Annotated in this window: 224 protein-coding genes, 7 tRNA genes and 2 riboswitches (2 of these 233 only partly in view); of the genes, 91 read left to right on the top strand and 140 right to left on the bottom strand. The window is 48.6% G+C overall.

Features of this window, described 5'->3' with window-relative positions:
- Positions 1–1,926: the 3' portion of a phosphoenolpyruvate synthase gene (gene ppsA, locus AC0KH7_RS06045; protein WP_472371630.1), read on the top strand. The gene continues 489 nt to the left of window position 1, outside the view; the window shows 1,926 of its 2,415 coding nt (coding positions 490–2,415); the start codon falls outside the window, past its left edge; it ends in the stop codon at positions 1,924–1,926.
- Positions 1,927–2,011: 85 nt separating this feature from the next.
- Here the strand turns inward: ppsA and AC0KH7_RS06040 are convergent, their stop codons facing one another.
- Genes AC0KH7_RS06040 through AC0KH7_RS06025 form a run of 4 tightly spaced genes read right to left on the bottom strand, consistent with a single transcriptional unit; the run spans position 2,012 to position 8,226 of the window.
- On the bottom strand, positions 2,012–3,685 hold the full coding sequence (locus AC0KH7_RS06040; protein ID WP_472371629.1) for an ABC transporter ATP-binding protein: 1,674 nt from the start codon (positions 3,683–3,685) through the stop codon (positions 2,012–2,014).
- 15 nt (positions 3,686–3,700) lie between these two features.
- Positions 3,701–5,062 carry an ABC transporter permease gene (locus tag AC0KH7_RS06035; RefSeq protein ID WP_472371627.1) on the bottom strand — a complete coding sequence of 454 codons (1,362 nt, stop codon included), beginning with the start codon at positions 5,060–5,062 and terminating at the stop codon, positions 3,701–3,703.
- The gene (locus AC0KH7_RS06030; RefSeq protein WP_472371625.1) at positions 5,059–6,039 is read right to left on the bottom strand and encodes an ABC transporter permease; all 981 of its coding nucleotides are present in this window, start codon (positions 6,037–6,039) and stop codon (positions 5,059–5,061) included. The genes AC0KH7_RS06035 and AC0KH7_RS06030 overlap by 4 nt, the downstream gene beginning before the upstream one ends.
- Positions 6,040–8,226, bottom strand: a complete 2,187-nt coding sequence (locus AC0KH7_RS06025; protein WP_472371623.1) for an ABC transporter substrate-binding protein — start codon at positions 8,224–8,226, stop codon at positions 6,040–6,042.
- Between the two features lie 177 nt (positions 8,227–8,403).
- Between AC0KH7_RS06025 and AC0KH7_RS06020 the strand changes: the two genes are divergently transcribed.
- Positions 8,404–9,180 (top strand): enoyl-ACP reductase FabI, encoded by a 777-nt coding sequence (locus tag AC0KH7_RS06020; RefSeq protein ID WP_472371621.1) that lies wholly within the window; start codon positions 8,404–8,406, stop codon positions 9,178–9,180.
- Positions 9,181–9,349: 169 nt separating this feature from the next.
- On the opposite strand, the gene AC0KH7_RS06015 is transcribed toward AC0KH7_RS06020, so the two are convergent.
- From AC0KH7_RS06015 to tig, 9 genes are all read right to left on the bottom strand, one after another.
- A tRNA-Asp gene (locus tag AC0KH7_RS06015) sits at positions 9,350–9,426 on the bottom strand.
- 36 nt (positions 9,427–9,462) lie between these two features.
- Positions 9,463–9,538 (bottom strand) — tRNA-Val (locus AC0KH7_RS06010).
- A 36-nt stretch (positions 9,539–9,574) separates the two neighbouring features.
- A tRNA-Asp gene (locus tag AC0KH7_RS06005) sits at positions 9,575–9,651 on the bottom strand.
- 15 nt (positions 9,652–9,666) lie between these two features.
- Positions 9,667–9,742: transfer RNA gene (locus tag AC0KH7_RS06000), tRNA-Val, on the bottom strand.
- Between the two features lie 212 nt (positions 9,743–9,954).
- Positions 9,955–10,227: an HU family DNA-binding protein gene (locus AC0KH7_RS05995; RefSeq protein ID WP_029938087.1), complete on the bottom strand. Its 273-nt coding sequence runs from the start codon at positions 10,225–10,227 to the stop codon at positions 9,955–9,957.
- 116 nt (positions 10,228–10,343) lie between these two features.
- The gene (gene lon, locus AC0KH7_RS05990) at positions 10,344–12,797 is read right to left on the bottom strand and encodes an endopeptidase La (protein ID WP_472371619.1); all 2,454 of its coding nucleotides are present in this window, start codon (positions 12,795–12,797) and stop codon (positions 10,344–10,346) included.
- Between the two features lie 58 nt (positions 12,798–12,855).
- Positions 12,856–14,106 (bottom strand): ATP-dependent Clp protease ATP-binding subunit ClpX, encoded by a 1,251-nt coding sequence (clpX, locus tag AC0KH7_RS05985; RefSeq protein ID WP_472371617.1) that lies wholly within the window; start codon positions 14,104–14,106, stop codon positions 12,856–12,858.
- Between the two features lie 20 nt (positions 14,107–14,126).
- Entirely contained in the window at positions 14,127–14,729 is a 603-nt protein-coding gene (clpP, locus tag AC0KH7_RS05980; protein WP_472371615.1) for an ATP-dependent Clp endopeptidase proteolytic subunit ClpP, read from the bottom strand.
- 198 nt (positions 14,730–14,927) lie between these two features.
- Positions 14,928–16,238 (bottom strand): trigger factor, encoded by a 1,311-nt coding sequence (tig, locus tag AC0KH7_RS05975; RefSeq protein ID WP_472371613.1) that lies wholly within the window; start codon positions 16,236–16,238, stop codon positions 14,928–14,930.
- A 253-nt stretch (positions 16,239–16,491) separates the two neighbouring features.
- Here tig and AC0KH7_RS05970 point away from each other — a divergent pair, with 253 nt between their 5' ends.
- Positions 16,492–16,701: a YgaP family membrane protein gene (locus AC0KH7_RS05970; protein WP_472371611.1), complete on the top strand. Its 210-nt coding sequence runs from the start codon at positions 16,492–16,494 to the stop codon at positions 16,699–16,701.
- Positions 16,702–16,788: 87 nt separating this feature from the next.
- On the opposite strand, the gene AC0KH7_RS05965 is transcribed toward AC0KH7_RS05970, so the two are convergent.
- The 6 genes from AC0KH7_RS05965 to AC0KH7_RS05940 all read right to left on the bottom strand — a co-directional run bounded on the left by AC0KH7_RS05965 (position 16,789) and on the right by AC0KH7_RS05940 (position 24,305).
- Positions 16,789–18,750, bottom strand: coding sequence for an ABC-F family ATP-binding cassette domain-containing protein (locus tag AC0KH7_RS05965; RefSeq protein WP_472371609.1), 1,962 nt, complete (start codon positions 18,748–18,750; stop codon positions 16,789–16,791).
- 1 nt (position 18,751) lies between these two features.
- A complete protein-coding gene (gene lolD / locus AC0KH7_RS05960; protein WP_472371607.1) occupies positions 18,752–19,453 on the bottom strand; it encodes a lipoprotein-releasing ABC transporter ATP-binding protein LolD in 702 nt (233 codons plus the stop codon).
- On the bottom strand, positions 19,446–20,696 hold the full coding sequence (locus AC0KH7_RS05955) for a lipoprotein-releasing ABC transporter permease subunit (protein ID WP_472371605.1): 1,251 nt from the start codon (positions 20,694–20,696) through the stop codon (positions 19,446–19,448). Before AC0KH7_RS05955 ends, lolD begins: the two co-directional genes overlap by 8 nt.
- Before the next feature lie 14 nt (positions 20,697–20,710).
- On the bottom strand, positions 20,711–21,337 hold the full coding sequence (locus tag AC0KH7_RS05950; RefSeq protein ID WP_472371603.1) for a trimeric intracellular cation channel family protein: 627 nt from the start codon (positions 21,335–21,337) through the stop codon (positions 20,711–20,713).
- Between the two features lie 133 nt (positions 21,338–21,470).
- On the bottom strand, positions 21,471–22,778 hold the full coding sequence (locus AC0KH7_RS05945; RefSeq protein WP_472357386.1) for an NAD(P)/FAD-dependent oxidoreductase: 1,308 nt from the start codon (positions 22,776–22,778) through the stop codon (positions 21,471–21,473).
- A gap of 303 nt (positions 22,779–23,081) precedes the next feature.
- Positions 23,082–24,305 (bottom strand): hypothetical protein, encoded by a 1,224-nt coding sequence (locus AC0KH7_RS05940; protein WP_472371601.1) that lies wholly within the window; start codon positions 24,303–24,305, stop codon positions 23,082–23,084.
- 168 nt (positions 24,306–24,473) lie between these two features.
- Between AC0KH7_RS05940 and mfd the strand changes: the two genes are divergently transcribed.
- From mfd to AC0KH7_RS05925, 3 genes are all read left to right on the top strand, one after another.
- Positions 24,474–27,947, top strand: a complete 3,474-nt coding sequence (gene mfd / locus AC0KH7_RS05935) for a transcription-repair coupling factor (protein ID WP_472371599.1) — start codon at positions 24,474–24,476, stop codon at positions 27,945–27,947.
- Positions 27,948–28,562, top strand: a complete 615-nt coding sequence (locus AC0KH7_RS05930; protein WP_472371598.1) for a peptidoglycan binding protein CsiV — start codon at positions 27,948–27,950, stop codon at positions 28,560–28,562.
- A 253-nt stretch (positions 28,563–28,815) separates the two neighbouring features.
- Positions 28,816–29,112: a DUF3817 domain-containing protein gene (locus AC0KH7_RS05925; RefSeq protein WP_472371596.1), complete on the top strand. Its 297-nt coding sequence runs from the start codon at positions 28,816–28,818 to the stop codon at positions 29,110–29,112.
- A 170-nt stretch (positions 29,113–29,282) separates the two neighbouring features.
- Here the strand turns inward: AC0KH7_RS05925 and minE are convergent, their stop codons facing one another.
- From minE to uvrC, 8 genes are all read right to left on the bottom strand, one after another.
- A complete protein-coding gene (gene minE, locus AC0KH7_RS05920; RefSeq protein WP_029938072.1) occupies positions 29,283–29,537 on the bottom strand; it encodes a cell division topological specificity factor MinE in 255 nt (84 codons plus the stop codon).
- Positions 29,538–29,540: 3 nt separating this feature from the next.
- On the bottom strand, positions 29,541–30,353 hold the full coding sequence (gene minD, locus AC0KH7_RS05915) for a septum site-determining protein MinD (protein ID WP_472371594.1): 813 nt from the start codon (positions 30,351–30,353) through the stop codon (positions 29,541–29,543).
- A 129-nt stretch (positions 30,354–30,482) separates the two neighbouring features.
- Positions 30,483–31,175 carry a septum site-determining protein MinC gene (gene minC, locus AC0KH7_RS05910; RefSeq protein WP_472371592.1) on the bottom strand — a complete coding sequence of 231 codons (693 nt, stop codon included), beginning with the start codon at positions 31,173–31,175 and terminating at the stop codon, positions 30,483–30,485.
- A gap of 134 nt (positions 31,176–31,309) precedes the next feature.
- Positions 31,310–31,396, bottom strand: a tRNA-Leu gene (locus AC0KH7_RS05905).
- Between the two features lie 38 nt (positions 31,397–31,434).
- Positions 31,435–31,508, bottom strand: a tRNA-Cys gene (locus AC0KH7_RS05900).
- A 3-nt stretch (positions 31,509–31,511) separates the two neighbouring features.
- Positions 31,512–31,586 (bottom strand) — tRNA-Gly (locus AC0KH7_RS05895).
- A 131-nt stretch (positions 31,587–31,717) separates the two neighbouring features.
- Positions 31,718–32,305 (bottom strand): CDP-diacylglycerol--glycerol-3-phosphate 3-phosphatidyltransferase, encoded by a 588-nt coding sequence (pgsA, locus tag AC0KH7_RS05890; RefSeq protein WP_472371590.1) that lies wholly within the window; start codon positions 32,303–32,305, stop codon positions 31,718–31,720.
- A gap of 354 nt (positions 32,306–32,659) precedes the next feature.
- Positions 32,660–34,600 carry an excinuclease ABC subunit UvrC gene (gene uvrC, locus AC0KH7_RS05885; protein WP_472371588.1) on the bottom strand — a complete coding sequence of 647 codons (1,941 nt, stop codon included), beginning with the start codon at positions 34,598–34,600 and terminating at the stop codon, positions 32,660–32,662.
- Between the two features lie 167 nt (positions 34,601–34,767).
- On the opposite strand from uvrC, the gene sppA reads away from it, so the two are divergent.
- Entirely contained in the window at positions 34,768–35,706 is a 939-nt protein-coding gene (sppA, locus tag AC0KH7_RS05880; RefSeq protein WP_472371586.1) for a signal peptide peptidase SppA, read from the top strand.
- Between the two features lie 155 nt (positions 35,707–35,861).
- Positions 35,862–37,442 carry a sensor domain-containing diguanylate cyclase gene (locus tag AC0KH7_RS05875; RefSeq protein ID WP_472371584.1) on the top strand — a complete coding sequence of 527 codons (1,581 nt, stop codon included), beginning with the start codon at positions 35,862–35,864 and terminating at the stop codon, positions 37,440–37,442.
- A 138-nt stretch (positions 37,443–37,580) separates the two neighbouring features.
- On the opposite strand, the gene acnB is transcribed toward AC0KH7_RS05875, so the two are convergent.
- Complete coding sequence (gene acnB / locus AC0KH7_RS05870) at positions 37,581–40,154, bottom strand: bifunctional aconitate hydratase 2/2-methylisocitrate dehydratase (protein WP_472371582.1); 2,574 nt, start codon at positions 40,152–40,154, stop codon at positions 37,581–37,583.
- A 140-nt stretch (positions 40,155–40,294) separates the two neighbouring features.
- Entirely contained in the window at positions 40,295–41,572 is a 1,278-nt protein-coding gene (locus tag AC0KH7_RS05865) for an Nramp family divalent metal transporter (RefSeq protein ID WP_472371580.1), read from the bottom strand.
- 284 nt (positions 41,573–41,856) lie between these two features.
- Here AC0KH7_RS05865 and AC0KH7_RS05860 point away from each other — a divergent pair, with 284 nt between their 5' ends.
- The 8 genes from AC0KH7_RS05860 (at position 41,857) to mscL (ending at position 48,174) form a co-directional block, all read left to right on the top strand.
- Positions 41,857–43,092 carry a GNAT family N-acetyltransferase gene (locus AC0KH7_RS05860; RefSeq protein ID WP_472371578.1) on the top strand — a complete coding sequence of 412 codons (1,236 nt, stop codon included), beginning with the start codon at positions 41,857–41,859 and terminating at the stop codon, positions 43,090–43,092.
- A 295-nt stretch (positions 43,093–43,387) separates the two neighbouring features.
- Positions 43,388–44,308: a hypothetical protein gene (locus tag AC0KH7_RS05855; RefSeq protein WP_472371576.1), complete on the top strand. Its 921-nt coding sequence runs from the start codon at positions 43,388–43,390 to the stop codon at positions 44,306–44,308.
- A 118-nt stretch (positions 44,309–44,426) separates the two neighbouring features.
- On the top strand, positions 44,427–44,726 hold the full coding sequence (locus AC0KH7_RS05850; RefSeq protein WP_472371574.1) for a hypothetical protein: 300 nt from the start codon (positions 44,427–44,429) through the stop codon (positions 44,724–44,726).
- A 69-nt stretch (positions 44,727–44,795) separates the two neighbouring features.
- Positions 44,796–45,392, top strand: coding sequence for a hypothetical protein (locus AC0KH7_RS05845; protein WP_472371572.1), 597 nt, complete (start codon positions 44,796–44,798; stop codon positions 45,390–45,392).
- Between the two features lie 103 nt (positions 45,393–45,495).
- Positions 45,496–45,828, top strand: a complete 333-nt coding sequence (locus tag AC0KH7_RS05840; protein ID WP_472371570.1) for a hypothetical protein — start codon at positions 45,496–45,498, stop codon at positions 45,826–45,828.
- A 242-nt stretch (positions 45,829–46,070) separates the two neighbouring features.
- Entirely contained in the window at positions 46,071–46,832 is a 762-nt protein-coding gene (locus AC0KH7_RS05835; protein ID WP_472371568.1) for a hypothetical protein, read from the top strand.
- 228 nt (positions 46,833–47,060) lie between these two features.
- Entirely contained in the window at positions 47,061–47,555 is a 495-nt protein-coding gene (locus AC0KH7_RS05830) for a P-loop nucleotide/nucleoside kinase family protein (RefSeq protein WP_472371566.1), read from the top strand.
- Positions 47,556–47,754: 199 nt separating this feature from the next.
- Complete coding sequence (gene mscL, locus AC0KH7_RS05825; protein ID WP_472371564.1) at positions 47,755–48,174, top strand: large-conductance mechanosensitive channel protein MscL; 420 nt, start codon at positions 47,755–47,757, stop codon at positions 48,172–48,174.
- 49 nt (positions 48,175–48,223) lie between these two features.
- On the opposite strand, the gene AC0KH7_RS05820 is transcribed toward mscL, so the two are convergent.
- The 4 genes from AC0KH7_RS05820 to AC0KH7_RS05805 all read right to left on the bottom strand — a co-directional run bounded on the left by AC0KH7_RS05820 (position 48,224) and on the right by AC0KH7_RS05805 (position 50,383).
- Positions 48,224–48,430 carry a hypothetical protein gene (locus tag AC0KH7_RS05820; protein ID WP_472371562.1) on the bottom strand — a complete coding sequence of 69 codons (207 nt, stop codon included), beginning with the start codon at positions 48,428–48,430 and terminating at the stop codon, positions 48,224–48,226.
- Entirely contained in the window at positions 48,427–49,149 is a 723-nt protein-coding gene (gene parA / locus AC0KH7_RS05815) for a ParA family partition ATPase (RefSeq protein ID WP_472371560.1), read from the bottom strand. The genes AC0KH7_RS05820 and parA overlap by 4 nt, the downstream gene beginning before the upstream one ends.
- A gap of 343 nt (positions 49,150–49,492) precedes the next feature.
- Positions 49,493–49,798, bottom strand: a complete 306-nt coding sequence (locus AC0KH7_RS05810; RefSeq protein WP_472359529.1) for a hypothetical protein — start codon at positions 49,796–49,798, stop codon at positions 49,493–49,495.
- Positions 49,799–49,888: 90 nt separating this feature from the next.
- Positions 49,889–50,383: a DUF6622 family protein gene (locus AC0KH7_RS05805; RefSeq protein ID WP_472371558.1), complete on the bottom strand. Its 495-nt coding sequence runs from the start codon at positions 50,381–50,383 to the stop codon at positions 49,889–49,891.
- Between the two features lie 300 nt (positions 50,384–50,683).
- Between AC0KH7_RS05805 and AC0KH7_RS05800 the strand changes: the two genes are divergently transcribed.
- From AC0KH7_RS05800 to AC0KH7_RS05790, 3 genes are all read left to right on the top strand, one after another.
- Entirely contained in the window at positions 50,684–51,250 is a 567-nt protein-coding gene (locus tag AC0KH7_RS05800) for a peroxiredoxin (RefSeq protein WP_472371556.1), read from the top strand.
- Between the two features lie 212 nt (positions 51,251–51,462).
- Positions 51,463–51,912, top strand: a complete 450-nt coding sequence (locus tag AC0KH7_RS05795; RefSeq protein ID WP_472359523.1) for a GyrI-like domain-containing protein — start codon at positions 51,463–51,465, stop codon at positions 51,910–51,912.
- Positions 51,913–51,934: 22 nt separating this feature from the next.
- Complete coding sequence (locus AC0KH7_RS05790) at positions 51,935–52,216, top strand: putative quinol monooxygenase (protein WP_472371554.1); 282 nt, start codon at positions 51,935–51,937, stop codon at positions 52,214–52,216.
- 54 nt (positions 52,217–52,270) lie between these two features.
- Here AC0KH7_RS05790 and AC0KH7_RS05785 read toward each other — a convergent pair whose 3' ends face one another.
- On the bottom strand, positions 52,271–52,993 hold the full coding sequence (locus AC0KH7_RS05785) for an NAD(P)-dependent oxidoreductase (protein WP_472371552.1): 723 nt from the start codon (positions 52,991–52,993) through the stop codon (positions 52,271–52,273).
- A gap of 120 nt (positions 52,994–53,113) precedes the next feature.
- Between AC0KH7_RS05785 and AC0KH7_RS05780 the strand changes: the two genes are divergently transcribed.
- The 6 genes from AC0KH7_RS05780 to AC0KH7_RS05755 all read left to right on the top strand — a co-directional run bounded on the left by AC0KH7_RS05780 (position 53,114) and on the right by AC0KH7_RS05755 (position 59,399).
- Positions 53,114–53,314 carry a hypothetical protein gene (locus AC0KH7_RS05780; RefSeq protein WP_201022630.1) on the top strand — a complete coding sequence of 67 codons (201 nt, stop codon included), beginning with the start codon at positions 53,114–53,116 and terminating at the stop codon, positions 53,312–53,314.
- A gap of 75 nt (positions 53,315–53,389) precedes the next feature.
- Positions 53,390–54,181 carry a class D beta-lactamase gene (gene blaOXA / locus AC0KH7_RS05775; RefSeq protein WP_472371550.1) on the top strand — a complete coding sequence of 264 codons (792 nt, stop codon included), beginning with the start codon at positions 53,390–53,392 and terminating at the stop codon, positions 54,179–54,181.
- 219 nt (positions 54,182–54,400) lie between these two features.
- Positions 54,401–55,753 carry an HD-GYP domain-containing protein gene (locus AC0KH7_RS05770; protein ID WP_472371548.1) on the top strand — a complete coding sequence of 451 codons (1,353 nt, stop codon included), beginning with the start codon at positions 54,401–54,403 and terminating at the stop codon, positions 55,751–55,753.
- A 97-nt stretch (positions 55,754–55,850) separates the two neighbouring features.
- Complete coding sequence (locus tag AC0KH7_RS05765; protein ID WP_472371546.1) at positions 55,851–56,519, top strand: DJ-1/PfpI family protein; 669 nt, start codon at positions 55,851–55,853, stop codon at positions 56,517–56,519.
- Positions 56,520–56,534: 15 nt separating this feature from the next.
- Positions 56,535–58,691, top strand: a complete 2,157-nt coding sequence (locus AC0KH7_RS05760; RefSeq protein WP_472371544.1) for a VTT domain-containing protein — start codon at positions 56,535–56,537, stop codon at positions 58,689–58,691.
- Between the two features lie 9 nt (positions 58,692–58,700).
- Entirely contained in the window at positions 58,701–59,399 is a 699-nt protein-coding gene (locus AC0KH7_RS05755; protein WP_472371542.1) for an endonuclease/exonuclease/phosphatase family protein, read from the top strand.
- On the opposite strand, the gene AC0KH7_RS05750 is transcribed toward AC0KH7_RS05755, so the two are convergent.
- From AC0KH7_RS05750 to AC0KH7_RS05720, 7 genes are all read right to left on the bottom strand, one after another.
- Positions 59,354–59,701 carry a TfoX/Sxy family protein gene (locus AC0KH7_RS05750; RefSeq protein ID WP_472371540.1) on the bottom strand — a complete coding sequence of 116 codons (348 nt, stop codon included), beginning with the start codon at positions 59,699–59,701 and terminating at the stop codon, positions 59,354–59,356. The two genes, AC0KH7_RS05755 and AC0KH7_RS05750, sit on opposite strands and share 46 nt — an antisense overlap.
- Positions 59,702–59,728: 27 nt before the next feature.
- Positions 59,729–60,301: a disulfide bond formation protein B gene (locus tag AC0KH7_RS05745; RefSeq protein WP_472373789.1), complete on the bottom strand. Its 573-nt coding sequence runs from the start codon at positions 60,299–60,301 to the stop codon at positions 59,729–59,731.
- A 14-nt stretch (positions 60,302–60,315) separates the two neighbouring features.
- The gene (locus tag AC0KH7_RS05740; protein ID WP_472371538.1) at positions 60,316–60,474 is read right to left on the bottom strand and encodes a DUF5993 family protein; all 159 of its coding nucleotides are present in this window, start codon (positions 60,472–60,474) and stop codon (positions 60,316–60,318) included.
- A 91-nt stretch (positions 60,475–60,565) separates the two neighbouring features.
- Positions 60,566–61,057: a lysozyme inhibitor LprI family protein gene (locus tag AC0KH7_RS05735; RefSeq protein ID WP_472371536.1), complete on the bottom strand. Its 492-nt coding sequence runs from the start codon at positions 61,055–61,057 to the stop codon at positions 60,566–60,568.
- Positions 61,058–61,184: 127 nt separating this feature from the next.
- Entirely contained in the window at positions 61,185–61,949 is a 765-nt protein-coding gene (locus AC0KH7_RS05730) for a DUF4395 domain-containing protein (RefSeq protein ID WP_472371534.1), read from the bottom strand.
- 231 nt (positions 61,950–62,180) lie between these two features.
- Complete coding sequence (locus tag AC0KH7_RS05725; protein WP_472371532.1) at positions 62,181–62,633, bottom strand: hypothetical protein; 453 nt, start codon at positions 62,631–62,633, stop codon at positions 62,181–62,183.
- Positions 62,634–62,636: 3 nt separating this feature from the next.
- Positions 62,637–63,068: a hypothetical protein gene (locus AC0KH7_RS05720; RefSeq protein ID WP_472371530.1), complete on the bottom strand. Its 432-nt coding sequence runs from the start codon at positions 63,066–63,068 to the stop codon at positions 62,637–62,639.
- 177 nt (positions 63,069–63,245) lie between these two features.
- Between AC0KH7_RS05720 and purB the strand changes: the two genes are divergently transcribed.
- Entirely contained in the window at positions 63,246–64,643 is a 1,398-nt protein-coding gene (gene purB / locus AC0KH7_RS05715) for an adenylosuccinate lyase (RefSeq protein WP_472371528.1), read from the top strand.
- Between the two features lie 80 nt (positions 64,644–64,723).
- Here the strand turns inward: purB and AC0KH7_RS05710 are convergent, their stop codons facing one another.
- Genes AC0KH7_RS05710 through AC0KH7_RS05695 form a run of 4 tightly spaced genes read right to left on the bottom strand, consistent with a single transcriptional unit; the run spans position 64,724 to position 70,090 of the window.
- Positions 64,724–65,869 (bottom strand): ABC transporter permease, encoded by a 1,146-nt coding sequence (locus tag AC0KH7_RS05710; RefSeq protein ID WP_472371526.1) that lies wholly within the window; start codon positions 65,867–65,869, stop codon positions 64,724–64,726.
- Positions 65,866–67,020 (bottom strand): ABC transporter permease, encoded by a 1,155-nt coding sequence (locus AC0KH7_RS05705; protein ID WP_472371524.1) that lies wholly within the window; start codon positions 67,018–67,020, stop codon positions 65,866–65,868. Before AC0KH7_RS05705 ends, AC0KH7_RS05710 begins: the two co-directional genes overlap by 4 nt.
- Complete coding sequence (locus tag AC0KH7_RS05700; RefSeq protein ID WP_472371522.1) at positions 67,017–69,002, bottom strand: ATP-binding cassette domain-containing protein; 1,986 nt, start codon at positions 69,000–69,002, stop codon at positions 67,017–67,019. Before AC0KH7_RS05700 ends, AC0KH7_RS05705 begins: the two co-directional genes overlap by 4 nt.
- A gap of 2 nt (positions 69,003–69,004) precedes the next feature.
- The gene (locus AC0KH7_RS05695) at positions 69,005–70,090 is read right to left on the bottom strand and encodes an HlyD family secretion protein (RefSeq protein WP_472371520.1); all 1,086 of its coding nucleotides are present in this window, start codon (positions 70,088–70,090) and stop codon (positions 69,005–69,007) included.
- A gap of 161 nt (positions 70,091–70,251) precedes the next feature.
- On the opposite strand from AC0KH7_RS05695, the gene AC0KH7_RS05690 reads away from it, so the two are divergent.
- Together AC0KH7_RS05690 and AC0KH7_RS05685 are read left to right on the top strand one after the other, a co-directional pair.
- On the top strand, positions 70,252–71,409 hold the full coding sequence (locus AC0KH7_RS05690; RefSeq protein WP_472371518.1) for a JmjC domain-containing protein: 1,158 nt from the start codon (positions 70,252–70,254) through the stop codon (positions 71,407–71,409).
- A 157-nt stretch (positions 71,410–71,566) separates the two neighbouring features.
- Positions 71,567–72,499 (top strand): DMT family transporter, encoded by a 933-nt coding sequence (locus AC0KH7_RS05685; RefSeq protein WP_472371516.1) that lies wholly within the window; start codon positions 71,567–71,569, stop codon positions 72,497–72,499.
- Positions 72,500–72,550: 51 nt separating this feature from the next.
- On the opposite strand, the gene AC0KH7_RS05680 is transcribed toward AC0KH7_RS05685, so the two are convergent.
- The 19 genes from AC0KH7_RS05680 to dnaE form a co-directional block, all read right to left on the bottom strand.
- Positions 72,551–72,865, bottom strand: a complete 315-nt coding sequence (locus tag AC0KH7_RS05680) for a DUF4282 domain-containing protein (RefSeq protein WP_472371514.1) — start codon at positions 72,863–72,865, stop codon at positions 72,551–72,553.
- Positions 72,865–74,397: a phosphomannomutase/phosphoglucomutase gene (locus tag AC0KH7_RS05675; RefSeq protein WP_472371512.1), complete on the bottom strand. Its 1,533-nt coding sequence runs from the start codon at positions 74,395–74,397 to the stop codon at positions 72,865–72,867. Before AC0KH7_RS05675 ends, AC0KH7_RS05680 begins: the two co-directional genes overlap by 1 nt.
- A gap of 39 nt (positions 74,398–74,436) precedes the next feature.
- Positions 74,437–75,156, bottom strand: a complete 720-nt coding sequence (locus AC0KH7_RS05670) for an SIMPL domain-containing protein (RefSeq protein ID WP_472371510.1) — start codon at positions 75,154–75,156, stop codon at positions 74,437–74,439.
- Positions 75,157–75,205: 49 nt separating this feature from the next.
- Positions 75,206–78,118: an insulinase family protein gene (locus tag AC0KH7_RS05665; protein ID WP_472371508.1), complete on the bottom strand. Its 2,913-nt coding sequence runs from the start codon at positions 78,116–78,118 to the stop codon at positions 75,206–75,208.
- Positions 78,119–78,227: 109 nt separating this feature from the next.
- On the bottom strand, positions 78,228–80,312 hold the full coding sequence (pnp, locus tag AC0KH7_RS05660) for a polyribonucleotide nucleotidyltransferase (protein ID WP_472371506.1): 2,085 nt from the start codon (positions 80,310–80,312) through the stop codon (positions 78,228–78,230).
- A gap of 481 nt (positions 80,313–80,793) precedes the next feature.
- On the bottom strand, positions 80,794–81,060 hold the full coding sequence (gene rpsO, locus AC0KH7_RS05655) for a 30S ribosomal protein S15 (RefSeq protein ID WP_472371504.1): 267 nt from the start codon (positions 81,058–81,060) through the stop codon (positions 80,794–80,796).
- A 126-nt stretch (positions 81,061–81,186) separates the two neighbouring features.
- Positions 81,187–81,678, bottom strand: coding sequence for a Crp/Fnr family transcriptional regulator (locus AC0KH7_RS05650; protein WP_472371502.1), 492 nt, complete (start codon positions 81,676–81,678; stop codon positions 81,187–81,189).
- 10 nt (positions 81,679–81,688) lie between these two features.
- Positions 81,689–82,519 carry a methyltransferase domain-containing protein gene (locus AC0KH7_RS05645; RefSeq protein ID WP_472371500.1) on the bottom strand — a complete coding sequence of 277 codons (831 nt, stop codon included), beginning with the start codon at positions 82,517–82,519 and terminating at the stop codon, positions 81,689–81,691.
- A gap of 5 nt (positions 82,520–82,524) precedes the next feature.
- Positions 82,525–83,418, bottom strand: coding sequence for a tRNA pseudouridine(55) synthase TruB (truB, locus tag AC0KH7_RS05640; RefSeq protein ID WP_472371498.1), 894 nt, complete (start codon positions 83,416–83,418; stop codon positions 82,525–82,527).
- A 15-nt stretch (positions 83,419–83,433) separates the two neighbouring features.
- On the bottom strand, positions 83,434–83,802 hold the full coding sequence (rbfA, locus tag AC0KH7_RS05635) for a 30S ribosome-binding factor RbfA (protein ID WP_472371496.1): 369 nt from the start codon (positions 83,800–83,802) through the stop codon (positions 83,434–83,436).
- Positions 83,803–83,919: 117 nt separating this feature from the next.
- Positions 83,920–86,394, bottom strand: a complete 2,475-nt coding sequence (infB, locus tag AC0KH7_RS05630; protein WP_472371494.1) for a translation initiation factor IF-2 — start codon at positions 86,392–86,394, stop codon at positions 83,920–83,922.
- An 18-nt stretch (positions 86,395–86,412) separates the two neighbouring features.
- Positions 86,413–87,900 carry a transcription termination factor NusA gene (gene nusA / locus AC0KH7_RS05625; protein WP_472371492.1) on the bottom strand — a complete coding sequence of 496 codons (1,488 nt, stop codon included), beginning with the start codon at positions 87,898–87,900 and terminating at the stop codon, positions 86,413–86,415.
- 102 nt (positions 87,901–88,002) lie between these two features.
- Positions 88,003–88,458, bottom strand: a complete 456-nt coding sequence (rimP, locus tag AC0KH7_RS05620) for a ribosome maturation factor RimP (protein ID WP_472371490.1) — start codon at positions 88,456–88,458, stop codon at positions 88,003–88,005.
- A 180-nt stretch (positions 88,459–88,638) separates the two neighbouring features.
- Positions 88,639–89,253: a 3'-5' exonuclease gene (locus AC0KH7_RS05615; protein WP_472371488.1), complete on the bottom strand. Its 615-nt coding sequence runs from the start codon at positions 89,251–89,253 to the stop codon at positions 88,639–88,641.
- Between the two features lies 1 nt (position 89,254).
- Positions 89,255–91,102: a putative nucleotidyltransferase substrate binding domain-containing protein gene (locus tag AC0KH7_RS05610; RefSeq protein WP_472371486.1), complete on the bottom strand. Its 1,848-nt coding sequence runs from the start codon at positions 91,100–91,102 to the stop codon at positions 89,255–89,257.
- A gap of 108 nt (positions 91,103–91,210) precedes the next feature.
- The gene (locus tag AC0KH7_RS05605; protein WP_472371484.1) at positions 91,211–92,869 is read right to left on the bottom strand and encodes a cation acetate symporter; all 1,659 of its coding nucleotides are present in this window, start codon (positions 92,867–92,869) and stop codon (positions 91,211–91,213) included.
- Positions 92,869–93,174 (bottom strand): DUF485 domain-containing protein, encoded by a 306-nt coding sequence (locus AC0KH7_RS05600; protein ID WP_472371482.1) that lies wholly within the window; start codon positions 93,172–93,174, stop codon positions 92,869–92,871. Before AC0KH7_RS05600 ends, AC0KH7_RS05605 begins: the two co-directional genes overlap by 1 nt.
- Before the next feature lie 436 nt (positions 93,175–93,610).
- Entirely contained in the window at positions 93,611–95,572 is a 1,962-nt protein-coding gene (gene acs, locus AC0KH7_RS05595) for an acetate--CoA ligase (protein ID WP_472371480.1), read from the bottom strand.
- A gap of 194 nt (positions 95,573–95,766) precedes the next feature.
- Positions 95,767–99,246 (bottom strand): DNA polymerase III subunit alpha, encoded by a 3,480-nt coding sequence (gene dnaE / locus AC0KH7_RS05590; protein ID WP_472371478.1) that lies wholly within the window; start codon positions 99,244–99,246, stop codon positions 95,767–95,769.
- 202 nt (positions 99,247–99,448) lie between these two features.
- Here dnaE and aat point away from each other — a divergent pair, with 202 nt between their 5' ends.
- Both aat and infA read left to right on the top strand, forming a co-directional pair.
- Positions 99,449–100,204, top strand: a complete 756-nt coding sequence (aat, locus tag AC0KH7_RS05585; protein WP_472371476.1) for a leucyl/phenylalanyl-tRNA--protein transferase — start codon at positions 99,449–99,451, stop codon at positions 100,202–100,204.
- 103 nt (positions 100,205–100,307) lie between these two features.
- Positions 100,308–100,526, top strand: coding sequence for a translation initiation factor IF-1 (gene infA, locus AC0KH7_RS05580; protein WP_011370535.1), 219 nt, complete (start codon positions 100,308–100,310; stop codon positions 100,524–100,526).
- A gap of 96 nt (positions 100,527–100,622) precedes the next feature.
- Here infA and clpA read toward each other — a convergent pair whose 3' ends face one another.
- Genes clpA through AC0KH7_RS05565 form a run of 3 tightly spaced genes read right to left on the bottom strand, consistent with a single transcriptional unit; the run spans position 100,623 to position 103,908 of the window.
- Positions 100,623–102,872: an ATP-dependent Clp protease ATP-binding subunit ClpA gene (gene clpA / locus AC0KH7_RS05575; RefSeq protein WP_472371474.1), complete on the bottom strand. Its 2,250-nt coding sequence runs from the start codon at positions 102,870–102,872 to the stop codon at positions 100,623–100,625.
- Complete coding sequence (clpS, locus tag AC0KH7_RS05570) at positions 102,872–103,186, bottom strand: ATP-dependent Clp protease adapter ClpS (RefSeq protein ID WP_472367059.1); 315 nt, start codon at positions 103,184–103,186, stop codon at positions 102,872–102,874. Before clpS ends, clpA begins: the two co-directional genes overlap by 1 nt.
- Positions 103,187–103,221: 35 nt before the next feature.
- Positions 103,222–103,908: a DnaJ C-terminal domain-containing protein gene (locus AC0KH7_RS05565; protein WP_472371472.1), complete on the bottom strand. Its 687-nt coding sequence runs from the start codon at positions 103,906–103,908 to the stop codon at positions 103,222–103,224.
- Between the two features lie 415 nt (positions 103,909–104,323).
- Between AC0KH7_RS05565 and AC0KH7_RS05560 the strand changes: the two genes are divergently transcribed.
- Positions 104,324–104,893, top strand: a complete 570-nt coding sequence (locus tag AC0KH7_RS05560; RefSeq protein ID WP_472371470.1) for a PhnA domain-containing protein — start codon at positions 104,324–104,326, stop codon at positions 104,891–104,893.
- 117 nt (positions 104,894–105,010) lie between these two features.
- On the opposite strand, the gene AC0KH7_RS05555 is transcribed toward AC0KH7_RS05560, so the two are convergent.
- Positions 105,011–106,378 (bottom strand): diguanylate cyclase, encoded by a 1,368-nt coding sequence (locus tag AC0KH7_RS05555; RefSeq protein WP_472371468.1) that lies wholly within the window; start codon positions 106,376–106,378, stop codon positions 105,011–105,013.
- A 348-nt stretch (positions 106,379–106,726) separates the two neighbouring features.
- On the opposite strand from AC0KH7_RS05555, the gene AC0KH7_RS05550 reads away from it, so the two are divergent.
- Entirely contained in the window at positions 106,727–107,446 is a 720-nt protein-coding gene (locus AC0KH7_RS05550) for a YebC/PmpR family DNA-binding transcriptional regulator (protein WP_472371466.1), read from the top strand.
- A 76-nt stretch (positions 107,447–107,522) separates the two neighbouring features.
- Here the strand turns inward: AC0KH7_RS05550 and AC0KH7_RS05545 are convergent, their stop codons facing one another.
- On the bottom strand, positions 107,523–107,816 hold the full coding sequence (locus AC0KH7_RS05545; RefSeq protein WP_472371464.1) for a hypothetical protein: 294 nt from the start codon (positions 107,814–107,816) through the stop codon (positions 107,523–107,525).
- Positions 107,817–107,926: 110 nt separating this feature from the next.
- On the opposite strand from AC0KH7_RS05545, the gene AC0KH7_RS05540 reads away from it, so the two are divergent.
- Positions 107,927–108,052 carry a hypothetical protein gene (locus tag AC0KH7_RS05540; RefSeq protein ID WP_472371462.1) on the top strand — a complete coding sequence of 42 codons (126 nt, stop codon included), beginning with the start codon at positions 107,927–107,929 and terminating at the stop codon, positions 108,050–108,052.
- A gap of 37 nt (positions 108,053–108,089) precedes the next feature.
- Here the strand turns inward: AC0KH7_RS05540 and AC0KH7_RS05535 are convergent, their stop codons facing one another.
- A complete protein-coding gene (locus tag AC0KH7_RS05535) occupies positions 108,090–110,327 on the bottom strand; it encodes an NADP-dependent isocitrate dehydrogenase (RefSeq protein WP_472371460.1) in 2,238 nt (745 codons plus the stop codon).
- Between the two features lie 213 nt (positions 110,328–110,540).
- Here AC0KH7_RS05535 and AC0KH7_RS05530 point away from each other — a divergent pair, with 213 nt between their 5' ends.
- The 4 genes from AC0KH7_RS05530 (at position 110,541) to AC0KH7_RS05515 (ending at position 113,356) form a co-directional block, all read left to right on the top strand.
- Positions 110,541–111,098 (top strand): rRNA large subunit pseudouridine synthase E, encoded by a 558-nt coding sequence (locus tag AC0KH7_RS05530; protein WP_472371458.1) that lies wholly within the window; start codon positions 110,541–110,543, stop codon positions 111,096–111,098.
- Between the two features lie 12 nt (positions 111,099–111,110).
- On the top strand, positions 111,111–112,271 hold the full coding sequence (gene mnmA, locus AC0KH7_RS05525) for a tRNA 2-thiouridine(34) synthase MnmA (RefSeq protein WP_472371456.1): 1,161 nt from the start codon (positions 111,111–111,113) through the stop codon (positions 112,269–112,271).
- 10 nt (positions 112,272–112,281) lie between these two features.
- Positions 112,282–112,944, top strand: a complete 663-nt coding sequence (gene hflD / locus AC0KH7_RS05520) for a high frequency lysogenization protein HflD (RefSeq protein WP_472371454.1) — start codon at positions 112,282–112,284, stop codon at positions 112,942–112,944.
- A gap of 136 nt (positions 112,945–113,080) precedes the next feature.
- Positions 113,081–113,356 (top strand): cupin domain-containing protein, encoded by a 276-nt coding sequence (locus AC0KH7_RS05515; RefSeq protein ID WP_472371452.1) that lies wholly within the window; start codon positions 113,081–113,083, stop codon positions 113,354–113,356.
- A 117-nt stretch (positions 113,357–113,473) separates the two neighbouring features.
- Here the strand turns inward: AC0KH7_RS05515 and AC0KH7_RS05510 are convergent, their stop codons facing one another.
- Positions 113,474–115,393, bottom strand: a complete 1,920-nt coding sequence (locus AC0KH7_RS05510; protein ID WP_472371450.1) for a SurA N-terminal domain-containing protein — start codon at positions 115,391–115,393, stop codon at positions 113,474–113,476.
- Positions 115,394–115,523: 130 nt separating this feature from the next.
- On the opposite strand from AC0KH7_RS05510, the gene AC0KH7_RS05505 reads away from it, so the two are divergent.
- Entirely contained in the window at positions 115,524–115,880 is a 357-nt protein-coding gene (locus tag AC0KH7_RS05505; RefSeq protein ID WP_472371448.1) for a response regulator, read from the top strand.
- Positions 115,881–116,018: 138 nt separating this feature from the next.
- Here AC0KH7_RS05505 and AC0KH7_RS05500 read toward each other — a convergent pair whose 3' ends face one another.
- From AC0KH7_RS05500 to tsaE, 11 genes are all read right to left on the bottom strand, one after another.
- Positions 116,019–117,344 (bottom strand): adenylosuccinate synthase, encoded by a 1,326-nt coding sequence (locus AC0KH7_RS05500; protein WP_472371446.1) that lies wholly within the window; start codon positions 117,342–117,344, stop codon positions 116,019–116,021.
- Positions 117,345–117,393: 49 nt separating this feature from the next.
- On the bottom strand, positions 117,394–118,563 hold the full coding sequence (locus AC0KH7_RS05495) for an ATP phosphoribosyltransferase regulatory subunit (RefSeq protein ID WP_472371444.1): 1,170 nt from the start codon (positions 118,561–118,563) through the stop codon (positions 117,394–117,396).
- 10 nt (positions 118,564–118,573) lie between these two features.
- Positions 118,574–118,759, bottom strand: coding sequence for a DUF2065 domain-containing protein (locus tag AC0KH7_RS05490; RefSeq protein ID WP_068648565.1), 186 nt, complete (start codon positions 118,757–118,759; stop codon positions 118,574–118,576).
- Positions 118,760–118,862: 103 nt separating this feature from the next.
- The gene (gene hflC, locus AC0KH7_RS05485) at positions 118,863–119,717 is read right to left on the bottom strand and encodes a protease modulator HflC (RefSeq protein WP_472371442.1); all 855 of its coding nucleotides are present in this window, start codon (positions 119,715–119,717) and stop codon (positions 118,863–118,865) included.
- Position 119,718: 1 nt separating this feature from the next.
- The gene (gene hflK / locus AC0KH7_RS05480) at positions 119,719–120,948 is read right to left on the bottom strand and encodes an FtsH protease activity modulator HflK (RefSeq protein ID WP_472371440.1); all 1,230 of its coding nucleotides are present in this window, start codon (positions 120,946–120,948) and stop codon (positions 119,719–119,721) included.
- Between the two features lie 409 nt (positions 120,949–121,357).
- Entirely contained in the window at positions 121,358–122,665 is a 1,308-nt protein-coding gene (gene hflX, locus AC0KH7_RS05475) for a ribosome rescue GTPase HflX (protein ID WP_472371438.1), read from the bottom strand.
- 160 nt (positions 122,666–122,825) lie between these two features.
- On the bottom strand, positions 122,826–123,098 hold the full coding sequence (gene hfq, locus AC0KH7_RS05470; RefSeq protein WP_472371436.1) for an RNA chaperone Hfq: 273 nt from the start codon (positions 123,096–123,098) through the stop codon (positions 122,826–122,828).
- Positions 123,099–123,249: 151 nt separating this feature from the next.
- Entirely contained in the window at positions 123,250–124,233 is a 984-nt protein-coding gene (miaA, locus tag AC0KH7_RS05465) for a tRNA (adenosine(37)-N6)-dimethylallyltransferase MiaA (RefSeq protein ID WP_472371434.1), read from the bottom strand.
- 13 nt (positions 124,234–124,246) lie between these two features.
- Complete coding sequence (mutL, locus tag AC0KH7_RS05460; protein WP_472371432.1) at positions 124,247–126,142, bottom strand: DNA mismatch repair endonuclease MutL; 1,896 nt, start codon at positions 126,140–126,142, stop codon at positions 124,247–124,249.
- A 282-nt stretch (positions 126,143–126,424) separates the two neighbouring features.
- Complete coding sequence (locus AC0KH7_RS05455) at positions 126,425–128,017, bottom strand: N-acetylmuramoyl-L-alanine amidase (RefSeq protein WP_472371430.1); 1,593 nt, start codon at positions 128,015–128,017, stop codon at positions 126,425–126,427.
- A 54-nt stretch (positions 128,018–128,071) separates the two neighbouring features.
- Positions 128,072–128,605 (bottom strand): tRNA (adenosine(37)-N6)-threonylcarbamoyltransferase complex ATPase subunit type 1 TsaE, encoded by a 534-nt coding sequence (gene tsaE / locus AC0KH7_RS05450; protein WP_472371428.1) that lies wholly within the window; start codon positions 128,603–128,605, stop codon positions 128,072–128,074.
- 82 nt (positions 128,606–128,687) lie between these two features.
- On the opposite strand from tsaE, the gene queG reads away from it, so the two are divergent.
- Positions 128,688–129,875, top strand: coding sequence for a tRNA epoxyqueuosine(34) reductase QueG (queG, locus tag AC0KH7_RS05445; protein WP_472371426.1), 1,188 nt, complete (start codon positions 128,688–128,690; stop codon positions 129,873–129,875).
- Positions 129,876–129,957: 82 nt separating this feature from the next.
- Complete coding sequence (locus AC0KH7_RS05440; protein WP_472371424.1) at positions 129,958–132,234, top strand: bifunctional diguanylate cyclase/phosphodiesterase; 2,277 nt, start codon at positions 129,958–129,960, stop codon at positions 132,232–132,234.
- Between the two features lie 26 nt (positions 132,235–132,260).
- Here the strand turns inward: AC0KH7_RS05440 and AC0KH7_RS05435 are convergent, their stop codons facing one another.
- A complete protein-coding gene (locus tag AC0KH7_RS05435; RefSeq protein ID WP_472371422.1) occupies positions 132,261–133,619 on the bottom strand; it encodes an anti-phage deoxyguanosine triphosphatase in 1,359 nt (452 codons plus the stop codon).
- Between the two features lie 296 nt (positions 133,620–133,915).
- On the opposite strand from AC0KH7_RS05435, the gene AC0KH7_RS05430 reads away from it, so the two are divergent.
- The 7 genes from AC0KH7_RS05430 to AC0KH7_RS05400 all read left to right on the top strand — a co-directional run bounded on the left by AC0KH7_RS05430 (position 133,916) and on the right by AC0KH7_RS05400 (position 139,581).
- Entirely contained in the window at positions 133,916–134,113 is a 198-nt protein-coding gene (locus AC0KH7_RS05430; protein WP_472371420.1) for a hypothetical protein, read from the top strand.
- Between the two features lie 29 nt (positions 134,114–134,142).
- The gene (locus tag AC0KH7_RS05425; protein ID WP_472371418.1) at positions 134,143–134,691 is read left to right on the top strand and encodes a hypothetical protein; all 549 of its coding nucleotides are present in this window, start codon (positions 134,143–134,145) and stop codon (positions 134,689–134,691) included.
- A gap of 93 nt (positions 134,692–134,784) precedes the next feature.
- Positions 134,785–135,465, top strand: coding sequence for a YoaK family protein (locus AC0KH7_RS05420; RefSeq protein ID WP_472371416.1), 681 nt, complete (start codon positions 134,785–134,787; stop codon positions 135,463–135,465).
- 142 nt (positions 135,466–135,607) lie between these two features.
- Positions 135,608–136,234, top strand: a complete 627-nt coding sequence (trhA, locus tag AC0KH7_RS05415) for a PAQR family membrane homeostasis protein TrhA (protein WP_472371414.1) — start codon at positions 135,608–135,610, stop codon at positions 136,232–136,234.
- 118 nt (positions 136,235–136,352) lie between these two features.
- Positions 136,353–138,068 carry a proline--tRNA ligase gene (locus AC0KH7_RS05410; protein ID WP_472371412.1) on the top strand — a complete coding sequence of 572 codons (1,716 nt, stop codon included), beginning with the start codon at positions 136,353–136,355 and terminating at the stop codon, positions 138,066–138,068.
- 133 nt (positions 138,069–138,201) lie between these two features.
- Positions 138,202–138,831, top strand: coding sequence for a LysE family translocator (locus AC0KH7_RS05405; RefSeq protein ID WP_472371410.1), 630 nt, complete (start codon positions 138,202–138,204; stop codon positions 138,829–138,831).
- A gap of 378 nt (positions 138,832–139,209) precedes the next feature.
- Complete coding sequence (locus AC0KH7_RS05400) at positions 139,210–139,581, top strand: diacylglycerol kinase (protein WP_472371408.1); 372 nt, start codon at positions 139,210–139,212, stop codon at positions 139,579–139,581.
- A gap of 12 nt (positions 139,582–139,593) precedes the next feature.
- On the opposite strand, the gene AC0KH7_RS05395 is transcribed toward AC0KH7_RS05400, so the two are convergent.
- Positions 139,594–139,980 (bottom strand): winged helix-turn-helix transcriptional regulator, encoded by a 387-nt coding sequence (locus tag AC0KH7_RS05395; RefSeq protein WP_472367012.1) that lies wholly within the window; start codon positions 139,978–139,980, stop codon positions 139,594–139,596.
- 138 nt (positions 139,981–140,118) lie between these two features.
- On the opposite strand from AC0KH7_RS05395, the gene AC0KH7_RS05390 reads away from it, so the two are divergent.
- Together AC0KH7_RS05390 and AC0KH7_RS05385 are read left to right on the top strand one after the other, a co-directional pair.
- Positions 140,119–140,736, top strand: coding sequence for an NAD(P)H-dependent oxidoreductase (locus AC0KH7_RS05390; protein ID WP_472371406.1), 618 nt, complete (start codon positions 140,119–140,121; stop codon positions 140,734–140,736).
- A 289-nt stretch (positions 140,737–141,025) separates the two neighbouring features.
- Positions 141,026–141,235, top strand: coding sequence for a cold-shock protein (locus AC0KH7_RS05385; protein ID WP_472371404.1), 210 nt, complete (start codon positions 141,026–141,028; stop codon positions 141,233–141,235).
- Between the two features lie 79 nt (positions 141,236–141,314).
- On the opposite strand, the gene AC0KH7_RS05380 is transcribed toward AC0KH7_RS05385, so the two are convergent.
- Positions 141,315–141,653 carry a hypothetical protein gene (locus AC0KH7_RS05380; protein ID WP_472367009.1) on the bottom strand — a complete coding sequence of 113 codons (339 nt, stop codon included), beginning with the start codon at positions 141,651–141,653 and terminating at the stop codon, positions 141,315–141,317.
- Positions 141,654–141,889: 236 nt separating this feature from the next.
- Here AC0KH7_RS05380 and AC0KH7_RS05375 point away from each other — a divergent pair, with 236 nt between their 5' ends.
- Positions 141,890–142,132, top strand: coding sequence for a hypothetical protein (locus AC0KH7_RS05375; protein WP_068648515.1), 243 nt, complete (start codon positions 141,890–141,892; stop codon positions 142,130–142,132).
- A gap of 49 nt (positions 142,133–142,181) precedes the next feature.
- Here the strand turns inward: AC0KH7_RS05375 and AC0KH7_RS05370 are convergent, their stop codons facing one another.
- Positions 142,182–142,565: a PaaI family thioesterase gene (locus tag AC0KH7_RS05370; protein WP_472371402.1), complete on the bottom strand. Its 384-nt coding sequence runs from the start codon at positions 142,563–142,565 to the stop codon at positions 142,182–142,184.
- 152 nt (positions 142,566–142,717) lie between these two features.
- On the opposite strand from AC0KH7_RS05370, the gene ylqF reads away from it, so the two are divergent.
- Together ylqF and AC0KH7_RS05360 are read left to right on the top strand one after the other, a co-directional pair.
- Complete coding sequence (ylqF, locus tag AC0KH7_RS05365; RefSeq protein WP_472371400.1) at positions 142,718–143,665, top strand: ribosome biogenesis GTPase YlqF; 948 nt, start codon at positions 142,718–142,720, stop codon at positions 143,663–143,665.
- 40 nt (positions 143,666–143,705) lie between these two features.
- A complete protein-coding gene (locus tag AC0KH7_RS05360; protein WP_472371398.1) occupies positions 143,706–144,554 on the top strand; it encodes a 23S rRNA (adenine(2030)-N(6))-methyltransferase RlmJ in 849 nt (282 codons plus the stop codon).
- A 4-nt stretch (positions 144,555–144,558) separates the two neighbouring features.
- Here the strand turns inward: AC0KH7_RS05360 and AC0KH7_RS05355 are convergent, their stop codons facing one another.
- The 6 genes from AC0KH7_RS05355 to AC0KH7_RS05330 all read right to left on the bottom strand — a co-directional run bounded on the left by AC0KH7_RS05355 (position 144,559) and on the right by AC0KH7_RS05330 (position 149,012).
- Positions 144,559–145,428, bottom strand: a complete 870-nt coding sequence (locus tag AC0KH7_RS05355) for a hypothetical protein (protein WP_472371396.1) — start codon at positions 145,426–145,428, stop codon at positions 144,559–144,561.
- Positions 145,425–146,258 carry a PilZ domain-containing protein gene (locus AC0KH7_RS05350; protein WP_472371394.1) on the bottom strand — a complete coding sequence of 278 codons (834 nt, stop codon included), beginning with the start codon at positions 146,256–146,258 and terminating at the stop codon, positions 145,425–145,427. Before AC0KH7_RS05350 ends, AC0KH7_RS05355 begins: the two co-directional genes overlap by 4 nt.
- A 26-nt stretch (positions 146,259–146,284) precedes the next feature.
- The gene (locus AC0KH7_RS05345; protein WP_472367003.1) at positions 146,285–146,566 is read right to left on the bottom strand and encodes a hypothetical protein; all 282 of its coding nucleotides are present in this window, start codon (positions 146,564–146,566) and stop codon (positions 146,285–146,287) included.
- A 73-nt stretch (positions 146,567–146,639) separates the two neighbouring features.
- A complete protein-coding gene (locus tag AC0KH7_RS05340; RefSeq protein WP_472367002.1) occupies positions 146,640–147,152 on the bottom strand; it encodes a TlpA disulfide reductase family protein in 513 nt (170 codons plus the stop codon).
- Between the two features lie 59 nt (positions 147,153–147,211).
- The gene (hda, locus tag AC0KH7_RS05335) at positions 147,212–147,925 is read right to left on the bottom strand and encodes a DnaA regulatory inactivator Hda (RefSeq protein ID WP_472371392.1); all 714 of its coding nucleotides are present in this window, start codon (positions 147,923–147,925) and stop codon (positions 147,212–147,214) included.
- Positions 147,926–147,956: 31 nt separating this feature from the next.
- Positions 147,957–149,012, bottom strand: coding sequence for a DUF2066 domain-containing protein (locus tag AC0KH7_RS05330; RefSeq protein ID WP_472371390.1), 1,056 nt, complete (start codon positions 149,010–149,012; stop codon positions 147,957–147,959).
- Between the two features lie 181 nt (positions 149,013–149,193).
- Between AC0KH7_RS05330 and purM the strand changes: the two genes are divergently transcribed.
- The 5 genes from purM (at position 149,194) to apbC (ending at position 153,546) form a co-directional block, all read left to right on the top strand.
- On the top strand, positions 149,194–150,237 hold the full coding sequence (purM, locus tag AC0KH7_RS05325; RefSeq protein WP_472371388.1) for a phosphoribosylformylglycinamidine cyclo-ligase: 1,044 nt from the start codon (positions 149,194–149,196) through the stop codon (positions 150,235–150,237).
- Positions 150,238–150,324: 87 nt separating this feature from the next.
- Complete coding sequence (gene purN / locus AC0KH7_RS05320; RefSeq protein ID WP_472371386.1) at positions 150,325–150,963, top strand: phosphoribosylglycinamide formyltransferase; 639 nt, start codon at positions 150,325–150,327, stop codon at positions 150,961–150,963.
- Entirely contained in the window at positions 150,960–151,691 is a 732-nt protein-coding gene (locus AC0KH7_RS05315; RefSeq protein WP_472371384.1) for a hypothetical protein, read from the top strand. Before purN ends, AC0KH7_RS05315 begins: the two co-directional genes overlap by 4 nt.
- A complete protein-coding gene (dcd, locus tag AC0KH7_RS05310) occupies positions 151,688–152,311 on the top strand; it encodes a dCTP deaminase (protein WP_472371382.1) in 624 nt (207 codons plus the stop codon). The genes AC0KH7_RS05315 and dcd overlap by 4 nt, the downstream gene beginning before the upstream one ends.
- Before the next feature lie 110 nt (positions 152,312–152,421).
- The gene (apbC, locus tag AC0KH7_RS05305; protein ID WP_472371380.1) at positions 152,422–153,546 is read left to right on the top strand and encodes an iron-sulfur cluster carrier protein ApbC; all 1,125 of its coding nucleotides are present in this window, start codon (positions 152,422–152,424) and stop codon (positions 153,544–153,546) included.
- A 1-nt stretch (position 153,547) separates the two neighbouring features.
- Here the strand turns inward: apbC and AC0KH7_RS05300 are convergent, their stop codons facing one another.
- The 5 genes from AC0KH7_RS05300 to AC0KH7_RS05280 are packed head-to-tail and all read right to left on the bottom strand — an operon-like array spanning position 153,548 to position 158,518.
- Positions 153,548–155,137, bottom strand: a complete 1,590-nt coding sequence (locus tag AC0KH7_RS05300) for an ATP-binding protein (RefSeq protein WP_472371378.1) — start codon at positions 155,135–155,137, stop codon at positions 153,548–153,550.
- Complete coding sequence (locus AC0KH7_RS05295) at positions 155,134–156,381, bottom strand: ATP-binding protein (RefSeq protein ID WP_472371376.1); 1,248 nt, start codon at positions 156,379–156,381, stop codon at positions 155,134–155,136. The genes AC0KH7_RS05300 and AC0KH7_RS05295 overlap by 4 nt, the downstream gene beginning before the upstream one ends.
- Entirely contained in the window at positions 156,350–158,047 is a 1,698-nt protein-coding gene (locus AC0KH7_RS05290) for a SpoIIE family protein phosphatase (RefSeq protein ID WP_472371374.1), read from the bottom strand. The genes AC0KH7_RS05295 and AC0KH7_RS05290 overlap by 32 nt, the downstream gene beginning before the upstream one ends.
- A 21-nt stretch (positions 158,048–158,068) precedes the next feature.
- Complete coding sequence (locus tag AC0KH7_RS05285; protein ID WP_472371372.1) at positions 158,069–158,371, bottom strand: STAS domain-containing protein; 303 nt, start codon at positions 158,369–158,371, stop codon at positions 158,069–158,071.
- A 12-nt stretch (positions 158,372–158,383) separates the two neighbouring features.
- A complete protein-coding gene (locus AC0KH7_RS05280) occupies positions 158,384–158,518 on the bottom strand; it encodes a hypothetical protein (protein ID WP_472371370.1) in 135 nt (44 codons plus the stop codon).
- Between the two features lie 231 nt (positions 158,519–158,749).
- On the opposite strand from AC0KH7_RS05280, the gene metG reads away from it, so the two are divergent.
- The 10 genes from metG (at position 158,750) to AC0KH7_RS05230 (ending at position 168,982) form a co-directional block, all read left to right on the top strand.
- Entirely contained in the window at positions 158,750–160,822 is a 2,073-nt protein-coding gene (gene metG, locus AC0KH7_RS05275) for a methionine--tRNA ligase (protein WP_472371368.1), read from the top strand.
- A gap of 41 nt (positions 160,823–160,863) precedes the next feature.
- Positions 160,864–161,442 (top strand): electron transport complex subunit RsxA, encoded by a 579-nt coding sequence (gene rsxA, locus AC0KH7_RS05270; RefSeq protein ID WP_029937895.1) that lies wholly within the window; start codon positions 160,864–160,866, stop codon positions 161,440–161,442.
- Entirely contained in the window at positions 161,439–162,011 is a 573-nt protein-coding gene (gene rsxB, locus AC0KH7_RS05265) for an electron transport complex subunit RsxB (protein WP_472371366.1), read from the top strand. Before rsxA ends, rsxB begins: the two co-directional genes overlap by 4 nt.
- A gap of 5 nt (positions 162,012–162,016) precedes the next feature.
- Positions 162,017–164,320: an electron transport complex subunit RsxC gene (gene rsxC / locus AC0KH7_RS05260; protein ID WP_472371364.1), complete on the top strand. Its 2,304-nt coding sequence runs from the start codon at positions 162,017–162,019 to the stop codon at positions 164,318–164,320.
- 2 nt (positions 164,321–164,322) lie between these two features.
- Complete coding sequence (locus AC0KH7_RS05255; protein WP_472371362.1) at positions 164,323–165,351, top strand: RnfABCDGE type electron transport complex subunit D; 1,029 nt, start codon at positions 164,323–164,325, stop codon at positions 165,349–165,351.
- A 29-nt stretch (positions 165,352–165,380) separates the two neighbouring features.
- Complete coding sequence (gene rsxG, locus AC0KH7_RS05250; protein ID WP_472371360.1) at positions 165,381–166,055, top strand: electron transport complex subunit RsxG; 675 nt, start codon at positions 165,381–165,383, stop codon at positions 166,053–166,055.
- Entirely contained in the window at positions 166,048–166,785 is a 738-nt protein-coding gene (locus AC0KH7_RS05245; RefSeq protein ID WP_472371359.1) for an electron transport complex subunit E, read from the top strand. The genes rsxG and AC0KH7_RS05245 overlap by 8 nt, the downstream gene beginning before the upstream one ends.
- A gap of 66 nt (positions 166,786–166,851) precedes the next feature.
- Complete coding sequence (gene nth, locus AC0KH7_RS05240; RefSeq protein WP_472371357.1) at positions 166,852–167,484, top strand: endonuclease III; 633 nt, start codon at positions 166,852–166,854, stop codon at positions 167,482–167,484.
- Between the two features lie 265 nt (positions 167,485–167,749).
- Positions 167,750–168,619: a delta-class carbonic anhydrase gene (locus AC0KH7_RS05235; RefSeq protein ID WP_472371355.1), complete on the top strand. Its 870-nt coding sequence runs from the start codon at positions 167,750–167,752 to the stop codon at positions 168,617–168,619.
- A gap of 126 nt (positions 168,620–168,745) precedes the next feature.
- Complete coding sequence (locus AC0KH7_RS05230; RefSeq protein ID WP_472371353.1) at positions 168,746–168,982, top strand: DUF2789 domain-containing protein; 237 nt, start codon at positions 168,746–168,748, stop codon at positions 168,980–168,982.
- Between the two features lie 64 nt (positions 168,983–169,046).
- On the opposite strand, the gene AC0KH7_RS05225 is transcribed toward AC0KH7_RS05230, so the two are convergent.
- The 4 genes from AC0KH7_RS05225 to AC0KH7_RS05210 all read right to left on the bottom strand — a co-directional run bounded on the left by AC0KH7_RS05225 (position 169,047) and on the right by AC0KH7_RS05210 (position 171,290).
- Positions 169,047–169,496: a hypothetical protein gene (locus AC0KH7_RS05225; RefSeq protein WP_472371351.1), complete on the bottom strand. Its 450-nt coding sequence runs from the start codon at positions 169,494–169,496 to the stop codon at positions 169,047–169,049.
- 117 nt (positions 169,497–169,613) lie between these two features.
- Entirely contained in the window at positions 169,614–170,156 is a 543-nt protein-coding gene (locus AC0KH7_RS05220) for a DUF924 family protein (protein WP_472371349.1), read from the bottom strand.
- A 21-nt stretch (positions 170,157–170,177) separates the two neighbouring features.
- A complete protein-coding gene (locus tag AC0KH7_RS05215; RefSeq protein WP_472371347.1) occupies positions 170,178–170,429 on the bottom strand; it encodes a GlsB/YeaQ/YmgE family stress response membrane protein in 252 nt (83 codons plus the stop codon).
- A 246-nt stretch (positions 170,430–170,675) separates the two neighbouring features.
- Complete coding sequence (locus tag AC0KH7_RS05210) at positions 170,676–171,290, bottom strand: FKBP-type peptidyl-prolyl cis-trans isomerase (protein ID WP_472371345.1); 615 nt, start codon at positions 171,288–171,290, stop codon at positions 170,676–170,678.
- A gap of 290 nt (positions 171,291–171,580) precedes the next feature.
- Between AC0KH7_RS05210 and AC0KH7_RS05205 the strand changes: the two genes are divergently transcribed.
- The gene (locus AC0KH7_RS05205; protein WP_472371343.1) at positions 171,581–172,039 is read left to right on the top strand and encodes a nucleoside deaminase; all 459 of its coding nucleotides are present in this window, start codon (positions 171,581–171,583) and stop codon (positions 172,037–172,039) included.
- A gap of 151 nt (positions 172,040–172,190) precedes the next feature.
- On the opposite strand, the gene AC0KH7_RS05200 is transcribed toward AC0KH7_RS05205, so the two are convergent.
- The 5 genes from AC0KH7_RS05200 to AC0KH7_RS05180 all read right to left on the bottom strand — a co-directional run bounded on the left by AC0KH7_RS05200 (position 172,191) and on the right by AC0KH7_RS05180 (position 175,081).
- Positions 172,191–172,640: a Dps family protein gene (locus AC0KH7_RS05200; protein WP_472371341.1), complete on the bottom strand. Its 450-nt coding sequence runs from the start codon at positions 172,638–172,640 to the stop codon at positions 172,191–172,193.
- 165 nt (positions 172,641–172,805) lie between these two features.
- Positions 172,806–173,126: a NifB/NifX family molybdenum-iron cluster-binding protein gene (locus AC0KH7_RS05195; RefSeq protein WP_472371339.1), complete on the bottom strand. Its 321-nt coding sequence runs from the start codon at positions 173,124–173,126 to the stop codon at positions 172,806–172,808.
- A 135-nt stretch (positions 173,127–173,261) separates the two neighbouring features.
- Complete coding sequence (locus tag AC0KH7_RS05190) at positions 173,262–173,855, bottom strand: class I SAM-dependent methyltransferase (protein ID WP_472371337.1); 594 nt, start codon at positions 173,853–173,855, stop codon at positions 173,262–173,264.
- A 110-nt stretch (positions 173,856–173,965) separates the two neighbouring features.
- A complete protein-coding gene (locus AC0KH7_RS05185; protein ID WP_472371335.1) occupies positions 173,966–174,517 on the bottom strand; it encodes a lipocalin family protein in 552 nt (183 codons plus the stop codon).
- A 42-nt stretch (positions 174,518–174,559) separates the two neighbouring features.
- Positions 174,560–175,081, bottom strand: a complete 522-nt coding sequence (locus AC0KH7_RS05180; RefSeq protein WP_472371333.1) for a DUF6790 family protein — start codon at positions 175,079–175,081, stop codon at positions 174,560–174,562.
- A gap of 413 nt (positions 175,082–175,494) precedes the next feature.
- Between AC0KH7_RS05180 and AC0KH7_RS05175 the strand changes: the two genes are divergently transcribed.
- Genes AC0KH7_RS05175 through AC0KH7_RS05165 form a run of 3 tightly spaced genes read left to right on the top strand, consistent with a single transcriptional unit; the run spans position 175,495 to position 177,234 of the window.
- Positions 175,495–175,854 (top strand): hypothetical protein, encoded by a 360-nt coding sequence (locus AC0KH7_RS05175; RefSeq protein ID WP_472371331.1) that lies wholly within the window; start codon positions 175,495–175,497, stop codon positions 175,852–175,854.
- 28 nt (positions 175,855–175,882) lie between these two features.
- Positions 175,883–176,764 (top strand): hypothetical protein, encoded by an 882-nt coding sequence (locus AC0KH7_RS05170; protein WP_472371329.1) that lies wholly within the window; start codon positions 175,883–175,885, stop codon positions 176,762–176,764.
- The gene (locus AC0KH7_RS05165) at positions 176,743–177,234 is read left to right on the top strand and encodes a hypothetical protein (RefSeq protein WP_472371327.1); all 492 of its coding nucleotides are present in this window, start codon (positions 176,743–176,745) and stop codon (positions 177,232–177,234) included. The genes AC0KH7_RS05170 and AC0KH7_RS05165 overlap by 22 nt, the downstream gene beginning before the upstream one ends.
- Before the next feature lie 207 nt (positions 177,235–177,441).
- Here AC0KH7_RS05165 and nfsB read toward each other — a convergent pair whose 3' ends face one another.
- The gene (nfsB, locus tag AC0KH7_RS05160) at positions 177,442–178,095 is read right to left on the bottom strand and encodes an oxygen-insensitive NAD(P)H nitroreductase (protein ID WP_472371325.1); all 654 of its coding nucleotides are present in this window, start codon (positions 178,093–178,095) and stop codon (positions 177,442–177,444) included.
- Between the two features lie 149 nt (positions 178,096–178,244).
- On the opposite strand from nfsB, the gene AC0KH7_RS05155 reads away from it, so the two are divergent.
- The 3 genes from AC0KH7_RS05155 (at position 178,245) to AC0KH7_RS05145 (ending at position 179,629) form a co-directional block, all read left to right on the top strand.
- The gene (locus tag AC0KH7_RS05155) at positions 178,245–178,481 is read left to right on the top strand and encodes a DUF2470 domain-containing protein (protein WP_472371323.1); all 237 of its coding nucleotides are present in this window, start codon (positions 178,245–178,247) and stop codon (positions 178,479–178,481) included.
- 111 nt (positions 178,482–178,592) lie between these two features.
- Positions 178,593–178,934 (top strand): hypothetical protein, encoded by a 342-nt coding sequence (locus AC0KH7_RS05150; RefSeq protein ID WP_472371321.1) that lies wholly within the window; start codon positions 178,593–178,595, stop codon positions 178,932–178,934.
- A gap of 257 nt (positions 178,935–179,191) precedes the next feature.
- Positions 179,192–179,629 (top strand): host attachment protein, encoded by a 438-nt coding sequence (locus AC0KH7_RS05145; RefSeq protein ID WP_472371319.1) that lies wholly within the window; start codon positions 179,192–179,194, stop codon positions 179,627–179,629.
- Between the two features lie 85 nt (positions 179,630–179,714).
- On the opposite strand, the gene AC0KH7_RS05140 is transcribed toward AC0KH7_RS05145, so the two are convergent.
- Positions 179,715–180,533 carry a hypothetical protein gene (locus AC0KH7_RS05140; protein WP_472371317.1) on the bottom strand — a complete coding sequence of 273 codons (819 nt, stop codon included), beginning with the start codon at positions 180,531–180,533 and terminating at the stop codon, positions 179,715–179,717.
- A gap of 242 nt (positions 180,534–180,775) precedes the next feature.
- Here AC0KH7_RS05140 and AC0KH7_RS05135 point away from each other — a divergent pair, with 242 nt between their 5' ends.
- The gene (locus AC0KH7_RS05135) at positions 180,776–181,852 is read left to right on the top strand and encodes an alkene reductase (protein WP_472371315.1); all 1,077 of its coding nucleotides are present in this window, start codon (positions 180,776–180,778) and stop codon (positions 181,850–181,852) included.
- 521 nt (positions 181,853–182,373) lie between these two features.
- Entirely contained in the window at positions 182,374–183,630 is a 1,257-nt protein-coding gene (locus tag AC0KH7_RS05130) for an ABC transporter substrate-binding protein (protein ID WP_472371313.1), read from the top strand.
- 152 nt (positions 183,631–183,782) lie between these two features.
- Here AC0KH7_RS05130 and AC0KH7_RS05125 read toward each other — a convergent pair whose 3' ends face one another.
- The 8 genes from AC0KH7_RS05125 to AC0KH7_RS05090 form a co-directional block, all read right to left on the bottom strand.
- Positions 183,783–184,262, bottom strand: a complete 480-nt coding sequence (locus AC0KH7_RS05125) for a hypothetical protein (protein ID WP_472371311.1) — start codon at positions 184,260–184,262, stop codon at positions 183,783–183,785.
- Between the two features lie 389 nt (positions 184,263–184,651).
- Entirely contained in the window at positions 184,652–185,005 is a 354-nt protein-coding gene (locus AC0KH7_RS05120) for a hypothetical protein (RefSeq protein WP_472371309.1), read from the bottom strand.
- 56 nt (positions 185,006–185,061) lie between these two features.
- On the bottom strand, positions 185,062–185,274 hold the full coding sequence (locus AC0KH7_RS05115; RefSeq protein WP_472371307.1) for a DUF3820 family protein: 213 nt from the start codon (positions 185,272–185,274) through the stop codon (positions 185,062–185,064).
- A gap of 57 nt (positions 185,275–185,331) precedes the next feature.
- A complete protein-coding gene (locus tag AC0KH7_RS05110; protein ID WP_472371305.1) occupies positions 185,332–186,402 on the bottom strand; it encodes a hypothetical protein in 1,071 nt (356 codons plus the stop codon).
- Between the two features lie 180 nt (positions 186,403–186,582).
- The gene (gene lpdA, locus AC0KH7_RS05105) at positions 186,583–188,364 is read right to left on the bottom strand and encodes a dihydrolipoyl dehydrogenase (protein ID WP_472371303.1); all 1,782 of its coding nucleotides are present in this window, start codon (positions 188,362–188,364) and stop codon (positions 186,583–186,585) included.
- A 13-nt stretch (positions 188,365–188,377) separates the two neighbouring features.
- Positions 188,378–189,745: a dihydrolipoyllysine-residue acetyltransferase gene (gene aceF / locus AC0KH7_RS05100; RefSeq protein WP_472373788.1), complete on the bottom strand. Its 1,368-nt coding sequence runs from the start codon at positions 189,743–189,745 to the stop codon at positions 188,378–188,380.
- Positions 189,746–189,795: 50 nt separating this feature from the next.
- The gene (aceE, locus tag AC0KH7_RS05095; RefSeq protein ID WP_472371301.1) at positions 189,796–192,456 is read right to left on the bottom strand and encodes a pyruvate dehydrogenase (acetyl-transferring), homodimeric type; all 2,661 of its coding nucleotides are present in this window, start codon (positions 192,454–192,456) and stop codon (positions 189,796–189,798) included.
- A gap of 405 nt (positions 192,457–192,861) precedes the next feature.
- The gene (locus tag AC0KH7_RS05090; RefSeq protein WP_472371299.1) at positions 192,862–193,356 is read right to left on the bottom strand and encodes an RNA pyrophosphohydrolase; all 495 of its coding nucleotides are present in this window, start codon (positions 193,354–193,356) and stop codon (positions 192,862–192,864) included.
- A 262-nt stretch (positions 193,357–193,618) separates the two neighbouring features.
- Between AC0KH7_RS05090 and AC0KH7_RS05085 the strand changes: the two genes are divergently transcribed.
- A complete protein-coding gene (locus AC0KH7_RS05085) occupies positions 193,619–194,311 on the top strand; it encodes a histidinol-phosphatase (RefSeq protein WP_472371297.1) in 693 nt (230 codons plus the stop codon).
- A 244-nt stretch (positions 194,312–194,555) separates the two neighbouring features.
- Positions 194,556–196,163 carry a GGDEF domain-containing protein gene (locus AC0KH7_RS05080; protein WP_472371296.1) on the top strand — a complete coding sequence of 536 codons (1,608 nt, stop codon included), beginning with the start codon at positions 194,556–194,558 and terminating at the stop codon, positions 196,161–196,163.
- Between the two features lie 82 nt (positions 196,164–196,245).
- Here AC0KH7_RS05080 and ffh read toward each other — a convergent pair whose 3' ends face one another.
- Positions 196,246–197,625 carry a signal recognition particle protein gene (ffh, locus tag AC0KH7_RS05075; protein ID WP_472371294.1) on the bottom strand — a complete coding sequence of 460 codons (1,380 nt, stop codon included), beginning with the start codon at positions 197,623–197,625 and terminating at the stop codon, positions 196,246–196,248.
- Between the two features lie 226 nt (positions 197,626–197,851).
- Between ffh and AC0KH7_RS05070 the strand changes: the two genes are divergently transcribed.
- The 3 genes from AC0KH7_RS05070 (at position 197,852) to AC0KH7_RS05060 (ending at position 200,924) form a co-directional block, all read left to right on the top strand.
- Positions 197,852–198,661: a cytochrome C assembly family protein gene (locus tag AC0KH7_RS05070; RefSeq protein WP_472357579.1), complete on the top strand. Its 810-nt coding sequence runs from the start codon at positions 197,852–197,854 to the stop codon at positions 198,659–198,661.
- Between the two features lie 145 nt (positions 198,662–198,806).
- Positions 198,807–200,093 (top strand): HlyC/CorC family transporter, encoded by a 1,287-nt coding sequence (locus AC0KH7_RS05065; protein ID WP_472371292.1) that lies wholly within the window; start codon positions 198,807–198,809, stop codon positions 200,091–200,093.
- 12 nt (positions 200,094–200,105) lie between these two features.
- Positions 200,106–200,924 carry an inositol monophosphatase family protein gene (locus AC0KH7_RS05060; protein ID WP_472371290.1) on the top strand — a complete coding sequence of 273 codons (819 nt, stop codon included), beginning with the start codon at positions 200,106–200,108 and terminating at the stop codon, positions 200,922–200,924.
- Between the two features lie 42 nt (positions 200,925–200,966).
- On the opposite strand, the gene AC0KH7_RS05055 is transcribed toward AC0KH7_RS05060, so the two are convergent.
- The 18 genes from AC0KH7_RS05055 to AC0KH7_RS04970 all read right to left on the bottom strand — a co-directional run bounded on the left by AC0KH7_RS05055 (position 200,967) and on the right by AC0KH7_RS04970 (position 217,920).
- Positions 200,967–203,240, bottom strand: coding sequence for an ATP-binding protein (locus tag AC0KH7_RS05055; RefSeq protein WP_472371288.1), 2,274 nt, complete (start codon positions 203,238–203,240; stop codon positions 200,967–200,969).
- 94 nt (positions 203,241–203,334) lie between these two features.
- Positions 203,335–204,708, bottom strand: a complete 1,374-nt coding sequence (radA, locus tag AC0KH7_RS05050; protein WP_472371286.1) for a DNA repair protein RadA — start codon at positions 204,706–204,708, stop codon at positions 203,335–203,337.
- A gap of 55 nt (positions 204,709–204,763) precedes the next feature.
- Positions 204,764–205,423 carry a cytochrome c1 gene (locus AC0KH7_RS05045; RefSeq protein WP_472371284.1) on the bottom strand — a complete coding sequence of 220 codons (660 nt, stop codon included), beginning with the start codon at positions 205,421–205,423 and terminating at the stop codon, positions 204,764–204,766.
- Position 205,424: 1 nt separating this feature from the next.
- Positions 205,425–206,657, bottom strand: a complete 1,233-nt coding sequence (locus tag AC0KH7_RS05040) for a cytochrome b (RefSeq protein WP_029937849.1) — start codon at positions 206,655–206,657, stop codon at positions 205,425–205,427.
- Positions 206,657–207,268, bottom strand: coding sequence for a ubiquinol-cytochrome c reductase iron-sulfur subunit (gene petA / locus AC0KH7_RS05035; protein ID WP_472371282.1), 612 nt, complete (start codon positions 207,266–207,268; stop codon positions 206,657–206,659). The genes AC0KH7_RS05040 and petA overlap by 1 nt, the downstream gene beginning before the upstream one ends.
- Positions 207,269–207,518: 250 nt before the next feature.
- Positions 207,519–208,262, bottom strand: coding sequence for a Nif3-like dinuclear metal center hexameric protein (locus tag AC0KH7_RS05030; RefSeq protein ID WP_472371280.1), 744 nt, complete (start codon positions 208,260–208,262; stop codon positions 207,519–207,521).
- Between the two features lie 89 nt (positions 208,263–208,351).
- Complete coding sequence (hisD, locus tag AC0KH7_RS05025; protein WP_472371278.1) at positions 208,352–209,653, bottom strand: histidinol dehydrogenase; 1,302 nt, start codon at positions 209,651–209,653, stop codon at positions 208,352–208,354.
- Between the two features lie 61 nt (positions 209,654–209,714).
- Entirely contained in the window at positions 209,715–210,341 is a 627-nt protein-coding gene (gene hisG, locus AC0KH7_RS05020; protein WP_472371276.1) for an ATP phosphoribosyltransferase, read from the bottom strand.
- Positions 210,342–210,383: 42 nt separating this feature from the next.
- Positions 210,384–211,640, bottom strand: coding sequence for a UDP-N-acetylglucosamine 1-carboxyvinyltransferase (gene murA, locus AC0KH7_RS05015; protein WP_472371274.1), 1,257 nt, complete (start codon positions 211,638–211,640; stop codon positions 210,384–210,386).
- Between the two features lie 7 nt (positions 211,641–211,647).
- Positions 211,648–211,869 (bottom strand): BolA family protein, encoded by a 222-nt coding sequence (locus AC0KH7_RS05010; protein ID WP_472371272.1) that lies wholly within the window; start codon positions 211,867–211,869, stop codon positions 211,648–211,650.
- 80 nt (positions 211,870–211,949) lie between these two features.
- Positions 211,950–212,711, bottom strand: a complete 762-nt coding sequence (locus AC0KH7_RS05005) for an ABC transporter permease (RefSeq protein ID WP_472373787.1) — start codon at positions 212,709–212,711, stop codon at positions 211,950–211,952.
- A 6-nt stretch (positions 212,712–212,717) separates the two neighbouring features.
- Entirely contained in the window at positions 212,718–213,647 is a 930-nt protein-coding gene (locus AC0KH7_RS05000; RefSeq protein ID WP_472371270.1) for an ABC transporter ATP-binding protein, read from the bottom strand.
- A 245-nt stretch (positions 213,648–213,892) separates the two neighbouring features.
- Entirely contained in the window at positions 213,893–214,192 is a 300-nt protein-coding gene (locus AC0KH7_RS04995) for an STAS domain-containing protein (RefSeq protein WP_472373786.1), read from the bottom strand.
- Positions 214,193–214,198: 6 nt separating this feature from the next.
- The gene (locus tag AC0KH7_RS04990) at positions 214,199–214,846 is read right to left on the bottom strand and encodes an MlaC/ttg2D family ABC transporter substrate-binding protein (protein WP_472371268.1); all 648 of its coding nucleotides are present in this window, start codon (positions 214,844–214,846) and stop codon (positions 214,199–214,201) included.
- Positions 214,843–215,319, bottom strand: a complete 477-nt coding sequence (gene mlaD / locus AC0KH7_RS04985) for an outer membrane lipid asymmetry maintenance protein MlaD (protein ID WP_472371266.1) — start codon at positions 215,317–215,319, stop codon at positions 214,843–214,845. Before mlaD ends, AC0KH7_RS04990 begins: the two co-directional genes overlap by 4 nt.
- Positions 215,320–215,356: 37 nt before the next feature.
- Positions 215,357–216,142, bottom strand: a complete 786-nt coding sequence (mlaE, locus tag AC0KH7_RS04980) for a lipid asymmetry maintenance ABC transporter permease subunit MlaE (protein ID WP_472371264.1) — start codon at positions 216,140–216,142, stop codon at positions 215,357–215,359.
- Positions 216,139–216,933, bottom strand: a complete 795-nt coding sequence (locus AC0KH7_RS04975) for an ATP-binding cassette domain-containing protein (RefSeq protein ID WP_472371262.1) — start codon at positions 216,931–216,933, stop codon at positions 216,139–216,141. Before AC0KH7_RS04975 ends, mlaE begins: the two co-directional genes overlap by 4 nt.
- Positions 216,934–217,302: 369 nt before the next feature.
- Positions 217,303–217,920: a hypothetical protein gene (locus AC0KH7_RS04970; protein WP_472371260.1), complete on the bottom strand. Its 618-nt coding sequence runs from the start codon at positions 217,918–217,920 to the stop codon at positions 217,303–217,305.
- 96 nt (positions 217,921–218,016) lie between these two features.
- Between AC0KH7_RS04970 and AC0KH7_RS04965 the strand changes: the two genes are divergently transcribed.
- From AC0KH7_RS04965 to mgtE, 7 genes are all read left to right on the top strand, one after another.
- Positions 218,017–219,006 carry a calcium/sodium antiporter gene (locus AC0KH7_RS04965; protein ID WP_472371258.1) on the top strand — a complete coding sequence of 330 codons (990 nt, stop codon included), beginning with the start codon at positions 218,017–218,019 and terminating at the stop codon, positions 219,004–219,006.
- Between the two features lie 28 nt (positions 219,007–219,034).
- On the top strand, positions 219,035–219,577 hold the full coding sequence (locus AC0KH7_RS04960) for a KdsC family phosphatase (RefSeq protein WP_472371256.1): 543 nt from the start codon (positions 219,035–219,037) through the stop codon (positions 219,575–219,577).
- Between the two features lie 73 nt (positions 219,578–219,650).
- The gene (gene lptC / locus AC0KH7_RS04955; protein ID WP_472371254.1) at positions 219,651–220,256 is read left to right on the top strand and encodes an LPS export ABC transporter periplasmic protein LptC; all 606 of its coding nucleotides are present in this window, start codon (positions 219,651–219,653) and stop codon (positions 220,254–220,256) included.
- 17 nt (positions 220,257–220,273) lie between these two features.
- Positions 220,274–220,816 (top strand): lipopolysaccharide transport periplasmic protein LptA, encoded by a 543-nt coding sequence (lptA, locus tag AC0KH7_RS04950; RefSeq protein WP_472371252.1) that lies wholly within the window; start codon positions 220,274–220,276, stop codon positions 220,814–220,816.
- Complete coding sequence (lptB, locus tag AC0KH7_RS04945; RefSeq protein WP_472371250.1) at positions 220,816–221,538, top strand: LPS export ABC transporter ATP-binding protein; 723 nt, start codon at positions 220,816–220,818, stop codon at positions 221,536–221,538. The genes lptA and lptB overlap by 1 nt, the downstream gene beginning before the upstream one ends.
- A gap of 149 nt (positions 221,539–221,687) precedes the next feature.
- The gene (gene hpf / locus AC0KH7_RS04940; RefSeq protein ID WP_472357605.1) at positions 221,688–222,023 is read left to right on the top strand and encodes a ribosome hibernation-promoting factor, HPF/YfiA family; all 336 of its coding nucleotides are present in this window, start codon (positions 221,688–221,690) and stop codon (positions 222,021–222,023) included.
- A 188-nt stretch (positions 222,024–222,211) separates the two neighbouring features.
- Positions 222,212–223,573, top strand: coding sequence for a magnesium transporter (gene mgtE, locus AC0KH7_RS04935; protein ID WP_472371248.1), 1,362 nt, complete (start codon positions 222,212–222,214; stop codon positions 223,571–223,573).
- Between the two features lie 262 nt (positions 223,574–223,835).
- Here mgtE and AC0KH7_RS04930 read toward each other — a convergent pair whose 3' ends face one another.
- From AC0KH7_RS04930 to AC0KH7_RS04910, 5 genes are all read right to left on the bottom strand, one after another.
- Positions 223,836–223,982: a hypothetical protein gene (locus tag AC0KH7_RS04930; RefSeq protein ID WP_472371246.1), complete on the bottom strand. Its 147-nt coding sequence runs from the start codon at positions 223,980–223,982 to the stop codon at positions 223,836–223,838.
- Between the two features lie 94 nt (positions 223,983–224,076).
- A riboswitch (cyclic di-GMP riboswitch) is annotated at positions 224,077–224,160 on the bottom strand.
- Positions 224,161–224,406: 246 nt separating this feature from the next.
- Positions 224,407–225,981 carry a peptide chain release factor 3 gene (locus tag AC0KH7_RS04925; protein ID WP_472371244.1) on the bottom strand — a complete coding sequence of 525 codons (1,575 nt, stop codon included), beginning with the start codon at positions 225,979–225,981 and terminating at the stop codon, positions 224,407–224,409.
- Positions 225,982–226,511: 530 nt separating this feature from the next.
- Positions 226,512–226,586, bottom strand: a riboswitch (cyclic di-GMP riboswitch).
- A 108-nt stretch (positions 226,587–226,694) separates the two neighbouring features.
- Positions 226,695–227,375, bottom strand: coding sequence for a response regulator (locus AC0KH7_RS04920; RefSeq protein WP_472371242.1), 681 nt, complete (start codon positions 227,373–227,375; stop codon positions 226,695–226,697).
- Positions 227,376–227,388: 13 nt separating this feature from the next.
- Entirely contained in the window at positions 227,389–228,828 is a 1,440-nt protein-coding gene (locus AC0KH7_RS04915; RefSeq protein WP_472371240.1) for an ATP-binding protein, read from the bottom strand.
- Between the two features lie 12 nt (positions 228,829–228,840).
- Positions 228,841–229,398, bottom strand: a complete 558-nt coding sequence (locus tag AC0KH7_RS04910) for a cytochrome b (protein WP_472371238.1) — start codon at positions 229,396–229,398, stop codon at positions 228,841–228,843.
- A gap of 402 nt (positions 229,399–229,800) precedes the next feature.
- Between AC0KH7_RS04910 and AC0KH7_RS04905 the strand changes: the two genes are divergently transcribed.
- The 3 genes from AC0KH7_RS04905 to AC0KH7_RS04895 form a co-directional block, all read left to right on the top strand.
- Complete coding sequence (locus AC0KH7_RS04905; protein WP_472371236.1) at positions 229,801–230,232, top strand: DUF1841 family protein; 432 nt, start codon at positions 229,801–229,803, stop codon at positions 230,230–230,232.
- Positions 230,233–230,244: 12 nt separating this feature from the next.
- A complete protein-coding gene (locus AC0KH7_RS04900) occupies positions 230,245–230,514 on the top strand; it encodes a hypothetical protein (protein WP_472371234.1) in 270 nt (89 codons plus the stop codon).
- A 77-nt stretch (positions 230,515–230,591) separates the two neighbouring features.
- Positions 230,592–230,686 carry the 5' end (the start) of a DsrE/DsrF/DrsH-like family protein gene (locus AC0KH7_RS04895; protein ID WP_472371232.1) on the top strand. It continues 433 nt past the right edge of the window, so the window shows 95 of its 528 coding nt (coding positions 1–95); the start codon lies at positions 230,592–230,594; its stop codon lies off the right edge, out of view.

Below are 230,686 nucleotides of genomic sequence, written 5' to 3'. Positions count from 1 at the left end.
AGCCTATTTACCGATCGCGCCATCCATTACCGTATCGACCAAGGATTCGATCACTTTGATGTCGGGCTCTCGATTGGCGTCCAAAAAATGGTACGCTCCGATCTATCCGCATCCGGCGTTATGTTTTCCATCGATACCGAAACCGGATTTAAGGATGCGGTTTTCATCACCGGCGCTTACGGATTAGGCGAGAACGTCGTCCAAGGCGCTGTGGATCCGGATGAATTCTATGTCCATAAACCCACCTTTGAACAAGGCTATCGAACGGTGTTACGTCGCCACCTAGGGGCCAAAAAAATTAAAATGATTTACGCGGTGGATGCCCATAAATCCCCTGTGCGTAACATCAACACATCACAAGCCGAGCGCCAAGCCTTCTGCATTACCGATGAAGAGGTTCTCAAACTGGCGGATTACGCCATTCGTATCGAGAAACATTACAGCGACAAAATCGGTTACCAGCGCCCCATGGACATTGAATGGGCCAAAGACGGCGACGATGGGCAGCTGTATATCGTCCAGGCCCGCCCGGAAACCGTGGCTTCTCAAAAGATTGGCACCCAATTGAAAACCTACCAAATTTCACCGGAACCGGATGCTCAAATTCTGGCGACAGGCCGCGCCGTCGGCAGCAAGGTCGCTCATGGCCAGGCCCATGTCATCCAAGACGTCGCTTACATCGACCAATTCAAAGCCGGCGAAATTCTCGTCACCGACATCACCACGCCGGACTGGGAACCAGTGATGAAAATCGCTTCAGCCATCATCACCAATCGCGGCGGACGAACCTGCCACGCCGCCATTATTGCGCGTGAACTGGGCATTCCGGCGATTGTCGGTTGCCCCCAAGCCACGAAGGAGTTGGAATCCAATCCCGAAATCACCGTTTCCTGTGCCGAAGGCGACACAGGAAAAGTCTATCTCGGCAAACAACCGTTTGAAATCCATGAAACCGATCTGTCCGATTTAGCGATGCCGAAAACCGATATCATGCTGAACCTGGGCAATCCGGCACTGGCCTTTCAGACCAGTTTTATCCCAAATCAAGGCGTCGGGCTGGCCAGAATGGAATTCATCATCAATGAATCGGTCAAAGCCCACCCTTTAGCGTTACTGCAACCGGAAAAAGTGACGGCCAAAACCATTCAGGAACAGCTGACCGACCTAACCCGCGGTTACGATAGCGGCAAGGCCTTTTTCATCGATAAACTCGCCAGCGGCATCGGCACCATTGCTGCGGCTTTCTACCCGAAACCAGTCGTGGTCCGCCTTTCGGACTTTAAATCGAATGAATATGCCAGCCTATTGGGCGGTAAATACTTCGAACCACATGAAGAAAATCCCATGCTGGGCTACCGTGGGGCGTCCCGTTACATTTCCGAAGCATTTGAGCCGGCCTTTGCATTAGAGTGCCAGGCCATCAAACACGTTCGCGAAGAAATGGGCTTCAGCAATGTCATCGTGATGATTCCGTTTGTGCGGCGCGTGGTCGAAGCGCAAAAAGTGATTGAAACGATGGAAAAGCATGATTTGAAGCGTAATAAAAATGCGTTGAAAATCTACATGATGTGCGAGATTCCCAACAATGTACTTGAAATGGATGCCTTCGCGCCCTACTTTGACGGTATCTCCATCGGCTCGAACGATTTGACGCAGCTGGTGCTCGGTGTGGATCGGGATTCCGCTTTGGTCGCGGACAGTTACGACGAACGTGCCGAAGGCGTGAAAACCATGATTAAATGGGCGGTTGAAGGAGCTAAGCGCAATGGATTGCACTCCGGACTATGCGGTCAAGCGCCGTCGGATTACCCTGAAATGGCGGAATTCTTGATTGAGCTCGGTATCGACTCCATCAGTTTAAATCCGGATTCCGTACTGAAAACCATGCAATGTATTGCCGAACTCGAAAACCAGGCCAAAACTTAACGTTTGTCTCAGACGCCAGATTCAAAAACAATTGGGTGAAAAGTCGTCAGGCCTGGCGACTTTTCACATTTCCACTGCGATGCCATCAAGGTGTTATCGGGTCTTTAATTGCAGCCATTTCCAGCTTCGGATCACGATGGAAAGCTTGTTTAATCAATTCCGGTGCCGAGTCCAGTAGCTGGCGTGTATACTCATGCTGTGGATTTAGCATAATGTCTTCCACCGGCCCTTGTTCAACAATTTGCCCTTCTTTCATCACGGCCACCTGATGCGCAATGGCCGGAATAATCGATAAGTCATGGGTGATGAATAAATACGACATATGATACTGCTGTTGCAACCGGTTCAATAAATCCAGCACCTGTGCCCGGACGGACACGTCCAACGCACTGGTCGGCTCGTCACAAATAATCAATTCCGGTTCCACCGCCAAGGCACGGGCAATGCCGATGCGTTGCCGCTGCCCGCCGGAAAACTCATGCGGATAACGGAACTTATGCTCCGGCAGCAGCCCGACTTGCTCCAACAATTCATCAATACGCTCATCCTGATCCGCCGCGCTTTTTGGCCCGACCTTCAAGGTATTCATACCCTCACGAATAATGTCGCGAATCTGCATTCGCGGGTTCAACGCCGAAAACGGGTCCTGAAAAATTACCTGTACCCGTTTCCGGAACGGCTTCATATGGCGTTCGTTCAAGGGTAATAAATCGACGATTTCCGATTCGGTATGAAATTCCACTTCACCGTAAGTGGCGTCCACCAACCGAAGAATCGCTTGCCCGATGGTGCTTTTTCCGCTGCCGGATTCGCCAACCAGCGCCAGCGTTTCCCCGCGGTTAATCGCTAAATTGACGCCGTCCACCGCTTTCACATAGCCGACGGTACGTTGGAAAATGCCTTTTTTAATGGGAAAATGCACCTTTAAATCGCTGATGCGTAACAGACTGCGCGCTTCGGAAACCGGCTTATAAGTCAGCTTCGGCACGGCATCGGCCAGTAGTTTTTGAGTGTAAGGGTGAGTCGGGTTTGAAAAGAAATGCGCTTTATCCGCTTGCTCGACTAACTCGCCCTGCTTCATCACCGCCACACGGTCCGCCATTTCATTCACCACACCCATATCATGAGTAATGAACAAAATCGCCAGGCCTCGCTCATCGCGCAATCGCTTCAGCAGTTTCAATACTTGAGCCTGAATGGTCACGTCCAAGGCGGTCGTTGGTTCATCCGCAATTAATAAATCCGGTTCACAGGCCAACGCCATTGCAATCATCACCCGTTGTTTTTGCCCGCCGGATAATTGGTGCGGATACCAGTCATAACGCGCTTCCGGATCAGGAATCCCGACTTCCTCAAACAGGCTAATCACTTTTTTACGGGCGGCCTGACGATTCATTTTTAAATGAATTTTCAAAGCCTCGGCCACCTGATCGCCCACTTTCATCACTGGGTTCAAGGATGTCATCGGCTCCTGAAAAATCATCGCCACCTGCTGTCCTCGCACACGCTGCATTTTCACTTCCGGCAACAAAAACAGGCTTTCGTCGTTAAGAACGACCTGGCCGCCGGTGATGTCCAACGCTTCCGGCAACAAACGCATAATCGCCAACGACGTCAAAGATTTACCACTGCCCGATTCGCCGACCAAAGCGAAAATTTCCCCCGGCTGAATCTGAAAGCTGACGTTTTTGACCAGCGCTGTCTCACCGGCTTTGATTTCCAGGTGTTCAACGTTTAATACGGGTTCTTGTGATGCCATAGATTCATCCTAACATTATTTCTGATTACGCGGATCCAGCACGGTTTGCACTCGATCCGAGAATAAATTGGCGGCCAGCACCAAGATAAACATAAAGAAGAAAGCGGAAAACAGCGACCACCAGACCATGGGTTCCCGCGCCATTTCCAAACGTGCCTGATTGATCATATTGCCCCAGCTGTGCATGGTCGGGTCCACCCCGACGCCGACATACGATAAAACGGCCTCGGCCAACACCAACCCGCTGAAATCCAATACCACCGCAATCAATACAATATGCATGACGTTCGGCATGATGTGACGGCCAATGATGCGGAAACGGCTGACGCCAAACGCTTTCGAGGCTGTAACATAATCGACTTGGCTGATTTTCAGGGTTTCGGCCCGAAGCAACCGGCACAGTCCGGTCCAACTGGTCATGCCGAGAATAAAAATCAGGAACAGCAAGCGAATATCGGCTCGCTCTTCGGTACTGCTGAACCATTCCGGATTATTACTCATAATCGCCTGCATCACCAGTACGGCGGCGGCAATCAATAAAACACCGGGAATTGAGTTCAAGGTGGTGTAAAGGTATTGAATGACGTCATCCACCCAGCCACGGAACAAACCGGCGCTGATGCCCAGAACCAACGATAGCGGCAACATCACCAAGGTGGTCAACACCCCGATCAACACGCCGGTGCGGATGCTCTTCAAGGATTCGTACAACACATCGTTCCCCACCTTGTCGGTGCCGAAGACATGATAGAAGAAACTGAGGTGATACAACCAAGTCAGAAAGACAACCACCAAAATCAGCGTCAAATAGCCGGCCCGCCAAGGCAGGCGGGTTTGGTTGCGAAGCACTTGACGGAGATAAGCCAGTAACGCCAGTCGGTGAACTCGAGATCGCCACAAGGCGTGCAATAAAATCAGCAACAAACTGATCAGCAATCCAGTCAAAGCGGCTTCCAGACTGGCTTGAATAATCGAAACCGGTTCCACATGCTTCAAAGGGCGATAACGCTGTTCAACACGGCCATCGCTGCCGATCTCTAAGCTCTTATTGTATTCGGTTGTCGCAAACGGGGCGGAGTAAGTGCGTTCCTGATCACTTGCCAAATGCGGCAAGGCGGTATCCAGCACGCTTTGGTTCTCCGACAAATGCGTGGGCGACGCTTCGACACGAAAATGCACCGAATCCATCAGTGCAATCAGCAAATACACCATTAACAGAATCGCGGAAACCATCGCTAAGCGCGATTCGAAAATCTGTAACCACTGGTGGCGTACTTGAGGCGAACGGCTGATTAAACGTGCCCAAACCACCAAGGCCAGCATCAGCCCCCAGATCATGTAATCCGTCCAAAGCATTTCCAAGCTGATCCCCATCATCCGTTCAACCTCACTCTCGGGTCAAACACCGTATAGGAAATATCGGTGAGAATCAGGCCGATGATGTACAACACCGAACCGAGGAACACCATCGACTTCACGATGGCGAAGTCCTGCGCATTGATGGCGTCAATCGTATAACTGCCCAGGCCTGGAATACCGAAGAAGGACTCCATAATCAAACTGCCCATGAACAAGGTCGGAATCACCACCACCACGCCGGTCAGAATCGGCAGCAGCCCGTTTTGCAATAAATGACCGAACAGCAATTTGATTTCAGACAAGCCTTTGGCCCGAGCCGTGCGAATGTAATCCTTATTGATTTCTTCTAGGAAAATGCTGCGATACCAACGCACGCCGGCACCCAACCCGGCGAAAACGCCAATGGCCACCGGCAAAATCAAGAACTTAAAGGCATCCCAGCCTTCGCTGTAACCGGAAATCGGCACCCAGTGCCAAATTTTGCTGAACAGCACCTGGCCAGCGATGATGTAGAACAGCCCGGAAATCGACATAATCGCCACCGCCACCATCATGGTCACGCTGTCGAGCACCGATCCTCGGAACAGGACAATCAGCAATGCCAATGAAATATTGGTCACCAAACCGATGAGGAAGGTCGGTAAGGCAATGGCCAGACTCGGCCACATGCGCTCCTGAATGTCGGCGGAAATCTGTCGGCCGTCATCCGACTGGCCGAAGTCAAAAGTAAAAAGCTTAACGGATTCATTCACAAACAAGGTATCGGTCAAAACGCCCAGGCCTGGTGCTTTTTCATTATAGAACAGCGGCTTGTCATAACCGTGGTCCTGCTTCCAGGCTTCGATCATTTCCGGCGTGGTCTGCTTGGCCCCCAAATGGGTTCGCGCCATATCGTCCGGTGTGTTCACCATGAAAAACAACGCAAAGGTAATCAGGTTCACCCCAATCAGAATCGGAATGGCGAACAACAAGCGTCTTACGATATAAGCCAGCATTTACACGCCTCCCGAGTCATGTGAACCATGGGTTAAATCATGCGTGTCAATCGAAGTTTTTTGCCGTTTTTGATAGGCGCGAACTAACGGATATATGGACACCAGCAACAGTACCAGCACCAAAATCAATGGCCATAACACCGGCGGATTCCATTCAATCTGTTTTTTCGCTCGAAGTTTTGGGTCCAAACGTTTGTATTTTAAGGTGTTATTGGCCAACGGGTTCGCCCAGGCATTGTGATACCAGCTGTGATACAAGGCCAGGCTTTTCGGATTAAAGCCCCAGGACCAAGGCGCATCCTGCTGCGCGACGCGCACCATTTTTCGAATCAACGCTAAACGTTCCGGCCCGTTTGACATGGTTTTGATTTGCTTGAACAGACGGTTAAATTCCGGATTATCGTAATTGGCGTAATTGATGCCCGCGCCTTTGTTTTTAACGGTCGACTGCTCGCCATCCAACAAAAACAAGAAATTTTCCGGATCCGGGTAATCTGCATTCCAACCCCAGGAAAACATCTGTCCTTGCCCGGTGCGCATCTTATCCTGGAAGCGGTTGTAATCGGTAGCCCGAATCACCAGTTCAATACCCAGCTTAGCGAACTGTTTACGATACCAGTTCAACTGCGATTTACTGTTTGGCCCGGTGGCCGCCGTATCGTAGTGCAACACCAACGGCTCCCCATTCGGTTTGCGACCATTCGGATAACCGGCTTCGGCCAGCAAATGCTTGGCGGTCTCAATCGATTTACGCTGTGGATGACCCTTCTGCCAGTTATACACAAATGGATTAATGCCCGATTCGCCATTTTCATAACCGAAAATACCGGGCGGAATCGGGCCTTGCGCCACCACCCCGCGCCCATTCAGGAAAATGGAAATGAATTCTTCTTCGTTCAGAGCAATGCTAATGGCTTGACGCAGCTTTTGTTGTTTCTCGCTGTAGCCCCCGACCACCGGATCGAGCATATTGAAGCCGAAAAAAAACACCGTGGGTTCCACCACATTCAAGAAGCGAATGCCCTTGTTCTGCATTTCCGGCGTTAAGCTCAAATCGCCGCCGGAAGAGACCGAAATCGCCTGGTCGAAACTATCGGAGCTGACGCCGGACGCATCGTAATACCCTTGCAGAAATTTATTCCACAAAGGCACGCTTTCCTTTTCCAGAGAATAGATGACTTCCTTAATGAACGGCAACGGCTTACCGGCATCGTTCAGCAAATTCGGATTTGCCCCTTCAGGCAAGCCATCGGTCGGATAAAAACCGTGGTGATAATTCGGGTTGGCCAACAAGCGCATACGGCGGTTCGGATCGTTCTCCACCAACTGATACGGGCCGGTGCCGACAGGATAGGTGTCCAACGAAATATTCTTTTCCGCCAGGCCTGGCTGATCGTAAAACACCTCCGCTTCCCAAGGAATCGGCGCGAAGAAATTCATGCTCAACCAGTACAAAAATTGTGGGTACACGCCGTTAATGCGAATGCGCCACTCTCGGTCCGACACCACTTGAACGCCTGGCAAATTCTTTTTTCTCAGCTCCGACACAGTTATAGGTTCGGCCGACACCGCTTTCGAAAAGGCGTCCATGCCAACAATCAATGACTTCATCGTGCCCAGTATCGGGGAATGGTTGCTGGTCACCGCCATGCGCTTAATGGCATAAGCATAATCGTTCGCGTTCAAAGGGCGGGTATCGGTTTGGGTGAAGTCTTCCAAGGTTCGAATGCCTTCAAGCTGCTCGCGGGAAAGTGGTACCAAGGCCGGTTGCCCTTGAGCATCTTTTACGAAAGCCGGGTGCGGTTGAAAATAGATGTTCGGTTTCAACTCAAATCGATATTCCGAAAACGCGACCTCGCCGGAGTCCTCAGATACCGGCTCTCCAGCTTGGTTCAAAAAAGTCACCGTCGGCATCCCTGTGAGAGTCAAGGGTTCGAGGGTATAAGGACGTTTTAGATAATGGTATTGCAGCGGCGGCTCGTATACTTGGCTGATAATCGACCATTCATTGGCATTATAGGAAATCACCGGATCAAGATGTTTCGGGCGGGATGAAAAAGCCGAAAACAGCACCGGCTCTTCCACCTGCGACAGTTCATAAGGACTATTCCATCGGCTGCCGTCACAGCCGGAAAAAAACATGATTACCGACAAAATCACACTGATTTTTAAGAAGTTACCAATCACGCTTCATCCGCTTTATAAGAGAGATTTGAATTGACTCGACATTTGAACTAGGTTATCAAAATTACGAATGTTTTTTCAAATAAAAAGAAGATCATTATAGCCCGTTTTTAACGTTATAATGATCTGAATTATTTTTGTACATTTTCGGAAACAACCTAGTAGAACAAAGGAGTCAAAATGGGATTTCTTGCGGGAAAAAAAGCCCTGATTGTCGGGGTCGCCAATAACAAATCCATTGCATACGGCATCGCCAAACAAATGCACGAACAAGGTGCGGAAATCGCCCTGACCTACCAAACCGAAAAACTGAAAAGTCGCGTTGAAAAAATCGCTGAAGAACTGGGCAGCCATATCGTTCTCCCCTTGGACGTCACATCGGACGAACAAATCGACAATGTTTTTGCCGAACTGGGCAAACAATGGGACGGTTTGGACATTCTGGTTCACTCGGTCGCTTTCGCACCGCGCGAAGAATTGGAAGGCCGCATGATTGACGCCTCAACCCGCTCCGGCTTCTCCGTGGCGCACGACATTTCCGCTTACAGCCTGACGGCTTTGACCAAAGCCGGTTACGACATGCTGAACAAAAACAACGGTTCAGTCATCACCGTCTCTTACCTGGGCGCGGAAAGAGCGGTTCCCAACTACAACGTTATGGGCATTGCCAAAGCGTCTTTGGAAGCAACTGTACGGTATCTGGCGGCCGACTTGGGACAAGACGGCATCCGCGTTAACGCGGTATCGGCCGGACCGATTCGCACCCTGGCGGCTTCCGGTATCAAAGACTTCCGCAGCATGCTGGATAAAGCGGCGGCGGCCACGCCTTTACGCCGTAACGTCAGCATTGAAGAAGTCGGCAACACCGCCGCCTTCTTATGCTCTGACTTAGCATCTGGTATCACGGGTGAAATCACCTATGTCGATGGCGGTTACAACACTACGGCCAGCAACTGATAGCGCCACGAAAATGGCCAGGCCTGGCCATTTCATACAAAGCTCCGTCAGGGGCTTTTTTTATATCTGAAATTCAAAGAAATACCAATCCACAAAAACGGGATTCAACAGAAAGCCAAAACAATCATCAAAGAGATAAAAGTGAAAAATTAAGCTAGAGAAGGATAAATGGCGGAGTGGACGGGATTCGAACCCGCGACCCCCTGCGTGACAGGCAGGTATTCTAACCGGCTGAACTACCACTCCGAACAGGGTGATGATTGACTAATCATCGAAACAATATGGTGGGTGATACTGGGCTCGAACCAGTGACCCTCGCCTTGTAAGGGCGATGCTCTCCCAACTGAGCTAATCACCCGAATCGTAGAAACAATTCGAATCAGTGCAAAATAAATGGCGGAGTGGACGGGACTCGAACCCGCGACCCCCTGCGTGACAGGCAGGTATTCTAACCAACTGAACTACCACTCCGAATCAAATCAAAACTGGTGGGTGATACTGGGCTCGAACCAGTGACCCTCGCCTTGTAAGGGCGATGCTCTCCCAACTGAGCTAATCACCCAACTCTGATTTATTCTTTTGCGCTTAAGGCCGTTTCAGACGCTGTCTGAGCTTGCCTCAACTGATGGGCGTATTATAAGTACTTAAGCGACGTTGTCAAACAATTTGGACGCTTTTTTTACAAATTTCTGACATAAAAAAACCCCTCATAATTTAACCTATTGATTTGATTAAATTTGAGGGGTTTTGACAGCTATTAAGACGATTTCGGTCTTAGTTAACAGCGTCCTTAAGTGCTTTACCAGCTGAGAACTTAGGAACTTTTGCCGCAGGGATTTGCATTTCTGCACCTGTTTGAGGGTTACGACCAGTACGCGCTGAACGCTCACCAACTTTAAAAGTACCAAACCCGATGATGGCGACTGAATCACCTGAGCTCAAAGCTTTTGTGACAGTAGAGACAGTTGCTTCTAGCGCTTTAGCGGCATCTGCTTTCGTTAAACCTGCTTCTTCAGCGATCGCACTAACTAATTCGGTCTTATTCATGATGTGAGTTTCTCCATAAGTATTAAGTATTCTTTCCACCCAAATTAAGGCTTGTGGTAGTTATATCAGCGTTCAACATTTACTGTCAAGCCTGTTAAAAGGAAAAGTTTACAAAATTAATGTCTTTTTTGATCTTTTTTCAAAATTTGCTTGGAAGTTTCCTTATCCGCAATGATTTTTCCCATTTCGGCACCTTTCATGCTGATCTCAGCCAAAGCCTCATCGTCATCGCTAGCCGTCGGCAACGACTCCAATGCAATTTTAAACACCTCATCAATCCATTGCACAGGATGAATATCCAAGCCGGCTTTCACTTCCTCGGAGATTTCCGACAAATCCCGGACATTCTCATACGGAATCAAAACGGTTTTAATGCCGCCTCTCGCCGCGGCCAGCAGCTTTTCTTTCAACCCACCAATCGGCAAGACCTCACCACGCAACGTGATCTCGCCGGTCATGGCCACGTCGGAACGCACCGGAATTTGCGTCAATACAGAAGCAATGGCGGTACAAATCGCAATCCCGGCACTCGGACCATCTTTCTTGATCGCCCCTTCCGGAAAATGCAAATGAATGTCCTGCTTTTCATAAAAATCGTCTTCCAGCCCCAACTCCTTGCTGCGACTGCGAATCACGCTCATCGCTGTCTGGGTCGACTCTTGCATCACGCTACCCAGTTGCCCGGTAGACGTGTTTTTACCCTTACCAGGCATGGCTGTCGCTTCAATACGCAACAAGTCGCCACCAACACGCGTCCAAGCCAAGCCCGCCACTTGGCCGACCTGATTTTTCTCTTCCGCCAACCCGAATCGGTATTTAGCCACACCCAAGTATTTTTCCAAATCTTTCGGCATGACTTGAATTGGCGCTTCTGCTTCGCCAGTCACGATTTCCTTAACGGACTTACGGCAAATTTTGGCCAGCTTCTGATCCAGTAAACGCACACCGGCTTCCCGCGTATACGTTTGGATAATTTTCAGTATCGATTCCTGCGGCACTTTAATTTCGTCTGCTTTCAGGCCGTGGTCTTTCATTTCTCGCGGCAGCAAATGCTGAGACGCAATGTTCAACTTTTCGTTTTCGGTATAACCGGCCAGATCAATGATTTCCATTCGATCCAACAAGGGTTCCGGAATATCCATGGAATTGGAGGTGGCGACGAACATCACGTCAGACAAGTCATAATCAACTTCCAAATAGTGGTCGTTAAACGCTTTGTTCTGCTCGGGGTCCAGTACCTCCAATAACGCACTGGCTGGATCGCCACGCTGATCGCGTGCCATTTTGTCGATTTCATCCAATAAAAACAATGGATTACGCGTTCCGGCGGTTTTCATTTTTTGAATCACGCGTCCCGGCATCGCACCCAAATAGGTTTTACGGTGTCCACGAATTTCGGCCTCATCTCGCACACCACCAAGCGACATACGCACATAATGGCGATTGGTGGCTTCGGCAATGGAGCGTGCCAGCGAGGTTTTACCCACACCAGGCGGTCCAACCAGGCACAAAATCGGCCCTTTGATTTTTTTGACCCGCTTTTGCACCGCTAAATATTCAATGATACGCTCTTTCACCTTTTCCAAACCATAATGCTGTTTGTCTAAAATGGTTTGTGCTTTATTCAGGTCTTTGGAAACGCGTGTGCGTTTTTTCCATGGAATGGCCACGAGCCATTCAATATAAGTGCGTACAACATTCGCTTCCGGCGATTGAGGCGACATCATTTTTAATTTTTTCAGTTCTTCTTCAGCCACTTTCAAGGCAGCCGGCGTCATTCCGACGGCATCAATTTGCTCTTTCAGCTTGGTCATTTCACTGACACCGTCTTCCGAGGCTTCACCTAACTCTTCGTGAATCGCCTGCAGCTTGGTATTCAAATAGAAATTGCGCTGCGTTTGATCCATCTTTTTCTTCACGCGAGAATTAATGCGTTGTTCAGATTCCAGCAAGTCGATTTCGGTCTCAATGGTGCTGAGAATATGCTCCAAACGATCGTTAATGGATAAAATTTCCAATAGCTGTTGTTTTTCTTCGATGCCCAATTTCAAATTTGCGGAAATGGTGTCCACCAACCGATTCGGTTCGGTCGTTTTTTGAATACTTTTCTGAACTTCGGATGGAATTTTTTTCTTCAGATCGGCGTAATCCTGAAAACGCTCTTGAATGGTACGCACTAACACAACGCCGTCATTATCCAGCGTTTCGTCGGACGGGACCTGTTGAATATCGCCGGTCAAAAACGACTCTTCGTTATTCAACTCCAATAACTCAAACCGTTTAACCCCTTCCACCAGCACTTTCAGCGTGCCATCCGGCAATTTCAACAACTGCAGGATATTGGCCATCACGCCGATACGGTATAAATTATCGATGGTCGGCGTTTCTTCAGTGGCATTTTGCTGGGTAATCAGGAAAATCTGCTTGTCTTCCTTCATAGCCGCATTCAAAGCATTCATTGACTTCGGGCGCCCAACAAACAACGGCACCACCATACCTGGAAAAACCACCACATCCCGTAAAGCTAAAACAAACACGTTGGTTTTGAATTCTATTTGGTCTATGTCCATAATGCGTTCCAATCTTTTATTATCGTTATTATCCTACGCCATTAAGCGTGACGCTGGTTTAGCCGGAGGCTTTTTCGTCCGATTCCTGATACATTAGCATCGGTTTTTTAGTGCCTTTGATCACGGCTTTGTTAATCACGACTTTTTCGACATTCTGCATGCTCGGCAAATCGTACATCGTATCAAGCAAAGTTTTTTCCAAGATGGATCTTAAGCCACGAGCACCGGTTTTACGTTCAATCGCCATTTTGGCAATTTCCATCAACGCATCCTTACGGAACTGCAGTTCCACGCCTTCCAGCTCGAACATTTTTTGATACTGTTTGATTAGAGCATTTTTCGGTTCGGTCAAAATCTGAATCAAGGCTTTCTCATCCAACTCTTCCAGCGCCGCAACCACCGGCAAACGCCCGACAAATTCCGGAATCAAACCAAACTTCACCAAATCTTCCGGCTCAATACCCTGGAAGCGCTCCGACAAAGACGCTTTAGAATCTTGCGATTTCACTTCGGCCGAGAAGCCGATGCCCGTGTTTTTATCCGTACGCTGTTCGATCAGCTTATCCAACCCTTCAAAGGCCCCGCCAACAATAAACAGAATCTTCGAGGTGTCGACCTGAATCATATCTTGGTTTGGGTGCTTACGCCCGCCTTGCGGTGGGATATTCGCGACCGTTCCCTCAATCAACTTCAACAACGCCTGCTGCACCCCTTCACCGGAAACGTCTCGGGTAATCGACGGGTTTTCCGATTTACGGGTAATTTTGTCGATTTCATCAATATAGATGATGCCTCTTTCCGCCTTTTCCGCATCGTTGTCGCAACGTTGCAACAACTTCAGTACGATGCTTTCAACATCTTCACCCACGTAACCGGCCTCGGTCAACGTCGTGGCATCCGCGATGGCAAACGGAACATCCAACAAGCGTGCCAGCGTCTGTGCCAGCAAGGTCTTACCGGAACCGGTCGGCCCGATCAACAGAATATTACTTTTGTTTAGCTCGACATCGTCTTTTTGATAGCCGTTTTGCAAACGCTTATAGTGGTTATACACCGCCACGGACAGCACTTTTTTAGCATGCTCTTGCCCGATCACATAATCGTTCAAAATTAGACTGATTTCATGTGGTGTTGGCAGGTTGTCAAGTTCAAAAGCACTCAACTCCTCTTCGCCAAACTCTTCTTTTAAAATGTCATTACACAGCTCAACACATTCGTCACAAATATAAACAGAAGGGCCTGCAATCAATTTTTTCACTTCATCCTGCGCTTTACCGCAAAATGAACAATACAACGTTTTTTCACTCATCCGACTGCCTTTTCTTTCTATTAACGACGTGTTAGTACTTGGTCAACCAAACCGTAATCACATGCTTCTTGCGCACTCATGAAGTTATCACGATCTGTGTCACGTTCGATCACATCCAGTGGTTGACCGGTATGCTCGGCCAATGCCTGATTCAGACGACCTTTAATTTGCATGATTTCTTTCGCGTGGATTTCAATATCCGAAGCCTGCCCTTGAAAGCCACCCAATGGTTGGTGAATCATAACCCGCGAATTCGGCAAGGCAAAACGCTTGCCTTCCGCCCCGGCGGACAACAAAAATGATCCCATACTCGCCGCTTGACCAATACACATGGTGCTGACATCCGGTTTAATGAATCGCATCGTATCGTAAATGGCCATGCCGGCCGTCACACTGCCACCCGGCGAGTTAATGTATAAATGAATGTCTTTATCCGGGTTTTCAGATTCCAAAAACAATAATTGCGCGACAATTAAATTCGCCATCTGGTCCTCTACCTGCCCGACTAAAAAGATAACGCGCTCTTTCAACAGGCGGGAATAAATATCAAACGAACGCTCTCCTCGGCTCGTTTGTTCGATGACCATTGGAATTAAAGCGTCTTGGATCGGTGTTGAATGCATTCAAATAAACCTTTATTTTTATTTAATTTTTCTTCGACAGCCTGAAAACAGGCTCGAAGTTTCGATTGTTCCATCGAAAATTTACCATATAGATGGTTCTATCTTAGCCTTTTATCAGGCAAAAAAAAACTTAACCTTGTTACAAAATGACATTATTTTGCAACAGCGGTTAAGTTTTTTAAGGACGTTAAAAACCGTTTAAGCGGCTGGGCTAACGATCTCTTCAAACGATTTCGAAACTTCTTTGACTTTGGCTTCTTTCAAGACAGTGTTAGCAATCTCTCTTTCAACCAAAATCGCATCGATTTCTTTTTGAGCCTGTGGGTTTTTCGCATACCAGTCGATGACTTCCTGAGGGTCCTCATAAGCCGATGCCTGATCTTCGATAAACGCTTTTCTGGCGTCTTCCGTCGCTTCGATTTTATTCTCTTTAATGACTTCACCTAGAACCAAACCGATTTTGACGCGTTTTTCCGCATCCGGCTTAAAGGCATCCAGTGTCAAACCGATGTCTTCCGCTTTCAAGCCTTGCTGCTGGAATTGTTCAACTTGACGCTGCATCAATGCAGACGCTTCTTGATCAATTAGGGCTTGTGGCAAAGTAACGTCTACTTTGTCAGACAAGGCATCCAAAACAGCGGTACGGTTTTGGTTTTCAACGGCACGTTGCAATTCTTTTTCCATATTGGAACGAATTTCGTTGACCAACGCTTCTTCGGTGCCTTCTTCAATGCCAAACGACTTAACGAATTCTTCGTCGATCTCTGGCAAGACTTTCTTTTGTACTGAGTGTACGGTAATGTCGAATGTAACGGTCTGCCCTTTCAATTCCTCTGACTGATAGTCTTCTGGGAAAGTCACCTCAATGGTTTTTTCCTCTCCCTTTTTCATGCCGATAATGCCGTCTTCAAAACCAGGAATCATACGACCGGAACCAATTTCTAAAGGTACGTTTTCGGCTTTACCGCCTTCGAACTCAACCCCGTCTTTCTTGCCGACGAAATCGATAATCACCTGTTCGCCTTTACGGGCTTTTTTAGCGGCGCTGGCGGTTTTCCAAGCCATTTTTTGTTCACGCAACTTGGTCATCATATTCTCAACGTCTTTGTCCGTGACTTCGGATTTAACCGTTTCCACGGTCAAACTTGAGAATTTTGGCAGTTTGATTTCAGGAAAAACTTCAAAAGTCGCCGAGTAGATGATGTTGCCGTCTTTTTCATCCAATTCCTGAAATTGCGGATAACCGGCGACATTCAATGATTCGTTTGCAATCGCTTCATAGAAAGACTGCTGAACCGTTTCGCCCATCATTTCCTGACGAACCTGACCGCCATAACGCTTTTTCACAATGCTCATAGGGACTTTTCCAGGACGGAAACCATCCATTTTCACGGTACGACGCATCTGGGCCAAACGCTTTTCAACTTTACTGTCTAAATCACCCGCTGGCAGCGTGACGTTAATTTTGTGTTCAAGGCCTGTATCCGGCTTTTCTACTGTTACTTGCATGTGTTTAATCTCAAAAATTAAAATCCAGTTCGTGAACAGAATTACAACATCCCGTTCGGCGGTTTATTCTCTAACTAAAATAAACGCGGAATTATACCGATTTTATTAAATTAATGAAAGACATAGCCGGAAATTTAATCCCCTCTTTCGCCAAAGAGCACGACTGTGATAAAATTAACATATTGGGTTATATACAAAATGTATCTATTAACGCTTATTTTATATAACGATATTTACAAAGAGGCTAACAAAGATGGTTATTGAAAAATTCATGATGCTAATGGTTGGAATAATGGTGTTACTGTCGGCCATCCTGGCATATGCTTACACACCGGCCTGGTTGCTGTTAACCGGCTTCATCGGTTTGAACCTGTTGATTTCCGGTTTGACCGGATTTTGCCCAATGGTGTACATCCTGCGTAAATTCGGCCTGAAACACGGCTGCGCTTTCCGCAACTGTTAAAAACAGGCGGCATCCGGTAAAAAGGCTGCGATATGTAACTTAATATGCAGCCTTTTTATTTAAAAATACACAACTCGGTTGACACAACTATTCAAACGTCTCGGTGATCTCTTCGATTTCCGATTCCAACAACAGCCATTCTTCTTCCAGCGCTTCAATGTCAGCGGTCAAACGCGCCTCTTCTTTCAGCAAGGCGGTCAACTCTTCGGAACGACTGGCCTCGTATAAACTGGAATCCTCCATCGTCGCATGAATTTTCGTTAACTCACCCTGCGTGTTCGATAACGCTTTTTCCACTTGAGCTAAACGCTTGGTTTGTGTACGCGTCGCTTCTTTAAGACGCTTGCGGAATTGAGCGTTTTCCTGACGTTGTGCTTTTTTGTTAACGGCCCCACTGTCATCCAAAGAATCACCAGGCCTGGCCGAATTAGCCGCTTTTTCAGCTTTGATACTCGCTTGCTGTTCTTTCAGGCGTTTTAACCGTTGTTGCAAGTAACTTTCCAAGTCACCGGCATAACGTTCCACCCGAGTATCGTGTACCCACCAAAACTGATCGACAATACTCGACAACAAATGCTGATCGTGCGTCACCAGAATCAAGGCGCCGGAAAACTCTTGCAAGGCCATTTCCAGCGCGTCACGGGTTTCCATATCCAAATGGTTGGTCGGTTCATCCAAAATCACTAAGTTAGGTTTTTGATACACCATCAACGCCAAGGATAAACGCGCCTTTTCGCCACCGGAAAACGGTTTGACCGGTGACAAGGCTTTATCATGCCCAAAACCGAACCGCCCAAGAAAGTCCCGTGCTTCTTGGTCGGTAATGTTCGTCATCATCTCTTTTCCGAGTGCCAACATATGTGCCAAAGGGGTTTGATTCGGGTTCAAAGCTTCCAATTGATGTTGCGCGAAATAACCGATCTTCAAGCCTTTGCTGTGTTTGACCACCCCGGTTTTCGGTTGCAGATCCCGAATCAACAACTTTAACAACGTCGATTTCCCGGAACCGTTCACCCCGACCAAACCAATGCGATCACCGGCGCGCAACACCAAAGAGGCTTCTTGCAAAATCGGTTCATCGCCATAGCCAAAACTCAATTGTTCGACATTCAGCATCGGGTCGGGAAGATGGTCGGGTTCGGCCAGTTGAAATTGAAACGGGTTGGTTGCTTGAACGGCGGCGACTTGCTCAATACGCTCCATGGCTTTGACACGGCTTTGCGCCTGTTTAGCTTTGGACGCCTTGGCTTTGAAACGTTCAATAAACGACTTCAAATGCTGCATCTGTTGCTTTTGCTTATCGTGCAACGCCTGTTGTTGCATCAACTGTTCATTACGCTGACGCTCAAACGCGGCAAAGTTGCCGGTAAAATAGTGAATACGCCCCTGATCAAGTTGGGCAATACCCTGCACCACCTCGTCCAAGAAGTGTCGATCATGGGAAATAACCATGACCGCGCCTTGAAAGGATTTTAACCACTGTACCAACCAGGAAACCGCTTCAATATCCAAGTGGTTAGTCGGTTCGTCCAGCAGGAGTAAATCGGCGCGTTGCATCAGAGCTCGCCCCAGTTTTAGCCGCACCTGCCAACCACCGGAAAACGCTTCAAGGGGTTTATCAAAGTCCGCTTCTTTAAACCCTAAGCCATACATCAACTGCTGGGCTTTCATCGGCACGTCATAGCCATCAATATGGTCCAACTCATCGTAAGCCGCCACCAACCGTTCGTGATGGTTATCCCGCTCGGCCTGCTGAATTTTGTCGCGAGCTTGAGCATAGAGACTGTCACCGAACATCACGTAATCCAGTGCCTTCATATACAGGTGCGTTTGTTCCTGCTCCACATACCCCACTTGCCAAGCATCGGGCATCGCGATGGTGCCGGTATCCAGCGGCACTTCGTTTAAAATGGCTTTGAGCAGCGTGGATTTTCCGGCGCCATTGGCACCAATCAAACCAATTTTTTGCCCTGGGTGGACGACCAAAGATGTATTTTCCAACAGGACCTTTGTCCCGGCCGTCAATGTAACAGATTGAATACTGAGCATATCAGACGGGCGTCACCACGCGATCCGGTGTTACAAAATGACCTTCCGATAACTGATATTGCCGGTCCATTTTCGCTGCCAATTTCAAATCGTGCGTGACAACCAACAAAGCGGTTTCAAGCTCCTGATTCAACTCCAGCATCAAATCAAACACCTGTTGCGCAGAGGTTTCATCCAGGTTCCCGGTCGGTTCATCGGCCAGCACACAGGCGGGGCGTGTAATCAACGCGCGGGCAATGGCCACCCGCTGACGCTCACCACCCGACAATTCGGCCGGTTTATGTGCCATGCGATGCCCCAAACCAACCCGTTCAAGCAAAGCTTCCGCTTCCTTTTGCGCTTGCTGTGCGGGTTGACGCGCCACTCGCAACGGCAACATGGTATTCTCCAGTGCGCTCAATTCCGGCAGTAAAAAATGAAACTGATACACAAACCCCATATACTCATTACGCAATCGCCCACGTTTTACCTCACTGAGCCGGGAAAAATCCTGCCCGACAAGGCCGACCTCACCGGCGGTCGGTGTATCCAAGCCAGCCAACAAATGCAATAACGTACTTTTACCGGAACCCGAGCTGCCGACAATGGCCACCTTTTCATTGGTTTTCAGTTCAAAGTCCAAACCTTTGATGACCGGCGTCACCAACTTGCCGTCACGGTATTCTTTTTCCAAGTTCGTGGCATGAAGAATAACATTACTCATAACGCAAAGCCTCCGCGGGTTGAGTCTTGGCCGCGCGTCGGGCCGGGTAAATCGTGGCTAATAAAGTTAAAACAAACGCCAGGCCTGACACCACCCAAACATCGTCCCAATGTAGATCGGACGGAATTTTGCTGATGTAATAAATGTCCGCCGGGAAGAACTTAAAGCCGAACAGGTTTTCAATAAACGGTACGATCACATCAATATTCAGGGAAATCGCCACCCCACCGACAATCCCCATCAAAGCGCCGACAACCCCGATAATTAAGCCCTGCACCATAAAAATGGCTTGAATACTGGCCGGACTGGCACCAATAGTACGCAGCACCGCAATGTCTTTTTGTTTGTCCGTAACCACCATGACCATGGTCGACACGATATTGAATGCCGCCACCATGATAATCAACGCCAGCACGATGAACATCATGCGCTTTTCCATTTCAATGGCTTTAAAGAAGTTAGCGTGTTGCTGCGTCCAGTCACGGATGTACAACACCTGATCAATATCATCGGCAATTTCATTACGCACCGTGCGAACCGCGAACAAATCATCCAACCGCAATTGCAAAGCCGACACCGCATCACCCAGCTTGAACACTCGCTGGGCATCATTCATATGCACCAGCGCCAATGCGCTGTCGTATTCGTGCATCCCCACTTCAAACAGGCCGGACACGGTAAATCGCTTTAAACGTGGCATAATTCCCATCGGCGAAATCGAGGCCTGCGGGGCCACCAACGTGACTTTGTCTCCCACCGATACACCCAAGCCATTCGCCAGCTCCGTACCAATAATAATGTTGTAATCGCGGGATTTTAGGTCATCGATTTGCCCATAAACCATTTTGGACTGAACATCCGCCACCTGGCCTTCATACTGCGGCAAAATACCTCTCACCAAAACACCTTTAACACGATCCCCCGCCGTCAACATACCCTGCCCCATGGCATTCGGTGCCGCGCCCTTTACATGGGGCAAGGTTTTCACGATGCCGTACAAGTCCTGCCAATGGTGTAACCGTTCGCCGCGCTCGGACAAGGTCATATGCGCCGTCATGTCTAAAATACGGTCGCGCAATTCTTGCTGGAACCCATTCATAATCGACATCACCGTCACCAAGGCCGTGACGCCCAACGCAATCCCGATAATCGAGGACAGCGAAATAAACGAAATAAATCCATTCCGTTTTTTAGCCCGGGTATAGCGCATCCCCAATAACAACTCAAATGGCAGTTTGAACATAGAAAACTCTTAATTTAATCCTGCGTATTTACGGGCTGGAACACCGGCAATCCAATATTGAATTGCACCGCCCACGCCCGCAAGATAAAAATCACTAAAATCGACACGATGACCGACACATCCGCCGACACACCCCAACCTTCCATCAGCAACAATAAACTGATGCCGGCAAAAGAAGCCGTCGCATAGATTTCCTTACGGAAAATCAATGGCACTTCGCCCATCAAAACATCACGAATCACGCCACCAACCACACCGGTCATAACCCCGGTCATAATCACAATGGGGTCGGACAAGCCCAATGCCATGGCTTTTTGAGCGCCAATCACACTGAACACCGCCAGCCCCAACGCATCCAAAAACAGTAACAACCGCGTCGGTATGGTACGAAAACGCGCGTAGAAAAACAGGAACAGGGTTGACACCACCACTACATAAATATAGATGTTTTGCGACAACCAAAAAACCGGTTGATCTAAGATCAAATCACGTAAGGTGCCGCCACCGACGGCCGTCACCATGGCAATGACAATGGCACCGAATAAATCAAGCTGTTTCCGGCTGGCCGCCAATAACCCGGTCATGGCAAACACCATAGTGCCAAGCAAATCCAGATAATGAAGGGTGAAGGCTAAATTCATGGCGCTTATTATAAAGCAAAGCCTTGCGGCAATGATGACTTTAAACGCCAGGAATTCATCCTTGTGTCCATAAGCGGCACAAACAAAAACGCCCTCACAAGGAGGGCGTTTTTATTCAAAGACAAAGAGCGTCTTATTTGTCGGATTTCAAACGGTTGATCCCCAACATTTTCATAATATACTTCTGATAAATCGGCTCGGAGTTACCAGCTTTCATATTACGAATGAAGTATTTTTCAAATGCGATTTTCGCCAAGTGAACCCACTTACCACGCTTCGCCCAAGTCAGGTTACGTGGTGGAATTTGCGGTAAGGCCACAAAGGCCGCACCCGTGTCCCCCATGTCGGCCAGACAAACGGTGTTCCAAGTTGGCTCGGCATCCGGTTCCTTGCCTTCCAAATTCGCTTCAATGTTGTGGCAGATCGCGGTCACCATTGACTCGATCATCAACCCGGTTTTTGGTGTACCAACCGGAACCGGCGTTTTTTCAACCGGTGGAATCGCAATCCCAACACCCAGAGCATAAATATTATGAAACGCTGGATTACGGCTAAAGTTATCCACCTTAACGAAACCGCGCGGGTTGACCAAAGGACCACCCATATTTTCAGGCTCCGCCAATTCTTGCAGGAATTTAGACCCCTTAAACGCCGGCAACATCATGGAATATTTAAATGGCAATTCATGCTGATCAATGACTTCACCTTTATTATTGTGCTCATCAACATACATCTTGCCGTCTTCAATCTTGGTGACTTTAGCGTTGCAGATCCAATTAATATGACGATCACGCATTTCGTTTTCCATCAACCCTTTGGAGTCACCGACACCACCTAGTCCCAAATGACCGATGTAAGGCTCAGAGGTTACAAACGTCATTGGCACCTGGCTACGAATCTTACGCTTACGCAAATCCGTTTCCATAATCATCGCAAACTCGTAAGCTGGTCCATAACAAGAAGCGCCCTGTACCGCGCCTACAACGATTGGACCAGGATTCTCGCAGAACTCTTCCCACTGCTCGAACGCTTCGGTCGCGTGCGGCGTCGTACAAACGGAAACCGTGTTCCCGCCGTGGCTCTTCGGCCCAAAGCCTTCAATTTCTTCAAATGCCAATGCCGGGCCGGTGGCCAGAATCAGGTAATCGTAGTCCATTTCGTTACCGTCATCCAAAGTGATTTTGTTGTTCGGAGCATCCAGCTTCGTCACAGTCTGGTGGTAGAACTCGATGCCTTTACGCGTCAAATGCGGTTCCAGCTTGAAAGAAATGTCTTCCGGCTTACGCCAGCCAACGGCCACCCACGGGTTGGATGGGACGAAATTAAACTCGTCGATAGCGTTTACGACTTTGATGGTGTGTTCTTTGCCTAGGTGCTTACGAACATCGTAAGCCATCGGTAGACCACCGGTGCTTGATCCTACTACAACAATTGTTGCCATTTTTCGTTCCTTTTCATTCGTATCTCTAGAAATTGCACTTAAACCGTCAAACAAGAAAAGGTTTTAGGGTTCAGATCCCGAAAACGCTGAATCCCGCTATAACATCAAGCGCTTATCTGATTTTTATTTGAGAAATCCGAGCCGGAAAGTGGCGGCCGTCTTGACCGAGACGCCCTATCCGTGCTGTTTTTGAGTTACCACAGACTTCTTGACCGGAAATAATGAAGCATTAATATTCAAATTAAAAATAAATTTTTCGTATATTGAATAATAAGTTTTACTGATTTTATGGAATAAATTTTATTAGCGGTTGTTTTTAGCCTTTTTTAACCCCAGTGCCGGCAGCCAAACCAACACGATATATGAGGCTAATAAAACCGCCAAAAGCGTCACCAGACTCGACTGTTTCACCAAGGTATTTTCACTGAAACTCAACACCAATAATCCGGCAATCAAAATCTGCGTGGTGGCCCAGATCGGCCGCCCTACGCTGGCTAGCGCAAATCGATGACATGACTCCGCATCGTTTAAATACCCCCGCTTTGACTTCAAGTAACGCGCAAAGTAATGAATGGCGTCATCCAACACAATTCCGAGCGGCACAATCAAAATAACGGCCGATATGGCTTGCAAATTTTGCACGGAAAAATACGCAGTCAAAACCAAAATGACCGACAAAATACTGCTTAATAGGGTCATTAAACTTATTTTAAGGTCATGCCAAAATACTAATAACACCACAAAACTCGTGGCCAACATCACGCCCACCGCGCTGAGATTATCCAGCTTCCGGCCTAAATAGACCAAGCTCATTACAACCAATAGTGCAGACAACCACAGCATCAATGTCACCCACTTTGGATGCGCCTGAAATTTTTCCGCCAAACCAATAAAACCATGACGGTCTTCATAGTGCCCCACACGGAACTCCAAAAACCAGCGCAATAAAATCAGCGGCAACGCCGTCATCAGCATGGCGTAAGTCACGGCCGCGCCCAACAACACAATCCAAGCCGCATCCATTAAACGCGGGTCGTAAAAAGCCGCCACACCGAATCCCAGCCCGGTTGTCAGGTTAGACAGCAAAATGGGCGACGCATTCATACTCAAAGCTTCGGCCAAGGCATCATGCTGAAACCCGCCCCGCGCCATTTCCCGCAATAAAGCCGCCACCACATGCACCAGATTACTCATCATCAATGCCAACACCACCACCATGCCCAGCACAGACGTCTCGTTCAGCGACACACCAAACCAGCCTAACAGCCCCAACACAGCGCCCAATGTGGCCAAGCTCAACCCAAACAGCAATACACCGGCTTTAATCGAATCCATTACCTTAACCGCCACGGCCCCCATCAAAGCCAATGCCAGCCCAACCCACATAAAATGCATCTGCTCAAACAAAGCCAAGGATTGAAACAACCCGCCCAGCGCCAACAACCACAAGGCACCGAACACCACAGTACTTTTCCCGTAATGATGCGCTAAAATTTGTACCCAGTTGTAAGCCCAACGCCCCTTCATAATTGATTCAACCTTTTTCCCGATGCGATTGGATATGATTCTAGACCGTGCGTTTACACGAAACAGATGACGGCTATTATGCGGCCTGAAAACGCCAGTTGAAAGCAATATTTTGATAAAATACCGTCATTTCAACCCAATCCAATATAAGAAACCGCAGAAATTCGCATGTCCAAAACCTATTCCTTACTGGAAGCCGAACAGGTTCCACTTAAAGGCCAAGTATCGCATTGGTCACTCAACACCTCGGCCGAAGATGCCCTCGCCATTATGGAAAAAGCTCGAAACCACCCAGGCCTGGTGGTTTTGCTGACTCAGGACATGAGTGAAGCCAACAAATACGAAGATGCGCTGAACTTCTTTTCCGAAGGCGACCTTTCGATTCTGAATTTTCCGGAATGGGAAACCCTGCCCTATGATCAGTTTTCACCGCATCAGGACATCATCTCGCAACGGTTACGCACGCTCTACCAACTGCCGCAAACCCAAAAAGGCATATTGATTCTGCCGGTCAGCACCCTGTTGCAGAAAGTGGTTCCACACACCTTCATCGAACAATACACCTTTATATTAAAGTGCGGCGACACCCTCGACACCGAACCCTTTACCCAGCGTTTGGAATCCGGCGGTTATCAACGCGTCAGTCAAGTCATGGAGCACGGCGAATTTGCCGTGCGCGGTTCAATCATCGACCTGTTCCCCATGGGCAGCCGAACGCCTTTCCGATTGGATTTATTCGACGACGAAGTCGAAACCATCCGCTGTTTCGACCCGGAAACCCAACTCAGCACCGAACAGATTGACCAAATCGAACTCCTGCCCGCTAAGGAATACGACCTCAACCCGGACGGCATTACTCTTTTCAAACAATCTTTCCGGCAAACCTTCGGTGACGAATCGCGCAACAGCCTGTTATATCAAGCCGTTCATAACGGTCAGACCGTTGACGGCCTGGAATATTACCTATCCTTGTTTCACGCTGAAACCGCCACGCTGTTCGACTACATTCCCGAAAACAGTCTTTTCTTTAGCCAGCCGGCCATTCAGGACGCCATCGAACAAAACTGGCGTGATTACCGAGAGCGCTACCAAATCGCCCGGCACAATCCGGATTATCCCGTGTTGCCGCCGGAAGAGTTGATTCAAACCGAAAACGACATTTTCAGCGCCCTGAAAAACTATCACCGCATTCAGCTGGAACGCATCGCGTCCGGCAAAAGCCAGGTGAACTTCAAAACCCTACCGGTACCGGATTTAAATGTTCAGGCCAACAGTGAATACCCTATGGCCAAACTCAATGCCTTTCTGGATCAGTACCAGAGCGAATACGGCGGTCGCATTCTGTATTGCGCCGAATCCACCGGGCGTCGAGAAACACTGTTAACATTACTCGGAAAACACACTGAATTTAAAGGAAAAGTGCCTAAAATCGTTGACGATTGGAACGCCTTTAAACACAACGATTTACCACACCAAATTGTGGTCGGCCCACTGGAAGAATCCATCTTCACACCGGATTTCTGCCTGATCTCCGAGGCGCAGATTTTCGGCCAGACCGTTATCCAAAAGCGCCGCCGTAAGCGCAAACATTCCGAATTCGACACCGCCATTTCCAACCTCATCGAACTGGACGTCGGCAGCCCGATTGTCCATTTTGATCACGGGGTCGGTCGTTACCTCGGCTTGGAAACCATGACCATCCAAGGCGAAGAACACGAATTCCTGATGATTGAATACGCCGGTGAAGCCAAGTTGTACGTGCCCGTCACCTCGTTGCACCTTATCAGTCGCTACACCGGCGCCAGCGCCGAAACCGCCCCGCTGCACAAACTCGGCTCCGACAAATGGGACAAGGCCAAACGCAAAGCCGCCGAAAAAGTTCGTGACGTCGCCGCCGAACTGCTCGATATCTACGCCCAACGCGAAGCCAGGCCTGGTCATTCTTTCGGAACCGACGAAGAAGCCTACGCCCGCTTTAGCGCTAACTTCCCATTTGAAGAAACGCCCGACCAGGAAGCCGCCATCGATGCCGTGGTGCACGACATGCAAGCCAGCAAACCGATGGACCGCCTCATTTGCGGCGACGTCGGCTTCGGCAAAACCGAAGTGGCCATGCGCGCCGCTTTCATAGCCGCTTACGCCGGCAAACAGGTCGTGGTTTTGGTGCCCACCACCCTGTTGGCCCAGCAGCACATGGAAAACTTCAAAAACCGTTTTGCCGACTGGCCGGTGCGCATCGAAGGATTATCACGTTTCCAATCCGCCAAAGAAACCAAACAGATTCTCGAAGCGGTTCAAAACAAACAGGTCGACATCATTATCGGCACCCATAAGCTGATTCAGGGTGACATGAAATTCGACAACCTCGGCCTGATCATCATCGACGAGGAACACCGTTTCGGCGTGCGCCAGAAAGAGCAGCTCAAAAAATTGCGTACCGAAGTCGATGTACTCACCATGACCGCGACACCGATTCCGAGAACGCTGAATATGGCGATGAACGACTTGCGCGACTTGTCGATTATCGCCACGCCGCCGGCCAAACGCCTGGCCGTGCAAACCTTCGTACAGGAATGGAACCCGGATGTAGTCAAGGAAGCCTGCCTGCGCGAAATTCGCCGCGGCGGCCAAATCTATTTACTGTACAACAACGTTGACCGCATCGAACAAATGGCCGAAGACATTCGTGAACTTCTGCCGGAAGCCAAGGTGGACGTTGCCCACGGCCAAATGCACGAACGGGAACTTGAGCAGGTGATGCAGAATTTCTATCACCGCCGTTTCAATATTCTGGTCTGCACCACCATCATCGAAACCGGTATCGACATCCCGACCGCCAACACCATTTTGATTCACCGTGCCGACAAATTTGGCCTGGCGCAATTGCACCAGTTACGCGGTCGTGTCGGGCGTTCGCACCACAAAGCCTATGCCTATATGTTTACCGCCGGAAAAAGTTTGATGACGGCCGATGCCGAAAAACGCCTCACCGCCATCGCCAAACACGACACTCTGGGTGCTGGGTTCATGCTTGCCAGCCACGATTTGGAAATTCGCGGTGCCGGTGAATTGTTGGGCGACGGCCAATCCGGCCAGATTCAGGAGATCGGTTTCGGCCTCTATTCGGAACTGCTGGAACGCGCCGTCAAATCGTTGAAGTCCGGCAAACAACCCGCGCTGGAAGCCAAACTCCACACTGGCGCAGAGATTGAACTCGGCTTACCGGCCCTGATTCCGGAAGATTATCTGCCGGACATCCACACCCGATTGGTGTTCTACAAACGCATCGCCAGCGCCAACAACAGCGCCAGCTTGCAAGAACTGGAAGTGGAAATGATCGACCGCTTCGGGCTTTTACCGTCGCAAGTCAAAAACTTGTTTGAGGCGACACGCGTTAAACTGTTGATTGAACCGCTGAACCTGAAAAAACTCGAAGCGTCCGAATCGATGATTCGCCTTCAGTTTGGCGACAGCCCCAACATCAACCCGGTGGAATTGATTAAATTGATTCAAAACCACCCAAAGAACTATCAACTAAAAGGGCAAACGGAATTAAAATATTTCGATACAATGCCTGACATGAAACAACGAATCGACGCCATTGAACTCATTGTGGCGACCATCGCAAATAAGGAAACCTAAATGCACACACGATTGTTTTTCAGCCTCATCACGGTTTGCCTTCTCAGCCTGGGCTTCTCGACCAAAGCCCAAGCCAACAATCTTCCGAAATATCAGGTGGAATTGATTGTTTTTGAAACCCTCGCATTACGCGGTTGGACCGAAGAATACTGGCACGAACCGGATTTAATCAATACCGACGGCACCGTTAACCTCACCACCCTGCCGCCCAGCCGTTTCATGCTGAAAAGCGAAGCGAACAAAATGACGCCGAAAAAAGGCTATCACATTCTTTACCATACTAGCTGGGTACTGGAAGGTAAACCGGAAAACCAAACCAAACCGATTCTGATCGAAGCCTTACCGGAAAAAAGCTATCAATCCAAACTGCTTGGCACTTTGGTATTTTATAAATCCCGCTATGCCCATGTACGTTTAGACCTGGAATTGGAACGCAAAATTCCCCAGCGCATCCGCAACGAATTCGCCGCCAACGAGAATGTGGAAGAAGCAGACTTACCTGACTTCTGGCGTTTCCAGTTAAAGGAATCCCGCAAAATCAAATCCGGCGAACTGCATTATTTTGACCATCCGATTTTCGGCGCACTCGTCAAAATTCAATACCTAGGACGATAAGCCGTCTTCAGAGCCGGCCGCAACCGCCGGTTCTTTTCTCCTGCTAACGGCCTTCAAGCTTTTCTCAAGCCTTAATCGAACTTAAATATGACATCATAACGATAGTCATTTACATTTATACCCTTATAAATAAAGTCTATTATTTAGAGCAGGTTAAGGTTAAGCGCGTTGAGAAACCCAAAACGCCCTATCAAAACACATTAAGCAACATCGGCACGGCGAGTTCGTACCGAATTTTAAGAGGAAAAACACCATGAACACCCACATTAAATTACTCTACTGGCTGGCTCTACTGGATGGTATCGCGTTATTGCTACTGGTCTTTGTCGGTGTTCCGATTAAATACCAATTCGACTGGCCTTATATGGTCAAAGTGCTGGGGCCGACACACGGCGTCTTATTTATTTCACTAACTCTGACCATGTTATCCGCTGTGGCGAAAAAGCTGATTCACCCAGGCCTGGGCGCTTTGATCTTTGTTGCGGCCTTGATTCCATTAGGCGCTTTCTATGCCGACTACCGTTTGAAAAAATCGGTCAGCCAAGCTTAAAAGCGTTCAGCCACACCTTAAGCTAAAACGGCCAGGCCTGGCCATTTTCCGGTTTCAATACCAAAGACACATAACCAATAAAAAAGCCAATAAAAAAGCCGCTGGGATCATATCCTCAGCGGCTTTTTTAACATTTAACGAAAACGCAGCGCTTTCGAAAACGAAACGCTTTATTTATCCGGCAACACCAGATTCAGTTCCAGCACTTCAAAGCCATTCGCTTCATCCACCGAAATCTGCAATTGGTCCTGGTCAATGCTGACGTATTTGGCAATCACTTCCAGAATTTCTTCACGCATTTTCGGCAAATAATCCGGTGCTTTTCGCTCAGAGCGTTCATGCGCCAGCAAAATCTGCAAACGGTCTTTCGCCACATTCGCCGACTTTTTCTTTTTTTGTCCAAGTAAATAGTCTAGTAACGCCATAGCTTACTTCCCGAAAATTTTCTTGAAAAGGCCTTTCTTTTCAGCCGTTAAGAAACGGTGCTCTTTCTCTTCGCCCAAGAAGCGATCCACCACATCCTCATACGCCAAAGCCGCATCGGAATCTTGGCTTAGAATCACCGGCTCACCGGAGTTGGAGGCATTCAACACCTGCTGCGATTCTGGAATCACACCCAACAAACGAATATTCAACAAATCCGTCACGTCCTCCACCGACAACATTTCACCGGTTTCAACACGGTCCGGGTTATAGCGCGTCAACACCAAGTGTTCGACAATCGCTTCATCGCCGTTTTCCGCGCGACGAGACTTAGCCTGTAAAATACCCAAAATACGGTCGGAGTCACGCACGGAAGACACTTCCGGGTTGGTCACGACTATGGCTTCATCCGCGAAGTACAACGCCAATTGCGCGCCTTTTTCGATACCGGCCGGAGAATCACAAATAATGAAATCGAAGCCGTCTTCTTTCAGGTCTTCGATGACCTTTTCCACGCCTTCCTGCGTCAACGCATCCTTATCGCGGGTTTGAGACGCCGCCAGAATATACAGGTTATTGATGCGTTTATCGCGAATCAACGCCTGCTTCAAAGACGCTTCGCCCTGTACCACGTTTACGAAATCGTACACCACACGGCGTTCGCAGCCCATAATCAAATCCAGATTACGCAGCCCCACATCAAAGTCAATGACCGCGACTTTATAGCCCTTTAACGCCAGACCGGCTGAAATACTCGCACTGGTCGTGGTTTTGCCCACGCCACCTTTACCAGAGGTTACAACGATTACACGTGACACCTAAGCTTCTCCTTGAAATGACAATCGCCCGTCGAAACGACCGGCGAATAAAAACAAATTCTCAAAATTATAACGGACTTAACGGATTGCGTAAATTTACTCGTGACAAAAGTTTTCAAACCGTCACGGTTACGCCAAAATATCGGTATTAAACACCAATTTCCCGTCCTGAAGGCGAATCTCGACAAAACCCGATTGATACGCCGCGTCAATGTCTTCCGACAATTGATACATCCCCGCGATGCACACCAGTTCCGGGTTCAACTGTTTGGCAAAAATGCGCGCCGACGTATCGCCCGACGAACCGGCAAACACCTTCCCCATCACCTTTCCGAACACATGCACATGACCGTCCGCCACCACTTCAGCACCCGGATTAATCGGCCCCATCACAATCAAATCACGATCCTTGGCGTAAATCTGCTGGCCGGAACGCACCGCGCCATTCACCATCATGGCGGTTTTCAAACCGGCTTCTTCGGCCGCCGCTTTGGGTTTGCTTGGGCGCGCGGCTTTCGGCTTCTCTTTCGGGAAAATCGCCAGGCCTGCATACTCCGCCTGTTCTTTAATACTCTCGTCTTCGGTACGAATACCGATCGGAATCATCTGCTGCTGGATCAAATACTCCACCAACAACGCCAAAAAGGTCGGGTCTTTCAATTCAATTTGCGGTTCCAGAACAATCGGAATCCCCACAAAAAAATCCGGCGCCTGGCCGATTTTCGCCGCAATCGCCTGCTTGGTGTCGTCAATTTGATCGGAAAAAAGATTTAGAACGGTTAAGGAAAGGATTGAGCCTTTTAAATCGATTATTTTGCTCATAGCGTAAGGTCGAACCTGAAACAATTAAAGAAGGGAATCTTACTTGACCCGCGGGGTTCCGTCAAAGGCAAATGCCGAAGAATGTATGGATAAATACTGAAAAAATAAAACGGAGGAAAGTAAAGCTTTGTAAATGGTGCCCAGGGCCGGAATCGAACCGGCACGGTATTTCTACCGAGGGATTTTAAGTCCCTTGCGTCTACCAATTTCGCCACCTGGGCGGGCAAGAAAATAATGAGGATTACGAAGAACCGAAAAATGGAGGCGGAACCCGGAGTCGAACCGAGGTCCACGGATTTGCAATCCGCTGCATAGCCACTCTGCCATTCCGCCATTTGGAGCGGGAAACGAGGATCGAACTCGCGACCCCAACCTTGGCAAGGTTGTGCTCTACCGCTGAGCTATTCCCGCATTCGTAATGAAGGCGTATTATAGGGCGAGACGGAAAAATTACAAGCTTTTTTAACGAAAAAACCCGAATCTGTGACGGAAAATTAACCGCCCCAAACTCGGGTTTTCAAAATCATATCGCAAGTTATTGATTACGATGGGTCTTTTGCGTTTTCTGCCGAGGTATCCAAAATCACCGGCAAGGCGGCGTGCCCGTATTGATACCAGGTAATAATCGTCAAAATCGCCGCGAAGTACAGCATCGGGAAGCCCAGTGCGCCCCAATCCACGCCCCAAAGTTCACCGCCGTACAACAACCAGGTTAACGCCGCCAATTGCGAGGCGGTTTTGATTTTACCCAGATTGGACACCGCCACCACTTCACGGGCGTTATTTTCCGCCATCCATTCCCGCAAGGCGGAAATGCTGACTTCGCGCATCATAATGACGATGGCCGATAAGGTGACCCAAAGGTTTTGATATTCCACAGCCACCACAATCAGGGCGGCGGCGACAATCAATTTATCGGCCACCGGATCAAGAAACGCGCCGAGCTTGCTGCTGACATTGAGTTTACGTGCCAGAAATCCGTCGAACCAATCGGTAATCGCCGCAATCATAAAGGCCAGCCCGGCCCAGAAACGCGCATCCTCAATGGGAGCGTAGTAACACATCAAGAAAACGGGAATCAGTAGTACGCGAGACCACGTCATCATCATAGGTAAGGATTGCAGGGACATAAAACTCTAAATCTTTTTTATTTTAGCTTGTAAAAACGCCGCCCGGCGGACGGTCTATCGGTCAAAATCCAAAAAATATTACCATAGACCCGCATGAGTATGGCAATAAATGGCGGGGTTTCGTAAAAAGTTCATACCCCTAGCCCGAATATTTCACAAATTTGCACCGACCTTGCTTGCTCCTTGATTCCACAAGAAATATTTTCTCAGTCGGTCGTAATCGTGGATACGACACTTCTTCGAAAATTTCCTTGTGAAACCAATGCTCTACGCAATCTCAGCAAAAATTCATGAAACATTCGGGCTAGTTGACTGATGTCATAAATACGGTGAATAAGCCAGACGCTTTCATACTCAGATTTCCCCATGAAAGAAATCGTAAATGGTCTGCGCAATTTTCTGACTGATGCCGGGCACTTTCTGCAACTCGGCGACCGCGGCGTTTTTGACTTCGCTCAAGCCGCCAAAATGGGTCAGTAATTTGTGGCGCGTTTTCGCCCCGACACCGGGAATGTCTTCCAGGCGGGAATGCGTTTGCGCTTTCTGGCGACGACTGCGGTGGCTGGTAATGGCGAAACGGTGCGCTTCGTCGCGAATGTAATTGATTAAATGCAAGGCGATATCGTCGGCTTCCAGGTCGATGCCTTCTTCGTTAAACGGCGTGTACAAAATCTCCAGGCCTGCTTTTCGCCCTTCTCCTTTGGCGACCGATACGAGCGGCACATTATCCAGTTCCAACGCTTTAAAAACTTCGATGGCTTTATTGAGCTGCCCTTTCCCGCCGTCGATGACAATCAAGTCCGCCATCGGCAAGCCTTCTTTTTTCACTCGGCTGTAACGGCGCGTCAACGCCTGATGCATGGCCGCGTAATCATCGCCCGGTTGAATGCCTTCGATATTGAACTTGCGGTAAGCACTACTGTTGGGCACGCCTTCACTGAACACCACGCAACTGGCAACGGTTTGATTGCCTTGAGTATGACTGATGTCGAAACACTCCATATGGTTCGGCGGCACCGGCAAGGCCAGCACTTCCTGCAAGGCTTTTACCCGCTCGGCTTGTGAGGCTTTTTGCGTGAGTTGCTGTTTCAAGCCGGAGGTGGCGTTGGTGATGGCCAGTTTCATCAAGCCCTTTTCGGTTTGCGAGTTCGCTTGACGAATTTTGACTTTATCGCTGGCTTTAACGGCGGTTTTTGAAGCCGTTTTTGAAGCTATTTTAGGGCCGGATTTCGAGTCGGTTTTCTCGGCTTGTCGTTCGGTTTCACGTTCGGTTTGGCGTTTTTCCGACAACCAGCTTTCCAACGCGGCCTTATCTTCCAACGCTTCGGACACCATTAATAATTGCGGCACCGGAAAGTCGGCGTAATGCTGGCTGATAAAGGCGGTAATCACTTCGTCGGCATTGACTTCCTGACCGCCGGTTTTCGGGAAAGTGTTCTGACTGCCCCAAAGGTTGCCACCGCGATACATCATAATCGACACACAGACCTGATTGGCCTCTTCGGCCATCGCAACCACGTCTGTGTCTTTAGCGCCGGGTTGGTTAATCAAGTGCTGGCTTTGAATGGCGCGTAACGCGGAGATTTTATCGCGATACACCGCCGCCGCTTCAAACTCAAACGCATCGGAGGCCGCTTGCATTTTATGGCCGAGGTTTTCAATCACCTCAAAGCTTTTGCCTTCCAAAAACGCAATGGTGTTGGCCACGTCTTCGTCGTATTCCTCTTGGGTAACCAAGCCTTCTACGCACGGGCCGGAGCAGCGCTTGATCTGATATTGCAAACACGGCCGCGAACGATGATTGAACACGCTTTCCGCACACTGGCGCACCGGAAAGATTTTCTGGATGGCATGCAGGGTTTGATGCACCGCCGAGGCATTGGGAAACGGCCCGAAATAACGCCCCACCCGACGCTTGGCCCCGCGATGATAACTCAATGACGGAAACTTTTTGCCGGTGGAAACGAAAATATACGGATAGGATTTATCGTCACGGAACAGGATGTTGTAACGCGGTTTATGGCGTTTGATTAAGGTGTTTTCCAGAATCAGCGCTTCAGATTCGGTATCCGTGACCGTGACCTCAATCGAGGCGATTTGCGCCACCATTGCTTCGGTTTTAATGGCATCATGACGTTTTTTGAAATAACTCGACACCCGCCGCCTCAGATTCTTGGCCTTGCCGACGTAAATAATCTGTCCCTCGGCATCTTTCATCATGTAAACGCCCGGCCGTTCGGTCAGGTTTTTCAAAAAAGCGTCGATGTCGAATTGAGTATCTACTTGTTTTGTCATTTCGGTTAGAATGGGGCTTCTTGTTCGATCAGCTCGGCCTGGCGCCGGCTGTCATATTCAAATAATTTATGAAATCGCTGCACGAAACGGCAAAACAATAGCCGTTTGGGAAACATTTTATTCCCGATTTTCGTGCCAGGATTTCGACACATTATAAGGTATTGTCAATGGAGAATCCGAATCAAAACGATGGTTTGAACCGATTGGCCGGAGCGGCGGAAAAATTCATCAAACAGGAACGTTGGAGCCGCCGCTGGACCAACCTGCTGAAACTCGCGGTCATTACTTACATTATCGTTACATTGGTCATGCTTTCCAAACAACTTCCCTCCGAAAAAGAAATATTGGGGAACGATAAGCATGTTGCGATAGTCAAACTGGAAGGCGCGATTATGCCCGGCACTTACACCAGTGCGGAAAAACTCAATCCATTATTGGATAAAGCCTTTAAAAACCCGAATTCCGAAGCCGTCATTATCCAAGCCAATTCGCCTGGCGGTAGTCCGGTGCAATCGGCATTGATTAATGATGAAATCACCCGTTTGAAAAACCTCTATCAAAAACCGGTTTACGTGGTGGTGGAAGACGCCTGTGCTTCCGGTTGTTATTACATTGCCGTGGCCGCGGATAAAATTTACGCCAACAAAGGCTCGCTGGTCGGCTCCATCGGCGTGCGAATGGATAGCTTTGGCTTTACGGGTCTGATGGATAAAATCGGCGTGGAAAACCGTTCGATGCACGCCGGAGAACACAAAACCTTTTTGAACCCGTTCGGCCCAGTGGATAAAGAAGGCCGAGAGTTCTTCCAGAAGCGCATTCTGGATCGTACCCACGAACAATTTATCGACGCGGTACGAAAAGGCCGTGGTGACCGTTTGAAAGAAAACAAAAACACCTTCACCGGTTTGGTTTGGTTGGGTGACGAAGCGGTTGAAAACGGTTTGATTGATGGTTTGGGTGATATGGGTTACGTGGAGCGTGAAGTCATCAAACAAACCAACACCCGTTACTACGAAACCGAAAAAGGTTTTATGGAGCAATTCCTGGGCGACATCAGCGCCAAAACCGCCAGCAAATTGTCGATGTACTTCACGTCCATGCACTGAGAGTACTCAGGCTACAACCTTTCTTTTCGCCAGGCCTGGGCATTTTCAATGTCCGACCTGGCATAAACATCACGGTATAACCCACTGAGTTTTAATGTTATTTAACAGAAATGGTATAATTAACGTTTAACTTAACTGTGTTTGATTTTTATACCATGTCCACACCTGCCAAAAGAACTTTCCGACGCTGGAAAAACCTACCTCCCCGGCGGTTGGCCTTAATCGTTTCTATTACGGTTTTCATATTATTAAGCCTTGGCAGCACTTGGATTACCTACACCAATTACAACACGCAAAAACAACATCTGATTCACTACGCCACTCAGCAAGAAATCAACAGTTTCAATGCCAGTACAAAAGCACTACAAATCAATGCCGATGTGATTTTTACGGCCGCCATCAATCAAAACGATATTCTTCGCCTGATGGCTAAGGCGTATCATGGTGATAAAGCGGTTCGTAACAAAACACGACAAGCCCTTTACAGCCGACTGGAGCCTTTGTACCGCTTACTCAAAACTGAGTACATTCGACAATTGCATTTCCATCTTCCGGATAACACCAGCTTTCTGCGCTTCCACCGCCCTTCGCTATTCGGCGATGACTTATCGAATGCCCGTTACAGCATTGCTCAGGTTCACAAAACCAAAAAACCGGTTTTCGGGTTTGAAGAAGGTCGTATTTTTAATGGTTTTCGTCACGTATATCCGTTGCACTACCAGGGAGAACTGGTCGGCAGCGTGGAAGTTTCCTTCTCCATCGACGCCATCTACAACCTCATTACGCACGATCACAACGAAGCGCACGAGTTATTGCTGAAAAAAGATTTAATCAAACAAAAAGTGTTTGAAAGCGAACAGAACAATTACGCACTCTCAAAAGTGTCCGATCAATACCTGGTGGATAAAAGAGTGCAATACCACGAGAATCGTCCAAACACCATTCCCCCGAAACGGATTGACGCCATTAATGACAACCTCCGTGACGAACTGCAATCTAAACTGGGGCACTGTTCGGTCTGCCATTTCGTTACGCCCATCAGCCAAACCTATTACCTAGTCAGTCTTTTCCCACTGAAAAACATTGAAGACCAAGCCGTTGGCTACATCATCAATTACATTGAAGAACCGGGGCTTCGCATCGTCACCGAAAACTTTATGAAAATCAATCTGGTCAATGAAAGCTTTCTGTTCATTATCAGCTTGTTGACCTTCTTCTATCTGCGCAACCAGATTCATCAAAAACGCCAGTTACACAAAATGGCACGTACCGACAGCTTGACCAATCTGCCAAATCGCAATGTATTTAAACGCGCGTTAAATGAACACATGAAACGCAGTCAATCCAAACAAACACCCCTGAGTCTGGTGTTCTTTGACATTGACCACTTCAAACAAATTAACGACAACCACGGCCACCTAATGGGCGACAAAGTGCTGACCACCATTGCTCGCACCGTGGAAGACGGCCTCACCAGTAAAGACGTTTTTGCACGTTGGGGCGGCGAAGAGTTCGTGATACTGTTACCGGAAACCTATTTGGAAGATGCCGAAAAAGTGGCCGAACGCCTGCGTAAGACGCTGGAAAACTTGGATATTCACGGCTTGAAAATCACATCCAGCTTTGGGGTGACGGAATTAAACCCCAAAGATACGGCAGAAAGCTTGATGCACCGTGGCGATGGTTTATTGTACCGCTCCAAAGAAAAAGGTCGTAACCGCGTCTCCGTCGGTTAATCAAACTGAAAACCGACCAGGCCTGCTCCGCCAATCCAAATGACAGACATAACAGACATAACAGACATATAACAGACATATAGCAGACATAAAAAAACCGCCATTAAGGCGGTTTTTTTATGGGGGAATGACAGACGCTTACGCGACGGCCACGCCGATGTCCGACAATTTCTTCGGTTCTTCCACTTTGTAGTCGGCCATTTCGTCGAATTGCAGATAGCGGTAAACATCATCCGACATGGTATCCAGCATCGACACAGCTTCCATATACTCGGCCACAGTCGGAATACGACCTAAAACCGAACATACCGCCGCCAGCTCCGCCGACCCCAGATAAACATTTGCGCCGTTACCTAAGCGGTTCGGGAAGTTACGGGTCGAGGTCGAAAAGACCGTCGCGCCGTCGGCGACACGCGCCTGGTTCCCCATACACAAGGAACAACCCGGCATTTCAGTCCGTGCACCCACACGTCCGTAAATGCTGTAATAGCCTTCTTCAATCAACTGACGTTCGTCCATCTTCGTCGGCGGCGCAATCCACAAACGGGTCGGCACATTGCCCATTTGCTCCAGCACCTTACCGGCGGCACGGTAATGACCAATATTGGTCATACAGGAACCAATGAACACTTCGTCGATTTTAGCGTTTTCCACGTCAGACATCAGTTTCACGTCGTCCGGATCGTTCGGGCACGCCACAATTGGCTCTTTAATGGTTTCCAAGTCGATTTCGATCACCGCCGCGTAATCCGCATCGGCATCCGCTTCCATCAACTCAGGGTTATCAATCCACGCCTGCATTTCGTCACGACGACGTAACAGGGTCTTGGCATCCTGATAACCGTTTTCAACCATCCAGTCAATCAACGCCATATTGGACTTCAGGTATTCGATAATCGGTTCTTCGCTCAGCTTCACCACACAGCCGTTGGCGGAACGCTCGGCGGACGCGTCGGACAACTCAAACGCCTGCTCCACTTTCAAATGCTCCAAGCCTTCGATTTCCAGAACACGGCCGTTAAAGATGTTTTTCTTGCCTTTCTTCTCAACCGTCAGCAAACCGTCCTGAATCGCTTGATATGGAATGGCATTCACCAAATCACGTAAGGTAATGCCCGGCTGCATTTGTCCTTTGAAACGCACCAAAACCGATTCCGGCATGTTCAACGGCATCACGCCCAAGGTAGCGGCAAAAGCCACCAGGCCTGAGCCCGCCGGGAAAGAAATCCCGATTGGGAAACGGGTGTGCGAATCGCCACCGGTACCGACGGTATCCGGCAACAACAAACGGTTCAACCAGGAGTGAATCACCCCGTCACCCGGACGTAAGACCACGCCGCCACGGCTGGTCATGAAGTCCGGCAAGGAATGCTGCAATTTCACATCCACCGGTTTCGGGTAAGCGGCGGTGTGACAGAACGACTGCATCACCAAATCTGCCGAGAAGCCCAAACAGGCCAATTCTTTCATTTCGTCACGCGTCATGGCACCGGTGGTGTCTTGCGACCCAACCGTGGTCATGCGCGGTTCGCAATACATACCAGGACGTACACCTTCGACACCACAGGCTTTACCGACCATTTTCTGAGCCAGCGTATAACCGAAATCCGCTTGGGATTTATCGGTCGGGCGAATAAAGACATCAGACGGTTCCATGCCCAGTGCTTCACGCGACTTATCGGTCAAACCACGGCCGATAATCAACGGCACACGCCCACCGGCACGCACTTCGTCCGGCATGGTGTCCGGTGCCAATTCAAAGGTGGAAACCACCTCGCCCGCTTCGTTGGTGATTTTCCCGTCGTATGGATGAATCGTGATGACGTCACCCATGTTCAAATTATCCACTTCACATTCAATCGGCAAAGAACCGGAATCTTCCGCCGTATTGAAGAAAATCGGTGCGATTTTGCCGCCCAACACCACGCCGCCTTGGCGTTTGTTCGGCACGTAAGGGATGTCGTTACCGAAGAACCACATCACCGAGTTCATCGCCGATTTACGCGATGAACCGGTTCCCACCACGTCGCCCACATAAGCGACCGGGTGACCTTTGGCTTCCAGTTCGGCAATGGTGCCGTCCACATCGTCCATGCGCGCTTTCAGCATTTCCTTGGCGTGCAACGGAATGTCCGGGCGTGACCAAGCCGCTGTGGCTGGCGACAAATCATCGGTATTGGTTTCGCCTTCCACTTTAAAGACGGTGACGGTAATTTTTTCCGGCATCTTAGGCTTATCCAGGAACCATTCGGCGTTAGCCCAGGACTTCAATACCTGCATGGCGTAATCGTTGGTTTTCGATTTTTCCACCACGTCGTGATAGGCTTCATACACCAGCAAAGTTTTGGAAAGGGCTTTCACCGCTTCTTCGGCCACTTCGGCGTTCTCGCTGTCCAGCAAACCGATCAACGGCTGAACGTTATAACCGCCTAGCATGGTGCCCAACAAGAAGGTGGCTTTCACCGGGGAAATCAAATCAACAGACACTTTGCCCGCCGCCACGTCCGCCAAAAAGCTGGCTTTCACGTAAGACGCCTCGTCAACGCCCGGCGGCACACGGTTCACAAACAAATCCAATACAAAATCCGTTTCACCCGCCGGTGGGTTTTTAATCAATTCAACCAGTTGTGCTGTTTGCTCCGCATCCATCGGTAACGGTGGAATTCCTTCCGCTTCACGTTCAGCCACATGTTGACGATAGGCTTCTAACATACTCTCTCTCCAGTACTTATGATTTTTTTGGTTGGAGACATTTTATCATAGACACACCCAAACACTTAAGCCACAGGTGCCAACAATCTAAAAAAGAATTCACGCACCGGAAAACCGGGCGACCATCAGGCTGATCTGGTTCAGTGAAGCACCATGCTTTCAAAACCGTCCCAAAACAGCATCCCCAGCAGCCATATATTCAAAACCACAATCACAATCGACGCCATCCAAGCCATCATTTTAGTGCCATAGCAGTTCACCAAATCCCCCATTAAAGCCGGGTCGGAAGTCATCATCACCAACGGAATCACGGCAAACGGCAACTGCATCGACAAAACCACCTGAGACAACACCAGTAAACTCAATGGCTTGGCGCTCAATAAAATGGCCACCGCCGCCGGAATCATGGTCGCCAAACGGATATACACGCGGATTTTTAAAATATTAACCGGGCGTTTTTTAAAGAAGGATTCAAACACAATCTGGCCTGCCAGCGTGCCTGTTGCGGAACTGGCAATGCCCGACGCCAGCAACGCGATGCCAAAGGTCAGCGCCGCCGCACCGCCGAGCAATGGTCCTAAGGTGTGATAAGCTTCGTCGATATCGGTAATTAACAACCCTTTTTCATGGAATGCCGCCGAGGCCATAATCAAAATAGCGGAGTTCACGACCCAAGCGGCGGTTAACGCCAATATCGTGTCCCACTTCATCATTTTATAAAAGCGTTGTAACGCCTCCCCTGCCAAGCTGGAACGGGTTGTCACCTGATGAGAGTGCAAATACAGGTTATGCGGCATCACAGTCGCCCCCAAAATGCCCATCGCAATAAACAAAGCCGTGGTGTTCATAATGGTATCGTTCGGCACCGCCAAAGCCTTGGCTACCTCAGCCCACTCCGGTTGCACCAACCACAGTTCCACCACATACCCCAGGCCAATGGTGGCGACAAAGGCAAAAATGGTCATTTCCACCCAGCGGAACCCAAAACGCTCCAGCCAGAGAATCAACAGCACATCAAAAATCGTCAGAAAGATGGCGGCTACCAGTGGAATCTCAAACAACAGGTTCAACGCCACCGCCACGCCTAAAAATTCGGCCAAATCCGTCGCCACCATCGCCAAGCCCGCCGAAGACAATAAAAACGTCCCCCATCGTCCGGGGTGTTCGCTGCGAATCATCTGAGCTAGATTTCGCCCCGTCGCAATTCCCAGTTTCGCACTGAGCAACTGCATCAAAATCGCCACCAGCGACGCCAACGTAATCACCCAAAGTAAGTCATAACCATAACGGGAACCCGCTTCGATGGACGTCGCCCAATTGCCCGGGTCCATATAACCCACCGACACTAAAAAAGCCGGGCCTAAAAAATACCAAATAGAAGGTTGATCCGGCTGCTTCCCTGCGGCTTGAATATCCATAAAAACCTGTTTTGTTAAATAATTATCGAAATAAATTAAAGGAATAATGAGAGGCGTCATACCAAAACGAATGCTACACAACCCCCGCCCAAAGCCATTAACCAATAATTAATTAGATATTAATTAGTCATTAATTAGCCAAGACTAAAATATACATTAACAATGAAAAATATAAATTGAGAGACTATGAATATCCGGCTGAACTGACTCCAAATACATACAAAGCCATTCGTTGTAAACGGACTTCAATGCTAAAATGAGTTCAAACAGTCAAGGCAAACAAGATGAATTCAAAGCCAAAATCGACCACAGCGCAAACACCCAAACTTCGTCTCGACGTCCACAACGGCCTCACCGAATTTTCCGCCGAACAGGCCGCGCAGTGGGATGCCTTGGTACAGGACAACAATCCCTTTCTCAAACACGGTTTTTTATCGGCGCTGGAAGCCCACGATTGCGTGGGCGAACATTTCGGCTGGTTGCCGCACCATCTCACCCTCACTTATGAAAGCCCGCACGGCGATCGCATTCTGGCCGCCCTGCCGTTGTATGAAAAGCACAATAATTACGGCGAATTCGTTTTTGACCAGGCCTGGGAACAAGCGTGGAATCACGTCGGCTTGCCCTATTACCCCAAACTCGTCTCCGCCGTGCCTTACACCCCTGCACAAGGACAGCGTTTTCTCATTCACCCGACGCTGGAAACCATCAGCAATGGATTATTCGACGCCGAACAACTGCAAATGCAGTTATTTGACGGCGCATTGGCCTTAGCCGAAGAACTCAATATGAGTGGCGTTCACTGGTTGTTCGCCAACCCGGAACAGCAGGCCTGGCTGGAATCGCACAAACGCGATAACGAATACTTCCGTCACGACTGCCAGTTCCATTGGTTCCATCAGGATTACCAAACCTTCGACGACTTTCTTGCCCAACTCAAAAAGAAAAAACGCAAGAACATCCGCCAAGAACGCAAAGCCGTCGTCGAAAGCGGCCTCCAATTCCGTCAACTCAACGGCCACACCGCCACCGAAGCCGATTGGGACAACTTCAGTTATTTCTATCAGAAAACCTTTATCGACAAATGGAGCACCCCCACGCTCAACCTCAACTTCTTTAAAGCCATCGCCCAAGCCATACCCGAGCAAATTCTGCTGGTGCTAGCCGATTTGGACGGCCGTTGCATCGCCGGGGCCTTAATGTTCCGCTCCGACACCACGCTTTACGGCCGCCACTGGGGCTGTATTGAAGAAATCAAACACCTGCATTTTGAAACCTGTTTTTACCAAGGCATCGACTACGCGATTGAAAACAACATTCAAACATTCGAACCCGGTGCCGGCGGCGAACACAAAATCGCCCGTGGTTTCACCCCCGTCAAAATGCGCTCCACCCACTGGCTCACCCAAAACCCATTCCCGGCAGGCCTGGCCAGATTTATCGAAGAAGAAAAACACATGATTGACGACTATGCAGCCGACTGCTGGACGCATTCGCCTTACACAACCAAGCAGACTTAAACCATAGTGTTTTTTGCTAACATTTGAAAATGAAATCGGGTAGGATAATTACCGAAAAGCGGAACGGTCGCCTTTGATAGAGTGGTTAGAGGTCAAGCTTCAATGACAGTCAGATTCGATGGATTTCAAAGAAGTTTGACTCCATTGATTTGATCGGGAATTAAACCCAATATCGTATAACCTGTCAAAATCACCGGTTTGACTCAATATAAGAACATAAATACCTGAAAAACACGCCAGTATAAAATAACAAGGCAAAAGTGCCTTATACAATAAATGTTAGGCAGGGGGGCACGTGACCAAACCACACAATGAAAAGGAAGTGACTGACGACTGTGTCGTGCATGATCACCCTGTTCCTCCCGAAGAGCTCGCTAGGTATAGCGTCGAGCGAGATCCGTATTCTGAGGCTGACATTGCCAGCTACGTTGAGGGTCAGGCTCGTGACGAAGAAGTTCAACACGTTGAGCGCATAAAAACAGAGATTGTTCTGGGCGATACCTACGAAATGTGGGATGTAACCACAGATAGTAACCGTTGGTGGGTCATAACGAATCTCACCAACCTTTACTCCCAAAAGCATTTTCCAAGCCTTGATTACACTCTGTCTTTCCATATTGGGCTTATGATGCGTTTGAGAAGCCGATCGGATAATGTCGACGCAGGAGAGCCCAGTCCATTCGATGAAGTCATTCGCCGCGAAGAGCAGGCGTCTCACAGGCATGACAGTGCTGTTGAGGCTGAGGATTACCAAACCGTCGGGATGTTGCTAAGGGAAGCTCTAATTTCGTTGATTGGTGCGCTAAGGCGTAAAACTGAGATACCCGAAGAAATAGAACGGCCGCAAGATGCGAATTTTATTGGCTGGTCAGACGTTCTCATGAACCAATTGTGCCCAGGAAGTAGCAATAAGAATCTTAGACAACATTTGAAGAGCGTCGCGAAAGAATCGTGGCAGTTGGTGAACTGGCTCACACACTCCAGAAATGCCAATAAGACAGCCTCTTCTATAGCAATTCATTCTTGCCAAACAGTGATCGGCCATTTCATCCAGATCTTAGAAAGAAGCCGGCTTGATCAGAACGAGGAGTGCCCGGTTTGTAAGTCACGGAACATAAGAACCCATTTCGATATTTCCATCGGTGACGATGGTGAATACTTCTCAAGTTGTGGGGTATGTGACTGGACTGACCACCCGGATGCAGTGGGAGAATGAGCTACAGAGAGGGATTTATGCCTAACCAGTGCAGGCACGGCGACGCCCTTTACATTTCGCCTTCGGCTCCATTTCGTGGGCGCGCATGCTGCAAGCGTTATGTTTTAAAGAGAAACTCATGGATACAGATAACAGAAAATATACTTCCATAATAAGTATCGTGACAGCGGTTGGTGCATTTAGCGTTTCAGGCATCTCCGTTTATTGTGGTTATGATTTATTTCGTTTAGGTGTAGAAACAAAAGTAGCGATTTCTGCAAATACAGGTTCTGACAATATTGAAATGTATGCAGTAACCCCTGGTATTGCGTTTCTTTTATTTGGTATTTATTTGTCCACCAAGGCACTTAAAACCTTGATTCACAGTAAAGGTTTTATTGAGTATTTGTTTGAGTGGTTACATAAGAGAAAAACATAACAAAGCACTCAAGCGGACTGCGCTAAAGCGCAGCTCGCTTAGTTTTATCGTTAGCACTCAGGAGAGAATGTGCAAAAGTCGGACTATTTAAAAGACTTTGAAGAGCATCTAAAAGTGCTGTCAGAGGAAGGATACGATATTGATGATGAGAGATTCAAACACGTAAAAGGGCTCTCAATGCTGCTAATGCATGCGCACGATGCAATCAAATCAATGTTTCTTATAGAGAACTGCGCCAAATACGAGATTGAGGGTAGCTCTGAGGAACATTTATTGCAGCAGGCATTGTTTAGAAATGCAGTTTTAAATTACGCAAAGTGCTTTTCTCAATCTGGTAAGGGTCGGATTACACTTGATAAGAATGACATATATAAAGACATGAGCGCCCTGAAAGATGTCCATGATCAAGTAATGAATTTAAGAAATAAGTTCTTCGCTCATAGTGATGATTCTGGCTTGGACTATGTATCTTTGGCAACAAAAGAAGAAATAAACCATATTGTGGTAAAGCAACTTTATACTATTGTTGTTCCCCTAAACGAGTTTCCTAAGTATGTCACTCTATTCAAGTTTTGCGGGGATGCTATAGCAGAAAAGATTCAAAAGAGTTTCTCAAGTATCGAAAGAAGACTAGGTAAAAAGGTTCATGGTTTTGGTGGGTGCTAACAAGGCCATCAAATTCGTTCCGGCCGCAAAATGCGCGCCCTCCACCGGACTTCCTACGCGTTGCTTCGGCAGCCGTTTATGGCGGCATTAGGTTCAATCTGAAATGAGAAAAAAGAGCTATAAACTTGAATGGTTTATTATTTTTACAGCTTTAATGAGTGTTTTCATTTCAGCTATCTTGGATTTGTATTATGAGAACCTTTCCTTATTTGCACGTTCAGGTGCTATCGCTGTGCTCTTAGCAGCGATAGTTGAATACAGAATCTCTTCTCACATATATGATGATGTTTATAGAGCAAGTGCTCGACAACAACATTCTGGTTTTGCGACAAGGCCCAAGAAACCAAAGAATAAAGGCTTTCTTTCACTAGTAACGCATTCAGTGCTAATTCTTGGAACAATTATTTGGGGTTATGGTGACTTAGCGTGGCCTTAAACCTAACAATTCACTCAACCCGACCGCGCTAACGCGTGGCCGGTTAGCTTAGACGTTAGGAGCGCCCGAAGGCGCTCCTAACGGGGTGGCGATTAAAATTGCTTTGCCATGACGCGCCTTCGCGCCTCATAACAAACCAATAACCTGACGTGTTTCACCCCAAAAATTAAAATTTTTCAGGCGAAGCCACGCAGGTTATCACCACCCCGTTATACAACTTGAGTCAATATTAAGGTAAATAAATGCCCCAAAATATAAATTCTGCTTATAGAGTTCGTGAAATACTCCTTGAAGCTAAAAAAAAGCAAGATAAAACACCTGTCCATGAAGTCTGGGCAGAGATATTTGATATTGAAGAAACTGAGCAGAATCCAAAAAACTTTGCAATTTCTCGTCGCTTAGCGGATTTGCATGATGAAGTTGAGCTTATTCGCACTGAAATGATGAAGCTAGACTTTTCTGAAAGCCTGTATTCACCATCCTTAAATAAATGTAATGCTGTATTCGGTGTTCAAACTATTATGGCCACATGGCAATCACCAAAACAACAAATATCACCAGAAGTAGAAACTGCTTTAGGCTTTTGTTCAGAAATTCTTCCGAATGAAGAGCTATTAATTGATGAAAAAAATATCGATGAACTGAAACAAATGGCATCGGAATTAAGAGCCAATCTAGAGAATTCTAAATTACCAATTTATACAAAAAATATAATTGAAAAGCATCTTTCAAAGATTGAAGAAGCTTTAACAAAGTACAGAGCAGTCGGGGCAAAAGCTTTAGATGAGGTAATGCAATCAGCATATGGTGAAGTAATTGCAAATGAAACTGTTTTTGAGGAAGCTAGTGGAAGTCAAGAATTAGGAAAGTTATCAGCTATCTGGCAAAAAACCAAAATCATTTTGGATGGAGTAGTTAGTACAGATAAAAGAATTGGAGCTGCCCAAGGTATGGCTGAAAAAGGGCAAAAAGTGATAGAGTTTATTCAAAACATAAATCTATAACAATTCACTCAAGCTGACCGCAAGCGGCCAGCTTAAAGAGGTGGCGATAATAGATTGACTGGTGAGGCCGCCTGCGGCAACCTAATCAACGGGGTCAAACTCGATTAATTTTCAAGGGAGTCTGCCCCCATTGATTACTCGAGATTGCTTTAATACCTTTCGGTAAAAACGACCAGGCCTGGTAAAATTGGCTATTTGATTGAACTCCCTATTTGCAAAGGATATGCAATGAACGAAACAGGCACCTTGATTTTTTTTAGTGGCAAAATGGGCGCGGGAAAATCGACTTACGCCAAACAACTGGCGAACGAACTCAAAGCAATTTTGCTGTCTGAAGACGAGTGGCTGGCGGCCATTTACCCTGACGAAATTCAAAACTTTGACGATTACATCCTGTATTCGACACGCTTGAAACCCTTGCTAAAAAGCCATGTCCAAAACCTGTTGCATTCCGGGGTTTCGGTGGTGATGGATTTTCCAGGCAACACCCGAAAACAACGGGCTTGGTTTAAGGCAATATTCGACGACAGCCAGATTCCCCATAAATTAATTTATCTGCAAACCGACGACTCTCTGTGCTTACAACGACTGGAAAAACGTCGGCAGGAAGCACCTGAGCGCGCGCAATTTGATACCGAAGCGGTGTTTCACCAAGTTACCCGTTACTTTGAAGCACCAACGGACGATGAAGGGTTTAATATTGACGTTGTCCTCAATCAATAACCACTAAACAAAGAACCCATCGAGTCGGCTCATTGATGCAAGCCTTTGTTTGCAATCTAATTTAGATAAAAGTACCCTAAGACCAAATTTAACAAGGCGCTGGCATTAAGACGTCACTCGCTGGGCGGGTTTGTTCGTGGCTGGACAAAAATAACGTCGCACTCACTTTATTGAAAATACAGAAAAAAGAGAACCGAAAATGATCAAAGAATTCCGTGCATTCATTAACCGAGGAAATGTAATTGATTTGGCTGTGGCCGTCATTATTGGGGCCGCCTTCACCGCGATTGTGAAGTCACTGGTGGATGACATTGTTATGCCCTTGATTGGTATTGCGTTGGGCGGAGTGGATTTCACGGCGTTGGCCTTCCAGGTCGGCGCGGCGACCATCACCTACGGCAACTTTATCCAAGCTATCATTAACTTTGTGTTAATTGCATTGGTGGTGTTTTTATTGGTGCGAAGCATCAACCGTATGCAGGAACGAATGGCTAAGGAGAAAGAAGAAGCCGAAAAAGTCGAGGAAACTCCAGCCGCGCCACCAGAGCCATCCGCAGAGGAAAAACTGCTGACGGAGATTCGAGATTTATTGCGGGAAAACGGCAACACCAACGCTTAAAATATTGCGCTTGATGAATGAACCGAATTTGACCCGATTGAATATTGAGTCAATCCGGCCAAACGCGTTTTGAAATCATGGGTTTAACCCGTTCTGTTGATTCCTCTTTTGAAGCTGGTTTTTTGACGACCGGCTTAGCGGGCGTCTTTTGACGCGATGGCGTTGCGGTTGTTTTGCTGGTGGGTTTTTCCTGCGTGGTTTTGGCACGGCGCAGACTGTCGGTTAATTTAGATGCTGTGGTGTTTTGGGTAGTCATAAAACCTCCTGGATAATGTCGTCGATTTCATTGGCGGCCATTTCGCCACGTTTGCCCATGCAATAGACACTGAGCCCATCCACCGCCACATTGCGATAAACGGCGCGACGACGCAGGCCGCTTTTCAAGGCGGGAATGTCGAACTCTTGCAGAGCTTCTTGCATGGCGTTGGACAAGGCACTGCGGGGTTCCAACTGATTGATGACGATATAGGGCTGTAATGGCCGGTTATGCCTTTTGGCTTGTTCAATGGCGTCGGCAATGCGAAGGCTGGCCCATAAATCCACCGGCGACGGTAACACGGGAATCAACAGCGTTTGAGACACCTTAAGGGCGGCTTGCATAACGCCGGTTTCCAGTGTTGGCGGGCAATCAATGACAATGTAGTCGTAATCGTTTGCAAAGCGTTCCACTTCGTTAACCAAATGGCCGGCCACGGCGATGACGGAAACCGGAAACGGTTTGTCTTCGGCCGACAGCCGGCACCACTGAGTGGCGGACCCTTGCGGGTCGGCATCAATCAACAACACACGGCCGTGATTGATCAGAGCGGCGGCCAGGTTCATGCTTAAAGTGGTCTTGCCGGTGCCGCCCTTCTGGTTGACCACCGCTAAAATCCGTGCCGATGTCATGCTTTGCTTCGCCCTTTCAAATTCATCCTTAAAGCCCCACATCAAACAGGCATTTTGTGCCGTTAAAACCGGGGTGGCATCCGCCATAGCTTGAGCATTGCCATAAGTTTAAAAATGCCCAGGCCTGGTGATTATGGTTAAGGAGAGCTTTGCAAGGGTGGGACGCGTGAAAAAAATGAGATAAAATTTTTTTGAATTAGGCGGAAAACGACGCTAATAGCTGGCTATTAACGAGTTTTTCAACGACATTCAGGAAGGTTTTAGCCATTTTTAGCCGTGTATCCATCCCGTGCAAAGCTCTCTTAAGATAAAGTGTTACAGATAGAGCGTGCAAAAGGCGTATTTTTGCATTCGAATATGCAATTGGTGGCGGGAAAACCGGGCCAAATCCCTATACAATACAGGGCGTTTTGACCCGACTTTGTTGGATTCACTCTCCGATTAAATGTTCCTTGATGAGAATTTGCATAAAATTTTGGTCAAAGCCCTCATGTTCAATATCGTCAATCCAGCAGGGATTAGGATCGTAGCCTTTGTATAAGGCAAAACCGACTTTATATTCATCGCCGAAACGGGCGAACAAAAACACGAACTTATGGTCGTTTTCAGTGTTTTTCATACTGCAGGAATTGTTTTCAGCCACATCAAAGGTGATGGAAGCCTCCGGGTGTTCGGCTAAATAACGTTCAATTTCCGTCGACACCAACTGGTGTAAGTCTTCATGGGTTTTGATCATCCATATTCTCCATTCAATAATAGCTAGCCGCCTGTCGGTCAAGCAACCGGCGGCCTGGTCATTTGTCGCTTGGCTGAGTCAACCAATATTTTATTTGCGGTAGTGGTAAGCATAGCCCAGCAGTTTACCGATAAACAACCCCGCAAACAGCATACTGGCGATAATCACAAAGGTTTCAAAGCCGTCTTGCTGCATCAGGGAGGGGTCAACGGCTTTTTCATACCCGATGTAATATTTGGTAAAAAACACCCCGAAAATCAACAGTAACGTGGTGATTCCGCCGGGCATTTTGTAAACCAGGTGTTCTCTATCCACTTCGATATTCGCGCGGACGGTCATTAAATATCCACCTATTAAGCCAAGGACAGTGCTGGCCGACAGTATTAAAACATTAAACCCGTTCAGGTTAATTTGCGTAAAGAGGGTATCCAATGAAATCGCCGAAACAACCAGTGGAACGATAATGAGCTTTCTCAGTGGCACCGCACGGGGCTTGATCGAGCGCACGCCTTTGTAAAATATCAAAGCAAACAGAAGATACACCCACCAAGGGGTATGCGTCAGGGCTTCGGTGATTGCTTCCATGTGTCACCTATTTTGTTCAATTCCAAAAAATATGTCATTGCTTACTTTTGAATCGGATGAATTCAAAATTTAGGTAAAATCATAAACGGATTCACGGACACCTTCCACCCCAACCGAGACCCGTTTTTTTAAAATCGATTTAGTATGACGCATGCCCTCTAGCCCAAGAGATTGATTCAATTGATTTTGCCCACTTTGGGTGTTACTTTATTGAAAAACATCACCTTACCCTCACGCCACCGTTTTGTTTAAAACGGTTAACCCCTGGTAAGTCATTGGGCTATTGAATGGAAACACCAAATGGACAAAAAGAATCTTTTAACGTTACCCGATAACTTACCCATCCCTGAAGACGATGGTGCCTGTGCGCATTTAGATGGCTTGACAATGCCTTCCATATCACTGGAAAGCACTTCAGGAACTCACGTCAACCTTGGGCTTGAAAAGGATACCGTCGTGGTTTACATCTACCCTTTAATCGGACGTCCGGGTGGCCCTCCAATGGTTGGTTGGAACGACATTCCCGGCGCAAGAGGTTGCACGCCGCAATCATGCGCTTTTCGCGACCTTCACTCCGAACTGACGGATTTGGGGGCGAAAGTGTATGGCCTGAGCGCCCAGCCCCTGGCCGACCAAAAAGAAGCGGTAGAGCGTCTTCATTTACCTTTTGCGTTATTGAATGACAGTCGTTTTGAATTAACGCAGGCATTGACGTTACCGACTTTTCAGTACGAGTCACTGCGCTTAATAAAACGACTCACACTTGTGATTAAAAACGGCGTTATACAGAAAGTTTTCTATCCGGTATTTCCGCCAACCGAAAACGCCGCCAATGTAATTGCCTGGCTAAAAGAAAATAATTTTTAACACTCAAAATGAGCGTTATGTATATGAATTCAAGGAGAGCTTTGCATGAGTGGGGCGCGATAGAAAAATGAGATAAAATTTTGCTGAATTAGGCGGAAAACGCAGCGAATAGCGAGCTATTCGCCAGTTTTTCAACGACATTCAGGAGAATTTTAGCCATTTTTATCCGTGCATCCATCTCGTGCAAAGCTCTCTCAAGTAAGGAAAATACCATGTCCCCTATTCAAATCGACGAAATGGCAATTAAAGGCCTGAGCATCCGTACGAAGAATGTTGATGAAATGCAACCGGAAACTTCAAAAATCGGTAACTTATGGCAACAATTTTATGAAGAAATTGCTCCCAAGCTGCAAGTTGGTGCAACTGTCTACGGGCTCTACTATCACTATGAATCCGATGTTTCAGGTGCGTTTTCAGTCATGGCCGGTTCCGACAAGGTTATGGAATCAGCCAGCCAACACTTGGAAGACGCGGTCATTGAAAGTGGTCAATATCTTCGGTTTTCAGGAACGGGTGAAATGCCACAAGTCGTGATCAACACCTGGTCAGAAATATGGGATTATTTTTCTTCCGATCAGACGGAATACCAAAGAGCCTATACAACGGACTTCGAACATTATAAAAACCCGAACGAAATCGAGATTTATATTGCCGTCAAATAACCCAAATGCGACAAAAAACTTTATGCCTAAAGTAATTCTGAAAGGATTTATTCTGGTTCCGGATGACGATTTAACGATTATTCAAAAAGAGCTTGAAAATCACAAACGCTTAACCCGCAATGAACCGGGATGCTTGGTGTTTGAAGTCGATCAAAATGCAAAAAATCCAAATCGCTTTGATGTGTACGAAGAGTTTATCGACAAAACCGCCTTCGAGTCCCACCAAGCAAGAGTCAAAAACGCTTATTGGGGCCGAATAACCCAACATATCAAACGGCATTATGATATTCATAATGAGACGTAAGTCATCTTTTTAGGACCATTTAGAACAGCATTTTACCTGCGTTTAAAATGCCAATTATTCCCGATTGTAAATAACCGGCATCTGCCCTTTCCACGCCTCCCACAAGTCTTTTTCGGTTATCAGCCTGGCCATCCAATCAGCGACATTGATTCGACTGGTTTGACCGGCATTGAAAATCGCGCTTCGAGTTGGGGATGGGTGGACTTCATAGTCGGTCACGACCGAACTATCCACCAAAGAATCGGGCCGTACTGCGGCCCATTCAATGGCCGGATGATTCTGGCCGACCTGAGTTCGCAGGTAATCGGCGGCGTGTTCGTTATCCGAATGCGGCGGCAATAGAAAGCGAATCAACCCGACAATTAGCGCTTCCGAAAACGAAATGGGTTCATCCAAATCACGGTTCCGGTTTCCGGAGGTGTTCATCAAAACAAACCGGGTGGGTTGGTTTTTTTGGTTGGCTTGAATGGCTTCACACAAACGTTGCACAACATCGGTCACCAAACGGCGCGGTTCGCCGAAAAGGCCTTTCCAGTTGAGGTTGTGCCCTAAGCAAGAAGCCACGGCGTTGCAATCCTTTACGAGCCCGGTGAGTTCGGTTTCCGGCAGCGCCAAGATGTCGGCTTCGATGAGCGTCAAATGCGCATGCGCTCGAACCGTTTCCGGCAGGCGTTCCGCAGAACGCACCACCGCTTTGACATGACACCTGCGGTTGAGCAATTGGCTCACCAATAACCGCCCCGTCGCTCCCGTTGCCCCAACCACCAAAACATTCATTTCCCAAGCACTCCATCAAAATCCATTACAATGTTATGACTGGATGATTTACCGCGAAATCTTAACCAAAATTTCGTATCATTTAAATCCATTCAATCGCAAACCATTCTAAGGGAATGCATGGTGAGAAACTTACTGATTTTAACAAACCTCTTTATATTAGCCGGATGCAGCCATCAGGCCGTTTACGACAATATTCAGCACAATAACCGTAACAGTTGCTATAAAAAGCCGCCGTCACAATACGATGCTTGCATGAAAGCCGCAAATAAACCTTACGACCAATATGAGCGGGAACGCGAAGAAGTCAGCGCGCAATAAATGGTTACAGGCTTTGTGGCTTGAAGGCCAATTTATTACCTCCCTACCGACCCTATTAAAAAGAGATAACGCACCATGTATAAAACCACACGCCATCACATTTTTGCCCTGCTTACCGCGCTGATTCCCATTGTTGCAAATGCCGAGGATTCGGTAATCGCCAAACTTTTCGCCCAAGAAAATGTTGAGGGCACGATGGTCATTGAATCCCTGAAAACCGGGCAAACCTTTGTCCATAATGACGCAAGAGCGAAGCAACTGTTTTCACCTGCCTCAACCTTTAAGGTACTGAATACGCTGATTGCCGTTCAGGACGGTGTGGTTCAAAATGATCACACGGTATTCAAATGGGATGGTCACCGTTACAACGTGGCCCAGTGGAACCACGACCAAACCTTGGACAGCGCATTTAAGGTTTCCTGCGTGTGGTGTTATCAGCAAATCGCCCGTAAGGTTGGAATCGACGCTTACAAACGTTATATCAAACAAACCGATTACGGTCATTTGCAGAATGAATTTGATCTGACGACCTTTTGGCTGGAGGGTTCGTTGAAAATCAGCGCATTTGAGCAAGTGGATTTTTTAAGAAAACTCGTTCGTCATCAGCTTCCTTTTAATGAGAAGGCTTATGACACTTTGCAAACAATCATGCTCATGAAGAAAACGCCCACTTATTCCCTATGGGCAAAAACCGGTTGGGCGGCGCGCGTTCAACCGAATGTCGGTTGGTATATCGGCTATGTTAAAACCGCGCAGGACACCTGGCTGTTTGCGATGAATATGAGACTCGACGATAAAGCGCAATTGCCATTACGCCAGAAATTGACTTTGGAGGTTCTGAGCGCTAAAGGTCTTATCGGGTCTTAAAGAACCCTTTTGACCAGGCCTGGCCAAATTGATTAGTTAAAGCTTGGGCATGGTAGCCAAACCGAAACCACTCCTTTTCGATATTGCCATTCACTTTCGCCCGTAATCTTTTCGGATGAATGACATTTTTTAATGTTCTTACGTCAAAAATTCCGTTAAGGTGTTGATTCAGGAAGCATGGCTCCGCCGTCATCATTTTAAAACGGAACCTTTCACGCTATGGTCGATAACGTACAAAATTTAAGCCTTTCGCAAGTCATCAGTGCCTTGAGTTATGCCTTGGACTTAACCGAAGGCCAACCGGCTGGGCACAGTGTTCGCTGCTGCTGGATTGGAATGCACCTTGGAAAACTCATCGGCCTGGAATCCAAACACATTTGGAATTTGTACTACACCCTTCTATTGAAAGATGCCGGGTGCAGCAGTAATGCCGCTCGGCTGTACGAGCTTTACGGCAGCGACGAACGACAAGCCAAAAAAGATTTTAAGTTGGTCGATAATGACAGCTACAAGCAGATGCTTGAATTTGTTCTGAAGCATACCGCGGTCGGCGGCAACTTGGTCGCCAAAACGAAACATTTGATTCACATTGCGCGTCACGGCGAAGCGCAAAGCACGGAACTCTTTGCAACACGCTGTGAGCGAGGTGCGGATATCGCAAAACGCCTCGGGTTTAATGACGAAATTGCCGATGGCATTCGTTATTTGGATGAACACTGGAACGGCAACGGAAAGCCTTATGGCTTGGCCCGTGACCAAATCCCAATCAACGCACAAATCGCGCTCATCGCGCAAGTGACCGATGTATTTTTTCAAACCGGTGGTCAGCTTGCGGCCTTGAATGAAGTGCGCTCACGAAAAGGGTCATGGTTTAACCCGGAGTTGGTCGAGGCCTTATTAAGCCTGGAAACACATGAAGCCTTTTGGAAAACCTTAACGAAAACAGACCTCGAAAACGATATTCGTGGGCTGGAACCGGAAGCCGAAAAGATTCCACTGACACAACAAAAAATTGATGATATCACCTATGCGTTTGCCATGATTGTCGATGCTAAAAGCCCTTTCACGCACGATCACAGTTCTCGTGTGGCCGATTACACCGTCAAGCTGAGCCAGTGCTTTGAATTTTCGTTTGAACAGCAGAGAGAACTCAACCGCTGTGCCTTACTTCATGATATTGGTAAACTGGGGGTGAGCAACCATATCCTGGATAAACCTGGCAAACTGACAAATGAAGAATTTAAACAAATTCAACGGCATCCACTGTATTCCGAGCAAATTTTGCAACGCATCAAGCCGTTTAACCGAATTGCCAAAATTTGCGGCGCACACCATGAAAAACTCAATGGAAAAGGCTATCCTTATGGCCTAAAGCGTGAAGAAATTTTATTTGAAACCAAACTGATTACCGTAGCGGATATTTTTGATGCCCTCACCGCCGCCCGCCCCTACCGGGATGCGATCTCAGTGGACAAAGCGCTGTCGATACTCAAAAGCGAGTGTGGTTCTTCCATTGAGCCTGACATTTATGGGGCCTTGATACAGATTTTGCCGCAACTGGACATACGCTAAAAAATCAAACCATGACACAATAAGCACTGAAGCACTGAAAGCATGATGAATTCGTCCATTTTTCATCCGTATTGCATCCATATAAGGAAAAACGTCTATGAAACGTAAATGCGTTGGCATCGTCATTTTTGATGACGTCGAAGTGCTCGATTTTTGCGGGCCGTTTGAAGTATTTTCCGTCACGCGTGTGGATGAAGACCGGCGCTTTGAGGACGTTTCCCCATTTGAGGTTCATCTGATTGCACAATCGCCCGACCCGGTAACCACCACCGGCGGGATGAAAGTCATCCCCGACGATACGTTTGACCAGGCCCCGCCGTTGGATATTTTGGTGGTGCCGGGCGGCATGGGCACGCGTCAGCAAATGCATAACGAAACCTTATTGTCGTTTGTGCGGGGTTATGCGACATCGGTTGAAACCCTGGCCTCGGTCTGTACGGGAGCGTTGGTGCTTGGAAACGCTGGCTTGTTGGACAGTTTGAGCGCCACCACCCATTGGCGCTCGCTGGATTGGATGCAATCGCTTTTTCCGAAGGTCACGGTTGATCAGCAATCACACGTGGTCAACCACGGTCACATCATCACCTCGGCCGGCATTTCCGCCGGCATCGATATGGCCTTGCAGATTGTTGCCATGCAGTTCGGTGAAGACGTTGCCCGCGCGTCGGCACGCCATATGGAATATCCCTACCCGGAAAGCAACCAACGCCGAATTGACTTGTCTCACGAACCTGCCAGCGAACCTTCCAGCGAACAAGGCGATTAAATTCGGATGCCTGAGATGATGACCCGACACAACTCCGATTCCATTCTCGCCCCGGGCAAAAATTGTTGGCAAAAGGTGAATGCCAACCGAGCCACCGTGGCCATTGACGGCGAAGCCTATTTTCGTGCGGTGCGTGAAGCCATTCTTTCGGCGCGTGATTCGGTGTTCATTCTGGGCTGGGATTTGCACAGCCGATTAAAGCTAGTGCGAGACGACTCTGATCATGAGCACCCGACTGAACTGGGCGAATTACTCGATTTTGTCGCACGGGAACATCAGGTTGAGGTTTTCGTACTCAACTGGGATTTTGCCTCCATCTATACTTTGGAGCGGGAAAGCCGACCTTCCCATGCCTTTCAGCAAAAAACTCACCCGCGAGTGCATTTTCATTTGGACAATCAACACCCGGTTGGCGCTTCTCAACATCAAAAAGTGGTGGTCGTGGACGATTGTGTGGCCTTTTCCGGCGGTTTTGACCTCAGTAAATGGCGCTGGGATACGCCGGAACACGCCATTCGGGACGCAAAACGAATCGACCCTGACGGTAAGCCCTACCCGCCCTTTCATGATGTCCAAATGGTGGTGGATGGTGCCGCCGCAAAAGTCTTGGGGGAACTGGCACGTGAACGCTGGCAGCAGGCGACAGGCCATAAAACGACGCCCCTTCAGCCTGATTCCGATCCGGCTTCTGACCATGATCCTTGGCCCGGTTCATTAGCACCCTTGATGCGAAATGTAACCGTTGGCATTGCACGCACACAAGCGGAATATCGTGGACGGCCTGCGGTGCAGGAAGTGAAGCAACTGTATCTGGACAGCATTGCCGCCGCTCAGCACTTTATTTATATCGAAAACCAGTATCTGACGTCGCACGCCATTCAGCAGGCGCTCGTCGCCAGTTTGCAGCGTGAAAACGGACCCGAAATCATCATCGTCATGCCGGAAAAAACCGGTGGTTGGTTGGAACAGCATACAATGGATGTGTTACGCGCACGCCTGGTCAAAAAACTGCATGAAGCCGACCAAGCCAATCGTTTACGACTTTACTACCCCCAACTCGCCTCCGACACGGATGTGTCTTTAATGGTTCATGCAAAATTGATGATCATCGATGACCGCTTGCTTCGGGTCGCCTCCTCCAACCTCAGCAACCGCTCGATGGGGTTGGACAGCGAATGTGACCTTTTCATTGAAGCGGAGACGGAATCGGAAGCCTGTGAGGCCATTCAACAAATACGGCGTACTTTACTGTGTGAGCACTTGGGCATTGATATCGAACAGTTACGTAACAGCGAAGCCAAGCATCCATCTCTGATCCGTGCCATTGAATCCCACCAAGGTGGCGAACGCACACTGCAAACGTTACACACAGAGGTCACGCCGGAAGTCGATCAATTGGTGCCTGAATCCGCTTTAATCGACCCGGAACAGCCCTATCATCCGAATCACCTGGTCAATCATTTTGTACCCAATAAAGACAAACCCCATACGGCTCGACATTTTACAAAGGTCATCCTGTTGCTGGCATTGTTATTGGTGTTGGTCGCCGCCTGGCGTTGGACCCCTTTAGGCGATTGGCTGAATATTGACACGATGATTGGCTCCATTCAATTCCTTCAATCACAGTCGGTCGCGCCATGGCTGGTGGTGCCGATATTTGCCATCGCCGCCACCCTGGCCGTGCCGTTGACGTTATTAGTGGTCGCCGTAGTGCTGGCGTTCGGGGGCGCATTAGGCTTTGCCTATGCCCTGTCTGGCGCTCTACTCAGTGCCATTTTGTCGTATCTATTGGGGCAATGGGCCGGACATAACTTGCTAAAGCGTTATTCAGGCCATCGACTGCATCGCATCAGTCAAAAGTTATCCAAACGGGGGGTGTTAACCATCATCACCATGCGCATCATCCCAATTGCGCCCTTTGCTGTGATTAACGTGGTGGCGGGCGCTTCCCACATCCGTTTACGAGATTTTGTGCTGGGGTCATTGATTGGTTTTTTACCGGGGATGGCCGCCATTGCGCTGTTTACCGACAGCGTGTTACGCTCCCTCCAAGCGCCCAACGAAACTAACCTGGCTTGGCTTGCCTTTTGGCTGCTGATAATCGTCGGGATGATGTTTGGGTTGCGTAAATGGCTGTTAAATAAATCCGGGCAAACCAATAAGAATGAATAACGGTGCGGCATGAACATTAAGTTAGTGAGCTGGAACCTGCATCGCTGCATTGGGGGCGACGGCGTGCAGTCCGTCGAACGTTGCGCGGCGGTGCTTCAGGAAATCGATGCCGATTTGGTCGTGTTGCAGGAAGTGGAGTCCCGCCCCGGACATGAACTTGACGCGCTGTATCATTTAGCGCAAGCCACCCAATGCACCGCTCTGGCGGGCCACACCATGAAGTTAGGCGACAGTGATTACGGCAATGCCATCCTGACACGGCTTCCCTATCAAGAGGTTCGGTCTCATGATCTCAGTGTGACCGGCCGCGAACCCAGAAAGGCCATGGATGTTTCTTTCTCGCTGGACGGTGTTCGTTTGCAACTGGTGGCGACCCACCTTGGCTTACGCCCGTCAGAACGACGCGAACAGGTGGAACGTTTATTGACGATCTTTAACGATGATGCGCACGACATTGTCCTGCTGGCGGGCGACCTGAATGAATGGTGGTTATGGGGACGGCCATTAAAAGCGTTACATCGCCGCTTCCCAAACACACCTTTTCGACGAACCTGGCCAACGAAATTACCGATGTTGTCATTGGATCGAATATGGGCCGCCCCACGCCCCATATTGAAAAGCTTAAACACCCACCGAAGCCCGCTGGCCAAGCAAGCCTCCGATCACTTACCCCTTGTGGCCGAGCTTGATCTTAATGCCGTTTCATAAGCTTGATCCGCCCATTGTTTGGCCTCTTCCGGGTCATCGAAAATAACCTCCGGCGCCGCATAATAAGATAATTGCACTCGGCGTCCATCCCGCGAATATTCAAACGGCGGCAACCCTTGCTCAATGAACGTTTGCGCCGATTCATCATCCGTTTTCAAAAACAATTCGTTACCGGAAACCAACCCGAACATCACGCCATGATGATATAAGCCATAACCGCCGAACATTCGTTTGGCTTCAATGGCTCCGAACAAGGCAAATACATCATTCAATGTCGACAGGAAATCATTGGAGGTTGTCATGACGGTCGGGTCGTTTCTGGCTGGTGTTTATGACGAAAGCCATCGGTACTGGGTCGGGTTATCCGGGCATTCATGGAATCCGCACTCCAATAAAACCGTCGCCACATCCGCAAACACCATAAAACTCAGCACCACAAACGCCAACCAACTGAATCGTTGAAATGCTTTGGAAGTGTCCGCACTTGTATCCAGCGCATACTGCCCATATTGCCCGGCATAGCTCATCACGATGGCGATATACACCACCGCTATCACCGCAATAACAAACACCCAACTATACATGTGTAATCCCAACACGGCGGAACCATAGCCTTCCGAATCAGTAATGTGCAAACTGACTTGGCGCAATGCGATCAGGCCCGTTAAAACCGCGGCCAACAGCGACAATCCATAATGCGCAGGATGGGCACCGTAACGCAGGTTGAGCATAAAACCGAATGCCATGGCCAACAGCCCCATGCGTTGCAGCAAACAAAGTGGACAGGGTAATTCGTCCAAAAACAATTGATAATAGAACGCGGCTGCAATAATCAGGCAAATGCCGAATATTTCAACAATGCTTTTCCATTTAAATACGTTGGGAAGAGAAAAAAATGACATCATCCTGCTAGCCTTTAGAAATGCAAACCGAGGTGATCCGTCGCATGATGGCGAAAAACCAGCAACGCCACCACCAGAAAAACGATAAACAGAACCATGCCCGCTTTGCGATGATACCAAGCGGTGATCGTGGCGATAAACAATAAACTGAAGGCAATCAATATACCGGGCATGAAAGGTTCCTTTTAAACGAAAACGGGGGAACGTAAGGGCAAGTCATGACAACATAAAAACCTACTAGTGACCGCGACACGCTTGGCCTTTTTAATCATTGCCGTTCATGGCTTTATACCACTTCTTAAGCAATAGCGTTCGGCTTTTGATTATGTCACTTAAAGTATCATCCGCATCGCTGGCACTCATCAATTGATACATAGTGCCTTGTTGCGGGTATATTTTCCGTAAAATGGCGTTACTGAATTTTTCACTTGCATCACGTTCTTTCAACCAAGCGCGCTCGGACGTCAACAGCAAGGCTTTTTCATCATGGTTCAACACCTTTGCCAGCTTTTGATAATAACGATTCAACTCCCGATCCCATAATTTGGAACCGATCAGGCACGGAATTCCCTCAAGGCCGCCATTAGTATTGTCTAAACAATGCTGAACGTAATCACGATAATTTTTTTCAAACGCCGCCGCATTTGGGTAAGCACTCAGCGGTTTAAAGTCGCTAAGGTGTTTATAGTCATACCCCTGAGCTTTTGCAAAAGAAGCCACCAGCATCAGGCCTAAAAAAATCATCGATTTCAACATAAAAAGCTCTCCAGACATCGTTAGACAATTGATTCTGGATTATAACGCGATACCATCCAGTAGAGCCAGTCATTACGTAAAAAGCCCAAGGCCTGGAGCTTTTAAACCAAGTTCAAGATGGCTCAATTTACTTGGATTCGCCGTCTTTCAAGGCTTTTTCAGCGGCTTTTCGCTCCTCAATCCAGGCACGTTGGTCGAAATCAACGTTCATGCAGTCGTAACAATGCTCTTTGAAAATTCCCAGTTTTGCCAGTAGCCAATGCATTTTACAGCCCAGGCAAAAACCGAACACCGCTTCCATCCACATCAACAAGAAACAAATCCCCACCAGGAGCGGAATGAAGTCCGGCATCCAGTTATGATCCGTCGGCAAAATATGCGAACCGAACAGGTCGTTAACAAAGCGTGCGGCACTATCCGGGTTGAAAAACAGCAAACAAAGAGAGATCAGTGTGGCCCCTATCAACCAGGCGAAACGTTTGGGTTTCAGAGGTTCCCATTTCGGGCGAATATTACGGGTTAAAAAGGTGGCGATGTGAATGGTCGGCGATAAATAGGCCGTGCGAGTAAACATACCGACAATCATTTCAAACATGCCGTAAAACAGCACGATGGTGGGAATGGTGTAATCGAACGGTGTGCGGAAAGCCTGCACATTAAAGATGGTACGCCAGTCCTGCGTCACGTCGAACGTCTCTTCCACCAACGTATTCGGCAGAACCGTCCAGGTCGGTGCCAAAACGGTGGTAAACAAGACAATGACCATGTAAATCGGCAAAATCAACATCAAACCGGCGCGCATCTGCACGGCGTATTTGTTAATGAACACGATGTCTTCCGATTTATCACGGAACCACAGATTTTTAAAGTGGTATCTCAAGTAGTCCAACATTTTATATCCTTTTTATTAAGAAGCCTCACACAGGCTTCATTGAAGTCTCTTGTTGAGATCAGAACGTAAGCATAAAAACCTAGAACGAAATTAGCAATCAGGATAAACCCTAAATTTTCTTACGCACGCATAACAAAACATTATTAATTGCTTATATTGTCATCTCTCATACTCGGTTCTATGGGCGTCTAACCTTAAAACAGCCAGGCCTGGCGAGTTTGGTATCGCCGATTAAATCACTTCCAAAGCGACGTTCAGAAACCATTTGGGTTTCATGCGACCAAAGTCGGTCCGCACATTTTGCTTCAACGCCGCTTTGGAGTCCAAAACATACGCCTGACCGTCCGCTTGGCGGATGAACACCACCCAGTGCCAAAATGGCCGGCCACTTTCCAAATGCCATTTAATCGCCAATAAAGCGCAATCCGGCAAATCGTGCCAAGCGGTGAAGGCCTTCGGCTCAGGATCAACACCGATGCCGAGCTCGCTCAATAACTGAACTACCCAATCGGTCGTTGACCATAAACGTTTATCCGCGGCGGAAATACCCATTTTCGCGGCCAAGCGTCTGGCTTCGGCATAAGTAATTCTTGCCAGTGCCGCCGAAGCGGCAATGCCGCAACCCGTGGCCTCTTCCTGCACGATGGGAACCCACTTCATCGGCAAGCCCGGTTTCATATTCATGGCTCAATCATCCACCTGACACAGCTTTTCCAACCGTTGCTCGCCATGTTTTCCGTAAGGCAAATAACTCAGAAAGCCCCGGTCGCCGATGCGGTGCCAGCGAAAACTGTTATGGTCATCCAACGCCATGTACTTGACACTGTTGCCCGAGGCACGATAAGGTTTCATCAAACGCATCACGCCGTCGTAGTCAATAAACGCCAAATGGCCTTGCGGTTCCATGTTCATGTAAATCACCGTCACCTTCTTGCCCGAACTGCATTTGTAATGCACTCGGTCGCTTTCCCAGCGAAACTCTCGGTTGCGCCCTTCAAAGTGGGTATCGCCTTTTTTCTCTTGATACCCAGCCGCGTGGGCCGTCTGCATCACCACCAGGCCTGGCAAAAACAACCATATAGCCGCCAGAAAACCCCATTTTACATTTTTAAACATCATCACTTTCTCCCTTGAGTTGCGCTCAGACAGTGTCTCGATGCGTCAAGCATGAATCAAACCATTATGGCCGATGGCTTTCGGCACCATCAAGTGCATCCGGAAGAATTTTTTGTGTCACATCGGTTATAATGGGCGCAAATTTTTCAAGCATTATGAAATTAAAAAGGAAGCCAACGGATGCAACTTTCAGAACTTACCGCTATTTCACCTGTCGATGGTCGCTATGGTGCGCGTTTGTCCAACCTTAAAGAGATTTTCAGTGAGTACGGTCTCATCAAAAATCGTGTGAAAGTGGAAGTGTCCTGGTTGCGTATGTTGGCCAACCACCCGGGGATTCCGGAAGTTCCGGCTTTGAGCCAGGAAGCGGAAAGCCATCTGATGAAATTGGTGGACGAATTCACCTTGGACATGGCGCAACGCGTTAAAGACATCGAAAAAACCACCAACCACGATGTAAAAGCGGTGGAATACCTGATTAAGGAACACTTCGGCGACAACACCGAACTGAACGCCATTGGCGAGTTCGTGCATTTTGCCTGCACGTCCGAAGACATCAACAACCTGGCGTATGCTTTGATGCTAAAAGACGCACGTTCCAACGCCATAGTGCCGGAAATGCAAACCCTGGTCGATAAAATTGCCGAAATGGCGACCGAGATGGCCGATATCCCAATGATGTCCCGCACCCACGGCCAGCCGGCTTCTCCAACAACCGCCGGTAAGGAGTTCGCCAATGTCGCTTACCGTTTACAACGTCAGATCAAGCAACTGATGAATGTGCAAATCATGGGGAAAATCAACGGCGCCACCGGCAATTACAACGCCCACTTGGCGGCCTACCCATCCATCAACTGGTATGAACTGACCGAACAATTCGTGCAAAGCTTGGGCTTGGCCTGGAACCCTTATACCATCCAAATCGAACCGCACGACTACATTGCAGAATATTTCCACGCCATGCAGCGTTTCAATACGGTTTTGATCGACTTTGACCGCGATGTTTGGAGCTACATCTCCATCAATTTCTTCAAACAGAAAACCGTTGCCGGCGAAATCGGTTCTTCGACCATGCCGCATAAGGTCAACCCAATCGACTTCGAGAATTCCGAAGGGAACCTGGGCATCGCCAACGCCATCTTCGATCACCTGGGTCAAAAATTACCGATTTCGCGCTGGCAGCGTGATTTGACCGACTCCACGGTGTTACGTAATCTGGGCGTGGGCGTGGCGCACACCATGATTTCCCTGCAAGCCACCCTGAAAGGTTTGAACAAACTGGAAGTCAACGCCCAAGCCATGGCGGACGACTTGGACAACAACTGGGAAGTGCTGGCGGAAGCGATTCAAACCGTGATGCGTCGTTACGGCATCGAAAAGCCGTATGAGAAGTTAAAAGAACTGACGCGCGGTCGTCGCGTCAACAAGCAAATCATGCAGGATTTCGTCGATACACTGGAATTGCCGGAAGAAGCCAAACAAATGCTGAAAGAAATGACGCCGGCCTCTTACATCGGGAATGCGGCACAGCAAGCGCAAAACATCGAATTGGCGTTGACCATGTTGAAAGGTCGCTAAGTCAAAGCGCTCAAATCGAACGTTTTCGTTTTAAAAACCGGCTTTCAAGCCGGTTTTTTTATGCCTGTCTGCCCGTTAATTCAGTGTTCGAACTGTTTATGGAACTGACGGATTCCGAACAAAAACACAATGGTTCCCAAACCGAACAACGCCAATATATCCGGCCAAATCAATGAGATATCCGTGCCTTTTAAAATAATGCCGAAGCCCATATTGATGTAATAGTACAACGGCGCCAAGTGAATCAACGGTCGCTCCCATTCCGGCATGGCTTCCGGCGGCGTAAAGGCGCCGGACAACAACACCAACGGCATAATCAACAGAATGGATACCAACATCACCTGCGCCAGGTTTTTGCTGATGGTCGCGATGAAAATGCCCAGGCCTGACATGGCGTAAATGTAAAGTGCGGACACCAAAAAGAACAACCAGAAATCGCCTTGAAACGGAACTTCGAAAATCGGAATCACAATCAAAAACAACGATAAAGCAACGCCGCACAACAGGATAATCTCCACCGCCAGAATCTTCGGCAAGAGTATTTGAAACGGCGTCAAGGGTGCAATCGACAACTGCTCGATGGTGCCGCGTTCCTTTTCTTTCACTACGATGGCGGCCGTCAGAAACAACGACAACATCGTCAACACCGTCATCATTTCCGAAACCGACATGAACCAAGCGTTTTTACCGTCCGGGTTGAACAAAATCATGCGCTTGGCTTCCACCATGGGGGCTTCCATATCCTCCGGCATGGTCAGTTTCATCTGCTGCATCATCCAGGCCTGGCTGAAATGGGCATTCGCCAGCCCGACATAACTGTCCGCCAAATTCCCGAGAATGACGTTGCTGGCATCGAGTTGAAAACTGATTTCGGTTTGACGACCGTTCATCAAATCGCGCTGAAAATTCGGCGGAATGTCCACTACACCCAATAGACGACTTTCATCCAATAAGCGTCGCGCCGTTGCTTCATCCGGCACCTGTCCCTTCAAATCGAAGTACGGCGGCCGGAGTTTGTTCAACCACTCCCGGCTCGCCAGAGATTGGTCGTGATCCATATAGCCGATAGGCGCATTGACCAATTCCAAATTGGTGCCTTTCCCGGCAATGAACACCTCGCCGGTAAAAAAATACAACGTCGCCACCACCAGAATCAAATCCCGGCTGAATTGCAGCAACTCCTTTTTCGTCAAAGCGAATACCCGCCGCCACCATAACCAGTTCATCCCGACACCCTCTTACGAAAACGCCATACGGCGAGCAACCAATACACCAGACAAAAGCCAATGAGGATAAAGATATTCGGCCACAGTTCCGCCCAACCTTGTCCTTTGAGGAAAACGCCCCAAACGATTTCCAATTGATACATTGCCGGGAAAGAATGCGCTTCCACCATCGCTTCCGCCGACATGGACGCCACCGGCATCATCAAGCCTGAATACATCATCGCCGGAATCATGGTGCCCAACATTGCAATCAACGCCGCGGCGGCTTGCGATTTAACGAAGGTCGAAACCAAAAGGCCAATGCCCGCCGCACTGGTGACATAAAACAGGTTTGCGACCACCAACAGGGAAACATCGCCTTTGAATGGCGCCCCGAAAATGAATACCGCCGCCAGACACAGCAGGGTGATATTGATGTAGGAAATCAAAATATAGGGTAAGAGCTTGCCGGTGATGAACTCACTGCGGGTGACCGTGGAGACGTAAATATTGAAAATGGAACCCGTTTCTTTCTCCCGCACCACACCCAGGGCTGCCAGCATGGCCGGAGCCACCAACATCACCATAATGATCATTCCCGACCCGGTGGACCAGATGCTTTTCAATTCGTTATTGTACAAATAACGGGTTTCGAGTTTGACCGGCGACAGTAAGCCATCCAGTTGTTGCTCGGTCATGCCCTGTGTTTTCATGGCCCAATCCTGCATCAACTCGGTGTTGAAGTGCCCGGTGATTGCAGACACATAGCCGGTGACCATCGAGGCACGATAGGTAAACATGCCATCAATCAAGGCTTGAACTTCCGCCACGCGTCCCTGCCGCAATCGTTTGGAAAATTCCGGTGGAATCAACAGCACAAACCGTACATCGGCGCGATCCAACAACGGATCGGCCTCCTGTTCTTTTTTAAGGTGGCCCTTGTAATCGAAATAGCGCGAACTGATGAATTTATACGCATACTCGCGACTTTCGTCGGAATGGTCGTAATCCACGATGGCGAACGGCATTTTTTCGACATCGAAACTCAACCCGAACCCAAGCACCATCATCATCACCATCGGAAAGACGAACGCCATGACGAAATACACTCGGTCACGCCAAATTTCAATCCATTCTTTTCGAGACAAAGTCCAGATGGTTTTCCAATTCATAAACCGCCCCGTTTGGCTTGGCGGGCCGATTCAATCTTATCAATGAAAACATCTTCCAAAGAAGGCTCCAAGACCATTTCATCTTCAATGCGGATATTGCTCTCTATCTCGCCACCTGCTTCGGTTTGCTTCAACAAGTCTTTCACTCGGTGCCGGGTTTCTGCGACGTTCTGGGTAAACAGCTGCACACGACTACCGAATAGCGCCACCTTTCCAAAACCTTCCGCTTCCAAGCGTGCTTGTAACTCATATGGATGCGATACTTTCAAGCTCAGCACCTGCCCTTTCCGGGCTTTCAAATCCTGCTTTAATGCCTGTGGCGAATCGTAAGCCACCACCTTCCCGGCCTGCATCAACGCCAAGCGGTGACAATGTTCGGCTTCCAGCATGTAATGTGTGGTCACCAAAATCGCCACATTCAACTCCTCCGCCAAGGCCACCAAAATGCGCCAGAACTCGCGGCGACCGATTGGGTCCACACCGGATGTCGGTTCATCCAAAAACAACACTTTTGGCTCATGAATCAATGCACACCCCAGTGCCAGCCGCTGTCGTTTTCCCATCGGCAGACTACCGGCGGCTTCGTCTTTTTCCGCTTCCAAATGTCCGATTTTCAAGACCCAGTCGCGCCGTTCACGTAATTTTTTGCCGGACAAGCCGTAAATACGACCAAACAAATCAATGTTTTCACCCACGGTTAAATCCAGATACAGCGAAAAGGCTTGCGACATATAGCCAATGCTTTCTTTAATCGCCATGGCAGAGCTTGCCATATTATGCCCCGCCACAAAGCCAGCACCTTCCGATGGCGGTAAGATACCGGTCAACATTTTAATGACGGTGCTTTTCCCGGCGCCATTGGCGCCCAACAGGCCGAAAATTTCCCCGGATTTGACATCGAACGACACCTGATCCGCCGCGGTAAAATCTCCGAACCGTCGCACCAGGCCATCGGCTTGAATCAGCGGTGTTTCAATGTTGTTTGTCTTCAGCGTGTCTGTGCCGGAACGCTTGATCACCGCCACCTGCTCCGCCTCGATATGATCCAAGCGATTGATAAACACTTCTTCCAAGCCCACAGGGGCAAAATGCCAATTGAGGTGTTCGTTCGGAAAAGCCGAAAGTGCTTTTTCCAAACGGCCTTTTACCTCGCCCGGCGTGTCTTCAAACCCACTGATGCGAATCATTTGTCCTAACTCTTCGGCCTGTGGGAAAGTCGTTTGTAAGGTCGGCAACACATCGCGTAAATGCGTCGCGTCCGTATTGCTTTCAATTTCCACCAGCCAGCCGGGCGTGCGCCCCACAATCTCATCGGCGGTTCCCTGGTCGAGTACCTGCCCTTGGTGCATCACCGACAAACGATTGAATCGACTGGCTTCATCCATATACGCCGTGGAAATCAAAGCGGTCATCTTTTCATCTCGCACCAATTGGTTCAACATTTCCCAAAAGTCGCGCCGAGACACTGGGTCCACTCCGGTGGTGGGTTCGTCCAAAATCACCAGGCCTGGTTGATGGATAAGTGTACAAACCAGGCCCAGCTTCTGTTTCATGCCACCGGATAGGTTCTTCATGGAACGGTCTTTAAACGCCGCCAGATTGGAAACGTCCAGCAACATTGCTTTACGTTGTTTGAGCGTCTCGGCGGATACGCCGCGCAGGTTGGCAAAAAAGTCGATATTTTCTTCAATGCTCAAATCCGGGTAAAGATTCAAGCCCAGCCCTTGCGGCATGAACCCCAAATGCTGTTTGACTTGATCAGCGGACTTGTCCGAATCGATGGGTTGACCGAATACACAGATACGACCGGTGTCGTAACGCAACACACCGGACACGGCTTGCATCAAGGTGCTTTTACCCGCGCCGTCCGGCCCGATTAAACCGTAAATTTCACCGGTTTCAATGTGCAGTGAAACGTCTTTGACCGCATCGTTTTTCTTATAGCGCTTTCCGAAACCGCTCACTTCCACCGCTAACGTCATGTTTATTTCACCTGAATATAAGCGTCCGCAGGCAAGCCGGGCGTAATACGTTTTTCAGGGTTGCTGTCCAAATAAAGCTTGATGGCGTAAACCAACTTGACGCGTTCATCCTGTGTTTGCACCTCTTTCGGGGTGAACTCGGTTTGCGAAGCGATATAACGAACGGTGGCCGGAAAAGCGACATTCGGCATGGAATCAATACGGATGTCGGCTTTTTGGCCAAGATGAACCAATCCGACCTTGCCTTCGGCCACATAACCTTTCAAATACACTTCATTTAGATTGACGATGTCAAACAGACCGGCGCCGGAGGCCACCACTTCACCCTCATTCACCAATTTGGTCGTAATGACGCCGTCGGTCGGCGCAATGATTTTCATATCGTCGAAGACACTCATCGCTTCCATCAAAGTCGCCTGAGCTTGCAATGATTGAGCTTTAACCGCATTAACGTCTTCCTGCTTGGCCTCGATTTGCTGCCAGCCCAGCTTGGCTTCGTTCAAGGCTTTTTCAGACTGGTTCAAAGCGGTATAAGCGATTTTCACATCATCGTCAGCCAGTTTTTTCGCCAACAAAGCGTTTTCGTGCTGATGCTTTTCGATGGTGCCTCTTTTGTAGAGGTTTTCATAACGTTTTTCATCGGTCGTCATCTGCAGCGCGGTTTCTTTGGCGCTGTTCAGTACGGCTTTGGCATAACGCACCGCTGATTCGGCCGTTTCTATTTGCAAGGGCACTTGTTGTTTCAGCACATCCAATCCTTTTTGTGCCGCTTTCAATTGTGCCTGTACCGCGCCGTAAGCCGCTGCCGCTTGAGTGACACGAGCCCGCACCTGCACATCGTCCAGAACCGCCAGCACTTGACCGGCCTTCACTTCATCCCCTTCCCGCGCCTGCAATTTCAAAATCTTTCCAGCCACTTTCGTCGAAGCCAAATAATGTTCAGCTTCGGTGCGGCCATTCAACTTGATGGTGCCATCCGGCAACCCGTTTTGCTGTTCCTGATAGTAAAAGTACGCCGTGCCGGCAAACACAAACGTCATAATCACTAACACTAAGCGGGTTTTCAATTTTGTGGTCATGGCAAACATTTGAAAAAACTCCGTAAAATACGTATATCCAGATTATTTAAATTTATTATAGAACAAGTCATCACCCCGGTTGCAGAAGTGACTCAAAGAATCGTTCCCAGTCAAATCTTGAGCCGTTATAATTGCCCTAATTTTCAAAACGAATACTGAGCCCGATTACGATGATTGATTTCAATGCGCTAAGCAAAACCGAATTTTTAAACGACTACTGGCAAAAAAAACCGCTGCTGATTCGCAATGCGTTGCCGGGGTTCTCGCCACCGATTACCGCCGAAGAACTCGCCGGATTGTCGCTGGAAGAAGAAGTGGAAAGCCGCATCGTCATCCAGCACAGCGACACCGATTACGAACTGAAAAAAGGCCCTTTCCCGGAAACGATCTATCAGGAACTCCCTGAAGAAAACTGGACATTATTGGTACAAGGAATGGACCGTTTAATACCGGAAATCAATCAGTTACTCAGTGAATTTAATTTCATTCCTAACTGGCGAATTGATGACATTATGGTCAGTTATGCATCGGTTGGGGGCAATGTCGGCCCCCACTACGATCACTATGATGTCTTCCTGTTACAGGCACAGGGCGAGCGCCGCTGGCAATTGTCCTCACAAAACTGCTCGCCGGACAACTACATCGAAGGCGTGGATTTACGTTTGATGAAAACATTCAAGGTGGAAGACGACATTGTTTGCCAACCGGGCGACATTCTCTATTTGCCGCCCAAATGGGGCCACCACGGTGTTGGTCTGACCGATGACTGCATGACCTTTTCCATTGGTTACCGCAGTTATCAGGGCCAAGAACTCTGGGACAGTTTTGGTGACCATTTATCGGAAATGTCCGCGTTTCAGACAATTTACCAAGACCCGACCTGGTCGGACACCCTTAATCCGGGCGAAGTGACCGATAATGCCGTAACGCAAGCACAAGCGTTGCTGATGTCGGCTTTGCAAGATAAAAACCTGCTCAAAACCTGGTTCGGCCGCTTTGCCACCCAGTTAGACCAGGAAGCCTCGCGCCAACTGCCGGAACCATTGAGCGAAGAAGAAACGCCGGAATTCGATGACTTCTGCACTGCTTTAACCGAATGCGATGGCATGGAGAAAGACCCGGTCTGTCGCTTTGCTTACGCCCAAAATGAAAACGAGACTTTGCTTTACATCAATGGCACCATTTGGGATAAACAAGGGGCCGATGACGACTTCATCGCCGCCCTGTGTAACCAAAGCGAACTCTCGCCAAACGACCTGATGGCCGCCGCCAATCAAGCGCTATTGTTTGACCTATGGCAATTGCAATATCTGGTGTTTATCGAATAACATCCAACCACCCGGAAACGACCAGGCCTGGTCGTTTTTATCTTCCGGGTGTCTTGATTCAATATTTTAAAAACCCCACAAAAACGCGCTGTTCTTTTGATTCGCCGCCGCGTAGAATATTTTTTCTTATTTTCATCCCCTTATTTGGAAACCGATTATGACCCGCAACCTGATGGTGCAAACCGCTTTTTTGACCATTTTATCCGTCACCGCGTTTGCCGCCAACGCGGTCATTTGTCGTTGGGCCTTAGATCACAACTTAATTGACCCGGTCAGTTTCAGCAGTCTGCGCTTGGGTTCAGCGGCCCTGTCTTTGTTTGTGGTGATGACATTAATGCATTGGTCAAACCGCCGCCACCAAACCTCGGCGGACCAACCGGCGGGCAAAACCAATCACGGCTCCTGGTATGCCGCCGTGGTATTGTTTTTGTATGCATTGACCTTTTCTTACGGTTATGTGGCCATCAGCACCGCTACCGGCGCACTGGTCTTGGCGGCCGTGGTGCAATTTACCATGATTGGTTACGCCTTACGTAAAGGCGAAAAACTGCACTTGGCCGAGTGGATTGGAGCCGCCGCCGCGTTGATCGGTTTACTGTATCTGGTGTATCCGAAGCTCACCACGCCATCCTGGTGGGGCTTGGTCATGGTGATGATTTCCGCTTTCACCTGGGCACTTTATACGCTGAACGGCCAAAAATCCTTGAAGCCCATGTCGGACACGGCGTTTAACTTTTACCGTACCCTGCCGATGATTGCCGTCGCCAGTGGTCTGAGCCTGCTGTTTGTTGGTGATACGGTTTTTATGACTTCGAAAGGATTTTGGTTGGCGATGATTTCCGGAGGCGTCACCACGGGATTGGGTTATATTCTTTGGTACACGGCCCTGCCGAGACTTTCAGCCAGTCTGGCATCCGCTACGCAATTATTGGTGCCGCTGATTGCCGCTTTCGGAGCTGCCTGGTTGATTGACGAGCCGGTTACGTTGCGCTTTATGATTGCCGCGGCCTTAATGCTGGGCGGCCTGGGCTTGGTGATGCATGGGCGAAACCAGCACCGAAAAACCGCGTTGAAAAACGCTTCCGTTTAAGCGCGGACGAAACCGAATACTAAACGGCCACTGAGTGGTGAACTATTAGTCTCACAGAGTATTCGAGATGCCAATTTGCAGTAAGGCATTGCGCATTTGAATGAAGGCAATTAGAAACTCAAACAGCATTCGCCAAAATAATTCCATCAATAAAAAGACAATGATAAACGCGATCACCAGCTTCATTTTCTGACTCACTGTCAAAAACTGCCAGGCCTGGCGGGTTGCACGGTTGGCCATGGCATATTTTCGCCGAAGCCAGACCACAAAATACCCGCTCGCCACCGGAACAAGGAACGCACCCAAATAATAAAACACCATCAGCGCTTCGATGCTGATAAAGCGTTTAAACGTCAGAAAATCCATCACGCTTTTTTCAGGCCTTCAAACTGGTTTAAAAATGCGTCGAGACGCGATGCAATGCTCGCCACCCCATCGGGTTGCTCGCTTTCGATATTCAACGCCAACACCGGGTCGTGCAATGACAGGCGCAATAAAAACCACCCCTGTTCCGTCGGATGGCTGCACTGAACCCGTACTCCTTCATAGTTAGGCGTCACTTTGTGCCAATCGCTTTGAGTGGCGACAAAGGTTTCCAGCTGCAGCAGCACCGTCTGGCCATAATCCTTGAAATCGGTACGGGTGATTTTAAAGCGCTGTTCGCGGCTCTCCTGCGGCTCGCGCAGCGATTCGATCAGGTGGCTGAGATCACGCCCCTGTGCCTTGGCTTTGGCTAAGGCGATCAACAAGCGGCTGACCAGATACGCACCATCATCCAGAAAGTAGTTTTCTTTCAGGGCGGCATGGCCGGAGGTTTCGATCGCCAGCCAGCATTCCTCTCCGTCAGCATTGAGGCGCAAACCTTCATTGATGACGTTTCGATAACCTCGTTTAAAACGGTGATGGCGGCCCTGAAGCGAGGTTTCAATAAAATCGTGCAAGCCTTCCGACGTCACCGAATCGGTCACAATGGTGGTGCCGGGGTGCGCCTGCAGAATAATGGCCGAAATCAACGCAATCAGACGGTTCCGATTCAGTTCTTCCCCACGATGATCGACGGCGGCACTGCGATCGACATCGGTATCGAAAATAATGCCGAAATCGGCGTTTTGCCGACACACGGCATCACGCAGAGCCTGCATGGCTTCGGCATTTTCCGGGTTAGGTATGTGGTTCGGAAAACGACCGTCCGGCTCTAGAAACTGACTGCCGGTGGTGTCTGCACCCAAAGGTTGCAACACCTGGTCAACGAAAAAACCACCCGCGCCGTTACCGGCATCCACCACGATTTTCAATCCCTTTAACGGGCTGTCATACGATTGGGCAGACGCCACGCCTTCACGAATCATTTTCACCAGGCCTGCCGCATAGACCGCCATAAAATCCACGGTTTCGACCGCGACGGCGGGGATGATGGACTTCGCCTCCGATTCGGCTGAGCCGGCAAGGGCCTGCGCCTTTTCCAGCAGGACACGGATGTCTCGGCTTTCCAGACCGCCAGCGGCCGTGAAAAACTTAAACCCGTTACGATTAAACGGCAGGTGACTGGCGGTCAGCATAATGGCACCGTCACATTCCCAGCCCGGGGTGACGGTGGTCATAAACATGGCCGGGGTGGAGGCCAGCCCGGTGTCGTAAACCGTTACGCCCATGGTACCGAGCGCCTGCGACATGGCCGCCGACAATGACGGACCCGATAAACGACTGTCTCGTCCGATGGCCAGCCGTAATTGCGAAACCGGTTTCGCCATGCGTTCCGCCAGCCACTCGGCAAACGCTCCGGCCAAATGATGCGCCACCTGCGGGGTGATATTGACCGTTTCGCCTGCCACACCGGGCAAGGCGACCCCACGAATATCGGAACCATTCTGTAACGCCATCCAACCCTGTGTTTGCATCTTTCACCTCATCGCCGTGTCCGACATCTGTTAAGCCATTCAGTCGGATAAATGATATTCTACTGTGGAAACGACGCGTACCTTTTTGATTTGCGGGTTATTTCGGTCTCGTGGTCGAATACTGAACTGGCCTTGAGAGGCGCGTTTGATTTTGCCCAGCTTGCTATCGGAATCCGCGGCGAATTTTTCCGCCACCTGACGGGCTTTCTTGGTCGCTTCTTCGATCATTTCCGGCTTCACATCATTCAAGCGGGTAAAAATATACTCCGTTTGCCCATCATAACCGCCGCCGGTGAGAACAATGCCCTTCTTCCCAAGCGCCGATAATTCGCCCATCACTTTACGCACACCATCCACGTTTTTGGAGTACACCGTCACCGTTTGATTGGCAATAAAGCGAAATTCCGGCTTGGGACCGCTGCCATAACTCTGAGCGGACTTATCGGTGATATTGGGCGTAGAAAAACTGATTTCACTGTCTTGAATGCCATTTTTCACCAGAAAACGCTTGATGGTTTGCGAGTTTTCGTCAATCGCCTTATAAAGCCCCTGAACATCGTTTTCCGCCACACTGAACGAAATCGGCCAAATCACAATATCCGCCTTGTATTCCCGTTCGGCTAACCCTTTAACGGTCACAATGCGATCATACTGCTTCACGTCGATCGCCGCATTGGCCAGAATCAATCCGAGAGAGGACAACCCGAGAAAGATGAAAAAACCCAGTATCAAAGCACCGGTGCGTTGGTTCACTTGCATATTGACTCCCTTGGGCATTCGCCTCACTGGTTGTTAAAGCCTAACGATATTAAAGCGTAATGATTTCAAACCCGTTGTCTTTTACCGTATCCGTCATGCCACTGTGCGTCAGCACCGCCGACGATGCCGCGCCCGGTTTCAAGTAACGTTCCGTCACCATCCGAACATCCTCAAGGGTGGTGGATAAAACCCCTTCGCGATAGTGTTTACGCATCGCATGGGTACGACCGTACAACTGCTGGTAAAACGCCTTACGGGCTTCACCGGCCGGTGAACCGGGTTTATCCATGGCACTGATGACATTCAGAATCGCTTCGTCCACTTTTGATTGCGTCGCCTCTTCGCTTAAGACCCAGTCCAACGCACGGTCGAAGTCGGCATAGGTTTCCAGCAAGCGTGGGTCACGGTAAGAAAAGAAGACAAAAGTGCCGGCTTCCGCATTATAAGTCGCGCCGCCACCATAAGCACCGCCTTTTTCACGGATTTCGGAGTGCAGGAAACCGTTACGCAGGCAAGCCCCCAAAATCGACAATTTCGGCGCATCTTCATGCCCCGCCATAACCGCCGGGTAAGACTGGGCGCAGAAGTTGACCTGCGTACTGGTAACCCAGGCCTGGTGAATTTTGTCATGCGACGCGGCCAGTTGCAATCCGTGACCGGACACGTTGTTCGACAAGACACCCTGCCATTCCGACAAACTCGCAATGGCTGAATCCAAGCCGGCTTCATCGGAAATCACCAGTGCTTGCTTCGAAGCCTGTAACAGCTTTTGTTGAATTCCACCGAACAATTGGCTGATACGTTCCAATTCCCCATCGGATTCCAATGAATTGTAAATGGATTTAATCGCCCGAATACCGGCAAAACCGGATCGGTTAAAACTCCAGTTCGCCACCGGCGAAGCATTCTGGTTGGCGGCCGACATGGCCAAGCCATGCCCGTTGCCGGTAATGCCGTGGTCCATTGAGGAACGAATTTGGCCGATCAGGTCGCGAATACGATCGAACTCGTCGAAACGTACCTGCTCCAACGTTTCCAACATTAAATCGGCCAGGCCTGGTTGGTTTTTGTTCAAGGCCTTACCGGACAAAATGAAGTGACTGTGGAAGGCGTCGCGATCATGTAAGTTCGCTCGCACCGCCGATTTGGCGCTCAAGCCTCCGGTAACCGCCGCTTGCAAGGATTGCGTTTCCAGGTAATCGCGTCCGGCAGAACCCAGCTCCGTCATACAGGCATTGAACAAGGGTAAAACCGCTTGTTCTTCCGCCGTGAAATCCGGTAAGTCCAAAATCATCTGCAGATAACTCAGTCCATTCGTACCGGCCTGATAAGCCGTTAAATGACGTTTAGAGTCGTCGGTAACCGGTTGAATATCTTTAATTTCTGCCGGAACGTCTTCTTTGGTCACTTCCGGCAAAATGGACGCATCATCCAATTGTTCCTGACGTGCCTTCAGGGCCAAGGAGCGCTCAACGATCGCCTGTTTTTCCGCGTCGCTTAAACCGTCCTGAATGCGTTTCAACTTGGCTTTTTCAGCCGCGTCCTGCTCGTCGGAAAGTTGATCGTCCGGCGACAACGTTAACCGTACACGATGTGGATTATCGAGGATCCACTCTTGAATCAAATTCGGAATGAAATTCGGATCGGTCACCTCTTCACGCAGCGTTTGCAACGCCGCGTCTGTATCCAGTAACGCAATCGGGTCCCCTTCATGCATTGCACCCGCCAGCGATTGCAGAATCAACTGCAACCCATACGGATAAGAGTCGCCACCGATTTCGCGTTGCGATAACTCCAATTGATGCAGCATGGCTTCCACCTGATCGGTATCGATGCCATCTCGCACGATGCGTTCCAACGTTTCCAGAATCAGCGTTTCAATGTCATCGGCGTGTTCCGCTTCGGAACCTTGTACCCCAGCCACGAAAACCATTTCCTTATTGGAGTCTTCCAGGCCACATAATGGCGACGGCGCGGTGGCTAGATGCGAGGCTTCTAATGCCTGACGCAACGGCGACGCGCTGTTGTCGAGCAATACGGCCGATAATAAATGGCCTTTTAGCACATCCATCGGGTTACGGTTTTCACCCAATAACCAGCCCAGCACAATGTGAGTCTTTTTGGATAGGTCTTCTTCATTCAACGCATAACGGTTTTCAAACTGCATCGGCTGAGTGTAGCGTTTTTCTTTGCCGACCATAATCCGTTCCACCTGGTCGTTAAAGCGGTGTAAGGCGAGCGTCTCAAACTGGGTTTGATGCTCGGCGGCGGAAATATCGCCATAAGTCATAAACACCGAATTCGATGGATGATAATGGTAACGATGGAATTCCACCAATTGCTCGTAGCTCAACTCTGGAATGTCTTTTGGATCGCCACCACTGTTGTAGTGGTACGTCGAGGTTGGATAAATTTCGGCCGAAAACGTTTGCCACAGTGTTGATACCGGCGAACTCATCGCCCCTTTCATTTCATTGAACACCACCCCTTTATACGTCAGCTCGGAGGTTGGATCGTCCATCTCCGAAAACTCCAGACGGTGTCCTTCCTGAGCGAAATCCAACGGGTCGATATTCGGAAAGAACACGGCATCCATATACACTTCCAACAGGTTTTGGAAATCTTTACGGTTTTCGGTCGCAAATGGGTAAGCCGTCCAATCACTGGACGTAAAGGCATTCATAAAAGTGTTCAAGGAGCGACGAATCATCATAAAGAAAGGGTCACGCACCGGATATTTTTCACTGCCGCACAAAACGGTGTGTTCCAAAATATGCGCCACTCCGGTGGAATCCATCGGCACGGTCCGCAAAGCGACCATAAAGACGTTTTGCGGATCGTCCGCGGCCAGGTGATAATGTTCGGCCCCGGTCACTTTGTGCTTGAAATGCTGAACGGTGATGTTCAGCGATTCGATGAAATGTTCGGTAATGAATTCAAATGCAGGATGATTCTTTGACATAGTCTCTTCTTAATCGCCTTGTGGATATTTCATAAATGCTTTCAACAAAAAAGGCCGACAAATGCGGCCTTTTTCAATACAACATAACGGCCATGACCGTTACGGACGGTTACACTTCCTTAATGGACAGTTTAACGCGTCCTTGCTTGTCGATGTCAATCAAACGTACCTGAATTTCCTGACCTTCTTTCAGATACTCATTGACGTCTTCAACACGTTCGTCGGCAATTTGCGACACGTGCACCAAGCCTTCACGCCCCGGCATATAGGATACGAACGCGCCGAAATCAACGATTTTAACGACTTTCGCATCGTAGACTTTACCGATTTCCGGTTCAGCGGTGATTTCGGCAATACGTGCTTTAGCGGCTTCCGCAGACGCATCGTCCACGGCGGCGATTTTCACGTTACCGTCGTCGTCAATTTCAATCGTCACGCCGGTTTCTTCGGTGATGGAGCGGATGGTCGCGCCGCCTTTACCGATGATCTCGCGTACTTTTTCAGGCTTCACTTTAACATTGAAGAAGCGCGGAGCTGTGCTGGCCACACTGACATTCGAGGCGGTGATGGCTTTATCCATCTCTTTTAGAATGTGTAAACGCCCGTCTTTCGCCTGACCTAAAGCGATTTCCATAATTTCACGAGTAATACCGGTGATTTTGATGTCCATCTGCAAAGCGGTGACGCCTTGCTCGGTACCCGCGACTTTAAAGTCCATATCGCCCAAGTGGTCTTCATCACCCAAAATATCGGACAAAACGGCAAAACCGGATTCTTCTTTCACCAAGCCCATGGCAATACCGGCAATCGGCGCGGCAATCGGCACACCGGCATGCATCAAGGACATGGAGGTACCACACACTGTGGCCATGGAAGAGGAGCCGTTGGATTCGGTGATTTCCGAGACCACACGAATGGTGTATGGGAATTCTTCAGACGTTGGCAACAAAGCCGAAACACCGCGACGCGCTAACATTCCGTGGCCAATTTCACGACGCCCCGGCGAACCGACACGACCACACTCACCGACGGAATACGGAGGGAAGTTATAATGCAACATGAAACGGTCGGAATAAGAACCGGTCAGTTCATCGACAATCTTAGCGTCTTTTTCCGTGCCCAGCGTGGTGACGACCAACGCTTGAGTTTCGCCACGCGTAAACAAGGCCGAACCATGCACTTTCGGTAAAACACCGACCTGACAATCGATTTGACGAATGGTTTTCGTATCACGTCCGTCGATACGCGGTTCACCCGCAATAATGCGTCCACGGACGATTTCTTTCTGCAACTTACCGACCATTTTTTCAATGTCGCCGCCGTCATAACCGTCTGCGTTCTCTTCAGTCGCTTGCAAGACGTCCAACGCTTTGGCTTTGGCGGCATCAATGGCGGCATAACGATCCATTTTATCGGCAATGCTGTAAGCCGCTTCGATGTCACTGCGAATCAAATCGAAAACTTTGTCTTTCAATTCCGTGTTTTCCACGGCCGGTTCCCAGTCCCATTGCGGCTTACCGACATCGGCTTTCATTTCTTTAATCGCATCAATGGCCACTTGCATTTGATCATGACCGAACATTACCGCACCCAACATAACGTCTTCGGACAATTCAGCGGCTTCAGATTCCACCATCAACACGGCTTCGGACGTTCCGGCCACACTCAGTTCCAAATCGGATTCCAGCAATTCGTCACCGGATGGATTCAACAAGTATTCGCCGTCCTGATAACCGACAACGGCCGCACCGATTGGGCCGTCAAAAGGAATACCGGAAATGGCCAAGGCTGCAGATGTGCCCAGCATGGCAGGCACTTCAGTTCCGACTTCCGGGTCTAAAGAGACGACTGTCGCGATGATTTGCACTTCGTTCATAAACCCTTTTGGGAACAATGGACGAATTGGACGGTCAATTAAACGCGAGGTCAGAGTTTCTTTTTCGGAAGGTCGCCCCTCACGCTTTAAAAAGCCTCCCGGAATTTTACCGGCGGCATAGGTTTTTTCCTGGTATTGAACGGTCAGCGGGAAGAAATCCTGCCCCGGTTTAGCGTTTTTTGCGCCAACGGCTGTGACCAAGACTTGAGTCTCACCCATCGCGACCATTACCGCACCGTCCGCCTGACGGGCAATTTCACCGGTTTCCAATCGAACTTCATGCTTTCCATACTGGAAAGACTTAACGTACTTTGCCATACATTTTTCCTTATCGGGCGACGACCAAATCGAGTCTTTTATACAGCCAGTGAAACCTGAATCACCAGGAACTTTAAAGCGTAAAGCTACTGAGGATTCAGGCTTGTAAAGGTTTCCGGCCTGAGAAATTTCGAGGTCGTCAGAGGTCAATTACAAATAAAAGTTAGCCTAAAACAGTCCGGACATTTTACAATAAATCCTCGGACAAACAACCGACCGTATGCATTTAAACCGAAAGAGAGCCTTGCACGAGATGGATGCACGGATAAAAATCGCTAAAATGTCCCTGAATGTCGTTGAAAAACTGGCGAATAGCTCGCTATTCGCTGCGTTTTCCGCCTAATTCATAAAAATTTTATCTCATTTTTCTATCGCGCCCCACTCATGCAAAGCTCTCCAAAAGTTTTTATAAACGGGTTTCGGCGGGTATCAGGCAAAAAAAAACCCCGCGATGCGGGGTTTTTTTGACAAGCGAAGTTGATTACTTACGCAGTCCAAGCTTTTTGATCAAATCAAAATATCTTGGTGCATTTTTCTTATGCAAGTAATCCAGCAACTTACGACGACGGCTAACCAAACGCAACAAACCAGTACGAGAATGGTTGTCGTGGATGTGGGATTTAAAGTGATCCGTCAAATAGGTGATGCGGTGCGTCAACAAGGCAACCTGTACTTCTGGAGAACCAGTGTCACCTTCTTTGGTTGCGTATTCGGCAACGATTTTTGCTTTATCTTCAGCTGTTAGCATGTTTTATCCTTTGATAAATCGGTTTATAAAATTCTCCATTCCGCAACCGATGGCAGAATGAAAACGTGAATTATACATAAACAAGCCGACTTGTCCATGCTTATATTCACGAAACGTCTTAAAAATTCAATGTCTTCCGAAGCCGACCATATAATGCTCGAAGTGCGACAGATCATTACTCAACGCACGGATTAGATGATCCAGACTCACCACGGCATTTTCAACCAAGTTCACGGCGATGTACGGATGTTCAACTTTCAGACGATCGTACATCGGGCGCTTGATTTCCAACAGACAGACATGTTTAGACATGGCGAACATTTTCAACATGCGCGGCTTGCGATCAAAAAACGACATTTCACCAATCAAATTCCCCGGTCCTTGAAAACCAACTTCGGCTTCATCCTGCCCGTCATTGACCGAAAAGCCGACTTTGCCTTTTACAATGAAAAACATCGAATCGCCGACATCCCCCATGTCAAAAATCACGTCGCCTTTTTTCAGATTTTTTTCCTGCAAAAATTGCGACATGACTTCAACATCGGAGCGTGTCAGGGATTCGCAAATAGCGTTACTCTGAAAATAATCAAACAAATCGGATGGGGTCATTTCTAGCATAGTGAGTCTCTTAAATTTTCTTTTGTGCGATAAAAGACGAAACCGGGCGTCCGTCTTTCAATGTTTCTATTTTATCAATAATTATCGTAAAGTCGGAAAAGCTTTTCGCCAACTCGCCGCGTTTTAAAATATAGTTCGGATTTTTCGGCGAGCCGAAGGCTTCCACCCCTTCGACAAAGGTTTGCATCACCACAAAACCACCCGGCCGGATCGCTTGATGTAAGCGTGAAAACAATCGCCGGTTCAAGTAACGCATCATCACGACGACATCCACCATTTCATTAGGGAGGCAGTCCGCTTCATCGACCGAACAGTTTTTCCAATGCACGGTCGCCCTCTGTCGATCGGCAAACCGTCTTGCGCGTGACAAGACGGCTTCCTGCTGATCGACGGCGGTGACATCAAAACCCTTCAGAGCCAGATAAACGGCGTCTCGCCCACCGCCGCAACCGATATCCCATACGCTTTTCCCCGACATTGAGGATATCCGCTGCGACGATTCGAGCCACTCAACCAATAAAGGGTTGGCTTGCCAAAGCCGCTTGGAGGTCATACCGGAAACGCCCAGGCCTGGTGATTTTTGCAATTCACTGAGATAAGCGGTTTCATCCCAGGTTTGAACAACCCTGTAACCTTTTTCGTTGAGAAAAGCGCAAGCCTCACCCAAACAAGCCGCGTCGCCTACCAGTTGCAGCTCCGACGGGCGTGGCGGTAACTCCGACAAGCGTTCTTTCAAGTCCAGCCAGGGTAAATGCGTCGCGCCACGAAAGTGAACGGCAGCATAGCGGTCCGCCGGACGCAAATCGACCAGCGGAAACGTTTCGTCAATCGACGCGGACATGCGAATCAATCCGCCAAATTAAACAGACGTTTCGGTTTGAGCAAGTTTTTTTCCGTTTGCCATTCGCCAACGCCGATAAAACGTTTCTGCGGATCATAAAAGCGAACCAAATCGGTTGTCGGTTTTGATACGGCGAGCTTCCCACCATGCTGAATCCGCTGGGTGTCGCTTTCGTTCAGGTGCATGGCTTCCAGGTGTTGCAAGGGTAAATCCAACGGTTGTAGATGCCCGGCCAAATCCTGTTCAATTTCCGCCACTGTCGCCATATCGTCACCATGCAAACTGCCGGTCTGCGTCCGATGCAAGGCCGTTAAATGGCCCAGCGTATCGAGGGCTTTCGCAATCTCTTCACCCAGAGTACGGACATAAGTGCCTTTCGAACAAAAGACCTCGAAAGTGATTTCGGTTGGGTGAAAATCAATCAGCGTCAATTCGTGTATCGTAACCGGCCGGGGCACTCGTTCCACCTCGACGCCTTTGCGGGCGTATTCATACAACGGAATCCCCTGATGTTTCAAAGCGGAATACATCGGCGGCACCTGCATGATGTCACCTTCAAACCCTTTTAAAACGGTTTGAATGCTTTCGGCATTGAGCGTCGGAACCACCACCGTTTGGAGTGGATTACCATCCTTATCGCCGGAATCGGTCTCCACACCCAGGCTGAGTGTGGCGATATAGCGTTTGTCGGAGTCCAACAACAAACCGGAGATTTTAGTCGCCTCCCCAAAACACAGCGGCAGTAAGCCAGTGGCAAAAGGATCCAAGGCACCGGTATGCCCCGCTTTTTTCGCATTGTACAAGCGACGCACTTGTTGCAAAATGCCGTTGGAAGTAACGCCTTCCGGCTTATTCAGCAAAACGATGCCGTCAACGGCTTGCCATTGTTTCTTTGCCATACAACCCGTCAATGCCTACTTTTTGTTTTGGTGCAATGCTTTGAAAATCAATTCTTCAATGTGACTGGCATTTTCCGCTACCGTGTCATAAAAGAACCGGATTTCCGGCGTGATACGCAATTTCATCCGCTTGCCAATTTCGGAACGAAAGAATCCTTTGGCTTTTTCCAGTGCTTTGATGGCATCTTGAGCGGCCGGTTCGTCTTCATTCGCACCGATAATCGTAAAATACACCGTCGCAATGCTTAAATCCTTGGAGATTTTGCACTCGGTGATATTCACTTTTTCCAAGCGAGGGTCTTTGGTATCGCGGTGCAGAATTTCGCTGAGCGTTTTGCGAATTTCCAACGCCACGCGTGTGGGTCTGCTGACTTCGTCATTCATAACTTTTTCTCTTCATAATTGGCACGATGCCAAACAACAATGCCCCTCTCGGGGCATTGAAAAAATCGTCAAATTGTCTTGACCCGGTCCATTAAAAACAGCCAGGCCTGGCGACTATTAACTTAAGGTACGCTTGACAGCAACGCGCTCGTAGACCTCAATCTGGTCGCCGACTTTCACGTCATTATAGTCTTTCACGCCGATACCGCATTCCATGCCTTGACGCACTTCCTGAACATCGTCTTTAAAACGACGTAGGGATTCCAGAGCGCCCTGATAAATCACCACGTTATCGCGCAAGACACGAATCGGGTTGTTGCGTTTGACGATGCCTTCCGTCACCATACAACCGGCAATCAAGCCAATTTTCGGCGCCTTAAAGACATCACGCACATCGGCCACACCAATGATTTCTTCCTTGAATTCCGGTTCCAGTTTCCCTTCGATGGCGTGTTTCACTTCGTCAACGATTTCATAGATGACACTGTAATACTTCAGGAAAATACCTTCATTGTCAATCAATCGCTTGGCTTTTGCATCCGCACGGACGTTGAAACCGAAGATCAGCGCATCGGAAGCCAATGCCAAGTTGGCGTCGGTTTCGGTAATGCCACCCACACCGGATGAAATCACGGAGACTTTCACTTCGTCATTGGACAACTTAACCAAGGCGTCGACAATCGCTTCGATGGAACCTTGCACGTCTGCCTTCAAGATAATGTTGACGTTTTGAATTTCGCCCTCTTCCATCTTGTTAAACATATTGTCCAACTTGGCTTTCTGCTGACGGGCGATTTTCATTTCTTTATGCTTACTCTGGCGGAACATCGCCACTTCACGGGCCTTACGCTCACTTTCAACCGTGATCATATCGTCACCCGCGACCGGCACACCGGACATCCCTAGAATTTCGACAGGAATCGACGGCCCGGCACTTTTCACTTGCTCGCCGTTTTCGTTCATCAAAGCACGCACACGGCCATATTCCATGCCGCACAAAGCGATATCGCCTTTTGACAGGGTACCGGCCTGAACCAATACCGTTGCCACCGGCCCACGCCCTTTATCCAAACGAGATTCGACCACAACCCCTTTCGCAGGGCCTTCGAGCGGTGCTTCCAGTTCCAGAATTTCGGATTGCAATAAGATGGCATCCAGCAAGTCGTCGACGCCTTCACCACTTTTCGCAGAGACACGGATGAACTGAACGTCACCGCCCCATTCTTCCGGCACAACTTCTTCGTTGACCAGTTCCTGCATCACGCGATCCGGATTAGCGCCTTCCTTATCCATTTTGTTGATGGCAATCACCATCCCCAAATTGGCGGCCTTGGCGTGTTGGATGGCCTCTTTTGTCTGCGGCATGACGCCGTCATCCGCCGCCACAACGATGACCACCACATCCGTTACTTTCGCACCACGAGCACGCATCGCCGTAAAGGCTTCGTGCCCAGGGGTGTCGATAAAGGTGACACCGCCGTGGCCGGTTTCAACATGGTAGGCACCGATGTGCTGGGTAATCCCTCCGGACTCACCATTGGCGACTTTCGCTTTACGGATGTAATCCAGCAACGATGTCTTACCGTGGTCAACGTGGCCCATAATGGTCACAACCGGTGAACGTGTAACGGTTTCACCTGCGTATTCCTGGTTAACCACATCGTCTTCGATTTGGTTTTCATTCACCAGCACCGGCTTATGGCCCATTTCTTCCACAACCAATTGAGCCGTTTCCTGATCCAATACTTGGTTGATGGTCACCATGCTGCCGAAGCCCATCATGGTTTTGATGACTTCAGTCGCTTTAACCGCCATTTTATCGGCCAGATCAGCCACTTTAATGGTTTCACCCAATGGCACTTCGCGAACCTGTTTTTCAACCGGTTTCTGGAAGCCATGTTCGTTATTCGCCGATTGGTTGGACTTCTTATGCCCGCCTTTATGGCGACGGCGTCCGAAAGACTGTTCACCCGACATCGCCAAGGTTTTCTTGGACAATTTTTCTTTTGGTTTCGGCTTACCTTTATGCTTCGGCTCGTCTTTTTCAACCACCTTCGCTTTAGGGGTCTTACCTTTTTTGTCGTGTTTACCTTTTTTGTCTTTGGTGTCCGCCACCGGTTCCGGCGCAACGGCTTCAATAATTTCTTCCGTTGACAAGGCTTCTTCCTGAGCAGGCGCTTCCGTCTTGGTTTCTTCTACCTGCGTTTCCGGCGTTTCCGCCGTCATCACTTCTTCCGGCACCGGCGTTTCCACCGTTTCCTCGATGACTTCCGGTTCCTGTTCTTCCACCGTTTCCGGCTTCTTCACATAAGTACGTTTTTTGCGCACTTCCACGTTCACGGTACGTTTACCGGAGCCGGAAGATAAATTCAATTTTTGAACCTGCTTACGCTTTAGCGTGACCTTTTTCGGCGTATCGACTTTATCACCGTGCAGGCCTTTCAAATAATTCAGAAGGGTCATTTTTTCGTCGTCAGACAAAAAATCCGCTTCCTTCTTACCGGACACCCCAGCGTTTTCGAGCTGAGACAATAGCTTATCAACCGATAATTTCAGCGTTTCAGCAAACTGTTTTATGGATACTTGAGACATACAATCGTGTCCTCCTAATTATTCGAACCATGGCGCGCGTGCTTTCATAATCAGCTCGCTCGCGGCCTGCTCGTCCATTTCGACCATTTCTAACAACTCGTCCGTTCCGAGTTCCGCTAGATCTTCTTGAGTGACAATACCTTGTCCGGCAAGTGATTTTGCCAGCTCTTCCGTCATCCCTTCCAGATCCAGCAGGTCTTGTGCAGGTTCAGCCATAGCTGTTTTTTCTTCATTCGCAATTGCTTGAGTCAAAAGCGCATCCTTGGCTCTATCTTTCAATACGGAAACGATATCTTCGTCAAAGCCGTCGATTTCCAGCATTTCCGCAGCGGGCACATAAGCCACTTCTTCAAGCGTCGTAAAGCCTTCGGCAACCAGCACTTCGGCCAAGTCCTCGTCCACGTCCAGGCTGTTCACAAACAAGGCCACCTGACCTTGCGATTCTGTTTCATGTTTGGATGCCATGTCGCTTTCGGACATCACATTCAATTCCCATCCGGTTAACTCTGTCGCCAAACGAATGTTTTGACCGTTTTTACCGATGGCTTGTGACAACTGCTCGTCATCCACCGCCAAGTCCATGGTGTGTTTGTCTTCGTCCACCATAATCGAGGTGACTTCAGCCGGTGCCATGGCATTGATCACATACTGAGCGTCGTTGGAATCCCAAAGTACAATGTCAATCCGTTCACCACTCAGCTCATTGGTCACCGCTTGTACACGGCCTCCTCGCATGCCCACACAAGCCCCGATAGGGTCAAGGCGTGGGTCATTCGCGCGCACCGCGACCTTGGCACGCAAACCAACGTCACGTGCCGCACTCATGATATCAATCAAGTCATCACCGATTTCCGGCACTTCGATCTTGAACAATTCAATCAGCATTTCTTTGCAGGCGCGGGACATGAAAATCTGTGGGCCACGTGGACGGAAAGAAACGTCTTGCACATAGGCACGAACCCGATCGCCCATTTTGAACACTTCGCGGTTAATCAATTCGGAACGCGGGATAATGGCATCGACATTGTCGCCCAAATCCAAAATCACATCGCCACGGTCAATACGCTTGACCTGACCGGTCATGATTTCACCCACGCGTTTGGCGTACTCTTCCACCACTTTCTTGCGCTCGGCTTCGCGTACTTTTTGGATAATGACCTGTTTGGCAGTTTGCGCACCGATACGGCCGAATTCGATGGATTCGATTGGCTCTTCGATATATTGCCCCGGTTCAATATGCGGGTCAATATCCACGGCATCCATGTGACGCAGATACCAATCTACATGGTCTTCAATTTCGACGTCGTCTTCAATCACTTCCCAGCGACGGAACGTTTCGTAATCCCCTGTGATACGGTCAATAGAAACACGGGCATCGATTTCGTCATTGTGGCTTTTGCGAGTCGCGGTCGCCAACGCAGCCTCAATGGCTTCGAAAATAATATCCTTATCCACGCCTTTTTCGTTGGACATGATTTCAACAACGGCTAAAACTTCCTTACTCATTTCTATTTCCTCAAAAGTAGGGGCTAAATTTTTAAAAGATTTAACGAGAACTTTGCACGAGCTGGATGCACGGTTAACGCTCTCTACGTGTATTTCAAAAAATTAAAACTGCGGCACCACATGGGCCTTGTCGATTTGAGCGAACGGGATGTCATACACCTCACCGTCCACTTCCACGACAACACCTTCTTCCGTCACTTGTGTCATCGTGCCTTTAAAACGCTTCCGACCCATAACGGCGGTGGCGGTCCGTAATTGAACCTCTTGCCCTTCATAGGCACGATATTGCTCCGGACGAAATAACGGGCGATCCATCCCCGGCGAAGACACTTCCAGCATATACGCATTGGAAATCGGGTCTTCCACATCCATAATGGCACTTACCTGACGACTGACGTCACCACAATCATCGACCGTGACCCCTTCCGGGTCTTTATCGATATAGATGCGTAAGGTGGAATGCTTTCCCGCCGGTAGGTATTCACAACCCCACAACTGAAACCCCATACTCTCGATGGTCGGTTTCAGCAAATTTTCAATCTTCTCTTCCAGAATCACGCAGGCTTTTTCCTTAATTCAAAAAATAAAAAACCCCGTAAAGACGGGGTTTTTAAAATTTAAGCAGAAAGACGCTCATTAACCCGCCTCTCCCTTAATATATGATTTAAAAAACTGAGCGGAATTATATGAAAGATATGGGAGTTTGTCAAATAAACCCTGCAATTAGGCGACATTTATTCAAGCCCCGTCTAAATTCTTCAGTTTTATGTAAATCAAGGCCGTCATCACAGCGTCACTGAAGGCATCGTGTTGTCCGAAATTCGGCAACGACAGCTCCTGCAATATGGCGTCAAACGATAAATCGATGATTTTTTTCGGAATCGGGTCTTCTTTATAATCGTAATACAAGGCCGATACCTCAATCTGCGGGTTCGGCAAAGCGATGCCCAGCCAGGGTTTCAGCACTTGGTTGACCATTGCCACATCAAATTCCAAATAATAGCCCACCAATGGCCGAGAACCGATAAAGTGCAAAAAACGTTCAATGGCTTCTCGTTCAGTCAAACCGTGCAACGTGTCTTCATTACGAATCCAGTGCACCTTAATGCTCTGTTCAGAAATGGCCACATTCTGGGCCAACGTCATGTTCAATGCGGTGCTGGTCAAAATTTCCCGCCCACGAATTTTCACGGCGCTCAAAGAGACGATTTTGTCTTTTTTGGGGTTTAATCCGGTGGTTTCACAATCAAAACACACCACTTCTTCATCCGAGGGCAACGCATCGAACAAAAATGCAAAACGTTCGTCTTTCAGCTGGCGGCGATGCCATTTACGGCGCAACGATGACCACATATCACATGACCGCATGCAGCTTATAATGTTGCTCAATCTGTTTTTTGAACTGGTTCACAACATTGAAGGCGTCTTTGAGCAAATCCTGCTGTAGCTGCGTTAAACCGGATACTCGAATCAGATTATCCGGTGTTTGTTCCAATTGCATTTGCGTCACCATGGATTCCAAGCGTAGCGTGTTCAAAAAATTCAATGTTTCACCCAATTCAATGCCGAAATGCTCAGTCAACACACCTTGATCCATCAAGTCTTTAATACGCCAATGGGTATTGGTTTTCAAAATACCATATTCCAATGCCAGACAACGCACACCGTGAACAATCGGGAAAATACCGCCTTTCTTCAAGTCGATTTTCGGCTCCCTGGAATGTTTGTCCGTGACCAGCTTACCGAAAAAGCCAATCGGTGTATCAAACTGCAACACCGATTTGGCAAAATGCGGCAGGAAATGTCGATTGGAATCCACCCAACTCATCATGGTTTGCTTGGCCTCCAACAACAAACTTTCATTCCCTAACACGGCTTCGGCATCAAAGAAAATCGACAAATTCATAAACGCATCACCGGACGGTTCCATCATCCAGTCGCGCAACTGTTGCTTAAACTCGGACAACGGCCGTGTCCAGACCGGGTTGGACACCATGATATGCCCAGGACACGGCGGAAACCCAAGCTCAACCAAACGAGCGCTGAACAATTGCATAAATTCCACCAGGCCTGATGGCGGCTCAACATTATCCGGCAAAATAAACGCATTATCCTGATCGGTGCGAATCACTTGCTCGGCACGCCCTTCACTGCCCATCACCAACAAGCATCCCTGTTGCAAGGCCTCCGGCGGCGATAAAAACTCAAAAACCCGTTCCAGCATCTTACGGTGCAACTCATTGACCAACTTGGCGATGTAATGCGTCTTAACCCCGCGGTTATTTAAATTCACCACCAATTGATCAATCCGATCCGCGACGTTTTTCAGCTCCTCAAACGACTCGGCCTGCTGAATACTTAAAACCACCAGGCCTGATTGATTGGCAAACATGCCCATCAAGTCTTTCTGATGCAAAATGCCAAGCATGGCATTATCCGAGCGCACCACCAAACGATTGATGCGGAACTTGGTCATCTTCAACAAGGCATTAAACAGGTAATCGAATTGATGCACGGTCATGACCGGGCGCGTTGCCAAAGAACCGACGGCATCCGTCACGGCATAACCGCTTAAAGCCAAGCCATTGAGTAGGTCGATCGAAGTGACAATGCCCTTGTCCTCTTCACCTTGAAACACCACCACACAGGCGTCGGTTTTCAGTTGCTGCATCCGTTGCACGCAGGATTGAATGCTTTCCGTTTCATGAACCTCAATCAAGGCTTGGCGAGGCGCGTCCTCGACAACGCCCATCAACGCCTCACTGGAAGACTCCGCTTGTATCTGGGCATGCATCCGGTTGAGTTTGGCGGTAATATCGTCAATGAAAACCCCTTCGAGCTCTGGTTGTTGCAGCCCTTCCAGAAAGACATTCTGCGGAAGGCGGTAGACAATCGCTTCTTCAATCACGTCATAACGACGATAAGAGACACGCTTTAATAGAAAGCTTTCGCCAAAATAAGTGTGACTGCCGTAAACGGCCACTTGGCGCTGATTTTCATCGAACTCGGCCACATGGCCCTTAATCACAAAATACAGAAATGCATTTTCGTTTGCAGCTTCGCCGGAAAACAGTTCCAAACGTTCGCCCAAAGGAAAATACACTACATCCAACGCTTCCGCCAAAGACAATAAGGTCGACTCATTCAGCGCCGAAAACGGTTCGACTTGTTTCAGGAAATTCAATTGTTGTTGAACGGACATACATGTTTCCTCTTGCTCTTTATACATTGTGCCATACCGAAGCAATGGCATACAAAAAAGGGGCTGAAACAGCCCCTTTTTATTCTATTGAATCACGAACAGTTTACCTTAGTGATTCGAGGCACCTTCGGCACCGATCCCGGTTTGAGATCGAACGTATTGTGCTTCAAAGCCATCCAAGTCTTCTTTCGCACGAGCCGACTTATCGGTAATGGAGAAGAACCAGATGGAAACAAAGGCAATGATAACCGTGAACAGAGCCGGGAACTTATATGGCACGATGGCATCGCCCATACCCAGAATCTGTGTCCACACAACCGGACCAAGGACAACCATGACCACGGCAGAGATCAGACCCAACCAGCCACCGATAACGGCACCACGAGTTGTCATCTTGCTCCAGAACATAGACATAATTAACACTGGGAAGTTCGCGGAAGCGGCAATCGTAAAGGCCAACGCCACCACGAAGGCGATGTTCTGGTCTTTAAAGCCGATACCGAAAATAATCGCCAAAGCACCGATGACAAACGTAGAAATACGCGCCACTTTGGTTTCTTGCTCTTCGGTCGCATCCTTATTGATGACGTTCGCGTAGATGTCATGCGAAATCGCAGACGCACCCGCCAAGGTCAAGCCGGAAACTACGGCCAAAATGGTCGCGAAAGCTACCGCTGAGATGAAGCCTAGGAAGAAGTCACCGCCAATCACGTGGGACAAGTGAATCGCCGCCATGTTGTTACCGCCGATCAACTTGGAACCATCCATGTATTCAGACGCCACCACCATCGCAATCGCACCGAAACCAATGATGAACGCAAGAATGTAGAAGTAGCCGATGAAGCCCGTCGCATAGAAAACAGACTTACGTGCTTCTTTTGCATCCGGCACCGTGAAGAAACGCATCAGGATGTGTGGCAAACCAGCCGTACCGAACATCAAGGCAATCCCCAATGAAATCGCATTGACAGGGTCGGAAACAAAACCACCGGAGAATAGGATGTCCATATTACCATCACGTTGTTCAACCGCCGTTTTAAACAAGGTTTCAAAGCTGAAGCCCATGTTGTACATCACCGCCACGGCGATAAAGGTCGCACCGGACAACAATAGAACCGCCTTGATGATTTGTACCCAGGTCGTTGCCAGCATCCCACCAAAGGAGACGTAAGCAATGATTAAGACACCGACCATCACAACCGCGTAGTTGAAGTCCAAACCGAACAACAACTCGATCAGCTTACCGGCACCGACCATTTGCGCGATCAAATACAGGATAACAACCGCAATCCCGCCAAAAGCCGCCAATACACGAATCGGTGTTTGCTGGAAACGGTAAGCCGCTACGTCGGCAAACGTGAATTTACCCAAGTTTCTCAAGCGCTCGGACATCAAGAACAGGATAATCGGCCAGCCCACCAAGAAACCGATGGCAAAGATCAGACCGTCATACCCTTTCAAGTACACCATCCCGGTAATCCCCAAGAACGAAGCCGCGGACATATAGTCACCCGCAATGGCCAAACCGTTCTGAAGCCCGGTAATACCGCCACCGGCTGCATAGAAGTCTTTGGCAGATTTCGTACGCTGAGCCGCCCAGTAAGTAATGTAAATGGTGGCACCAACAAAGACGATAAACATTGAAATAGCCGACCAATTGGTCTCTTTTTCAACCGGAGCCGTCACATCAATCCCAGCCGCATAAGCCGATACCGGCATGACAACCAAAACCAATAAGGCCAATAACTTATGAATTCCTACCTTCATTATTCAACCTCTTTTTTGATTTTTGCTGTTAATTCATCAAAATCTGAATTCGCTTTTTTGACGTAGTAGCCCGTCAACAAAAAGGCAAAGATAATGATGGCGACCCCAACCGGGAAACCGATTGAAATGTATTGACCGCTGATAATGGCCGTGAAAAAGGCCGGATCAAATGCCAACAACAAGATATATCCGTAATACACAACCAGCATGGCAATGGAAAGCTTCCACGCCAGCCCCGTACGCTCTTTGACGAGCTGTTGATACTCCGGAAGATTTTTAATCTTCTCAATTTTAGACTGTTCCAAAGTCTTCCTCCTTGATTATGAAACTCGGGCTGTTTGCGTTGTATCTATTTAAGGAACCTCTGATTAAATCGGTTTAGCTTCTGGCAACGCCAAGTTTTTCAGATCAAGGCGTGAAGTTGCCGTCATGTCTAGACCTTGCAAAACTTCATAACGCAGAACTGGGAAACTTGGCTAAGCCCCTTCGGGCAGGACCTAAAGCCTACTTCTTCGTTGTTGCGACTCTTGACCTTAGAATGACTAAGGCCGGCGAGCCACGCCTAGAATAAGCAGGCTTTAAGTTCCGCAGAATCTCAAACGGATTCAATCATAGGTTCCTAAACAAACCCTTGTTCGACAATGAGACCTTTTAGCCTCGTTCATATGAAAATAGCCAGGCCTGGTCATTTTGTAACCAGTCTGGCTATTTCAACATTTGGTTCAGCTCATGGCCCCTGTTTTATTTATGAGGCTGCATGAACTGATCCAAAATACTTGGATCCTCAAGCGTCGATGTATCGGAGGTGATTTCCTCACCCTTGGCGATACTACGCAATAAACGACGCATAATTTTACCGGAACGCGTTTTCGGTAAGTTAGAACCGAAACGAATGTCGTCCGGCTTGGCAATCGGGCCGATTTCTTTCGCCACGTGATTACGCAATTCCTGAACCAGCGCCAATCGTTCATCCCCCGGCGGCACTTCCATATTCATCACCACAAAGGCAAAGATGGACTCGCCCTTCACATCGTGCGGTTTTCCAACCACAGCGGCTTCCGCCACGTGCTCATGCGAAACCAAAGCCGACTCGACTTCCATCGTTCCAAGACGGTGACCGGATACGTTTAGAACGTCATCGATACGCCCCATGATCCAGAAGTTACCATCATGATCCAAGTGAGCACTGTCGCCCACCACATAATATTTGTTTTTAAACATCGCATAGTAGGTGTCCACGAAACGCTCATCGTCGTTCCAAATGGTCCGCACCATTGACGGCCAAGGCTTACGAACCACCAAATAGCCCCCTTCACCGTGGGTCAATTCAACGCCTTCTTCGTCAACGATGTGCGCATCGATGCCCGGTAGAGGCTTGGTGCAAGAGCCCGGCTTCAAGTCGGTTACACCCGGCAGCGGCGCAATCATGTGCGCGCCGGTTTCGGTTTGCCACCAAGTATCCACAATCGGGCATTCCCCACGACCAATAATATCGTGATACCAAATCCAGGCTTCCGGGTTGATTGGCTCACCCACCGTTCCCAACAAACGTAATTTGGACAAGTCATATTGTTTCGGCAAGTCATCGCCGAATTTCATCAAGGCACGAATTGCGGTTGGGGCCGTATAGAAAACCGTCACACCGTGATCCTGACACACTTGCCAGAAACGACCGGCATCCGGATAGGTAGGGACACCTTCAAACATGACGATGGTCATGCCCATCGCCAAAGGCCCGTAAGCCACGTAAGTGTGACCGGTGATCCAGCCCACATCGGCCGTACACCAGAACACATCGCTGTCTTTCAGGTCGAAAACCCACTCATTGGTCAGGTAGGCATTCAGAAGATAACCGCCCGTGCTATGCTGAATCCCTTTCGGTTTGCCGGTTGAGCCGGACGTATACAGTAGGAACAATGGGTGTTCGGCATCCACCATCACCGCATCGTGATAGTTGCTCATGCCCGCAATGGCGTCGTGCCAAGAGATGTCGCGCCCGTCTTTCATCGGCACATCATCATCTGTGCGGTGATAGACCACCACTTTACGAACCGAATCACCACCTTTCTCCAAAGCTGCATCCACAGCACCTTTCAGTGGAACGGATTTCCCGCCACGACACCCGGCATTCGCCGTAATGACCATTCGTGCGCCAGCATCTTCAATGCGATCACGCAAGGCTTCCGCTGAGAAACCGCCAAATACGATAGAGTGGATGGCGCCAATACGCGCACAAGCCTGCATGGCGAAAACCGCTTGCGGAATCATTGGCATATAAATAATAACGCGGTCGCCTTTTTCGATACCTTGAGCGGTTAAGGCATTGGCCAAACGGCAGACTTCGTCGTGCAATTCTTTGTAAGTGTACTGCTCAACCGAACCATCATCCGCTTCAAAAATAATGGCCAACTTGTCTTCTTTTTCTTCCAAGTGACGATCGATACAGTTATAGGAGGCGTTCAGTTCACCGTCGGAGAACCATTTATAGAAAGGAGCATTAGAGTCGTCTAACCCAACCGTGAAGTCCTTGGACCAGTCCAATTTTTCCCTCGCCAGATCACACCAGTAACCTTCATAGTCCTCGTCGGCCTTGGCTTTCAACGCTTGGTACTTTTCTTCTGTGATGTTTGCCTGACGTTTGAAGTCAGCGGTTGGTTTAAATACCCGATCTTCGTGTAAGATCGACTCGATATTGTTAGACATTAATGTCTCCTATTTAACAATTTCTCTACGTAACTTTTTAAGCTCATCTGAAACGGTTCGTCGAATTCCGTACATTCTAAAGGTTATGGGCAACCAATAGGAATAAAAATACTTTATAACCAAATTTTATGACCTTAAATTCGGCCTTAAATCCGACATCCAGAGCCGTTTTCAGGCAAGCTCCCCAAATTGATTCAGACAACCACTTCCGGCTGCCAACCGTGACTTCTGAGCACTTCCAGTAACTCGTCGTCCGGAAAAAATTCAATCCCTTCCTGGGTAATCATCTGCGCCCGGGCCTGGTCGTTTCGGTAATCCACCACCAGTGGCAACCCGGCTTCCACTCGATAAGGTGTCAAAATCGATGATAAATCCTGTAATCGTTGCGGTTGCAGCGTGGCATCGGCAAAGACTTTAATGGCCCGCGCTTTTTCAACACGCGACTCCGCCAAGGTCACCACCTGCTCGGCATCCAGCTTAATGCCACCGTTAAAGGTGTCTTCGGCCACTTCGCCGTAAATCAACACCACCGTATCCGGTTGCAGGATATCTCGGCAGGATTCAAACACCGCCGGACGCAACACCACTTCCATACGAGCCGTTTGATCGTCGATGGCGATAAAACCCATTCGACTTCCGCTTTTGGTCACTTTACTGCGCGCTTCCACAATCAGCCCGGCGGCCCATTTTTTGGCCCATTTTTCCGGGCGCAAAGCGGACAATTTCTGTTCGACCAGCTTGTCCAACTCTTCTCGATAAATTTCAATCGGATGGCCGGTCATATACAAGCCCAAGACATCTTTTTCGCCTTTCAGGCGTAGCTTCTCGGGCATTTCCGGCACATCGACCAACTCCGACGCGTTTTCTGCTTCAAACGATGTGGCATCACCAAATAAATCGCCTTGGCCAGCTTCTTCGTTTTTATGCGTTTGTTCCGCTTTTTGCAGTGCCAGACCGACACTGTCCAGCATCGCTTGACGGTTATCATGCAGACAGTCCATCGCGCCCGCTGAAATCAGCGCTTCAATCACGCGCTTATTGACTTTCTTTGTCACACGCAAACAAAAATCGAACAAATCCAGGTAAGGGCCATTTTGTTTTCGTTCGGCGACAATGCCTTCCAAGGCCGACTCGCCAACCCCTTTAATCGCGCCCAGGCCATAACGCACCACCTTTTCCTCGGTCTTGACCGACTTAAAGTGAATCTCGCATTCATTGATATTTGGCTGGCGAACATCAATCCCCATGGCATAACATTCGTTCACCATGTGTACCACTTTTTCCGTGTTGTCCATGTCCGACGAAATCTGCGCCGCCATGAACTCGGCTGGATAATGCGTCTTCAGCCAGGCAGATTGATAGGACACCAAGGCATAGGCGGCCGAATGGGATTTATTGAACCCGTACCCGGCGAATTTTTCCACCAGGTCGAAAATTTTCATGGCCAGGTCGCCATCGATACCGCTTTTTTCCGCCCCTTCTTTAAAGATCGAGCGCTGCTTGGCCATTTCTTCGGGTTTCTTTTTCCCCATCGCACGACGCAACATGTCGGCACCGCCCAATGTATAACCGGCCAATACCTGAGCGATCTGCATCACCTGTTCCTGATACAGAATAACCCCGTAGGTGGGTTCCAGAATCGGTTGCAGGGATTCGTGCTGGTATTGCGGATCCGGATAAGAAACTTTTTCCTTACCGTGTTTACGGGCAATAAAGTTATCCACCATCCCAGATTCCAGCGGGCCAGGTCGAAACAAGGCCACCAGGGCGATAATGTCTTCAAAACAGTCCGGTCGCAGGCGAACAATCAGGTTCTGCATGCCCGCCGATTCCAACTGAAAGACCCCCGTGGTCTTACCGGTTTTGATCAGGTCGAACGTTTGGGTATCGTCGAGCGGAATACGCGCGATGTCCACAAAGCCCTCATCGCCCGGTTGTTTACCGTCATTAATGAAATGCAACGCCCAGTCAATGATGGTGAGCGTCCGCAGGCCCAAAAAGTCGAATTTGACCAGGCCTGCGGTTTCCACATCATTTTTATCCAACTGAGTGACCACACTGGTCCCATCCGGTTCACACAACACCGGACAGAAATGATCCAAGGGTTTCGGGCCAATGACGACCCCACCGGCATGTTTACCGGTGTTTCGGACCGTGCCTTCCAGCTTCAAGGCCAAATCGATGAGCAGACGAACGTCTTCTTCATTATCGTACCGCTCCTGAAGCATTTCTTCCTGTTCCAGGGCGTCTTTAAGCTTAATACCTAAATCGTTAGGCACCAACTTAGCAATGCCATCGACCATGCCATAACCGTGGCCTAATACCCGGCCCACATCTCGAACGACGGCTTTGGCCGCCATGGTACCGAAAGTGACGATTTGCGACACGTGATCCTGGCCATATTGACGCGACACATAATCGATGACCTCGTCACGCCGCTCCATACAGAAGTCGACGTCGAAATCGGGCATGGACACCCTTTCCGGATTCAGGAACCGTTCGAACAGCAGGTCGTATTCCAGTGGGTCCAAATCGGTGATTTTCAGGGCATAGGCCACCAGGGAACCGGCACCGGAACCCCGCCCCGGTCCGACTGGAACGTCATGATTTTTACCCCATTGAATAAAGTCGGCAACGATGAAGAAGTAACCGGGGAACCCCATCTGGGTAATGATGTCGAGTTCGAATTTGAGACGATCGTCGTATTCTTTACGCTTTTCGGCAAATTCTTCTGCGGACAAATGACCGAACAGGAACCTCAAACGCGCCTCCAACCCGTTTTGCGATTCCTGAATAAAGTATTCGTCCATCGTCATGCCTTCCGGCACCGGAAAATCCGGCAGGAAGTAAGTGCCGAGGGTCAGAGTGACATTACAACGCTTAGCAATTTCCACCGTATTTTCGATGGCTTCCGGCAAATCGGCAAACAGCTCGACCATTTCATCGGACGTTCGGAAATACTGTTCTTCGGAATAGCGTTTCGGCCGATTCGGATCGTCGAGAATGTAACCATCGTGAATACAGACGCGCACTTCATGGGCATCAAAGTCCTCGTCGGATTCAAATCGCACATCGTTCGTCGCCACGACCGGTAAATCGTAACGCTGTGCAACCTCAACAGCCCCGACCAAATAGGTTTCTTCGTTATCACGCCCGGTACGGGTCAATTCCAAATAAAAGCGGTCTGGAAAGGTTTCTTGCCACCAACCGGTGCGCTTGGCCGCCAAATTAGGCTTTTGCGCCAAGATAGCCTGGCCGACATCACCGTCCTTGCCACCGGATAAGATAATCAATCCCTCATTATAGGATTTCAACCACTCCTGTTTGATCAGTGGCTGCATCTCCGTGGCGACGATTTTCTGATTTTTCAGATACGCCATCGAGATCAAATGGGAGAGGTTAAGATACCCTTGGTCATTTTGACACAAGGCCACCACTTTGAAGACATTGCCATCGTCGGCTTCAATGAGCAAGTCAGAACCGATAATGGGTTTGATGCCGGCATTGATGGCCGACGAATAGAACTTCACCAGTGCGAACATGTTCATTTGATCGGTCAAGGCGATGGCCGGCTGCTGATGCTTTTCCGCATTCGAAATGGCCGACTTCACCCGTAAGGTGGCATCGACAACCGAGTATTCCGAATGCACATGTAAATGAACGAACTGGGTCATATATAAATAAGAGAACCGTTATTTTTTATAAATAATGCCATGCGTTTTTTCGCCAGGCCTGGGCGGTTTCGAGGTATTCAAAGGGAATTTCACGCCCTCGAATACACATTACGAATGCATCACCGATTTCTTGATCTATTTCATTGGTTATAATAGCCGCATATTCTATGATAAATCGCATGTTGAATTCAGATATTTTGTAATGACCAAGTCAATCCACCAACCTTTTTGGCTCGACACAGAGCCGGTGGTCTTTCCACCCACGCATTATGCGTTGGCCCAGCCAGATGGGTTATTGGCCATCGGAGGTGACTTGACGCCGGAATGGTTGTTAACCGCTTACAGCAAAGGCATCTTCCCCTGGTTTAATGAAGACGACCCGATTTTATGGTGGACACCCAACCCGCGTTCCGTGCTGTTTATCGATTCGCTCAAGGTTCGACGCAGCCTGATTAAAACCATCCGTAAACAACACTTCACCGTAACACTGGACCAAGCCTTCGACAAGGTGATGCGCCACTGCGCGGAAACGCCCAGGCCTGGCCAGGACGGCACCTGGATTTCCGATGAAATGCTCCAGGCCTACACGCGATTGCATGACGCCGGCCACGCCCACTCGGTCGAAGTCTGGCATCAAGATCAACTGGTGGGCGGACTTTACGGTGTGGCCATCGGCAAAGTGTTTTTCGGTGAATCGATGTTCGCCCACATGAACGACGCCTCCAAGGTGGCGCTGGTGGCTCTGTGCCGACAACTTAAAGCCTGGGGATTCCGTATCATCGACACCCAAATGGAAACCGAGCACCTCAAATCGCTTGGTGCCCGCCTGATTTCACGCGAGCATTTCGAAACCCTGCTTCAGGAAGATACCGCCAAACCCTTTTCACCGCAAAAATGGCAATTTGACCAGGCCTGGGACAACGCTTTCCTGCCCGAGAACAGCGCCAATACGCCTTAACACTTTCCGGCGATTCAAAAAATGACAAAATCTTGAATAAAAACAATCCCTCTGCTATAATCGCCGCTTATTTTTTACAGGGGCAATAAAAGCTAATATCTCTATGTCAAAACAAGATGTCATCGAATTCGATGGTGAAGTGATCGAAACTTTGCCGAATACCATGTTTAAAGTTCGTTTGGAAAACGGCCACGAAATCCTGGCACATATTTCCGGACGCATGCGTAAGAACTACATCCGCATTCTGGCGGGTGATAAAGTTAAGGTTGAATTGACGCCTTACGACCTGACCAAAGGTCGCATCACTTACCGCGGCAAATAATCACCGCAACTTTGACAGCCCATTGTAAAAACTAAAAAAACCGCTATTCAGCGGTTTTTTTATGTCCAGCGTTCAATACCGAAAGCCCCCATCCGTTTATTCAACCAACTCGTCCGCTTTTAATTTAATGGTATCCTTTTCAACATCGATGGTGACACGACCACCGCTTTGTAACGCGCCGAAGAGCAACATTTCCGCCAACGGCTGTTTGATTTTTTCCTGCATCAAACGTCCCATCGGTCTGGCCCCCATAAAGGGATCGTACCCTTCTTTGGCCAGCCAAGCGCGCGCGGCGGGCGTGAGTTCGATAGAGACTTTTTTGTCCTGCAAACTGTTTTCCAGCGCATAAATGAACTTGTTGACCACCGAGCCCATCACGTCGGATGACAAACGGTTAAATTGCACCACCGCATCGAGACGGTTTCGGAACTCCGGCGTAAACACTTTCTTCAACTCACTCTGGAAGTCCAGCGTATGATCCTGCTCGGTAAAACCGATGCTGGCACGTGACGCCGCTTCAGCCCCGACATTCGAGGTCATAATCAGAATCACGTTACGAAAATCCGCTTTACGGCCATTATTGTCCGTCAAAGTGCCGTTATCCATCACTTGAAGCAACAGATTGAACACATCCGGATGCGCCTTTTCGATTTCATCCAACAGCACCACAGAATGCGGATGCTTGTTAACCGCTTCGGTCAATAAACCGCCTTGATCGAACCCGACATACCCCGGTGGCGCCCCAATCAAGCGTGACACCGAATGGGCTTCCATGTATTCGGACATATCGTAACGCAACAACTCAATCCCCAAATGCTGGGCCAACTGCTGCGTCAATTCGGTTTTCCCCACCCCAGTCGGGCCGGCAAACAGGAAAGACGCCGTTGGGCGATTCGGTTCGTTCAAACCGGAACGCGCCAATTTGATGGATGCCACCACTTTATGAATGGCGTCGTCCTGACCGAAAACCACCCGTTGCAGGCTGCTTTCCAGTGATGACAACTTATCTTTTTCTTTTTGGGTGATTTGCGAGACCGGAATGCGCGCGATATTGGCGACGATTTGCTGAATTTCAGCCACGGAAATCTGTTTACGGCGCTTGCTTTTCGGCATTAACGCCTGCTTAGCACCGGCTTCGTCAATCACATCAATCGCCTTGTCCGGCAAATGGCGGTCGGTAATGTAACGCGCCGACAAATCCACCGCCGTTCGCAGCGCCGGTAAGGTGTATTTCACATTATGATGCGACTCAAACTGCGACTTTAAACCTTTGAGAATATCAAACGTCTCTTGATTGGTCGGTTCGCGGACATCAATTTTCTGAAAACGGCGCGCCAAAGCCCGATCTTTTTCAAAAATACCGCGATACTCTTCATAGGTGGTCGCGCCGATGCAGCGCAACTTGCCGGACGACAAAGCCGGTTTCATCAAGTTGGACGCATCCATCGCGCCGCCTTGAACCGCTCCAGCACCGATAATGGTATGAATTTCATCAATAAACAGCATGGCATGCGGCTTTTCTTCCAGCGCTTTCAACAGACCTTTAAAGCGTTTTTCAAAGTCGCCCCGATAACGAGTTCCGGCCAGCAGCGCGCCCATATCCAGGCTGAACACCTCGGCATCCAGTAACTGTTCCGGCACCTCACCCTGAACGATTTTATACGCCAAGCCTTCGGCCACGGCCGTTTTACCGACACCCGGCTCCCCAACCAACAAGGGGTTGTTTTTACGACGGCGGCTCAGGACTTCCAATGTTCGCGTCAACTCCCACTGGCGACCGATGATCGGATCAATACGCCCCTGCTCGACTTCCACATTCAAATTCAAACTGAAATTGGCAACCGGATCGTTTTCCGGTTCCGCCGCTTGCGCTTCGTCCACACTCTCTTCGCTCGGCGAGCTGGACAAAAAGTCTTCTTGCTGTTGTGCGGTCACACCATGCGAAATGTAGCTGAGAATATCCACACGATGCACACCACAGCTTTCCAGAATGTACACGGCTTGAGAGTCTTGTTCGGAATAGAGCGAGGCTAAAACATGCAAACCGGTCACTTCGGCATAACCGTTGGATTGCACCAGATAAATTGCCCGTTCGATGACACGTTGAAACGCCATGGTCGGCAGCAGTTCTTCCACCTTGTGCCCGGTGCCTTCGGCATCCAGGTATTTTTCCAACTCGGTTTCAATCATGTTCGGCTTCACACCGCAGGCTTCAACGGCTTCACGGACAGAAGGCAGACCGAGCAGCTCCAACAAGAGATGCTCAAGCGTTACATATTCGTGTTCGTATTCATTCGCCAAGCTGAACGCATTGCTAAGCGTTAACTGTAATTCCTTGCTTAACATTAAGCCACCTCCATTTCGCACTGCAGAGGATGTTGATGCTCTCGCGCATATTGATTCACTTGCATCACCTTCATTTCAGCCACTTCTCGACTGTAGACACCACAGACGCCCTTTCCTTGTGTATGCACCGCCAACATGACCGCATTGGCCTTGGCTTCGTCCAGACCAAAAAAGCGCATCAACACATCCACGACAAAGTCCATCGGTGTATAGTCGTCATTCAACAAAACCACCTGATAGCGTTTCGGCGGTTTGACGGCCAAGCGCTCTTTTTCCAGCACCACACCGTCATCTTGAAAAGGTTGACTAGCCATTCGAGTTCCTTAGATTTAATTTAACAGAGCCGGCGTTATGCGGCAATCAATTTTGCATAGAGATGACCGGGGACATTGGCCTCGTCGCCCGGTAACCCCATGTTTTCAATCAGAATGTATTCGTGCGGAGAATAATTGACCGGAACGGTTACTTTCATGCTGCCCGCTGGCGATTCGAGATCCAACTTGGTTCCGGGCACTAACAAAGTGCTCGGCACTTGAATCGTACCGTAAATATCGCACCCCTTAAGCTCCCACTTCAACGAATCCAATTTAAGTTGGAATTTGACCAGATAATCCCCCGCTTCGCCGCCGAAAAGGCCTTGATAACCTTTCCCCTTCAAGCGGAAGGTTTTATTCATAAAAGCATCCCGGGTAAACTTCATCTTCACCTTCAAACCGGGAATGTAAAAATACCCGATTTTCAGTAAACGTATCGCATAACGTAATGTCAGCGGATAAGTAATCACCCGATCCTTACCACGAATCGGCCGTTGTTTTCGCCATTGATAAGGTCCACTGGATTCGGAGCCTTGACGCTGTCGCGAATGCGTCTGAGAACGCGTTTGTTGCGACGCATACCCTTTTCGGGTCTGACGACAGAAATCACGCCAGTAAGCGTCTTTGAATTTAGTCAGTACTTCGTAGGCTTCCGAAATTTCCTGAAACTTTTCTGTGGCGTTATGAATTTTAGAGACGTCGGGATGATAGCGTCGAGCCATCTTTCGATAGGCTTGCTTAATCGTTTTATCGCAGGCTTGATGATGAACACCGAGCAATGCAAGTAGTCTTTGGAACTGTCGTAACGATTATTCAACATCTAATATTCGTCACACTCTGAAGCGTTAGAATTAACAACGAAAATCACCCAAAATAGAGGTTTTTATTAGACTTTATTCTAACGGTTTTCCAGTACAAAAAAAAGCCTTAACCCTGTCGGCCAAAACCCTCTTCTAACCGTTTGAAAAATAAGCATTAGCACGAAAAAACCGTTGATATTGCATTCAAATTATCAATAATTTTTTAGAGCGCCTTAATGCCATTATTTTTTGTGAACATCTCACCCCTTTCACCGCATTCCCTTTCCAAAACAACACTTTTATGCATAATAAGCCCCGAATTACAAAAGGAAATAAAATGAGCATTGAACAAACCCTGCAAGAAAGAAGCGGTTCCAAGTGCGAATTGTGCGGAGCCACCGACCACCTGAGCGTTTACGAAGTGCCGCCATCCGACGGTTCAGCCGATCAAGCCATTTTGGTTTGCGACACCTGCAAAAGCCAAATCGAAGCGCCGGAGACCATGGATCCGAACCACTGGCGCTGCTTGAATGACAGCATGTGGTCACCGGTGCCGGCGGTTCAAGTCATGGCTTATCGCCTGCTGAATGCGCTTCGCGCCGAAGGCTGGCCGCAGGACTTGCTGGACATGATGTATCTGGAGGAAGAAACCAAAGCCTGGGCCGATGCCGGCTTGCCGGACGATGATGAAGACACCATCGTTCACAAAGACAGCAACGGCAACACCTTACAGGAAGGCGACGACGTCACATTGATTAAGGATTTGGACGTCAAAGGGGCCGGATTCACCGCCAAACGCGGCACTTTGGTGAAGAACATCCACCTGACCGACAACCCGCTACACGTTGAAGGGAAAGTCAACGGCACCCAAATCGTTTTGGTCGCCGCATATCTGAAGAAAGCATAATTTCGCTCGACGCGAATACCGTTTCAGATCAATACAAAAAACGCCCAGGCCTGGGCGTTTTTCATTTATACCAATTTATACCGATTATGTTGTCTAATTAACGGTTCAGGTAACGATTCAGGACGAAAACGATTCCGTCCGATCCAGCAAATTATTCATACACACTTTATTGCGCCCGGCTTGTTTGGCGGCATATAAAGAATGATCGGCTGCGCGGAAAAGCGTTTCGTAATCCAAAACCACTTCATCATGCGGCGTCTGGTTTAAGTTTTTCAACAACGCCACCAATTCCATCGCCACCCGTTTATCATGGCTTGCCACGCCAATACTGGTCGAAACATCAATACCGCCCGGACTCAATTCGGCAATCTGCTGGCGCAGTGATTCGGCCCGCTCAAACGCCTCATCGTGATTACAGCCCGGCATTAATACCACCAGTTCGTCGCCACCGTAACGGACAACAATATCGCTGGAACGGCACATGCTTTTCACCAACGTCGAAATTTGTTTCAACACCAGGTCTCCGGCGGCATGCCCTTTGGAATCGTTAATGGCTTTGAAATAATCGATATCCAAAATCATCAACGAAACGCCTTCATTATTTTCAATCGACGCCTGCACCATCTTGTCACCGAATTCTTCGATGAAGTGACGGTTATTGAGACCGGTGGCAACATCCAGATTAGCTTTCAGATACAAGGCTTTTTGAGCCGCTTTCGATTCATCCAAACGCTTTTTATTCAGAATCAAATTAATCGCCCGGGCCAGAAAATCGGTTTCGTGAAATGGTTTGGCGATGAAATCCCCCGCGCCGTGCTTGAGAACGTACACTTGACGCAACAGATCGTTCCAGCCGGACACGGCCAAAATCGGAATATTGCGAATATCTTCATGACCTTGGCGGATTAGGTTAATCAAACCGATACCGCTAATGGCCCCTTCCAACACCAAATCCGTCACGACCAAGTCGAAATAGCGTTTTTTCTTATCCAGAATTTCGGCGGCGGCTTCCCCGCTTTTAACGTGGGTCACATCCCAGCCGGCACCGGCCATAATGTGACTGGTATAATCCGCCGTGCTTTGCGTATCTTCAATATACAACACCCGCGCGGAAATATTCGTCGTGGCATACAGCATTAAACTACGCAATGCGCGTTTTAAGGTTTGTATATCCGATTTCAAAAAGATTTCGGTGAACCCGGCGTCATAAGCCAGCCGTTTGAAGTCCTGCGATGCATTCGAGGTCAACAGAAATTTCGGAATGTTACTCAACGCTTCTTTCAGCTTTAATTTACGTAAAAACTTAAAACTGTCCATATCACCCAATTCATGGGCAATGCTGATGGCGTTTGGAATGTCTTTTTTCAGGTAAGCAAGTGCCTCTTCGCCACTTTTCGCTTCAACAACCGTCACATCCTCCGTGGAGAGAATTTCCTTGACCAATTCTCGATAGCTCAACGAAGGATCAATAATGAGAATTTTCATGTGTTATAGCCAACCCCGTTGTGCCTAGCGGTTAAATCAATCATTCAAACCCTTTTCTTGACGGAGCGCAACCACTCCCGCCGGTTGAAGAACAATCGGAAATACTAACGAAATTCCATTGAAAATGAAATAGTTAAAATTTTTAACGACCTCTCTCACTTTTTAGATGTTTATCATCCGCATCCGAGTTCATTCTAAGTATTTATTATACCGTCTTCCTCAACGATTTCCCACGCAGAAGCCGCAGAAACCGCCCCTTTTAAAACCAAAGGAACCACAAATTCCCTGCATCATCAAAACGTTATTGTGTAAAATTCCATTTTTAAAAAACGATAACGGAAAGACAAGATGGGTAGAGCTTACCAAAACCGCAAAGAATCCATGGCGAAAACGTCTGACGCCAAAGCCAAAGTGTACAGTAAATTCAGTCGTGAAATTTACGTCTGCGCGAAAAGCGGCGGCGCGGACACCGACAGCAACTTAGCCTTACAAGGCCTGATTGAACGCGCCAAAAAAGCTCAAGTCCCCGCGCACGTTATCGACAAAGCTATTGATAAAGCACAAGGCGGCGGTGGCGAAGACTTTGCCGTCGCACGTTACGAAGGCTACGGCCCAGGCAGCAGCATGGTCATTGTCGAATGCCTGACAGACAACCCCAACCGTACCTTCGGCGATGTGCGTAGCTGCTTCACCAAAACCAAAAGCAAAATCGGCACTCAAGGCAGCGTCAGCCATATGTTTGATCACGCCGCCATTTTGGTCTTCGCCGGACAAGATGAAGAAGCGGTTTTAGAAGCGCTTTTAATGGCGGATGTGGATGTTTCCGACATTGAAAACGAAGACGGTAAAATCAGTGTGTTCGTCCCTCACACCGAATATGCCAAAACCAAAACGGCACTGATTGAAGCCTTTGGTCAAATCGACTTCGAAGTGGATGAAATCCAATTCCTGCCGCAAATGACTAAACCCCTGGAGAACGACGAAGACCGCGAAATGTTCGAAAAATTGCTGGAAATGCTGGAAGACCTCGACGACGTCCAAAACGTCTACTTCGACATCGAACTTTAAACGATCCACCCAAACTGTTTTCGAATATAAAAAACCGCCAGGCCTGGCGGTTTCAATAATAGTTAAAACGGTTAGGTCAACAACGCTTCTCACGCATACGACATCGTTTCGTGGTACCACATTTCTCCCACTTTTGGTGCTGACAAATATAACTCCAGCCATTAATACACGGATAGGTGTAAGAAACATCCAACAGTTTTCCGCAGTCTTTTTTGCGTGTTTCTTCCTGTGCCTCTTTCAACAAGTCCGCCATGTATAACAAATCATCCGGCTCTTCAAGGCTTTCCAGGTTCAATCGCGCCGCGACATCCATCCCCGGTTCAGCATCATCGTTTTCAAAGTACAGATTTTTTTCAGGTGTATCAGCCATTTCAAATACTCCTTCAGTCCATATTCATTGGAAATCACATCGGCATCAGATGGTGCTCGACACCAACACAACAAAATAAGTATAAACACTTATCTTGAAACTCAATTTATATGACAAAAGAAGATGAAAAGCCAATAAAAATCGTTAATAACCATACCGATTATGCTGAATTTTTAGCCGGAATAAAAAAACAAAAAACCGCCAGGCCTGGCGGTTTTTATACATTGAATACCTGAATGGCAACCGTCTTTAAAAACGGCTTATCAGTTTCACTTATACGGCATCAATCAACGTATTTAAGGTCGCGCTCGGGCGCATGGCTTGGCTGGCCAGTTCGGCATTTGGCTTGTAATAACCGCCGATGTCCACGGCCTGGCCTTGCGTGCCGTTCAGTTCGTCCATGATTTGCGCTTCGTTTTTCGCCATAGCGTCGGCCAAATCGGTAAAGCGCGTTCTTAATTCGGCATCCGCGTCCTGAGCCGCCAATTCCTGCGCCCAGTACATCGCCAAATAGAAATGACTGCCACGGTTGTCGATTTCACCCACTTTACGTGATGGCGACTTGTTGTTTTCCAGGAAACGCCCGGTGGCTTTGTCCAAGGCATCCGCCAAGACCTGTGCTTTCGGGTTGTTGAAATGGCTGGACAGATGCTCCAGCGACACCGCCAATGCCAGGAACTCACCCAGTGAATCCCAGCGCAAATGGTTTTCGCTCATAAACTGCTGAACGTGTTTCGGCGCAGACCCACCCGCACCGGTTTCAAACAAACCGCCGCCATTCATCAACGGCACAATGGACAACATTTTAGCGGACGTACCTAACTCCAAAATCGGGAACAGGTCGGTCAAATAATCACGCAACACATTCCCGGTTACGGAAATGACGTTTTGTCCTTCTTTGACATGACGCAACGTAAAGCGCGTGGCTTCTTCCGGCGACATAATATGAATTTCCAAACCGGCGGTATCATGCTCCAATAAATAGTGATTGACCTTTTCAATCAACTGGTGATCGTGCGCGCGATTGGTGTCCAGCCAGAACACCGTCGGCCAGCCTGTGGCACGCGCACGACTGACGGCCAACTTGACCCAGTCGCGAATCGGCGCATCCTTGACCTGACACATACGGAAAATATCCCCGGCTTCCACATTTTGTTCCAGCAAAACCTGCCCGTCTTTATCCAGCACCTTAACGGTCCCGGCATCAGTCATTTGGAAGGTTTTATCGTGCGAGCCATACTCTTCCGCTTTTTGCGCCATCAAACCAACGTTCGGCACCGTTCCCATGGTAGTTGGGTCAAACGCGCCATGATGCTTACAGAAATTAATGGTTTCTTGATAGACACCGGCATAACAACGATCCGGAATCACCGCCAGCGTATCTTGTTGTTGACCGTCTTTGTTCCACATTTGTCCGGACGTGCGGATCATCGCCGGCATGGAAGCATCGACAATCACGTCGGACGGTACATGCAGGTTGGTGATGCCTTTATCGGAATCGACCATGGCGATATCGGCTTTAGCGGACACGGTATCGGCAATCGCTTGCTCGATTTCGGCACGTTTGTCATCGTCCAAAGTTTGGATTTTGCTGTAAACGTCCCCTAAACCGTTGTTTGCGTTCACGCCCACTTGCTCGAATTCCGCGGCGTATTTTTCAAACACCTCGGCAAAGAAGACCGATACCGCCTGGCCGAAGATAATCGGGTCGGACACTTTCATCATGGTCGCTTTCAGGTGCAACGAGAATAAAATACCTTGCTCTTTGGCTTCCTGAACCGCCTTTGCCAGGAAATCACGCAAGGCTTTCTGACGCATGACCGCCGCATCAATAATTTCCCCCGCCTGTAAAGGCGCATAGGCTTTTAATTCTTTCGTTTCGCCTGATTCAGACACAAATTCGATTTTAAACTCGGTGGCATCCGACAAGGTCGTGGATTTTTCGGAACCGTAGAAGTCCCCCTCAGACATGTGCGCCACTTTCGACTTGGAATCCGCCGACCAGGCACCCATCGAATGCGGATGTTTCTTAGCAAAATTTTTCACCGACGTCGGCGCGCGACGGTCGGAATTCCCTTCACGCAAAACGGGGTTAACGGCACTGCCCAGCACTTTGGCGTAAGTGGCTTTGATGTTCTCTTCTTCGGCATTTTTTGGGTTGGCCGGATAATCCGGGACATCATAGCCCTGGGATTGCAATTCCTTAATAGCCGCATTCAACTGGGGAATGGACGCACTGATATTCGGCAACTTGACGATGTTGGCATCCGGCGTTTTCGCCAGTTCACCCAACTCGTTCAAAGCATCGCCAACGCGCTGGGTGTCGGTCAGTTTTTCCGGAAAGTTGGCCAGAATACGCCCGGCTAGCGAGATATCGCGCGTTTCAACCGCCACACCGGCGGCTTTGGTAAAGGCTTCGATAATCGGCAATAACGAGTAAGTGGCCAAAGCTGGCGCTTCGTCGGTTAGGGTATAAATAATCTTGGAAGTCGTCTTAGCGGATTCTGTCATTGAAAATTCCTAAAATTAAGCGCGCCTCGAGGTCAGGCGTTGAAAGGTTAAGGGAACCTTCACTGATTCGTGAAAAGCCGCTTGAATGCGAAAATGGCTCAACCGGCTCTCCCAGAATGAATAGAGATTCCCTAAAGAATGTTAGAATAACGCCTATTTTACATCACCGACCGAAAAAATATAAGTCAACGATGAAACGATGAGTCAAACCCCATGAGTGACCTGCTGCTTTTCAACAAACCTTTTAATGTACTTTGCCAGTTTACCGATGAGCCGCAATACAAAGGGCAACGCGAAACCCTGGCGGATTACATTCAGCGCCCCGGCTTCTATGCCGCCGGACGCTTGGACCGTGATTCCGAAGGCTTATTGCTGTTGACCGACGATGGAAAACTGCAACATCAAATTGCCGATCCAAAACATAAACAGCCGAAAACGTATCTGGTGCAAGTGGAAGGCGACTTATCCAAACAAGCCATTAAACAGCTGCAACAAGGTGTGGAACTCAAAGATGGCCTCACTCAGCCGGCCAAAGCCAAAAAAATCCAGGAACCCAAATGGCTGTGGTCACGTAATCCACCGATTCGTGAACGCAAAAACATTCCAACCTCCTGGCTGGAGCTGACCATTACCGAAGGCAAAAACCGCCAAGTTCGACGCATGACGGCGGCCGTCGGCTTTCCGACCTTACGCTTGATCCGCACGCGAATCGGCGATTACCAACTCAAAAACTTACAACCCGGCGAATCCATTCTTTTGGAAAAATCGTGATAAAATAAGCCCATGCAAAAAACCACTCAAAACACCACTCAAACCCCAACCGGGGACAACGCTCATACCAAAGTCATCGTCGGCCTTTCCGGCGGTGTGGACTCGTCTGTTACCGCCTTGCTATTGAAACAACAAGGCTATGACGTTGAAGGCCTCTTCATGAAAAATTGGGAAGGCGACGACACCGAAGACTACTGCCCCGCCGCCGAAGACCTAAAAGACGTCCTGGCAATTTGCGAAAAACTGGACATTCCGCTACACGTGGAAAATTTCTCCGGTGACTACTGGGATCGGGTTTTTGAACACTTTTTAGCGGAATACAAATCCGGGCGTACTCCGAACCCGGACATTCTGTGCAACAAAGAAGTCAAATTCAAAGCCTTCTTACAACATGCCATGACCTTGGGCGCGGATTTCATCGCTACCGGGCATTACGCGCGCATCCACCGCGACGAAAACGGGCAATGCCACCTGATGAAAGGCTTGGATGCCAACAAAGATCAAAGTTACTTTCTGTACACCCTGCAACAGCATCAATTAGCGAAGTCCATGTTTCCGATCGGCGAGCTGGAAAAACCCTATGTACGCCAACTGGCGGAAGACGCTGGCTTGATCACACACGACAAAAAAGACAGCACCGGCATTTGTTTTATCGGCGAACGCAAGTTCAAAGACTTCCTGCAACAGTTTTTACCGGCTCAACCGGGGGACATCGTGAATACCGAAGGCAAAGTCATCGGTCAACACGACGGCTTGATGTACCACACCTTAGGACAGCGTAAAGGCTTGGGGATTGGCGGCGGGCATGGCGATTCCGGTCTTCCCTGGTTTTCGGCCGACAAGGATTTAGAAAAAAATCAACTGATTGCCGTTCAAGGTGCCGACCACCCGCTGCTGAACCACGCTTATTTAACGGCCGACACCTGCGACTGGACGTCCGGCAAATGCCCCAAACAGAATCACCCGCTCAAAGCCAAAGTGCGTTACCGACAACCGGAAACCGACTGCCAAATCTTAAGCGAAAACAACGGTAAAATCGTTGTCAAATTCGACCAAGAGCAAACAGCGATTACACCCGGCCAGTCCGTGGTATTCTATGAAGGTGACGAATGCCTCGGCGGCGCGGTGATTACCGGACGTTATCATCACTTAAATGAGATTGAAGCGAGATAGAATCGACGTTATGACGCAAACCTATACCGAACAAGACAAAGCCATCGCCCTTATCGGCATCTACCAGGTGGCACAACAAGTGTATCAACTGGCCACCACCGGGAAAACCGACGAAATTGCATATCAGACCAGTATCAATTCATTGTTCTGCGAAAACCCGAACGATACGCTGGACGTTTTCGGTGGCCAAGTTGAAAACATTCAGTTGGGCGTCAATACTCTTTTAGCCCAGATGAGTTCCAATGAATCGGTGTCGTCTCGTAATATCGAGGTGACAAAATACGTACTCAGTTTGATGATTTTAGAAAAAAATGTCTCGAAAACCGACGGGACTTTTGATAAGGTTTCTAGAGTGATTGAATCCGCCCGTTCGCAAAGAACCCATTTCGGCGACTTCCATGAAAACGTCATCGCGACCTTGGCAAGAGCCTATTCGGAGAACATCAGTCCGATTAACCCGAGAATCATGGTCAATGGACAGCACGGGCATTTGCAGAACCCCAAAACGGCGAATAAAATCCGTGCGCTTCTGCTTGCAGGCGTTCGTTCCGCCGTCTTATGGCGCCAGGTCGGAGGTAGCCGCTGGGGCTTATTATGGAGCCGCAAAAAGTACTTGCGTGCGGCACAAGCACTTTACAGAGTACCGGCTGACAACTCAGAACCGTCAGAATAATAACAGGTGGTCTCGGCTTTTATAACGACAGCCAACGTCAATCCACCGAAAGCACTTCGAACGCGAGTCAAACGAAAGGTCATGCGCAGCGACTGCCATGACCGCTTTCAAAAACCGTCCTAGACTGGAGGACCGCATGAACGACGTTACCATCGAATCCAATCCGTCACAGGAGAAGCTAGACCTGATGGGGGTCATGCAATGGCCGATATGGGAGAAAGAAATTTCCAACTTCCCTTGGCACTATGACGAACGGGAAATCTGCTACTTGCTGGAAGGCGAAGTCACCGTTACAACCGAAAACGGCACACAGTATCATATTAAATCCGGCGACCTAGTAACCTTTCGTCGCGGCTTAAACTGCTACTGGGCGGTGGAAAAACCCGTTAGAAAGCATTATCAATTCGGCTAACAGCAAAATGATTAGCCGCCATAAAAAAAGCGCCGTAAGGCGCTTTTTTTATGCTTGCGATTTTGTTTTCAAAACGCCCAGGCCTGGGCGTTTTGAAGAATCACTCTAACGATCAATTTACAAACCGGCTGGTTTGATGGTTTTATAGTTCGGCATTTTTTCAATTTTCGCCGCATCAATCATCGTTTGAATGCGCGCGTCCACCTCAGAAGTCGCCGACAGATTGACCAAAGCCTGTTTCAATTGAGTTTTAACCGCTTTGTCTTCCGGCACAGTCCCTTCTTCAACACGCAACACCTCAATGACCACCGAATCACCGGTCGGCAATTGATAAGTCGTATAACTTGGCGTTTCACCACTTGGTTTCGGCGCCTTAAAAATGGCTTGCGTCAGTTGCGGCAACACCCGACGGTTTTCCCGTTCCAACCATCCGACCGGCGTGAATTCGACGCCCTCTTTAACCAGCTCCTGCATTTTAGTGTCACCTTTCTGCAATTTAGCCAGCAATTCACCCGCTAAATCTGCCGAGGCATTCACTGCCGCTTCACGTTTCAGAATACGCACAATATCCACTTTAACCTCTTCCAAAGACTGTTGCTTGGCCGGCATGCTTTCATCGACACGGACCACCACCGATTCGGTCGGCGACAGTTCAATCGCGGCACTGTTCAAACCGGATTTTTTCACATCGTCGGAAAAGGCCGCGGCCATGACTTTGGCATTGGACGTCACATCATCCCCGCCACCGCTTCTTGGAATCGGATCGGTGGTTTGCACTTCCAAGCCAACCACTTCAGCGGCCGGAACCAGAGAATCGGCTTGTTCATAAGCCACGGTATTCAATTGTTCCAGCTGTTCGAAATATTGTTTTTCCGCTTGCTGGTTGCGGTACATCTCTTCCACTTCTTCTTTTACATCCGCATACGGAAGTTCTTTTTTCGGTTCCACCTTCGTCAACTTAATCAAGTGGTAGCCGAAATCGGTTTTCACCGGTTTACTGACCTCGCCCACTTTCATGGTGAAGACCGCTTCATCGAACTCCGGCACCATCATTCCCTGCTGGAACAAACCTAAATCACCGCCCATCGCCGCTGACCCCGGATCGTCGGAATACTCTTTCGCCAGTTCGGCAAAATCGGCACCATCCGCCAGTTTGGCTTGAATGTCTTGAATTTTCTTCAACGCGGCGGCTTCGTCGGTTTCTTCATCAATTTTCACCAAAATATGGCTGGCCTGACGTTTTTCCGGCTCGGTAAACTGGTCTTTGTTGTTGTCGTAGAATTGTTTCAAAATTTTATCGTTGACGGCCACTTGTTCCGCCAAGGCTTCTTGCGACAACAAGACATAACTCAACTTAACCATTTCCGGTGTCACGAAACTATCTTTGTGCTGATCATAATACGCTTGAATGGCGTCTTCCGGCACCTTAGCGGTTTCAATAAACGGACGCTGATCAACGCGCAGATAATTGACATCACGCTTCTGGAACTGCAAGGCGGCCAGTTGCTTAATCTGGTCGTCCGTCACAATGGCGGATGCCGCCGTCAGCTGACGATTTTGATTTTCAATCAAATATTGACGTTGTTCGTATTCGAAACGCGCCACATTCAAACCGTTGCGCATCAAAATGTCTTTGTACAATGCATCGTCAAATTGACCGTCTTTTTGGAAGACCGATGCGGATTGGATGGTCATCGCCAACTGTTGATCTGAAATCACCATATCATGCGAATCCGCCCACTGTCGAACCACTTCCGATTCAATCAAAGCATCCATTACCTGGTCACGCAACTCTTCATCCTGAACAACTTGGTCGTAAAGCTCGCCGAATTGCTCTTTAAGACGGGACTGCTGACGGCTATAAAGCGTCAAGAATTCCGTTGCTGTAATGTCCTCACCATTCACCTCTGCGACGACAACAGTCTTGTCACCTTGGGCATACTGATCGATGCCGAACAGAGCGAATGTAATGATGATTAAACCTACAATCGTCCAGGCAATCCAGCCTTGTGCATGCTCTCTAATGCTTTGTAACATCTTGTTCCGATACCTTAAAAAGTCAAAAAAATTATTGTAACAATCTCTGTTGGGGCTTTCAGATAATTTTTAGGAAAAAACCCTTATTTCTGTGATAAAGTTAGGTTGTTTAAAAGAAAGTAAAAAGCCCATGAATAAAGTTCTGTACATTGATGACGCCTCCTCCATGCGAAAGTTGGTCAACATGGTTCTCGGCCAAACGTTTGACTTGACCATTGCGGAAGACGGCCAGCAAGGGCTCGATGCTTTGCAAAAAACGCAATTTGACGTAATCATCTCCGACATCAATATGCCGGTCATGTCCGGCTTGGAATTCCTGAAAGCGGCCAGAAAACTTGAAAATTACCGCTTCACGCCAATTTTAATGATGACCACAGAAGCCAGTCAGGAAATGAAAGAACAAGGCCGTGCATTGGGCGCAACCGGTTGGATTGTCAAACCTTTCAATCCGGAAACCTTGCCAAACATCATCCGAAAAGTCCTCTAAAACCAAATACCTAAATCCACCAGGCCTGGTGGATTTACCTCCTTTCCAAGTTTTTTCAAAATCGTCTAAGGAAGTTGAAATCCGCAATAAAAAACCGCTCGAAAGCGGTTTTTTTATCGTCTCGTAGTAGAGCCAGCCTTACGCTTCGGCAAACGGGTCTTGCAAAACTAACGTTTCGTTACGATCCGGCCCGGTTGACAGAATCGAAACTGGCACACCCATTTCTTTTTCCAGGAAACGAATGTAAGTTTGCGCTTCCTTCGGCAAGGCTTCCCAGCTGGAAATGCCGACCGTCGACGTTTTCCAGCCTTTTAATGTTTCATAATGCGGCTTGACCAACTCATATTCATCCGCACTGGATGGCGGTAATAAAATATCTTCACCGTCTTTGGTGTATTTTGTACACACCTTGATTTCAGCCAATTCGTCCAACACATCCAGCTTGGTCAAACACACGCCGGTTAAGCCGTTCACTTGAGCAGAACGACGCAAAGCCACCGCATCAAACCAACCGCAGCGACGTTGCCGCCCGGTTGTCGCACCAAATTCTCGGCCGCGCGTCCCCAGTTCTTTACCAATCGTATCCCCTTCATCCGACACGCAATCATATAGCAATTCCGTTGGGAAAGGCCCGCCGCCAACACGCGTCGCGTAAGCCTTAGTAATCCCCAGCACGTAATCCAACTGGCAAGGGCCGATACCACTGCCGGAAGCCGCGCCGCCCGCAGTGGTGTTGGAAGAGGTCACATAAGGATAAGTGCCTTGATCGATGTCCAGCAAAGTGCCTTGCGCACCTTCAAACATCAAGTTTTTACCGGCACGGTTGTATTGATCAATCAGGTTTGGAATATCCGCCAACATCGGTACAATCAGGTCGGCGTAAGCCTGACACTTTTCCCACAGCACATCAAATGAAACCGGCTCCGCTTGGTAATAGTTTTCCAACATGTAGTTGTGGTATTCCAAAATGGTTTGCAACTTCTGCTTGAAGTGTTCCATATTGCGCAAATCACCGGCACGTAAACCGCGGCGCGCGACCTTATCCTCATAAGCCGGTCCAATGCCGCGCCCAGTTGTCCCGATAGGCTTATTACCACGAGCCAGCTCTCTGGCCTGATCCAACGCAACGTGATAATCCAAAATCAATGGGCAGGCATCGCTGATTTTCAAACGATTTTTAACACGCAGACCGGTGGCTTCCAGTTGCGTCACTTCTTTTTCCAGCGCCTCGGGTGCCAAAACGACACCGTTACCGATAAAGCACTCCACCTCTTCTCTCAAAATACCGGATGGAATCAAATGCAATACGGTTTTCTGACCATCAATAACCAGTGTGTGACCGGCATTGTGACCACCTTGAAAGCGTACAACCGCCGCGACACGGTCTGTCAATAAATCGACAATTTTGCCTTTTCCTTCATCGCCCCACTGCGTTCCTACGACGACAATATTTTTTTTAGCCATTTTTTTCTCTTTATAACGAATGAATTACGATTCACCTGCTTCGACAGGCTTACTTAACGGAAATCGTCCAGGTTCCAGAAACCGACTCTAGATAGGAAGCACCATCCGGCAACTCTGAAAAATCATAAAAACGTTTCACGACGGTTTGCTGAGCTTTCAAACGCTCGATTTCAGCCAACAAATCCGCATCATAGGCGTTTGGCGCAAAGACCGTCTCTTTTTTCATCGATGCGGGTTGTTCCAGTAAATCCAACATACCGCGTAAATCGAGACTGAACCCGGTCGCCGGTTTATCCACACCGAACTCGGAACCGATGCCGTCATAACGCCCGCCACGCGCCAACTGATACATCTTGCGTCCAGCCGCGTAACAACTGAAAATCATACCCGTGTGGTACTGATAGCCGCGAATATCGGCCAAATCAACATGAATGGTTAACGACTCGAATCCCGCAAAGTGCGCCAAGACGGCTTTGAAGTGCGCCAGGTGCTCGGCCATCTCAGTCGAAACATTGGCCAAAACATCCATTTTTTTCATCACATCTTCCGCATTGCCGCATAGCGTCAACAGCGCGTTAAAAGCGTCTGTTAAGGCTGGCGACAAAGACAGTGATTCGACGAAATCATCATATTCCGGAATCGATTTACGCAACAGAATATCGACCATCGTTTCTTGCTGTGAGTCACTCAAACCAACTTGATTCATCAAGGTATCCACAACCGACACCTGCCCAAGACTTAACGTCAAGTCACTTAAACCGATGCCGTTCAATGACGATACCATCAACTCGATGACTTCGATATCGCTTTCCACACCGGAATGGCCAAACAGCTCCGCGCCGACCTCAATCGGGCTTCGAGAGCCTTTTGCACGGTTATTACGGGTTTTCAGCACTTCACCGACGTAACACAAGCGCTGAATGCCTTTTTGTTTAATACGATTACTGGCAATACGAGCGACTTGCGGCGTCATATCGGCACGAACCCCCATCATCTTACCGCTTTCCTGGTCGGTAAAACGGCAGGTATCCACCGCGAGATGTCGCCCCTTACCGGTCAAAAGCGAATCTGTGAACTCCGCAATCGGCGGCAGTACCAAGTCGTATCCAGACAGTTCGAAACCATCCAATAATTGACGGCGGTAGCACTCGAGCTTTTTCGCCTCATCCGGCAATAAATCTTCAAGCCCATCCGGCGTAAACCAAATATTTTGTTGCATTACAGTCTTCTTACGTAAAAATAAATAATAAAATCATTCCGATGGAAAGGCTGATCAATCCCATCCATCTCAGCTTCTTGTCATCCAGTTGAATCAACTCCGCCATGGTGCTTCGCCACACTCGTGGAAAAACAAACGGCAACAGCCCTTCAATAATGAATACCAGCGCAATCGCACTGAGCAATGCTTCCAACATGAAACCGCTCCTCACCTTCCACGCTCACCGTCGAGAAGGCATAAAAAAGGTGGACTGAACCACCTTTATGTCTTATCAAATTGTTATGCGACCAACCATTCAATTATTTCTGCTGGTTGAAGAATTTGAAGAAATCGGATTTCGGATCCACCACCATCATGTCCGTCTTACTGTTAAAGGACAGCTGATAAGCATTCAAGCTTTGATAAAAAGCATAGAAATCCGGATCCTTGGAATACGCTTTCGCATAAATGTCTGCCGCCGTGGCATCCCCTTCACCGCGAATGGTTTCCGCATCACGGTAAGCATCGGCCAGAATAATCGTTCTCTGACGGTCGGCATCGGCACGAATACGTTCAGCCGCTTCGGAACCTTGTGAACGCAAATCTTTCGCCACACGATTACGCTCGGCTTCCATACGCTGATACACCGAATCGCTCACGTCTTGCGGTAAATCGACACGCTTGATTTTAACATCCACAATGTCGATACCGAAATTACTGACCGACTCTCCGGTGTTGGCCTGAATTTCTTTCACTATCACACGACGGTCCTGGGAAATCACTTCCTGAACGGTACGACTACCAAATTCGGCACGCAAGCCATCTTTAATGATTTGCGCCAGACGCAGGTTTGCCAAACGGATATCACCGTTCATAGCCGTGTAAAATTTCTTGGCATCACTGATACGCCACTCCACGAACGAATCCACCAACAGATTTTTCTTTTCGCTGGTTAGGTAACGCTCCGGTTCAGCATCCAACGTTTGCAAGCGGGCATCAAATAAACGCACATTGTTAACGAAAGGCGTTTTGAAATGCAGGCCTGGTTTCAAGTTATCTTCCACAATTTCACCAAAGCGGAACACCAATGCCGTTTGGCCTTGCTGAACGGTAAACAGGGCATTACTGCCAATAAACAGGACAGCCGCGATAAAAATAGTAATAACGGATTTCATCTTAGCGAAGCTCCCTTGTTCTCAAGTAATCACGAATGTTATTTTGCGATGTGTTTCGATTGGAAGATGAACCGTTCTTACTGGAACCGGAAGCCGCGGCATCCGACTGCGAAGAAACATCACTCGGCACTCTGAACGGCACATTACCACCTTGGCCGGACATCATTTTATCCAAGGGCAAGTACAGCAAATTGGTTCCGCTGTCCGCCCCGACAAACACTTTCGAAGTCGAGCTCAACACGTTCGTCATCGCATCCAGATACAAACGCTCACGCGTCACACGCGGTGCTTTTTTGTATTCGGACATAATGCTTTCAAAACGACTGGCCTGACCGGTTGATCGTGCAATCACCTCATCATGATAAGCACGCGCTTCCTCAATTTGACGGGCCGCTTTACCACGGGCTTTCGGCAAGATATCGTTTGAGTAGGCTTCCGCCTCGTTGATCAAACGCTCTCTGTCTTCTCGTGCTTTGACCACGTCGGCAAAGGCAGACTGCACCTGTTCAGGTGGCTGCGCATCCTGCAAGTTCAAGGAGGTAATCATCAAACCGGTATTGTATTCATCCAGATGTTTTTGTGCCAGAGCACGCACTTTAGACACCACTTCGTCGCGCCCTTCAGTCAACACGAAATCCATGGTATTTCGGCCGACGATTTCTCTCAGAGCACTCTCGGTCAAGTCACGCATGGTGACGTCCGGAGCAGCCACATCGAACAAATACTTTTTCGCATCGCTGACTTTATATTGAACGGCGATACGCACATCGACAATGTTTTCATCTTTGGTCAACATCAACGCTTCGGACGGCACCGTGCCATTACGGTTACGACTGTCGGAACGGTAACCGATTTCAGCGGTACGAATGCGATCGACATTCACCAAAGTGACGGATTCAATCGGCCAAGGCAAGTGCCAATGCAAACCGGCCGTGGTTTCATGGGTATAAGCCCCGAAACGTTTGACCACCCCTCTTTCAGGAGAGTCAACCGTATAGATACCGCTCAACAACCACAGCGCAATCAATACGATGACAATCAAACCGGTTCCTTTTGCGCCACCGAACTTATCGCCCGTGCCGCCAAAAAATTCCTGGGCTTTTCTTAAGGCTTCCTTCAAGTCTGGATCTTGATTTGATCCATTCGGTTTTCTTGAATTATTAGGACGGTTGTTGTTCCCCGAGTTGCCCCATGGGTCTTGTCCAGGTTTTCCCGGCTCATTCCACGCCATTATTTTCTCCAGAAAATTGAAAATCAGTGGGTCATTTTAAATTTTATCGAACGAAATGTCATCAATTAATCCCCTTGCCTTCGGGATTAATTTATTTAATTGGACAGGGTTTCTGCAGCTATGCATTGAAAAGCGGGCAAAGCCGTCAGTTTTTCGACGACAACACCTGGGCACCTCGATCAACCCCTTGTGGATTCTGGCAACGCCAAGCTCGTCAGATCAAGGCATGACGCTGCAGGAATGTCTAGACCTTGCAAAGCGTCATAACGCCGAGCTGGCGAACTTGGCTAAGCCCCTTCGGGCGGGGCTAAAAGGCGGCTTTTTCGTTGTTACGACTCTTAACCTTAGAATGACTAAGATCGGCGAGCCGCGCCTAGAATAAGCCTCCTTTTAGCCCCGCATAATCTCACTAGGGGTTGATCGAGGTGCCCACTTGATATTCGAGGACTTCATCCCACTTTTGAATCTGTTTCGACTCCATTTCGGTTAAGGACATTTTAAAGACACTGTTACCCGTCTCGTCAAACCCTTCTTCCAAAATAGTGCCTAATGTATAAAGTTCGGAACGACGTTTGCCGGCTTTAACATCCAAGACTAGGCGTACGGTGATAAAACGCCCGCGAAAATAAGCCGCAACGGCATCCATCATCAACTCGATACCCGATTGCTCACGCGCGGAAATCCAAACCCGCTCCGGCAGATTTTCATCATTCAAATCCACATGCGGCGTCACCACCGGGTCTAAACGATCAATCTTATTGAAAACCAATAGCTGCGGCACCGCTTCGGCGCCGACTTCTTGAATCACCTCTTCCACATCCGCTATTTTTTCAGCGCGGTGTGGGTCAGCGGCATCGACTAAGTGAATCAACAAATCTGCTTCGCTGGTTTCTTCCAAGGTGGAACGGAAAGCGGCCACCAAATCGTGCGGAATGTGACGAATAAACCCCACCGTATCCGCAAAAATGACCGGCCCGGCTCCCGGCAGATGAACTTTCCGCAAAGTGGAATCCAACGTCGCAAACAAACGGTCTTCGGCATACACACCGGCTTGCGTCATTTGATTAAACAAGGTGGATTTCCCGGCATTGGTATAGCCGATAATCGTAACGGTCGGTAAGTCGGATTTTTGACGCGAGCGGCGCCCAAGGTTTCGCTGTTGACGCACTTTTTCAATGCGCGCTTCCAACTGCTTGATTTTGCCCTGGACCAAACGACGGTCAGTTTCCAACTGGGTTTCCCCGGGACCGCGCGCGCCAATACCGCCTTGACGATCCAAGTGGCTCCACCCTTTTACCAAACGGGTGGACATGCGCTTCAGCTGTGCCAATTCGACCTGCAATTTCCCTTCGTGAGAACGGGCGCGTTGGGCGAAAATATCCAAAATCAAACCCACTCTGTCCAGAACCTGGCAATCGAGAAATTGGCTTAAATTACGTTCTTGCGCGGGGCTCAGAGCATGGTTGACAATCACCACATCCGCTTCGTGCATTTCCACAGCGAGCTTGATTTCTTCCGCCTTACCTTTTCCAATGAAAAACTTCGGGTCCGGTGATTGGCGTTTGGTGGTAATCAGTTCCTTGACTTCCGCACCAGCGGAATCAACGAGTTCATAAAACTCTTCCAGTACTTCACGATCGGCTTCATGATAAAAATCGACATGTACCAGTATCGCTTTTTCCAGTACCTTCTGTTCAAGTTTTCCAAATAATTCCATGCGTTAACAGACTGCTTTCAAGCAAGCTTGAGATAGGTTGTGGTGATGATTATAAAACGTTAAGAGTCGGTGTGTACCCGCGAAAAAGTTGAACACCCGAGCGGCTTTAGCTTTTTCGCGATAATGTAGAGCAGGCTCCGGGATGAAGCCTCGTGCGGACTTACTCAGCGGATTTGGCTTCGGAAGCGTCCGCAACGTCAAATTCATAAGCCTTAGGGTCACGCGCTGGAACGATGGTCGAAATCGCGTGCTTATAAACCATTTGCGTCACGTTGCTGCGCAACAGCACAACAAACTGATCGAAAGAATCGACACGGCCTTGCAACTTAACACCGTTTACAAGATAAATCGCTACATTGATTTTTTCTTTTCTCAATGCATTCAAGTACGGATCTTGTATTGGTAAAGCCTTAGCCACTTTTTTTGTCTCCATGATTATTTCCTATTTTTGTATGAAGCTATATTCTTATAGTGTCAACGAACCATTCGTCAGATTCGCCTTTCAGCGGCTGGAATGATAACGCCCTTGTGTATTCGCTATCGCCACTGAAAGATTCCAGATAATAACATAAACACTTTCTTATTTAAGCATTTTTATCACATCCCGCCAAGTACTCTAAAACCTCCTCCACACTTTTGTCAAGATTTGTGAGGTAAGGGTCGATGACGTGCAAATCCGTCTCTTTACGCAGCCAGGTAATCTGACGTTTAGCGAGCTGGCGAGTGGCGACAATGCTTTTTTCCACAAAGGTTTCATAATCGTAGGTTTGTTCAAAAAACAACCAGGCCTGGCGATACCCCACACTGCGAATTGCTGGCAGGTCTCCATGTAAGTTCGGCTGAGAAAACACCTGCTCGGCTTCTTTCAAAAACCCTTCATTCAACATGGCATGAAAGCGCTGTTCGATTTGTTGATGTAACTGAGCTCGATCTTCCGGCAATAACGCCACCTTCGCCAGTTGAAACTCGGTTAATCCCTGACCCTGCGCCTCTTTTTGTAATTCCGTCAATGGCCGACCGGTCATTTCATACACCTCCAACGCCCGCACCAAACGTTGCGGATCATTCGGGTGAATGCGCTCGGCCGCTTCCGGGTCCACCGCTTTCAGGCGTTTATGCGTGGCCAGGGCATCTTTCAGCCAGGCCTGGTGAATTTCAGCACGCAAGGCTTCATCGGCCGACGGCAATTGCGCCATGCCTTTTTGCAGCGCATTGAAATACATCATGGTGCCGCCCACCAACATCGGCAAACGCCCCCGTTCAAAAATTTCCGCCACCAAGCGATGCACATCCTCCACAAAATCCGCCGCGGAATAACTTTCGCTGGGGTCGAGAATATCAATCAGGTGATGCGGCACTTTGGCCAATTCCTCGGCGGACGGCTTGGCGGTGCCGATGTCCATACCGCGGTAAATCAATGCGGAATCCACACTGATAATTTCCACCGGTAAGCGCTCGGCCAAGGCCATCGACAAACGGCTTTTGCCCGACGCCGTCGGCCCCATAATCGCCAAACAACATTTTTGTTCGATTAAATGCTCAAGATTCAAGCCCGACACAGTCGACATCACGCCACTCACCCTACTGCCCCCTCATAAACAAAGCATCGAGCTGGTCCATCGACAACTGCACCCAAGTCGGCCGGCCGTGGTTACACTGCGCGGAACTCTCCGTGGCTTCCATGTCTCGTAACAAGGCATTCATTTCATCCACCGTCAAATGACGATTGGCCCGCACCGAACCATGACACGCCATGGTGCTGAGAATCTGGTTGATTTTTTCTTCCACCAAACGGGTTTCGCCGGCCACCGCCAAGTCGGCGACCATGTCGTTCACCAGATGCGCGACATCGGATTTCGCCAATAACGTCGGCACACGGATCAATTTCAATTGCTCCGGTCCGAAAGGCTCGGCCTCGAAACCAAGTTTATCCAATTCATCGCGATACTCATCCCAAATCGCGATTTGCGACGCTTCCAAGCTGACCACGATTGGCACCAGCAACGGTTGCGACACCAAGCGGTCTTGTGTCCATTGTTGTTTCATGCGCTCGTACACAATACGCTCGTGTGCGGCGTGCATGTCCACCAACACCAGGCCTTGTTGGTTTTCCGCCAAAATAAACACACCATGAATTTGTGCTTTGGCGTACCCCAACGGGTGATGCTGACTCGAAACCGATTGATTTGCATCGGTTTGCGCGCCCGACTCAGCTTGCGCCGCTTGGAATTGACGAATCAACTGCTCACCCGGCTCCATCGTATAGGCCGGCACCGGTTCATGAACACCATACCCGCCGTTACCGGAGGTGTCACGAGTCTGGAATTGCATCGCCGCCTGATAAGCCGATTCATTTGGCGTTGTCGCCTCAAAACGGCCCGAGGCTTCAGCATGACCGACGGGCGCGGCGGCCTCTGCATGACCACCGGACACACCGACCGGACGCGTCACCGCTTCGCGTACCGAACGGCGCAAAAAATCGTACACCCAGCGGCCATTCGCAAAACGCACCTCGTATTTGGCGGGGTGTACATTCACATCCACCAACTCATGCGGAATGTCTAAAAACAACACATACGCCGGATGGCGACCATGATACAAAACATCGGCATAGGCCTGTTTGACAGCGTAAGACAATAAGCGGTCTCGGACAATACGGCCGTTAACGAACACGTATTGCATGTCGGTTTGACTGCGGTTAAAAGTGGCCTGCGCCGCCCAGCCCGACAAACGAATGTCCTGCGCCTCAAACTCCAACGCCAGACTTTGCTCCACGAACGGCCCACCCATGAGTTGTTTTAAACGCTGAATCAAAGCCGCTTCGTCCGATGCGGCCTGAACGTGACGCATCACTTTCTGGTTATGCGTCAACTTAATCGCGACGTCCGGCCGACTCAACATCACGCGTTTGACCAATTGATCAATATGCATGAACTCGGTACGCGCCGCACGCAGGAATTTCTTACGGGCCGGGGTGTTGAAAAACAAATCCTGAACATCCACTTGCGTGCCTTGCGGATGCGCCACCGGCACCGGTTCCGACCAGTTGCCTTCCCCTTCGCCGCGCAATTGCCAGGCGGCGTCTTCGTCTTTGAATCGGCTGGTCAGGGTCAAGCGCGAAACGGAGCCGATACTGGCCAAAGCCTCACCTCGAAATCCCAGCGTTGCGACCGCCGTCAGGTCATTGGCTGTCTGAATCTTGCTGGTGGCGTGGCGACTCACCGCCAACTGCAATTGCGATTGCCGGATGCCCGTCCCGTTGTCGGAAACCACAATGCGTTTTTCACCGCCCTCATCAATGTGAATATCAATTTGAGTCGCGCCCGAATCGAGCGCATTTTCCAGCAGCTCTTTCACCACAGAAGCTGGCCTTTCCACCACTTCACCGGCGGCGATTTGGTCGGCGAGATGAGAAGGTAATAAAGCAATATCTTGCTGTGTATTTTGCTGTTTATCTTGCGATTTATTTTGCGGCATTGAGTTCGGCACAGAAGTTTTTAATCGGTTCGTTTCAGTATCGAATATCCGACCTTGTATCCGGTCTTAAATTCGGGAATTTTCTGCTCGCCATTATAGCGGTTTATATTTCGATTATCAGCGCGGTTTTGGAAAGGAAAACGCGAATGCGTTAAAGTCTGAAAATGACCAGGCCTGGTAAAAAAAGCCAAGCCCCCTGAGAAGGGCCTGGCGAACGTGATATTACGTGATATTCAAAAAATGAATGTGGGTTTGATAAATAGAAAGCTTTGCACGAGATGGTTACAAGGAAGCAATCACATCTTCGGAAACCGGGATACGCAGTTTTTTGCCAACGTATAGGCGATCGGCTTTTTTAATGTTGTTGATTTTTTTCAGCTTGTAAGTGGAAATATTGTAGTTCTCGGCGATTTCAGACAGAGTATCCCCTTTCTGCACACGGTAGTGAACGTAAAGCTGCTCGCCCCAACGTGGTTTGGTGGCATTGCGTTTCACAAACTTATCCAGCCCACTGACAATGGAACGCGCCATTTGCGTTTGGAAGCGGTCCGAACTCAGTTTTCTGGCTTCACCCGGGTTGGAAATAAAGGCCGTTTCAATCAACAACGATGGCATGTCGATGGATTTCAAGACTGCAAAATTGGCGGACTGAACCGATTTTTTATGCAAATGCACGTTTTTGCCCATCTCGCCCAAGATCACTTGTCCCAGTTTGCGGCTGGCACGGATGTTTGCGGAACGCGTTAGATCGGACAGAACGAAGGCCACGTCGGCATCACGCCCTTTTAACTTCACATCCTGCAAGGAAGCGTTTTCGGATTTCGCCAAAATACGCGCCATCACACTACTGGCCCCGGTGGTGGACAAGATATACACCGAACCGCCACGCGCTTTGGGATTCGGAAACGCATCGGCGTGCAAAGACAGGAAGATGTCGGCGTCTTTCTGGTGAGCGATGCGAACCCGTTTGTGCAATGGAATGAACACATCCTTTTCACGCGTCAAGACCGCGCGCATTCCGGGTTTGGCATCAATGTATTTTTTCAGTTTTTTCGCCAATCGCAACACCACGTCTTTTTCGCGAAGGCGGTTATGGCCGATGGCGCCGGTGTCTTTACCGCCGTGTCCGGCATCGATGGCGACCACCAATTCTTTATTTTGCGGTGCAAAAATATCGCTGTCCTTATTCAACAGGGTTTGCGTCTGCGCGTTGGTGGACATTTCTTTTTTCGCCGGCGTGACTTTGGCCACTTTAACAGCGGCTTTTTTAACCGTTTTCGGAGCTTCTTTTTGAGCGATTTTTTTCACCGCTTTTTTCATCGCCTTTTCCGGCGCTTTTTTAACAGAGGCTTTCGCGACTTGAGTCGGTTTGGCTTTCACCACCGTTTTTTTCACTTTGGCCACGGTTTTCGTCGGCTTTGGCTGCGCTTTGGCTTTTTTCGCCAATACAGCGGATTGCTTGACGTTGGTCACGTCAATCACCACACGCTCGGCACCGCGTTTGTTTTTCGCCAATGTGAAATAGCGATAATCAAAATCGTCGCGCAAATCCAACACCACACGGGTGCGCTTGGATTGGTTTTTGACACGTGCACCTTTGATGCGCGCGTCCAGGAATTTCATTTTCGAAAAGGTCAGTTGGTTATCCGCTTTGTAAAAATCAACCACGATGCGGGCCGGATTTTTCAACTCGGTGATTTCAAAGCGATGATTTTTCTTGATTTCAAAGACCACACGGGTTTTATCGGTACCTTGGCCCAAACGCATTTTGGTCAAGGACGCCGCCCAAGCGGTGGAAGACATTACAACCACCATAACGACAACAAGCATCGTAATGGCGTTTCTCAGGATGTTGGAGCTATTTTTTCTGATCATGGCACTACCCACTGTATTTTGTATTTTAAATATCACGTGAGTAGCCATAATCAATTACCGTGCCAATTTTTTTGTCAGTTTTCTGACAAACGCTTCAAAAGCCGGTTTTATGGGGGTTACCGAAACTTTTCGCCCGGTGCCGTCCGGCGATAATTCAATGCGCAAATCCGCTTCCGGCAAAATCCCAACGCCTTTTGACGGCCATTCCACCAGCGCGATAAACGGCGGCGTCATCAGGTCGCGAATCGCTAGAAACTCGAGTTCTTCGGGGTCACATAAACGATAAAGGTCAAAATGCAGAATCGGCCCCTCGTCCGTCGGGTAAGTTTCCACTAATGTATAGGTCGGGCTTTTCACTTTCTGGTTCGGCAAAAAGCGTTGAATAAAGGCACGGGAGAAAAACGACTTGCCTGCCCCCAAGTCGCCTTGCAGATAAACCACCAGGCCTGGCCGAAAGGCGAATTCATCGCGACACATCTCAGCACAGGCTTCGGCAAACGCTTGAGTGGCGGCTTCGTCCGCCAAATGCCATTCGCATTTCTCGGAAGCGCCATCATTTTTGCTAGAATGTGTTTCTGAATGAACCATTGGTAATCTCAACTCCTGACGGTGACCGACCTTGACGAACAGCAAGGGCATTTAATTAAAAAATACGAGACCATTCTTCAAGATGCCGGAAGCGCCATTATACCAACTTGCCGAGAAGATTAAACATTGGGGCCAGGCGCTCGGCTTTGCCGATGTTGGCATTACCGATACGGACCTGTCTGCGTATGAAGCCCATTATTTCAATTGGCTCGGCGAACATTATCACGGCGACATGGAATATATGGCGCGCCACGGCACCAAACGCACCCGTCCCGCCGAGCTTGAACCCGGCACGGTCCGCGTCATCAGTGTGCGTTTGAATTATTTTGATCAAGATGCCCATTCCCCGATAGAGCAATTGCAAGCCAACGGCCAGGCGTACGTTTCCCGCTATGCACTGCACAAGGATTATCACAAGCTGATGCGCAAACGCTTACAACAGCTGGCCGCAAAAATCGAAGCCGAACTGTCGGAAAAAGCCGAATCGTTTCACTATCGGGCGTTTGTGGACTCGGCTCCGGTGCTTGAGCGCCCCTTGGCGGAAAAAGCCGGCTTGGGCTTTATCGGCAAAAACAGTTTGATTATCCACCCCCGCGCCGGTTCCTGGTTTTTCCTGGGCGAGCTTTACACCAACCTGCCATTGCCCATCGACCCGCCATTTGACAAACAGGGCTGCGGGCCTTGCACCGCCTGCATCGATGAATGCCCGACACAGGCCATCGTCGATAACGCCGTGGTGGATGCTCGCCGCTGCATTTCCTATTTAACCATCGAATACAAAGGTGTCATCGCCCCCGAGTTGCGTGAAAAAATGGGGAACCGTATTTACGGCTGTGACGACTGTCAGCTGGTCTGCCCTTGGAATAAATTCACCGAAGCCACCGAAGAAACCGCTTTCAAGCCTAAACACGCGCTGGACTCTGCCAGTTTATTGGAACTACTCGACTGGAACGAAGCCGAGTTCTTGAACCATTTTGAAGGCTCGCCAATACGCCGAATCGGTTTTGAACAATGGCAACGCAACCTGTGCATCGCACTGGGCAATGCCCTAGAAGATACCGACCTCAGCCGACGCATTGTACAAGCGCTGGAAACCCTTTCGACCGATTCTGAGCTGGTTTTGGAGCACCGTGACTGGGCCCTGCAACGTCAAAAAGACGCCCTAAGCCTCTCCGGCAAAACGGCCAGGCCTTTATACCCTTTAAGGTGTGGCCGTTTTTCGAAACCATTGAAACCCGCTGTGGCGAAGAAGTACTATCTTCCAAAATAAGCTTTCAAGCTTCTTCCGATTCCTTTTTTTCTAAAAATCCAATAAGATAGATTCAAACCATTGACCGAAGGTTCAAGCATTCATGAAGCGGCTAAACTCTAATATATGGGGGCTTTTCTACCTGATTCTCGCCGTCAGTGCGGCCGTCTTCATCTCTTTGTCGGTCAGCAAATACAACAGCATGAAAACCGAGCTGTCCCGCGAACTCTCTGCGGACACCAGTTTGCTCAACCACATCATGCAAAGTACCTTGGTCGAAAACGAACTGCTGCTTGATTTGCTCGGTGCACAATTACTTCAAAACAACACCTATCAGGATCTGACAAAAACCCAAAAACTGTTCGACAAGATGCTGACGGCCAAGCCGGTTCTGGCGGGTTTTGGGTTGGCGACGCCACAAGGTGACATGATCGCTTTCAGCTCCAATCTCAACATCGACAAAGCCGTCAATTTCCTGGAAAACGACATTACCCGAGATTCCTTTCAAAAAGCATTGGAAAGTCAGAAGATGATTCTCGGACGGACGTACGATTATCCCGCGCTCAATACCTGGCTCCTTCCCATGCGAAAAGCCCTGCGAGATGAAACCGGAAAGGTTGTCGCCGTCATCATTACCGCCTTAAAAGTGGGTGAAGCCAACTTCCTCAGCAATTTTCGTCTGGAAGAATCTCGTCACGCGGACATTATCAGCGACTTGAACTATTACCGCCTATTCGTGACCGGTATTCCAAAAAGCGATTATGATAAGTTCTATATGCACCCGCTGTCGGATGAACTACTGGGGCGCTTGAAACGCAATTATCGCGAACGCTATGGCCTGACACTGGAAGAAATGAAACACTACTCAACCCCTTTCGCGTTCGATTTGGACTCAAAAGTTTTCAACAACAAAATGCTGGGCAGCGTGGTCTATAACCAACGCTATGACCTTTGGGTAACACTGTTCCAACCAATCAAAACCCTTACGCCGGAGTTCGGTAGAGTCATGATGACTTACAGCTCTTTTTTCCTGATTGCAATCATCATTACCTTCGCACTGTTCCGAACCATCGCCAACTACGAAGAACGCACCCGTAGTCGACTGCTGCATCAGGCCACGCATGATCCGCTCACCAATTTGCCCAACCGTTATTACTTGGACACCGAACTCAAACACCAATTAGAGAGCAACCCCAACCACGAATACAGTTTAATGTTTCTCGACCTGGATAACTTCAAAAACATCAACGACAATTTCGGACACGAAACCGGCGATACTGTGCTGACCGAAGTATCGAAACGTTTCAAAGCCCTCTTGCACAAAACAGACTCGGTGATTCGCTTCGGCGGTGATGAATTCGTTATCATCGTGCATTCCACATCGAACGACGTATCAGCACTGGCCCACAGCTTCATTAAGTCGCTTTCTCTGCCATTTCACATTGACGACATGCGCTTCAACCTTGGGATGAGTATCGGCATCGCACAATACCCGCAAGACGGCGACACCCTCAAAACCATTCTCAGCCGGGCAGACATGGCGATGTATCATGCCAAAAAGCATAAAAATGCCGTGGCATTCTTTTCCGAAACCATGCGCCAAAATACCCTGCACAAGGTTCATCTGGAACACAAGCTCCGCCAGGCCATCAAATACAACGAAATTTACGTGGTCTATCAGCCCCAACTGGACCGAAACCAAAAACTACACGGCGTGGAGGCGTTAGCACGCTGGCAAAACACCACCTTTGGTGAAATATCACCGGCTGAATTCATCCCGATTGCCGAGGAAATCGGCTATATGCCGGAACTCGGCCATTACATTCTCGACACCGCTTTGTGCCAGATGGCCGAATTTCAAAAAAACCACGACGTACACTTTCGCCTCTCGCTCAATGTGTCGGCCCGCCAGTTTATGAGCCACGGCTTCTATCGTGACTTAACAGAAGCCATTCAAAAAAATGACTACCCGGCCGACCGACTCACCATTGAAGTGACCGAATCCTTGTTCATTGAAGACTTTGAATACGTCCGTGATTTGTTGATTCGACTCCAGCGACGTGGTATCTGGTTATCCCTGGACGACTTCGGAACCGGCTTTTCTTCCTTGAGCCTGTTGCGAAAATTACCCTTCGACGAACTGAAAATAGACAAGAGCTTTATTGATAATATCCTGAACAAACCATCCGACCAAGGCTTGGTGGAAAGTATTATCGAAATCGGTCAAAAACTGAATATGCGCACTCTGGCGGAAGGTGTGGAAACCCTCGAACAGCTACAACAATTATGCGATTATGAATGTGAATTATTTCAAGGGTACTACTTTTCAAAACCCTTGAAATATAAAGAACTTGAACAATTCATCTCAAGTAAAATATAGAAATAAATTCACCTCGATTTCCAGTCCTAAATTCGGTCAAAAATCGATCCTTGGGACGCGGTGAAAAACTTCTCATACATACGTGAAGCATAGGTATTGGTCATGCCGGCAATATAATCGGAAATCACACGTTGACGGTCCCGTTCCGAATCGGATTGATCGTACTTCATAAAGGTGTTTCGTGGTAGCAAGGCTTGAGGGTTGGCACGCAAAGATTTAAACAAATCCAACGTAATCAATTGCCCTTTGTACTCCATGCCTTTTACTTCCGGCAAGGTGATGACGTGGACATACACGAACGTTTTCAACAATTCCAATACCGTCATTTCCGCTTGACCGAGCTTGGCTTGGTAGCGCAGTAATGGATGCTCAAACACTTCGTTTTCATCGATATAAACGCTTTCCACCATAATGCCCACCATTTTGCTGATGGCGTGCTTGCGATCTTTGGAACGCGGGCTGAACAAACGTTCCGTCATGACCTCGTCCCACAGAGGATATTGTTTGAAATCCGGGTGCTCCATGACTTCCGCCTGCCAGAGCTCCCGCCCCACCATGCCCATGGCGACCGCATCTTCCAGGTCGTGAATGCCATAAGCAATGTCGTCCGCCAATTCCATAATGGTGGTATCCAACGCTTTATATTGGGTCTTATGAAAGCCTTGTTCATTCGGTTTCAATTGCGTGAACAGCTCCTTATCGGAATCGGAAAACAAATCCAGCACCCATTCAAACTGAGTTTTCTCTTCCAGGAATACGCTGGCTTTCGGGGGATACCAACGGCTCATATCCAACGTTCTGAAATCAAACGCGTCCGGCTCCTGCATTTGGCTTTGATAGGGTTCGTTCAACGCAATCACTTCATCGTAAATCGCCGGGTATTTCAGAACGCCGAGCGTGGCGCGGCGTGACAGGTCGATACCGTTTTTAGGAGTGTATTCACCCAAGCGGGCTAAAATGCGTAACGTTTGAGCATTGCCTTCAAAACCGCCATGTGTCCGCATCATATAATTCAAGGCCACTTCCCCGCCATGACCGTAAGGCGGGTGACCCAAATCGTGTGCTAAGCAGATGGCTTCAATCAGATAAAACGATGGCAACCAATCCAGATAATCCCGACCATCACCAACCGTAATCAGCTGTTCTACGAGGCCTGAGCCAATTTGCGCCACTTCCATCGAATGGGTCAAACGTGTGCGGTAAAAATCGGACTCATTCAAACCGAATATTTGGGTTTTCGCTTGCAAACGCCGAAACGAGGCCGAGTGAATCACCCGCGCCCGATCACGTTGATACACAATACGCGCTTCACGGGAGGCCTGATTTTCCAAAAAATCCGTATAACGTTGTGTCCAGTCTTTTTCTTCTCGAAGCGCGCGATGCATGCCAACTCCTGTTAACTTTATAAATTCGATTCAATCAGAGGTTCCCTTGTACGAGGTTCTCTTGCACGAGGTTCCCTTGCAGATGGCGCTATCATACTGAAAACCGAGACAGACCTCTAATAAAACATCCGAAATCAATCAATTAACGCTCGTATCGCGCATATCAGCCCAGAGAAATAGATACCGATTAAGCATTCAGGTTTTTAGTTTCACTATAAGTAAAATCACTTGTGAACGCTGAGGGATTTGATACACTTGAATTTTGAATTCATTCCGTTATAAAGGAAGCCTCTATCATGCGTACCCTGGTTTCACGTTTTATCCTGGTATCATTATTTACTTCAAGCCTAGTCATGCTCAGCGGCTGTGAAAATGCCGAATTGAGAGAGTGTAAAGAAAAAGCCAGCCAGCTTTGGGACAGCACCAAAGATAACCCGAAAGACAATAAAGCTTACTGGGATGCCATCGAACGCTGTAAAGAAAAATACGGTTAATCAGGCGCGCTAAACATCAATCGCAGCCAATGAAATCCTTTAGAACCCTGCTCATCTACACGGCGAGCATTTTCGCCGTTTCGCTCGCCTATTATTTTTATGCTCGCAACCGTTTGCCGCCGCAACAGGAAGATGAAACCTTCCTCACGGAAATCGGTGAAGGCTTTGGGGAAATCGCGCTTTGGTTGCTATTATTCATCTATGCCCGTACCTTACTGAAGCTGCTATTCGAAAAAGGTTCGGTTGCCGATCGTATGGTGCCGAATATGCTCTATCAGCCAACACAATCTCTGATTCAAAAACTTTTAGTGCCCTTAAACCGAACCCATGTCTATGTTGGTGTCGCGACCTTGGCGGTAACCTTTTTGCATATTTTACTGGTCGGCTTTCATTTTGAAATATTGCTGTTTCAAGTCGTGATGTTACTTCTGGTTTGGCAGGGCTTGTTTGGCTTTTTTCTGCGCTGGAAATTTTCACCCCGTCAATTACGCCAGTTTTCTTATCTGGTACACGCTCAATTCCTGACGGGCATTATGATTGGTATTTTTTCTTACGTCGGCCATCAAATGCTGGACTAGCAAAATTCCACCCAATCCCTCTTTACAACTGGGGTTATAAGGCGTATTTTAGTTTTTTAACTTTATCCGCTCTAGGTTCCAAAAGAGGATTACGTGCTCAACACCACCCCACACGACTACAGTGTTTCCAAGGTCTTTGCCATTGCCATCGGTATGTCGGCCATTGCCGGCTTTATCAACAGCATCATGCTGATTGAATTCGGTCTGCCGGTCAGCCAGATGACTGGGGTGGCTTCCCACCTTAGCGACAGCGGTTTTCATTTTGACTGGAAACCGTTCATCATCAGCTTATCCATTTTACTAAGCTTTATTATGGGTGCTTTTTTATCCGGTTTCATTATCGGTCACAGTCAATACAAAGAAGATAAAAGCTACGGCGTCGCCCTTTTTCTAAATGCCGCCATACTGACGGTGGCCGCCGTCATGGCTTACTCCGTCAACCTTCTGGCTTTAATGTTCAGTGCCCTGGCTTGCGGCTTGCAAAATGCCATGGTTGCCAGCTATAAAGGCTTGCAGATTCGGACCACCCACGTCACCGGCATCACCACGGACATTGGGGTTTCCATTGCCCACCGTTTTCGCACCGGTACGGCTTTCTCCTGGAAAACCTGGCTATTATTCGCCATACTCATAGGCTTTATTCTGGGTGGCCTAATCGGCATTTTCAGTTTTCAGTGGTTCGGGTATCTTTCGTTATTACTGCCTGCGGCCTTAAACGCAATATTGGCTTGGATTTATTTCCATGCCTTGATCCGGAAAACCAAACCTTCATGAATAACGAAAATCGCCAGGCCTGGCGATTTTTGTCGTAACGGCCATCCATTCACCCCTCTGGATTTCATGATTTTTTCATCACAGAATTCAGAGGGGTTTGATACACTGACTTAACATTTAAATTTAGAGTGCCTTTAAACGCATGTATTATTCCGAAAAATTCAATAGCATCACCCATCTTGTCGGCGCGGTTTTCGCGCTGATGGGGCTTGGCGCCTTAATTGCAGTGGGCATTTTGCAAAACAGTGTCCTGTTGTTTATCGGTTACCTGACATTCGGCCTGACACTGGTGATGCTTTACAGCTTTTCAACCTTATACCACAGCTTTAAACACCCCTTGTCGAAGCGAATTTTTCAAAAGCTGGATCACATTTCCATTTACCTACTGATTGCCGGCACCTACACACCTTTCACGCTGGTGACATTAATCGATTCCAAAGGCTTATTGATACTGATCATTGTCTGGTCACTGGCCATTGTTGGCATTCTGCTCGACCTTTTTATCAAACGTCGCATTGAATGGTTACAGCTAGCCATTTACCTGATTATGGGCTGGATGGTCATGCTGGATTTCAGCGCTTTAAAAGCGGCGCTGCCCACAGCCGGCCTTTACTGGTTGACCATCGGCGGCATCGCTTACACGGCCGGCATTGTTTTCTATATTCTCGATGACAAAAACCTACTACGTCATGCACATGGCATCTGGCACCTGTTTGTACTGGCCGGTTCCATCTGTCATTTCATCGCCGTCATCGGTTACATTCGTTAAGCCCACAGACCACGTCAGGCCTGGCAGGATTTTCGGTTTCTCGACCGACCTTTCATGCTAAAATAGCCGCTTTGTTTATCCGATTAAAAATTCACCAAGAAGGGTTTGATTTCGCACCATGAAAACATCATCGCTTTTACTCGCCACCACTCGTGAAACCCCGGCCGATGCCGTTGTCATCAGCCACCAGCTTATGCTGCGTGCCGGTTTGATTCGGCCGCTGGCAGGCGGCTTATACAACTGGCTGCCATTGGGTGTGCGAGTGTTACGCAAAGTGGAAGCGATTGTGCGTGAGGAAATGAACCGCTCCGGCGCGCAGGAATTGCTGATGCCGGTGGTGCAACCCATGGAACTGTGGGAAGAATCCGGCCGTGCCGAGGATTACGGGCCGGAACTGCTGCGTTTTAAAGACCGCCACCAACGCGATTTTGCCCTAGGGCCAACCCACGAAGAAATCATCACCGATTTGGTACGCAAGGAAATCCGCAGTTACAAGCAGTTACCCGCCAATTTCTACCAAATTCAAACCAAATTCCGTGATGAAATTCGTCCACGTTTTGGCGTCATGCGTTCGCGTGAATTCATTATGAAAGACGCCTACTCTTTCCATATGGATCGCAACAGCCTGCAAACCACTTACGACGAAATGTACGATGCTTATAACCGCATCTTTACGCGCATCGGACTCGACTTCCGTCCAGTCCAGGCGGACACCGGTTCCATCGGCGGCGACGGCTCGCACGAATTCCACGTGCTGGCCGACTCCGGTGAAGACGACATCGCTTTCTCCACCGAATCCGATTTCGCCGCAAACGTCGAACTGGCAGAAGCTCTGGAGCCTCGCGGAGAGCGTCCGGCCCCGAACGAAGACCTGACCAAAGTCGCCACCCCCGGCAAACATAGCATTGAAGAAGTCTGTGACTTTCTGCAGGTCAAGAAAAAGAAAGTCTTGAAAACCTTGATTGTCAAAGGGGCGACCGACGAAAACCCGGTCGTGGCGCTGGTGGTACGTGGCGACCACGAGCTCAACGAAATCAAGGCCGAAAAACTGGACTTGGTGGCCGAACCACTTGAAATGGCCAGTGATGCCGAAATACTCAACGCCGTCGGTTGCAATGCCGGCTCCATCGGGCCGGTGGGTTTAAATATTCCCGTCATTGTGGATCGTACCGCTGACCACGCTGTGGATTTCATCTGCGGTGCCAATGAAGACGGCTTTCACTACACCGGCGCCAACTGGGATCGTAACGCCAACCCAACACTGGTCGCCGACATCCGTAATGTCGTCAAAGGCGATCCCAGCCCATGCGGGAAAGGCAAAATCGAAATTCGTCGCGGCATTGAAGTGGGCCACATTTTCCAACTGGGCAACAAATATTCCGAAGCCCTTAACGCCACCGTACTGAACGAAAACTCTCGTGCGCAAGTATTGGAAATGGGTTGTTACGGCATTGGCGTCACGCGTGTGGTCGCCGCGGCCATCGAGCAGAATCACGACGACAAAGGCATTATCTGGCCGGAAGCCATCGCACCGTTCCAAGTGTGCATCGTGCCAATGCAAATGCATAAATCGCCCCGTGTGGCGGAAGCCGCCAACAAACTTTATGACGAATTAACGGCCAAAGGCATCGAAGTGCTGTTCGACGACCGCAGCGAACGCCCGGGCGTAATGTTTAACGACATGGAGTTGATTGGCATTCCGCATCGAATCGTTATCGGTGAGCGAGGCTTGGACAACGGCATGATTGAATACAAACACCGCACAGATGAAAAACCCCAGGACGTGGCCGAAGCGGAGTTTATGGATTTCTTACTAGCCAAGCTCAACGCTTAAGTCGAGTTCGGCATTATACGTCCATTCATAAAAACCACCAGGCCTGGTGGTTTTTTGTTTTCACGATAAAAAATGCATTCTTTGGCTTCAAAAGTCGTAAGATTAAGCTCTTAATTACACAGGCGTAATCAAAGTGTCCATCGAACATTATTCCATCTTTTTCATCACTACTTTTTTATTGATTCTGGTGCCCGGGCCGTCGGCGATGACCGTCGCTTCACAAGGCGCGTCACTGCAATCCAAAAAAGCATTTTTAGGCGTCTTAGGCATTGCATCAGCGGACTTGATTTTCTTTGCGTTATCGGCAACGGGCATTTCCGCTTTGATTGTCGCTTCCAGCTTAATGTTCACCCTCATCAAATGGTTGGGCGTGGCATTTTTAATTTACCTAGGGGTGACCGTGCTGTTCAGTAAGGGATCGGCCATTCAATTCCGCCAGACAAAAACCGACCATCACGCACTTAAGCTCTTCAGCCAAGGATTGGTGATTCAATTGGCCAACCCCAAAGCGTTAATGTACTTCACCGCCCTGTTGCCTCAGTTCATTAACCCAAACGAACCGTTATTCATGCAACTGCTTCTGATTGGGCTAACCTTTTTCTTTGCCGACACCTTGGTTTACAGCCTTTACAGTTTTATGGGGGCCCATATGGCAAGACGAAAATTGAAAGCTTGGGCGATTCAGTTGATCAATAAAGCCGCGGGGCTAACATTGATTTACACCGGCATCAAAATGGCGATGCTGGAAAACCGAACACCTTAATGCTTTGGAAAGAAAAAAGGTTAACCAAATAATGATGAACCACACTGACCAACCAGGGCTATTGGATGATGTTTTTCATTTCGCACAGTGTTTGACGCAAGTCGAATCCTCACTGAGAGCTTTGCATGAGTGGGGCGCGATAGAAAAATGAGATAAAATTTTTCTGAATTAGGCGGAAAACGCAGCGAATAGCGAGCTATTCGCCAGTTTTTCAACGACATTCAGGGAAATTTTAGCCATTTTTATCCGTGCATCCATCTCGTGCAAAGCTCTCTCACTATATGATTCAAAAAACGCTTTATGTTCTGCAGACTTTCAACCACGATAGCGAATGGCATATGGCCACAACTACGATACTGAACTGAAAAGGAAAACCCCTTGAAATCGCCTTACACCGGATGGTCGCGCATTTTTTACGCCGCCGGTTACTCTTACAAAGGATTAAAGTCCACCTGGAAACACGAAGCGGCTTTCCGCCAGGAGGCCATCTTATGTTTGTTGTTAACGCCGATTGCATTTTGGTTGGGCGACAGCTTAATGGAAATCATTGCCTTAATCGGTGTCTTGGTGTTTGTGCTGATTGTGGAAATGCTGAACTCCGCAGTGGAATCCACGATTGATCGCATTGGCGAAGACTACCACAAACTGTCCGGCCGAGCTAAAGACCAAGGCTCCGCCGCGGTATTCCTGTCATTTTTTCTCGCCGCACTGGTCTGGGGTGGTTTCATTATTGACAAGCTGTTTACTTAAAGCCGGATTTTTCTAGCTGGCTCCACCATCCGTTACACGCCGATGAGCGTCAACCTGACGTGCATCGATGTAATCAGCCCCCCATTCGTAAAGCAATTCCAACACCGGCTTAAGACGTTCGCCTTGTTCGGTAAGCCGGTAATCCACTTTTGGCGGCACCACCGGATATACAGTGCGAATGACAATACCTTCATCCTCCAGTTGTCGAAGTTTTTGCGTCAGCATTTTCTGTGTGATTTTCGGTATCAGACGACGCAATTCACTATTACGTTTCGGCCCTTGCATTAAATACCACAGAATCAGCCCCTTCCACTTACCATCCAAAATATCAATTGCCACCTGGAAGGCGCACTGATAAGTCTGGTTATTAACGACAAAACCGCAGGTTTTTTCCGACATTATATTCCTTTTATTTTTAATGGTTACTTTTAAGTTAGTATATTACAAAAAAGTACATACTTACCAATACCATATATAAATGATAGCATAACCTCACTTTACAAATTTGACCAGAACGCCATTGAAAAGGACACTCTTATGGAAAAAAACTTCATGCAAGCCATGCAAGACCGTTATGCCGTTAAAGCCTTCAAGCCGGAAGCGAATATCGAACCGGAAACGCTTGAAAAAATTCTGGAAGTTGGTCGACTATCGCCCAGCTCTTTTGGTTTGGAGCCAACCCGCTTTTTGGTGGTTCGAGATAAGACCATGCGTGCCAAACTGAAAGAAGCCTGCGGTGGCCAACCGCAAATCGATACTTGCAGCGAGCTGATTGTATTCGTCACCGTTAAGGAATTTGACGGCATTACCGATTATGCCAAAAAACAGTTTGATCGCTGGGGCCTGGACGACAATGCCATGCTGGGTGTGCTAAACTTTTACGCGAGTTACATCAGTCAATTCAACGAACAAACTTTACCCTACTGGTCTGGGAAACAGGCTTACATCGCTTTGGGGAATATGATGACCGCCGCTCAGGCCTTCGGCATCGACTCTTGCCCAATTGAAGGCTTCGATAAAGACCAAGCCATGAAAGCCTTGAAGTTGGATGCCGATCAATACGACCTGCACGTCATTATGGCTTTGGGCGAACCCGCCGACCAAGCCAGACCGAAACACCGCTTACCGCTGACGGAATTAGTCTCTTACCTTTGAAAAAACCTTTAACCTTGTTATCACCAGGCCTGGTCATAACAAGGTTAAAAGTACAGCCACAATCAAAAGTAATTGTTTTGCAAATATTAATTGACTTATGACTCACTTTAGCGTCTAATAGATTTCCACTTAGAAAGTAATTCTGAAATTCTTTGTTTATCTGCACGACTTCGTTGTTTTATTCGTAATTCTCCGTTCTCAGTAGTTCACATTATAAGTAACAGTTTATTTTTCTGATGTTTACGCCGAAAGGCACTCTTTTTTATAAATTTTTACAGGATACAATATTATGTCTGAAACAACGACTGGTACCGTTAAATGGTTTAACGAATCAAAAGGCTTTGGCTTTATCGAACAAGAATCCGGCCCGGATGTTTTCGCACACTTCAGTGCCATCTCCGGTTCTGGCTTCAAAACTTTGGCCGAAGGTCAAAAAGTTGAGTTCACTGTCACTCAAGGCGCTAAAGGCCCTCAAGCAGAAAACATTACGGCACTGTAAGCCACAGCTTTCTGTGTTATGATTTAAAAAAGCAGGACATTGTCCTGCTTTTTTTATGCCCGAAAATTTTCAAAACTAACTACTCCACTAAATAATCCATCAAATGAATATAGAGCTTTTCCAGCACTTTAATATTGTGCTCGGTCACCTCATGATCGCATTCTGGATGCTCCAAAGCCGCTTTATTCTCATGCCAAAGGCGCTTACAGGTCTGAATTGTCACGCGTAATTCATACGGGGTTGGATTTCCCGGCTCAGCCCAGTTACCGGGCATCATATTGACTTCTTTCGGCTGAAAACGACACAAGGTCCCTCGCGGGTTCGCATGGTCGGCGGATGTTGACGTCCTCACATGATGCGGAGCCGCCGAAGGAACAGGCACACTTCTCGCATCGTGAGGGTTTCTGGCTCTTGGCATAGCAAGTCTCCCTTAAACGATTAACGATTTCACATACCTCGCTGACAGTATATAACCTAGTGAACCACTAGGAAATAAAATTTTTTCATCCCCCTATAGCGCCTTATCCCTTTAAAAGCTAAGCTTATTTTCGGTTTTCAGTGCTAAAACATCTGCTTAATCATATCGTCCACAGCATTTTTTCGGTAGAATCGGTAACCAAACAACCAACTCCGCTAACTTAAAAGAGAGAACATATGGATATTTGGCAGAAAATTTTTCTGTATTTAGGCGCTGGCCTGGGAGCCGTGATGCTCATCGTTGCGATGATCGCACTCGGCACAGCCGAAAACGGCCAGTTATCGGTGGAAGGATTACAACACCTGTCAGGGCAGATGACATCGCTTTATGAGGTGGTACGTTGGTTTGTTTACCTTTGGTTGATTTCCGGCATCGTCCTGCTGGTGCGTTTTTTGATGCGCATTTTCGGCCGACGCTGAGGTTAAACTCGCTTAATTGAAAACCGCCAGGCCTGGCGGTTTTTGGGTTTTATGCGCCTTCTTTCAAAATCGCATAAGTACCGGTCGCATAAGCCACCAACTTTCCTTCATCATGGAGCTCAATGGTCACAAAGGCCACCTTCTTGCCTTGGCGTTTCACTTCAGCCGACGCCAATAAATGTTTCCCGGAAGCCGGTTTAAGATAGTTGATCTTGATTTCCATGGTCACGGCGGTAAACCCCTCATCCAAGCTTGAAACCGCCGCATACCAGCCGGTGTTATCCATCAAGGTTGAAATTACGCCACCGTGTACAAACCCCATGTGTTGTAGATGATAAGGCTCGACATGAAGTGCCACTTCCGCCGTTCCCGTGGTATAGTTTTTTAATTCCGCACCAATGTGCTCCAAAAAAGGAAATTTAACGGCATTCATCTTGAAGCAAGGCCCTCTACAAAGTAAAAAGCTTTATTTTATCATCCCGTTTTCCTTAAATTAAAAATGTCCAGGCCTGCCAAAGATAAAGGTCTATAATTCACCTTAAATTCAATTGAACTCAATCCAAGCAAAAGGGTTAAAAACAAAACATGCAAATTCAATGGTATCCAGGGCACATGCACAAAGCGCAAAAAGAAGTGCGCGAAATCCTTCCACAAGTGGATTTGATCATCGAAGTACTGGACGCTCGCATTCCATTCAGCAGCGAAAACCCAATGATTGCCAAACTGCGTGGCGAAAAACCCACCCTTAAAATTTTTAATAAATCCGACCTGGCAGATGCCGAAAAAACCGCTGATTGGCAAAGCTATTTCGAACAACATCAAAACATTAAAACATTGGCCTTGAATGCCCAGCAATCCGATCGTAAAGCGCAAGTGCTTGGCATCATTAATAAAATGTTTCCGCGTGAAGAAGATTCCGTCAAAGTCATACACGCGCTGATTCTTGGCATTCCGAATGTTGGAAAATCCACTTTAATCAATACCCTGGCCAGCCGCCCGATTGCCAAAACCGGCAATGAACCGGCCGTGACCAAAATGCTGCAACGCATCAAACTGGAAGACGGCATTACCCTGTTCGATTCCCCCGGCATGCTGTGGCCAAACATCGAAAACGAACACTCCGGTTATCGTTTGGCGATTACCGGCGGCATCAAAGAAACCGCTTTCGAATTGCCCGACATCGCCAGTTACGCGGCCGAATACTTGTTAGAACACTACCCGGAACGCTTGCAAGAACGCTATCAACTCGACGAGCTCCCGCTGCACGATCCCTTCCCGGATGTCGCTTTTCTGGAAACCATCGGCCGCGACCGCGGTTGTTTGGTCAGCGGCGGACAGGTCAACCTGGATAAAATTTCCCGTATTTTGATTACCGAAATCCGTGACGGCCAACTCGGTGCCCTGACCTTTGAAACCCCGGACATGATGGAGCAGGAATTGCAACAAGTCGAAATCAAGCGCGAACAAAAAGCCGCGAAAAAGCAAGCCCGCCTTGAGGCTCGAAAGCAAAAGAAAAACAAGCGAAACCGCTGACTCTGTCAGCTTTTAATAAAGACTAGGAACGAAAAAATTCATGCTCAGCTATCGCCACTCCTTTCATGCGGGTAATTTCGCCGATGTGCTCAAGCACAGCGTGACGGTTCAAATCCTCAAGTATTTGACCCTTAAACCCAAACCCATTTATTACCTGGATACCCATTCCGGCGCCGGCGCATTCACCCTATCCGACAGTGAGGCGCAAAAAAACCGGGAGTACGAAAACGGCATCGGGCAACTTTGGCCCCTACTCAATGAATTGGACAATTGCCCAGGCCTGGTCAAAGATTATCTAACGGCGGTGCAGGCATTCAATCCGCAAGCCGAGCTGCAAACCTACCCGGGTTCTCCCTGGTTTGCGCAACACCTGCTTCGTGCCCAAGACCGGCTGGATTTATTCGATTTACACCCAAATGAAAGCCAGGTTTTGCAACGAAATTTCGCCGGAGACAAGCGTATTCACGTTTACCCGAAAGACGGGTTTCATGCTTGCATCAGCCAATTGCCGCCCAAGGAAAAACGCGGTTATGTATTGATGGACCCACCTTACGAAGTCAAAACGGATTATGCAAAAGCCGTGGAAACCTTGATTAAAGCGCACAAAAAGTTTGCCAATGCCACCTATGCGTTATGGTATCCCGTGGTGGAACGCCACCGCATTCTGTCCATGGAAAAAGCGTTTATCGACAGCGGCATCCGCAATATTCAATTATTTGAGTTAGGCATCGCCAAAGACGGCGACAAAGGCATGACCGCCAGCGGCATGATTGTGATTCATCCGCCGTGGAAGTTAATGGAAACCCTACAGGCCGGCTTGCCGTTTTTAAGCGAACGACTTGGAAGCGTGCATGGCCATTATCGCGCCGAACACTTGGTCCCGGAATAAGTGATCAGAACTGGTACGCCAGCTTCATCCCGCTCCCCCAACTGGGATCCAGTTGATATTGCGTTTGGCGACTGCCATGGCGGTTATAAAAACTGAAGCGGTAATCGGCCGAATATTGCCCGAATACATCAATCCGCCAGTTTTTAGTGGCTTGATAGGAAAGCATCACATCGGCTTTCCATGTCTGGAGTTCTACATACCCTTTTTCTTCCACGGGGCTATCGTTCGCCAACTTTGCCATAAACTGTCGATAAGAGGCACCGGTACTGACATTCCATTTTTCAGCGAAGCCATAAGCGATAAAAGCACGAGGAAAGCCTAAGACCGCCGACAACCCATCACGGCTTCGAACCCGGTAAGCCAACCCAAAAGCCGGATAAAGGCGACTGCGAACCGGGTGATAGTTGTAAACAATCCCGCCCAGCAATGAAAGTTCATTTTTGAGTTTATAAGAGACCAGTGCTCTCAGATTCACACTGTAGGAGTCGTCGGTTTGCTCTTCATATTTGGACGACACCCCAAGGCTGCTTAAAAACAGCATTTTCGAGTTGATACGATGGTTGAACTTCCCACCGATTCTCGCGCCCCGAAGCCCTTTTACCGGCTTGTCCTTACCATTACCGAACGGCAATTGATCAATATCATGCCAATCCAAACTCCAGTAGGTGTAACCCAAATAAGCGAACTGGTTCTCAAGCAAAGCGTCGTAATAACGATCCGAGACTTCGCCACCTTCACCTTGAATGCCGGAAGGGGTTAAATAGCCCGTTTCAAGGGTGATTTTGGGTGCCCAAGGGTTTGTATCCGCAACAGCGGTTCCTGGCAGTCCCGCCACTAACGCGAGTAGAAGCGATGTTTTTTTGAAGAAAGTCATTCATCATCTCGTTGATTTAAGTATTGATAAGCGACTTTCAAAGCCTCATCGGCGTCCAAGCCTTGATGCATAAAGTCGTAAGCGATTTGCTGTTCCTGACTGAGAAAGCGGTTTTCAAAATCGGAAATCAGCGTTTTCCAAGCCAGTTTGTCATTCGATTCTTCCGGCGTGTGCGCCAGCAATTTTGCCAAGGTCGCAAAAGCAAGAGAGCTTTCGTTCATTCTTTGCAGGTAGCTTTTAAAGTCTTCGAATTCGTCTTTTAAGTCCTGCAGTTTCATGTCCGAGGCCAGGCCGCTGTTGAAAATGCTATCCACAGCTTGAATGAAACGTGCCACCTCTTTTTGATTGCGCTCAGACTGTGTCACCGCCAGATTCAAAGCCATGCTGGCTTCTTGAAAATCGGACTGATCAGTCGACAAAGCAGAACCGTCTTCCATAAAATTGAATTCGGATAATTTGGAGGTTTCCATCGACACCAAGGCCGTTTGAGCATCGGTCATCACCAGTCGGTGATGGGCAAGCAGCTGACCGCTGGTCACCTGAGAAATGTGGCAACCACACAGGTATTTTCCGTTATCACCCGGCCGCAGGTGAATGACTTCAACCCCTTCCAAACAATAAACTTCATCGGTTTGTTCGTTTTTAACCCGCAAACTGAGGAGTTGTTGCGGCAAAAACAAATCCGGGTCTTCAATGTAGAACCCTAACCCGGTCAAGTTAACGTCAGCCCCCTCAAACGCCACGGAAAACGTTTCGTCTTCGTGGTTCGTGACTTGAAACGGCCGGTCAAAACGCGCCGACTGCCGTTGTTCCAGATCCATTTGAATCATAAAACCTACAACCCTTTCCAACCCTTTCAGTTGCGAACCCGACTCGCAATCTCTTTTTGGTATCCAAGCGCTTCGCAGTCAGCTTGTGGAATCCACCCCAAACAACTGCGCACTTTTAGAGATTGATAATTACGCACAATCGGCATAATCGTCAAAATCCCCCAGGCCTGCTGATACCAGCGCCAACCGATAGCCGATGGCTGCTGCACCCACCAACGGTTATTCACACCAAAATGACGGGTTTTTAATATCAGATGAAAGGCCAGTCGCCAATATTTCAATGCAAAGCGTAATTTTGTCTTATTCATAGAATCATTCTATCACAAGCGGTTTCATGAAGGGTATCGGCCGTATTTACCGCCACAGGAGGTTCTTAACACTTTATTTTTTGGCATCGAACTTTTGAATAAACTCTTCCAACATTTTTTGGTCGACCATGCCGGTCCTCGCCGCCACAACCTCTCCCTTTGGCGACACCATATAAGTGGTCGGCAAGCCTCTCAAAGGCCCAAAAGGAGTGGTTTTGCCATCAATACCGCCTTTCTGACGCACAATCGGAAACTTAATGTCTTCCTGCGCCAAAAAACTCTTCACTTTGGCCGGGCTGGAGTCTTCATAATTCACGCCAAGAACCACGGCGTTTTTATCTTTATGGGCATCATAGAAAAAACCTAACTCCGGCATTTCCACACGGCATGGTGGGCACCAAGTCGCCCAATAATTCACCACCACCCATTTTCCACGGAAATCAGACAATTTCACGGTTTTACCTTCCAGCGTTTCGAACTCAATATCGGTCGACGCTTGAACCGTCGAGGACAACAGCGCCATCCACACCATCGAAATTAAAAGAGAAAATTTAATCGGATTCATCCAGTTTTTCGCGTGAATCATCTTACTTCCTTATGGTTTCATTTTAATCGCAAGCAGCCTATCACAAGCCGCTGAGCAGACTATGAATGCTTCGTTAATATCTGTTTGACGAACGGTAACGTCATACGGCGTTTTTCCACGAACGTCGCCTGCTCAAGAATTTTCAATACCGACAATAACTCCTGCAAGTCGCTGGAAAACTGTTTGACCAGATAATTCCCAACGTCCAACGGCAACTCAAAACCGAGCTTCAAGGCATGACGTTGCATCGCCACCACCAAATCGCGTTTATTATGCAACGGCTGCAAACGAATCGGCAACACCGACATTAAAGCCTGCGTGAGCTCTGAAGTCACAATCGGCCAATCGCCAATATTTTGTGCACCCGATAACACCACCTTATGGCCCAACACCTTAGAGCGCATTAACAGGTTGGCTAAAGCTTGCTCCCAAGATGCCTGCCCCACCACCTTTTCCACATCGTCTAGACACACTAAAGGCGTACGTTCCAAACCATGCAATACATCCGGAATTAACGGAAGAGAGCTATCGCCCAGCGGCAAGTACACACTGGAAGATTTTTTTTCCGTCATAAAACGGCAAGCCGCTTGCAGTAGGTGTGTTTTTCCCACGCCGCTTTCGCCTTGAAAATAAAAGGCTTCACCTTCCTGGCTTTTCATAAGCGTCTGCTGAAAACGGTTTAACGCCAGCACCGTTGCTTCGTCTTCGGTCACAAAGGTGTCGAAGCACACTTCTTCCCGCAGCCCTATTTTAAGAGGTAATTGTACAAACACCGTCGTCTATCTTCCTATCGGTCTCACGACCTCATTCCCATTCCGCATTCACTTGCCCAATCACAGCATCGTCACGCACCGAAACCAAACCAGGCATCGCGGCTAATCGATTCACCAAACGGATGTATTCACCTTGATACACCAGCTCAAACACCACTTGATGTTCTTCAACCGACGTCAATCGAACCTGGTGCACCGACGGTTTCATGACTTTCAGCCGTTTTTCCAGCTCCGTCAGTTGCTCAACGGATTGAACGTTATCAACGGTCAAGGTCAAAGACCCTAAAAACTCGGCTTGCTCACGATAAGAAGCCGAATACAAACGTAGCAGTTCAGAGAACGTCTCTTCAAAATACCCTTGCTCCGGCTCGTTTCGAATATCGTCCTGCAACAAGCTAATACCGTTTCGGTTGAACAGTTGCCATTTATAACGTTCTGAGCCATTAATGGAAGATATAACTTGAAAACTCAATAAATAACGCGCATCACTCGACTGCAAAATATCCGCCACTCGCTGGTTGGAACCGTCTGCATCCGGGTAAACCCAATCCGTTGATTGTACAGGCGTTTCAATCGGCAACCCCAGTTGGGAAGCGGTATTGCGGTAGTTCAGTTTTGGTAAATAACTTAACCTGGACTGGTTCAGCTTAACCAGAGTACCCGCGATCAATTGCGACCCCATGACCAAAGTCTTCGGTCGGTTTGACATTGGCCAGATAACCAACCCCTGCTGCTGGAAATAACGGTAAAAACGCTGTTGATCAAACTCGAATACCAACCAAGTACCGACCTTGACGCCTTCCTGCTCATAAGGTTCATAACGATAACTTTTGAGCCAGGCTTTTGGGGACTGGACAAACGTCTCGGCCTCCGGCTGCACCAAAAACTCCGGGTTGCCGGTCAAGCGAATCAACTCAATACGAATAGCCTTCAGCAGGCTATCATCCAGCGCCTGCTGAGCGTTTTTTTCGGTTGCATCGTCAAGCTGAAGCATCCGAACTTCAAACAGGTCGGATTGTTCCCCGGCATAACTGGAAGCGGCGAAGGTCATTAAAATAAAAAATACCGCCGAGACAAAACTTCTCATATTTACCTCATTATTTTTGGTTACAATATGTTATCCGATTTTGCGGTAAAACTCTGGTAAATTCATAACAAGATTTACAGGCCATTCATTGTGAATGCATGCTTACAGAGACGTAAGCCACCAACCAGATTTTGCCGAAATTTATACATACTTAATTAAGCAGCAGTTTTAAACCAAACTTATGACAACACAAAAGCCATCCATTAGCTATAAAGACGCCGGTGTCGACATTGATGCGGGCAACGCCCTTGTTGAAGCCATTAAACCGATTGCCAAAGCCACTTCCAGACCGGAAGTTTCCACTTCATTAGGTGGGTTTGGAGCTTTGTTCGAGCTACCGATGGACAAATACAAAAATCCTTTGTTAGTCTCCGGTACCGATGGTGTCGGCACCAAACTGCGTCTGGCCATTGAAAGCGGCAAGCATGACCAAGTTGGTATTGACCTGGTGGCCATGTGTGTCAACGACTTGATTGTTCAAGGCGCTGAGCCTTTGTTCTTCCTAGACTACTATGCCACTGGCAAACTCGACATTTACACCGCGCGTGACGTCGTCTCCGGCATTGGAGAAGGTTGCCAACAATCCGGTTGCGCCCTCATCGGCGGTGAAACGGCGGAAATGCCCGGAATGTACCCAGACGGCGATTACGACTTGGCCGGGTTTTGTGTCGGCATTGTTGAAAAGGCCGACCTCATCGATGGCACCAAAGTGAAAGCCGGCGACGTATTGCTTGGTCTCGCCTCTTCCGGTCCACACTCCAACGGCTACTCGTTAATTCGAAAAATCATCGACGTCAATGCCGCCGATTTATCCCAGGATTGTGGCGGACAACCGCTGATTGATGCTTTGATGGCACCGACACGCATCTACGTCAAGCCGATTCTGGAGCTGATGCAACATATCGATATCCACGCGATTTCCCATATCACGGGCGGTGGTTTACTGGAAAACTTACCGCGCGTCATGCCCAAAAACACCCAGGCCAAAATCGACACCCAAAGTTGGAAACGTCCGGTCGTGTTCGATTGGATTCAGGAAAAAGGCAATGTCGATTTCCATGAGATGCATCGCACCTTGAACTGCGGCATCGGCCTGGTTGTCGTGGTCAGCGCGGAAGACAAGCAAAAAGCCATCGACACCTTAACGGCTCAAGGCGAAGCGGTTTCCGTCATCGGTACCATTGAAGCCAGTGACTCGGAAACGCCGGTCGTCGAACTGGCGTAGATCGACCTCACTCGAAAATCGCACCGACCGGTTTTCGAGTGGTGATTCAACCTCTCCCCTTAACCGACACCTTTTATGACTTCAAAAATGCGCATAGCGGTTCTGATTTCCGGCACCGGTTCCAATCTACAAGCTTTGATTGACCATGCTCCGGATTCGGACTATGAAATTGCACTCGTTCTCTCCAATCGACCACAGGCCGCTGGTCTGAAAAAAGCGCAAACGGTCGGCATTCCAACGGTTGTCATTGATCATACTGAATACGACTCCCGGGAGAACTTTGATGAAGCGATGATTCAGGCCATTGACGCACATCATATTGACGGCATTATCCTAGCCGGGTTCATGCGCATTCTCACCCCAGCATTCACTTTGCATTATTTGGGGCGAATGCTCAATATCCATCCGTCGTTGTTGCCGAAATACCCAGGCCTGAACACCCACCAGCGCGCGCTGGACGCCAACGATGCTGAACACGGCCTCAGCATCCACTTTGTGACACCGGAACTGGATGGCGGCCCGGTCATTTTGCAGGCCAAAGTGCCGGTGGAGGCGGACGACACCGCCGAAACCCTGCAAAAAAAAGTACAAATTCAAGAGCACATCGCGTATCCTTTAGTCACCAACTGGTTGGCACAGGGACACATCCAGTTAAAAAACAACCAGGCCTGCTACCAAAACACTCTATTACAGGCACCGTTGCAACTGAACGAGCTTAGCCGATGACTCAATTACCCACACTTGCACTTCGTACGTTACTCGCCGTTGGATGCCTCCTTCCCTTGTCCTTGCAAGCCGCACAAATTCCAAGCTTCAAAGCGACCTTCGACATTTGGGTACTCGGCTTTAAAATCGGACAAGCTCACCAGGAAATGAACTGCCAAAACAGTGACTGCCAACTGTCCAGCGAAGCCATTCCTCCCGGCTGGGCCAAAGCCTTTATTAACGAATCCGCCGTGGAAAAAATCCACCTCACACAGAACGAACAAGGCTTCAAATGGCTGCAATATAAAAAATTCCTGACTCGTGAATACGATGACCATACCGAACATAAAACCTATACTTTGGTTCGTCGCGAAGACCTCAATAAAGTCGAATACGTCGAAGACAAGAAGTTCTGGCCCAACCAGAAACAGATTTACGACGTCATCTCCATGGCATACGGCATCCAGTACCAGGTGATGAACCAGCGCCCGATTAACGACATTTACCTGCAAGACGACAAAATTCAGCAGAAAATCAAATTCAGTACCATCAATGAATCCGATGAAATCGACCTTCCTTTTGAAGAGGCGGTACAAACAAAACGTTTTGCCTTCCATAATGGTAAAATTGAGGCGGAACTTTGGCTCTTGCCCAAACTTAATTACTTCCCGGCCCGCATCGTGATCCTCAACAAAGACGAGGACCGAAAAATCGAGCTGGAATTGAACCATAAGCCGACATTCAAATGAAACTTAGCGACAGAGATATCATTCAACACCTGAAAATTGGCAAAATCGGAATCGACCCGGTGCCCGATCAAAACAAGATCAAAGGCATCAGCGTCGATTTACGCCTGGCCAACAAATTCCGTGTTTTCAACGACCATACCGCTCCCTTTATCGACTTGAGCGGCGAATCGGGCGAAATGCAACGACTCATGGATAAAATCATGGGCGACGAAGTGGTGATTGAAGATGGCCAAGCATTTTTTCTGCACCCGGGCGAACTCGCATTGGCCTCAACGTTTGAATCCGTCTCCATTCCAGACGACCTGGTTGGATGGTTGGATGGCCGCTCCAGTTTAGCTCGGTTAGGCTTAATGGTACACGTCACCGCACACCGTATCGACCCAGGCTGGCAAGGCCAAATCGTGTTAGAGATTTTCAACAGCGGAAAATTGCCGCTGGCATTGCGTCCCGGCATGGATATTTGCGCCATCAATTTCGAGACGCTCTCCAGCGCAGCCATCAAACCCTACAACAAACGTGCGGATGCCAAATACCGCAACCAGCAAGGGCCAACCGCCAGCCGTATCACGCAAGACCAAGTGGCTCAACAAGACGAGCGCCAATTGGATTTACTTTCCTGACCTTGAATCCCAAGGTTTTGTCACCACTCAATAAGGTTCAAACCAAAACGCATTTGCTCGAAACCGGCCAGGCCTGGCCGATTTCGCTAAGATGACGGAAGGAACACAGCATGAACATTCTCAATAAATTATTCGGCCACAACATTTCCGACGAACAGCGTGACGCGATTGAAAAAACCATCGACGCTGTAACCCTTGACGGGATTGAATCCGGAGCGTTAAACGCCAAAAGCCTCCAAGCCGTTCAACTGAAAAAAACACAGCTAACACTCGAACTGGCCCTGCCATTTCCGGCCAAAAGCCTTTGGCCGGCCATCGAACAACAACTTCAGCATACTTTATTGCAATTAGAAGGCATTGAAACGGTCGACATCACCTTTTCGACCGACATCAAGGCCCATGCGGTTCAAGGCGGCACGGAACCACTTAAAAACGTCAAAAACATCATTGCCGTCGCCTCCGGAAAAGGCGGTGTTGGTAAATCCACCACCAGTGTCAATCTGGCCCTGGCTCTGCAACAGGAAGGTGCGCAAGTCGGTCTGTTGGATGCCGACATTTACGGGCCAAGCATTCCAACCATGCTGGGAGTTCATCAAAAGCCGGAAACCAAAGACGGAAAGAGCATGGAACCTTTATCGGCTTACGGCTTGCAACTCATGTCTATTGGGTTTCTCATCAACCCCGACGACCCGATGATTTGGCGCGGACCGATTGTGACCTCCACACTGACGCAACTGTTGAACGAAACCAACTGGCAGAACGTGGATTATCTGATCATCGACTTACCACCGGGCACGGGCGATGTGCAACTGACGCTTTCCCAGCAAATTCCGGTCACCGGTTCGGTCATTGTCACCACCCCGCAGGAAGTCGCGCTGATTGATGCCCGTAAAGGCTTGAGAATGTTCGAAAAGGTTAATATTCCGGTGCTGGGCGTCGTAGAAAACATGAGTACACATGTGTGCAGCCAATGCGGTCATGAAGAAGCCATATTCGGTGAAAATGGCGGCCAAACGCTGGCAGAACAATTCAAGGTACCGTTTTTAGGCGCCCTGCCATTGGATAGCCAAATTCGCGCGCAATCCGATCAAGGCACGCCGACTGTCACCGCCATGCCAACCAGCACCGCGGCACAAAAGTACCGTCGCATTGCGCATCAGGTGAGTGCTCAAATCGCCACCAAACGTCGCGATTACGCTTCGGCCTTCCCGAATATTGTGGTGGAAAACAGCTGATTCACCCCATAGCGCCCGGCGTACCGTGTTTGGAAAACACCAAAATGAAACTGGTGCCGTTTTCAGGTGACGACGCCACCTCAATTTTACCGTGATTGGCATCCATAAAGTTCGCCACCGAATGCAGGCCATGCCCCGTGCCTTTCGATTTGGTGGTGAACCCAAAATGAAACACTCTATCGATATTTTCGTCTGTAATGCCGTCACCGGAATCATGTACGATCAACCGTAGCTCGGAAGCATCTTGAAACGTCTGAAGCGTAATCAAACGATCCGGTTTGGTAGACACCTCAATCGCTTCCACCGCATTCTTTATCAGGTTCTGCAACACTTGAAACAGTTGATTGCGAGACACCTTCAAGAAAATCGAGGTATTGGTGTCCAACACTTGGATGCGAATTCCTTTATCCTCCAACAGAGCTTGATTTGATTTGACCAATTCCTGAATCAGGTTATACAGGTTCACCGACTCAGTGTACTGGCCGGAAGAAAGTCCTTGTTGCTGGCGATTGACCGATGCGATCATTTGGTCCAAGTCGTGCCCCAGTACGGAACTCGCATGCCGAAAATAATGATCTTTTAAAAAAGCGATATTTTCCTTCAAAGCGTTTAGAAAGCCCGAGACATCCTCTGACAGCCCATCCGAACATTGCACCATCCAGTCGGAAAAATCGCTTTGCATTTCCGCTAATTGTCGAACACCTTTGTCCAGTTCCCCCCGGGTGGCATTCATACTGTTCAAGGTATTGCCCAAATCGTGAATCAATTCACTTTTAGCGCGCAACGCCCCTTCTTGATAAGTTCCAAATTGCAATTTTCGATCATATTGTTTGCGCTCAGTAATGTCTTTTGCCACATAGAAAAAGACCGCCTCCCCCTCTCTTTCGCCTCTTTTCACTTGCGAGAAGGCCCACTTTTGCTGACCGGAAGCATCAAAGTAACGCATTTCCCCAACAAAATTTTCACAAAACAAGTCGTCGCTTTCATCGTTCGACCACAATACGATTTCATGAATGGAGCGCCCGAGCACCTTAGCAAATTCCCAACCCGTTTCTTGTGAAAAATGCTGATTGATCGACACAATCTTGCCGTTCACATCGAATTCCACCAGACTGAACAGGCTATTGAAGAGCCGATTTTGCTCTTGGTATCGCCGCAACATCTCGTGCCCGTCGCGCTTGGCTTCAGCCAGTAATGATTGCTGCCGCGCCAACATCAGCACTTGATCAATCATTTGATTCAAAAAAGAGACCGGAACGGATTTCGGCATCCAAACCACCTGATTATCCGTCGCGTCTTGATAAAAGCGAAACCGTTCCTCATCCAAACTGGGAAAATCAATCACAAAATACGTCTGGCGACTTAACTCATGCAACCGTTTCAATAATGAAAAGTGATTATCATCCGCCAGCAAAGTGCCGTCCAGAAAGGCCAACACCGGCGGTGACTCTTCAAACTGGCCTTTCACCAGCTTTGCAATGACGTCCGCCAACGTTTGGCAAAAAGCGAGATGGCTGTGGAACCGGTTTTCAAAATACGCTTGATAATCTGGATCGGAACTCAGCACAAGCACTTGGTGCGGCCCGTTCATTCGGTCACCCCATGAAACGGGAAACATAACCGAATACTGACCCCTAACCCTTGCCCGGCACTCTCAAAGGCTAAATCCCCCGCAACTTCATCAATGAAAAACTGCACCAAACTCAAGCCGACCCCGGCATGCCCCGCTTTGGTCGAAAACCCAGGTGCAAACACTTTTTTCATATCGCTTGGCAGAACCCCGATGCCATTATCCTCCAGCGTCACTTCCGCTACCCCATCCTGTTCGGACAATATCAGACGAATCTCCCCTTGATAACCGGACTGAACCAGGGCCTGCGAAAAAACCGCTTCCAGCGCATTGCGCACCATCATGGTTAAAACCAAAACCAACTGATTGTACGGCAAATGAAACGTCAGATCTCTTGACACCTGATAGTCGATATGAAACTGAATATTATCAGGCAACTGATTCAGCTCCGGCACTAAACTTAAAGCATGATTGACCACATCGCCGAGGGAGAAAACCGACACCTTATCGGAAGCCAGCGCCAAACGCTGTAACGAGCGCACCATTTGCGAAAGCTGCTGCGCCTCCACAAAAATGGTGTGTGTCACCTCTTCATAGGCCTGTTTCTGCTGAGGCGCCACATCAAATTGCGTATTCAGATAGGACACCAGCCCGGATTGCGAATTCACTTTATCCGCCAACACCGCCAATAACCCGTTGGTGGCTTCGAACATCGACGCTTCAAACAAATTCAGTTTGACCTTTTCTTCAAGCGTGTTTTTAAGGTTTTCCAAGGATCGGTCTTTTCGCCAGGATCGCACGAAATTACGCGCAATTTGCTCCACCTCTTCCGGTTGGAACGGTTTTCGAACAAACAATACATTGTCTTCAATTTCATGAGCGATGAGTTTTAAGTCCACATCCGAATACGCCGTGACAATGACGATATAGATGCGCTCATCCAATGCTCTCAGCCGTTTGGCCGTTTCCAAGCCGTTCAAACCAGGCGGCATTCGCATATCAATAAACGCCACCTTCACCGGGTCACCGTCCTCCAATGCCGACGCCACCACCGCAATCGCTTCCTCACCTTGCGTGGCGGTGGTAACCGAGCACGCCGGTGCTTTGTTCTCGTCAGCCGCCGCAGAAGGTTGTTCGATAAAACGCTTCAAGGACACTCCAACGGTCGTGTCCGGCGTAAAGACATTCAGATAAGCTTGGATTTGCCGACGGTCATCGTCGACCACCAGAATTTTATCCCCCGCCATCGATTCGCTCCCAATCATAAACGGCTTCGACTCGCGCACCGCCTTCTTCAAAACGAAAATCCGAACATAAAAAACGAACAATGGTAATGCCCCGGCCAGAAAAAACCTCGCTGGAAGCTTGTGCGGCCACCTTATCCGACCGGCCTGCGCCATCATGAGCCACCACGATACGCAAACGCCCCGCGGTTTCCGACAGAGGTTCATGACAAACATCAATCATCAAACGGCCATCGGTCAGGCTATCCAATGCTTTTTGCTTTTCTTCGGCAAAGATGAAAAAACCGTTCGGTTGCTGTTTAAGACCGGAATTCAACTGCAGAATACCATGCTCCAATGCATTGTTGTACAGCTCGGACAGGATAATAAAAATATCTTCCTTATAAGGCGTGATGGGTTGCATGCCGATAATGGCATCTACGATGGCTTCAATGGGATGGGGGTTACATTTAAGGTTATCAGCGGAAAACTCGTACTTCAACGTCCAGGCGGACGGAGGTGGAATACGTTCCAATACGGCCGAAGCAATCATTTGATTCGGTTGCATCAAAATATCCGCCATGCTCAGCTTAATAATACTGACATCGTCATTGAACACACAACCATGACAGAAATCCTGTGCCGAACTCACCAGCTGATCAATATCCCGATGACTGGCTTTAAGTGAGTTCACTAATCGAGATACTCCGAACACCTGGCCGGAGTCATTCATCGCCTCAACAATGCCATCGGTATAGCAAATAAAGTGTTCCGTTCCCTCAAGTTCAACCTTAGTAAACTCCACATCCAACTCATAACTGTCCAATACCCCCAACGGTACCGAAGTGGATTCAAACAACGCCTCTTTTCCACTTGCGCCATCCAGCATCACCACCGGCTGCATCCCGGCATTAAACAAGCTGACCGAATGCCGTTTTGGAAACACTTTTACCGCAACACAGCTGAAAAAGATATGCGCCGGCAAGATCGTTTTTAATTTATCGTTAATAACCAGAATAATTTCTTTCAGCGTGCGGCCTTTCTTCACCATGGAATAAAAGACCTCGGCGACCGGAATCGCACCAATCGCTGCAGGCAGGCCATGCCCGGTAAAATCACCGAGCAGCGTAATCACATTTCCGGCCGGCGTAATGGTCGATAGAAAAACATCCCCGTTAAAAATTGAAGCCGGTGACACATGTGCTTCCAGGCCTGGCACTTCTTGGCGTGGGCCATGTACGAATTTTTCAAAAATACGTTCAGCCGATTTATGCTCCAAAGCCAACCCCATATGCAATGAAAAGACCAGTTCTTTGGATTGTTTTAGATCATCGTAGAAATTGACGTTGCGCAATAAGGAAGCGATTTTCGCTAACAGTAATTCTTCCGGATAAGGCTTTTGCAAAAAATCGTCTGCGCCGACGGATAAAATGCGCTGAATGCTGTCGGGTTTGAACACATTCGTCACCACGAAAACCGGCGCAAAGGTTTCCTTAGCCAACAGCTTGATACGCTGAACCAGATCTGCGCCGGACAAAACCGGTAATTTAATTTCCGTGATGACCAGATTCGGTCGATGATGCTCGTAAGATTCCAACGCTTCGAGGCCGTTTCCAGCCTCAAAAACTTGATACCCTTGTTTTTCAAGGGTCAGCCGAAGATAAAGTCGATTGGATTTAGATGGGTCTACAATCAGAATGGAAGCCATATAATCGCGGCTCCGCAAACATTAGGACGAAATGGTAAAAAGCTGATCGAATTTAGCCACTTTCAGGATTTTCATGACTTCTTCATTCACATTGACGAACTCGATTTTCGAAGACTGTCCGCCCAGTTTTTCACGCAACAGCAACAGCATTCCCAGTGCAGAACTGTCCATATAGCTGGCCTTTGAAAGGTCGATAACGAACTTGGATGCGCTGTTCAAGTTGTCGTTCAATGTTTTATTGAACGCATCGTAACAACCGATATCAAAATTGCCTTCGACCATAATGGTGACAACGCCGGCTGAAACTTCACTCGTTAAACTCATTGACCTACCCCCTCAGGAATTCTTCATGCTACCCACAGGTAGCCAAAATACGGTTTCAAACATTTCCAACACCGTCAACACAAAACAGGCCGATGCGCCGTGCAATACCTGCATATTTTGAACGGTTAATGTACTGGATTGTATCATTGATTATCCGTATTAGTTGACGCTTATTCCATAAAATTTATGAATGCCTACAAATTAATTCTAATAAACATTTACGCCCTGTTACGACTTTTTTTGAAAAAAATGTTACCCTGCCGCTTTTCATGAAAAATAATCAGCGGAAATTGCCGTTTTTCGCGCCGATACCCCACCCAAAAACGACAAAAACGCTTATAATTGACCGATTAATTTTTGAGAACCCAGAGTGAGAAAATGAGTCATCGAAGAAAAATATTAATCACCAGTGCTTTGCCTTACGCCAACGGCCCGATTCACTTAGGCCACCTTGTCGAATACATCCAAACCGACATCTGGGCACGCTTTCAAAAAATGCGTGGCAACGAGTGTTATTATGTTTGCGCCGATGACGCCCACGGCACCCCAATTATGTTGCGCGCGCAAGCCGAAGGCATTACGCCGGAAGAACTGATTGCCCGTGTTTCGGAAGAACACCAGGCCGACTTCGCCGGGTTCAATATCCAGTTCGACCACTACCACAGCACCAACTCGCCGGAAAATAAGCATTTCGCCAGCTACATTTATAACCAGCTGAACGACAAAGGTCATATTTCGCGTAAAACCATCAAGCAGTTCTACGACCCCGAAAAAGAAATGTTCCTGCCGGACCGCTTCATCAAAGGCACTTGCCCGAAATGTAAAGCCGAAGACCAGTATGGCGACAACTGCGAAGCGTGCGGCGCCACTTACTCCCCAACGGAACTCATCGACCCGAAATCCGTCGTCTCCGGCGCCACCCCGGTGGAAAAAGAAACCGAACACCTCTTTTTCGAACTGTCTCACTTCGAAAACATGCTGAAAGATTGGACACATCACGGTCACCTGCAAACCCAAATCGCCAATAAATTGGACGAATGGTTTGAGTCCGGCCTGCGTGCCTGGGACATTTCCCGTGATGCGCCCTATTTCGGCTTTGAAATTCCCGGCGAAAAAGACAAATTTTTCTATGTCTGGCTGGATGCGCCGGTGGGTTACATGGCCAGTTTCAAAGCGCTGTGCGATGCCAAAGGCATGGATTTTGACGCTTTCTGGAAAGCCGACTCCGAGGCCGAGCTGTACCACTTCATCGGCAAAGACATCATTTACTTCCACGCCCTTTTCTGGCCAGCGATGTTGTCCGGTGCCGGTTTCCGAACGCCGAACGCCATTTATTCGCACGGTTTCCTCACGGTGGACGGACAAAAGATGTCCAAATCCCGCGGCACCTTCATTATGGCCAATACCTACTTGAAGCACTTGAACCCGGAGTACCTACGTTATTACTTCGCCGCCAAACTGAACAGCCGTATCGACGACATCGACCTGAGCCTGGAAGACTTCGCCCAACGTGTCAATTCCGACCTGGTGGGTAAAGTGGTGAACATTGCCAGCCGTTGCGCCGGTTTCGTGGTCAAAAAGTTCGATGGGAAACTCAGCCAGGCCTGGTCGGATTCCGCTAATGCGCTCTACACGTCTTTTATCAATCAATCCGATGCCATTGCCGAGTTGTACGAAAAACGCGAATACGCCCAAGCCATGCGCGAGATCATGGCATTGGCCGACAAAGCCAATGAATACATCGACGAAACCGCGCCTTGGGTTTTAGCCAAGCAGGAAGGTAAAGAAGCCGAGCTGCACGAATCCGTCAGCCTTGGCATCAACCTGTTCCGCGTACTGATGACGTATCTGGCGCCAGTCATTCCGGCTACCGCCGAACAAGCGGCCAGCTTCCTGAAATTGGACGACTACCAATGGGATGCCATCCAGACACCGTTGATGGGGCATGAAATCACCAAGTTCAAAGCCTTGATGACCCGTGTGGACATGGACGCCATCGAGAAAATGATCGACGCCTCCAAAGAAGACTTGAAAGCACAACCGACTCAAGCGAAAGCCACGTCGAACAAAGCGAGCAACCAAGCCGAGACACCAAACGGCCCCGATTCTCTGGACCCGTTGGCGGATGAAATCACATTTGACGACTTTGCTAAAATTGATTTACGCATCGCTAAAATTGTCAATGCCGAACAGGTACCGGAAGCCGATAAGCTCATCAAATTGACGCTGGATATCGGCCTAGGTGAACGTCAAGTGTTCGCCGGCATCAAGTTCGCTTACCAGCCGGAAAACCTGATCGGCAAAATGACGGTGATGGTCGCCAACTTGAAACCGCGCAAAATGCGTTTTGGCTTGTCGGAAGGCATGGTACTCGCGGCCGGCCCAGGCGGCAAAGACTTGTTCTTGCTCAACCCAGACGACGGCGCCACACCGGGTATGCGCGTCAAATAAACACACGGTCGAAATCGATCGAAAAACGGTCAGCTTAGCTTATGACAGAATACATTCTCATTCTTATCAGCACGGTCCTGGTCAACAATTTCGTCCTCGTTAAATTCTTAGGACTCTGCCCGTTCATGGGCGTGTCCAAGAAAACCGATGCCGCCTTAGGAATGGGATTGGCGACCACCTTCGTCATGACCCTGTCATCCGTTTTAAGTTACCTCATCAACACCTATCTATTGGTGCCCTTCGGTTTGGAATTTCTGCAAACCATCGGCTTCATTCTCGCCATCGCCGCAGTGGTCGGTTTCACCGAAATGGCGATTCATAAAACCAGTCCGGTACTCTATCAGGTGCTGGGGATTTACATCCCGCTCATCACCACCAACTGCGCCGTACTGGGTGTGGCCCTATTAAACGTCGGCGAACGCCATAATTTTCTGGAGTCCGCCTTCTACGGGTTTGGCGCGGCCGTCGGGTTTACCTTGGTGATGGTGCTGTTTTCGTCGATTCGTGAACGCATCGCTTTCGCCGACGTGCCCAAACCCTTTCAAGGTGCGCCGATTGCCTTGATTACCGCCGGTTTAATGTCAATGGCCTTTATGGGATTCGGTGGTTTGGTCAAATGATAAGCGCGTTATTGATTTTTTTGGGCTTGGCCCTTCTGTTCGGCTTGCTGCTGGGGTATGCCGCCATTCGCTTCAAGGTGGAAGGCAACCCGGTCGCCGAACAAATCGATCGAGTGCTGCCGCAAACCCAGTGCGGGCAATGCGGTTTTCCCGGCTGTAAACCTTACGCCGAAGCCTTAGCCAACGGCGAATCCGAAGTGAATCTGTGCGTGCCCGGTGGGCATGAGGTGATGATTCAAATTGCCGAAATCACCCATCGCGACCCGAAAGAAATGGAAGCCGAACCGGACGAAATCGACACCAAAATCATTGCCAAAATCGATGAGGACCTCTGCATCGGCTGCGTTCACTGCATCAAAGCCTGTCCGGTGGATGCCATTGTCGGCGCCACCAAAATGATGCACACCGTCATAGAAAGCGAATGTACCGGCTGCGAAAAATGTGTGCCGGTCTGCCCGGTCGATTGCATCGACATGATTCCGGAAGAGCCGACGCCGCAAACTTGGGCTTGGCCGGAACCAGCACGTTCCGAAGAACCCTTGATTCAAACGCTGGGCCAGAAGGCATAAATCGTATGACGGCCAGAACTTCAACTTTCACCACCTTCAAAAATGCCACCCTGCGACTATTGGCTAAGATTTACCCTGTGGCCAAGCGTGGCCTATATCGTTTTCACGGCGGCGTTTTTCCGCGTTACAACAAATCCATGTCGTTACGCCATCCGCTCAAGCCGGTCTTTGTTCCCAAAAACTTGGTATTGCCATTGCAGCAACACGTCGGTGTCGTCACGGAAGCGAAGGTTCAGGTCGGTGATCGCGTGCTCAAAAATCAATTACTGGCCGACACCGAAAAAGGGTTAGCCGCACCGATTCACGCGCCGACCTCCGGCACGATCACCGCCATTGAAGACCGCGTGCTTCCGCATGCTTCCGGTCTCAAAGGCCAATGCCTGGTCATCGAGACCGACGGTCAGGACGAGACCATCGACAATGCATTGCAAGTGGACGGCTCCCATCCGAAAACGCCCGACGAACTCAAAGCACTGGTCCATCGTGCGGGCATTGTCGGCATGGGCGGCGCTGGCTTCCCGACATTCGCCAAAATTCCATCGCAACGCGGCCAGATTCAATACCTGCTCATCAACGGGGCCGAATGCGAACCTTTCATCACTTGTGACGATGTTCTGATGCAAACCCAGCCGAAAAACATCATACAAGGTGCTTTGATTGTCGCGGAAGCACTGGGCGTCGAACGGATTATCTGCGGCATCGAAGACAACAAAGCGCAAGCGATTCAAGCCATGCAAAAAGCGGCCAAAGGCACAGATGTCCAAATCGAAACCGTCGCCACCGTTTACCCGATGGGCAGTCAGGTACAGCTGACCCAAGAACTCACCGGTGTGGAATTACCCGCCAACACCCATGCGGTGGACGCCGGCATTCTGATGATGAACGTCGCCACCTTCGCCGCCATTCACGAAGCCGTGACTCAAGGCAACCCGCTGATCAGTCGCTTAGTGACCGTTTCCGGCGAAGGCCTGCAAGCCCCTTTCAATATCGAAGCCCTGCTCGGGTCTTCATTTGAAGAACTGGCACAGCTCGCAAAGCCCAAACACCCGCTTGATTATCCCTTGATTCAAGGCGGGCCGATGATGGGCATTGCCATGAAATCCAATCACGTGCCGGTCATCAAAACCACCAACTGCATTCTCGCCAACCCGCCACAACCGATGGAAGAGGCCCTGCCCTGTATCCGTTGCGGCGAATGCATGGATGCCTGTCCGGTCAATCTGTTGCCGCAGCAAATGTACTGGCACAGCCGAAGCCATGAGTTCGATAAAGTCGAAAAACTCAAAGTATTCGATTGCATCGAATGCGGTTGCTGCAGCTTCGTCTGCCCCAGCCAAATTCCGCTGGTGCAGTATTACCGATTCGCAAAATCCGAAATCAAAAAAATTAAACAGGAAGAACAAGCGGCGGAATTGGCCAAGCAACGCCACGAGTTCAAGCTGGCGCGTTTAGAGCGCGAAAAGCAGGAACGCGACGCCCGCTTGAAAGCCAAAAAAGAAGCCGTGAAGCAAAAAGCCGCCGCGGAGCAGGCCGAGGCCAACGCGTCCAGCGCATCCGCAGCGAAAAAACCGGCTTCCGCCGCGGCGGCGGCACAAGCGGCGGCGCGAGCTCACCAAAAATCGGCTGAAAAAGACAGCGGGGCCGCGCCGAAACTGTCCGCACGTGAAAAAGCCATTGCCGCCGCGAAAAAACGCACGGAAGCCGCTGAAAAACAACCCGAATCTCAAACGACTGAACCTAAGAAGAAACCGGACTCCAAACCCGATCCGAAAGCCGCAGCGATGGCCGCAGCCAAAAAACGAGCCCAGGCCAAAGCAGCAGCCCAAAAATCGACAAACAACACACCTGACAGCACGCCAGAACCGGAAGCAACGCAAACAGAAACCCAACCGTCCACCGTCGACAAGCGCAAAGCGGCGATGGAAGCGGCGCAAAAGCGCGCCCAGGCCAAAAAATCTCACGAACCGAAAACGGAAACGGCTGACGCCCTCAAGGACACGCCGAAATCCACCGACAGTCAAGCGTCCGTTCAGGACAAACACCAAGCGGCGATGGCGGCCGCAAAAAAACGCGCTCAAGCCAAACAGCAGGCTCAAACGCTCGCACCTCAAGAAACGGAACAGCCAGAAAGCCCGGTCACCGAAACGCCGAAAAACGACACCTCGGATGCGCCGGACGCCAAACGAAAAGCGGCCATGGCTGCGGCCAAAGCCAAGGCGGCGGCACGTGCGGCGAAAAAACCTCAAGCCGATGAAGCAAATAACACAAGCGACTCGGCCACTCACCATACCGATAAGGACGGACACTGAAGATGACTCCGACAACGTCACCATTCGCCCATAACGCCAGCAGCGTACGCAAGCTGATGATGCAGGTGCAAATCGCCGCCATTCCGGCCCTGTTGGCGCACATCTACTTTTTCGGTTACGGTATCACCATACAATGGGGCTTGGCGGTACTGACACTCATCATCACCGAATACGCCCTGCTGAAATTACGCGGCCGCCCGGTAATGCCATACTTGACCGATTTAAGCGGCATCATCACCGTCACAGGGCTGGTCTTCTGCATCCCGCCGGAATCGCCTTGGTGGATCATTGTCTCCGGCGTGATTTTTGCACTGGTCTTCGGCAAGCATCTTTACGGCGGGCTGGGATACAATCCGTTTAATCCCGCCATGCTCGGTTATGCTTTCGTGTTGATTTCCTTCCCGGCGGAACTCACACAATGGACCTTGCCGTCGGACGTTTCCGGCCACCATATCGGCTTTATGGAATCCTTCCAAATGATTTTCACCGGCCACACGCCCAACGACTTAGGATTGGACCAAATCACCGGCGCCACGCCGTTGGACCAGGTTAAAACCGCGCTGACGCAAGGCACGCCGGTTTTCGCCTCGCTCGACAGCGCCAATTTCAATGACAATCAGATTCCCTATGGCTGGGCGTCCATCAATATCGCTTTCTTGATTGGCGGCTTGTGGATGCTGTATTCACGTGCCATTCGCTGGCAGTATCCGGTTGGTTTTTTAGGCGCCTTAGCCGGCATCGCCTTTGTGTTCCACAGCCTGGACCCAAGCCAATACGCACCGGTGAGCTTTCACCTACTGTCCGGCGGCGTGATGCTCGCGGCCTTTTTCATCATCACCGATCCGGTCACTTCCAGCACCACGCCGATGGGCCGCTTTATCTACGCCATCGGCATCGGCTTGCTGGTGTACATTATCCGTAATTGGGGCGCTTACCCGGATGGCATCGCTTTCGCGATTTTGATTATGAACATGTTTGTACCGCTCATCGATCAATACACGCAACCGCGTGTGGTCGGCTACAAGAAATAACGCAACCATAACGGAATAGGAAAACGCAGGTGTCGGACACTGAAAACCAAACCGAAAACACGGAAACCCAACAATCCACCAGGCCTGGCCAAATGCTTTGGAAGCAAATGCTGCGTTCCGCGCTGATGCTGAGTCTGTTCACCTTGATTGGCGTCAGCCTATTACTGGTGGCGAAACTCCTGACCGACGAACCGATTCAGGAAGCGGAGCGCGCCAATCTGCTGGCGACCGTCAATCAATTACTGCCGACCGATGAATACGACAATGATCCCTTGCAGGATACCCTCCAAGTGCGTTCGCCGAAATATCTTGGCACGGACGCACCGGTCACCGTTTACCGCGCTCGCCAGAACGGCGAACCGGTGGCGGTGATTCTCACTACCATTGCGCCGGACGGTTACAGCGGCGACATTAAAATCATGCTCGCCGTTTATCGTGACGGCCGCATCGCTGGGGTTCGCGTCTTGAAACACAAAGAAACGCCAGGCCTGGGCGATAAGATTGAATTGCGTAAATCCAGCTGGATATTATCCTTCGACGGTCTTAAACTGAGAGAAGATAATGTGCCGATGTGGGCGGTGCGCAAAGACGGTGGTCATTTTGACCAATTCACCGGCGCCACCATCACGCCGCGCGCCGTGATTAAGGCGGTTCGCAAAGCGCTGGCATTTGTGCAGCAAAAAGGAGATGCTTTGTATGAATGATACGGTAGTTTCATCCCAAAACACCCTGTCCGACAAGCTGGCCGATTACAAACACATCGCCCAAAACGGCCTTTGGAATAACAATCAAGCTTTGGTCGCTCTACTCGGCCTTTGCCCTTTGCTGGCCGTCACCAACAACACCGTCAACGGTATCGGGCTAGGCTTGGCAACCATGGCGGTTTTGGTCGTATCCAACGTACTGGTCTCCTTGATTCGCGACCATGTGTCCGACGAAATCCGCATTCCGGTGTTCATCGCCATCATCGCCTCGGCCGTGACCGTTATCGACTTGCTGATGGAAGCCTATCTGAATACCTTACACGGCATTCTGGGCATCTTCATTCCACTGATTGTGACCAACTGCGCCATCCTCGGCCGCGCCGAAGCCTACGCCTCGAAAAACCCCATCGATAAATCGTTGGTGGACGCCTTCTTTATGGGCCTGGGCTTTGCATTGGTGTTGGTGGTGTTGGGCGCGTTGCGTGAAATCATCGGCAACGGCACCCTGTTCGACCAAATGGATTTGATGTTCGGTGAATCCGCCCAAGCCATGACGTTGCATTTCTCCGACAGCTATCACCCGATTTTGCTGGCGATTTTGCCGCCCGGCGCCTTTATCGGATTGGGATTACTGGTAGCGCTGAAAAATGCGATTGAACAACGTCGCGCTCAGAAAGCTCAAAATGCGCTGGGCGTGCAGGTCGCCGTCAATCCGCTTAAAACGGACTAAAACCAACTCAAACCGATTACAAAAAACAACAAACCGAACCTTTTTTAACGTAACGTTGAAACATCCATGAACAAACAAAAGCGCCTTGAAATTTTCCAACGTCTGGCCGAAGCCATTCCCGAACCGGAAACCGAACTCAATTATTCCAACCCTTTTGAACTGCTGATTGCGGTCATTTTATCGGCGCAAGCCACCGATAAAGGCGTCAATATCGCCACCGCCAAACTCTTCCCGGTCGCCAACACGCCGGAAGCGATTTATGCCCTCGGCGAAGACGGTTTAAAGGAATACATCAAAACCATCGGCTTGTTCAATACCAAAGGCGCCAACATCATCAAAACCTGCAAAATGTTGATGGACCTGCACAATTCCCAGGTGCCGGATAATCGCAAAGACTTGGAAGCGCTGCCCGGCGTGGGCCGCAAAACCGCTAATGTCGTGCTCAACACCGCGTTTGGCCAGCCGACCATGGCGGTGGACACCCATATTTTCCGTGTGTCCAACCGCACCAATATTGCCCCCGGAAAAACCGTGCTGGAAGTGGAAAAGAAGCTGCTCAAAAACGTACCGAAAGAATACATCATCCCGGCACACCACTTGTTGATCCTGCACGGCCGTTACACCTGCACCGCGCGGAAACCGCGTTGCGGCGCTTGCTGCATTTACGACTTGTGTGAGTTTAAAGACAAAACCGCTTAACCCGAACATTTCACAAATTTGCACCAACCTGGCTGGCTGCTGAATGCCACAAGCCATATTTTCTCAGTCGGCCGACATCCTGGCGACCGATCAATCATTCATCATAAATTTATAGGCTTTAATAAATACTTTTTGTTCAGAATGAGCCTTTATTTTCTCTCATCGTTGAAAATGCAGGACTATAATCAGCTTTGAATAAGGTCGTGCACTTTGGCGCACGACCTGTTTATCAGATTGCTTTCCATTAATAAAAAGGAATAAACAATTGAATACTCTCAATAAAACGCTGATTACGATTGCGCTGGGTTCTCTGTTTCTGCAAGCCTGCGCCACCGCCGCTCATACAGAACATCATGGCCCGGTTTCCGATCAAGTGATTGCCGAGCAACGCGCAACCTTGGCTAAACAGACGGACGGCAAAGGTTATGGCCCTCAAGCGCCCAGAAATATTGATGCCAAAAGTGGCCTAAATAGCCGACTGTTCAGCCCGGCCCCTCCGTCAAACCAAATGAACTTGTGTAATATCCACTTCCACAAAAATGCCGAACACAAAGGTGGAGAGTTTACAAAATACGCCGGCAATGGTGACGGTCACGGCTATCTCAGCGGGTATCGTTACAACGGCACTCTAACACCTTCTGAAGCTCAGCCGGTCCATCAAAAAATCTGTCCGAGTTCGCACGGCGACTTAAAAGTCGGCGATACCATTGAAGTGCATTACGTCTATTCCACAGCACAAGTCCAACCAGGGCCTACACTAGGCTCTTGCCTCAGCGAGGCCATCCAGAACCCTCAGCTTCGAGTAGAATCCCAAGTGTTTGTATTAGTCAATGACAAAAACGCTCTGGATTTCAACAAAGCCACGGAATATGGAATCAAAAACGGCTTACACCAAGCGCTTGGCATCCCGAAAAACACCGGTACTCCTGTGCAATATGCAGGCTCCACGACCGGACCAACTTATAATGAAAAGGGCTCGCCTTTCCAGGTCACTTGGAGCGTGCGTCCCAAAGTGGCTAAAGTCAATATCGAAACCGTTGGCGAATGGTGTAAAGGCAATGTCTTCAAGGAAGATCACGCCCATGGCGTTCGAAACCTGATAACCAACCCTAAACTGCTTTCGAATATGAAATAAATCGCATAACGAAAGTTGTTCAGTTTCTCTAAACCACCAGGCCTGGTGGTTTTTTGTTTTTGATTACCAATTTTTAAACGACCGGCGTAAAATGGAATTTAAGTTGATTAAAACGAGGAGCACAGCATGGAAACCTCAGCGCACGACCTGAATGCCCTATTCGCACAATTAGGTTTGGAAAATTCGGATGACGCGATTGAAGCGTTTTTGAAAAAACAACCTCGCCTGTCTCAAGTGACGCTGTTGCACGAAGCGAGTCTCTGGACACCGGCACAAGCGGCCTTCTTGAAAGAAGCGGTGGAAGACGATGCCGATTGGGTGGATGCAGTGAACCACCTCGACACCTTATTGCGGAAAGAGTGACGAACCGTTTAACAAAACGGTTTTGAACGATTCATTAAACGATTCATTAAACGATTCGAAAGTTTTATAGAATCGGAAACCAAGGTGAGGTTTCAACCTGTTCGTACAAACGGCGAAAATCTTTTTTCAGTTCGCTTTCCAGCCCTTTTTGGCGCGCTTCCTGACAGCCACCCAGTTTGTAGATTTCAGCATACAACGACTTTTTCATCGCCGATTCGGTATCACGCGGGTCATCCGTCAGAAAACGCTTGATGAAGTTATTGACGGTCAGATTATATTTCTCAATAAACAGGCGATTGACCTTGGCTTCGTTTTGCGACGCGCTCACACCCCGGCAACGCTGGTTGAAAAAATCGTACTTCAACGCGGTTTCCACCAAGGCAATGTGCAACGCTTCCCCTTTCAGTTCCGGTTCGGTCTCAGCCGATGCGGTACTCAAAGCAAAAGCGCCCAACACCCACACCATCAATACCCAGACGGGAATGAACGTCACGTTTTTCAGACCACTTTCCAAACCGTAATACCTTCCATATTTCGTTTTACTCGATAACCAAACTTTACCATAGAAGCGATCTTGGTTGCGAGTATCTGGATGAGCGAAAATCACCAGGCCTGGCGATTTTGGACTTTATTAGCCGGTAAAAGCATCCCGCGATTGGAGATAGGCTTTTTCGGCATCGGAACTAATACGCCCCAGAATCGCGTTACGGTGCGGAAAACGACCGAATTGCCGAATCAGTTCCCGATGATGACGGGCAAATTTAAGGTTATCGGTTAAACCGGCCGCCTCGAACAAGCGAACCGATTCGTCTTGATCCGCCAAATGCTCACTGTGCATCAACGGCATATACAAAAACGCCCGTTTGTCGGGCGGCAGTTGTTGATCCAAACCGTTGGCGACAGCGTGTTTCGTCACCATGACAGCTTGTTGCTCGGTTGCGAAACTTTTCGGTTCGCCCCGGAACATATTCAACGGAAACTGATCCAGCACAATGCATAACGCCAGACAGCCTTCCGGCGAGTCTTGCCAACGGGTCAGCTCTCCACCCGCCGCACTTTCCCACAAGGCTTCAAAACGGTCTCGGATGGTTTGGTCAATCGCCGGTGTGGACTGAAACCAATGCTCGGCCATATTCGGCGAATACCAAAAATCAATGATGTCTGTCGGTGTCATGAGAAGACTCCCGCAATCGAGTTAAACTTTTTTCAAAACACCGATCACAAACAACAGCACAATGGCGCCAATGGTCGCGGTAATGATGGAACCAATCAAGCCGCCTGCCGAAATCCCGATCAAGCCAAACAAGAAACCACCGACAAAGGCCCCGATGATGCCGATGACCATATTCCCCAGCAACCCGAAGCCGCCGCCCTTCATGACCAAACCCGCCAACCAGCCGGCGACGGCGCCAATCAACAAAAACACAATCAATGCACTCAGTTCCATATCCACCTCATTTTTATTTTTGTTTCAAATCTAATAAATCGAATAAATCGAGAATAAACCTAGAATAAATCCAGCGGTTTCATTTAAGCAAAAATTCGCAGGGATGTCTCGTTTTTCTTCTAGCCCATCAAACCACAAAAACCACCAGGCCTGGCCATAAGCCACATTATTCAACGTCAACACTCAGACATAAAAAAACCCGCTACTGCGGGTTTTGATAATCGAAATGATCGCTAAAATTCAGTCTTAGCTGACGATATTCAGCAACTCCACTTCAAACACCAACGTTTCATAAGGCCCGATGGCACCACCGGAACCTTGCGCGCCGTAAGCCAGTTCATACGGCACCGTCAAACGCCATTTCGAACCGACCGGCATCATTTGCAACGCTTCCGTCCAACCGGCAATCACGCGGTTGACCGGAAATTCAGCCGGTTGACCACGTTCCACAGAGCTGTCGAACACACTGCCGTCAATCAAAGTACCGTGATAATGCGTCGAAACCACGGATTCCGCACTTGGCTTCTCGCCATTCCCTTCCACCAGAATTTCATACTGCAAACCGGACTCGGTCACGGTCACGCCGTCTTTTTTAGCATTTTCGGCCAAGAAAGCTTCGCCTTCTGCGGCGGCGACTTTGGCACGCTCGGCTTGTTTGGCTTGCATCAGGTCATTGATTTCCTGAAAGGCCTCTCGAAATTGCGCATCCGCAATCGGGCTGGCTTTACCTTGCAAAGCATCCATTAATCCCTGCGCCATGGCTTCCGCGTTCAACCCTTCAAACGGGTCGGCCGCCAACTGATCGCCAAACTGACGACCCAGGCCGTAACTGACAATATCCAGTGTGGTGGTATAAGACATAATTCAATACTCAAGTTATTAGAGAGCTTTGCATGAGATGGATTCACGGATAAAAATGGCTAAAATCTCCCTGAATGTCGTTGAAAAACTGGCTAATAGCTCGCTATTCGCTGCGTTTCCCGCCTAATTCAGAAAAATTTTATCTCATTTTTCTATCGCGCCCCACTCATGCAAAGCTCTCTTTAAAATAAAGCTGGGAATCATAGCATAAATCGCTCAAAAGCTGGGAATCAGTTACACTGAACGCCGGTTAAAACGCCACTCAGGCATTGAATAAAAAAGGAAGCGCCATGGATTCTTTGGATTATCAAGCGTTACTCGCGCCCGCTTTAGCGGAAGCCCAAGCCGGTTTTGAAGAAGGCGGCGTGCCGGTCGGCGCCGCGTTATTCGACCAGAACGGTCAACTGCTCGGCAAAGGCCGAAACCGCCGTGTGCAGGACGACGACCCAAGCGTTCACGGCGAAACCGCTGCCTTCCGCAACGCCGGGCGCCAGCGTTGTTACCGCGACACCATTTTGGTCACCACCTTAGCCCCCTGCTGGTATTGTTCCGGCTTGATTCGTCAATTCGGCATCGGCACCGTTGTCATCGGTGAAAACGATAACTTCGAAGGCCATCTGGATTGGTTGAAAGAAGCCGGCGTGAACGTCATACTGCTTGATGACGAACGCTGTAAACAACTCATGGCACGTTTCATCGAACAATCGCCGGACATCTGGAACGAAGACATCGGCCAATGCGACCACTGAGCGGGTTATAACGGTTTCCACCAGGCCTGGCGGTTTTGGTCTGACTGAAACCCAAAAAGCCACGCATAAATAAAATCATCATGCGTGGCTTTTTCGATTGAAACAACCGGAGCACAAAGCGCCCCGTCGTTTTCACCGGATGGCTTTGCGCTTATTTATAAACCGCTTCGCCTTTCGTCGCTTTCAACATCCAGTCGTCTTTTTCCAACACTTCCATCTGCTCGTCGGCAATGGCCGTGGTGACACGGTCATCTTCCGCTTCGGCGGCTTCGGCCAAGGCTTTAAACGCTTTAATCCAATGCGCCAGCATGGACTCCACATAAGCCAAGACCGCTTTTTCATCAAAACGCGTTTCCATCAACGCCGGAAGCGTGCTGGCATCCTTTAACTCATCCAAGTTCAACAATGGCAAAGCGCCTTTCTGCAACAAACGCTCGGCCGCGTCGTCATACAATTCCGACATACGCTCATAGTAGCCTTCCGTCATCTCGTGCATGGCTTTAAATCGCGTTCCCTGAACCAACCAGTGGATTTGGTGCAATTGTAGATAATAAGCGTGCGCATCCGCTTGGATGGTTTTTAGCTGGTTAATAACAGACATATCCTTTTCTCCGTTACATTACGTTATATTGATTAATCTTCGATTTAATCTTGACAGAAAATCACCGAAACAACAAGCAATTCAAGCCATCGCTCATGTAAAGAATTTTAATCGTAGCAATAGTTTAATTAAATAATGCCCTCAAGCCCGACAGGCCCATGACATCTACCCTTTGGCCAGCGTTTCCATAAACGCTTCCGGCGTGTCCGCGTCGGTGATAATCACTTCAATGCCATCACCGGCTAAACGCCGAACCAACCCTTCACCGCACCCTTGAGTGACCAGTTTATCAATGCCCTGCAACGGGTGTTCTGGCAACGTCGACAAAGGCCCGGCTAACTGGCTGAAGACTTGGTCTTTCGCCAACTTCACTCGCTCAGAGGCGACGACTTCCCCGCCGTTCACCTCCATCACCACAAAACCCGGACATTTACCGGCATGCCCGGCCAAGGTTTTTCCATTCGGACTCGAAAAAGCGATTTTCATATTTTTATCTCCTACCTTGAAAACACCTCCAAAACCAACGAAAGTGTTCCCATCATCATTTGATGACCGGCCGTTCCTGCTTTACCGCCTGAAACGGCCGAACCGTTTCCGAGTCCCTTCGGGTTTCCCAGCCTCCTAGCCGGCGTTTTTCACTCCGATACACTGCACCACGTGCCCCAGTCCGGTGTGATTGGTGCCTTCCACAACATGGCGCTCCAGCTCCGATAAATGCCGAAAGGTCATTTGCGGCAATTCCTGTTCCAAAACGCTTTGCGATACCATCATTTCCGCCACTGGCGGTCCGCCGGTTTTATAAGACAATTGCAACGGAGTATAGCCTTCCACCAAAAACACGCCATTCGGCTTCAAAGCGGTTTGCACGCGGTGATACACATCCGCCCGTAATGCCGACGGCAAATGGCAGAAAATCGACACGATGCCGTCCCAGACTTCCTCTCCCAAATCAAAATGCGCCAAGTCGGCACAAACGGTTTCAATTTCCACTTGGTTTTCTTCGGCCAGCCGTTCGGCTTTTTGCAAGCCAACGTCGGATAAATCCACCGCCGTCACGTCATAGCCTAACTTGGCCAGAAAAACCGCATTGCGTCCTTCGCCTTCCGCCAGGCACAACACTTTGCCTTTCGGCAAATGGTGGACCTGTTCCCGTAAAAAATCATTCGGCTCGGTGCCGTAAACGTAGTGTTCCGTATCGTAAGTGTCGTTCCACATAATAACTTAATCATTCATTTGATATTGAAAATCATTTAATATTGGGAAGGATAACATTTTTGATAACATTTTTCTTCAAAGCACAAAATACTCAAATCACACATCGACCGCTAAGAAGCGGTTTTTAAGGTGGCCGGCAAGCCGCAGTCGATTAAACGAATCCACTGCTTTTCTGGAATGCCGATTTGCTTGGCCGAGTCATAAAAAGCACGACACTGATCAGGGTCCGGCTTTGGCGAGCGCGCCAGAATCCATGCATAATCCAACGTCGGCCCCACCACCAACACCATGCTGTAATCGTCCGTCAATTTAGCAATGTTATAACCGCCGTAAAACGGCCCGAAAAACGATACCTTTAAGCGACCGACATTTTCCGCGCCCACGAAATAGGCTTTTCCCACCGCCTCTTTCGGCTCGCCAGTCTCGGCATTCATCCCTCGGTTAACCACTTTAACGCCACCATCTTCCCGCATGGAATAAGTGGCGCTCACATCCACCAGCCCCCGCTCAAAACTGTGATCCAACCGGGCGACCTCATACCATTTTCCTAAATAGCGCGATAAATCAAACCCCTGCACCGGTGTCACCTTATCCGGCACACTTGTGCAAGCGGCTTGCATCAACAACAAAACCAACAATGCGGTCCATTTTAAAAATGACATAATGCCTCCTTCCTTCGATGCCCCATCAGACGAGACCAGCGCTTAGGCCGACTGCGATTTCATTACCCGATATTGCCAATACAACAAGCCATAGGCCACAACCGGCAGGAAAATATCCGTCCACAATACCACGCCCGCATTGCCCGGTGCGAAGTTATGGTGCGCGAGGATTTGATAGACATGGCCCCCCGCCGCGCCCCAAGTGAAAAACGCCGGGCCGGTAATCGCCGCCGCTCGAAACGACCAGCTTTGACGAAACGCCAACACGCCCACAATGCCGAAGCCCAAACTGGCAAACCCTACTTCGTACTGGAAGGGGCTGTTCGGCCAGCCGATGAAATGCGCTGCCATCTCCGCGAAAAACACATGAATCACAAAGTTGTATAAATAAGCGATGCCCACCGCAAACAGCATAAAATACGCAAACACCCGCTCCATCACTACCGCTTGGTTCAACGGTTGGGTTCGCGCATACAGCGCCAACGACACCGCCGCACTCAGTAACCCTAAAATAAAGGCCGTTAACGGGAAATTACTCAACGCCAATTTAATCAGTTCACCCATGTGATTCACCTGTCCCAATAAAAAAGTAAAATGGTTTCAAACCGTTTCAATGGATTATAGAAGAAATTGACGAACTGGAAGTAAGCAATCAAAAAAACAGCCAAAACTATCTCTTTCAAATTTAATACTCAATTAAATCTCATCCTAGATAAATTCTATGAAAGTGGAATTACCCCAGGTAGCCATAAGAACTATATTAATTTTATGCCTTTAGAAGGCAAAATAAGCTAGGTGACTTCAAACGTTAAATAGTTTTTTAAAACTTTAAAAAGTATTGACCCATCAACTAAAGCTACTCCAAAAATAATTTGAAAATAAGAATCCATTACATTAGTATTAACCAAAAATAATACTAAAAATTACTAACAAAATTACTTATAAATAAGAACTTCAATTCAAAACGAGGTGCAAACATGAAGAAAGCAATCGAAATTCCTGTTGAAGTAAAAAGTGGACAACGCAAAGAGCCATGTAAAAGAAGTAGACGATTTATATTAAAGGCAACTGCATTGCCTATTGCGCTAGGTGTTTTATCTCTTGTTCCATACAAACAGGCTAGAGCAGAAACTGATTGGGCAGAATTTGTTTATCAATTACGTATGTTATTCAAGGATGTAGAAGGCTGGTTTGTGGATGAACTAAAATGTACTTCAGAAAATGAGAATGGAGTTCCAACGTGCACCGAGTGTATCGATACTGCTCCCTCAATCCCGACTAGTGAACCTGAGGTAGCCGAAGATGTTTGTCCTGCTGGTGCTATCAATCGACGTTAAAACCAAATCAATTTCAAAATCATGACAAATGCGAAAAACGACACTTAGTAGCATAAAGGTGGTTATTTTTATCTTTGTTATTTTTATAATTTACAAGTTCATAAACAAAGAATATGAGTTTAACAGCATATTATTTTTTAAACCTGCTCCATCTGCCTTAGGCATAAGGCAAAACACAGAAAATAGCCATCTTGATATAAAACAAAATAAAATACTCCAACAATTGCCTAAAAAAAAGACAAGATCAAAACAACTTTATCAAGACATAAAAACTAACGACACAAAAAATTGTATCCAAATAGCTCAAAAAACATTTGATTCCTATTTATTTGCCATCCAACAAGCAAACATTAAAAATAACTGGGAACCATTTAATCAACTCCAACTTAGCGTAAAGGAAAACTCAAAATATTATTGTGCTCCCTCTGGTCGCAGGCTTTACCCCCTACAGATGGTCATTCGTAATATGCCCATGGAATTGTTCAAAAACATGCTATCAAAAGGCTACCCCTTTTCAGACCTACTTATACACTCTGCTGCTACAGACCTCAAAAAGTTACACATTCTAGTTCAATACGGTTACGCCATTAAAGATAATTATCAATTTGATTTAACAAGAAAAATTTCAACGCGCTATGGTACAGAAGGAATAGATTATTTAGCCAGTTTAGGATTTAACTTTGGAAACCAGAAATATAACGGAAAAGAAACCAACATTATCACCGAGATATTAATCAATGACTCCTATTTCTTAGGAAATAACATTGATATATATAATAAACTTATTAATCATGGTTCAATCCCAAACTGTGAGAGAATAAACGAATTACCTAAAGAAAATCAACAGATTGTAAACTCCCTCCTGACGGAGGCCAACTTGGATTATTTATGTCGCCCAACCATACAATAGGAATAACCGTCCAAAAAAAGTTACAACAATCTTTCTTATTTAACGTCGACAAAAGCCCATTAGTTTACATTTTAAAAACTGCAGCTTTAATTGTAGTCATAAACTATATACCAACCTTTTTAAAAAATATCTTATTTGAAGAAACCGCTAACGAAAGAACGGTAGATGTCATCGATATTGTATTAGCAACAACTATCGACCCCTTTATTGAAACGTTACTAATGATGCCTATCCTATTTCTTACCCAAAGATTCATGAACAACTTCCTTTCCATTGCACTGGTTAACGCAATATTTTGGGCATTTATCCATTCATTATTCATTTACTACTGGTGGGTAAGTGTGTTTATTCCATTTTTCATCTTCACATTATCTTTTCTCGTGTGGTCCAAGGTTTCCCGCATTCAAGCCCTATTCATCGTCACGGCTATTCATGGCATCTATAATGGGTTACAAACAATCGTGCATTGATACCAGCTCAACAAGTTATAACAAGCGCATACTGACGTGCTTGTTAAGAAATTAATGGCCAATTGTTTCGAATAGTAAATAACGCATATCAAACAAACTATATAGGCAAAACAGCCAAACAGGGCTTAGTAAATTACACTATTTCCCACCTTAGCCGTTTTTGAAGTATTTCGAGTTTGTTAGGCTTGTTGTTTAGTTTTTGAAATTTTACAGCAGCGTAAACAATTCGTCTTCGGAAAAACGCGATTTCGGCAACTGCGCATTGAAATCGTCTTCGGCATGGAAGCCCAGTGCCACCACCGCCACGGCCGTAAGCCCTTGGCTCGGTAACTCAAATTCCTGATTCAACACCTCCAAATCCACGCCTTCAATCGGCACCGCATCAATGCCCAACATGCCCGCGCCCAGCAACAGATTGCCGATATTCAAATACACCTGCTTTTCCGTCCAGCAAGCGACGTCGTCCCATTCCTTGCGATGTAAATCGGCATAGAAGCCGCGCACTTTCAGCGCCATCTCTTTGGCTTCCGGTTTCGGGAAACGGCCGTCGGCGTCTTCCTGATCCGTCACCTTCTGCAAATACGCATCGGAAATATCGGTTTTGGCGCAAAATAGCACCGCATGCGACGCATCCATAATTTTCGGATGATTCGCCGCATAAGCGCCTTCCGCGCCCTTCGCCAAACGCGCCTTGCCCTCCGCCGAACTCGCCAGCACAAAATGCCAAGGCTGCGAATTCACCGACGACGGGCTCAAGCGCAATAACGCCTTCACCTGCTCAAACTGCTCGTCGGCCAAACGTTTCGTCGGGTCGAATTTCTTGGTCGCGTAACGGGTATTTAGAATGTCATTTAAATTCATATTGTCTCTCATCATCGTACAAACCCGTCAAACTCCTCGGTGAGCCTTGGACGGGTTTTAAAGTTGTGTCGAATATTTTAATATGGATGGTCTGATAAACTACGGTTTATTATTCTAGGGCGACGACACTCTCAGAGCAAGGAGACACCATGAGCATCACCCCCGAAGAACTTGAGCGCATTATCGGCCACATGAATGACGACCACGGCAATGCCCTGGTGCGCTACGCCCACGCTTTTGCCAACCGCAACGACGTCACCGCCGCCAAAATGATCGACCTGACGGAAACGGAAATTGTACTGGCCCTGGAAAACGACGAAAGTCTTGCCATTCCCCTCTCCAGCCCGGTGCAAACCGCCAACAAACGTTTAAAAATTGGTCTATGACTGTTGTAAATATATACACATCAAAAATCTAGGTCGCGATTCTGGCACTGGATGTTGTATTAAAAATGGTTTTATGTGTTGGTCATATAGTTATTAACAAGGGAGGCAAACATGAAAAAGTTTTTAAATATTTCTACTTTCCTAATTTTTATTGGGATATTAACGGCATCGGTCACCCTACAGCCCGTTCCTAAAATCAGTACCACAACCATCGACAGCATCGAGTACCTTGAATATCAATGGTTTTTATCAATTGATGGATATTTCCAAAGAGACACTTCAATTTCTGAGAAAGAAGATATGTATAACCATCTTTTTGAAAAGAAAGTGATCTACTTTATTCTCATTAGTCTCTTAGTCATGTCTGCCCTACTAGCTGTTGTTTATTATTTACTAGGAAGGTTTTTTTATTATGCTTATTGCAAGTTCAGGGTGACAAACGTATTCACTTAATTGCTCAGCAGAAACCAGAATGTAATTAAGTGCAAAAAACCACCAGGCCTGGTGGTTTCTCAATCCTATTTTAATGAAGTCAAATTCAGCCGCCCTGGCCGCGGGCTTAACCCTTTAATCGGCCCCCCATCGAGCCCATTTCGGTGATGGTTAATATCATTTATATTGTGGTCTGACTCGATTTGATTAGAATAGAAAGCAGATGATTCTTTTAGCCTTTTTATTGTCTTATTCACACCAACTCAAAGGAGGTGATTATGAGCACCACGATCGGCTATGCTATCCTTGCGGACTTAGGAAGCATGAAAGTCTTTTCAGTCCAGCAAACAGAACAAAAAACCAACTCTTTACAGAACTATCAATCTATTGACAATATCGAAGGCCACGCCAAACTGTCTGAAATTTATAGCGACAAGGCCGGCGATTATTCCAATTCCGTGGCGGGCGGCCACAGCACCTTCGAAACCAAAAGCGGAATGGAACGGGAAACCCGCCTAATCGACAGCCTGGCGGAATTCATCAACCACTTCGCCAAACAGCATCCCGGCAAACTCTATGTTTCCATTTCCAAACCCATTCACGCTCAAATTAAAGACAACCTCAGTGATTCAACCCTGAACAAAATCAAAGTGTTTCTGGGTAAAGATCTGAACCGGCAAAACGTCGACAGCATCATGGGAGCGTTTGAACTTTAAAACGCCTGACATAAAAAAACCACCAGGCCTGGTGGTTTTTCAATATTTTTCAAAATGCCACAAAATCGACGGCAAGCGGATGCGCTTAACGCAACCACGCCAGTTTAAAGCTTTCACCCTTATAGACGTCTTGTGTTAACTGACACAAGCCCGCATTATCCATGACTTTATTCACGTGCGTAATCCACGCCGGGCGGGTGTTAAAACTTCTCGGTTGACCGCCAATACTTTTCACAAAACCTTTCGCCACCTGACAGTTCAATAACGCCGTTTTTCCGTCACGTTTCACCAGCTTGTCCATGTTCTCCGCCGCTTTCAAAAACACCGGCACTTTGGACTTGTCACTGATCCAACTGCTGGAAAAATCCCGCATTACATTTGCATACGCCCGCTTTAACGCTTGCGGATGATTTCTGAAATACAACAGATTATTGGCCGTTCCCGCATAAGGTTTCGGGCGATAATCTTTTTTCAAACTCGGCGGTCTTTTTTGCCAAACCACCTCATCTTTCGGCAGACGTTTCGCCTTGTCGATATCAATCATAATCTGATTGGTGACTCGATTTCTCGGCAAGGTCAACGGCGGTAACTCAGGCTCGCCCTTCCGCGCACCCAAGCTCATAATATTGCCGGTAATCTGCGCCACATAGCCTTGCCCATAACCGGACTCCCAACCCGCAATCGCCAATATCGCCGCCGGTGGAATATTATCTTTCAAACCGATTTTAACCGCCTCTTCCGCCGTTAAATCGTAAAACGTATGCACGTGTGCGTATTTGCGTAAAGAGTAATGAGGCGCATTCGATTTTTTAACGAGCGCCTGCTCGCTGGCGTGCGCATTAACCGAAAAGGTTTGAATGGAAAATACGCCAATAACAGACAAACTCAAGGCTAGGATTTTCATAAAGGTCTCTCATATCGTTTATGATATTTAACCTGAATGTATCCGTAATTTCCAAATAAAGTGCTCAAGCAATCAAATCTACCCCTTGAACGTTAATAGGATTTTAATGGGGTTTTAATACTTTACTGAACTGTGTTTTGCTCAAATGGCAAAAACGATTCGGTCAAATGGTTTTAGAATAGCTTAATCGAATTATCCGAATGATCGTCACCTATTTTCAGTCAACAATTAAGGAACAAACCATGTCCACAGATACCGCTGCGTTATTTCAGCCCGTTCAACTGGGCCACTTGACCTTAGCCAACCGTTTTATCATGGCACCTTTGACACGATGCCGTGCCATCGATCATTTACCGAACGACTTAATGGCGGAATACTACTCGCAAAGAGCCAGCGCCGGATTGATTATCAGCGAATGCACCATGGTCACCCTGCAGACGTCCGCGTTTGGTAATGACCCTGGCATTTACTCGCAAGCACAAATCGATGGCTGGAAAAAAACCACCGACGCGGTGCATCAAGCCGATGGCAAAATCTTTCTGCAAATCTGGCATGCCGGTCGTGCCGCCCACCCATTGCTCAACAACGGCAAAGAAGCCGTTAGTGCCAGCGCTCTGGCCATTGATGATGAAACCCACACGCCGGAAGGCAAAAAACCTTACACAGTGGCCCACGAACTGACCAAAGCCGAAATTGCCGAGATTGTGAATGACTTCCGTCAAGGCGCGGCCAATGCCATTGAAGCCGGGTTTGACGGCGTGGAAGTCCACGGTGCCAATGGCTATTTGATTGACCAATTCCTGCGAGACAGCGCCAATCAAAGAACCGATGAATACGGCGGTTCACTGGAAAATCGCGCCCGATTTTTGACCGAAATATTGCAAGCCGTGACCGACGAAATCGGCAGCGACAAGGTCGGGTTACGTTTATCCCCGCTCAACAGCTTTAACAGCATGAAAGACAGCGACCCGGTCAACTGGATGGCTTTCCTGGCCAAACACCTCAACTCATTCAACTTGGCTTATCTTCATGTCATGCGCGCGGACTTTTTCGGCCAACAACAAGCGGATATTCTTCCGGTCGCGCGGGAACATTTTCAAGGCCACTTAATGGTCAATATGGGTTACACCGCCAAAGAAGCCGCAGATGTGATTGAGCAAGGGCTGGCAGACTCGGTGGCCTTTGGCACCGGCTTCCTCGCCAACCCGGATTTACCGGCACGCATCAAAGCGGGCGCTGAATTGAATACTCCAGATCAAGATACCTTCTACACCAGTGATGAAAAAGGCTACACAGATTACCCGTTTATGAATGGCTAATCATCCATCACGGAATCAAAAAACCCGCTTATGCGGGTTTTGTTTTAAAAATAATCAGGCCTAGTTATTTCTTTTTCTTAGGTGGCACCAAGTCCGTAATCGTTATCTCCAGAATTTGTAACTAAAGATCAACAAATTGCACACCTTTGTTGTCAAATGTCACTTAATTAATAGCAAAAATTTTAGTAAAAACACTGCCTTTATCTGGCAACCTATTGAAAAGGTTATAAAAACCATAAATGGTATGTGTAATGTTATAACATTACATAATAACTAGGTATTCTCTAAGAGTTGTTCACAACACAAGCGATAAAAGGAAACTCTACCCAAGCAAGCCCATAACCGTTTATGAACAAAACATCCAAATAAATAGCGCCTAGTCGCCCTTTCAACTGAAAAACAGTTAACGGTAATTTTAACGTCCTAAATGCAAAGCCGCATGGCCAGACAACATTCAGAGAGGCCATCTCTCAACGCGGAGTGATGTGTAAGTTTTACTTTACTAATTTTTAGGAGTTTTTATGACTGACAACAAATTTGATTGGAATGATGATATCTCGGATTTCGATTATATGTTTAATGCTGAAAAAGGACGCCGTGAATTTATTTTGGATTCCATGGCCACCGCCGGTGGTTTAGCCGCGGCGATGAGTTTGCCGGGCAACGCGCTAGCGGATATAACACCTCCCAAGGATGAGGTGGTTAGAATTGGGTATTTACCGATTACCGATGCAACAGCGTTATTAGTGGCTCATGGCATGGGCTTTTTTGAAGAAGAAGGATTAAAAGCTGAAAAGCCGACATTAATCCGGGGCTGGTCTCCTTTAATTGAAGGCTTTGCCGCCGGTAAGTTTAATTTGGTTCATTTTTTAAAGCCCATTCCGGTTTGGATGCGATATAACAATAACTTTCCAGTCAAAATCACGGCCTGGGCGCACACCAACGGTTCCGGCATGGTGGTCGGAAAACACACCGGAATCACCGAATTTGAACAAATGGGCGGAAAACAAGTTGCCGTTCCATACTGGTATTCAATGCACAATGTTATTTTACAAATGGCCTTAAAAAATGCCGGCTTGGAACCGGTGATTCAGGCCCAACAAAAACCATTGAAACCCAACCAGGTGAACCTACAAATCATGCCACCGCCAGATATGCCCCCTGCCCTGGCGGCGAAAAAAATTGATGCCTATATTGTTGCAGAACCTTTTAATGCCGCGGGAGAAATGCTTGCCGGTGCGAAAATGTTGCGCTTCACAGGTGATATTTGGAAAAACCATCCATGTTGTGTTGTATGCATGCATGAAAAAGATACCAAAGAACGTCCGGAATGGTCTCAAAAGGTCACGAATGCGATTGTTCGTGCCGAACTATATGCGCAACAAAATAAAGAAGAGGTCGCAAAAATGCTTTCTCGTGAAGGCAAACGTTATTTGCCGATGAAGGCAGATGTCGTCCTGAAAGCCATGACGGATTATGATCCAAGCCATTATGAAACGCCCGATGCCATCAAGCATCCAGAATGGAGTGGTAAACGTATTGACTTTAACCCCTGGCCGTATCCATCAGCCACGAAACTGATTGTTGATGAATTGAAAACCACGTTGGTTAGCGGCGACAAGACATTTTTAAACAATTTAGACAGTGATTTTGTCACCAACGATTTGGTGGAATATGCCTATGTTAAACAAGCCATGGACAAATTCAATGGTTGGGATTTAATCAAAGATATGGACCCGGAACACCCGGAAACACGCCAAGAAGTCGTATCCATCTAACGGAAACCATTAATAAAATCAGAGCAACCAACGCCGGTCTAACAATAAGCCCGCATATAGCGGGCTTTTTCATGTACCCAAAATAACCAGGCCTGGTCGTTTTGAATATCGGCTAACGGAGTGCCAAATCAATCGAGCCTGACCCATTGGTTTTATTCACAGGTACCCCCTTCAGGGTAAGATGAAACACTACCGCTTCTGGCTGATGTGTAATCAATATAGGCCGACAACCTTTCCTGAGAGTTCGTTGTTAGGGCTTCCATTACCTCTATCATTTTGAAAGCTCCAGCCCTATCAGAACCATATACTTCTGTAGCGCAAACAATGGCTTTAAATTGGTCTGAGCTTGCTTGATCTAGAGCCTCAGTGTCAAATCTATCGACGGTAAGAACATTTTGAAAAGCCCGGGCAACCTGTCTCACTGCATCTCTTTTAGGTTCGGAATAATTGTCTAAAATGTACGAATCAATGTCATCTCTAACGCCATTGTTATCAGAATCCGTTCCAAGCAGTTCCCCTCTTGAATCAACAGAAGTGCCGTCTGAAACTTCCTGGTTCGAGATGCCCTGTTCAGAATCTCCGACACACCCTGATATGACAACACTGGAAAAAAGTATTAATAAATATCGCACAAAACACCTTCGATTAAATCGTTATGGTAAAGGCTGAGTTTCTGGCCACTTTTTTGATTCTCAACATACCGCTTTGCAAACTCCACTGGTGAGATACGGGCACGAAAGGTATGCCCACGTTTCGGATTGTAAAACATCTCGATGTCAGGAAACACTTCTCGTTTCACTCCTTGGTTGGGAGCGGCTATCATGTGCAACGATTCTCAGAGCATTCCATACGCCAATAAACACTATCTTTCTTTGCGAACCCAAATACACAAAACGACCAGGCCTGGTCGTTTTTAATATCGGCGAACGAAGCGCTAAATCAATCGAGCTGACCCCCATTGATTGAGCCTACATTGATTGAACTTTTTTCAATAACTTAAAAATTTTAAGTTCTGTCCTGATTATTCATCTTCGGCAAGCAAGGTAACGTTGGCTTCCCCATCAGGCTTATGAATGGTCAATCTGAGGGTGCATTGCTCAGGTTGTTCGCAAACAGGCGTCGGGTCGTCTGCGCAACAGTCACCTACCACAATACCGCTATAAAACACCAAAATGGTCAAAAACAAAGCTTGTTCGGTTTCCTCAGCTTTGAGCAGCATAAAACTGATGTCACTATCCGCCACACGACTGCTCACCGCCAACCCTTGTTGCAAAGGCAGTTGTGATCTATCTAACTGCTGCAATTCCATGTTTAAAACACGTTTAAAGTCGTCTTGGGTATTCCAGGCGCGGAGTAAGTTTGAAAAATTAATCATATATTCTTCATTCTAGTCGAAACACACGTGACAAGAGCACTCCCTACCTGGTAGATTTATGATTTTCTTAACGGATCAAGTAAGTGCTTTAAACCATTGTGATCCAACTCATGCATAAGCGCCAATAACTGCCCTAAATTACCCGATGGAAAGCCCTCACGCGCAAACCAATTCAGGTAATTTCCTGGCAAATCCGCAATAATCCGCCCTTTGTATTTTCCGTAAGGCATCGTGACTTCAACGAGTTTTTTTAGGTTCTCTGGATTCATAAGTTAAAGTATAAAAAAATCAATCGAGTCTGCCCCCTTTTGTTCTGCCCCCTTTAGTTATAAGTGCGAGACCAAACCAATTTTTTGTTCATATTCAGCAATAAAGCTATCAAGATTATTAAAAACCATTTGACTACGACTTTCCCTATCTTTAGAGGCATGAACTTGATCTGCTATCGTTTTGTAAAACTTGCATAAATCTGTAGCCTTTTCCTCATCCCAGTAAGGCGTAAAAAGCGCATCAAGCTCTTTAATAAAAAAGTGATTGGCTAGTTTATGCAGGGCTTTATCTCGTGTTGAAAATAACCAAACATCATGAGGTTCGTTACTTCGATAATTATTTTGCCATGTACGCAAATAAGTTAAATCCCAAGCGGCATTTTGAATCCCATCTTTTAACTTGACAGGGTTATCTGAGCCAATACCTTTTAGCATTCCAGATTCGCGAGAAGGGCTAAAATACATGGATACAAAATGAGTGACTACATTATTCAAAAGCATTTCTTTCTGCATCCATTGAATAAATGCTTTGATTTTTTCTTGTCCAGACAAACCATTAGTGCGCTCAATCTCCGCTACTTTCATTAAATACAAATAATTTAACTTCCAGTGATTCAGTTTTTTTGAAAATTCATCATCTGGCACCTCATTCACAATGGTCGGTCTTGGAATTCTTATAGCATCTCGCAAATTACTTCTTTGTCCCAATGCGATTTCTGCATAGATATCAGGTTCAACATTATCAGCCTTTCTAAAAAATTCTAATTCATCAAGTGCCTGCTGATGACTGGATTTTTGCGCTCTTTCATAAAGCGCAATATTAGGCTCAACCGGTATGCCGCTCAAAATAAAAAAATACATTAAGGCGCAAGCAATCTTATCATTGTCATGCCCCTGTATGTCTTGGTCGTTACCTAGCTTTACTAAGGTCGTAAAGACATTCAAATCAATCATCGCACCAACAAACACTCCCTCGTCACTTTGCGCACGAAGATAGGATAATATTTCATAAGGATCGGTCAACGTTGATGGGCTAGTGATAAAAGGTTTTACCTCATTGAGAATCGACTGGATTCCATCAAATAACTTTGGATCGGTTTGCACCTGAATCACTTCAAACTGCTCCATTTTCTAATCTCTCTAAACTTTGAAGCCACCCATTAAAATGAGCGTATTTTGCTCTTTTTTGATTCTGTCCAATATCACTGAAATCAAACTCCATTAAAATAATAGTATTTTAATTAATAAAAAACCCGCGACTTTTAAGGTGCGGGTTTTTATTAACAAAGAGAAGTTATCTATTTCAGATCACTTTTTCTTTTTAGGCGGCATCAAGTCCGTAATCGTACCTTCCGCCATTTCCGCGGCGAAACAGAGCGTTTCGCTGAGCGTTGGGTGCGGATGAATGGTGAGACCGATGTCTTGCATGTCGGCGCCCATTTCGATGGCGAGCATGGCTTCGGCGACCAGTTCACCGGCATTCGGGCCGACGATTCCGCAGCCTAACAGGCGATGCGTCTCGGCACAGAACAGAGCTTTGGTCATGCCTTCGTCACGGCCCAAGCTCAAGCTACGGCCAGACGCGGCCCAAGGGAAAGCGCCTTTTTCGTATTCGATGCCTTCGGCTTTCAACTCGTCTTCGGTTTTACCGGCCCAAGCGACTTCCGGGTCGGTATAGGCGACGGATGGAATGCCCATTGGCGTAAAGGCGCTTGGCATGCCGTTAATGACTTCCGCGGCCACTTTGCCTTCATGCACGGCTTTGTGGGCCAACATCGGTTGCCCGACGATATCGCCGATGGCGTAGATGTGGTCCACATTGGTTTTCTGGCGTTCGTCCACTTCGATAAAGCCCCTGTCGTTGACGACGACACCGGCTTTTTCGGCGTCAATCAACTTGCCGTTCGGTGCACGACCGACGGCGACCAGAATGCGGTCAAACGTATCGGTTTCCGGGCAGCCTTTGCCTTCGAAGGAAACGACCAAGCCTGCGTCCGTGGCTTCCACATTGGTGACCTTGGAACCGAGGTAGATGTTTTCGTATTTCTTTTTGATTTGCTTCAACAACGGGCGGACGATGTCTTTATCCGCGCCGGGAATGATGTTGTCGGCCAATTCCACAATGGTGACATTCGCTCCTAGAGAATCGTATACCTGCGCCATTTCCAGCCCGATAATACCGCCGCCGATGACCAACATGCGATTCGGCACTTCTTCCAGTTCCAACGCATCGGTGGAATCCATCACGCGCGGATCGTCATGCGGAATAAACGGCAGTTTCACCACGCGGGAACCGGCGGCGATAATGGCGTTTTCAAACGCGATGGTTTGGGTGCCGCCCTCGGCCAGTTCGACCGTGACGGTGTTGGCGGAGCTGAATTTGCCGTAACCTTGCACCACTTGCACATTACGCGCTTTGGCCAGGCCTGCCAAACCACCGGTCAACTTGCCGATCACGGAATCTTTGTAATCACGCATTTTGTTAAGGTCGATTTCCGGTTCGGCGAAGGTGATGCCGTGCGCGCCCATTTCGCGGGTTTCGTTCAACACCACGGACATGTGCAACAAGGCTTTGGATGGGATACAACCCACGTTCAAGCACACTCCACCGATGGAGGAATAACGCTCGATCATCACCACTTTTTTGCCCAAATCAGCGGCGCGGAAAGCGGCGGTATAACCGCCCGGGCCGGAGCCCAGCACCAAGACTCCGCACTGAATGTCGGCCTCCGGTAAGTCGCTGGCGACGACGGCCGCTGGCGCTTCCGGGGCTTTTTCTTCAGGGGTTTCGTCCGGATTTTCGTCTGGTGTAACGCTTTCTTCGACATTGGAAGAAACGGTTTCTTCGTCGGCGATTTCGATTTTCCCGACGACGGAACCTTCCTTAACCTTGTCTCCGACGTTGATATTGACTTCGGTCACCTTACCGGCGAACGGCGCCGGGATTTCCATGGTCGCTTTGTCGGATTCCAAAGTCAGCAAGGAATCGTCCTGAATGACTTCGTCCCCGGCGGCGACCAATACTTCAATGACGTCTACTTCAGCAAAATCACCGATATCGGGAATGAGAATATCCACTACTTTACTCATACATTTCTCCCAATTACAGAATCAACTGACGTAGATCGGTCAGGTATTGACCAACGGTGGTGGTGAAGCGCACGCCTTCCGCCCCGTCGATAACGCGATGGTCGTAAGACACGCTGAACGGCATCACCAGACGCGGTTCAAATTCTGCACCGTTCCAGACCGGTTGCATCCTGGCTTTAGACAAGCCCATGATGGCGACTTCCGGTGCATTGACGATTGGCGTGAATTGCGTGCCGCCGATGCCACCCAAGCTGGAGATGGTGAAACAGCCGCCGGACATATCCGCCGGGGTCAGTTTACCGTCACGTGCTTTGGCGGACAGTTCCATCAGGTCTTTGGACAAATCGAAGATACCTTTTTGATCAACATCGCGCACGACTGGAACGACCAAGCCGTTCGGCGTATCGACAGCGACACCGATGTTGTAATAATGCTTCTTGATAATGGACTGACCGTCCGGCGACAAGGAGGCGTTGAAGTTCGGGAATTCCTGCAAGGCTTTGACCACGGCTTTCATGACGAAAACCAGCGGCGTCAATTTGACACCGACTTTTTCGGCCTGCGCTTTCATGCTCTTACGGAAAGCATCCATTTCAGTGATGTCGCTTTCGTCAAATTGCGTGACGTGCGGCACATTCAACCAAGAGGTTTGCAGGAACTTGCCGGAGATTTTCTTGATGCGGCCCAGTTCGACGGTTTCGGTTTCGCCGAATTGGCTGAAATCGATTTCCGGAACGGATGGAATGCCCGCGCCGCCTTGTGGCTGGCCGGAAGCCGCGGTCGAACCTTGCATGACCGATTTGATCATGGCTTCGACGTCGTTTTGCTGGATGCGACCTTTTGGCCCGGTGCCGGTGACGGCATTCAGGTCCACGCCCAACTTACGCGCAAAGGCACGCACCGATGGCGACGCGTGATAAGCCGCGCCCATGGACTGAGCATTAACCGGCTTCGGCACGGACGGCACATTAGGCGCTGGTGCTTTGGTTTCTTGCGGTGCTGGCGCTGTTTTTTCGGCTTTTGGCGCTTTTTTAGCGGGTTCTTCTTTTTTCGCGTCGGCTTTCGGAGCTTCTTTAGGGGCTTCTTCCGCGGCCGCGTCATCGGCTTCGATGTCGAGAATGTAATCGCCTTCCGCGACACTGTCACCCACTTTAACCGTGACTTTGGTCACTTTACCGGACACCGGAGATGGAATTTCCATCGTGGCTTTGTCCGACTCCAACGTTACCAGAGAATCGTCAACCGCGACCACATCCCCTTCGGCAACCAATACTTCGATGACTTCGACGGAATCAAAATCACCTATATCCGGGATATTAATTTGCTGTGTAGCCATTATTCTATTCCTTTTTGGATTCGGCTCGCCTGTTGCGAACCGAATGTGAATTCTTTAGGCCGTTTTCACGACCCATGTCTTATCGACACGTGTAATCAAGCATGAACCGGGTAGGGTTTTTCACTATCAATCCCGTATTTCTCAATTGCTTTCTGAACAACGTCCGGCTTGATGCTGCCCGCATCGGCCAACGCTTTCAAAGATTCCACGACAACGTAGTAGCGGTCCACTTCGAAGAACTTACGCAGTTGTTCACGTGTATCGGAACGTCCGAAGCCGTCGGTCCCGAGTACATAGAATTCACCTGGAACATATTCGCGGATACGGTTTGGGTAATCGCGAATATAGTCGGTGGCCGCAATAAATGGTCCTTCCGAACCAGATAAAGTGGCTTCACAGTAAGACAGTTTTTGTGTCTCGGTTGGGTGCAACGCATTCCAGCGTGCGGTTTCAATACCGTCGCGACGCAACAGGTTGAAACTTGGAGCCGCCCAGATATCCGCGGCGACATCCCATTCGGATTCCAGCATTTCCGCCGCCGCAATAACTTCGCGGAAGATGGTGCCGGAGCCCATGAGTTGTACTTTGTTTTTGTGCTTCGCATCGGATTTTTTGAAGGAGTACAGCCCTTTCAGGATGCCTTCTTCCGATCCATCCGGCATGGCCGGGTGCGAGTAGTTTTCGTTCATACACGTGATGTAGTAGTAAACGTCTTCCTTATCATGGAACATACGACGAATACCGTCACGGATGATGACCGCCATTTCATAAGCGAATGTCGGGTCGTAGGAAATACAGTTCGGAACCTGGTCGAATTGAATCAGGTTATGACCGTCTTGGTGCTGCAAGCCTTCGCCTTCCAGCGTGGTACGACCGGCAGTTCCGCCCATCAGGAAACCACGTGCGCGGGAATCCCCGGCCGCCCACGCCAAGTCACCGATACGCTGATAACCGAACATGGAGTAGTAAATATAGAAAGGCACCATGCTCACACCGTAGTTGGCGTAAGCGGTGGCCGCTGCAATCCAGTTGGACATGGCACCGGCTTCGTTGATGCCTTCTTGGAACACCTGTCCGTTGGCCGTTTCCTTGTACCACATCAACTGGTCGGAATCCATTGGCTCATAAAGCTGTCCGGCCGGGTCATAAATACCCACCTGACGGAACAAACCTTCCATACCGAAAGTACGTGCTTCATCCGGAATAATCGGCACACAACGTGGCCCGATTTTCTTGTCACGCAACAGAATGGAGATGATGCGAACGAACGCCATGGTCGTGGACATTTCACGATCTTCGGTGCCTTCGGTCAGCATTTTAAACGCCGACAAATCAGGAACTGGCAATGGCTCGGCATGATCCTGACGCACAGGCAGTTCACCGCCCAGGAGTTCACGACGTTCTTTCATGTATTTGATGATATCGGAGTTTTCGTCCGGACGGTGGAACGGAATGTCTTTTTCCAGTTCTTCGTCGGAAACCGGCACCGAGAAACGGTCACGGAAATATTTCAAGCCGTCTAAGTCCAGTTTCTTTTGCTGGTGAGCGGTGTTGGCCGCTTCACCGTATTTGCCCATACCGTAACCTTTGATGGTTTTGGCCAAAATAACGGTTGGTTGTCCTTGGGTTTCGGTCGCGCGCTTGTAAGCGTTGTAAATCTTACGTGGCGAGTGGCCGCCGCGCGTCAGACGGAAGATTTCATCGTCGGTCATGTCTTTGACCAAATCAGCGGTTTCCGGGTATTTACCGAAGAAGTGTTCGCGTACGAAAGCACCGTCTTTAGCTTTGTAAGCCTGGTACTCACCGTCCACGACTTCGCCCATACGCTCAATCAGTTTACCGGTGGTGTCTTTGGCCAGCAAACGATCCCAGCCGGAGCCCCAGATGACTTTGATGACATTCCAGCCGGCACCACGGAAAACCCCTTCCAGTTCTTGAATGATTTTGTCATTGCCTCGAACCGGCCCGTCCAGACGCTGAAGGTTACAGTTGATGACGAAAATAAGGTTGTCCAGGTTTTCACGTTTCGCTAACTGCAAGGCACCACGGGATTCCGGTTCGTCCATTTCACCGTCACCCAGGAAAGCCCAGACTTTACGCCCTTGGGTTTCAGACAGGCCGCGTGCTTGCATGTATTTCATGAAACGGGCTTGGTAAATGGCCATCAAAGGCCCCAGGCCCATGGAAACGGTTGGGAACTGCCAGTAGTCCTGCATCAACCAAGGGTGAGGGTAAGACGATAAGCCGTTGCCGTCCACTTCCTGACGGAAGTTATGCAATTGATCCACATCCAAACGCCCTTCCATAAAGGAACGCGCATACATCCCCGGCGCGGTGTGCCCTTGGAAGAACACCATATCGGCACCTTGTTCGTGCTTCGGCCCTTTAAAGAAGTGGTTCATGCCCACTTCATAGAGTGTGCAACTGGACGCGTAAGAGGCGATATGCCCCCCAACGCTGGTGGATTTGTTGGCTCTGGCCACCATTGCCATCGCATTCCAACGCAATAAAGCGCGGAGCTTGCGTTCCAGGCCGACATCGCCCGGATAATTGCTCTGTTCTTCCGGTGCAATGGTGTTGATATAGGGGGTGTTTGCCGAATACGGAATATCAATTCCGTGGACACGGGCTTTTTCGATCAAGGAGCCAATAATATGTTGCGCCTTGTCGGAGCCTTCGAAAGAGACGACCGCCTCCAGTGCATCGATCCATTCTTGTGTTTCTTGTGGATCCTGATCAACGAACTTATCGTTCATAAAAATTAACCTCTTTGGTTGGTTCAAACCTGCTTCAGGGGCTGGGTTTTCCTGAAGCCACTCAGTAGAACGTAGTTCTTACGTCTACCGCCAACAAAATCCATTTTGGTTTCCAGCTACTTAGTATTTCCAAAACGTCTGAACTTTTCAGGCTTGGGGACATAGGTCACCCTGTGATGTAGTTATCACACTACACTCGTTCAAATTAAATGCGCTGGCATCATAACATTTTTTACCTAGTTTTCCTAACGAAGGATGCGCTTTAAGCGCCTTCTTGGCGGCAACCGACTGCGGAATGTCAGTAATATTTTGATTTAAATGCGAAACTGTTCAGAAAAATGTTCCCGGCACGGGAACAAATTAAAGGCGGGTCTGTCAATACAGAAAAGAAGAAAAAGAGAGAGATCAGACGTGTTCTTTGATCCAGAAAGTATTAAGGTGTTCTTCCAGCTCGGTTAAAGCGCGCTGGTAAACCGACTGTTTGAACTCCACCACATTCTGCACCGGTAGCCAATAGTCCACCCAGCTCCAGCCTTCAAATTCAGGCGTTTCATGGGTGTTCAAGTCAATTTTGTCTTCGTCACTCAACATTCCCAGCATAAACCAGATTTGCTTTTGTCCGATACACACCGGTTGACTGTAATGGCGAATCAAATGTTTTGGCAAATCATAAGACAACCAATCCTGCGTTCGGCCCAATACGCGGACATCCGAAGGCTCCAAGCCAACCTCTTCTTTCAGCTCGCGGAAAACGGCCTGTTGCGGTGTTTCATTTTCACGCACACCGCCTTGCGGAAACTGCCAAGCTTCCTGGTGCATACGCTTTCCCCAAAACAGCTTTCCTTCTTTATTTACGATTATGATACCCACATTTAAGCGGTATCCCTCTTCATCAATCACGGTTGACCCTTTGGTATTCTTTTTATTTTTCAATATTCAATAGTGTTAATTATTGCAAGAAAACGCCTTTTGTTTCAATCTCTTTTCGCAAAGCTTTGTCTCTAAAATGTCGAAAAGGTGTCCAAGCCCACTTCTCCAGACACGGTTTTCTTTGTTTTTGGGCGTCAGAACCCCGACCATTCCGGCAAATTAACTTCAGAAGAAACGCTGAAATAAGCTACAATGGCGCTTCTTTTTTAATTTAAATAAACTTAATGAAATTATGGCTTTAGCAATCTTTGACCTGGATCACACTTTAATTAATGGCGACAGTGACTACCTTTGGGGCCAATTTTTGATCGAAAAAGGCATCGTGGATAAAACCCACTACCAGACCCAAAACGACCAGTTCTACGAAGATTATAAAAACGGCACGCTTGATATCATGGCCTACCAACATTTTTCGTTGGCTCCCTTGTCCAAATACGATATGGAAACGCTGAATGCTTGGCACCGCGAATTCATGGACACCGTCATTCAGCCTATTTACCAACCTAAAGCCCAGTCACTGGTGGACGAACACCGCGCCAAAGGCGATACTTTACTGATTATTACGGCCACCAACAGTTTCGTCACCCGTCCGATTGCCGAACTTTACGGCATTGAAAACCTGATCGGCACCGACCCTGAAATGAAAAACAACCGTTATACCGGTAACGTGGCTGGTACGCCCTCTTTCCAAGAAGGCAAAGTCACGCGTTTGAACGAATGGTTGATTTGCAACCACCATGACTTATCCGGGAGTTACTTTTACTCCGATTCACGGAACGACATTCCATTGCTGGACATTGTGGAAAACCCAGTCGCCGTGGATTGTGATGAGACGCTGGCCGCTTATGCCCAAAAACGTAACTGGCCGATAATCAGCTTAAAAGAGAGCTTTGCTCGAGATAGTTACACGAGTAAAAATGGCTAAAATCCGTCTGATTTTTGTTGAAAAACTGGCTAATAGCTCGCTATTAGCTGCGTTTTCCGCCTCAATCAGCCAAATTTTCTCTCATTTTTTCTTCGCGTCCTACTCGTGCAAAGCTCTCTAAAAGATTAATCCCGCCCAGGCCAGGCCGGAAAAACCCAAACCGCCGCGCCGGTTCGGCGGTATAATAAAGACTATAAATTCAAAAAAACAACAATAAAACAACCGGTTGCACGTATATTTTCGTATGAAATCTCACCTCATCATTTCAAGACAAACCCGAGCTGAGCAAAACACTCTTCGGCGCATTCAACGGGGCCTGTTACTCGGCATGGCGGCGTTAATCGTCACCATCACAAGTTTGTCGTGGCATTATTACCAAAAAGATAAACAGGTTTTCATCCACTCTACCGAATCCATCTCGCCGTCCAAACTGGATGTCATTTTGGAAGAATTGGCTCACCTGGTCAGTGATGTGATTCAGGACACTTTATTCATCGCCAAAATGCACAAAGACTACCTGGAAAGCTCGCCCAGCCTGGCCATGTTGCAAACCAAGCGACTGCTGGAAAACATTTCCGCCATCAAACCCGTTTACGATCAACTGCGTATACTCAGCCCAAGCGGCATGGAGAAAATCCGCATCAACCAAACCCAAGAAGGCCCTTACGCCGTGCCGCCAAGCCAATTACAGGACAAACGGCATCGCTACTATTACCAGGAAGCCCTGGAAGTGCCGAAAGGCCACATTTACATCAGTCCGATCGACCTCAATATCGAGCATGGCCAAATCGAACGCCCATACAAACCCATGATGCGCTTTGCGACACCGGTTTACGACCACAACAACCAGATTACGTCCGTCGTCATCGTCAACTACCTGGCGCGGGAACTCATCAATGTTCTCAGTAAATACAGCCAAGGCAATGTCCAACTCATGCTGTTGAATCAAGCCGGTTACTGGATTAAAGCCCCACGCCCGGATTTGGAATGGGGTTTCATGTTCCCGGAACACAAAGACACCAAATTCAGCAAGTCCTTTCCGGACGTCTGGAAGGTGATATCCAGCCAAAAAAGTGGTCGTTTAGAGCATCCGGAAGGCATTTTCAATTTTGAGACCATTGATTTCGATAGCATCAAACGCGCCAATGACAAACTCAATCAAACCTTTTCGCTGTCCGCTTTCACGCCGGAATTCAATAACTGGAAACTGGTGACCTATCTACCCAAGGCCACTCTGGATGAAGCCATCGGTTCCATGCAGGTTCGCTATGTGTTAATTGCCGGGTTGTTAATCATCTTAAGCAGCATCAGCCTGTTTCTGCTGTATCAGAACGCCCTAAGCCGTTATAAACAGCGACAGGCCCTTTTATCTCAGGCTTATTTCGACCAGCTCACCGGCGCTTACAACCGTACGTCTTTGGACAATATCACCCAAGAAACCTTCACACATGACAAAGATGCCGCTTTCATCTTTATCGACTTGGACGAATTCAAACCCATCAACGATCAATATGGGCACCAGACTGGAGACGAAGTCTTGAAAATCAGCGTCAAGCGCGTCCAACACCTGCTGCGCGCCAATGACGTGCTGTTCCGTTTGGGAGGTGACGAGTTCGCCATCTTACTCAGCGGGCAAATGAACCGCGCCGACATTGAACACATTGTCCGCCGCATCGAAGAAGTGATCGAAAAGCCGATGCAAATCAAACAAAACCGAATTGAAGTACGCGCCAGTGTCGGTTACAGCTGTTATGGCGAAGACGGCCATGACGCAGACAGTTTGCTGAATGCCGCCGACGAAAAAATGTACGCCGTCAAACACGCTCGAAAACAGTCCAAACAAACCGACTAAACCCGGCGCAATGTTTCAGACATAAAAAAACCGCCAGGCCTGGCGGTTTTTTTATATTGGTGTCACAACTTCCGAAAAAGACTTAACGCATCCCCGGTGGCAACATTCCACCCATGCCCGGCGGCATTTTGCCTGCCATGCCGCGCATCATGTTTTTCATGCCGCCTTTGGAGACCTTTTTCATCATTTTCTGCATTTGCGTGAATTGCTTCATCAATTTATTGATGTCCTGCACCGACGTCCCCGACCCGGCCGCAATACGCTTTTTACGCGAGCCTTTGATAATCGCCGGATGAGCTCGTTCCTGCGGCGTCATGGAATAGATAATCGCTTCCAAGCGTTTGAAGTCCTTTTCCATCGCCTGATTATTCACTTGCTCTTTGATTTGCCCCATGCCCGGCAATTTCCCCATCAGGCCGCCAACGCCACCCATTTGGTTGATCTGCTGCAATTGTTCCAAGAAATCTTCCAAATCGAATTGACCGGATTTTTGAATTTTCTTGGCAAATTTGGCGGCTTTCTTTTGATCGATCTTGGTTTCGGCTTCTTCAATCAAGCTGAGCACGTCACCCATGCCCAGAATGCGCCCGGCCATACGATCCGGATGGAAAGGTTCCAACGCTTCGGTTTTTTCACCGGCCCCGATAAACTTAATGGGCTTGCCGGTGATTTCTCGAATCGACAAGGCCGCACCACCGCGGGCATCCCCGTCGGTTTTAGTCAAAATCACACCGGTCAACGGCAAGGCTTCATCAAACGCTTTCGCGGTATTCGCGGCATCCTGACCGGTCATGGCATCCACCACAAACAGGGTTTCCACCGGTTTAACCGCGGCGTGCAGGCGTTGAATTTCCTGCATCATGTCATCGTCAATATGCAAACGACCGGCGGTGTCGAGAATCAATACATCCACAAACTGTTTACGTGCTTCCGCTCGTGCATTATTGGCAATATCCACCGGATCCTGGTCGGCAGAAGACGGATAAAACACCACATCAATCTGTTCGGCCAGCGTTTCCAACTGCTTAATGGCGGCCGGGCGATAAACGTCCGCCGACACCACCATGACTTTTTTCTTTTCACGCTCTTTCAACCAGCGCGCCAACTTGCCGACCGAGGTGGTTTTACCCGCCCCTTGCAAACCGGCCATCATAATGACCGCTGGCGGTTCGACATTGAAATTCAGGGGCGCCGCTTCTTGGCCCATCACGTCGGTTAACTGCTCGCGTACAATCTTGATAAACGCTTGGCCCGGATTCAAGCTGGTGGACACTTCCTGACCGATGGCTCTTTCCTGCACCTTGTCAATGAAGGTTTTCACCACTGGCAAGGCCACATCCGCTTCCAACAAGGCCCGGCGAACATCGCGCAAAGCGTCTTTGATATTGGATTCCGTTAAACGTCCTTGACCGGTAATCGCTTTAAACGATTTGGACAGACGATCCGATAGATTATCAAACATAGTTTTTCCCTATACGAATTCGTGGCAACTGACTTCCATTTCGCCCACCGGTAAAGGTTGAAAGCGGCGGGCTTTAAGGAATTATGCTGAATTTCGTTTCATTTAATTCTGATTTTCGATATTATACGGCTTTAGTCACCAAATATCTAAGATAGCACGGGATTTTCATTGGATTTTTTCAGCCAAAGCAACGGCCCGGCGATCACTCAAAACCGGAAGGATTAGAATGACCATCAGCGTTTTCATCGCACTTTTTTCCAGTTTGCTCTACCTGTATGCCACCCATATCCTGTGGCAACGCTTTAAAAGTGACGAGACTGAGGCAGCGAACTTCAACCGCCACAAATTATTGCTGATTGCCGCACTGGCGGCCGTTGTGCACTTAGTTTCCTTTTCCGGGCACTTGTTCAGTGACGGCATGATTATGTTCCGTTTCGGTACCGGGCTGTCGCTTATTTCGTGGATTGCCGTGGTCATTCTGCTGATTACCAACATCAATAAAGCCACCGAAAACCTCGGTATCTTTATTTTCCCCTTGGCGGCGTTAACTACTTTATTACCTTTTATCAATTCCAGCTTCCAGCCGTTGCCTTTGGCGCTGGGCAGCCACATCCTGATTTCCATCACCGCTTACAGCATCATGGGGCTGGCGGCGGCACAAGCCACCTTGTACGCCATTCAGGAAAGACGTTTCCAAAAGCGCCAACTGAGCATTGTCTTTAAGAACCTACCCCCGTTGCAAATCATGGAAAAAACCCTGATTCAATTGGTGATCATCGGTTTTATTTTCCTGAGCTTTGCGCTCTTAAGCGGCGTCTTCTTTATGGAAGACATTTTCGCGCAACATTTGGTGCATAAAACCTTCTTCGCCATTCTGGCCTGGCTCACCTACGGCCTGTTGATTTTTGGGCACTTTCAGTTCGGTTGGCGCGGCCAGAAAGCGGCCTATTACACCATCTGGGCGTATTTCCTACTGATTTTGAGTTACATCGGTACGGAAATCGTTCTGAACTTCATGATGCACGCCAAGGGCTAAAACGACCGAAACCAAGATCAACGCAAAGAGTAACGCGAGGTATCGGCACTTCGGTCCTTGGTGTCTATTGTCGTAAAAATGTCATGGCGTAACCCGCTCAGAATCGCTATAATTTCCTTTCGATTAACTACCCAAAAGAATCATCTTGAACAGTATTCCCATTTCGGTCCTTTTCGGGATCTTAGCCTTACTCATCATTCTTTCCGCCATCTTCTCAAGTTCCGAAACCGGAATGATGGCCTTGAACAAATACCGCCTGAAGCACCGTGTCAAAGAAGGTCACAAAGGCGCCATCAAAGCCCAAAAACTCCTGGAATCCCCGGATCGTTTGCTGGGCGTTATTCTGCTGGGTAATAACTTCGTCAATATCTTCGCGTCTTCCGTCGCCACCATCATAGCCATGCGCTTGATTGGTGAAGCCGGTATTGCCCTCGCTGCCGGGATACTGACACTGGTCATCTTGGTCTTTTCCGAAGTCGCCCCTAAAACCTTAGCCGCGCTGTATCCGGAAAAAATCGCTTACCCGGCCGCTTATGTCTTGGAACCATTATTAAAGCTACTGTCGCCACTGGTTTGGCTGGTAAACTTTTTTGCCAATAACTTTCTGCGCCTGTTCGGCGTCAAAGTCACGGATACGGAAGCAGACGACCATGCGTTAAGCCGCGAAGAATTGCAAACACTGATTAACGAAGCCACCGGTCGATTACCAAAACAATATCGCACCATGCTCAACGGCATCATGCAATTGGAAAGCATCACCGTGGAAGACGTGATGATTCCGAAACAGGACATTTACGCCATCGATGTCAATGAGCCGATGGAGGAAATCGTTAAGAAAATTCTTAAGTCACCCTTCACACGCATTCCGGTGTATCGCGAAAACCTGGATGAGGACTTACTCGGGGTGATCAACCTGCGTAAAGCGCTGCCGTTGCTGACCAAACCCGACCTGTCATTGAAAGACATTATCAAGGCGACCCGTCCGGGCTATTTCATCCCGGAAACCACCACCTTAAACATCCAGCTTTCCAGCTTTAATAAACACAAACGCCATATGGCGTTGATTGTGGACGAATACGGCAACCTGCAAGGCTTGCTGACTCTGGAAGACCTGCTGGAGGAAATCGTCGGCAAATTCAGCACCGACACCCGAGAGAAGGCCTATACCAAAGTGGCCATGCATCAGGACGGTTCCATTACATTCGACGCCTCGGAGTTTATTCGAGACGTGAATAAAACCTACCAGTTTGAATTGCCGACCGACGGGCCAAAGACCCTGAACGGTTTGATTCAGGAAGAATTGGAAACCTTGCCGGAAGTTGGCACCTGCCTGAAGGTCGGTAATTATATTTTGGAGGTCACCGAAACCTCCAAACACGCCATTGAAAAAGTGAAACTGACGCAGGCTGACCCGACGCTGCGCTTCAAATAAACAAGGAATGTTATGTCTTTTATTTTTGAAAACGACCAGGCCTGGCGAAAACTGAAAAACGGCATGAAACAACTGGCCCGGCAAGAAGTGCTGCCACGCTTCCGCCATGTGGATGCCTCTACCAAGGCGGATGGTTCGGTGCTGACCGAGGCGGATACCGAAATGCAAAAGGCTACCGAAGCGTTTCTGAACGCGCACTGGCCCCAGTTCACCTTTTTGGGCGAAGAATCTTCCGCCCAAGAACAGAAAGATGCTCTCGCCTCCGATAACGGTTGCTGGATACTCGATCCCGTTGACGGTACCAGCAACTTCGCCAGCGACATCCCGGTTTACAGCGTATCACTGGCCTTAATCATGCAAGGCGACGTCAAACTGGGCCTGGTCTACGACCCGGACCGCGATGAGCTGTTCGCCGCCCGCAAAGGGCTTGGCGCGGAGTTAAATGATCGTACACTGATTGCCCAAACCGCGAAAACGGAACTGAAAAAATGCATCGGGCTAGTGGACTTCAAGCGTTTGCAGGCGCCCCTATCGACTGAACTGGTGCTGAAACCGCCTTACGCATCGCAACGCAGCATCGGCTCTGTGGCATTAGACTGGTGTTGGATTGCCGCTGGGCGCGGCCAACTTTATTGTCATGGCGCTCAAAACATTTGGGATTACGCGGCGGGCTGGCTGATTCTAAACGAAGCCGGCGGCAAAAGCGCCAGCCTGAATGGTGACAGCGTTCTGGTTTCGGAAGTGGTGAAACGCTCTGCGGTAGCAGCCACCACGCCCGCACTTTTCGATGACTGGTTTGCAACGCTGCAAGATTACCAAAAAACCAACTAGTCCAACCGTAAACAAACCTCAAAACGCCCAGGCCTGGGCGTTTTACTCAAACCCCGGTAACCGTTGGTTCGCCGCGCCCCAAACCATCAACAAACGCTTCAACTGCGTCACATCAAGCGGCTTAGTCAGGTAATCGTTCATACCGGCTTCCAAAACTTTCTCGCGATCACCGCTCAACGCATTCGCGGTCAAGGCGATAATGGGCACGCTGGCTCGGCTGGAAGTGAGTTCTCGGATTTGATGCGTCGCTGTCAACCCATCCATTTCCGGCATTTGCATATCCATTAACACCACATCAAACGAATGGTCCGCCACCTTCACCATCTCAACGGCCTCAAGGCCATTACCGACCACCGTGACTTGATGCCCAAGCTTGGACAGAATGGCCTTGATCAGTAATTGATTGGGTAAATTATCCTCCGCCACCAGAATGTTCAGAGGGGCCACGTCCAAATCCATTTCCTGGAACGTCTCGACAGGAACTTTTGGCGGGTTCGCCGGCACCAATGGCAATTCGAACCAAAAGGTGCTGCCGTGGCCGTATTCACTGTTGACGCCAATATCACCGCCCATCATATCCACTAGTTTTTTACAGATAGACAACCCTAGCCCCGTACCGCCGAATTGCCGAGTGGTGGAAGCATCCGCTTGTGTGAAAGCCGAAAAGAGTTTGTCGATATGCTCAGCACGGATGCCGATGCCCGAATCCGTTACTTCAAAACGAATGCGCTTTGTTTCGGTCGGCCGAACCTTCACCGACACACGACCTTTCGTTGTGAACTTCAATGCATTGCCGACCAGGTTCAACAGAATTTGACGCACACGCGCCGCGTCGCCAAGGTAATAAACCGATAAACGTTCCGAATAGTCTTCGGACAATTTCACGCCTTTTTTCTCCGCCAGCAAACCATTCATGTCCAGAATGCCTCGTATCAACCGGGACAGATCGAATGCCGCCGATTCCAGCTCAACCTTATTGGCTTCCAGCTTGTTGAAATCAAGGATATCGTTAATCAACTGCAACAAGTGCTCGCCGGAATGGCGAATCATATCGACATAATGCTTTTGTTCATCTTCCAGCGCCATATCTTGTAACAGTTGCGCGGTACCAATGACGGAGTTCAGCGGTGTGCGAATTTCATGGCTCATGACCGACAGAAATTCGGATTTCACCTGAACGGCTTCCTCGGCCGCCATCTTGGCATCCCGCTGCAAGTCTTCCGCCAGTTTACGCTCGGTGATATCCAATGAAAAACCGAGCAACCAATTTTTGACCGAATCATCTTCATAAATCGTAATCGGCCCTTTGCCCTGCATCAGCCATCGGCATTCACCATTGGGCAACTGAACCGGTTCTTCTGAGACAATCAAGCGCCCTTCTTGTATCACTTTCTGATCTTGTAACGCCGACTGTTTGGCTTGTTCAATCGGAAATATTTCATAATCGGTTTTGCCAATGGCCAAAGCCCGATCAATACCGGTATCTTTTTCCGTCTGCTCACTGAAAAACCGGAAACAGCCTTTATCGTCTTTCACATAAATACTAATCGGCAAGCTATCGATGATTTGCTCCACCAACTGCTCACGCTGCTTCACCATGTCTTCGACAAATTTTCGTTCGGAAATATTAACCAGGTTGCCCACAAAACGGACGGCTTCATCGTCTTCAGTATCTTTAATCGCTTTACCGCAACTTTGCAACCAAATGTAAATGCCCATCGCCGTTTTGAAACGAAACTCCACTTCAAACGGCCAGGCGGTTTCCAAGTGCATTTCCAGCGCTTCGTCCACCGCCTCGATATCGTCCGGGTGGATGCGTTTAAAGAAATCCGACTTGGTGCGCCCTAAATCGGATACGGTCACGCCACAAATTTCATGCACGTTGCGACTGTATTTGACCGATTCATCGGTCAGATTGAAATCAAACACGCCATTATGCGAGGCTTCCAGAACGGTTTCGTAAAAATCAAAAATGCCATCTTCTTGGGAATGGTGTTCGGAAAAGTCGGGAAAAAACTGCACCAACAGGCAACCTTGGTGCGGTGTCACAATAAAACGCAACGATTGGATATTGCCGGGAATTTTATGCAGAAAGCTACTGGGAATGCGTTTTTTATCCGCTTCCATCAGTGATAAACGTAATGAAATGTCCTGCGAGAGGTCGTAATCGCCCCAAATCGCTTTGGCGGCGTCATTTTGTGACTCAATCCACCACTCGGCTTCACCGCTAGAACGCACCACCGCCGAAGCAAGTTCGACGTCATTCAGGTGAATGGCTTCCAGCCCTGCGGATTGATGGGTGGATTGATGTGTCATAGCCTGATATCACCTAAAAGCGATTGGAATATAATGGCTATTCTACATGAAATCCCCGTCGATAGAACGGGGTAAAAATTCGTATCGGTTGTGGCTATATTTGCGCCAAGGCTTGCTGAAGCGTTGAGACTCCGATGACCTCCATGCCAGGCACTCCGCCTTTCGGAATATTGGCGTTCGGCACGATCGCCTTTTTAAAACCGTGCTTGGCCGCTTCGAGAATGCGTTCTTGACCACTGGAGACCGGTCGAATTTCGCCGGACAACCCAACCTCACCAAATACAATCCAATCTTGTGGCAGGACTTTATTTTTCAAACTGGAGACAATGGCACACAGCACCGCCAAATCCGCGCTGGTCTCGCTGACCTTCACGCCGCCCACCACATTAACGTAAACGTCCTGATCTCCGGCCTGTACGCCGGCATGGCGGTGCAACACCGCCAGCAACATCGACAAACGGTTGTATTCCAAACCGACCGTCACCCGTTTCGGTGCACCATACGGCGACTCATCGACCAACGCTTGAATCTCGACCAATAAAGGGCGAGAGCCTTCCCAGAGCACCATCACCGCCGACCCCGGCGAGGGTTCCTCCGCCCGAGACAAAAAAATTGCAGACGGATTTTTAATTTGCTTCATTCCCTTATCGGTCATGGCAAACACACCCAGTTCATTGACGGCACCAAAACGGTTTTTAATGGCACGCAAAGTGCGGAAACGACTGTCGGATTGCCCTTCCAAAAACAACACCGTATCGACAATATGTTCCAGTACCCGTGGTCCGGCGACCTCGCCAGACTTGGTCACATGACCGACCAGAAACACCATAATTTGATTTTGTTTGGCGAAACGCGTCAGATAAGCAGCCGATTCGCGCACCTGCGACACGCCACCCGCCGCACTGCTGACGTCACCCAACTGCATGGTCTGAATCGAATCCACCACCATCACTTTGGGTTGCTCTGTCTGCGCCGCCATGGTGATGGCCTCCACATCCGTTTCCGTCAGCAAACGCAGCTTATCTTCCGGCAACGTCATCCGTTTAGCGCGCATGGCTACCTGCTGCAAAGATTCTTCGCCAGTCACATAAAGCACTTTTTGACTCTGACTCAACTGACAACAAACCTGCAACAGCAACGACGACTTACCGACACCCGGATCGCCACCAATCAACACCACCGACCCCGGCACAATGCCGCCACCCAGCACACGATCCAACTCGGACAAGCTGGAATCAATACGAGGCACTTCCGACAGCTCGACTTCGTTGACCGACATCACGGTTTGTTCGGACGCTCCGGCATAACCGACGGTTTGCGTCCGCCCTGAAGCTTTGGTTTTGGAGGCCGATACCTTGAATTCCTTCAAAGAGTTCCATTCACCACAGGCGGTACATTGCCCTTGCCATTGCGCATAATCGGCACCACACTCGGTACAGACATACGCCAGTTTCACTTTTTTAGCCATTTTTAGACGTCACCTAAACAAAAAAGCCCGCAGAGCGGGCTTTCGAAAACAGCGATCAATGTTTGATGTCTCGCCAGTATTCTTTTTTCAATAAATAAGTCAATAGGATCAAGACCAACAGGAAGAGAATCACCTTCCAGCCGAGGTCATGGCGTTGCATCTTAGCCGGTTCCCCCGCGTACTCCAAAAAGTTGGTAATATCGCGCGTAGCCTGTTTAAACTCTTCGGCTGACATATGACGCTGCATGCCTTCCAAGACATTCGGCATCACGGTGCCGTGCAATAGGCGATTATCCCATTCTCCAGTCTTTTCGTCCAACTCATAGCCTCGCATGAAGCTATAGATGTAATCGGAACCTTTCAAACGTGCCATCAGTGACAAGTCCGGCACTTTCGTGCCAAGCACTTCTTCATCAACACCCGGCAACATACGGGTGGTGACGTTATCCACCGCTCGATTCTGGCCATGCGCCATCGCTTCGACCACTTCTTCATCGGTCCAACCGAAATCACGGGCAATGCGGTTATAACGTAGATATTTCACCGAGTGACACGCCATGCAGTAGTTTGAGAACAAAACCGCACCGCGCTTCAGCGAGTCTTTGTCTTCCAGGCTGTTATCGGCTTTCTCCAAGTCCAGTGCCGGACCGCCAGCCGCGAAACCAGCCAACGGGAAAAGCATGCATAAAATGAAAATTGAACTGATTTTTCTCATGTTAACTGACCCTCTCCGGAATTGGCTTGGTTTTCTCACTCACCGATGTGAATGGCAAGATAATAAAGAACAGGAAATAGGTCGCGGTGAAAACGCGCGCCAATTTCGTCAGTTCCGGTGTCGCCGGCTGTGTACCCAACCAGCCTAAAACCAAGAAACTCACCACAAACATGGTCAACAACACTTTAAAGGACGCACCACGATAACGGATGGACTTCACTTTACAGCGGTCCAGCCACGGCATGGCGAAGAGCACCGCAATCGCCGCGCCCATCGCAATGACACCCAGCAATTTATCCGGCACGGCACGCAACACCGCATAGTATGGCGTGAAATACCAGACAGGGGCAATGTGCTCCGGCGTCTTCAACGGGTTCGCCGGTTCAAAGTTCGGCGGTTCGATGAAGTAGCCGCCGCCTTCCGGGAAATAAAACACCACGATTGCGAACAACAACATGAACACGGACGCGCCGAACAAATCCTTAACCGTATAGTAAGGATGGAACGGGATACCGTCGATTGGCAACCCTTTTTCGTTTTTGTACTTTTTGATTTCCACGCCGTCCGGGTTGTTGGAGCCGACTTTGTGCAACGCCACTATGTGCATGAACACCAGAATCACCAGTACCAACGGCAAGGCAATCACGTGCAATGCGAAGAAGCGGTTCAAGGTGGCATCGGAAATAACAAAGTCACCCCGCACCCACACGGCTAAATCCGGTCCCACAACAGGTATGGCCCCGAACAGTGAAATAATGACCTGTGCGCCCCAGTAGGACATTTGTCCCCAAGGCAACAAATAGCCCATAAAGGCTTCCGCCATCAACACCAGGAAGATTAGCATTCCCAATATCCACACCAATTCACGCGGATTCTTATAGGAGCCGTAGAGCAGCCCCCGCATCATATGGAAGTAAATAACAATAAAGAAAGCCGAGGCCCCGGTGGAGTGCATATAACGAATTAACCAACCCCACTCGACATCACGCATGATGTATTCGACAGAGTTAAAGGCTTCAGCCGCACTTGGCTTAAAGCTCATGGTCAACCAGATGCCGGTAACGAATTGGTTGACCAACACCAACAGCGCCAGTGAACCGAAAAAATACCAGAAGTTGAAATTTTTAGGCGCGTAATACTCCGCGACATGCTCATTCCATGTGCTGACAAGCGGATAGCGCGCATCCAACCAGGCCAGTAGAGAGTTTTGAGGTTTCTTATGTTCTGTCTGCATCAAACCACTCCTTCTTCTGGGTTCTCACCCACTCTAATGACCGAATCGGAAACATAACGATAAGGTGGAATTTCCAAGTTAGTCGGTGCCGGAACGCCTTGGAAGACGCGACCAGCCAAATCGAAACTGGAACCGTGACACGGACAGAAGAAACCGCCTTTCCAGCCCTTCGCCATATCCGGCGAATCGACCGCCGGGCGATACATCGGCGCGCAACCCAAGTGCGTACAGACACCGACGACAACCAGGTATTCTTCGTTCAAAGCTCGGACTTCGTTCTTACAATATTCCGGTTGCACGGAATCATTCGAATTCGGATCGCGTAATTCACCGTCTAAGGTTGGCAAAATACTCAGCATTTCCGTCGTCCGTCTAACCACCCAAACCGGTTTACCACGCCAGGAAACCGTCAACATTTGGCCGGGTGAGAGTAAATTCAAATCCGCATCCACAGGAGCCCCGGCGGCCTTGGCTTTTTCACTCGGCTGCCAGGAACTCACGAAAGGAACCGCTACAAAGGTAGCGCCTGCCGCCCCTAAAACACCTGTCGCGGCCGTCAATACTTTACGACGCGTCAGGTTTTTGTTCTCAGTCTGCTCTTTTGACGACATAGAGACTTCCTCTTTTGTCCATTTTCTTAATCGTTATACGTTGATCGTATTTTTAAATTTTCTCGCGGCAAACCCTGCGGTCAGCCCAATAAACCTTAAAAATAATCAAAGCGGCTGGCTATTTTACCAAAGCAAAATTAATCCTTACATCAATATCTATTTATGACCATTAAAAATATTTTTATAAATAAAACTAATCATAGGCATAAAAAAAACTGTTCATAACCCGACCGCTTGACTCGGTTTTTCATTAAACCGGATTCGGAACATCCACAAAAACCACTTCCAAATCAAATTGTTGTGCCAAATGTTCACCTAGTGCTTTAACCCCAACACGCTCGGTGGCATGATGCCCGGCCGCTAAGTAATGCACCCTACTCTCCAGCGCTTGATGCGTGGTTTGTTCCGACACTTCGCCACTGATAAACATATCCGCCTGCCAATCAATCGCTTGCTGGATATACCCTTGCGCTCCGCCGCTGCACCAGGCCACCGTTTCAATCGTCTCCGGGCCACCCGGCAAATGCAACGGCGTACGAGCCAAAGAGGTTTCAACCATTTCAATAAACTCATCAACCGGCTTCGGCGAGGCTAAACGCCCCAACCGAACCAAGCTCTTTACATCCGGCGTAATGTCTTCCAACCCCCACATTTGGCCGAGCATGGCGTTATTGCCAACGACCGGATGCGCATCCAAGGGCAAATGATACCCCAACAGATTAATGTCATTCATTAATAAGCTTCGGATACGCTTTTGCTTCATGCCCGTCAGGGTGGCCGGTTCGTTTTTCCAGAAGTAGCCGTGATGCACCAAAATCGCATCTGCTTTTTGCTCAATGGCTTCGTCAATCAACGCCTGACACGCCGTCACGCCAGTGACAATTTTAGCGATTTCGGCTTTTCCGGATACTTGCAACCCATTTGGGGCATAATCTTTAAAATCCGCGACTCGCAGATAATTGTCTAAATATTCAGTCAATTCCGAAATGTGCATTTTTCCTCCCTAAGACGAAAACAGCTAGGTATATTGCGGGCAAAAAAAAATGACCAGGCCTGGTCATTTTTTATGAAACGTAACGCGAATCAGTCTTTAACACGGTAACGCGCCGAAGCGGCGTGCGCCTGCAAGCCTTCACCGTCGGCCAGAACACCAGCCACTTTCCCCAGAACATTCGCCCCTTCCGCCGAACACATAATCAAGCTGGAACGCTTCTGGAAATCGTAAACCCCCAATGGCGACGAGAAACGCGCAGTACGCGATGTCGGCAACACGTGGTTCGGACCGGCACAATAATCGCCTAGCGCCTCGGCTGTGTAACGCCCCATGAAAATCGCACCGGCGTGGCGGATTTTCGGCAGCAAGGCTTGCGGATCTTCAATCGATAACTCCAAGTGTTCCGGCGCGATGGCGTTAATCATTTCGACGGCTTGCTCTTCGTCGTCCACCACGATAATCGCACCACGATCGGTAATGGCTTTGGTAATGATTTCTTCACGCGGCAAGGTTTTCACCAAGCGATTCATGCTGTCATACACTTTTTCGGCAAACTCGGCATCTTGTGTCACCAGAATCGACTGAGCATCTTCGTCATGCTCTGCCTGAGAAAACAAATCCATTGCAATCCAGTCCGGGTTGGTCTGGCCGTCACAATAAACCAAAATTTCCGATGGCCCGGCAATCATGTCAATGCCGACGGTACCGAACACTTCGCGTTTGGCCGTCGCCACGAAAATGTTACCCGGCCCAACAATTTTATCGACCGGCGGAACGGTTTCCGTGCCATATGCCAAGGCCGCCACGGCTTGAGCACCACCCAGTTTGAAGACACGATCGACACCACAAATTTCGGCCGCTGCCAAAACCATATCATTGACGTCTCCGTCCGGTGTCGGCACAACCATGATTAACTCCGGAACACCCGCCACCTTAGCCGGAATGGCGTTCATAATCACCGAAGACGGATAAGCCGCTTTACCACCGGGGACATAAAGGCCGACTTTATCCAGCGGCGTAACCTGTTGACCCAACAAAGTGCCGTCGTCTTCAGTATAAGACCAGGACTGGCCGACTTGCTTTTCATGGTAATCGCGTACACGTTGAGCAGACAATTCCAAGCCTTCGCGCTGATCGGCGGGGATACGTTCCAAAGCCGCTTTCAAGTCACTTTTTGGAATTTCCAAGTCCGCACCCTTCGCTAACGCCAGGCGATCGAATTTTTCCGTGTATTCCAAGAGTGCTTGGTCGCCGTTTTGACGAACATTACGCAACACGTCTTTAACAATTTGATTCACCGATTCATTGGAAACCGTTTCCCATGCCAATAAAGCGTCCAACTCGGCTTTAAAGCTTTCGTCATTTGCAACTAGTTTTCGAACTTTCAACATTTTCTTTTCCATCTTTTCAGGAAGCCGGTCAATTCCTCGGCTTCAGTCTGCCGGGCGATGATTAAATCGCCGATTTAAATTTCTCAACAATATCGTTAATTTGATTAAACTTGGTCTTATACGCATGTTCGTTCACAATCAGGCGCGAGCTGATATCGGCAATATGCTCTTCTGGCTCCAGCCCATTTGCCTTCAAGGTATTACCGGTATCGACCAAATCGACAATTTTGTCCGCCAAATCAATCAAAGGCGCGATTTCCATGGAGCCATACAACTTAATTAAATCCACTTGCTGGCCTTTTTCCGCGTAATAGGCTTTAGCGGATTGAATGTATTTGGTGGCAATTTTAAGACGATGTCCATGTGGTTTGGCTTCTTTCGGCCCGGCCACCATCAGTTTGCATTTGGCAATTTGCAAATCCAACAATTCATTTAAATTGTCGGTTGGCGCTTCCATCAGCACATCTTTACCGGCCACACCGATATCGGCCGCCCCATGCGCGACATAGGTCGGAGCATCCGTCGCACGCACAATCAGCAATCGTACGTTATCGTGATTGGTCGGAATAATCAGTTTACGGCTTTTGCTCGGATCTTCCGCCGGCAAAATATTTGCCGCTTCCAGCAAAGGCAAGGTATCTTTGTAAATTCGCCCTTTTGAGAGCGCTATCGTCAATTGATCAGCCATTATTTCGTCTGTTGCCTAAACAACGTCCTCTTCATTCGTTTATCAGTTCGCCCGGTAGATGTGTGCACCGAGCTTATGGAATTTTTCTTCAATCAATTCGTAACCACGGTCGATATGGTAAATGCGGCTCACCACCGTTTCGCCATGCGCGACCAATCCCGCTAAAATCAAACTGGCCGACGCTCTTAAATCTGTGGCCATGACGGGCGCACCAACCAAATGATCGACGCCTTGCGTGAAAGCGGTATTGCCTTCCACATGGATATCGGCCCCCATTCGAACCAATTCCGAAACGTGCATAAAGCGGTTTTCGAAAATGGTTTCTTCCACCTTAGCCCGCCCTTCGGCAATGCTGTTCATCACCACAAACTGCGCTTGCATATCGGTTGGAAACAGCGGATACGGATCGGTCACGATATCCACCGGTTTCAGTTCGCGTCCACGCATGTCCAGCGTAATGGTATCTTCCTTCCATGAAACATCGGCGCCCGCTTCGGTAAATTTCTCCAACACGGCTGTCAGGTGCTCGGGCACGACATGGGTCACGGTGACGCAACTTTTAGTGAGGGCCGCCGCCGCTAAGTAGGTGCCGGCTTCAATTCGGTCGGGAATGACTTTATAAGAAACCCCTTGCAATCGCTCCACGCCTTCCACCACCAGGGTATCAGTGTCAATGCCGCTGATTTTGGCCCCCATGGCATTCAGAAAATTGGCCAAATCCGACACTTCCGGTTCGCGAGCCGCATTACGTAAAATGGTTTGACCTTCCGCCAGTACGGCGGCCATCAGCAAGTTTTCCGTCCCGGTGACCGTCACCGGTTCCATGGTAATATCAGCGCCTTTCAGTCGGTCTGCCTTGGCGATAATATAGCCTTGCTCCACCTTGATGTCGGCGCCCATCTTCTCCATCCCTTCAATATGGATATTGACTGGACGCGAACCAATCGCACAACCGCCCGGCAAAGACACCTTGGCCTCACCAAAACGTGCCAATAACGGCCCCATCGCCAAAATCGAAGCCCGCATGGTTTTTACCAATTCATAGGGCGCTTCTTTAGTGGTAATTTCGGAGGCATCGATTTCGATGTTCAAATGCTCGTCGAACATGACTTCGACCCCCATCGTCGCCAGCAGCTGAATGGTCGTGGTGACGTCTTTTAAATGTGGTACATTGGACAACGTCACCGGCGTTTCCGACAACAGACAGCCCATCAAAATCGGCAAGGCGGCGTTCTTAGCGCCCGAAACCTGTACACTCCCGGACAGCTGGCATGGGCCTTCTATGACTAGTTTATCCATCCGTCACTCACTCTGGCAGCTTGGTTTTAATCGACAGAGCGTGTAATTCACCCGTAGCAAATTCGTCCTTGAAAATATCGTTCACCATGCGATGGCGCTGTAAAGGCGACTTACCTTCAAAGGCGGCACAGGTGACTTCAACCGCAAAATTACAATCTTCACCACTCATGGTGACTTGCGCATCTTCGAGCACCGCCTGGATTTTTTCACGGATTTTTTCTGGGGACATAACAAATTCTTCTTTCTACAACAGCTTGAATTCACGGCCCTTTCATGCACGGAGCAAACCGAATAATGAGCCGCTTAAAATTAATTGCGTATTTTAACGCCTTTATACAATAAAATCAGATTAATCGTCGTAATCAGTGCAAAGAACAATACCGTAATCCCTAAACTTAGGTAAACCGATACGTCGGATTGCTCAAAGAAACCGTAGCGAAACCCATCCACCATGTAAAAGAATGGATTAACGTGCGAGAACGCCTGCCAGAAATCCGGCAACGCATGAATCGAATAAAACACACCGCTCAGGAAGGTCAGCGGAATAATAATAAAGTTCTGAAAGGCCGCCAAGTGGTCATACTTGTCCGACAGGATACCCGCTGTCATACCGACACCACCCATAATCGCCGCACTCAGCACCGCAAACAACAAAATCCAACCCGGCGACTGTAAAGCGATGTCAAACCCGATGAAGCCCACAACCAAGACGCCGACACCGACCGCCAAACCACGCACAATGGAAGCGCCAACAAACGCGAGATAAAGCTCCAAAGGCGAAATCGGGCTCAGCATCACAAAGGTTAAGTTGCCATGCATTTTCGATTGAATCAGACTCGATGACGTATTGGAAAACGCATTCTGCAGAATCGTCATCATCACCAAACCGGGAATCAAAAACTGGCTGTAACTCAAACCGGAAAACACCTCGATTTGCGTTACGATTACCTGACCGAAAATCAGCAGGTATAACAAAGAGGAGACCACCGGTGCAAAAATGGTTTGCACGGCCACCGAATAAAAACGACGGACTTCTTTAACGAAAAGCGCCCAACAACCTGTCCAGTTCATTTCCACTTATTTCTCCCCCGTCAAATCCAAAAAGACTTCTTCCAGCGTCGCGTCGCGACTGGTTAAGTCCTTCACCGTCAAATGGCTTTCCGACAAGGCATTCAACATTTGGTTCAAAGGCTTTTCTTTTTCCAGCTTGAACATCAAACCATTGGCATCTTGTTCAATGAAACGTTCCTCTAAGAAAGGTGATAATTGCGCCTTATCTATTTTTTGTGGCGACTCTAACACCACGCGCAGATAACGATAATTATGGCGTGACAACAACTCACCCGTGGTTTCCAAAGCTTTCAGCTCACCGCCTTTCACAATCGCCACTTCTTCACATAAAGCTTCCGCTTCTTCCAGATAATGCGTAGTCAAAATAATGGTGTGCCCTTTTTGATGCAATTCTTTAGTAAACTCCCACAAGGTTCGGCGCAAATCGACATCCACCCCTGCGGTCGGTTCGTCCAGCACCAAGACTTGCGGTTGATGCACCAGCGCCATCGCAATCAACACACGGCGTTTCATGCCGCCTGACAATTCATTGGTAATGGCATTCGCCTTATCCGACAAGGCCAGACGATCCAGGAGCTCATCCACCCAGCGCCGTTGCTCACGACTTCTCAGGCCAAAATAACCACTTTGGATATCCAACAATTCACGAATCGTGAAAAACGGGTCGGAAATCAGCTCTTGCGGCACCACGCCCAAAAAACGACGCGCCTGACGATACTCTTTTTCCACGTCATAACCGTTTACTAAGATCCGACCGCCCGTTGGTTTAACCAAACCCGCCATACTGTTAATCAACGTCGATTTTCCAGCACCGTTCGGGCCGAGCAAACCGAAAAAACTCCCAGGCCTGACGTCAAAAGACACGCCTTTTAAAGCCTGCAACGAACCATAATCCTTTTGAACGGTTTGGAATGAAACAGCAGCCGCTGATGACATAAACATCCTCTAAATTAGTACTTAAATATTGGGAGAGCTTTGCACGAGTAGAACGCGAAGAAAAAATGAGAGAAAATTTGGCTGATTGGGGCGGGAAACGCAGCTAATAGCGAGCTATTAGCCAGTTTTTCAACAAAAATCAGACGGATTTTAGACATTTTTACTCGTGTAACTATCTCGTGCAAAGCTCTCATTAGGTGTTAAACACTTGAGCGATAGAAAAGAAACGGATCCGAAGGCGCGGCTTACGCCAGTTCAAATTGATCCTGCAAACCATATAGGTTTACCAACACCCGAAGTTCATCGGGTAAGCCCACCACTTTGAGCGGCTCGGACAGCCGCGACTGCAAATACAACAACAGAGCCAAACAGGTGGAATCCGCGCCTTTCAAAGAATGGCAGTCCACTTCCGTGACCGTTGAGGACAGCTTATTCAAGCCCTGTTCATAGACACGAGAGACCACATCGGAATCCACCTGTCCGGATAAACGTAGCACCCCGTCTTCCAAAACAGCCGCGGTATCTTCGGATAAGTTAACCAGCACCAAGGCTTAACCCTCGTCCGCCAAGCCCTGAGACTCGCGGTTTTTAGCATTCAAACCGGCAATGACTTCGTCAATACCTTTTTTCTGAAACTCCGATGCGAAAGACTTGCGGTAATTCAACAGCATACTGATGCCTTCAATGGACACATCGTACAAAAACCACTTTTCATCATTTTTGTTCAAATAAGCCCGATACACAACCGTCGATACATTACCGTCCGCCTGTGTCACCTCAGTTGACACCGATGCTCGGCCAGGGCGGGTTTCCACGGTTTTCGACACCACAATTTTCGTCACGCGCAATTTCAAAATACTTTTGGCATAGGAACGCAATAACGTATTGGTAAAGGCTTCGGTAAACGCTTTTTGTTGACTGGCCGATGCCTGCTTCCAGTAATGCCCCATGACATAACGTGCCATTTTCGGCGTATCCACATACGGCAGCACATATTCGTTGGCGAAGGCTTTCACTTTTTCTGGATGCGCTTCCAGTTCGTCACGCTGTTTATCCACTTCCGACACCACCGTTTCCGACAGCTCTTTCACCATGACTTCTGGGTCTTTCTGATTAATATCCACGGCATAAGCCGTCGATTCCAATGCCAACGTCAGCAACATCACCGACATCATTAACTGTTTTAACAAACGCATCATTTCGCCTCCGAGTCACTGTCCGCGAACTTGGTCAAAAACTGACCGATCAATTCTTCCAACACCAATGCCGGTTGCACCAAATCGATTTGGTCACCGTCTCTCAAATACTCTTCATCCGCCCCCGGCTCCAGGCCGATATACTGATCGCCCAACAAACCCGATGTCAAAATCGAGGCCGAGGTATCCAGCGGCAACTGATTGTAATCCTTATAAATATCCATCACCACACGCGCTTGATAGGTATTTCGGTCTACCGAAATATTTCCGACCCGTCCGACAACTACGCCACTGATTTTAACCGGAGAGCGTACCTTCAAACCGCCAATATTGCTAAACAGTGCATTTACCTGATAGGTTGGACGATCCTGAAAGCCTTCGAAATTACTGACTTTCAAAGCCACTACGGCCAGTGAGACCAGCGCAAACAAGACAAACGCGCCGACCCAAATTTCGATCATTTTCCATCGTGACATAATCATTTACCTTAAGCTCTCATGTTTGTTAATCCGCTCAGTTGAACATCATCGCGGTTAAAATAAAGTCCAGCCCTAATACACCAAGGGACGAATGCACCACTGTACGCGTCGTGGCCCGGCTGACACCTTCCGATGTCGGCAGCGCATCATAGCCCTGAAACAACGCCACCACCGCGACCAAAACGGCAAACGCAATGGATTTAATAATGCCGTTAACAACGTCCTCTCGCCAATCAACCTGCTGATTCATTTGCGTCCAAAAAGCCCCTTCATCGACGCCAAGCCAACCGACCCCAACCATGTAACCACCCAGAATCCCCATGGCGATAAACATCAAAGACAACATGGGCAATACCAACAGCGCAGCGGTAAAGCGAGGTGCGAACACATATTTCAACGGGTCCACCGCCATCATTTCCAGTGCGGACAACTGTTCCGTGGAGCGCATCAAGCCAATCTCGGCAGTCAAAGCAGACCCGGCACGCCCGGCAAACAACAAAGCCGCCACCACCGGCCCCAACTCACGCAGCAGTGACAAAGCCGTCATAGTACCAACCGCTTCTTCCGAGTTAAAATCGACTAGGACATTATAGCCCTGCAGGCTCAGCACCATGCCCACGAACAACCCGGCCGTCAGGATAATCGGCAATGATAGAACGCCGGAAAAATACATTTGTTTGACTAACAAATCCAAACGTACAAACGCAGACGGAATGGCGGGCAACAGCGACCACAAAAAGAAAAAACCGCGCCCAAACGCACTGAAGATTCGAATAAAGCTTTGTCCCGTGGACGCTAAAAAATCAAACACCGCGTTCATGTCAAATCCTGCAAATAAGGTTTGGCCGGATAATCAAACGGCACCGGCCCATCCGGCAAGCCTTGCAAAAACTGCTGAACATAATCCGAGTCCGACGCTAAAAGCGCTTCCGGCGTGCCCTCTGCCACAACACGACCTTCGGAAATCACACAGGCAAAGTCGGCGATCGACAGGACTTCGTTCACATCGTGCGACACCGCGACACTGGTCACACCCAAACTGTCGTTCAATTTGCGAATCAGCTCAATCAAAACCCCCATTGTAATTGGGTCTTGGCCGACAAAGGGTTCATCGTAGAAAATCATATCCGGATCCAGGGCAATGGCTCTCGCCAAGGCCACACGACGAGACATACCGCCCGACAATTCAGATGCCATCAGGTCTTGAGCCCCACGCAAACCGACCGCCTGCAACTTCATCAACACCAATGGCCGAATGATTTCTTCCGGCAATTTGGTGTGTTCACGGATTGGAAATGCCACGTTATCGAACACGCTCAGGTCGGTCAATAAAGCACCACTCTGGAATAACATGCCCATGGTACGACGCAATTCATAGAGCTTGTTGCGTCGTAACTTATGCACATTTTGACCGTTCACCAAAATCGTTCCCTTTTCGGGTTTAAGCTGCCCGGCGATCAACTTCAACAAGGTGGTTTTACCGGTACCACTGGGCCCCATAATCGCCGTCACCTTTCCGACCGGAATGTTCAACGAAAAATTTTCAAAAATCTTCCGCTCCCCTCGGGAAAAAGTAACATTCTGGATTTCAATCAGGGTTTCTGTGGCCATAAACCGACTCTGTGCTCGCAAATGAAAAATGAGAAAGCAGATATTAACAAACTTTCGTTTAAACCCAAAGACAATAACGCTCTTTTCCAACACAGGTACACTTTAGGGCACCTCGATTAACCCCCAATGAATTCTGGCAACGCCAAGTTTGTCAGATCAAGGCGTGAACGTGAAGGAATGTCTAGACCTTGCAAACGTTCACAACACAGAACTGGCGAACTTGGCTAAGCCCCTTCGGGCGGGACTTAAAGACCACTTCTTCGTTGTTACGACTCTTGGCCATAGAATGACTAAGACCGGCGAGTCGCGCCTAGAATAAGTGACCTTTAAGTCCCGCAGAATTTTATTCGGGGTTAATCGAAGTGCCCTTTAATACCCCAACAGTTCACCCACCACTTTCAAGTTTTTCAAAGGTGCCATGTCTTGTTTCGGCGCACCAACCAAAAACAAGGCACCTTCTCGACCTTCCGGCAGAGACTGCATAAAATGTTTCAGCATTTCCGCCTGCTGTTTACCATCGTCGATCAAGGTTGACACGTACCCCAAAGGTTCGCCCCATAATTTCATGCCACCGTATTGCCAAGACCAACCCAATGCCTGTTCAGGCAAAGTCTCACTTTCAGTAACATAAGTCACGCAATAAACCTTATCCAAAGCATCTGGCACTTGAACATTGTCATGACATAAAAGACCATAAGCCTGCGTAGCCAAACGCGCTTTTAACGACATTAAACGCGCCTGAATCTCATCGTCCATGGCTTCAACAACATCAAACACAAAATAAAACGTTTCGTCTTCCAGTGCTTCGACAAGGTCATCCATGTCGTCATTCGTCCAACTTTGCCATTCGGTTTCCGGCACTAGCACCGCTTTAAAAAACTGGCTATAATAATCCAATCGCCAATCTTCCGGCATGTCTTCCGGATAAAAGCTTTCCAACCAGCCGGCCTGGTTCCAACCGAAAGCGCCAACCATCAAATTCTCCACCGCACACTCCATAAACTTTATTTATTTTGATTATAAAAAAACATATAATGGCGACTTTACATTGTTTGACAAAAACGAAAATAAAAAAGACACCTCATGATAAGCAGCCTTATTTTACCATCGATTGTCCTTCTGATTGGATTGGTCCTCCTCGTTTGGAGCTCGGATATTTTTATTGATGGCGCTGCAAGTACCGCGGTACACATGAATATATCACCGCTGATTATCGGCGTGGTGGTGCTTGGGTTTGGGACCTCCGCCCCGGAAATTCTCGTCGCCATTCTCGCCTCCGTAGACAACAGCCCCAGTCTGGCAATCGGTAATGTGGTGGGCTCCAATATTGCCAATATCGGCTTGGTCTTAGGGGTTACGGCCATGGTGTCGCCGATTGTCATCAAATCCTCCTTGCTCAAACGCGAATTCCCCATGTTGCTGGCCATTTCCTTAATCGGCATTCTGCTTATGCTGGATAAAGACCTGGACATCACCGATGGCTTCATTCTTTTAACCTTGCTGTTGATTGTCATGACCTGGATGATTCGCGCCAATAAAAATGTTTCACCTTCGGACCCCTTAGCCCAGGAAACCCTCGAAGAACTGGAAGACATGCCCAAACTCAGCACCGGCAAATCCTGGTTTTATCTATTAGCAGGCCTGGTCGTTTTAATGATTAGTGCCAAAATGATGGTCTGGGGTGCCGTGGAAGTGGCGATGTTCTTCAAGGTTCCGGAAATGATTATCGGCCTGACCATCGTTGCCATCGGTACCAGCCTGCCAGAACTGGCGGCCGCCATTACCGCGGCACGTAAAGGTGAAGCCGATTTGATGATCGGTAACATTCTCGGCTCGAACCTCTTCAACCTGCTGGCTGTCATGTCCATGCCGGCGTTACTGGCGCCGTCCGTCATCGAAAACACCACGCTATTACTGGATTACCCAATCATGCTCGCCTTGACGCTGGCGATGCTTCTGGTGGCTCTGCCACGAAAAGGAAAAGCGGTCATTACCAAAGTCGAAGGGTTTATACTGTTAATGAGCTTCATTGCCTATATGGTGTTCTTGTACGTACGAACGATTAACGGTTAAATTTCAAGGAAGATTGAGGAATATTATTATGTCGTATGCCCCAGAGTTGATGCAAAAAGCCGACGTCATCAAGTTACTGATTTTGGATGTGGACGGTGTCCTGTCTGACAACAAACTGATTTACGGCGATGATGGTCTGGAATACAAGGCCTTCTTCACGCGCGATGGCCACGGCATGGTCATGCTGCAAAAAAGCGGTATCGACATCGGTATCATCACCGGGCGCAAATCTCCATTAACCACTAAACGCATGCAGGACCTCAAGATTAAACACCTTTACCAAGGCGTGCCGGACAAACTACCGACGTTCCTGAAACTGGTGGGCGAGCTTGGCCTCGATTTTTCCGAAATTGCTTATGTTGGCGACGACATTCTCGACCTCCCCATTCTCACCCGTGTCGGCTTATCTGTCTGTCCAGCGGATGCCGACAAGGAAGTCACTCCACGCGTAGATTACGTCTCGCCATTTAACGGTGGACAAGGCTGCGTGCGCGATGTCTGCGAATTAATTTTAAAATCCCAAGACCTGTGGCAGGCACACATGGACTTTTATTTACGCGAAAAACTCTGATAGAATTCAAGACACCTCCAGCGATGGCCAAAACCGTCGCCCGAATGACTGATAACGGTGAACTGAATCCGACATGCTGAAAAAACTCCCTTCTGTCCTGATTTTTCTCTCCGCCATCACCACACTGGTCATTGCATTCAAACAAACTACTCAGACGAGTCATACGTTAGGCCCGCAAGTCGACCCGATACAACTGAATCATAGCTGGCAGACCTTTGGCACCACCAGCTGGCAAGTCTCCAAACTAAAGCCCTCCGACGCTCAAACCCGCGTTTACGCCGAAGAAGTGTTTTACCAAAACCAGAACAAAACCAGCACCTTCAAAGCCCCTTACATCATCAAGGATGACGCAGAACAGCAATACGTGCTACAAAGTCGATTCGGCTCCACCCGCAACGATGATACCATCACCCTCAAACAAACCGTTGTTATCCACTCATTTGCCAAAACCGCTCAAGGTGAAAATAGAATTCTGAAAACCGAACAAATTACATATAATACCCTCACCGGCTTATTGAGCAGCCCGGTGTATACAGAAATTATTCAGCCAAACGCCACCATCAGCGGCATCGGGTTCGAAGCCAATACCGAGACAGGAGATTACCGATTTCTATCTCACGTTAAAACCTATTATCAACCGGAACCGTCGCAAACAAACGGTACCGAAAAATCGCATTGAACCGGATTACTCGAATTATGCAAAAAACGCCGATATTGTTTTCCTACCTTTTGACCGCTTTACTCTCGCTGACGACAACCAGCGCCATCGGAGCCGACACGCAAGCAGCGAATGACGACGCGAACAAACCGGTTGAAGTGACGGCGGACAAGCTGGTGTCTCAAGAGCAAAAAGGCGAAAGCGTTTATACGGGCCATGTCATCATCACCCAAGGCACCACCGTTATAAAAGGCGACAAAGTCACACTGCATCACCCGGAACGCAAACTATCCAAAGCCATCGTTATTGGTGAACCGGCCACCTTTAAACGCTTCCTGCCGGAAGAGCAGAATTGGGTGAACGGCCACGCCGATAAAATCACTTATGACACCGAAAAGAAAACCGTTCTCCTGGAGGGCGACGCCTACGTCAACCAGGAAGACAAAAACAGCATCTCCGGGCCAAAAATCTATTATGACCTGACCCAAAAAACCCTATCGGCTTACGGCAACCGTAAAGAAAAAAAACGCGTCAAAGTGATTTTCCAACCGGAAGAAGACACCCAAAAGGATGCTCCCTGATGGCCCACTTCTATGCACGCAACCTGGCCAAAAGTTACAAGCGACGTAACGTCGTCTCATCGGTAGACCTGGACGTTGAAAGCGGCCAAGTGGTTGGACTTCTCGGCCCGAACGGGGCCGGAAAAACCACCACGTTTTACATGATGACAGGCCTGGTGAAAAACGATGCCGGAGACATTTATCTCGATGATCGGGAAATCAGCCAACTGTCCATTGATGAACGTGCCAAACTCGGCATTGGCTACCTACCGCAAGAAGCGTCGGTTTTCCGAAAGCTCACTGTCGAGCAGAACATTCTCGCCATCCTGGAAATGCGCCCGGAATTGAGTCACGATGAAAAACAACAAAAATACGAAGTCCTCGTTGACGACCTGCAGATTGGGCACATTACCACCCAACCCGGTCAAGCGCTTTCCGGCGGTGAACGCCGCCGGGTTGAAATCGCTCGAGCCTTAGCCATGGAGCCGAATTTTATTTTGCTGGACGAACCCTTTGCCGGTGTTGACCCGATTTCCGTCAAGGATATTCAAGGCATTATTTTGCACCTCAAAATGAAAGGCATTGGTGTCCTAATCACCGACCATAATGTACGCGAAACGCTTGGTGTCTGTGACAAAGCTTACATCCTACATGCCGGCACCATTCTCGCACAAGGCGCACCCCACGACATCCTCTCCAACCCCGATGTTAAGCGCGTTTATCTGGGTGAAAATTTCAAATAACCTCTCTGTTAACAGACGGGATTTTCATCAAAAGGCCCCAACCGATTCTTGACTCTATGCTATACTAAACTCGAAAAGAACGGGTTTATAGCACACAATAGAACCTCAACCAAACATCGCAGAAAAAACAACGATTAAGGAGCGATATCATGCAAATCAACATTACTGGTCACCATATCGAAATCACCGATTCTCTTCGTGATTACGTTTCTGAAAAAATGCAAAAACTGACTCGTCATTTTGACCATGTTACCAATTCGCATGTTATTTTAACGGTAGAAAAACAACAGCAAAAAGCTGAAGCGACGGTTCATGCCTCTGGCAAAGACCTATTCGCAGAGCACACATGTGATGATATGTATGCATCCATTGATGCATTGGTCGATAAACTGGATCGTCAAATCATCAAGCACAAAGAAAAAATCGGCAGTCACCACCAAAAATCCGGTGGGGTCAAAAACATGACCACGGCTGAAGAAGCTTGATTCATTGATTCTTTCGCTTAAAGGGCTTTTTCAAGCCCTTTTTTATTGCCTGTCACCTACCGATTGTCATCCCCTTGTCATCTAAGCCTCCAGAATCCTCGCTAAAATAGCGCCAACCCGAAAATTAACCTTTTAAAAACGCTGAATCCAGCTAAAATAAGCCTATCCCACTGCTTCGAGAAGATTTTATGTCGCAAATACATCACAACACAGACAAACTTCAACTCACCGAGCATCTTCACCAAGCCGTCAGCGAACAAAACAGTCAATACATTCAGGAATTATTGCAAGGCCTGGTTCCGGAAGAAGTTGCCGAAATCCTCGAAGCCACACCACCTAAAGAACGTTACAGCCTCTGGGAGCAACTACCGTCCGACATTCAAGGGGAAGTCCTTGGCCATACGAACGATGAAGTCCGAGCCAACCTATTAGGGCTCCTCAACGAACATGAAATCGTCGAACTGACCGAAGAACTGGAAACCGACGATATTGCCGACATCATCCAAACCCTGCCGGAAACCGATAAAGCCAGCTTACTCGAAAAACTTCCCGAACAGGAACGTGTGGCCGTTCAAACCGCACTTTCCTACCCGGAAAACACCGCCGGTGGCCTGATGAGTACCGACTTCATCGCCGTGCGTTCCGACGTAACGCTCGAAGTCGTCATTCGTCTGTTGCGTAAAATCGGTTCCTTACCCAAAGACATGGTGGATTTAATCGTCCGTGACCGTGACGGGAAATATCAAGGTGCGCTAAAACTAAACGACCTTCTCACGCACGATGCTGAAACGCTGGTCAGCGAACTGGTCGACTCAAAGCGCTTCGCCATCAAAGCGCTGACACCGGATAAAGACGTGGCCAGTATCTTCGAGAAAAACGATTTAATCTCCATCGCGGTCGTGGATGAACGCAATCATATACTCGGACGGATCACCATCGATGACGTGGTCGATATTATCCGGGAAGAAGCCGAACGCACCCAAATGGCCAGCGCCGGTCTGGACGATGAAGAAGATTTATTCGCGCCACCGCTTCGCTCAGCAAGACGTCGCTCTTTCTGGTTAGGCATCAATTTGATTGCCGCCAGTTTAGCAGCTACAGTCATCAGCCTATTTGAGGCCAGCATTTCGGAAATTGTGGCGTTGGCCGTTTTGATGCCGATGGTGGCCAGCATGGGCGGCGTGGCCGGCACTCAAACCGCCACCATCGTGATACGCGCCTTAGCCACCGGCAAACTTGGGGTGAAGAACAGTCAAAAACTGATTGCTAAGGAAACATTGGTAGGACTGCTAAATGGGTTACTTTGGTGTGTACTCACCGGAATCGGCGCTTGGTTATGGTTTCAGAACGGTTTTTTGGGCGCAATTTTCGGTGCGGCAATGCTGATAAACCTGACGGCCGCCGCCTTGGCCGGCGCAGTGATTCCATTGCTGTTGAACAAACTGAAAATAGACCCCGCACTGGCGACCGGCTTGATGCTAACCACCGTCACAGACTCTCTGGGGTTCTTTGTCTTTCTTGGGCTGGCGACAATTGTCCTCGCCGCTTAAGGAACCTCTGATTGAATCGGTTAGACTTCTGGCAACGCCAAATTTTCCAGATCAAGGCGTGAAGTTGAAGTAATGTCTAGACCTTACAAAACTTCACAACGCGGAGCTGGAAAATTTGGCTAAGCCCCTACGGGCGGGACTTAGAGCCCACTTCTTCGTTGTTGTGACTCTTGACCTTAGAATGCTAATGTCGGCGAGTCACGCCTAAAATAAGTAGGCCCTAAGTCCCGCAGAAGTTCAAACCGATTCAATCAGAGGTTCCTTAAAGCATATCCACCATCATCGAAGAATCGATGGAATACAAATACGAAGAAACCAAAATCATCAACAAAACGACGAACGTAATCATTTTGAAATGCGATTTCTTAGGATTTCGGAAAATATACTCTCTTCTTTTAAGCTTCATCATGCTCTCAACATCCTTCTCTGACCGGTTCCATCCAATAAGTAAGTTTGTCTTTTTGGGCCGAAAGTATGAGCTTATCGTTGCTATTCTAAACTTTCTTCGCAACCCGGCGGTCTTGTCCTCAGCGACAAGATCCGTGGCTTTCCGTCCCTGCCTCACAACAGGTTTGGCCATCTTTTATTGGGTTAATTCAGGCGTAAACTGACACAATTTCGTAAAATTAACTACACAAACCATACCATATTTTTATTAAGAGTCAAATTTTTTCTAATGAATCAATTGGTTACGAATTGGATTTCAAATAAAAATAACCAGGCCTGGTCATTTTATTGAAAAAGCAGCCTTTTATCGAAAAGAAAAAAATGATTAAAGAAAGGGAAAATACGCAATGCCTTTCAAGACAGGCATTGCGGCAGGTTGCGTCGCGTCAGTGTTCACGCGTCGCAACGAATTGCAAATTCGGCCAACGCTCTTCCATTAAGGTCAAGTTCACACGGGTTGGCGCAATATACACCAGCTGATCCGCCGCATCATAAGCGACGTTGTCTTTGACCTTATCAAGGAACTTATCGATCTCGGCTTTATCGCCCAACACCCAGCGTGCCGTACTGACATTCACCGCTTCAAACAGGCAAGCGACATTGTATTCGTCTTTTAAGCGCTGAGCCACCACCTCAAACTGCAGTACCCCGACCGCCCCAAGAATCAGATCGTTATTGGCAATCGGGCGGAACAATTGTGTCGCCCCCTCTTCGGAAAGCTGCGTCAACCCTTTTTGAAGCGCTTTCATTTTCATCGGGTCTTTTAACTGGGCACGACGGAAGAGTTCCGGTGCAAAATTCGGAATCCCGGTGAACTTAAGCGCTTCGCCTTGCGTGAAGGTATCACCGATTTTGATGGTACCGTGGTTGTGCAACCCGATAATATCGCCCGGATAAGCGACTTCAGCCTGATCGCGTTTATTGGCCAGGAAGGTAATCGCCTTGGCGATTTTGACATCCTTGCCAATACGGACATGTTTCAACGTCATGCCTTTTCCATAGCGCCCGGACACGATGCGCATAAACGCCACACGGTCACGGTGTTTCGGGTCCATATTGGCTTGAATCTTAAAGACGAAACCCGTCAATTGCGGTTCGTCGGATTCCACATAACGTTCATCCGTAGCACGACCGACCGGTGCCGGAGCGTAGTCGGCAAAGCCGTCCAACAACTCCTGAAGCCCGAAGTTATTCACCGCGGAACCGAAGAACACCGGGGTCAGCTCCCCTTTCAGGAAGCGTTGCAAATCGAATTCATGACTGGCGCCACGCACCAACTCAATTTCTTCGCGCAGCTCTTCGGCTTGATCGCCCAGCCTATCGTCCAACTCCGCGTTGTCCAAGCCATGAATCAACTCCCCTTCCGAGGCATTCAAACCATCGGCCGATTCGAATAAACGCACCGTATCGTTATGCAGATGGTAAATCCCTTTAAAACGCTTGCCCATACCAATCGGCCAGGTCATCGGCGCACACTCGATTTTCAGGACCTCTTCCACCTCATCAAGCAATTCAATCGGCTCCTTGCCCTCTCGGTCCAACTTGTTGATAAAGGTCAAAATCGGGGTATCTCGCAAACGACACACTTCCATCAATTTAATGGTCCGATCCTCAACCCCTTTGGCCACGTCAATCACCATCAAGGCGGAATCCACAGCGGTCAAGGTACGATAGGTATCTTCGGAGAAATCTTCATGCCCCGGCGTGTCCAACAGGTTGATCATGACATCACGATACGGGAACTGCATCACCGAGGACGCAACGGAAATCCCTCTTTCCTGCTCCATCTTCATCCAGTCAGACGTCGCAGCACGGTCGGTTTTACGGCTTTTGACCGCACCGGCCATCTGAATTGCGCCCCCGTAAAGCAACAGTTTTTCCGTCACCGTGGTTTTACCCGCATCCGGGTGGGAGATAATCGCAAAAGTGCGTCGTTTGTTGGTTTCAAGTTGCAGGGACATAGTTTCTTCTTGCCAGTTGAGTTGTTTTTGAGTGTTTGGAATCTCAAACGCGGTCAATGCAAACCTCGTGCAATAGCCGAATCGGCCAGGCCTGGTATGTTTTTGCATTTCAGCGGGTCGAATTTGCGACGGATTATACCCGATTAGCGTCTTGATTCCTAAAGGTATTCATTTTTCGCTCGGGTGGAAATCGTCTTGAAAAGAAGTTTCGAAAGATAAAAAAAAAGGGCTTAAAAAAGCCCTCAAAATAATTTCCCCCAGTGTGGTATTCCCACGTCAGAAATGGGAAAGGGGAAATTCAGTTGCACTCTGAACAAGGTAAAAATTTGATACACACTCGTTAGAACTTACTTGATCGAATCCATCTTCGAAACATCAATCCGGAACGAAAAATGGCGACACCAAAAACCGAATTGAACCAAGGGTTCCTTAACAAGAATGAAGCATCAGAAATAAATACGGAAAATCGAAAGAGATACAACAGGAAGACTTAAGCGCTTATCTAAAAGCAATGACCTTAACGGTCTGAATAAGGCAACCCGGCCATCTCCGAGAGATCCGTGGCTTTCTGTCTTCGCCTCGCGACGAATTTAGCTTTATCAAATTAAGATGGTGAAATATTAAGACATCGAAAATAAAAAAACAAGGTTTTTTAAAAAAAATTTACTCTTTTCTTTTCGTAGTAATCCTTAGCCCATTTTTTAGGCTGGAAATCACGTCAACATTTCGAACTTATAGCCCACACCGTACACCGAGTGAATCAACTCCTTATCGGTCAATTCCTCGGCCAGTTTATGGCGGAGTTTTTTAATATGGCTATCCACCGTGCGATCGGACACCACGCGATTATCCGGATAGATGCTACTGATTAATTGCGTACGGGAATAAATACGCCCTGGGGAGTCGCTCAATAATTTCAAAATCGCGAACTCAACCAGCGACAACCCGACCGTTTGGCCTTGATAGCGCACTTGATAGCGCTCTTCGTCCATGTGCCAGCCATCATCACTCAAGTGCTCACTTTGAAGGGTGCTGCGACGCAACAAGGCTTTGACCCGAGCCAAAAGTTCTCGTGGACTGAAAGGCTTGCACACATAATCATCCGCCCCGAGTTCCAACCCCAAGATGCGATCGATTTCCTCCACTTTCGCGGTCAGCATAATGATCGGCACCTGACTAAACGCGCGCACATCCTTACAGATTTGCAAACCGTCCTTACCCGGCAACATCACATCCAGCAGCACCAAGTCCACCGTATGTTGCTTCACCCAGTCTACGACCTCCAAACCATTGTCGATAACATGCACCTTAAAGCCGCTGTCTTCGAGATACTCTCGTACAATATTGGCAATTTTAATTTCATCTTCGACCACAAGAACCGTTTGTGCTGTCATGCTGTTTCCTTTTTTAAATCGGTAAACGTACCGTTACCCGTATCCCGCCCCGTTCGGACTGGGTGGCCGAAACCTCGCCTTGATGCGCCTGAACGATCTGCTGAACGATCGCCAAACCAAGGCCGGCCCCACCGTGTCGACGACTTCGTGAGCCTTCAGTCCGAAACAGGCGTTCAAACAAATGGACTAAATCATCCGGGTCGACACTCGGGGCCGAATCCGAAATTTCCAATTGCAGGTGTTTCGAGCCGCACGTCAAAACCACATCAATCTCACCCGGTTTTTCACCGTGATCCGCTTGTATTGCGTCGGTATAAGCAAGGCTGTTTAACAACAGATTGGTAATCATCTGCTGCAATCGCGCTTCATCCCCATTCATTTCACAAGGTTCAGTAGGTAGGGTCAAGCTAAGCGTTAAACCTTTTTCCCGAATCGGCCCTTCAACGGTTTCCAACGAACGCGACAGGACTTCCTTAAACGACACCCGGTTCATTTTATAATGCAACCCGCCAACATCATTCAACGTCACCTGATAAAGATCGTCCACCAAGCGATTCAACAGCATCACTTCTTCATAGATTTGCTGGATATTACGTTCCGTCGCCGGTCGAATACCGTCTTTAATCGCCTCTAAACTGCCTTGTAACACCGTTAAAGGCGTGCGTAACTCATGAGAAATATCCGCAATCCATTGATTGCGACTTTGCTTGCTTTGCTCCAGCGTGGCGGCCAAGTGGTTGAAGTCCTGCTGAAGTTGCCCCAGTTCGTCGGAACGGTTTTGCTTCAGACGTGTCGAGAAATGCCCTTGAGATAAACGGCGCATTCCGCGTGTGACTTTACGAATCGGCATTAAGAAATGATTGGCGAACGGCAATAAGAACAGCAACGCCAACAGCGTGACCAAAACGGCTCCCCAAGTAAAAATAAACGACTGGCTTTGCGCAAACTCAATGTCGGATTTATCGGTCAGCTCTTTACGGTGGTTATACCCCAGATGCCCCGCCTCCTCGCGATCCACCCGAATACACTCCACCATTCCGTTTGCCGTCGGCGGCGGCCCGACAATCAACTTGCCGTCTTTGCTCATCAAACTGACCCGGCTTTCGAATTCGTCCGGATGCAGCTTTAGCAAGGTCGGGTACTGCCGTTCCAACAAAATATCCATCGGAATATAGGTATGCGTCAAGTCCACTCGATGCGAAGCGGTCAACAAGCGTTGCCAAACATCCAAACCAATATCTTCGGTATCAAAGATGCCCTTTTCATCCATATAGACTTCAATGTTGTTTTTCAAACGCTCCAAACGCAGCTGATCGCGTTTATCAACGTATTTCACCATGGTGTCGTGCAACAAATATTGATTGCTCCACACCATGGCCCCGAGCATCAGAAACCCGAAGCTCAACAGCACCAAAATTAATTTAACTCTTAGGGAAATCTTCATCGGAAACATGTTAGACCGCACTTATTCTTGCGGCGCTTTACGTCCCAACATGCGCGTTAAAGTCGCGTCTTTATACACGAAGTGATGCTTCCAGGCACCGGCAATGTGCAACACAATCGCGGCTGGCAGAATAAACTGACCGGCAATCGCATGCACGCCTTTGGCAACGCCGCCAATGGTTTCATTTTCCGGTACGATTTGCGGCATAACGAACCAACCGAAGACTTCTACCTCATGCCCGCCGGCATTGGACATAACCCAGCCGGACAACGGCATTAAAATCAAACCGAGGTACAGAAAACCACGGACAATATGCGCCAACACCTCTTCGGAACGTTTTGAGGCAATCACAGCCGGGTTCGGCGACACCTTCAACCAAACCAAACGGATCACAACCAAACCAAGCAAAATGACGCCAAGCGATTTATGAATGTCGTAGAGTTCAAATTTACCCGGCGATTTCGGCAGTCCGGCCATGTAAATCCCCAAAGCAATCAAGCCAATAAATAACAGTCCACTGATCCAATGGTTGGCTCGGGTCACTAAACCATAGGCATCCGCCGAATTTTTCATGCTCATCTATTTCTCTCTCCGAATGATGTTAGAAGAGAGCCTTGCACGAAATGATTTCACGGCTAAAAATGGCTAAAATCCGCCTTCTCTTCGTTGAAAAAATTGCGAATAGCTTGCTATTCGCTGCGTTCTCCGTCTTGATTAGACAAATTTTATCTCATTTTTAGCTCGCGCTTCATCCGTGCAAAGCTCTCTAGAAGGATTAAATGCCGTATTTTACGCGATTATTTCGAATCATCAGTATAGGTTTCGATTGTTACATAAATGTGCAAAGAGTATGAAGCCGCGCCCACATCGCGCGCCAGGTCAGGCGGCGTTCCGTTAAGTCTTCTAAAAAAGCCAAAAACCGTTCCGAACAAAAGTTGTTTTCGGTACACTATGCTCCATTGAAATCAAACTTTTTTGACCATGTTTTATACCACTGAACGCGACAAAATGCGCCAATTTTACGCCGATACCTGGCGTAAGGCGACCCAAAACGAATCCATGGATGCCATGGAAACCCGTGTGGCGCGGGTGATTGAAATGCACCCGGAATACCATGCCATGCTCAACAACGAAAAACACCTTGGCAGCGATTACCTGCCGGAAATGGGCGAAACCAACCCATTTTTACACATGGGCATGCACTTAGCCTTACAAGAACAAGTGGCCTTGGACCGCCCAGCCGGTATCCAAGCCGTTTATCAACAGCTCGGCGAACGACTTGGCGACATCCATAAAACCGAACACGCCATGATGGACTGCCTAGGAGAATCTCTCTGGCAGGCGCAACAAAACCAAGGCATGCCAGATGAAGACGCCTATTTGGCCTGTCTGCAAGATTTATTGAAATCCTAATTGGGAGTGCTTATGTCAAACGATGCCAAGCCACAGGAAACCGTACCGGCGAAAAGCCGTTTCGAACCGTCGCGCCAACCGCCTTTCAAACGCGCCTTACGCAACGCCATACTCATTGCCATCGTGGTCGGCATTGTCACTCACATTCAAGACTCCACACCGCAGGAAAGCTTGATGTCGGCCTTATTCACCCTCGTCATCGTACTGCCTGCCTTATGGTTGTCTTATCGTTTGACCCAAAAAATGCTAGCGCCATCCGACGAGCAAAAACCGACTGATTGACAAAAACGACCAGGCCTGGCAGAAGTTCCTACAACGGCCAGGCCTGGTCGTTTTTGAGACAACACAAGGATGTTCCCATGACCGACACTAACACCATGCCTGACACGGCGAGCTTCAGCATCATTCAATCCAAAGGCTCTCTGGATTGGTCTTACCCACCGATGATTCTCGC

It is taken from the genome of Hydrogenovibrio sp. (assembly GCF_965140365.1).
Classification (GTDB): Bacteria; Pseudomonadota; Gammaproteobacteria; order Thiomicrospirales; family Thiomicrospiraceae; genus Hydrogenovibrio.
Note: the sequence above shows the minus strand (reverse complement) of the source record. Positions and strands in the feature narration are given on the sequence as shown.

Coding starts and splice junctions, on each gene's coding strand:
- AC0KH7_RS06040 (WP_472371629.1), bottom strand. CDS start 3,685: ATGGCATCACAAGAACCCGTATTAAACGTTGAACACCTGGAAATCAAA.
- AC0KH7_RS06035 (WP_472371627.1), bottom strand. CDS start 5,062: ATGATGGGGATCAGCTTGGAAATGCTTTGGACGGATTACATGATCTGG.
- AC0KH7_RS06030 (WP_472371625.1), bottom strand. CDS start 6,039: ATGCTGGCTTATATCGTAAGACGCTTGTTGTTCGCCATTCCGATTCTG.
- AC0KH7_RS06020 (WP_472371621.1), top strand. CDS start 8,404: ATGGGATTTCTTGCGGGAAAAAAAGCCCTGATTGTCGGGGTCGCCAAT.
- AC0KH7_RS05995 (WP_029938087.1), bottom strand. CDS start 10,227: ATGAATAAGACCGAATTAGTTAGTGCGATCGCTGAAGAAGCAGGTTTA.
- lon (WP_472371619.1), bottom strand. CDS start 12,797: ATGGACATAGACCAAATAGAATTCAAAACCAACGTGTTTGTTTTAGCT.
- clpX (WP_472371617.1), bottom strand. CDS start 14,106: ATGAGTGAAAAAACGTTGTATTGTTCATTTTGCGGTAAAGCGCAGGAT.
- clpP (WP_472371615.1), bottom strand. CDS start 14,729: ATGCATTCAACACCGATCCAAGACGCTTTAATTCCAATGGTCATCGAA.
- tig (WP_472371613.1), bottom strand. CDS start 16,238: ATGCAAGTAACAGTAGAAAAGCCGGATACAGGCCTTGAACACAAAATT.
- AC0KH7_RS05970 (WP_472371611.1), top strand. CDS start 16,492: ATGGTTATTGAAAAATTCATGATGCTAATGGTTGGAATAATGGTGTTA.
- AC0KH7_RS05965 (WP_472371609.1), bottom strand. CDS start 18,750: ATGCTCAGTATTCAATCTGTTACATTGACGGCCGGGACAAAGGTCCTG.
- lolD (WP_472371607.1), bottom strand. CDS start 19,453: ATGAGTAATGTTATTCTTCATGCCACGAACTTGGAAAAAGAATACCGT.
- AC0KH7_RS05955 (WP_472371605.1), bottom strand. CDS start 20,696: ATGTTCAAACTGCCATTTGAGTTGTTATTGGGGATGCGCTATACCCGG.
- AC0KH7_RS05950 (WP_472371603.1), bottom strand. CDS start 21,337: ATGAATTTAGCCTTCACCCTTCATTATCTGGATTTGCTTGGCACTATG.
- AC0KH7_RS05945 (WP_472357386.1), bottom strand. CDS start 22,778: ATGGCAACAATTGTTGTAGTAGGATCAAGCACCGGTGGTCTACCGATG.
- AC0KH7_RS05940 (WP_472371601.1), bottom strand. CDS start 24,305: ATGAAGGGGCGTTGGGCTTACAACTGGGTACAAATTTTAGCGCATCAT.
- mfd (WP_472371599.1), top strand. CDS start 24,474: ATGTCCAAAACCTATTCCTTACTGGAAGCCGAACAGGTTCCACTTAAA.
- AC0KH7_RS05930 (WP_472371598.1), top strand. CDS start 27,948: ATGCACACACGATTGTTTTTCAGCCTCATCACGGTTTGCCTTCTCAGC.
- AC0KH7_RS05925 (WP_472371596.1), top strand. CDS start 28,816: ATGAACACCCACATTAAATTACTCTACTGGCTGGCTCTACTGGATGGT.
- minE (WP_029938072.1), bottom strand. CDS start 29,537: ATGGCGTTACTAGACTATTTACTTGGACAAAAAAAGAAAAAGTCGGCG.
- minC (WP_472371592.1), bottom strand. CDS start 31,175: ATGAGCAAAATAATCGATTTAAAAGGCTCAATCCTTTCCTTAACCGTT.
- pgsA (WP_472371590.1), bottom strand. CDS start 32,305: ATGTCCCTGCAATCCTTACCTATGATGATGACGTGGTCTCGCGTACTA.
- uvrC (WP_472371588.1), bottom strand. CDS start 34,600: ATGACAAAACAAGTAGATACTCAATTCGACATCGACGCTTTTTTGAAA.
- sppA (WP_472371586.1), top strand. CDS start 34,768: ATGGAGAATCCGAATCAAAACGATGGTTTGAACCGATTGGCCGGAGCG.
- AC0KH7_RS05875 (WP_472371584.1), top strand. CDS start 35,862: ATGTCCACACCTGCCAAAAGAACTTTCCGACGCTGGAAAAACCTACCT.
- acnB (WP_472371582.1), bottom strand. CDS start 40,154: ATGTTAGAAGCCTATCGTCAACATGTGGCTGAACGTGAAGCGGAAGGA.
- AC0KH7_RS05865 (WP_472371580.1), bottom strand. CDS start 41,572: ATGGATATTCAAGCCGCAGGGAAGCAGCCGGATCAACCTTCTATTTGG.
- AC0KH7_RS05860 (WP_472371578.1), top strand. CDS start 41,857: ATGAATTCAAAGCCAAAATCGACCACAGCGCAAACACCCAAACTTCGT.
- AC0KH7_RS05850 (WP_472371574.1), top strand. CDS start 44,427: ATGGATACAGATAACAGAAAATATACTTCCATAATAAGTATCGTGACA.
- AC0KH7_RS05840 (WP_472371570.1), top strand. CDS start 45,496: ATGAGAAAAAAGAGCTATAAACTTGAATGGTTTATTATTTTTACAGCT.
- AC0KH7_RS05835 (WP_472371568.1), top strand. CDS start 46,071: ATGCCCCAAAATATAAATTCTGCTTATAGAGTTCGTGAAATACTCCTT.
- AC0KH7_RS05830 (WP_472371566.1), top strand. CDS start 47,061: ATGAACGAAACAGGCACCTTGATTTTTTTTAGTGGCAAAATGGGCGCG.
- mscL (WP_472371564.1), top strand. CDS start 47,755: ATGATCAAAGAATTCCGTGCATTCATTAACCGAGGAAATGTAATTGAT.
- AC0KH7_RS05820 (WP_472371562.1), bottom strand. CDS start 48,430: ATGACTACCCAAAACACCACAGCATCTAAATTAACCGACAGTCTGCGC.
- parA (WP_472371560.1), bottom strand. CDS start 49,149: ATGGCGGATGCCACCCCGGTTTTAACGGCACAAAATGCCTGTTTGATG.
- AC0KH7_RS05810 (WP_472359529.1), bottom strand. CDS start 49,798: ATGATCAAAACCCATGAAGACTTACACCAGTTGGTGTCGACGGAAATT.
- AC0KH7_RS05805 (WP_472371558.1), bottom strand. CDS start 50,383: ATGGAAGCAATCACCGAAGCCCTGACGCATACCCCTTGGTGGGTGTAT.
- AC0KH7_RS05800 (WP_472371556.1), top strand. CDS start 50,684: ATGGACAAAAAGAATCTTTTAACGTTACCCGATAACTTACCCATCCCT.
- AC0KH7_RS05795 (WP_472359523.1), top strand. CDS start 51,463: ATGTCCCCTATTCAAATCGACGAAATGGCAATTAAAGGCCTGAGCATC.
- AC0KH7_RS05790 (WP_472371554.1), top strand. CDS start 51,935: ATGCCTAAAGTAATTCTGAAAGGATTTATTCTGGTTCCGGATGACGAT.
- AC0KH7_RS05785 (WP_472371552.1), bottom strand. CDS start 52,993: ATGAATGTTTTGGTGGTTGGGGCAACGGGAGCGACGGGGCGGTTATTG.
- AC0KH7_RS05780 (WP_201022630.1), top strand. CDS start 53,114: ATGGTGAGAAACTTACTGATTTTAACAAACCTCTTTATATTAGCCGGA.
- blaOXA (WP_472371550.1), top strand. CDS start 53,390: ATGTATAAAACCACACGCCATCACATTTTTGCCCTGCTTACCGCGCTG.
- AC0KH7_RS05770 (WP_472371548.1), top strand. CDS start 54,401: ATGGTCGATAACGTACAAAATTTAAGCCTTTCGCAAGTCATCAGTGCC.
- AC0KH7_RS05765 (WP_472371546.1), top strand. CDS start 55,851: ATGAAACGTAAATGCGTTGGCATCGTCATTTTTGATGACGTCGAAGTG.
- AC0KH7_RS05760 (WP_472371544.1), top strand. CDS start 56,535: ATGATGACCCGACACAACTCCGATTCCATTCTCGCCCCGGGCAAAAAT.
- AC0KH7_RS05755 (WP_472371542.1), top strand. CDS start 58,701: ATGAACATTAAGTTAGTGAGCTGGAACCTGCATCGCTGCATTGGGGGC.
- AC0KH7_RS05750 (WP_472371540.1), bottom strand. CDS start 59,701: ATGACAACCTCCAATGATTTCCTGTCGACATTGAATGATGTATTTGCC.
- AC0KH7_RS05745 (WP_472373789.1), bottom strand. CDS start 60,301: ATGTCATTTTTTTCTCTTCCCAACGTATTTAAATGGAAAAGCATTGTT.
- AC0KH7_RS05740 (WP_472371538.1), bottom strand. CDS start 60,474: ATGCCCGGTATATTGATTGCCTTCAGTTTATTGTTTATCGCCACGATC.
- AC0KH7_RS05735 (WP_472371536.1), bottom strand. CDS start 61,057: ATGTTGAAATCGATGATTTTTTTAGGCCTGATGCTGGTGGCTTCTTTT.
- AC0KH7_RS05730 (WP_472371534.1), bottom strand. CDS start 61,949: ATGTTGGACTACTTGAGATACCACTTTAAAAATCTGTGGTTCCGTGAT.
- AC0KH7_RS05725 (WP_472371532.1), bottom strand. CDS start 62,633: ATGAATATGAAACCGGGCTTGCCGATGAAGTGGGTTCCCATCGTGCAG.
- AC0KH7_RS05720 (WP_472371530.1), bottom strand. CDS start 63,068: ATGATGTTTAAAAATGTAAAATGGGGTTTTCTGGCGGCTATATGGTTG.
- purB (WP_472371528.1), top strand. CDS start 63,246: ATGCAACTTTCAGAACTTACCGCTATTTCACCTGTCGATGGTCGCTAT.
- AC0KH7_RS05710 (WP_472371526.1), bottom strand. CDS start 65,869: ATGAACTGGTTATGGTGGCGGCGGGTATTCGCTTTGACGAAAAAGGAG.
- AC0KH7_RS05705 (WP_472371524.1), bottom strand. CDS start 67,020: ATGAATTGGAAAACCATCTGGACTTTGTCTCGAAAAGAATGGATTGAA.
- AC0KH7_RS05700 (WP_472371522.1), bottom strand. CDS start 69,002: ATGACGTTAGCGGTGGAAGTGAGCGGTTTCGGAAAGCGCTATAAGAAA.
- AC0KH7_RS05695 (WP_472371520.1), bottom strand. CDS start 70,090: ATGTTTGCCATGACCACAAAATTGAAAACCCGCTTAGTGTTAGTGATT.
- AC0KH7_RS05690 (WP_472371518.1), top strand. CDS start 70,252: ATGATTGATTTCAATGCGCTAAGCAAAACCGAATTTTTAAACGACTAC.
- AC0KH7_RS05685 (WP_472371516.1), top strand. CDS start 71,567: ATGACCCGCAACCTGATGGTGCAAACCGCTTTTTTGACCATTTTATCC.
- AC0KH7_RS05680 (WP_472371514.1), bottom strand. CDS start 72,865: ATGGATTTTCTGACGTTTAAACGCTTTATCAGCATCGAAGCGCTGATG.
- AC0KH7_RS05675 (WP_472371512.1), bottom strand. CDS start 74,397: ATGCAAACACAGGGTTGGATGGCGTTACAGAATGGTTCCGATATTCGT.
- AC0KH7_RS05670 (WP_472371510.1), bottom strand. CDS start 75,156: ATGCAAGTGAACCAACGCACCGGTGCTTTGATACTGGGTTTTTTCATC.
- AC0KH7_RS05665 (WP_472371508.1), bottom strand. CDS start 78,118: ATGTCAAAGAATCATCCTGCATTTGAATTCATTACCGAACATTTCATC.
- pnp (WP_472371506.1), bottom strand. CDS start 80,312: ATGGCAAAGTACGTTAAGTCTTTCCAGTATGGAAAGCATGAAGTTCGA.
- rpsO (WP_472371504.1), bottom strand. CDS start 81,060: ATGCTAACAGCTGAAGATAAAGCAAAAATCGTTGCCGAATACGCAACC.
- AC0KH7_RS05650 (WP_472371502.1), bottom strand. CDS start 81,678: ATGCTAGAAATGACCCCATCCGATTTGTTTGATTATTTTCAGAGTAAC.
- AC0KH7_RS05645 (WP_472371500.1), bottom strand. CDS start 82,519: ATGTCCGCGTCGATTGACGAAACGTTTCCGCTGGTCGATTTGCGTCCG.
- truB (WP_472371498.1), bottom strand. CDS start 83,418: ATGGCAAAGAAACAATGGCAAGCCGTTGACGGCATCGTTTTGCTGAAT.
- rbfA (WP_472371496.1), bottom strand. CDS start 83,802: ATGAATGACGAAGTCAGCAGACCCACACGCGTGGCGTTGGAAATTCGC.
- infB (WP_472371494.1), bottom strand. CDS start 86,394: ATGTCTCAAGTATCCATAAAACAGTTTGCTGAAACGCTGAAATTATCG.
- nusA (WP_472371492.1), bottom strand. CDS start 87,900: ATGAGTAAGGAAGTTTTAGCCGTTGTTGAAATCATGTCCAACGAAAAA.
- AC0KH7_RS05615 (WP_472371488.1), bottom strand. CDS start 89,253: ATGTGGTCATCGTTGCGCCGTAAATGGCATCGCCGCCAGCTGAAAGAC.
- AC0KH7_RS05610 (WP_472371486.1), bottom strand. CDS start 91,102: ATGTCCGTTCAACAACAATTGAATTTCCTGAAACAAGTCGAACCGTTT.
- AC0KH7_RS05605 (WP_472371484.1), bottom strand. CDS start 92,869: ATGAAGGTAGGAATTCATAAGTTATTGGCCTTATTGGTTTTGGTTGTC.
- acs (WP_472371480.1), bottom strand. CDS start 95,572: ATGTCTAACAATATCGAGTCGATCTTACACGAAGATCGGGTATTTAAA.
- dnaE (WP_472371478.1), bottom strand. CDS start 99,246: ATGACCCAGTTCGTTCATTTACATGTGCATTCGGAATACTCGGTTGTC.
- aat (WP_472371476.1), top strand. CDS start 99,449: ATGACCAAGTCAATCCACCAACCTTTTTGGCTCGACACAGAGCCGGTG.
- infA (WP_011370535.1), top strand. CDS start 100,308: ATGTCAAAACAAGATGTCATCGAATTCGATGGTGAAGTGATCGAAACT.
- clpA (WP_472371474.1), bottom strand. CDS start 102,872: ATGTTAAGCAAGGAATTACAGTTAACGCTTAGCAATGCGTTCAGCTTG.
- clpS (WP_472367059.1), bottom strand. CDS start 103,186: ATGGCTAGTCAACCTTTTCAAGATGACGGTGTGGTGCTGGAAAAAGAG.
- AC0KH7_RS05565 (WP_472371472.1), bottom strand. CDS start 103,908: ATGGCTCGACGCTATCATCCCGACGTCTCTAAAATTCATAACGCCACA.
- AC0KH7_RS05560 (WP_472371470.1), top strand. CDS start 104,324: ATGAGCATTGAACAAACCCTGCAAGAAAGAAGCGGTTCCAAGTGCGAA.
- AC0KH7_RS05555 (WP_472371468.1), bottom strand. CDS start 106,378: ATGAAAATTCTCATTATTGATCCTTCGTTGAGCTATCGAGAATTGGTC.
- AC0KH7_RS05550 (WP_472371466.1), top strand. CDS start 106,727: ATGGGTAGAGCTTACCAAAACCGCAAAGAATCCATGGCGAAAACGTCT.
- AC0KH7_RS05545 (WP_472371464.1), bottom strand. CDS start 107,816: ATGGCTGATACACCTGAAAAAAATCTGTACTTTGAAAACGATGATGCT.
- AC0KH7_RS05540 (WP_472371462.1), top strand. CDS start 107,927: ATGACAAAAGAAGATGAAAAGCCAATAAAAATCGTTAATAACCATACC.
- AC0KH7_RS05535 (WP_472371460.1), bottom strand. CDS start 110,327: ATGACAGAATCCGCTAAGACGACTTCCAAGATTATTTATACCCTAACC.
- AC0KH7_RS05530 (WP_472371458.1), top strand. CDS start 110,541: ATGAGTGACCTGCTGCTTTTCAACAAACCTTTTAATGTACTTTGCCAG.
- mnmA (WP_472371456.1), top strand. CDS start 111,111: ATGCAAAAAACCACTCAAAACACCACTCAAACCCCAACCGGGGACAAC.
- hflD (WP_472371454.1), top strand. CDS start 112,282: ATGACGCAAACCTATACCGAACAAGACAAAGCCATCGCCCTTATCGGC.
- AC0KH7_RS05515 (WP_472371452.1), top strand. CDS start 113,081: ATGAACGACGTTACCATCGAATCCAATCCGTCACAGGAGAAGCTAGAC.
- AC0KH7_RS05510 (WP_472371450.1), bottom strand. CDS start 115,393: ATGTTACAAAGCATTAGAGAGCATGCACAAGGCTGGATTGCCTGGACG.
- AC0KH7_RS05505 (WP_472371448.1), top strand. CDS start 115,524: ATGAATAAAGTTCTGTACATTGATGACGCCTCCTCCATGCGAAAGTTG.
- AC0KH7_RS05500 (WP_472371446.1), bottom strand. CDS start 117,344: ATGGCTAAAAAAAATATTGTCGTCGTAGGAACGCAGTGGGGCGATGAA.
- AC0KH7_RS05495 (WP_472371444.1), bottom strand. CDS start 118,563: ATGCAACAAAATATTTGGTTTACGCCGGATGGGCTTGAAGATTTATTG.
- AC0KH7_RS05490 (WP_068648565.1), bottom strand. CDS start 118,759: ATGTTGGAAGCATTGCTCAGTGCGATTGCGCTGGTATTCATTATTGAA.
- hflC (WP_472371442.1), bottom strand. CDS start 119,717: ATGAAATCCGTTATTACTATTTTTATCGCGGCTGTCCTGTTTATTGGC.
- hflK (WP_472371440.1), bottom strand. CDS start 120,948: ATGGCGTGGAATGAGCCGGGAAAACCTGGACAAGACCCATGGGGCAAC.
- hflX (WP_472371438.1), bottom strand. CDS start 122,665: ATGGAATTATTTGGAAAACTTGAACAGAAGGTACTGGAAAAAGCGATA.
- hfq (WP_472371436.1), bottom strand. CDS start 123,098: ATGGAGACAAAAAAAGTGGCTAAGGCTTTACCAATACAAGATCCGTAC.
- miaA (WP_472371434.1), bottom strand. CDS start 124,233: ATGTCGACTGTGTCGGGCTTGAATCTTGAGCATTTAATCGAACAAAAA.
- mutL (WP_472371432.1), bottom strand. CDS start 126,142: ATGCCGCAAAATAAATCGCAAGATAAACAGCAAAATACACAGCAAGAT.
- AC0KH7_RS05455 (WP_472371430.1), bottom strand. CDS start 128,017: ATGATCAGAAAAAATAGCTCCAACATCCTGAGAAACGCCATTACGATG.
- tsaE (WP_472371428.1), bottom strand. CDS start 128,605: ATGGTTCATTCAGAAACACATTCTAGCAAAAATGATGGCGCTTCCGAG.
- queG (WP_472371426.1), top strand. CDS start 128,688: ATGCCGGAAGCGCCATTATACCAACTTGCCGAGAAGATTAAACATTGG.
- AC0KH7_RS05440 (WP_472371424.1), top strand. CDS start 129,958: ATGAAGCGGCTAAACTCTAATATATGGGGGCTTTTCTACCTGATTCTC.
- AC0KH7_RS05435 (WP_472371422.1), bottom strand. CDS start 133,619: ATGCATCGCGCGCTTCGAGAAGAAAAAGACTGGACACAACGTTATACG.
- AC0KH7_RS05430 (WP_472371420.1), top strand. CDS start 133,916: ATGCGTACCCTGGTTTCACGTTTTATCCTGGTATCATTATTTACTTCA.
- AC0KH7_RS05425 (WP_472371418.1), top strand. CDS start 134,143: ATGAAATCCTTTAGAACCCTGCTCATCTACACGGCGAGCATTTTCGCC.
- trhA (WP_472371414.1), top strand. CDS start 135,608: ATGTATTATTCCGAAAAATTCAATAGCATCACCCATCTTGTCGGCGCG.
- AC0KH7_RS05410 (WP_472371412.1), top strand. CDS start 136,353: ATGAAAACATCATCGCTTTTACTCGCCACCACTCGTGAAACCCCGGCC.
- AC0KH7_RS05395 (WP_472367012.1), bottom strand. CDS start 139,980: ATGTCGGAAAAAACCTGCGGTTTTGTCGTTAATAACCAGACTTATCAG.
- AC0KH7_RS05390 (WP_472371406.1), top strand. CDS start 140,119: ATGGAAAAAAACTTCATGCAAGCCATGCAAGACCGTTATGCCGTTAAA.
- AC0KH7_RS05385 (WP_472371404.1), top strand. CDS start 141,026: ATGTCTGAAACAACGACTGGTACCGTTAAATGGTTTAACGAATCAAAA.
- AC0KH7_RS05380 (WP_472367009.1), bottom strand. CDS start 141,653: ATGCCAAGAGCCAGAAACCCTCACGATGCGAGAAGTGTGCCTGTTCCT.
- AC0KH7_RS05375 (WP_068648515.1), top strand. CDS start 141,890: ATGGATATTTGGCAGAAAATTTTTCTGTATTTAGGCGCTGGCCTGGGA.
- AC0KH7_RS05370 (WP_472371402.1), bottom strand. CDS start 142,565: ATGAATGCCGTTAAATTTCCTTTTTTGGAGCACATTGGTGCGGAATTA.
- ylqF (WP_472371400.1), top strand. CDS start 142,718: ATGCAAATTCAATGGTATCCAGGGCACATGCACAAAGCGCAAAAAGAA.
- AC0KH7_RS05360 (WP_472371398.1), top strand. CDS start 143,706: ATGCTCAGCTATCGCCACTCCTTTCATGCGGGTAATTTCGCCGATGTG.
- AC0KH7_RS05355 (WP_472371396.1), bottom strand. CDS start 145,428: ATGACTTTCTTCAAAAAAACATCGCTTCTACTCGCGTTAGTGGCGGGA.
- AC0KH7_RS05350 (WP_472371394.1), bottom strand. CDS start 146,258: ATGATTCAAATGGATCTGGAACAACGGCAGTCGGCGCGTTTTGACCGG.
- AC0KH7_RS05345 (WP_472367003.1), bottom strand. CDS start 146,566: ATGAATAAGACAAAATTACGCTTTGCATTGAAATATTGGCGACTGGCC.
- AC0KH7_RS05340 (WP_472367002.1), bottom strand. CDS start 147,152: ATGATTCACGCGAAAAACTGGATGAATCCGATTAAATTTTCTCTTTTA.
- AC0KH7_RS05330 (WP_472371390.1), bottom strand. CDS start 149,012: ATGAGAAGTTTTGTCTCGGCGGTATTTTTTATTTTAATGACCTTCGCC.
- purM (WP_472371388.1), top strand. CDS start 149,194: ATGACAACACAAAAGCCATCCATTAGCTATAAAGACGCCGGTGTCGAC.
- purN (WP_472371386.1), top strand. CDS start 150,325: ATGCGCATAGCGGTTCTGATTTCCGGCACCGGTTCCAATCTACAAGCT.
- AC0KH7_RS05315 (WP_472371384.1), top strand. CDS start 150,960: ATGACTCAATTACCCACACTTGCACTTCGTACGTTACTCGCCGTTGGA.
- dcd (WP_472371382.1), top strand. CDS start 151,688: ATGAAACTTAGCGACAGAGATATCATTCAACACCTGAAAATTGGCAAA.
- apbC (WP_472371380.1), top strand. CDS start 152,422: ATGAACATTCTCAATAAATTATTCGGCCACAACATTTCCGACGAACAG.
- AC0KH7_RS05300 (WP_472371378.1), bottom strand. CDS start 155,137: ATGAACGGGCCGCACCAAGTGCTTGTGCTGAGTTCCGATCCAGATTAT.
- AC0KH7_RS05295 (WP_472371376.1), bottom strand. CDS start 156,381: ATGATTGGGAGCGAATCGATGGCGGGGGATAAAATTCTGGTGGTCGAC.
- AC0KH7_RS05290 (WP_472371374.1), bottom strand. CDS start 158,047: ATGGCTTCCATTCTGATTGTAGACCCATCTAAATCCAATCGACTTTAT.
- AC0KH7_RS05285 (WP_472371372.1), bottom strand. CDS start 158,371: ATGAGTTTAACGAGTGAAGTTTCAGCCGGCGTTGTCACCATTATGGTC.
- AC0KH7_RS05280 (WP_472371370.1), bottom strand. CDS start 158,518: ATGATACAATCCAGTACATTAACCGTTCAAAATATGCAGGTATTGCAC.
- metG (WP_472371368.1), top strand. CDS start 158,750: ATGAGTCATCGAAGAAAAATATTAATCACCAGTGCTTTGCCTTACGCC.
- rsxA (WP_029937895.1), top strand. CDS start 160,864: ATGACAGAATACATTCTCATTCTTATCAGCACGGTCCTGGTCAACAAT.
- rsxB (WP_472371366.1), top strand. CDS start 161,439: ATGATAAGCGCGTTATTGATTTTTTTGGGCTTGGCCCTTCTGTTCGGC.
- rsxC (WP_472371364.1), top strand. CDS start 162,017: ATGACGGCCAGAACTTCAACTTTCACCACCTTCAAAAATGCCACCCTG.
- AC0KH7_RS05255 (WP_472371362.1), top strand. CDS start 164,323: ATGACTCCGACAACGTCACCATTCGCCCATAACGCCAGCAGCGTACGC.
- AC0KH7_RS05245 (WP_472371359.1), top strand. CDS start 166,048: ATGAATGATACGGTAGTTTCATCCCAAAACACCCTGTCCGACAAGCTG.
- nth (WP_472371357.1), top strand. CDS start 166,852: ATGAACAAACAAAAGCGCCTTGAAATTTTCCAACGTCTGGCCGAAGCC.
- AC0KH7_RS05230 (WP_472371353.1), top strand. CDS start 168,746: ATGGAAACCTCAGCGCACGACCTGAATGCCCTATTCGCACAATTAGGT.
- AC0KH7_RS05220 (WP_472371349.1), bottom strand. CDS start 170,156: ATGACACCGACAGACATCATTGATTTTTGGTATTCGCCGAATATGGCC.
- AC0KH7_RS05215 (WP_472371347.1), bottom strand. CDS start 170,429: ATGGAACTGAGTGCATTGATTGTGTTTTTGTTGATTGGCGCCGTCGCC.
- AC0KH7_RS05210 (WP_472371345.1), bottom strand. CDS start 171,290: ATGTCTTATACCACCACACTGGATATTGTCAGTTACGGCCTGGGTCGT.
- AC0KH7_RS05205 (WP_472371343.1), top strand. CDS start 171,581: ATGGATTCTTTGGATTATCAAGCGTTACTCGCGCCCGCTTTAGCGGAA.
- AC0KH7_RS05200 (WP_472371341.1), bottom strand. CDS start 172,640: ATGTCTGTTATTAACCAGCTAAAAACCATCCAAGCGGATGCGCACGCT.
- AC0KH7_RS05195 (WP_472371339.1), bottom strand. CDS start 173,126: ATGAAAATCGCTTTTTCGAGTCCGAATGGAAAAACCTTGGCCGGGCAT.
- AC0KH7_RS05190 (WP_472371337.1), bottom strand. CDS start 173,855: ATGTGGAACGACACTTACGATACGGAACACTACGTTTACGGCACCGAG.
- AC0KH7_RS05185 (WP_472371335.1), bottom strand. CDS start 174,517: ATGTCATTTTTAAAATGGACCGCATTGTTGGTTTTGTTGTTGATGCAA.
- AC0KH7_RS05180 (WP_472371333.1), bottom strand. CDS start 175,081: ATGGGTGAACTGATTAAATTGGCGTTGAGTAATTTCCCGTTAACGGCC.
- AC0KH7_RS05175 (WP_472371331.1), top strand. CDS start 175,495: ATGAAGAAAGCAATCGAAATTCCTGTTGAAGTAAAAAGTGGACAACGC.
- AC0KH7_RS05170 (WP_472371329.1), top strand. CDS start 175,883: ATGCGAAAAACGACACTTAGTAGCATAAAGGTGGTTATTTTTATCTTT.
- AC0KH7_RS05165 (WP_472371327.1), top strand. CDS start 176,743: ATGTCGCCCAACCATACAATAGGAATAACCGTCCAAAAAAAGTTACAA.
- nfsB (WP_472371325.1), bottom strand. CDS start 178,095: ATGAATTTAAATGACATTCTAAATACCCGTTACGCGACCAAGAAATTC.
- AC0KH7_RS05155 (WP_472371323.1), top strand. CDS start 178,245: ATGAGCATCACCCCCGAAGAACTTGAGCGCATTATCGGCCACATGAAT.
- AC0KH7_RS05150 (WP_472371321.1), top strand. CDS start 178,593: ATGAAAAAGTTTTTAAATATTTCTACTTTCCTAATTTTTATTGGGATA.
- AC0KH7_RS05145 (WP_472371319.1), top strand. CDS start 179,192: ATGAGCACCACGATCGGCTATGCTATCCTTGCGGACTTAGGAAGCATG.
- AC0KH7_RS05140 (WP_472371317.1), bottom strand. CDS start 180,533: ATGAAAATCCTAGCCTTGAGTTTGTCTGTTATTGGCGTATTTTCCATT.
- AC0KH7_RS05135 (WP_472371315.1), top strand. CDS start 180,776: ATGTCCACAGATACCGCTGCGTTATTTCAGCCCGTTCAACTGGGCCAC.
- AC0KH7_RS05130 (WP_472371313.1), top strand. CDS start 182,374: ATGACTGACAACAAATTTGATTGGAATGATGATATCTCGGATTTCGAT.
- AC0KH7_RS05120 (WP_472371309.1), bottom strand. CDS start 185,005: ATGATTAATTTTTCAAACTTACTCCGCGCCTGGAATACCCAAGACGAC.
- AC0KH7_RS05115 (WP_472371307.1), bottom strand. CDS start 185,274: ATGAATCCAGAGAACCTAAAAAAACTCGTTGAAGTCACGATGCCTTAC.
- AC0KH7_RS05110 (WP_472371305.1), bottom strand. CDS start 186,402: ATGGAGCAGTTTGAAGTGATTCAGGTGCAAACCGATCCAAAGTTATTT.
- lpdA (WP_472371303.1), bottom strand. CDS start 188,364: ATGAGTAAAGTAGTGGATATTCTCATTCCCGATATCGGTGATTTTGCT.
- aceE (WP_472371301.1), bottom strand. CDS start 192,456: ATGAACGATAAGTTCGTTGATCAGGATCCACAAGAAACACAAGAATGG.
- AC0KH7_RS05085 (WP_472371297.1), top strand. CDS start 193,619: ATGGCTTTAGCAATCTTTGACCTGGATCACACTTTAATTAATGGCGAC.
- AC0KH7_RS05080 (WP_472371296.1), top strand. CDS start 194,556: ATGAAATCTCACCTCATCATTTCAAGACAAACCCGAGCTGAGCAAAAC.
- ffh (WP_472371294.1), bottom strand. CDS start 197,625: ATGTTTGATAATCTATCGGATCGTCTGTCCAAATCGTTTAAAGCGATT.
- AC0KH7_RS05070 (WP_472357579.1), top strand. CDS start 197,852: ATGACCATCAGCGTTTTCATCGCACTTTTTTCCAGTTTGCTCTACCTG.
- AC0KH7_RS05060 (WP_472371290.1), top strand. CDS start 200,106: ATGTCTTTTATTTTTGAAAACGACCAGGCCTGGCGAAAACTGAAAAAC.
- AC0KH7_RS05055 (WP_472371288.1), bottom strand. CDS start 203,240: ATGACACATCAATCCACCCATCAATCCGCAGGGCTGGAAGCCATTCAC.
- radA (WP_472371286.1), bottom strand. CDS start 204,708: ATGGCTAAAAAAGTGAAACTGGCGTATGTCTGTACCGAGTGTGGTGCC.
- AC0KH7_RS05045 (WP_472371284.1), bottom strand. CDS start 205,423: ATGAGAAAAATCAGTTCAATTTTCATTTTATGCATGCTTTTCCCGTTG.
- AC0KH7_RS05040 (WP_029937849.1), bottom strand. CDS start 206,657: ATGCAGACAGAACATAAGAAACCTCAAAACTCTCTACTGGCCTGGTTG.
- petA (WP_472371282.1), bottom strand. CDS start 207,268: ATGTCGTCAAAAGAGCAGACTGAGAACAAAAACCTGACGCGTCGTAAA.
- AC0KH7_RS05030 (WP_472371280.1), bottom strand. CDS start 208,262: ATGCACATTTCGGAATTGACTGAATATTTAGACAATTATCTGCGAGTC.
- hisD (WP_472371278.1), bottom strand. CDS start 209,653: ATGTTGAAAGTTCGAAAACTAGTTGCAAATGACGAAAGCTTTAAAGCC.
- hisG (WP_472371276.1), bottom strand. CDS start 210,341: ATGGCTGATCAATTGACGATAGCGCTCTCAAAAGGGCGAATTTACAAA.
- murA (WP_472371274.1), bottom strand. CDS start 211,640: ATGGATAAACTAGTCATAGAAGGCCCATGCCAGCTGTCCGGGAGTGTA.
- AC0KH7_RS05010 (WP_472371272.1), bottom strand. CDS start 211,869: ATGTCCCCAGAAAAAATCCGTGAAAAAATCCAGGCGGTGCTCGAAGAT.
- AC0KH7_RS05005 (WP_472373787.1), bottom strand. CDS start 212,711: ATGAACTGGACAGGTTGTTGGGCGCTTTTCGTTAAAGAAGTCCGTCGT.
- AC0KH7_RS05000 (WP_472371270.1), bottom strand. CDS start 213,647: ATGTCATCAGCGGCTGCTGTTTCATTCCAAACCGTTCAAAAGGATTAT.
- AC0KH7_RS04990 (WP_472371268.1), bottom strand. CDS start 214,846: ATGATGCGTTTGTTAAAACAGTTAATGATGTCGGTGATGTTGCTGACG.
- mlaD (WP_472371266.1), bottom strand. CDS start 215,319: ATGTCACGATGGAAAATGATCGAAATTTGGGTCGGCGCGTTTGTCTTG.
- mlaE (WP_472371264.1), bottom strand. CDS start 216,142: ATGAACGCGGTGTTTGATTTTTTAGCGTCCACGGGACAAAGCTTTATT.
- AC0KH7_RS04975 (WP_472371262.1), bottom strand. CDS start 216,933: ATGGCCACAGAAACCCTGATTGAAATCCAGAATGTTACTTTTTCCCGA.
- AC0KH7_RS04965 (WP_472371258.1), top strand. CDS start 218,017: ATGATAAGCAGCCTTATTTTACCATCGATTGTCCTTCTGATTGGATTG.
- AC0KH7_RS04960 (WP_472371256.1), top strand. CDS start 219,035: ATGTCGTATGCCCCAGAGTTGATGCAAAAAGCCGACGTCATCAAGTTA.
- lptC (WP_472371254.1), top strand. CDS start 219,651: ATGCTGAAAAAACTCCCTTCTGTCCTGATTTTTCTCTCCGCCATCACC.
- lptA (WP_472371252.1), top strand. CDS start 220,274: ATGCAAAAAACGCCGATATTGTTTTCCTACCTTTTGACCGCTTTACTC.
- lptB (WP_472371250.1), top strand. CDS start 220,816: ATGGCCCACTTCTATGCACGCAACCTGGCCAAAAGTTACAAGCGACGT.
- hpf (WP_472357605.1), top strand. CDS start 221,688: ATGCAAATCAACATTACTGGTCACCATATCGAAATCACCGATTCTCTT.
- mgtE (WP_472371248.1), top strand. CDS start 222,212: ATGTCGCAAATACATCACAACACAGACAAACTTCAACTCACCGAGCAT.
- AC0KH7_RS04930 (WP_472371246.1), bottom strand. CDS start 223,982: ATGATGAAGCTTAAAAGAAGAGAGTATATTTTCCGAAATCCTAAGAAA.
- AC0KH7_RS04925 (WP_472371244.1), bottom strand. CDS start 225,981: ATGTCCCTGCAACTTGAAACCAACAAACGACGCACTTTTGCGATTATC.
- AC0KH7_RS04920 (WP_472371242.1), bottom strand. CDS start 227,375: ATGACAGCACAAACGGTTCTTGTGGTCGAAGATGAAATTAAAATTGCC.
- AC0KH7_RS04915 (WP_472371240.1), bottom strand. CDS start 228,828: ATGTTTCCGATGAAGATTTCCCTAAGAGTTAAATTAATTTTGGTGCTG.
- AC0KH7_RS04910 (WP_472371238.1), bottom strand. CDS start 229,398: ATGAGCATGAAAAATTCGGCGGATGCCTATGGTTTAGTGACCCGAGCC.
- AC0KH7_RS04905 (WP_472371236.1), top strand. CDS start 229,801: ATGTTTTATACCACTGAACGCGACAAAATGCGCCAATTTTACGCCGAT.
- AC0KH7_RS04900 (WP_472371234.1), top strand. CDS start 230,245: ATGTCAAACGATGCCAAGCCACAGGAAACCGTACCGGCGAAAAGCCGT.